The organism is Kribbella sandramycini, assembly GCF_013131805.1.
Classification (GTDB): Bacteria; Actinomycetota; Actinomycetes; order Propionibacteriales; family Kribbellaceae; genus Kribbella; species Kribbella sandramycini.
In genome coordinates this window covers 114,594-343,168 of sequence record NZ_JABJRC010000007.1, presented here as the reverse complement: position 1 = coordinate 343,168, position 228,575 = coordinate 114,594, and the positions used below count along the sequence as shown (strand labels likewise).

The 228,575-nt window shown below is 69.2% G+C and carries 210 protein-coding genes, 2 tRNA genes and 1 riboswitch (2 of these 213 cut by a window edge); of the genes, 138 read left to right on the top strand and 74 right to left on the bottom strand.

Annotated features, from left to right (window positions below):
- Together HPO96_RS27215 and HPO96_RS27210 are read left to right on the top strand one after the other, a co-directional pair.
- Positions 1-272: the final stretch of a hypothetical protein gene (locus HPO96_RS27215; protein WP_171677182.1), read on the top strand. The gene continues 760 nt to the left of window position 1, outside the view; 272 of the gene's 1,032 nt are visible here — the last part of the coding sequence; its start codon lies beyond the left edge, outside the window; the stop codon is at positions 270-272.
- Positions 273-1,316 (top strand): hypothetical protein, encoded by a 1,044-nt coding sequence (locus HPO96_RS27210; protein WP_171677181.1) that lies wholly within the window; start codon positions 273-275, stop codon positions 1,314-1,316. It abuts the gene before it with no gap.
- On the opposite strand, the gene HPO96_RS27205 is transcribed toward HPO96_RS27210, so the two are convergent.
- Positions 1,304-2,089: a phytanoyl-CoA dioxygenase family protein gene (locus HPO96_RS27205; RefSeq protein ID WP_171677180.1), complete on the bottom strand. Its 786-nt coding sequence runs from the start codon at positions 2,087-2,089 to the stop codon at positions 1,304-1,306. The two genes, HPO96_RS27210 and HPO96_RS27205, sit on opposite strands and share 13 nt — an antisense overlap.
- Positions 2,090-2,139: 50 nt before the next feature.
- On the opposite strand from HPO96_RS27205, the gene HPO96_RS27200 reads away from it, so the two are divergent.
- The 4 genes from HPO96_RS27200 (at position 2,140) to HPO96_RS27185 (ending at position 5,474) form a co-directional block, all read left to right on the top strand.
- Positions 2,140-2,949, top strand: a complete 810-nt coding sequence (locus HPO96_RS27200) for a helix-turn-helix domain-containing protein (protein WP_337796830.1) — start codon at positions 2,140-2,142, stop codon at positions 2,947-2,949.
- Positions 2,950-3,046: 97 nt separating this feature from the next.
- The gene (locus HPO96_RS27195; protein ID WP_238355543.1) at positions 3,047-3,901 is read left to right on the top strand and encodes an ABC transporter substrate-binding protein; all 855 of its coding nucleotides are present in this window, start codon (positions 3,047-3,049) and stop codon (positions 3,899-3,901) included.
- Complete coding sequence (locus tag HPO96_RS27190) at positions 3,898-4,746, top strand: amino acid ABC transporter permease (RefSeq protein WP_171677179.1); 849 nt, start codon at positions 3,898-3,900, stop codon at positions 4,744-4,746. The genes HPO96_RS27195 and HPO96_RS27190 overlap by 4 nt, the downstream gene beginning before the upstream one ends.
- Positions 4,743-5,474 carry an amino acid ABC transporter ATP-binding protein gene (locus tag HPO96_RS27185; protein WP_171677178.1) on the top strand — a complete coding sequence of 244 codons (732 nt, stop codon included), beginning with the start codon at positions 4,743-4,745 and terminating at the stop codon, positions 5,472-5,474. Before HPO96_RS27190 ends, HPO96_RS27185 begins: the two co-directional genes overlap by 4 nt.
- Before the next feature lie 124 nt (positions 5,475-5,598).
- Here the strand turns inward: HPO96_RS27185 and HPO96_RS27180 are convergent, their stop codons facing one another.
- Together HPO96_RS27180 and HPO96_RS27175 are read right to left on the bottom strand one after the other, a co-directional pair.
- Positions 5,599-6,243, bottom strand: a complete 645-nt coding sequence (locus tag HPO96_RS27180) for a response regulator (RefSeq protein WP_171677177.1) — start codon at positions 6,241-6,243, stop codon at positions 5,599-5,601.
- Positions 6,195-7,490 (bottom strand): sensor histidine kinase, encoded by a 1,296-nt coding sequence (locus HPO96_RS27175; protein WP_171677176.1) that lies wholly within the window; start codon positions 7,488-7,490, stop codon positions 6,195-6,197. The genes HPO96_RS27180 and HPO96_RS27175 overlap by 49 nt, the downstream gene beginning before the upstream one ends.
- Before the next feature lie 132 nt (positions 7,491-7,622).
- Between HPO96_RS27175 and HPO96_RS27170 the strand changes: the two genes are divergently transcribed.
- The 4 genes from HPO96_RS27170 to HPO96_RS27155 are packed head-to-tail and all read left to right on the top strand — an operon-like array spanning position 7,623 to position 11,242.
- Positions 7,623-8,657 (top strand): fatty acid desaturase family protein, encoded by a 1,035-nt coding sequence (locus HPO96_RS27170; protein ID WP_171677175.1) that lies wholly within the window; start codon positions 7,623-7,625, stop codon positions 8,655-8,657.
- A gap of 58 nt (positions 8,658-8,715) precedes the next feature.
- Positions 8,716-10,110 (top strand): M28 family peptidase, encoded by a 1,395-nt coding sequence (locus HPO96_RS27165; protein ID WP_171677174.1) that lies wholly within the window; start codon positions 8,716-8,718, stop codon positions 10,108-10,110.
- Positions 10,111-10,157: 47 nt separating this feature from the next.
- On the top strand, positions 10,158-10,457 hold the full coding sequence (locus HPO96_RS27160; protein ID WP_171677173.1) for a hypothetical protein: 300 nt from the start codon (positions 10,158-10,160) through the stop codon (positions 10,455-10,457).
- Positions 10,458-10,471: 14 nt separating this feature from the next.
- The gene (locus tag HPO96_RS27155) at positions 10,472-11,242 is read left to right on the top strand and encodes an alpha/beta fold hydrolase (RefSeq protein ID WP_171677172.1); all 771 of its coding nucleotides are present in this window, start codon (positions 10,472-10,474) and stop codon (positions 11,240-11,242) included.
- Here HPO96_RS27155 and HPO96_RS27150 read toward each other — a convergent pair.
- Positions 11,223-13,130, bottom strand: a complete 1,908-nt coding sequence (locus HPO96_RS27150) for a zinc metalloprotease (protein ID WP_171677171.1) — start codon at positions 13,128-13,130, stop codon at positions 11,223-11,225. The genes HPO96_RS27155 and HPO96_RS27150 overlap by 20 nt on opposite strands.
- Before the next feature lie 165 nt (positions 13,131-13,295).
- On the opposite strand from HPO96_RS27150, the gene HPO96_RS27145 reads away from it, so the two are divergent.
- The gene (locus HPO96_RS27145) at positions 13,296-14,012 is read left to right on the top strand and encodes a PIG-L deacetylase family protein (RefSeq protein ID WP_171677170.1); all 717 of its coding nucleotides are present in this window, start codon (positions 13,296-13,298) and stop codon (positions 14,010-14,012) included.
- Between the two features lie 340 nt (positions 14,013-14,352).
- Here the strand turns inward: HPO96_RS27145 and HPO96_RS27140 are convergent, their stop codons facing one another.
- The 5 genes from HPO96_RS27140 to mce all read right to left on the bottom strand — a co-directional run bounded on the left by HPO96_RS27140 (position 14,353) and on the right by mce (position 20,709).
- The gene (locus tag HPO96_RS27140) at positions 14,353-15,921 is read right to left on the bottom strand and encodes an AI-2E family transporter (RefSeq protein WP_337796829.1); all 1,569 of its coding nucleotides are present in this window, start codon (positions 15,919-15,921) and stop codon (positions 14,353-14,355) included.
- Positions 15,918-17,756, bottom strand: coding sequence for a transposase (locus HPO96_RS39260; protein WP_272954691.1), 1,839 nt, complete (start codon positions 17,754-17,756; stop codon positions 15,918-15,920). Before HPO96_RS39260 ends, HPO96_RS27140 begins: the two co-directional genes overlap by 4 nt.
- An 84-nt stretch (positions 17,757-17,840) precedes the next feature.
- Positions 17,841-19,172 carry a crotonyl-CoA carboxylase/reductase gene (gene ccrA, locus HPO96_RS27130; RefSeq protein WP_171677169.1) on the bottom strand — a complete coding sequence of 444 codons (1,332 nt, stop codon included), beginning with the start codon at positions 19,170-19,172 and terminating at the stop codon, positions 17,841-17,843.
- Positions 19,173-19,310: 138 nt separating this feature from the next.
- On the bottom strand, positions 19,311-20,201 hold the full coding sequence (locus HPO96_RS27125) for an MEDS domain-containing protein (protein ID WP_171677168.1): 891 nt from the start codon (positions 20,199-20,201) through the stop codon (positions 19,311-19,313).
- An 88-nt stretch (positions 20,202-20,289) separates the two neighbouring features.
- Positions 20,290-20,709 (bottom strand): methylmalonyl-CoA epimerase, encoded by a 420-nt coding sequence (gene mce / locus HPO96_RS27120; protein WP_171677167.1) that lies wholly within the window; start codon positions 20,707-20,709, stop codon positions 20,290-20,292.
- Positions 20,710-20,801: 92 nt separating this feature from the next.
- On the opposite strand from mce, the gene HPO96_RS27115 reads away from it, so the two are divergent.
- The 4 genes from HPO96_RS27115 (at position 20,802) to HPO96_RS27100 (ending at position 24,178) form a co-directional block, all read left to right on the top strand.
- A complete protein-coding gene (locus HPO96_RS27115) occupies positions 20,802-21,995 on the top strand; it encodes an acetyl-CoA C-acetyltransferase (RefSeq protein WP_171677166.1) in 1,194 nt (397 codons plus the stop codon).
- Positions 21,996-22,007: 12 nt separating this feature from the next.
- The gene (gene meaB, locus HPO96_RS27110; protein ID WP_171677165.1) at positions 22,008-22,964 is read left to right on the top strand and encodes a methylmalonyl Co-A mutase-associated GTPase MeaB; all 957 of its coding nucleotides are present in this window, start codon (positions 22,008-22,010) and stop codon (positions 22,962-22,964) included.
- A gap of 247 nt (positions 22,965-23,211) precedes the next feature.
- Positions 23,212-23,370 (top strand): hypothetical protein, encoded by a 159-nt coding sequence (locus HPO96_RS27105; RefSeq protein ID WP_171677164.1) that lies wholly within the window; start codon positions 23,212-23,214, stop codon positions 23,368-23,370.
- Positions 23,371-23,461: 91 nt separating this feature from the next.
- Positions 23,462-24,178 (top strand): PH domain-containing protein, encoded by a 717-nt coding sequence (locus HPO96_RS27100; protein WP_171677163.1) that lies wholly within the window; start codon positions 23,462-23,464, stop codon positions 24,176-24,178.
- A gap of 11 nt (positions 24,179-24,189) precedes the next feature.
- Here the strand turns inward: HPO96_RS27100 and HPO96_RS27095 are convergent, their stop codons facing one another.
- From HPO96_RS27095 to HPO96_RS27085, 3 genes are all read right to left on the bottom strand, one after another.
- Positions 24,190-25,416, bottom strand: coding sequence for an RNA polymerase sigma factor (locus tag HPO96_RS27095; protein WP_171677162.1), 1,227 nt, complete (start codon positions 25,414-25,416; stop codon positions 24,190-24,192).
- Complete coding sequence (locus tag HPO96_RS27090) at positions 25,416-25,763, bottom strand: YciI family protein (protein WP_171677161.1); 348 nt, start codon at positions 25,761-25,763, stop codon at positions 25,416-25,418. Before HPO96_RS27090 ends, HPO96_RS27095 begins: the two co-directional genes overlap by 1 nt.
- Before the next feature lie 73 nt (positions 25,764-25,836).
- Complete coding sequence (locus HPO96_RS27085) at positions 25,837-26,577, bottom strand: maleylpyruvate isomerase family mycothiol-dependent enzyme (protein WP_171677160.1); 741 nt, start codon at positions 26,575-26,577, stop codon at positions 25,837-25,839.
- Between the two features lie 44 nt (positions 26,578-26,621).
- On the opposite strand from HPO96_RS27085, the gene HPO96_RS27080 reads away from it, so the two are divergent.
- The 9 genes from HPO96_RS27080 to HPO96_RS27040 all read left to right on the top strand — a co-directional run bounded on the left by HPO96_RS27080 (position 26,622) and on the right by HPO96_RS27040 (position 37,934).
- On the top strand, positions 26,622-27,125 hold the full coding sequence (locus HPO96_RS27080; RefSeq protein ID WP_171677159.1) for a MarR family winged helix-turn-helix transcriptional regulator: 504 nt from the start codon (positions 26,622-26,624) through the stop codon (positions 27,123-27,125).
- Positions 27,126-27,150: 25 nt separating this feature from the next.
- Positions 27,151-28,722, top strand: coding sequence for a peptide ABC transporter substrate-binding protein (locus HPO96_RS27075; RefSeq protein ID WP_171677158.1), 1,572 nt, complete (start codon positions 27,151-27,153; stop codon positions 28,720-28,722).
- Positions 28,722-29,648 carry an ABC transporter permease gene (locus HPO96_RS27070; RefSeq protein WP_171677157.1) on the top strand — a complete coding sequence of 309 codons (927 nt, stop codon included), beginning with the start codon at positions 28,722-28,724 and terminating at the stop codon, positions 29,646-29,648. The genes HPO96_RS27075 and HPO96_RS27070 overlap by 1 nt, the downstream gene beginning before the upstream one ends.
- Positions 29,641-30,480 carry an ABC transporter permease gene (locus tag HPO96_RS27065; protein WP_171677156.1) on the top strand — a complete coding sequence of 280 codons (840 nt, stop codon included), beginning with the start codon at positions 29,641-29,643 and terminating at the stop codon, positions 30,478-30,480. The genes HPO96_RS27070 and HPO96_RS27065 overlap by 8 nt, the downstream gene beginning before the upstream one ends.
- Complete coding sequence (locus HPO96_RS27060; protein ID WP_171677155.1) at positions 30,481-31,929, top strand: serine hydrolase domain-containing protein; 1,449 nt, start codon at positions 30,481-30,483, stop codon at positions 31,927-31,929.
- On the top strand, positions 31,926-33,491 hold the full coding sequence (locus tag HPO96_RS27055; RefSeq protein ID WP_337796828.1) for an ABC transporter ATP-binding protein: 1,566 nt from the start codon (positions 31,926-31,928) through the stop codon (positions 33,489-33,491). The genes HPO96_RS27060 and HPO96_RS27055 overlap by 4 nt, the downstream gene beginning before the upstream one ends.
- Before the next feature lie 25 nt (positions 33,492-33,516).
- Positions 33,517-35,190 (top strand): coenzyme B12-dependent isobutyryl-CoA mutase large subunit, encoded by a 1,674-nt coding sequence (locus tag HPO96_RS27050; protein ID WP_171677154.1) that lies wholly within the window; start codon positions 33,517-33,519, stop codon positions 35,188-35,190.
- Positions 35,153-36,919: an NAD-binding protein gene (locus HPO96_RS27045; RefSeq protein ID WP_202886455.1), complete on the top strand. Its 1,767-nt coding sequence runs from the start codon at positions 35,153-35,155 to the stop codon at positions 36,917-36,919. Before HPO96_RS27050 ends, HPO96_RS27045 begins: the two co-directional genes overlap by 38 nt.
- A gap of 70 nt (positions 36,920-36,989) precedes the next feature.
- Complete coding sequence (locus HPO96_RS27040; protein ID WP_171677152.1) at positions 36,990-37,934, top strand: tetratricopeptide repeat protein; 945 nt, start codon at positions 36,990-36,992, stop codon at positions 37,932-37,934.
- Positions 37,935-37,938: 4 nt separating this feature from the next.
- Here the strand turns inward: HPO96_RS27040 and HPO96_RS27035 are convergent, their stop codons facing one another.
- The gene (locus HPO96_RS27035; protein WP_171677151.1) at positions 37,939-39,381 is read right to left on the bottom strand and encodes a flavin-containing monooxygenase; all 1,443 of its coding nucleotides are present in this window, start codon (positions 39,379-39,381) and stop codon (positions 37,939-37,941) included.
- A 146-nt stretch (positions 39,382-39,527) separates the two neighbouring features.
- Between HPO96_RS27035 and HPO96_RS27030 the strand changes: the two genes are divergently transcribed.
- The 3 genes from HPO96_RS27030 (at position 39,528) to HPO96_RS27020 (ending at position 41,840) form a co-directional block, all read left to right on the top strand.
- Complete coding sequence (locus tag HPO96_RS27030) at positions 39,528-39,899, top strand: YciI family protein (protein WP_171677150.1); 372 nt, start codon at positions 39,528-39,530, stop codon at positions 39,897-39,899.
- Between the two features lie 65 nt (positions 39,900-39,964).
- A complete protein-coding gene (locus HPO96_RS27025) occupies positions 39,965-41,164 on the top strand; it encodes an RNA polymerase sigma factor (RefSeq protein ID WP_337796827.1) in 1,200 nt (399 codons plus the stop codon).
- 1 nt (position 41,165) lies between these two features.
- Positions 41,166-41,840, top strand: coding sequence for a DUF1345 domain-containing protein (locus HPO96_RS27020; protein ID WP_171677148.1), 675 nt, complete (start codon positions 41,166-41,168; stop codon positions 41,838-41,840).
- On the opposite strand, the gene HPO96_RS27015 is transcribed toward HPO96_RS27020, so the two are convergent.
- The 8 genes from HPO96_RS27015 to arfA all read right to left on the bottom strand — a co-directional run bounded on the left by HPO96_RS27015 (position 41,837) and on the right by arfA (position 53,857).
- Complete coding sequence (locus HPO96_RS27015) at positions 41,837-42,694, bottom strand: NUDIX hydrolase (protein WP_337796826.1); 858 nt, start codon at positions 42,692-42,694, stop codon at positions 41,837-41,839. The genes HPO96_RS27020 and HPO96_RS27015 overlap by 4 nt on opposite strands.
- Before the next feature lie 10 nt (positions 42,695-42,704).
- Positions 42,705-44,942: a 1,4-alpha-glucan branching protein GlgB gene (glgB, locus tag HPO96_RS27010; RefSeq protein ID WP_171677147.1), complete on the bottom strand. Its 2,238-nt coding sequence runs from the start codon at positions 44,940-44,942 to the stop codon at positions 42,705-42,707.
- A 68-nt stretch (positions 44,943-45,010) separates the two neighbouring features.
- Positions 45,011-47,914: an AfsR/SARP family transcriptional regulator gene (locus tag HPO96_RS27005; protein ID WP_171677146.1), complete on the bottom strand. Its 2,904-nt coding sequence runs from the start codon at positions 47,912-47,914 to the stop codon at positions 45,011-45,013.
- Between the two features lie 94 nt (positions 47,915-48,008).
- A complete protein-coding gene (locus HPO96_RS27000; RefSeq protein WP_171677145.1) occupies positions 48,009-49,439 on the bottom strand; it encodes a maltokinase N-terminal cap-like domain-containing protein in 1,431 nt (476 codons plus the stop codon).
- Positions 49,436-51,139 (bottom strand): maltose alpha-D-glucosyltransferase, encoded by a 1,704-nt coding sequence (gene treS, locus HPO96_RS26995; RefSeq protein ID WP_238355590.1) that lies wholly within the window; start codon positions 51,137-51,139, stop codon positions 49,436-49,438. The genes HPO96_RS27000 and treS overlap by 4 nt, the downstream gene beginning before the upstream one ends.
- 249 nt (positions 51,140-51,388) lie before the next feature.
- On the bottom strand, positions 51,389-51,691 hold the full coding sequence (locus HPO96_RS26990; protein WP_171677143.1) for a type II toxin-antitoxin system HicA family toxin: 303 nt from the start codon (positions 51,689-51,691) through the stop codon (positions 51,389-51,391).
- A 20-nt stretch (positions 51,692-51,711) separates the two neighbouring features.
- On the bottom strand, positions 51,712-51,981 hold the full coding sequence (locus tag HPO96_RS26985; RefSeq protein ID WP_475422017.1) for a sunset domain-containing protein: 270 nt from the start codon (positions 51,979-51,981) through the stop codon (positions 51,712-51,714).
- A 793-nt stretch (positions 51,982-52,774) separates the two neighbouring features.
- Positions 52,775-53,857 carry a channel-forming protein ArfA/OmpATb gene (gene arfA / locus HPO96_RS26980; protein ID WP_337796825.1) on the bottom strand — a complete coding sequence of 361 codons (1,083 nt, stop codon included), beginning with the start codon at positions 53,855-53,857 and terminating at the stop codon, positions 52,775-52,777.
- Between the two features lie 283 nt (positions 53,858-54,140).
- Between arfA and HPO96_RS26975 the strand changes: the two genes are divergently transcribed.
- Positions 54,141-54,656 (top strand): winged helix-turn-helix domain-containing protein, encoded by a 516-nt coding sequence (locus HPO96_RS26975; protein ID WP_171677140.1) that lies wholly within the window; start codon positions 54,141-54,143, stop codon positions 54,654-54,656.
- Positions 54,657-54,714: 58 nt separating this feature from the next.
- Here the strand turns inward: HPO96_RS26975 and HPO96_RS26970 are convergent, their stop codons facing one another.
- The gene (locus HPO96_RS26970; RefSeq protein WP_171677139.1) at positions 54,715-59,130 is read right to left on the bottom strand and encodes a S8 family serine peptidase; all 4,416 of its coding nucleotides are present in this window, start codon (positions 59,128-59,130) and stop codon (positions 54,715-54,717) included.
- Positions 59,131-59,430: 300 nt separating this feature from the next.
- Here HPO96_RS26970 and HPO96_RS26965 point away from each other — a divergent pair, with 300 nt between their 5' ends.
- The gene (locus tag HPO96_RS26965; RefSeq protein WP_171677138.1) at positions 59,431-60,024 is read left to right on the top strand and encodes a winged helix-turn-helix domain-containing protein; all 594 of its coding nucleotides are present in this window, start codon (positions 59,431-59,433) and stop codon (positions 60,022-60,024) included.
- 335 nt (positions 60,025-60,359) lie between these two features.
- On the opposite strand, the gene HPO96_RS26960 is transcribed toward HPO96_RS26965, so the two are convergent.
- Entirely contained in the window at positions 60,360-62,348 is a 1,989-nt protein-coding gene (locus HPO96_RS26960; protein WP_171677137.1) for a maltotransferase domain-containing protein, read from the bottom strand.
- Positions 62,349-62,568: 220 nt separating this feature from the next.
- Here HPO96_RS26960 and glgP point away from each other — a divergent pair, with 220 nt between their 5' ends.
- Together glgP and HPO96_RS26950 are read left to right on the top strand one after the other, a co-directional pair.
- On the top strand, positions 62,569-65,166 hold the full coding sequence (glgP, locus tag HPO96_RS26955) for an alpha-glucan family phosphorylase (RefSeq protein WP_171677136.1): 2,598 nt from the start codon (positions 62,569-62,571) through the stop codon (positions 65,164-65,166).
- 72 nt (positions 65,167-65,238) lie between these two features.
- The gene (locus tag HPO96_RS26950) at positions 65,239-68,313 is read left to right on the top strand and encodes a BTAD domain-containing putative transcriptional regulator (protein ID WP_171677135.1); all 3,075 of its coding nucleotides are present in this window, start codon (positions 65,239-65,241) and stop codon (positions 68,311-68,313) included.
- Between the two features lie 67 nt (positions 68,314-68,380).
- Here HPO96_RS26950 and HPO96_RS26945 read toward each other — a convergent pair whose 3' ends face one another.
- The 4 genes from HPO96_RS26945 to glgX form a co-directional block, all read right to left on the bottom strand.
- Positions 68,381-69,244 (bottom strand): transglutaminase-like domain-containing protein, encoded by an 864-nt coding sequence (locus HPO96_RS26945; protein WP_171677134.1) that lies wholly within the window; start codon positions 69,242-69,244, stop codon positions 68,381-68,383.
- Positions 69,244-70,068, bottom strand: a complete 825-nt coding sequence (locus HPO96_RS26940; protein ID WP_171677133.1) for a MerR family transcriptional regulator — start codon at positions 70,066-70,068, stop codon at positions 69,244-69,246. Before HPO96_RS26940 ends, HPO96_RS26945 begins: the two co-directional genes overlap by 1 nt.
- Positions 70,069-70,108: 40 nt before the next feature.
- Complete coding sequence (locus tag HPO96_RS26935) at positions 70,109-70,861, bottom strand: SGNH/GDSL hydrolase family protein (RefSeq protein WP_171677132.1); 753 nt, start codon at positions 70,859-70,861, stop codon at positions 70,109-70,111.
- Positions 70,862-70,955: 94 nt separating this feature from the next.
- Positions 70,956-73,052: a glycogen debranching protein GlgX gene (gene glgX, locus HPO96_RS26930; RefSeq protein WP_337796824.1), complete on the bottom strand. Its 2,097-nt coding sequence runs from the start codon at positions 73,050-73,052 to the stop codon at positions 70,956-70,958.
- Positions 73,053-73,219: 167 nt separating this feature from the next.
- Between glgX and HPO96_RS26925 the strand changes: the two genes are divergently transcribed.
- The 6 genes from HPO96_RS26925 (at position 73,220) to HPO96_RS26900 (ending at position 78,829) form a co-directional block, all read left to right on the top strand.
- On the top strand, positions 73,220-74,242 hold the full coding sequence (locus HPO96_RS26925; protein ID WP_171677130.1) for a Gfo/Idh/MocA family oxidoreductase: 1,023 nt from the start codon (positions 73,220-73,222) through the stop codon (positions 74,240-74,242).
- Positions 74,239-75,282: a Gfo/Idh/MocA family protein gene (locus tag HPO96_RS26920; protein ID WP_171677129.1), complete on the top strand. Its 1,044-nt coding sequence runs from the start codon at positions 74,239-74,241 to the stop codon at positions 75,280-75,282. The genes HPO96_RS26925 and HPO96_RS26920 overlap by 4 nt, the downstream gene beginning before the upstream one ends.
- A gap of 90 nt (positions 75,283-75,372) precedes the next feature.
- A complete protein-coding gene (locus HPO96_RS26915) occupies positions 75,373-76,152 on the top strand; it encodes an enoyl-CoA hydratase/isomerase family protein (protein ID WP_171677128.1) in 780 nt (259 codons plus the stop codon).
- Between the two features lies 1 nt (position 76,153).
- Positions 76,154-77,128: a class I SAM-dependent methyltransferase gene (locus HPO96_RS26910; protein ID WP_171677127.1), complete on the top strand. Its 975-nt coding sequence runs from the start codon at positions 76,154-76,156 to the stop codon at positions 77,126-77,128.
- A 17-nt stretch (positions 77,129-77,145) separates the two neighbouring features.
- Positions 77,146-77,997 carry an acyltransferase gene (locus HPO96_RS26905; RefSeq protein ID WP_171677126.1) on the top strand — a complete coding sequence of 284 codons (852 nt, stop codon included), beginning with the start codon at positions 77,146-77,148 and terminating at the stop codon, positions 77,995-77,997.
- 196 nt (positions 77,998-78,193) lie between these two features.
- Positions 78,194-78,829, top strand: coding sequence for a hypothetical protein (locus HPO96_RS26900; RefSeq protein ID WP_238355541.1), 636 nt, complete (start codon positions 78,194-78,196; stop codon positions 78,827-78,829).
- Here HPO96_RS26900 and HPO96_RS26895 read toward each other — a convergent pair.
- Both HPO96_RS26895 and HPO96_RS26890 read right to left on the bottom strand, forming a co-directional pair.
- Entirely contained in the window at positions 78,826-79,449 is a 624-nt protein-coding gene (locus HPO96_RS26895) for a class I SAM-dependent methyltransferase (RefSeq protein ID WP_337796842.1), read from the bottom strand. The two genes, HPO96_RS26900 and HPO96_RS26895, sit on opposite strands and share 4 nt — an antisense overlap.
- A 608-nt stretch (positions 79,450-80,057) precedes the next feature.
- A complete protein-coding gene (locus HPO96_RS26890) occupies positions 80,058-80,861 on the bottom strand; it encodes a DUF2382 domain-containing protein (protein ID WP_171677123.1) in 804 nt (267 codons plus the stop codon).
- Between the two features lie 302 nt (positions 80,862-81,163).
- On the opposite strand from HPO96_RS26890, the gene HPO96_RS26885 reads away from it, so the two are divergent.
- The 4 genes from HPO96_RS26885 (at position 81,164) to HPO96_RS26870 (ending at position 85,133) form a co-directional block, all read left to right on the top strand.
- A complete protein-coding gene (locus HPO96_RS26885; protein WP_171677122.1) occupies positions 81,164-81,946 on the top strand; it encodes an electron transfer flavoprotein subunit beta/FixA family protein in 783 nt (260 codons plus the stop codon).
- 14 nt (positions 81,947-81,960) lie between these two features.
- On the top strand, positions 81,961-82,908 hold the full coding sequence (locus HPO96_RS26880; protein WP_171677121.1) for an electron transfer flavoprotein subunit alpha/FixB family protein: 948 nt from the start codon (positions 81,961-81,963) through the stop codon (positions 82,906-82,908).
- A gap of 725 nt (positions 82,909-83,633) precedes the next feature.
- Positions 83,634-84,449, top strand: a complete 816-nt coding sequence (locus HPO96_RS26875; RefSeq protein WP_171677120.1) for an NAD-dependent epimerase/dehydratase family protein — start codon at positions 83,634-83,636, stop codon at positions 84,447-84,449.
- A 33-nt stretch (positions 84,450-84,482) separates the two neighbouring features.
- Entirely contained in the window at positions 84,483-85,133 is a 651-nt protein-coding gene (locus HPO96_RS26870) for a nucleotidyltransferase domain-containing protein (RefSeq protein ID WP_171677119.1), read from the top strand.
- Here the strand turns inward: HPO96_RS26870 and HPO96_RS26865 are convergent.
- Genes HPO96_RS26865 through HPO96_RS26840 form a run of 6 tightly spaced genes read right to left on the bottom strand, consistent with a single transcriptional unit; the run spans position 85,130 to position 93,837 of the window.
- Positions 85,130-85,927, bottom strand: a complete 798-nt coding sequence (locus HPO96_RS26865; RefSeq protein ID WP_171677118.1) for a MerR family transcriptional regulator — start codon at positions 85,925-85,927, stop codon at positions 85,130-85,132. The genes HPO96_RS26870 and HPO96_RS26865 overlap by 4 nt on opposite strands.
- A gap of 41 nt (positions 85,928-85,968) precedes the next feature.
- Positions 85,969-87,564: a PucR family transcriptional regulator gene (locus HPO96_RS26860; RefSeq protein WP_337796823.1), complete on the bottom strand. Its 1,596-nt coding sequence runs from the start codon at positions 87,562-87,564 to the stop codon at positions 85,969-85,971.
- A gap of 48 nt (positions 87,565-87,612) precedes the next feature.
- Complete coding sequence (gene menC / locus HPO96_RS26855) at positions 87,613-88,713, bottom strand: o-succinylbenzoate synthase (protein ID WP_171677117.1); 1,101 nt, start codon at positions 88,711-88,713, stop codon at positions 87,613-87,615.
- The gene (locus HPO96_RS26850) at positions 88,710-89,489 is read right to left on the bottom strand and encodes a GNAT family N-acetyltransferase (RefSeq protein WP_171677116.1); all 780 of its coding nucleotides are present in this window, start codon (positions 89,487-89,489) and stop codon (positions 88,710-88,712) included. Before HPO96_RS26850 ends, menC begins: the two co-directional genes overlap by 4 nt.
- Positions 89,486-90,574 (bottom strand): M20/M25/M40 family metallo-hydrolase, encoded by a 1,089-nt coding sequence (locus HPO96_RS26845; protein WP_171677115.1) that lies wholly within the window; start codon positions 90,572-90,574, stop codon positions 89,486-89,488. The genes HPO96_RS26850 and HPO96_RS26845 overlap by 4 nt, the downstream gene beginning before the upstream one ends.
- The gene (locus tag HPO96_RS26840; RefSeq protein WP_171677114.1) at positions 90,574-93,837 is read right to left on the bottom strand and encodes a serine hydrolase; all 3,264 of its coding nucleotides are present in this window, start codon (positions 93,835-93,837) and stop codon (positions 90,574-90,576) included. Before HPO96_RS26840 ends, HPO96_RS26845 begins: the two co-directional genes overlap by 1 nt.
- Positions 93,838-94,021: 184 nt before the next feature.
- On the opposite strand from HPO96_RS26840, the gene HPO96_RS26835 reads away from it, so the two are divergent.
- From HPO96_RS26835 to HPO96_RS26810, 6 genes are all read left to right on the top strand, one after another.
- Positions 94,022-95,224: a cysteine desulfurase family protein gene (locus HPO96_RS26835; protein WP_171677113.1), complete on the top strand. Its 1,203-nt coding sequence runs from the start codon at positions 94,022-94,024 to the stop codon at positions 95,222-95,224.
- A complete protein-coding gene (gene mnmA / locus HPO96_RS26830) occupies positions 95,224-96,315 on the top strand; it encodes a tRNA 2-thiouridine(34) synthase MnmA (RefSeq protein WP_171677112.1) in 1,092 nt (363 codons plus the stop codon). Before HPO96_RS26835 ends, mnmA begins: the two co-directional genes overlap by 1 nt.
- Positions 96,312-97,280: a uroporphyrinogen decarboxylase/cobalamine-independent methonine synthase family protein gene (locus HPO96_RS26825; RefSeq protein ID WP_171677111.1), complete on the top strand. Its 969-nt coding sequence runs from the start codon at positions 96,312-96,314 to the stop codon at positions 97,278-97,280. The genes mnmA and HPO96_RS26825 overlap by 4 nt, the downstream gene beginning before the upstream one ends.
- Before the next feature lie 32 nt (positions 97,281-97,312).
- Complete coding sequence (gene ligA, locus HPO96_RS26820) at positions 97,313-99,418, top strand: NAD-dependent DNA ligase LigA (RefSeq protein ID WP_171677110.1); 2,106 nt, start codon at positions 97,313-97,315, stop codon at positions 99,416-99,418.
- A gap of 84 nt (positions 99,419-99,502) precedes the next feature.
- A complete protein-coding gene (locus HPO96_RS26815; protein ID WP_171677109.1) occupies positions 99,503-100,948 on the top strand; it encodes a hypothetical protein in 1,446 nt (481 codons plus the stop codon).
- A 16-nt stretch (positions 100,949-100,964) separates the two neighbouring features.
- A complete protein-coding gene (locus HPO96_RS26810) occupies positions 100,965-101,189 on the top strand; it encodes a hypothetical protein (protein WP_171677108.1) in 225 nt (74 codons plus the stop codon).
- A 57-nt stretch (positions 101,190-101,246) separates the two neighbouring features.
- Here HPO96_RS26810 and HPO96_RS26805 read toward each other — a convergent pair whose 3' ends face one another.
- Positions 101,247-101,891, bottom strand: a complete 645-nt coding sequence (locus HPO96_RS26805; RefSeq protein WP_171677107.1) for an ACT domain-containing protein — start codon at positions 101,889-101,891, stop codon at positions 101,247-101,249.
- A 208-nt stretch (positions 101,892-102,099) separates the two neighbouring features.
- Here HPO96_RS26805 and gatC point away from each other — a divergent pair, with 208 nt between their 5' ends.
- The 3 genes from gatC to gatB are packed head-to-tail and all read left to right on the top strand — an operon-like array spanning position 102,100 to position 105,396.
- Entirely contained in the window at positions 102,100-102,396 is a 297-nt protein-coding gene (gene gatC, locus HPO96_RS26800; protein WP_171677106.1) for an Asp-tRNA(Asn)/Glu-tRNA(Gln) amidotransferase subunit GatC, read from the top strand.
- Position 102,397: 1 nt separating this feature from the next.
- Entirely contained in the window at positions 102,398-103,903 is a 1,506-nt protein-coding gene (gene gatA, locus HPO96_RS26795) for an Asp-tRNA(Asn)/Glu-tRNA(Gln) amidotransferase subunit GatA (RefSeq protein ID WP_171677105.1), read from the top strand.
- Positions 103,900-105,396 (top strand): Asp-tRNA(Asn)/Glu-tRNA(Gln) amidotransferase subunit GatB, encoded by a 1,497-nt coding sequence (gene gatB / locus HPO96_RS26790; protein ID WP_171677104.1) that lies wholly within the window; start codon positions 103,900-103,902, stop codon positions 105,394-105,396. The genes gatA and gatB overlap by 4 nt, the downstream gene beginning before the upstream one ends.
- Before the next feature lie 34 nt (positions 105,397-105,430).
- Here gatB and HPO96_RS26785 read toward each other — a convergent pair whose 3' ends face one another.
- Together HPO96_RS26785 and HPO96_RS26780 are read right to left on the bottom strand one after the other, a co-directional pair.
- Positions 105,431-106,048: a hypothetical protein gene (locus HPO96_RS26785; protein ID WP_171677103.1), complete on the bottom strand. Its 618-nt coding sequence runs from the start codon at positions 106,046-106,048 to the stop codon at positions 105,431-105,433.
- A gap of 112 nt (positions 106,049-106,160) precedes the next feature.
- A complete protein-coding gene (locus HPO96_RS26780; protein WP_337796841.1) occupies positions 106,161-107,072 on the bottom strand; it encodes a PQQ-dependent sugar dehydrogenase in 912 nt (303 codons plus the stop codon).
- Between the two features lie 445 nt (positions 107,073-107,517).
- On the opposite strand from HPO96_RS26780, the gene HPO96_RS26775 reads away from it, so the two are divergent.
- The 3 genes from HPO96_RS26775 to HPO96_RS39925 all read left to right on the top strand — a co-directional run bounded on the left by HPO96_RS26775 (position 107,518) and on the right by HPO96_RS39925 (position 108,565).
- A complete protein-coding gene (locus HPO96_RS26775; RefSeq protein WP_171677101.1) occupies positions 107,518-107,793 on the top strand; it encodes a hypothetical protein in 276 nt (91 codons plus the stop codon).
- Between the two features lie 143 nt (positions 107,794-107,936).
- Entirely contained in the window at positions 107,937-108,434 is a 498-nt protein-coding gene (locus tag HPO96_RS26770) for a DUF6928 family protein (RefSeq protein WP_202886452.1), read from the top strand.
- A 2-nt stretch (positions 108,435-108,436) separates the two neighbouring features.
- Positions 108,437-108,565, top strand: a complete 129-nt coding sequence (locus HPO96_RS39925) for a hypothetical protein (protein WP_420371475.1) — start codon at positions 108,437-108,439, stop codon at positions 108,563-108,565.
- Here the strand turns inward: HPO96_RS39925 and HPO96_RS26765 are convergent.
- Complete coding sequence (locus HPO96_RS26765; protein ID WP_171677100.1) at positions 108,524-108,982, bottom strand: hypothetical protein; 459 nt, start codon at positions 108,980-108,982, stop codon at positions 108,524-108,526. The genes HPO96_RS39925 and HPO96_RS26765 overlap by 42 nt on opposite strands.
- Positions 108,983-109,746: 764 nt before the next feature.
- Here HPO96_RS26765 and HPO96_RS26760 point away from each other — a divergent pair.
- From HPO96_RS26760 to HPO96_RS26730, 7 genes are all read left to right on the top strand, one after another.
- Positions 109,747-110,148, top strand: a complete 402-nt coding sequence (locus HPO96_RS26760) for a hypothetical protein (RefSeq protein WP_171677099.1) — start codon at positions 109,747-109,749, stop codon at positions 110,146-110,148.
- Positions 110,149-110,406: 258 nt separating this feature from the next.
- Positions 110,407-113,103 (top strand): LamG domain-containing protein, encoded by a 2,697-nt coding sequence (locus tag HPO96_RS39730; RefSeq protein ID WP_171677098.1) that lies wholly within the window; start codon positions 110,407-110,409, stop codon positions 113,101-113,103.
- A gap of 70 nt (positions 113,104-113,173) precedes the next feature.
- The gene (locus tag HPO96_RS39725) at positions 113,174-119,872 is read left to right on the top strand and encodes an RHS repeat-associated core domain-containing protein (RefSeq protein ID WP_171677097.1); all 6,699 of its coding nucleotides are present in this window, start codon (positions 113,174-113,176) and stop codon (positions 119,870-119,872) included.
- Positions 119,869-120,423: an Imm15 family immunity protein gene (locus tag HPO96_RS26745; protein ID WP_171677096.1), complete on the top strand. Its 555-nt coding sequence runs from the start codon at positions 119,869-119,871 to the stop codon at positions 120,421-120,423. The genes HPO96_RS39725 and HPO96_RS26745 overlap by 4 nt, the downstream gene beginning before the upstream one ends.
- Positions 120,424-120,531: 108 nt before the next feature.
- Positions 120,532-120,702 carry a ubiquitin family protein gene (locus tag HPO96_RS26740; protein WP_171677095.1) on the top strand — a complete coding sequence of 57 codons (171 nt, stop codon included), beginning with the start codon at positions 120,532-120,534 and terminating at the stop codon, positions 120,700-120,702.
- A 249-nt stretch (positions 120,703-120,951) separates the two neighbouring features.
- Entirely contained in the window at positions 120,952-121,221 is a 270-nt protein-coding gene (locus tag HPO96_RS26735) for a hypothetical protein (protein ID WP_171677094.1), read from the top strand.
- 35 nt (positions 121,222-121,256) lie between these two features.
- The gene (locus tag HPO96_RS26730) at positions 121,257-121,703 is read left to right on the top strand and encodes a hypothetical protein (RefSeq protein WP_171677093.1); all 447 of its coding nucleotides are present in this window, start codon (positions 121,257-121,259) and stop codon (positions 121,701-121,703) included.
- A gap of 10 nt (positions 121,704-121,713) precedes the next feature.
- Here the strand turns inward: HPO96_RS26730 and HPO96_RS26725 are convergent, their stop codons facing one another.
- Positions 121,714-122,997, bottom strand: a complete 1,284-nt coding sequence (locus HPO96_RS26725; RefSeq protein ID WP_171677092.1) for an SAM-dependent methyltransferase — start codon at positions 122,995-122,997, stop codon at positions 121,714-121,716.
- 150 nt (positions 122,998-123,147) lie between these two features.
- Here HPO96_RS26725 and HPO96_RS26720 point away from each other — a divergent pair, with 150 nt between their 5' ends.
- Genes HPO96_RS26720 through HPO96_RS26710 form a run of 3 tightly spaced genes read left to right on the top strand, consistent with a single transcriptional unit; the run spans position 123,148 to position 125,458 of the window.
- Positions 123,148-124,068, top strand: coding sequence for a 2-hydroxyacid dehydrogenase (locus HPO96_RS26720; protein WP_171677091.1), 921 nt, complete (start codon positions 123,148-123,150; stop codon positions 124,066-124,068).
- Between the two features lie 13 nt (positions 124,069-124,081).
- On the top strand, positions 124,082-125,161 hold the full coding sequence (locus tag HPO96_RS26715; RefSeq protein WP_171677090.1) for a WD40/YVTN/BNR-like repeat-containing protein: 1,080 nt from the start codon (positions 124,082-124,084) through the stop codon (positions 125,159-125,161).
- 30 nt (positions 125,162-125,191) lie between these two features.
- Complete coding sequence (locus HPO96_RS26710) at positions 125,192-125,458, top strand: MoaD/ThiS family protein (RefSeq protein WP_171677089.1); 267 nt, start codon at positions 125,192-125,194, stop codon at positions 125,456-125,458.
- A 6-nt stretch (positions 125,459-125,464) separates the two neighbouring features.
- Here HPO96_RS26710 and HPO96_RS26705 read toward each other — a convergent pair whose 3' ends face one another.
- Complete coding sequence (locus tag HPO96_RS26705) at positions 125,465-125,881, bottom strand: ester cyclase (RefSeq protein WP_171677088.1); 417 nt, start codon at positions 125,879-125,881, stop codon at positions 125,465-125,467.
- Positions 125,882-125,960: 79 nt separating this feature from the next.
- Between HPO96_RS26705 and HPO96_RS26700 the strand changes: the two genes are divergently transcribed.
- The gene (locus HPO96_RS26700; protein WP_171677087.1) at positions 125,961-126,713 is read left to right on the top strand and encodes a MerR family transcriptional regulator; all 753 of its coding nucleotides are present in this window, start codon (positions 125,961-125,963) and stop codon (positions 126,711-126,713) included.
- Here the strand turns inward: HPO96_RS26700 and HPO96_RS26695 are convergent.
- The gene (locus HPO96_RS26695; protein ID WP_171677086.1) at positions 126,695-127,012 is read right to left on the bottom strand and encodes a hypothetical protein; all 318 of its coding nucleotides are present in this window, start codon (positions 127,010-127,012) and stop codon (positions 126,695-126,697) included. The genes HPO96_RS26700 and HPO96_RS26695 overlap by 19 nt on opposite strands.
- Positions 127,013-127,117: 105 nt before the next feature.
- Between HPO96_RS26695 and HPO96_RS26690 the strand changes: the two genes are divergently transcribed.
- Complete coding sequence (locus tag HPO96_RS26690; protein WP_171677085.1) at positions 127,118-128,107, top strand: hypothetical protein; 990 nt, start codon at positions 127,118-127,120, stop codon at positions 128,105-128,107.
- Here the strand turns inward: HPO96_RS26690 and HPO96_RS26685 are convergent.
- Entirely contained in the window at positions 128,104-128,847 is a 744-nt protein-coding gene (locus HPO96_RS26685; protein ID WP_337796822.1) for a class I SAM-dependent DNA methyltransferase, read from the bottom strand. The two genes, HPO96_RS26690 and HPO96_RS26685, sit on opposite strands and share 4 nt — an antisense overlap.
- A gap of 54 nt (positions 128,848-128,901) precedes the next feature.
- Between HPO96_RS26685 and ilvD the strand changes: the two genes are divergently transcribed.
- From ilvD to serA, 6 genes are all read left to right on the top strand, one after another.
- Positions 128,902-130,569 carry a dihydroxy-acid dehydratase gene (ilvD, locus tag HPO96_RS26680; RefSeq protein ID WP_171677083.1) on the top strand — a complete coding sequence of 556 codons (1,668 nt, stop codon included), beginning with the start codon at positions 128,902-128,904 and terminating at the stop codon, positions 130,567-130,569.
- A 221-nt stretch (positions 130,570-130,790) separates the two neighbouring features.
- Positions 130,791-132,539 carry an acetolactate synthase large subunit gene (locus tag HPO96_RS26675; protein ID WP_171677082.1) on the top strand — a complete coding sequence of 583 codons (1,749 nt, stop codon included), beginning with the start codon at positions 130,791-130,793 and terminating at the stop codon, positions 132,537-132,539.
- A gap of 76 nt (positions 132,540-132,615) precedes the next feature.
- Positions 132,616-133,239: an acetolactate synthase small subunit gene (gene ilvN / locus HPO96_RS26670; RefSeq protein ID WP_171677081.1), complete on the top strand. Its 624-nt coding sequence runs from the start codon at positions 132,616-132,618 to the stop codon at positions 133,237-133,239.
- Between the two features lie 62 nt (positions 133,240-133,301).
- Positions 133,302-134,321: a ketol-acid reductoisomerase gene (gene ilvC / locus HPO96_RS26665; RefSeq protein ID WP_171677326.1), complete on the top strand. Its 1,020-nt coding sequence runs from the start codon at positions 133,302-133,304 to the stop codon at positions 134,319-134,321.
- Between the two features lie 142 nt (positions 134,322-134,463).
- Positions 134,464-135,648: a trypsin-like peptidase domain-containing protein gene (locus HPO96_RS26660; protein ID WP_171677080.1), complete on the top strand. Its 1,185-nt coding sequence runs from the start codon at positions 134,464-134,466 to the stop codon at positions 135,646-135,648.
- An 81-nt stretch (positions 135,649-135,729) separates the two neighbouring features.
- Positions 135,730-137,328 (top strand): phosphoglycerate dehydrogenase, encoded by a 1,599-nt coding sequence (gene serA / locus HPO96_RS26655; protein WP_171677079.1) that lies wholly within the window; start codon positions 135,730-135,732, stop codon positions 137,326-137,328.
- Positions 137,329-137,542: 214 nt separating this feature from the next.
- On the opposite strand, the gene HPO96_RS26650 is transcribed toward serA, so the two are convergent.
- Positions 137,543-138,109 (bottom strand): class I SAM-dependent methyltransferase, encoded by a 567-nt coding sequence (locus tag HPO96_RS26650; protein ID WP_171677078.1) that lies wholly within the window; start codon positions 138,107-138,109, stop codon positions 137,543-137,545.
- Between the two features lie 123 nt (positions 138,110-138,232).
- On the opposite strand from HPO96_RS26650, the gene HPO96_RS26645 reads away from it, so the two are divergent.
- From HPO96_RS26645 to HPO96_RS26620, 6 genes are all read left to right on the top strand, one after another.
- A complete protein-coding gene (locus HPO96_RS26645) occupies positions 138,233-138,412 on the top strand; it encodes a hypothetical protein (RefSeq protein WP_171676903.1) in 180 nt (59 codons plus the stop codon).
- On the top strand, positions 138,409-139,458 hold the full coding sequence (locus tag HPO96_RS26640) for a 3-isopropylmalate dehydrogenase (RefSeq protein ID WP_171677077.1): 1,050 nt from the start codon (positions 138,409-138,411) through the stop codon (positions 139,456-139,458). The genes HPO96_RS26645 and HPO96_RS26640 overlap by 4 nt, the downstream gene beginning before the upstream one ends.
- A gap of 41 nt (positions 139,459-139,499) precedes the next feature.
- Positions 139,500-140,588 carry a branched-chain amino acid aminotransferase gene (locus HPO96_RS26635; RefSeq protein WP_171677076.1) on the top strand — a complete coding sequence of 363 codons (1,089 nt, stop codon included), beginning with the start codon at positions 139,500-139,502 and terminating at the stop codon, positions 140,586-140,588.
- A gap of 88 nt (positions 140,589-140,676) precedes the next feature.
- A complete protein-coding gene (locus HPO96_RS26630; RefSeq protein ID WP_171677075.1) occupies positions 140,677-141,018 on the top strand; it encodes a hypothetical protein in 342 nt (113 codons plus the stop codon).
- A 210-nt stretch (positions 141,019-141,228) separates the two neighbouring features.
- Entirely contained in the window at positions 141,229-142,818 is a 1,590-nt protein-coding gene (gene cimA, locus HPO96_RS26625; RefSeq protein WP_171677074.1) for a citramalate synthase, read from the top strand.
- The gene (locus HPO96_RS26620) at positions 142,815-143,081 is read left to right on the top strand and encodes a hypothetical protein (protein WP_171677073.1); all 267 of its coding nucleotides are present in this window, start codon (positions 142,815-142,817) and stop codon (positions 143,079-143,081) included. The genes cimA and HPO96_RS26620 overlap by 4 nt, the downstream gene beginning before the upstream one ends.
- Here the strand turns inward: HPO96_RS26620 and HPO96_RS26615 are convergent.
- The 9 genes from HPO96_RS26615 to HPO96_RS26575 form a co-directional block, all read right to left on the bottom strand.
- Positions 143,074-143,634, bottom strand: a complete 561-nt coding sequence (locus tag HPO96_RS26615) for a TetR/AcrR family transcriptional regulator (protein WP_171677072.1) — start codon at positions 143,632-143,634, stop codon at positions 143,074-143,076. The two genes, HPO96_RS26620 and HPO96_RS26615, sit on opposite strands and share 8 nt — an antisense overlap.
- A complete protein-coding gene (locus tag HPO96_RS26610) occupies positions 143,634-144,572 on the bottom strand; it encodes an oxidoreductase (protein ID WP_171677071.1) in 939 nt (312 codons plus the stop codon). Before HPO96_RS26610 ends, HPO96_RS26615 begins: the two co-directional genes overlap by 1 nt.
- 143 nt (positions 144,573-144,715) lie before the next feature.
- Entirely contained in the window at positions 144,716-145,783 is a 1,068-nt protein-coding gene (locus HPO96_RS26605; protein ID WP_171677070.1) for a ribonucleotide-diphosphate reductase subunit beta, read from the bottom strand.
- Positions 145,780-148,671, bottom strand: a complete 2,892-nt coding sequence (locus HPO96_RS26600; RefSeq protein WP_337796821.1) for a ribonucleoside-diphosphate reductase subunit alpha — start codon at positions 148,669-148,671, stop codon at positions 145,780-145,782. Before HPO96_RS26600 ends, HPO96_RS26605 begins: the two co-directional genes overlap by 4 nt.
- A 134-nt stretch (positions 148,672-148,805) precedes the next feature.
- A riboswitch (cobalamin riboswitch) is annotated at positions 148,806-148,919 on the bottom strand.
- Positions 148,920-148,976: 57 nt separating this feature from the next.
- Entirely contained in the window at positions 148,977-149,558 is a 582-nt protein-coding gene (locus HPO96_RS26595; protein ID WP_171677068.1) for a DinB family protein, read from the bottom strand.
- 77 nt (positions 149,559-149,635) lie between these two features.
- Complete coding sequence (locus tag HPO96_RS26590) at positions 149,636-151,546, bottom strand: potassium transporter Kup (protein ID WP_337796820.1); 1,911 nt, start codon at positions 151,544-151,546, stop codon at positions 149,636-149,638.
- 55 nt (positions 151,547-151,601) lie between these two features.
- A complete protein-coding gene (locus HPO96_RS26585; RefSeq protein ID WP_171677067.1) occupies positions 151,602-151,796 on the bottom strand; it encodes a hypothetical protein in 195 nt (64 codons plus the stop codon).
- A gap of 9 nt (positions 151,797-151,805) precedes the next feature.
- Positions 151,806-152,660: a 3-methyladenine DNA glycosylase gene (locus HPO96_RS26580; protein WP_171677066.1), complete on the bottom strand. Its 855-nt coding sequence runs from the start codon at positions 152,658-152,660 to the stop codon at positions 151,806-151,808.
- Positions 152,657-153,139 carry a GNAT family N-acetyltransferase gene (locus HPO96_RS26575; protein ID WP_171677065.1) on the bottom strand — a complete coding sequence of 161 codons (483 nt, stop codon included), beginning with the start codon at positions 153,137-153,139 and terminating at the stop codon, positions 152,657-152,659. Before HPO96_RS26575 ends, HPO96_RS26580 begins: the two co-directional genes overlap by 4 nt.
- A 42-nt stretch (positions 153,140-153,181) precedes the next feature.
- Here HPO96_RS26575 and HPO96_RS26570 point away from each other — a divergent pair, with 42 nt between their 5' ends.
- The 5 genes from HPO96_RS26570 to HPO96_RS26550 all read left to right on the top strand — a co-directional run bounded on the left by HPO96_RS26570 (position 153,182) and on the right by HPO96_RS26550 (position 156,738).
- Entirely contained in the window at positions 153,182-153,970 is a 789-nt protein-coding gene (locus HPO96_RS26570; protein WP_171677064.1) for a fumarylacetoacetate hydrolase family protein, read from the top strand.
- Positions 153,963-155,498: a glutamate--tRNA ligase gene (gltX, locus tag HPO96_RS26565; protein WP_171677063.1), complete on the top strand. Its 1,536-nt coding sequence runs from the start codon at positions 153,963-153,965 to the stop codon at positions 155,496-155,498. The genes HPO96_RS26570 and gltX overlap by 8 nt, the downstream gene beginning before the upstream one ends.
- Positions 155,498-156,394, top strand: a complete 897-nt coding sequence (locus HPO96_RS26560) for a CPBP family intramembrane glutamic endopeptidase (protein WP_171677062.1) — start codon at positions 155,498-155,500, stop codon at positions 156,392-156,394. Before gltX ends, HPO96_RS26560 begins: the two co-directional genes overlap by 1 nt.
- A gap of 118 nt (positions 156,395-156,512) precedes the next feature.
- Positions 156,513-156,584: transfer RNA gene (locus tag HPO96_RS26555), tRNA-Gln, on the top strand.
- A gap of 78 nt (positions 156,585-156,662) precedes the next feature.
- A tRNA-Glu gene (locus tag HPO96_RS26550) sits at positions 156,663-156,738 on the top strand.
- A 213-nt stretch (positions 156,739-156,951) separates the two neighbouring features.
- On the opposite strand, the gene HPO96_RS26545 is transcribed toward HPO96_RS26550, so the two are convergent.
- Entirely contained in the window at positions 156,952-157,671 is a 720-nt protein-coding gene (locus HPO96_RS26545) for an IclR family transcriptional regulator (RefSeq protein ID WP_012922430.1), read from the bottom strand.
- 145 nt (positions 157,672-157,816) lie between these two features.
- Between HPO96_RS26545 and leuC the strand changes: the two genes are divergently transcribed.
- The 4 genes from leuC to HPO96_RS26525 all read left to right on the top strand — a co-directional run bounded on the left by leuC (position 157,817) and on the right by HPO96_RS26525 (position 161,998).
- On the top strand, positions 157,817-159,247 hold the full coding sequence (leuC, locus tag HPO96_RS26540) for a 3-isopropylmalate dehydratase large subunit (RefSeq protein ID WP_171677061.1): 1,431 nt from the start codon (positions 157,817-157,819) through the stop codon (positions 159,245-159,247).
- A 14-nt stretch (positions 159,248-159,261) separates the two neighbouring features.
- Positions 159,262-159,861: a 3-isopropylmalate dehydratase small subunit gene (gene leuD, locus HPO96_RS26535; protein WP_171677060.1), complete on the top strand. Its 600-nt coding sequence runs from the start codon at positions 159,262-159,264 to the stop codon at positions 159,859-159,861.
- Positions 159,862-160,108: 247 nt separating this feature from the next.
- Entirely contained in the window at positions 160,109-161,257 is a 1,149-nt protein-coding gene (corA, locus tag HPO96_RS26530; RefSeq protein ID WP_171677059.1) for a magnesium/cobalt transporter CorA, read from the top strand.
- Positions 161,258-161,413: 156 nt separating this feature from the next.
- Positions 161,414-161,998 carry an HU family DNA-binding protein gene (locus HPO96_RS26525; RefSeq protein ID WP_171677058.1) on the top strand — a complete coding sequence of 195 codons (585 nt, stop codon included), beginning with the start codon at positions 161,414-161,416 and terminating at the stop codon, positions 161,996-161,998.
- 86 nt (positions 161,999-162,084) lie between these two features.
- Here HPO96_RS26525 and HPO96_RS26520 read toward each other — a convergent pair whose 3' ends face one another.
- Together HPO96_RS26520 and cofC are read right to left on the bottom strand one after the other, a co-directional pair.
- Positions 162,085-162,291, bottom strand: coding sequence for a hypothetical protein (locus HPO96_RS26520; protein ID WP_171677057.1), 207 nt, complete (start codon positions 162,289-162,291; stop codon positions 162,085-162,087).
- Between the two features lie 14 nt (positions 162,292-162,305).
- On the bottom strand, positions 162,306-162,977 hold the full coding sequence (gene cofC / locus HPO96_RS26515) for a 2-phospho-L-lactate guanylyltransferase (protein WP_171677056.1): 672 nt from the start codon (positions 162,975-162,977) through the stop codon (positions 162,306-162,308).
- Positions 162,978-162,993: 16 nt separating this feature from the next.
- Between cofC and HPO96_RS26510 the strand changes: the two genes are divergently transcribed.
- The 6 genes from HPO96_RS26510 to HPO96_RS26485 all read left to right on the top strand — a co-directional run bounded on the left by HPO96_RS26510 (position 162,994) and on the right by HPO96_RS26485 (position 168,140).
- Positions 162,994-163,764, top strand: coding sequence for a lysophospholipid acyltransferase family protein (locus HPO96_RS26510; protein ID WP_171677055.1), 771 nt, complete (start codon positions 162,994-162,996; stop codon positions 163,762-163,764).
- Complete coding sequence (locus tag HPO96_RS26505; protein WP_171677054.1) at positions 163,761-164,762, top strand: NAD(P)H-dependent glycerol-3-phosphate dehydrogenase; 1,002 nt, start codon at positions 163,761-163,763, stop codon at positions 164,760-164,762. Before HPO96_RS26510 ends, HPO96_RS26505 begins: the two co-directional genes overlap by 4 nt.
- On the top strand, positions 164,759-165,664 hold the full coding sequence (locus tag HPO96_RS26500) for an aminoglycoside phosphotransferase family protein (protein ID WP_171677053.1): 906 nt from the start codon (positions 164,759-164,761) through the stop codon (positions 165,662-165,664). Before HPO96_RS26505 ends, HPO96_RS26500 begins: the two co-directional genes overlap by 4 nt.
- A gap of 92 nt (positions 165,665-165,756) precedes the next feature.
- The gene (locus HPO96_RS26495) at positions 165,757-166,839 is read left to right on the top strand and encodes a Gfo/Idh/MocA family protein (RefSeq protein WP_337796819.1); all 1,083 of its coding nucleotides are present in this window, start codon (positions 165,757-165,759) and stop codon (positions 166,837-166,839) included.
- 32 nt (positions 166,840-166,871) lie between these two features.
- Entirely contained in the window at positions 166,872-167,879 is a 1,008-nt protein-coding gene (locus HPO96_RS26490; RefSeq protein ID WP_171677051.1) for a sugar phosphate isomerase/epimerase family protein, read from the top strand.
- Positions 167,880-167,891: 12 nt separating this feature from the next.
- Positions 167,892-168,140 carry a hypothetical protein gene (locus tag HPO96_RS26485; protein WP_171677050.1) on the top strand — a complete coding sequence of 83 codons (249 nt, stop codon included), beginning with the start codon at positions 167,892-167,894 and terminating at the stop codon, positions 168,138-168,140.
- A 206-nt stretch (positions 168,141-168,346) separates the two neighbouring features.
- On the opposite strand, the gene HPO96_RS26480 is transcribed toward HPO96_RS26485, so the two are convergent.
- The 3 genes from HPO96_RS26480 to HPO96_RS26470 are packed head-to-tail and all read right to left on the bottom strand — an operon-like array spanning position 168,347 to position 170,959.
- Entirely contained in the window at positions 168,347-169,525 is a 1,179-nt protein-coding gene (locus tag HPO96_RS26480; protein WP_202886451.1) for an MFS transporter, read from the bottom strand.
- Between the two features lie 2 nt (positions 169,526-169,527).
- Positions 169,528-169,773, bottom strand: a complete 246-nt coding sequence (locus HPO96_RS26475; RefSeq protein WP_171677049.1) for a hypothetical protein — start codon at positions 169,771-169,773, stop codon at positions 169,528-169,530.
- A 10-nt stretch (positions 169,774-169,783) separates the two neighbouring features.
- Positions 169,784-170,959 carry an MFS transporter gene (locus HPO96_RS26470; RefSeq protein ID WP_337796818.1) on the bottom strand — a complete coding sequence of 392 codons (1,176 nt, stop codon included), beginning with the start codon at positions 170,957-170,959 and terminating at the stop codon, positions 169,784-169,786.
- 31 nt (positions 170,960-170,990) lie between these two features.
- On the opposite strand from HPO96_RS26470, the gene HPO96_RS26465 reads away from it, so the two are divergent.
- A complete protein-coding gene (locus HPO96_RS26465) occupies positions 170,991-171,779 on the top strand; it encodes a DeoR/GlpR family DNA-binding transcription regulator (RefSeq protein WP_202886450.1) in 789 nt (262 codons plus the stop codon).
- The gene (locus HPO96_RS26460; protein WP_171677047.1) at positions 171,776-172,942 is read left to right on the top strand and encodes an MFS transporter; all 1,167 of its coding nucleotides are present in this window, start codon (positions 171,776-171,778) and stop codon (positions 172,940-172,942) included. The genes HPO96_RS26465 and HPO96_RS26460 overlap by 4 nt, the downstream gene beginning before the upstream one ends.
- On the opposite strand, the gene HPO96_RS26455 is transcribed toward HPO96_RS26460, so the two are convergent.
- The gene (locus tag HPO96_RS26455; RefSeq protein ID WP_171677046.1) at positions 172,926-174,038 is read right to left on the bottom strand and encodes a trans-sulfuration enzyme family protein; all 1,113 of its coding nucleotides are present in this window, start codon (positions 174,036-174,038) and stop codon (positions 172,926-172,928) included. The genes HPO96_RS26460 and HPO96_RS26455 overlap by 17 nt on opposite strands.
- Positions 174,028-174,657 (bottom strand): TetR/AcrR family transcriptional regulator, encoded by a 630-nt coding sequence (locus tag HPO96_RS26450; protein ID WP_171677045.1) that lies wholly within the window; start codon positions 174,655-174,657, stop codon positions 174,028-174,030. The genes HPO96_RS26455 and HPO96_RS26450 overlap by 11 nt, the downstream gene beginning before the upstream one ends.
- A 110-nt stretch (positions 174,658-174,767) precedes the next feature.
- On the opposite strand from HPO96_RS26450, the gene HPO96_RS26445 reads away from it, so the two are divergent.
- Together HPO96_RS26445 and HPO96_RS26440 are read left to right on the top strand one after the other, a co-directional pair.
- Positions 174,768-175,976, top strand: coding sequence for a cytochrome P450 (locus HPO96_RS26445; RefSeq protein WP_171677044.1), 1,209 nt, complete (start codon positions 174,768-174,770; stop codon positions 175,974-175,976).
- 16 nt (positions 175,977-175,992) lie between these two features.
- A complete protein-coding gene (locus HPO96_RS26440; RefSeq protein WP_171677043.1) occupies positions 175,993-177,105 on the top strand; it encodes a D-alanine--D-alanine ligase in 1,113 nt (370 codons plus the stop codon).
- Here HPO96_RS26440 and HPO96_RS26435 read toward each other — a convergent pair.
- Genes HPO96_RS26435 through HPO96_RS26425 form a run of 3 tightly spaced genes read right to left on the bottom strand, consistent with a single transcriptional unit; the run spans position 177,068 to position 178,510 of the window.
- Complete coding sequence (locus HPO96_RS26435; RefSeq protein WP_171677042.1) at positions 177,068-177,739, bottom strand: DUF4129 domain-containing protein; 672 nt, start codon at positions 177,737-177,739, stop codon at positions 177,068-177,070. The genes HPO96_RS26440 and HPO96_RS26435 overlap by 38 nt on opposite strands.
- Before the next feature lie 57 nt (positions 177,740-177,796).
- Positions 177,797-178,252, bottom strand: a complete 456-nt coding sequence (locus HPO96_RS26430) for a DUF3515 domain-containing protein (protein WP_171677041.1) — start codon at positions 178,250-178,252, stop codon at positions 177,797-177,799.
- Between the two features lie 21 nt (positions 178,253-178,273).
- Positions 178,274-178,510: an Lrp/AsnC family transcriptional regulator gene (locus HPO96_RS26425; RefSeq protein WP_026163142.1), complete on the bottom strand. Its 237-nt coding sequence runs from the start codon at positions 178,508-178,510 to the stop codon at positions 178,274-178,276.
- Positions 178,511-178,641: 131 nt separating this feature from the next.
- Between HPO96_RS26425 and HPO96_RS26420 the strand changes: the two genes are divergently transcribed.
- From HPO96_RS26420 to HPO96_RS26410, 3 genes are all read left to right on the top strand, one after another.
- Positions 178,642-179,604 (top strand): thiamine-phosphate kinase, encoded by a 963-nt coding sequence (locus HPO96_RS26420; protein ID WP_171677040.1) that lies wholly within the window; start codon positions 178,642-178,644, stop codon positions 179,602-179,604.
- Positions 179,605-179,773: 169 nt separating this feature from the next.
- On the top strand, positions 179,774-180,583 hold the full coding sequence (thiD, locus tag HPO96_RS26415; protein ID WP_171677039.1) for a bifunctional hydroxymethylpyrimidine kinase/phosphomethylpyrimidine kinase: 810 nt from the start codon (positions 179,774-179,776) through the stop codon (positions 180,581-180,583).
- Positions 180,580-181,209: a DinB family protein gene (locus tag HPO96_RS26410; protein WP_171677038.1), complete on the top strand. Its 630-nt coding sequence runs from the start codon at positions 180,580-180,582 to the stop codon at positions 181,207-181,209. Before thiD ends, HPO96_RS26410 begins: the two co-directional genes overlap by 4 nt.
- Here HPO96_RS26410 and HPO96_RS26405 read toward each other — a convergent pair.
- Complete coding sequence (locus tag HPO96_RS26405) at positions 181,187-182,347, bottom strand: ROK family transcriptional regulator (RefSeq protein WP_171677037.1); 1,161 nt, start codon at positions 182,345-182,347, stop codon at positions 181,187-181,189. The two genes, HPO96_RS26410 and HPO96_RS26405, sit on opposite strands and share 23 nt — an antisense overlap.
- Before the next feature lie 48 nt (positions 182,348-182,395).
- On the opposite strand from HPO96_RS26405, the gene HPO96_RS26400 reads away from it, so the two are divergent.
- The gene (locus tag HPO96_RS26400; RefSeq protein WP_337796817.1) at positions 182,396-183,010 is read left to right on the top strand and encodes an HAD-IA family hydrolase; all 615 of its coding nucleotides are present in this window, start codon (positions 182,396-182,398) and stop codon (positions 183,008-183,010) included.
- Positions 183,007-184,128: an MFS transporter gene (locus HPO96_RS26395; protein ID WP_171677035.1), complete on the top strand. Its 1,122-nt coding sequence runs from the start codon at positions 183,007-183,009 to the stop codon at positions 184,126-184,128. Before HPO96_RS26400 ends, HPO96_RS26395 begins: the two co-directional genes overlap by 4 nt.
- Here HPO96_RS26395 and map read toward each other — a convergent pair.
- Entirely contained in the window at positions 184,112-184,882 is a 771-nt protein-coding gene (gene map, locus HPO96_RS26390) for a type I methionyl aminopeptidase (RefSeq protein WP_171677034.1), read from the bottom strand. The two genes, HPO96_RS26395 and map, sit on opposite strands and share 17 nt — an antisense overlap.
- Positions 184,883-184,945: 63 nt before the next feature.
- On the opposite strand from map, the gene HPO96_RS26385 reads away from it, so the two are divergent.
- Complete coding sequence (locus HPO96_RS26385; protein WP_171677033.1) at positions 184,946-185,206, top strand: helix-turn-helix domain-containing protein; 261 nt, start codon at positions 184,946-184,948, stop codon at positions 185,204-185,206.
- A gap of 2 nt (positions 185,207-185,208) precedes the next feature.
- Here the strand turns inward: HPO96_RS26385 and HPO96_RS26380 are convergent, their stop codons facing one another.
- Complete coding sequence (locus HPO96_RS26380) at positions 185,209-185,823, bottom strand: HAD-IA family hydrolase (RefSeq protein ID WP_171677032.1); 615 nt, start codon at positions 185,821-185,823, stop codon at positions 185,209-185,211.
- Between the two features lie 123 nt (positions 185,824-185,946).
- Here HPO96_RS26380 and HPO96_RS26375 point away from each other — a divergent pair, with 123 nt between their 5' ends.
- From HPO96_RS26375 to rpmB, 5 genes are all read left to right on the top strand, one after another.
- Positions 185,947-187,224 carry an ABC transporter substrate-binding protein gene (locus tag HPO96_RS26375; RefSeq protein ID WP_171677031.1) on the top strand — a complete coding sequence of 426 codons (1,278 nt, stop codon included), beginning with the start codon at positions 185,947-185,949 and terminating at the stop codon, positions 187,222-187,224.
- Entirely contained in the window at positions 187,224-188,186 is a 963-nt protein-coding gene (locus HPO96_RS26370; RefSeq protein WP_171677030.1) for a carbohydrate ABC transporter permease, read from the top strand. Before HPO96_RS26375 ends, HPO96_RS26370 begins: the two co-directional genes overlap by 1 nt.
- Positions 188,176-189,003: a carbohydrate ABC transporter permease gene (locus tag HPO96_RS26365; RefSeq protein WP_171677029.1), complete on the top strand. Its 828-nt coding sequence runs from the start codon at positions 188,176-188,178 to the stop codon at positions 189,001-189,003. The genes HPO96_RS26370 and HPO96_RS26365 overlap by 11 nt, the downstream gene beginning before the upstream one ends.
- A gap of 27 nt (positions 189,004-189,030) precedes the next feature.
- Positions 189,031-191,013: an aldo/keto reductase gene (locus tag HPO96_RS26360; RefSeq protein ID WP_171677028.1), complete on the top strand. Its 1,983-nt coding sequence runs from the start codon at positions 189,031-189,033 to the stop codon at positions 191,011-191,013.
- An 84-nt stretch (positions 191,014-191,097) separates the two neighbouring features.
- Positions 191,098-191,319, top strand: a complete 222-nt coding sequence (rpmB, locus tag HPO96_RS26355; RefSeq protein ID WP_171677027.1) for a 50S ribosomal protein L28 — start codon at positions 191,098-191,100, stop codon at positions 191,317-191,319.
- Positions 191,320-191,493: 174 nt separating this feature from the next.
- On the opposite strand, the gene HPO96_RS26350 is transcribed toward rpmB, so the two are convergent.
- The gene (locus HPO96_RS26350) at positions 191,494-192,480 is read right to left on the bottom strand and encodes an SAM-dependent methyltransferase (RefSeq protein WP_337796816.1); all 987 of its coding nucleotides are present in this window, start codon (positions 192,478-192,480) and stop codon (positions 191,494-191,496) included.
- A 126-nt stretch (positions 192,481-192,606) separates the two neighbouring features.
- Between HPO96_RS26350 and HPO96_RS26345 the strand changes: the two genes are divergently transcribed.
- From HPO96_RS26345 to HPO96_RS26275, 15 genes are all read left to right on the top strand, one after another.
- Complete coding sequence (locus HPO96_RS26345) at positions 192,607-194,223, top strand: DAK2 domain-containing protein (RefSeq protein WP_171677026.1); 1,617 nt, start codon at positions 192,607-192,609, stop codon at positions 194,221-194,223.
- Positions 194,220-196,460: an ATP-dependent DNA helicase RecG gene (gene recG, locus HPO96_RS26340; protein ID WP_171677025.1), complete on the top strand. Its 2,241-nt coding sequence runs from the start codon at positions 194,220-194,222 to the stop codon at positions 196,458-196,460. The genes HPO96_RS26345 and recG overlap by 4 nt, the downstream gene beginning before the upstream one ends.
- Positions 196,457-197,017: a 16S rRNA (guanine(966)-N(2))-methyltransferase RsmD gene (gene rsmD / locus HPO96_RS26335; RefSeq protein WP_171677024.1), complete on the top strand. Its 561-nt coding sequence runs from the start codon at positions 196,457-196,459 to the stop codon at positions 197,015-197,017. Before recG ends, rsmD begins: the two co-directional genes overlap by 4 nt.
- Entirely contained in the window at positions 197,010-197,483 is a 474-nt protein-coding gene (gene coaD, locus HPO96_RS26330; protein ID WP_171677023.1) for a pantetheine-phosphate adenylyltransferase, read from the top strand. The genes rsmD and coaD overlap by 8 nt, the downstream gene beginning before the upstream one ends.
- Before the next feature lie 125 nt (positions 197,484-197,608).
- Complete coding sequence (locus tag HPO96_RS26325) at positions 197,609-198,124, top strand: YceD family protein (RefSeq protein WP_337796814.1); 516 nt, start codon at positions 197,609-197,611, stop codon at positions 198,122-198,124.
- A gap of 67 nt (positions 198,125-198,191) precedes the next feature.
- Positions 198,192-198,383, top strand: coding sequence for a 50S ribosomal protein L32 (rpmF, locus tag HPO96_RS26320; protein ID WP_131355175.1), 192 nt, complete (start codon positions 198,192-198,194; stop codon positions 198,381-198,383).
- Between the two features lie 88 nt (positions 198,384-198,471).
- Complete coding sequence (gene rnc, locus HPO96_RS26315) at positions 198,472-199,149, top strand: ribonuclease III (protein WP_337796813.1); 678 nt, start codon at positions 198,472-198,474, stop codon at positions 199,147-199,149.
- Between the two features lies 1 nt (position 199,150).
- On the top strand, positions 199,151-200,005 hold the full coding sequence (mutM, locus tag HPO96_RS26310) for a bifunctional DNA-formamidopyrimidine glycosylase/DNA-(apurinic or apyrimidinic site) lyase (protein WP_171677021.1): 855 nt from the start codon (positions 199,151-199,153) through the stop codon (positions 200,003-200,005).
- A 195-nt stretch (positions 200,006-200,200) separates the two neighbouring features.
- On the top strand, positions 200,201-200,356 hold the full coding sequence (locus HPO96_RS26305; protein ID WP_233712037.1) for a hypothetical protein: 156 nt from the start codon (positions 200,201-200,203) through the stop codon (positions 200,354-200,356).
- Between the two features lie 253 nt (positions 200,357-200,609).
- Positions 200,610-204,164 (top strand): chromosome segregation protein SMC, encoded by a 3,555-nt coding sequence (gene smc, locus HPO96_RS26300; RefSeq protein WP_238355539.1) that lies wholly within the window; start codon positions 200,610-200,612, stop codon positions 204,162-204,164.
- A gap of 38 nt (positions 204,165-204,202) precedes the next feature.
- Positions 204,203-204,478, top strand: coding sequence for a type II toxin-antitoxin system Phd/YefM family antitoxin (locus tag HPO96_RS26295; RefSeq protein WP_171677020.1), 276 nt, complete (start codon positions 204,203-204,205; stop codon positions 204,476-204,478).
- Entirely contained in the window at positions 204,475-204,879 is a 405-nt protein-coding gene (locus HPO96_RS26290; protein ID WP_171677019.1) for a PIN domain-containing protein, read from the top strand. Before HPO96_RS26295 ends, HPO96_RS26290 begins: the two co-directional genes overlap by 4 nt.
- A 40-nt stretch (positions 204,880-204,919) precedes the next feature.
- On the top strand, positions 204,920-205,486 hold the full coding sequence (locus HPO96_RS26285) for a TetR family transcriptional regulator C-terminal domain-containing protein (RefSeq protein ID WP_171677018.1): 567 nt from the start codon (positions 204,920-204,922) through the stop codon (positions 205,484-205,486).
- A 74-nt stretch (positions 205,487-205,560) separates the two neighbouring features.
- The gene (locus tag HPO96_RS26280; RefSeq protein WP_171677017.1) at positions 205,561-206,586 is read left to right on the top strand and encodes an alcohol dehydrogenase catalytic domain-containing protein; all 1,026 of its coding nucleotides are present in this window, start codon (positions 205,561-205,563) and stop codon (positions 206,584-206,586) included.
- Entirely contained in the window at positions 206,583-207,542 is a 960-nt protein-coding gene (locus HPO96_RS26275) for an alcohol dehydrogenase catalytic domain-containing protein (protein WP_171677016.1), read from the top strand. Before HPO96_RS26280 ends, HPO96_RS26275 begins: the two co-directional genes overlap by 4 nt.
- Here the strand turns inward: HPO96_RS26275 and HPO96_RS26270 are convergent.
- Positions 207,532-207,855, bottom strand: a complete 324-nt coding sequence (locus HPO96_RS26270; RefSeq protein WP_171677015.1) for a nuclear transport factor 2 family protein — start codon at positions 207,853-207,855, stop codon at positions 207,532-207,534. The genes HPO96_RS26275 and HPO96_RS26270 overlap by 11 nt on opposite strands.
- A 79-nt stretch (positions 207,856-207,934) precedes the next feature.
- Between HPO96_RS26270 and HPO96_RS26265 the strand changes: the two genes are divergently transcribed.
- Genes HPO96_RS26265 through HPO96_RS26250 form a run of 4 tightly spaced genes read left to right on the top strand, consistent with a single transcriptional unit; the run spans position 207,935 to position 210,809 of the window.
- Positions 207,935-208,411: a COG4315 family predicted lipoprotein gene (locus tag HPO96_RS26265; RefSeq protein ID WP_171677014.1), complete on the top strand. Its 477-nt coding sequence runs from the start codon at positions 207,935-207,937 to the stop codon at positions 208,409-208,411.
- Positions 208,412-208,457: 46 nt separating this feature from the next.
- Positions 208,458-208,988 carry a sigma-70 family RNA polymerase sigma factor gene (locus tag HPO96_RS26260; RefSeq protein WP_337796812.1) on the top strand — a complete coding sequence of 177 codons (531 nt, stop codon included), beginning with the start codon at positions 208,458-208,460 and terminating at the stop codon, positions 208,986-208,988.
- Positions 208,985-209,683, top strand: coding sequence for a zf-HC2 domain-containing protein (locus HPO96_RS26255; protein ID WP_171677012.1), 699 nt, complete (start codon positions 208,985-208,987; stop codon positions 209,681-209,683). Before HPO96_RS26260 ends, HPO96_RS26255 begins: the two co-directional genes overlap by 4 nt.
- A gap of 31 nt (positions 209,684-209,714) precedes the next feature.
- A complete protein-coding gene (locus HPO96_RS26250; RefSeq protein WP_337796811.1) occupies positions 209,715-210,809 on the top strand; it encodes a threonine aldolase family protein in 1,095 nt (364 codons plus the stop codon).
- A 151-nt stretch (positions 210,810-210,960) separates the two neighbouring features.
- Here HPO96_RS26250 and HPO96_RS39250 read toward each other — a convergent pair whose 3' ends face one another.
- Together HPO96_RS39250 and HPO96_RS26240 are read right to left on the bottom strand one after the other, a co-directional pair.
- The gene (locus HPO96_RS39250; protein WP_171677011.1) at positions 210,961-211,866 is read right to left on the bottom strand and encodes a M48 family metalloprotease; all 906 of its coding nucleotides are present in this window, start codon (positions 211,864-211,866) and stop codon (positions 210,961-210,963) included.
- Positions 211,863-212,261 (bottom strand): BlaI/MecI/CopY family transcriptional regulator, encoded by a 399-nt coding sequence (locus HPO96_RS26240; RefSeq protein ID WP_171677010.1) that lies wholly within the window; start codon positions 212,259-212,261, stop codon positions 211,863-211,865. The genes HPO96_RS39250 and HPO96_RS26240 overlap by 4 nt, the downstream gene beginning before the upstream one ends.
- Before the next feature lie 103 nt (positions 212,262-212,364).
- Here HPO96_RS26240 and HPO96_RS26235 point away from each other — a divergent pair, with 103 nt between their 5' ends.
- The 7 genes from HPO96_RS26235 to HPO96_RS26205 all read left to right on the top strand — a co-directional run bounded on the left by HPO96_RS26235 (position 212,365) and on the right by HPO96_RS26205 (position 220,922).
- On the top strand, positions 212,365-213,780 hold the full coding sequence (locus HPO96_RS26235; RefSeq protein WP_171677318.1) for a cytochrome ubiquinol oxidase subunit I: 1,416 nt from the start codon (positions 212,365-212,367) through the stop codon (positions 213,778-213,780).
- A gap of 13 nt (positions 213,781-213,793) precedes the next feature.
- Positions 213,794-214,780 carry a cytochrome d ubiquinol oxidase subunit II gene (cydB, locus tag HPO96_RS26230; protein WP_171677009.1) on the top strand — a complete coding sequence of 329 codons (987 nt, stop codon included), beginning with the start codon at positions 213,794-213,796 and terminating at the stop codon, positions 214,778-214,780.
- The gene (cydD, locus tag HPO96_RS26225; protein WP_171677008.1) at positions 214,777-216,402 is read left to right on the top strand and encodes a thiol reductant ABC exporter subunit CydD; all 1,626 of its coding nucleotides are present in this window, start codon (positions 214,777-214,779) and stop codon (positions 216,400-216,402) included. The genes cydB and cydD overlap by 4 nt, the downstream gene beginning before the upstream one ends.
- Entirely contained in the window at positions 216,399-218,030 is a 1,632-nt protein-coding gene (gene cydC / locus HPO96_RS26220) for a thiol reductant ABC exporter subunit CydC (protein WP_171677007.1), read from the top strand. The genes cydD and cydC overlap by 4 nt, the downstream gene beginning before the upstream one ends.
- A 43-nt stretch (positions 218,031-218,073) precedes the next feature.
- Positions 218,074-219,246 carry a signal recognition particle-docking protein FtsY gene (ftsY, locus tag HPO96_RS26215; RefSeq protein WP_420371474.1) on the top strand — a complete coding sequence of 391 codons (1,173 nt, stop codon included), beginning with the start codon at positions 218,074-218,076 and terminating at the stop codon, positions 219,244-219,246.
- A 61-nt stretch (positions 219,247-219,307) separates the two neighbouring features.
- Positions 219,308-219,715, top strand: coding sequence for a YciI family protein (locus HPO96_RS26210; protein ID WP_171677006.1), 408 nt, complete (start codon positions 219,308-219,310; stop codon positions 219,713-219,715).
- Complete coding sequence (locus HPO96_RS26205; RefSeq protein ID WP_171677005.1) at positions 219,693-220,922, top strand: RNA polymerase sigma factor; 1,230 nt, start codon at positions 219,693-219,695, stop codon at positions 220,920-220,922. Before HPO96_RS26210 ends, HPO96_RS26205 begins: the two co-directional genes overlap by 23 nt.
- Here the strand turns inward: HPO96_RS26205 and HPO96_RS26200 are convergent.
- The gene (locus HPO96_RS26200; RefSeq protein WP_171677004.1) at positions 220,894-221,856 is read right to left on the bottom strand and encodes an asparaginase domain-containing protein; all 963 of its coding nucleotides are present in this window, start codon (positions 221,854-221,856) and stop codon (positions 220,894-220,896) included. The two genes, HPO96_RS26205 and HPO96_RS26200, sit on opposite strands and share 29 nt — an antisense overlap.
- 30 nt (positions 221,857-221,886) lie before the next feature.
- The gene (locus tag HPO96_RS26195) at positions 221,887-222,456 is read right to left on the bottom strand and encodes a helix-turn-helix domain-containing protein (RefSeq protein WP_171677003.1); all 570 of its coding nucleotides are present in this window, start codon (positions 222,454-222,456) and stop codon (positions 221,887-221,889) included.
- Positions 222,457-222,534: 78 nt separating this feature from the next.
- On the opposite strand from HPO96_RS26195, the gene HPO96_RS26190 reads away from it, so the two are divergent.
- Positions 222,535-223,479, top strand: a complete 945-nt coding sequence (locus tag HPO96_RS26190) for an NAD(P)/FAD-dependent oxidoreductase (RefSeq protein WP_202886446.1) — start codon at positions 222,535-222,537, stop codon at positions 223,477-223,479.
- Between the two features lie 27 nt (positions 223,480-223,506).
- Positions 223,507-224,130, top strand: a complete 624-nt coding sequence (locus HPO96_RS26185) for a hypothetical protein (protein ID WP_184999639.1) — start codon at positions 223,507-223,509, stop codon at positions 224,128-224,130.
- On the opposite strand, the gene HPO96_RS26180 is transcribed toward HPO96_RS26185, so the two are convergent.
- On the bottom strand, positions 224,101-224,727 hold the full coding sequence (locus HPO96_RS26180) for a TetR/AcrR family transcriptional regulator (RefSeq protein ID WP_171677002.1): 627 nt from the start codon (positions 224,725-224,727) through the stop codon (positions 224,101-224,103). The two genes, HPO96_RS26185 and HPO96_RS26180, sit on opposite strands and share 30 nt — an antisense overlap.
- 262 nt (positions 224,728-224,989) lie before the next feature.
- On the opposite strand from HPO96_RS26180, the gene HPO96_RS26175 reads away from it, so the two are divergent.
- The 3 genes in view from HPO96_RS26175 to HPO96_RS26165 are tightly spaced (each overlapping or abutting the next) and all read left to right on the top strand, a layout consistent with a single transcriptional unit that may run on beyond the window.
- Positions 224,990-226,345 carry an ammonium transporter gene (locus HPO96_RS26175; protein WP_171677001.1) on the top strand — a complete coding sequence of 452 codons (1,356 nt, stop codon included), beginning with the start codon at positions 224,990-224,992 and terminating at the stop codon, positions 226,343-226,345.
- Positions 226,342-226,680, top strand: a complete 339-nt coding sequence (locus HPO96_RS26170) for a P-II family nitrogen regulator (RefSeq protein ID WP_171677000.1) — start codon at positions 226,342-226,344, stop codon at positions 226,678-226,680. The genes HPO96_RS26175 and HPO96_RS26170 overlap by 4 nt, the downstream gene beginning before the upstream one ends.
- On the top strand, positions 226,681-228,575 hold the 5' portion of the coding sequence (locus HPO96_RS26165; RefSeq protein WP_171676999.1) for a [protein-PII] uridylyltransferase. Its footprint extends 361 nt past the window's final position; the window shows 1,895 of its 2,256 coding nt (coding positions 1-1,895); it begins with the start codon at positions 226,681-226,683; its stop codon lies beyond the right edge, outside the window. It begins immediately after the preceding gene.

Sequence of the window (228,575 nt, the reverse complement as noted above, 5' to 3'; positions counted from 1 at the left end):
TCAACCGGGCCGCCCTGGTGCTGTCGGACGACGGCCCACTGACCGACTCCCTCACCCGCGGCCTCACCGCCCTCGACCGCCTCACCATTCCGCCCCACGTCGCCGAGGACTACGGCCAGTACCGCGGCACCACGCCCGGCCGAGGCCTCCGCTTCCGCCTGCCGGACCTCCCAGCAAACGTCGTCCTGGCCCGCCTGTTCTTCTTCGCCGCCGGACTGCTCGGCCTCACCTACCTGTCCTGCCTCGCCGCAGTGCAGATCTACGGAGCGTAGATGGGAAAGCTCTTCACAGCGTGGGAATTGGCGGCGCTCGCCTCCCGCCTGTTGATGATTTTCACGCTGGTTGCGTTGTACGGCATGGACGGGTTCGCCGGTGCCGACTGGCCGGAGTGGGGGTCGATGATGACGACCTTCTCGCTGACGGTCCTGCCGGTGGCCTGGCTCCTGGTGTCGGCCGGTCAGAGCGCGGCGCCGGTAGGTCGCTGGATCGCGCTGGCCGGTGTGCTGGCGGCCATCCTGCGGGTGCTCTGGGTGGTGTACGACTCCGGGCCGGTGCCGACGATTGCCGTCGTCCCGCTGCTGGTGGCGCTGTTCCTGGTCGCGGCGTACCTCGTCTACACCTGGCCGCGCCGGGCTTCCCGCGCACTGAGAGAGCTTGCCTGGCGCAACGGTTGGCAGGTGGTTCCGACGAAGAAGCTGCAGCTGCCGATCCTGCCGCTCCCGGTCGGCGTGGCGCGGAGTACCCGGGACGCCGTCCGGACGCCGACCGGTGTCGCCTTCGAAGTGCGCTGGGTCAAGTGGCACTGGCTGGTGGCCCGCCGGGTTCGGCTGAGCGCGTTCATCCGGCTCGTCGAATTCAATCTGCCGACCCTGGAGGTTCGGCCCGGCGGGCTGGCGCGGTCGGACCTGACCCTGGAGAGCGAGCGGTTCAACCGCGCCTTCGACGTGCTCGGCGACGACCCGCGCTACCTGATGGCCGTCCTGCACCCGCGGAACATGGATGCGCTGCTCGGCGCCCGGCCGATCGGTCTGACGATCGACGGCCGCGTGATCGCGCTGTACGACCGCAGCCCGCTGGCCGAGTCGCTGATCCGTGGGCTCGCGGCCCTCGACCGGCTCAGCATCCCGCGGCATGTTCTGGAGGACTGGGGGAAGTACGCAGGCCCCAATCTGCCCAACCCCGGTCTGAAGTTCCGGGATCCCGGCGACGACGAGACGCCTGGTGGGATGTTGTTGCGGCTGCTCGGGTTCTCGGGTGGGTTGCTCGGGTTCACCTGGCTCGGGTGTTATCTCGGGGTGACGATTTACGGCTCCTGATCGCCGTAGTTGCCGCAGGGGCCGCCGCCGAGGGCTTCGGGGAGGGTGGCCGGCTGGTGGTCGGGGCGGATGAGGGGGTTGTAGAAGGCGGCGATCTCGGTGCTCGCCTCGGGGACGTAGTGGAAGATCAGCGAGCGGCGGAAGCGGTCAGGGCTGGTGTTCGGGCGGGAGCCGTGGACGACGCTGCCGTGGAAGAACAGCACGTCACCGGCTCGCATCCTGGTCTGGACCTTGTGCAGGCCGGCCGGGATCGGCACCTCGGCGTTGGTGAAGGACTCGGTCAGGTCGGCGGCCTCGGGGCAGACCAGCTCGGTCCGGTGCGAGCCGGGGACGACGGCCAGGCCGCCGTTCTCACCGTCGACGTCGTCGATGGCGATCCAGGCCGCCAGGCAGGTCTCGGGGTCGGCGCGGAGGAACATGTTGTCCTGGTGCAGCGCCTGGCCGCGGGCGCCCGGCGGCTTGAAGTAGAACATCGACTGGGCGGCCAGCGGCGGGCCGATCAGCGTGCTGACGACATCGAGGATCCGGCTGTCGAGCATCAGCTCGCGGGCCAGCCGGCCGGCCTCGACATCGGTCCGCCGGTGCGGGTGCACGAACCGCGGGTAGCGGGCGAGCGGGTCGCCGTCCGGGATGCCGTCGTCGAAGTCCATCGAGCGATCGGACTCGACCTGCGCCATGAACGCGGTGCGGATGCGGTCGACCTCGGTCGGGTCGAGGAGCTGGGGGACCTGGACGACACCTTCGGCGGCGTAGATCTCGGCAAGTGCGGTCATGTCTTCAGGATCGGTCCGGACGACGGCGCCCGGCGATAGTCTATTGCGCTGTGAACCTTCGAGATCCTGCTGAGTCGCCCTCGCCGGTCGTGCGCCGGCTGGTCACCGGCGAGTTCGACGAGGGACCGGAGTACCGGACGTTCCGGCGGCGCGGGACGACAGACTGGCTGCTCGTGCTGACCCTGGACGGCGCCGGCCACTTCAGCGCCGTCGCGGCCGAACCAGGCACGATCGTGCTGGTCCGGCCCGGCACACTGCACGACTACGGGACCGTGGGGGAGCGCTGGCACTTCGTCTACGCGCACCTGCACCCGAAGCCCGAGTGGCTCCCGCTCCTGGACTGGCCGGTCGTTGCTCCCGGCATCCTGTTGCTCCGGCCCGCGAACACCGATCGGATCGCCGGCCACCTGCGCGACGCAGTCCGTTTCCAGCGCAGCGTCCTGCCCCAAGGTGAGTTGCTCAGCCTGAACGCCCTCGAAGCCGCCCTGCTCTGGTGCGACACCCAGAACCCGAAGGCCGTCCGCATCGACGACCGCCTCCTCCGCGCGATCGAACTCGTCGACCAGAACCTCAAGGCCGCCCTCGACGTCACCGACCTGGCCCGCGCCGCCAACCTCTCCGTCTCCCGCTTCGCCCACCTCTTCCGCGCACAACTCGGCATCACCCCGCAGCAGTTCGTCGAACGCCGCCGGATCGACGCCGCCCGCCGTCTCCTCGAACTCACCACCCGCTCGATCGCCTCCGTCGCCGCCGAAGTCGGCTACCCCGACCCCCTCTACTTCTCCACCCGCTTCCGTCTCGCCACCGGTACCAGCCCCACCTCCTACCGGCGAAACACCGTCGCCAACGACAGGAGGTAGTCGGCCCGCGGCCGTGTGCTTACGCTCAGCCTCGGCTCCCGTCCGCCTGATGACGTCACTACCTCCTGTCCTTAGTGACTGGCCTTACGCTCTGACCATGACTTCGCGTGTGTTGGGGATGGCGGCGGCGGTGCTGCTGCTGGGTGTGGTTGCTTGTGCGCCGGAGGACCAGTCGAGCGGTACGCCGGCGCCGACCGGGGCGGATGCCTGTGGCAAGGACAAGCTGGCGGTGAAGACGGCGGGGACGCTCTCGGTCGGGACGGACAAGCCGGCGTACGAGCCGTGGTTCAGCAAGGACGACCCGGCGAACGGGCAGGGCTACGAGTCGGCGGTCACGTATGCGGTGGCGGCGAAGCTGGGGTTCGCCAAGGATGCGGTGAAGTGGCAGACCGTGCAGTTCAACGCCGCGTTCGCGCCGGGCCCGAAGAAGTTCGACCTGGACGTCAACCAGGTGTCGATCTCGGACGCGCGCCGCAAGGCGGTCGACTTCTCGTCGGGGTACTACGACGTCCGGCAGACCGTGATCACCACCGCGGGCAGCAAGATCGCGAACGCCAAGACGGTCGCCGAGCTCGCGGAGGCCAAACTCGGCGCCCAGGTCGGGACGACGAGCTACACGGTCGCCAAGGATCAGATCAAGCCCAAGCAGCAGGTGGCGGCGTACGACACCAACGACCTGGCCGTGCAGGCGCTGAAGAACAAGCAGCTGGACGGGATCGTCGTCGACCTGCCGACCGCCTTCTACATGACCGCGGCGCAGCTCGACAACGGCAAGATCGTCGGCCAGCTGCCGGCGTCCGGGGCGGCTGAGCAGTTCGGATTCGTGCTGGAGAAGGACTCGAAGCTGACCGGCTGCGTGTCCCAGGCCGTCGACGCGCTCAAGGCTGACGGGACGCTGGCGAAACTGCAGCAGCAGTACCTGACCGAGGAAGGCGCGCCCGAGCTCTCATGAGCTGGGAACCTTCAGCGCTGCAGCAGGAACGGACGGCGTACCGGCGGCGGCAGGCGCGGCGCTCGACGCTGATCGCGGCCGGCAGCTCGATCGTGCTGCTCGTGCTGGTCGCCTTCGGCATCGGATCGACGCCGGGCTGGCCGCGGGTCCGGGAGACGTTCTTCAACGCCGACCGGGCGTGGGAGGCGCTGCCGACGGTCGCGCAGGGGCTCTGGCTGAACATCCGGGTGATGCTGATCTGCGCCGTGCTGATCGTGATCATCGGGATGACGCTGGCGATCCTGCGGACGTTGCGCGGGCCGATCTTCTTCCCGCTCCGGGTGTTCGCGGCGGCGTACACGGACGTGTTCCGCGGGCTGCCGCTGCTGCTGGTGATCTTTCTGCTGGGCTTCGGCGTACCGGCGCTGCAGTTGCGCGGGTTGCCGAGCGACGCGGTGATCTGGGGTGGGGCGGCGCTCGTGCTGACCTACTCGTCGTACGTCGCCGAGGTGTTCCGGGCCGGGATCGAGTCGGTGCACCCGTCGCAGCGGGCCGCGGCGCGGTCGCTCGGGCTGACGTACCGGCAGACGCTGCGCTTCGTCGTCCTGCCGCAGGCGGTCCGCCGGGTGCTGCCGCCGTTGCTGAACGACTTCGTCAGCCTGCAGAAGGACTCCGGCCTGATCGCGGTCCTCGGCGTGATCGACGCCATCCGCGCCGCCCAGCTGGAGACCGCGATCGACTTCAACTTCACCCCGTACGTCGTGGCGGGGCTGCTGTTCGTCGCGCTGACCATCCCGCTCACCCGGCTGACCGACTACGTCGCGCGCCGGCAGGGCTGGTACGGCGTCGGAGGGGGACCGGTATGACGCTCTTGTCGCTGCGTGGTGTGCGGAAGTCGTACGGCGCGAACGTCGTCCTGCACGATTTCAGCCTGGACGTCGCCCAAGGGGAGTGCGTCGTGCTGATCGGCGCCTCCGGGTCGGGGAAATCGACGTTGTTGCGTTGTGTGAACCTGCTCGAGGTGGTGGACGACGGCGTCGTCGAGCTGGCCGGTCGGGACATCACCGACCCGCGGGTGAACGCCGACCAGGTGCGGTCGGGGATCGGTTTCGTCTTCCAGTCCTACAACCTGTTTCCGCACCTGACCGTGCTGGACAACATCACGCTCGCGCCGATCCGCGTCCACGGCGTCGCGCCCCCGGAGGCCCGTCGTCGGGCCCTTGCCATGCTCACCCGCGTCGGCCTCGCCGAGAAGGCCACCGCCAAACCCGACGAACTCTCCGGCGGCCAGCAGCAACGCGCCGCCATCGCCCGGGCCATGGTCAACAACCCCCAGCTGCTCCTCCTCGACGAGGTCACCTCCGCCCTCGACCCCGAACTCGTCGGCGAAGTCCTCGACCTCCTCCGCGACCTCAAACGCGAAGGGATGACGATGCTCGTCTGCACCCACGAGATGTCCTTCGCCCGCGAAGTCGCCGACCGAGTCTGCTTCCTCCACCAAGGCCGCCCGCTGGAGATCGGCCCACCCGCCCAAGTCCTCGACAACCCCCAAGAACCCCGAACCCGCGAGTTCCTCTCCCGCCTCCGCTCCTGACCCCACTCATTTCCTGGGCCCACCCACGAGAAGCTGGGAGAGCCTACCGCAGGCGGTGGGCTCTCCCGCTGTTTGCTGGGTGGACCTATGGCGTTGCTGGGTGGGCCCACGAAATGGGGGTGAGTCAGCGGGCGGAGAGGTACTGGAGGACGGCCATCACGCGGCGGTTGTCGTCTTCCGACGGGGGGAGGTCGAGTTTCGCGAAGATGTTGTTGGTGTGTTTCGAGACCGCTTTCTCGGTGACGAAGAGGGCGGCGGCGATGGCGGCGTTCGAGCGCCCTTCGGCCATCAGGCCGAGGACTTCGGACTCGCGCGGGGTGAGCCGGCCGATGGGCTCGTCGCGGGTGTTGCGGGCGAGCAGCTGGCCGATGACGTCGGGGTCCATCGCGGTGCCGCCGGTGGCGACGCGGCGGACGGAGTCGAGGAAGTCGGCGACGTTGGAGACGCGGTCCTTGAGCAGGTAGCCGACGGCACCGCCGCCGGTCAGCAGCTCCCGGGCGTACAGCTGCTCGACGTACTGGGACAGCACCAGGATCGGCAGACCGGGGACCTGCTTGCGCGCCTCGATCGCGGCCCGCAAGCCCTCGTCGGTGAAGGTCGGCGGGAGCCGGACGTCGACGACGGCGACATCCGGCCGGTGCTCCACCAGGGCGGGCACCAGCCGGGGGCCGTTGTCGACCGCCTCGACGACCTCGAAGTCGTGCGCCTCCAGCAGACGGATCAGGCCGTCCCGGAGGAGGGCGTGGTCTTCAGCGATGAGGACTCGCAAGGCAGCTCCATGATCACGGTGGTCGGCCCGGCGCTCGGGCTCACCACGGTCAACGTACCGTCGAAGGCGGCCAGCCGCCGCTCGATACCGTACAGACCGCCGCCGGGCCGGATCACCGCCCCTCCCACCCCGTCGTCGCCGACCAGGATGTGCAGCTTCTCGTCCTCGTGGGTGATCTGGATCCAGGCGTTCGTCGCGGCCGAGTACTTGACCGCGTTGGCCAGCGCCTCGGCGACCGCGAAGTACGCCGCGGACTCCACCGGCGCGGCCGGCCGGCCCGGGACGTCGAACGTGACGTCGACCTTGAACGGGCAGGTCAGCGCGAGCGCCTTGACCGCGCCCTCCAGACCGCGATCGGCCAGCACCGGCGGGTGGATCCCGCGGACCAGGTCACGCAGCTCGGACAGCGCCGTACTCGCCGACTCGCGGGCCTCGGTGAGCAGGGCCGCCGCCTGGTCCGGGTCGCGGGCGACCATCTCCTCGGCCATGCCGAGGTTCATGCTGAGCGCCGCCAGCCGGGCCTGCGCGCCGTCGTGCAGATCGCGCTCGATCCGGCGCAGCTCGGCCGCCTGGGTGTCGACGGTCTCCGCGCGGGACTCCGCCAGCTCACGGACCCGCAGCGCCAGCTTCGCGCTCTCGGTCGGCCCGAGCAGCGAGCGGGCGATGTAGGCGTTCGCCTTCAGCAGCCGCTCACCGGCCGCCATCCAGATCAGGAACCCGATCAGCGCGACCGGCATCACCAGGAAGCTGGTCCAGAAGTTCACGTAGAGCAGGCCGCCGAACGGCTCGTTGAAGACGCCCTCCGGTGTGACCTTCACGAGCAGCGGATAGACCCCGTAGAAGATCGTGGTCAGGAACAGCACGGCGCTGACCAGGCACAAGGCGAACCCGATCACCGCGTTCACCAGCAGCCAGACGATGTCGCGCCAGGTGGCCGGGTCGGTCAGCGTCGTCCGCAGCCACATCAGTACGCCGGGCAGCGGCGGCTTCTTGTACGGGCGGGGGATCCGCTCGCCGATGAAACCGGCCAGCATCGTCCGGTGGCAGTTCGCAAACCAGCGGGTGGCCGGCACGACCGCCAGCAGCAGCGGGATGCCGACCCAGACCGCGATCAGCGGCACCGACACCACGCTCAGCACGAAGAACGCGATACCGATCTCGGCCAGGACGGCGAGGAACAGCGCGATCCACGGCTGTGCGAGTTTGGGATACCGCATCGGCGGTCTCTCCACGACCTGAGTGCTCATGGCCACCATCATGACCGACAGTGAGCCCCGAACCAGTGGTGCTAACTCCCCAATCCGCAGGTGGGATAGGTCCCAGCACATTCGGGGGATAGGCGGCCTGTGCGCGGGCCCGGCGGCGACCAGGCTTGGCCCATGACGAGCACAGTGACGACGAGAACCACCCGCGGGAGCGGTTTCGCCCCGCTGCTTCGCGAGATCAAGAACGCCGGGCTGCTCGAGCGGCGGACGGCGGCGTACGGGATCTCGATCGCGGTCAACGTGGGCCTGATGGCGCTCACCTGGGCCGCGATCGCCGCGGTCGGCGCGTCCTGGTGGGTGGTGCTGCTCGCCGTCCCGCTGGGCATCCTGACCACCCGCGCCGCGTTCTTCGGGCACGACGCCGGCCACCAGCAGATCGCCAGTTCGCGCCGGCTGCACGACTGGATCGGCGTCCTGCACGCCGACCTGCTGCTCGGGATGAGCTACGCCTGGTGGAACGACAAGCACAACCGGCACCACGCCAACCCGAACCACACCGACAAGGATCCGGACGTCGGCGAGGGCATCCTGGTCTGGACGATGGAGCAGGCCGAGGGCCGCAAGGGCCTGGAGGGCTGGCTGACCCGGAACCAGGCCCGGATCTTCTTCCCGCTGCTCACGCTGGAGGGGTTCAATCTCAAGGTCTCCAGCGTCCGCTTCCTGCTCGCCAACCGGCGGACGCAGGGGCTCGAACTCGGCCTGATGGCCGCGCACCTGGTCCTGTACTTCGGCGCGCTGTTCCTGCTGCTCTCCCCGGGCCAGGCGATCGTCTTTGCGCTCGTGCACCACATGGTCTTCGGGCTGCACCTCGGCAGCGTGTTCGCGCCCAACCACAAGGGCATGGAGATGCCGGAGGAGGGCAACGACTGGGGGCACCTGGAGAAGCAGGTGCTGACGTCGCGCAACGTGCGCGGCGGCCTGGTCACCGACTGGATGATGGGCGGGCTGAACTACCAGATCGAGCACCACCTCTTCCCGAGTATGCCGCGCGCCAACCTGCGGTTCGCCCAGCCGATCGTCCAGCGGTACTGCGCGGACGTCGGCCTGCCCTACCTGAGCACCGGCCTGATCGATTCGTACCGGATGGGTCTGCGGCACATGCACGAGGTCGGCCAGGAGCTGCGGAACGAAAAATCCTTCACTAACTGAGTTCTCTCGATTACCTTCTCTGCTCTCGGGGCCGCCACCCTTGTGAGGAGAGACCTGCATGACCGACACATCCGGTGTGAGCCGCCGTGGCCTGTTGGGCGCGGCGGTTGCGGGTGTCACCGTCGCCGCCGCGGCGCCTGCGCTACCCGCGTGGGCCGCGGACGACCAGCGCCCGGGCGCACCCAACAGCCCGAAGCTCGACAAGTACGACCGCCAGATCGTCTCCGCCCTCTCCTCGGAGCGAGCCCTGCGGCACCTGCAGGTGCTGTCGCAGGACATCGGCCCGCGGATCGGCGGGACCAGGAGCGAGAAGCGCGCGGCCGACTACATCGCCGACCAGCTCGACCGCTACGGCTACCGGACCCGGCTGGAGCCGTTCACGGTTGCCGACAAGTTCACCGCCGAGATCGAGGATGTCCGCGGCATCTTGCCGAACGATCTGTGCTGGCAGGCCGGCGCCGCGCCCGGCGGGAAGCTCGATGTCACCGTCCAGGGCCCGGTGCGGGATGTCGGCCCGGCCACTGCGCCGGTCTGGCCGGCAGATGTCGCCGGTGCGATTGTCATCGCGGATGACACGGCCGCTGCGCGTCCGGCGTTCGTTGCCGAGGCCGCAGCGAAGGGTGCGGTCGCCGTCATCCTGCTCCCGGCCGATCTGGTGTTCCCGCGTCGGGCCTCTGCTTTCCAGCCCGGCGGGCTCACTGATGCGCCGATCCCGGTCATCGGCGTCGCTCAGGTGCAGAAGCGGCTGCTGCGAGAGGCGCTCGCGGTGGTCAACTCGCTGCCGCTCAAGGTCAGCACCAAGGCGCACCGCGGTCTGACCTCCAACAACGTGATCGCCGAGCGGAAGGGTCGCAGCGGCTCGAACGGCCCGATCGTGATGGTCAGCGGCCACTACGACTCGGTCATCGGCGCTCCGGGCGCGAACGACGACGGCTCCGGCACAGTCCTGACGATGGAGCTGGCCCGGGTCTTCAGCCGGCTGAACACCAACGCGACGCTGCGGTTCGCGCTGTGGGGCTCTGAGGAGCAGGGCCTGATCGGCTCGCGCTACCACGTCGCCCAGCTGCCGCAGGACCAGCGCGACCGGTACAAGGCCGTCTTCCAGAACGACATGGTCGCCACCAGCTGGGATCCGGCAGTCACCTACTGGATTCTGTCGTTCACCGGCCTGGCCAACACCGCGACGGACGCCGTCCGCGCATCTGGCCAGCGGCTCGGCTACGACCCGCAGATCGTCGGGCCGGTCCTGCGGGGCGCGTCTGACCACCAGTCGTTCCAGGAGGTCGGCATCGCCTCGGCCAACTTCTCCTGGCGCGGTGAGATCTCACCGGCACACCTTGAGCCGCCGTACCACTCGCCGGAGGACACCATCGAGAAGAACGTCAGCCTGGAGCGCCTCCAGGTTTCGATGGAGCTGATCGGCACAGCGGCGTACCGCGTCGCCCGCAGCTGAGTACTAGATGCCAGTGCCGGGGCGACATGCCCTAGCCTTAACGGGCTATGTCGCCCCGGAGCAGGAAACCGTCGAAGTGGCAGCGGCCCGTCAGCGACCGGCCGTTGCTGGGTGGTTCCCAGGCCCGGGAGGCGCGTGCCGACGGGGACTGGAACGTCCGGCGCGTGTCCGGCTCGGCGTCCGGTAAGTCGTACCGCTGCCCGGGCTGCGATCAGCAGATCCCGCCGTCCACGCCGCACGTGGTGGTCTGGCCGGACAACCCCAGCCTGCTTGCCGCGATCGGTGGCGCGCAGTCCCTCGACGAACGCCGCCATTGGCACACCGCCTGCTGGCAGCGCCGTCGCTGAGTCGGAGGTCCCGAGTGAAGCTCCCGGTCACGTCGTACGGCGAAACTGGTACGCCGGTCGTGGTCATGCATGGTCTGTTCGGCTCTGGCCGGAACTGGATGACGGCTGCCCGCCGACTGGCCACCGAGCACCGCGTCTTCGCGCTGGACCTGCGCAACCACGGCTCGTCGCCGCACGTCGACACGATGAGCTACCCGGAGATGGCGGACGACGTCCGCGAGACGATCGAGGGCCTCGGCACCGGCCCGGTCGCGCTGGTCGGCCACTCGATGGGCGGGAAGACCGCGATGCTGACCGCGCTGTTCTACCCGGCGGTGGTCGAGCGACTGGTCGTGGTGGACGCCGCTCCGGTCACGTACCCGCCGGCGTTCGTCGAGTTCGCCCAGGCGATGCGGAACGCTGATCTGACGTCGGTGCAGCGCCGTGCGGATGTGGACGCGCAGCTGGCGGCCGCCGTACCGACGCCGGGGACGCGGGCGTTCCTGCTGCAGAACCTGATCCTGGACGACGACGGCGCGCGGTGGCGGCCGAACCTGCCGGTGATCGAAGCCGCCCTGCCTCAGATCTCCGGCTGGCCGGCCGCCGGTCTCGAGGGCCGCCAGTACGACGGCCCGACGCTGTTCGTGTACGGCGGCAAGTCGGACTACGTCCAGCCGGACCACCGGGGCACGATCGCGTCGTACTTCCCGCGCGTGCAGTACGCGGAGGTCGCCGAGGCGGGGCACTGGGTGCATGCCGAGCGCCTCGACGACTTCCTGGCTGCTGTTACCGCTTTCCTGGCTTGACCGGGTCCGCCATCGGCGGGGTCGGACGGTGCGGCTTCATCGGCTGCGCCTTCCGGTCGGCCTCGGCCTCGGCGCGCTTCTCGGCCTCGAACGCCGGAACGCTCACACCGGCCTTCTTGGCGGCCGCGACGACCGCGTCGTAGGCCTGGTCGGCGAGCTGCCGCGTCGATTCGTACTGGTGCTCGGCCAGCCGGCCCTTGGCCGTGCCGATCAGCTTGTCGGCGCGAATCAGGTCGGCGTACCCGCGGTCGGCGGTCGGCGACGCCAGGACCTCGGCGGCCAGCGCGTTCGCGGACTCGACCAGCGCGGCGGCCCGGAACCGGCCCATGTTGTCGTGGTCGAACTGACCGAAGTCGAAGTTCGTCTGCATGTAGTTCATCACCGAGTTCGAGTAGCCGCCGAGCCAGGTGAAGTAGTAGTCGCCGGTCGGCTCGAAGAACTTGTTGGTGCGGCTGTCGTAGCCGTCGTGCGGGTGCGACAGACCGACGTGGTGGCCGATCTCGTGGATCATCGTGCTGGTCGCGCCGTAGCCCCAGCCGATGTACTGCGGGGACAGCCAGTTGTAGACGAAGCCGGGGCTGCCGTCGACCCAGTTGTCACCGGCGTACCCGAGCCACGGCAGGTTCTCCTGCGTCATCGCGTAGGTGAAGACCGGCAGCTCGTAGTCGACCTGGCCCTTGTCGTCGAGCACCTTGTCCAGGTCGCGCTTGTTCTGCAGGTACATGTTCGCGAACGGCGGCAGCCCGGTCTCGGGGTAGCAGGAGACGTTGCGCAGCCAGTCCTCGACACAGCGCTTGGCCTCGCCGTCGTACGGGAGGTTCTGCTGGTCGAAGGAGAGCTCGATACCGGGCAGGACCTCGCCCAGCTCGCTGGTCAGCAGTTCGGGCTTGAGGTAGCGGTTGCTGTCCGGCCAGCCCTCGTAGGTGTTGCTGTCCAGGTTGACCGTCGAGGCCTTCGCGATGGTCAGCTCGACCGGGTAGGTCGGCGACGCGGTGGCGATGCCCTGGATGAAGACGGTCGAGAGCAGCTTGCCGAGGTCGCCGGTCAGCGCGGCGGGACTGCGGTAGCCGTCAGCGGCGTACTCCCAGGCCGGCGGGATCCGCCAGTCCGGCTTGTTGTCGCCGTCCAGGTCGGCGTCGTCCACGTTCTCGGCGCCGCCGAACTGCTCGGGACCGGCCGACAGGTCGTGGAACCAGACCCGCCGGGTGTCCCCGAGCCCGCTCTCCTCGTCGGCGGCCGTCGTCCCGCCCCAGGCGTTCATCGCCCGGCTGGCGTACTTGCCCCAGTTCTGGCCGGTGTCGGGGTCGACCTCGTCGGTCTTGGTGTAGACGTGGAACTTGAAGTCGGGGCGGTCGTACCAGTTGATCAGGTAGACCGTGTTCTGCTTGGTGTCGACGCCGGCCGGCGCGTTGAACGCGAGCCACTTCTCGACGGCGGGCGCGTCGATCTCGTGGTTGGCGGTGACGTCGAGCTTGTTGTTCTGCTGCGCGTTGTACCGGGTCTGGACGGCGTTCAGCTCGACCGGCCGAGCGAGCTCGGACAGCTTCCGGAAGAAGGTGTTCTGGTACGTCTGGTCGGCGTACTGCAGCTTGTAGTCGTAGGTGTAGTTCAGGCCGATCGTCTCGTCGATACCGGCCAGCAGCCGGGTGATCTGCTTGGGCTTGTGCGCCTTCGGCAGCGCGCTGTTCAGCGCGTTCAGGTCGACGCTCCCGGGCTTGTAGCCGAGCAGCACGACGTTCACGGGGACCTTCTCGGCCAATTCGGGCTGACCGCCCGGCTTGAGGTGCTCGAACCGCGGCGGCGCCGCACTGGCGGGAGCCGCCGCCCCGAGCCCCGCGACCAGGCCCAGGATCGTCGCAGCCACCACTGCCAACCGTCGTCTTCTCATCGCACTCCTTCGAATTCTTCTGCTGACAGTGCGGAGTTCTACACGGCGGGCAGGGCCACCGGCGATGCCTTCGGCCCTGGTCGAATGGACTACCGGTAACACATTGACTGCATTACGAATCTGGCGGAAACTTTTCGACAATCGGTTGGCCGAGAGGAGCCGTCCATGAGCAGGACAGTGCTGGCGATCGGCGCGCACATCGGCGATATGGACCTGACCGCGGGCCCGACGCTGGCCAAACTCGTCCTGGACGGCGCGAACGTCACCATCGTCGCGCTGACCGCCGGCGAACGCGGTCACCCGCGCCTCCCGCCGGCGGAGTACAAACAGCAGAAGGTCGCCGAGGGCGAGGCCTTCGCCACCGCCATCGGCGCCGACTTCATGGTCCTCGGCCACCGCGACGGCTTCCTCCCCGACACCGACGAAGCCGCCGCCGAACTCGCCACCGTCATCCGCGAGACCCAGCCCGACACCCTCATCACCCACTGGAAGCACAGCACCCACCGCGACCACTCCCGCACCGCCGCCCTCGTCGACCGCGCCCGCTTCCTCGCCGACTTCCCGATCACCCCCGCCGACGCCCTCGGCACCCTCCACGACCTCCCGCGGCACGCCGTCCGCACCCTTCTGCACACCGAGAACTGGCAAGACATGGACGGCTTCCACCCCACCCACTACGTCCCCATCCCCGACGAAGCCTTCTACCGCTGGATCTCCGCCATCCGCCACCAAGCCTTCGCCCGCGGCGAAACCCAAGGCTTCCGCCACATCGACTACTACACAGCCCTCATGACCACCCGAGGCTGCCTCTCCGCCTACCCCCGAGCCAACGCCTTCCACCAACCCCCCACCCCCGAAACCACCAAACTCGCCGGCCCCTGACTCCCCGGCCCGCTCCTGCCCCGGCACGAACGACAGGACGTGCTCGCCGATCCGGCGGATCCGGGCCCGGTCGTCCCGCTCACGGGGGCAGCTACGTACACGACTACGTCCTGTCCTTCGTGCAGACAAGTCGGCCGGCCCCTGCCGCTCCGTGTACCTGGCGTCGCGTGGAATCGGTCGAGGATTCGGGTGCCGCCGAATCGCGCCCGCAGCGTGCGGTGCGCTTCTTACTGTCTCGTCGCGTCGCCCAGAGCTGGGCGACGCGACGACAGCGAGGAGTTGGCGATGAACCGTACGACCTGGAGCGGCTCGGCATCCAGCGGGCGCCGCGAGGCGCGGGTCAGGAGGCGTCGGCTTTGCGGACCCAGACTTCGCGGATGATGAGGAGGATGGCGGCGGCGGAGGGGATGGCCAGGAGGGCGCCTACTACGCCTAGGAGGGCGCCGCCGAGGAGGGCGGCGATGACGGTGACGGCGCCGGGGATGTCTACGGCACGGCGCATGATGCGGGGGGCTACGACGTAGTTCTCGATCTGCTGGTAGACGATGCCGTAGATGAGGCAGGCGATGCCTACCCAGAGGCCGTCGGTGAAGCCGATCAGGGCTACTACGACGACGCCGATCAGGCCGCCGACCATGGGGATGAAGGCGCAGAACATGACGACGATGGCGAGGGCCACGGCGTAGTCGCGGAGGCCGACGATCTCCAGGAAGATGAACATGAAGACGCCGGCGCAGAGGGCGACGGTGAACTGGCCGCTGACGTAGCCGCCGACGCGGGTGAGGACCTCGTCGCCGAGGATGGCGACGCGGTTGCGGCGGGAGCGGGGGACGAGGCTGTAGGCGGCGCGTTTGACCGAGGGGAGCGAGGCGAGGAAGTACAGCGTCAGGATCAGGATGGTGAAGGTGTTGAAGAGGGCGCCGGCGACGACCTTGCCGACGCCGAGGATGCCGCCGAAGGCGCGCTGGGCCAGGGCCGGGTCCTGGATGTACTCCTGGGCCTTCTTGATGAACTGGTAGCGGTCGTTCAGCTCGTTGAGGGTTTTCGACTTGGTGAGCAGGTCGAGCCACTCGGGGGCGTTCTTGATCAGGCCGTTGATCTGGTCGGTGACGACCGGGACGATCGCGAAGCCGACGCCGGCGACGGCGAGGATGACGAGCAGGAAGACGACGCCGACCGAGAGACCGCGTTTGAGGCCGCGGCGCATGAACCACTCGACGAGCGGGTTCAGGCCGACGGCGATGAACATCGAGACCAGCAACAGGATCAGCACCGAGCGGGCGTGGCCGAGCGCGTTCCACAGGCCCCAGGCGACCAGGACGCCGAGCGCCGCGAAGAAGCCGAAGACGAACGGGTTCGAGCGCTGCAGCGGCGGGCCGGGTTTGCCCATGCCTTCGTCGGGGTGCCGCTCGTCGATCAGCAGCTCGTCGCTGTCGTCCTCGACGGCGACCGCGGTGGCGCGCCGGGCGGCGAGCTCGGCGCGGTCGGCCGAGCCGCCTGCCTTACCCGCGGCAGCTCCGGCTGCGATGACGGCGGCGCCCGCCTCGTCGGCTTCGTCCTCCGCGCGGTCCGCGGCGGTGACGGATTCGCGGGCCGACTCCCCGGCCAGCGTGGCCGAATCGTCGGCCTGCTCAGCCGCTCCTTGCGCCTGATCGGCCGACTCCGCGGCGTGATGCGCGGCGGTCTCCGCCTGCTCGGCGGCGGCCTTCACCTCGCGCGCGGCTTCGACGAGCTCGGCAGCGGCCGGTACGTCGGTCGCGGACACCGGCTCGGTGGTCTCGCCGGACGGGCTGGACGATTGCCCGGTGGCGTCGCCGGATGCCTGCGCACCCGACGACTGCTCAGTCGAAGCTGGGGTGTCGTCCGGGGTGGGGGGCGCTGTGGAGTTGTCGTCGCCGGATGGCGTCACTTGGTGTCCTTCGGGGATGGCGAGCCCGCGCCGGACTCGTCGGTCTTCTCGTCAGCCTTCACCGAAGTGTGCTCGCTGGTGAGGTCATCCAGGCGGAACTCGTCGATCCTCGTCGAGTCGGCCGGCTCGTCGTCCCCGGCGGGGCCGCCGGCGGACTTGCTGGTCAGCTCGGCGGCGACCTCGGGGTCGACGCGGAGGCCGGTGTCGATCCGGGTCTCGTCGACGCGGGCGCCGCCGGCGTCGGAGCCGATGAACGGGCTGGTGCCGGTGAAGGTGTCCGGCTCCGTGGCGGACGACGTCCCGGCGCCGAATGCGCTGTCGTCAGCGGCGGCCTTCGGGGCGAACGGGCTGTCGGCCGGTGCGTCCTCGGCGAATGGGCTCGCGCCCGCGGCGAAGGGGTTGCTGCCGGCGGTACCCGGACCGCCGGCCGTCGGGGCCAGACCGCTCGGAGCGAAACCGTCGGCGGAGGAGGTGAACCCGTCGGACGACGCGGCCGAGAAGCTGTCGGACGACGAAGGCTCGGAGGAGTCCGCCGAACCGGAGAACGAGGCACCCGAACCGGAGAAGCTGTCGGAGGAGGCGGCCGGGCCGGAGAAGCTGTCAGAGGAGGCGGTCGGGCCGGAGAAGCTGTCAGCGGAGGAGGCCGGCGCGGGGGAGGACGAAGGCGCGGCGAAGGGGTCGGTCGAGGAGGCGGGTGCGGCGAAGCCGTTGGAGGGCGGCGCGGTGAAGCTGTCGGCGGCCGGCGCCGGTTTGAACGGGTTCACGTAGGGGGTGACGGACGCCGTTTCGGAGTCGAGCTCGGCGGCCTGGCGGGCGATGTTGCCGGCGATCTCGTTCAGGCCGGCGATCTGGGTCAGGATGCCGTCGCGGCGCTTGGCCAGGCGCTCGGTCTCGCGGGCGACGATCGTCCGCGAGCGCTCGGCCTCGTCGGCGGCGCTGGCCAGCTCGGCCTCGGCGCGCGTCCGGGCGGTGCTGAGCAGCTGCTCTGCCTCGCGGCGGGCGCGGGTCAGGGTGCGCTCGGCGGACTCCTCGGCCTCGGCGCGGATCTTGCGGGCCTGCTCGGTCGCCTCGGCCACCCGGCGCTCGGAGGCCTCGGCGGCCTCCTTCATCTGGGTGGTCAGGTTCTCGGTGTCGGCGGCGATCTGGTTGTGCTTGTCGGCCAGCTCCTTGGCCTGCTGCTCACGCTCGTCGGCCAGCCGGGCGCGCAGGGCGGCCGACTCGCGCTGGATCGCCGTGCGGATCTTCTCCGCCTCGTGCAGCGCGCCGTTCTTCAGCGTGCTCGCCTGCGACTCGGCGGTCAGCGTCAGCTGCTCCGCCTTCCGCCGGGCGGCCTGCAGTACCTCGGCGCCCTCGGTCTCGGCCGTCCGCCGCAGCTCGCCCGCGTCGCCCTCGGCCGTCCGGCGCATCGAGTCGGCCTCGTTCAGCGCGACGGTCCGGATGTCCTCGGCCTCGCGCTCACCGGTCGCCCGCGACGCCGCGGCCTCCTTGGACGCGGTCGTCCGCAGCTCCTCGGCCTCGCGCCGGGCCTCCTCGAGCGCCTCGGAGGCCTGGTCCTGAGCCAGCCGCAGGATCTGGGCGGCCCGGTCGCCGAGCCCGGCGTACGACGGGTTGGCGCTGGCCTCGAGCTGCCGAGTGGTCTCATCCAGCTTGCGCTGCAGCGGCGCGACGCTGCCCTGCAGCTCGTCGGCCCGCTGCCGGATCTCGGCGAGCTGCATCTCCAGGGCCCGGACGTAGTCGTCCACGGCCTGCTTGTCGTAGCCCTTCCTGCTGACCGGGAAGCCTCCGGCGGCGGTGGCAGTGCGGTCGAAGAACGGCAGGCTCGACTCGTCAGGCATTCCCGAGATTCCCTTCAGGCGGCTCAAGCTGAATCCCCCACCTTAAGCCTGTCAGAAACCGGCCCCGACCACCCAATCGGGCCCCTATCGGTTACGGAAGCGGTCGATCGCCTGCTGGTGCCGCGCGCGCAGCTCCGGATCGCGGACGCCGAGCCCCTCGGTCGGCGCCAGCGTCAGCACCCCGACCTTGCCCTGGTGCAGGTTGTGCTGGACGTCGTACGCCGCCTGCGCGGTTTCCTCCAGCCCGTACACCCGGCTCACGGTCGGGTGGACCATTCCCTTCGCGATCAGCCGGTTCGCCTCCCAGGCCTCGCGGTAGTTCGCGAAATGCGAGCCGACGATGCGCTTCAGGTTCATCCACAGGTACCGGTTGTCGTACTCGTGCATATATCCGGACGTCGAAGCGCAGGTCACGATCGTCCCGCCCTTACGGGCCACGAAGACCGAGGCGCCGAAGGTCTCCCGGCCTGGGTGCTCGAAGACGATGTCCGGGTCGTCGCCGCCGGTCAGCTCGCGGATCCGGGCGCCGAGCCGCTTCCACTCCTTCGGGTCCTGGGTCGACTCGTCCTTCCAGAACTTGTACCCCTCGGCGGACCGGTCGATGATCAGCTCCGCGCCCATCGCGCGGCAGATCTCGGCCTTCTCCGGCGACGACACCACACAGACCGGGATCGCGCCGCCGTTCAGCGCGAACTGCGTCGCGTACGACCCCAGCCCGCCGGACGCGCCCCAGATCAGCACGACATCGCCCTGCTTCATGTTCGCGCCGTTCGGCGAGACCAGCTGCCGGTACGCCGTACTGTTCACCAGCCCCGGCGACGCGGCCTCCTCCCAGGTCAGGTGGGCCGGCTTCGGCATCAGCTGGTTCGACTTCACCAGCGCGATCTCGGCCAGGCCGCCGAAGTTCGTCTCGAAACCCCAGATCCGCTGCTCGGAGTCCATCATCGTGTCGTTGTGCCCGTCGGGAGACTCCAGTTCGACCGACAGGCAGTGCGCGACGACCTCGTCGCCGGGCTTCCAGGCGTTCACGCCCGGGCCGGTCCGCAGGACGACGCCGGCCAGGTCGGATCCGACCACGTGGTACGGCAGATCGTGCCGGGCGGTCAGCGGCGACAGCTTCCCGTAACGCTTCAGGAACGCGAACGTCGAGACCGGCTCGAAGATCGACGTCCAGACAGTGTTGTAGTTGATCGCGCTCGCCATCACCGCGACCAGGGCCTCGCCCGGGCCGAGCTCCGGCGTCGCGACGTCGTCCAGGTGCAGGCTCTTGCGCGGGTCCTTCTCCTTGGTGTCCAGCCCCTCGAACATGCCGGCCTCGTCGGCGTGCACCGTGATCCCGCGATAGTGGTCGGGGACGTCGAGCCCGCCCACCGCCGCGGTGTCGCCGGCCAGGATCGCGTCGAGGATCTGCTTCACGGTCGTACCTCCTGCAAGGAGCGGGACTGGTGAGCGGACGTTACCGTCGAGTATGCGCCGTGGGCTGTGCCTTGTGACACAGTTCGGGACCGGTGAGACCACCGTCACTTTTCCAGTCCACCGTTGTCAGTGGTCCTATCAGCGCAGGCGGGTGTGCAGCCGTACCTGGGTGAAGTCGTCACCCGATCGGAGCTGGGCCAGGTCGCAGAGCTGGTTGGCCAGCCAGACGCCGCGGCCGCCGAGGCCGTCCAGCGGCGGGAGCACCCGGCCGACCAGCAGATCGTCGATCCGGCCGCGGTCGGCGACGTCGCAGACCAGCGCGCCGTCCTCGATCCAGACGGCCAGCCGGCCGCGGCCACCGCCGAACCGGATGCTGTTCGTGCAGATCTCGTGCAGGGCCAGGCCGAGGTCGTCGAGCCGATCGCGGACGACGCCGTGCGAGGTCGCCCGCGCGTTCACCCATTGCCGGACGTCGCCGAGGTCGGCCAGCCCGAACTCCCAGCGCTCCGCGCGATCCGGGACGTCGCTCAGCGGCGTCCGGAACGTCTTCTCCACGTCGGCGGCCGAGTGGTAGCCGGTCGGGTCGAAACCGGTCTCGGCGGCGTACGGGCAGCAGAGCCGGAAGTCGTCGCCGGCGCCGAAGGCGAGGCCGAGCAGACCCTCGTGCAACAAGGCCTCGTCGTACTCCGCCGCCCGGCGACCGGCGTACATCGCCGAGCCCAGACCGCGGACCGGCCGACCGCCGGCCTGGGTCAGAACCTCGCGCCAGAAGGGAATCAGCCGGGCCGGGTTGCGGCCGGTGATCGCCATATCGATAAAACGCGCGGATCCGGACGGCAGGGCCTCGCGCAGCAGGGCAAGCTGGTCCGGCGGCAACGCCGCCACGACCACTGCCCCCGCCGCCAGGCCGTCCTGGACGAAAGGCGCCGACCGCCGCACGAACTCCTCGTCACCGGAATAGACGAAGGCGTCGTGCTGGAAACTCGCCGGCGCACCGTCCAGGGCCTCGGTGGCGCTGTCCTTCAGCACCAGAACAGACTAGTCGCCGAAACCCAACTGTGGCGGGGTTTCTGCGCGCCGTCACCGCCTGTTGGACAGCCGTAACAATCCGGCTCCGTCAGGCCGGTTCGACGAGCTCGACAAGGACGCCGCCGGCCGACTTCGGGTGCACGAAGTTGACCCGCGAACCGGCGGTGCCGCGGCGCGGTTCGGCGTACAGGAGTTCGGCGCCGCGCTCGCGCAGGATCGCCGAGACCGCGTCGATGTCGCGGACCCGGTACGCGAGCTGCTGAATGCCGGGCCCACGCTTGGCCAGGAACTTCGCGATCGGCGACGCGTCCGACAGCGGAGCGAGCAGCTGGATCGACGAGCCCGACGAGCCGACCGACAGCATCGCCTCCCGCACGCCCTGCTCCTCGTTGATCTCCTCGTGCGCGACCTGCATGCCGAAGACCTCGACGTACTGCCGCACGGCCGCGTCGAAGTCCGGTACGGCGATGCCGACGTGGTCGATCGCCTCGAAAAGCTCGGTGTCCATGCGCCGAGCCTAGGCCGACGGATGCGCAAGACGTCGTTCGTGTGACCCGTTCGACAGGCGCGTACCAGTGTGGTCGCAGGTATCGTGACAGCATGTCTGACACGCAGAACCGAAGCGTCATCGTCGCCGGTGCGCGGACCCCGATCGGGCGGTTGCTCGGTGGCCTCAAGGGCTTCACCGGAGCCGAGCTCGGCGGGTTCGCGATCAAGGGCGCGCTGGACAAGGCCGGCGTCGCGCCGGATCAGGTCGAGTACGTGATCATGGGCCAGGTCCTGCAGGCCGGCGGCGGTCAGATCACCGCCCGCCAGGCCGCGGTCAAGGGCGGGATCCCGATGAACGTGCCGGCCATCACGATCAACAAGGTCTGCCTGTCCGGGCTGAACGCGATCGCCCTGGCCGACCAGCTGATCCGCGCCGGCGAGTACGACGTCGTCGTCGCCGGCGGCATGGAGTCGATGACGAACGCCCCGCACCTGTTGCCGAAATCGCGGGAGGGCTTCAAGTACGGCGACACCGCGCTGGTCGACTCGATGTCGTTCGACGGCCTGTGGGACGCGTTCACCGACCAGCCGATGGGCGCGCTCACCGAGCAGGCCAACGGCGCGCTGACCCGCGAGGAGCAGGACGCGTTCAGCGCCCGCTCGCACCAGCAGGCCGCGGCCGCGTGGAAGAACGGCGTCTTCGCCGACGAGGTCGTCCCGGTCGAGGTCCCGCAGCGCAAGGGCGACCCGATCGTCATCGACAGCGACGAAGGCGTCCGCGGCGACACGACCGTCGAGACGCTGGCCAAGCTGCGCCCGGCGTTCGGCAAGGAAGGCACGATCACCGCGGGCTCTGCCTCGCAGATCTCCGACGGCGGGTGCGCCGTCGTCGTGATGAGCAAGGCGAAAGCCGAGGAGCTCGGGCTGTCCTGGATCGCCGAGATCGGCGCGCACGGCGCGGTCTCCGGCCCGGATTCGACGCTGCAGAGCCAGCCGGCGAATGCGATCGCCAAGGCCTGCGCCAAGGAAGGCATCGAGCCGGCCGCGCTCGACCTGATCGAGATCAACGAGGCCTTCGCCTCGGTCGGCATCGCCTCCACCCGCGAGCTGGGCGTCGACGAGGACAAGGTGAACGTGAACGGCGGCGCGATCGCGCTCGGCCACCCGATCGGGATGTCCGGCGCGCGTCTCGTGCTGCATCTGGCGCTCGAGCTCGGCCGGCGCGGCGGCGGTGTCGGCGCGGCCGCGCTCTGCGGTGGCGGCGGCCAGGGCGATGCGCTGATCGTTCGCGTCGCGCAGAGCTGATAGACAGGCCTGATGCCACGCCGCACCCCGCCGGTCAGTGAACTGGTCGAACGCGCCCGGGAGGGGGACTCCCGGGCCGTCGCCCGGCTGATCTCCCTGGTCGAGGACGAGTCGCCACTGTTGCGCGAGGTGATGGCGGCGCTGTCGCCGTACGCCGGTCAGGCGCACATCGTCGGGATCACGGGCTCGCCCGGGGTCGGCAAGTCCACCTCGACATCCGCGCTGGTCTCGGCGTACCGGAAGACCGGCAAGCGGGTCGGCGTCCTCGCGGTCGACCCGTCGTCGCCGTTCTCCGGCGGCGCGCTGCTGGGCGACCGGGTGCGGATGCAGGACCATGCGATGGACGCCGGCGTCTACATCCGCTCGATGGCCTCCCGGGGCCACCTGGGCGGGCTGTCCTGGTCGACGCCGCAGGCGTTGCGCGTACTGGACGCCGCCGGCTTCGACGTGGTCTTCGTGGAGACGGTCGGCGTCGGGCAGTCCGAGGTCGAGATCGCCGGGATGGCCGACACCACGATCGTGCTGCTCGCGCCCGGGATGGGCGACGGCATCCAGGCCGCGAAAGCGGGCATCCTGGAGGTCGGCGACCTGTACGTCGTGAACAAGGCCGACCGGGACGGCGTCCAGAACGTCACCCGCGACCTGCGGCACATGCTGGCGCTGGCCGAGCGGGCCGAGGGCGCCTGGGTGCCGCCGATCCTGAAGACGGTGGCCTCGCGCGGCGAGGGCGTCGACGAGGTCGTCACCGCGATCGAGGAGCGGCTGACCTGGATGCGCGGCAACGGCGTCCTGGCCGAGCGGCGCCGTTCCCGGGCGCGGGACGAGATCGAGGCGATCGCGATGACCGCGTTGCGGACCAGGTTCGCGCACCTGCACGGCGACGCGCGGCTCGACGTCCTGGCGGCCAAGGTCGCCGACGGCGGGACCGACCCGTACAGCGCGGCGGACGAACTGATCGCGGCGTTGTGATTTGCGTCTCGCGATGTGACATTTCGTCACGCACTGTCACATCGTTGCGATAGGGTCCTCTGCGGTGCGGTGGCCGTCGCGAAACGGCGCGCCGGGGGCTGAACTGGCCCCGAATCCGTTACACAATGGACCTTGTAGCTGGTGAGCATTGTGCGGTGGGCTGTGTTCAGTCAGTGACAATTGGTGACGGTCCGTGATACAAATCCAAACACAGTCGACCCAGTGGTTGCGAACGAGGAGTGGTGACATGCCGAAGAAGCTGTTGATCTGGTCGGTCATCGCCTTTGCCGGCTTCTATCTGTTCACACAGCCGACGAATGCCGCGGACGCGGTGGGCGGTGCGTTCTCCGCCGTCGGTGACATCTTCGGGAGTGTGATCACCTTCCTGACGGCGCTGTTCAACTGATCTGCGGTTCGAGTGTCCCGTAACGACCATTCGTGCGGGACACTTGGCTGTACGGGGTCACAAACAGTGCGCGTGACAGGGGAGTGAACCGATGGCCGGTTTCGGTCTGTTCCGGGTCTTGGACCCGAAGGTCCGGCGGCACCTGATCTCGGACGAGGGCGAAGTCGTCATCGACGAGGTCCGGCAGCACTGGGTGGTGTTCACCCTGCCGATGCTCGAGGTCGTGCTGGCCACGGCCCTGCTGGTCACCTTGGCGACCACGGCGTTCCCCGGGCAGCAGGTGCTGCTGGCGATCGTGCTGGTGCTGCTCCTGCACGCCTTCTGGAATTTCCTCACCCACCATCGCGACCGCTTCGTGGTCACGAACATGCGGGTGATGCGGATCCGCGGCGTCTTCTCCCAGACCGTCGCGACCACCCCGATCGCCCGGGTCCTGGACATCACCCTGCAGAAGCCGATCATCGGCCGGATGCTCGGCTACGGCCACTTCATCTTCGAGTCGGCCGCGCAGGACCAGGGCTTCCGCGAGATCAAGTGGGTCAGCCGCCCCGACGACCGCGACCTCACCATCCAGCGCGTCATCCAGCGCACCGGCCTCCGGGCCTCCGCCAGCGTCGACGTCGTCCAGTCCGACGACGACTCCGACGACGACGGCACCGGCCCCATCGGCATGGACTCCGCCCAGGAGGTCGCCACCACCGTCACCCCGGCCCCCGCCGCCCGCCAGTCCGCCCGCCCCGCCCCTACCGGCCCCGCCTCCAAGTCCATCTTCAACAGCGAACGCGGCAACTGGACCGACGAAGACTGACCCCCTGCAAGTCAGGTGGTTCGTTGGGCTTTGAATTCGGCTAGGCGGCGGGCGCGGTGGCGGCGTTCGGCTGTTGTGGCGGGCTCGGCCAGGGCGGCGGTTAGCTCTTGGATGGCTTCGTCGTGGCGGTTGAGACGGGCCAGGAGTTCGGCGCGGATGGTTCGGGTGCGGGCGTCGGGGGTTTGGGGGAGTAGGGCTAGGGCGGCCGCAGGGTCTTGGGCTTCGGCGGTGGCTACAGCGTGGGCGAGGGTGGCTGCGGGGGTGGGGGCGACGGTCAGGAGGAGGGTGTAGAGGCGGAGGATTTCTGGCCAGTCGGTGGTGGTGTAGGTGGGGGAGCGGGCGTGTTCGGCGGCGATGGCGGCTTGGAGTTGGTAGGGGTCGGCTTGGCGGTTGGAGCGGGTGAGGGAGTCGTTCAGGAGGGTGATGCCGCGGGTGATGGCGGCGGCGTCCCAGCGGGAGCGGTCCTGGTGGTCGAGGGTGACCAGGTCGCCGGCGGCGTCCAGGCGAGCGGGACGGCGCGCCTCGGTCAGGAGTAGCAGGGAGAGGACGGCGGCCGGCATGGGCTGGGTGGGGAGCAGGGCGTGCAGCAGCTCGGCCAGGCGGATGGCCTCGGTGCAGAGATCCAGGTCGTACGCCGACTCCCCGTCGGCCGGGGCGTGCCCGGCCGTGTAGAGCGTGTGGACGACGGCGCAGACCGCGGGCAGCCGGTCGGCCAGCTCGGCCTCGGCGGGGACGCGGTAGGGGATCCGAGCGGCCGCGATCTTGGCCCGGGCCCGCGTCAGCCGCTTGGCCGTGGCGGCCTCGGAGGTGAGCATGACTGCCCCGATCGAGGCAGGCGACAATCCGCAGAGCGTCCGGAGCGCGAGGGCGACGCGAGTCGCCGGGGCGAGTGTCGGATGGCAGCAGGTGAAGATCAGCCGGAGCAGGTCGTCCTGAACGACATGGTCAGGCTCGACCACCGCGCTGCCCAAGTTGAGCAGCTCGCTGCCCTGCCGCTCCTTGTCGACCCGCGCCCGCTCGCGCCGCAGGATGTCGATCGCCTTCCGCCGCGCGGTGACGGTCAGCCAAGCCCGCGGCTCGGCCGGTACGCCGCTCTCCGGCCAGGCCCGCAACGCCGCCAGGGACGCCTCCTGGACGGCGTCCTCCGCGATCTGCACGTCGCCGACCGTCCGGATCAAGGTCGCGAGAATCCGCGTGCCCTCGATCCGGATCGTTTCGGCGACCGCGTCGAAGTGCATTACTTCGCGACGATGACCGGCCGGACCTCGACGGCGCCGTTCCAGGCGGCCGGGATCTGCGCGGCGATCGCCACCGCCGCCTCCAGATCGTCCGCCTCGATCAGGTAATACCCGGTCAGGGCCTCCTTGGTCTCGGCGTACGGGCCGTCGGTGGTGACGACCTGGCCGCCGCGCGCGCCCTCGACCCGGACGACAGTCGCGGTCGGCGTCGGATGCAGGACGGCACTGGCCGTGACCTGCCCGGCGAACTCGACGCCGAACCGCCGGTACTCCGCCAACTCGTCAGCGTGCTCCGGGGCCCACCAGTCCACATCGGGGGTGTAGGTGAGTGCCAGGTACTGCGCCATGGCGCGACTCCTCTCGTCAGGACCACCGTGGTCCCTCGGGTAAGGAACGAACGGCCGGCCGCGATCAGGACATCTACTGCGTACTCTCCGCCAGCCGGCCGCGGAACCCCCGGAGCACCTCGGCGTCACCGGCGAACTGGACGGCGTCGTCACCCAGCCGGCCCCACAACCAGAGATACACCGCACTCGGCTCGCCGAAGACCTCGGCCGCCGCATCGCCCTCAGCGCCCTGACCTACCGCCACACTCGTCGCATCGAGCCGGACCGTCCACCACCGGCCGCCCGCGGTGATCCGGACGGTGGCGTCGACCGGATACCCGGTGTCGCCCTCCTCCCACCACGGACCGGCCAGGTTGGGGTAGAGCAGCTCGTCGATCCCGTCGAGCGCGAGCTCGGTGTCGAGCGGCGTCAGCACGTCATGCGCCAGCTCGGCGTCGACCCGATGCACGACCGTCTCCATCGCCATCCGCCGGAACCAGAACCCGGACGTCCGGTCGGCCGGGCTGAACGTCCAGACCGGCCGATCCGGGCCGGCCGCAGTCAGCGCCTCGACGATCGCGGTGACCGCCTCGGCGTACAACTCGGCCGCATCGCGCGCCTCGAGCTCGGCCGGCGGCCACGGGTCGGGCAGCTCACCTCGCCGCAGGATCTCGACCTTGTGCAGATACACCTGAGCGACATGCCGGACGACGGTCTCGACCGTCCAGCCGGGGCAACTCGGCACCGCCGCTGCTCCGCCGAGCCGGGCCACCTCCGCCAGCCGCGCCGCCTCGATCTCGACCTGTCCCAGGTAGTACTCGAGCGCCAATCCCATGCCCTGCACCCTCCCACACGCCATCGACAGTTACTCTTCGGTTCATGGCGAGGAGACGAGCGTTGCCGTTCGATCCGATCGACGAGGCGTCGCGGCAGTGGGGACGGCGGTGGGGCGCGGTCGAGCAGATGCGGGCGGTCACGTCGCTGATGCGGGCCCAGCAGATCGTGATCGGCGAGCTCGACGACATCCTGCGCAACCACGAGCTCACCTTCGCCCGGTTCGAGGCCCTGGTGCTGCTCACGTTCTCCCGCCGCGGCTCGCTGCCGCTCGGCAAGATGGGCGAGCGCCTCCAGGTGCACCCGACATCGGTCACCTCGATCGTGCGCCGGCTGGAGGCCGCCGGCCTGGTCCTGCGTACCCCGCACCCGGACGACGGCCGTGCCGTCCTCTGCGAGATCACCGCCGAGGGCCGGGCCGTGGTCGAGCGGGCGACCGCCGATCTGGTCGCCGCCGACTTCGCGCTCAGCGGCCTCAGCGACGACCAGTTGAAGATGTTGTGGTCCGTGCTGGAGCCGTTACGACAGAATGCGGGCGACTTCACCTGATCCGAACTTTCACGGGGAGCTTGATATGAAACGTGCGCTCGGTGCTGCCCTGAGCTGTCTGCTCGTCCTGTCGAGCTGTGCCCCGAACCAGCCGGCCGACGAGCCGCGCAAGGCGATCTCGTACGCCGTCGAGGAGCCGATCACCCTGCACCCGGGCCGGCAGACGATCGCGTTCGCCCAGGACATGGTGCTGTTCTCCGGGCTCACCTTCGCAGGCAAGGACGGCGCCATCACCTTCCGCAACGCGGAGTCGGTGACGTCGACCGACGCGGTGCGCTGGACGATCAAGCTGCGGCCGCGCTGGACGTTCCACAACGGCGAGCCGGTCACCGCCAAGAGCTACGTGAAGGCCTGGAGTGCCGTTGCCTACGGCCCCAACGCCTGGGAGAACAGCGGGCAGCTGGCCAATATCGCCGGGTACGACGCGCTCAACCCGGCCAACGGCAAGCCGGCGGCCACCGAGCTGTCCGGCCTGAAGATCGTCGACGACCTCACCTTCACCGTCACGCTGAAGAGCCCCGACGGCCAGTTCCCGGCGCAGCTGTCCCAGGCGCAGACCGGTTTCTACCCGCTCCCGGAGGCCGCGTACGCCGATCCGGCCGCGTTCGCGAAGAACCCGATCGGCAACGGCCCGTTCCGGATGACGCAGCCGTATCGCGAGACCGAGCCGATGACGGTGGATCGGTACGACGGGTACCAGGGCCCGCAGCCGTCCGTCGACGAGATCACCTTCAAGCCCTACACCGATATGAACACGGCCTACACCGACGTCCAGGCCGGCGCCACCGACATCCTGTACGTGCCGAACTCCCGGATGGGCCAGGTCAAGAAGGACTTCGGCGATCGGGCGCATGTCTTCCAGGGCCTGGCGATCAGCTACCTCGGCCTCCCGCTGTGGGACAAGCGCTACCAGGACATCCGGGTCCGCCAGGCGATCTCCCTGGCCATCGATCGGGAGGCCGTCAGCAAGGCGATCTTCGACGGCATCTGGGAGCCGGCCACCGCGCTGACGCCGCCGGCTCAGCCCGGGACGCCGAGGGGCCTCTGCGGCGACCTCTGCACGTTCGACCCGGTCCGGGCCCGCAAGCTGCTCGCCGAGGCCGGCGGGTTCAGCGGCACGATGGAGATCCGCTTCCCGGGCGGGTTCGGTCGCGACGATCTCTTCAACGCCTACGCCAACCAGCTCCGGCAGAACCTCGGGATCAAGGACGTCACCGCGAAGCCGACCGCCGACTTCCCGGAGTTCTTCGAGCTGCGCACCGGAGCCAAGCTGAGCGGCCCGTACTTCGCCCGCTGGGGCGCGCTCTACGCGAGCCAGCAGAACACCCTGCGCGCGATCTACACCAGGACCGGCGGCTGCTCGAACTGCGTTCCCGACCACGACCCCGCGATCGCGCAGCTGATCGCCAAGGCCGACGCCCAGGTCGATCCGCAACGCGCGATCGCCGGGTACGTCGACGTCCAGAAGGCGATCCTGAAGCGGTTCCCGGCGCCGCCGATGTTCTTCGAGAAGAACGTCTTCGCGACCTCGGAGCGGATCGCGAGCCTGGACGAGGGGGCCGGGCTGACACTCGAGAACACCACGCTCGTCCGCTGATGCTGCGGTTCACGCTGCGGCGGCTGGCCGAGCTGGCGCTGGTGTTCCTCGGGGTGACCTTCGCGATCTACGCGGCGGTCTTCGCGCTCCCGGGCGACCCGATCGCCAGTCTCGGCGGCGACCGGCCGTTGGCGCCGGACGTCGCCGAGCGGATCCGGGCGGTGTACCACCTCAACGATCCGCTGTGGTCGCAGTACTTGCGCTATCTCGGCCGGCTGCTGACCGGCGATCTCGGCACCGACTTCCACGGCCGCTCGGTGGCCGAGCGGCTCGCGACCCGCTGGCCGGTGACGATCCGGCTGGCGCTGACGGCCTGGGTGATCCAGGTGGTGGTCGGCGTCGGGCTCGGCCTGCTCGCCGGGCTGCGGAAGAACACCTGGATCGACCGGAGCGTGCTGGTGCTGACGATCCTGATCGCGTCCGTCCCCGTTTTCGTGCTGGCCGCGACCGCGCAACTGGTGTTCGGGGTGCGGCTGGCGCTGCTCCCGATCGCGGGGATCAGCGACGGCTGGCCGCTGTCGTACTTGCTGCCCGCAACGACTCTCGCGGTCTACGGGCTGGCCGCGGTGGCCCGGCTGACCCGGGGGAGCGTGGCCGAGACGATGGGCTCGGACCACGTCCGCGCGCTCTGGGCCCGCGGTTTGAGCCGGCGGCGGGTGATCGGCATCCACGTCCTGCGGAACTCGTCGATCCCGGTGCTGACCTTCCTCGCGGTCGACCTCGGCTTCCTGCTCGGCGGCGCGGTCGTCACCGAAGGGATCTTCAACCTGCCGGGAGTCGGGCAGTTGTTGTTCCAGTCGATCCGCAGCCACGAAGGGCCGACGGTGGTGGGGATCGCGACCGCGCTGATCATCGTGTTCCTGCTCAGCAGCGCGCTCGTCGACCTGCTCAACTCGTTGCTCGACCCCCGGATCCGCCATGACTGAGCGCGGCGTCTGGCCGACGGTCCGGCGGCGGGCGCTGTTCTGGCTGCCGGTCGCGGTGCTGGCGGTGCTCGTGCTGCTCGCGGCGTTCCCCGGGCTGTTCAGCAGTGTCGATCCACGGGCCTGCGACCTGTCCGCGAGCGCGCGACCGCCGTCGTCCGGGCATCCGTTCGGCCAGGATCTGCAGGGCTGCGACGTCTACGCGAACGTCGTGTACGGCGCCCGGGCGTCGCTCTCGATCGGGCTGCTCAGCACGCTGATCGCACTCGGCATCGCCGTCGTGGTCGGGACGCTGGCCGGCTACGCGGGCGGCTGGGTGGATTCGGTGCTCGGCCGGCTGACCGACGTCTTCCTCGCGTTCCCGTTCCTGCTCGGGGCGATCGTCGTCCTGAACAGCCTCGGCCGGCAAAGCGTGCTCGCGGTCGCACTGGTCCTCGCGGTGTTCTCCTGGCCGGTGCTGGCCAGGATGGTCCGGACGATGGTCCGCGCGAGCCGGGACGCGGAGTACGTGCAGGCCGCGCGGGCGATGGGGTTCCCGATTCGCCGCATCCTTGCTCACCATGTGTTACCGAATGCCATCGGTCCGGTACTGGCGCTGGCCACCCTCACCGTGGGCGGCGTGATTGTTGCCGAGTCCACCCTGACCTTCCTCGGTCTCGGTCTGCGGACGCCGTCCGTCTCGTGGGGACTGCAACTCGCCACGGCCCAGTCGCGTTTTCAGCAGGCACCGCACACGCTGGTCTATCCGGGAGTCTTCCTCGCGATTACCGTCCTGAGTCTGATCACTCTCGGCGACGTCCTCCGGGACGCGGTGAACCCGAAAGAACGCTCCTGAATGACCACCGACGACAGAACGGACACCGCCTTGTTCGACCTCAGCACCGCCCAGGAAGCCGCCCCGGCAGTGGAGAGCTGGCTCGATTTCCAGCAGCGTTACGCGCGGACGCCCGGTGTGCAGGCCGCAATCCGGGTCGGTGACGAGCTCGTCCTGTCCACCGCCCTCGGCTTCAGCGACGAGCCGGCCGGCATCCCGCTCCGGACCGACCACCTCTTCCGCGTCGCCTCACACAGCAAGATGTTCACCGGGACCGCCGTCCTGCAGCTCGTCGAACAGGGCAAGCTCCGGCTCGACGACCCGGTCCAGACCTACGTGCCCGAGCTGGCCGGCAGCGCGCTGGCGGCGGCCACCGTCCGCGAGTTGCTCGGCCACCAGGCCGGCGTCATCCGCGACGGGATCGACAAGGACTACTGGCAGCTGATGGATCCGTTCCTCGGCCGCGAGGAGCTGATCGGGCTCTGCCGGTCGCACGGCCGCGTCTTCGAGCCGAACGAGCACTTCAAGTACTCCAACGTCGGCTATTCGTTGCTCGGTCTCGTCATCGAGGCGGCCGGCGGCTCGTCGTACGGCGATTACCTGGCGGTCAACATCGTCGACCGGCTCGGCCTGCGCAACACCGGCGCCGAGTGGGACCCGCGCCGCGCCGACCAGTACGCCGGCGGTCACACCGGCCTGCTCGCCGGCGACGACCGGCGCGAGGTGATCCCGCATGCCGACACCCGGGCGATGGCGCCGGCGACCGGCGTCTACTCGACCGCCGAGGATCTGACCGCCTTCGGCGCGGCCCAGTTCTTCGGGGCCGAGAAGCTGCTCACGGATGCGAGCAAGCGGCTGATGCAGCGCGACGAGAGCCTGGTGATCGCCTTCGGCAACGAGATCGAGCGCTACGGGCTCGGCATGGAGATCGTCAAGATCGGCGAGCGGCGGCTGGTCGGGCACAGCGGCGGGTACCCGGGCCACACCACACGCACCTTCATCGATCCGGTCGACAAGCTGGCGGTCTCGGTGCTGACCAACTGCATCGCCGGCCCGGCGGTCGCGCTCGCGACCGGAGTGATGCGGCTGCTGGAGCTCGCCGCCAAGCCGCCGGTGCGGACCAAGGTGCCGGACGGCGTCGACGTACGGCGGTTCTGCGGCCGCTTCGCGAACCTGACCGCGGTGATGGAGATCGCGCTGCTCGGCGGCCGGCTGGTCGCGCTGTACCCGGCGTACCCGAGCCCGCTGGACGGATACGAGGAGCTCGAGGTGGTGGACGCGAACACGCTGCGCGTGCTGCCCACCTCCGGGTTCGGCTCGGTGGGCGAGCGGGTCGAGTACACGTGGGACGCCGACGGCCGGCCGGCCGTGGTTCGGTACGGCGGGAGCTCGCGCTGGCCGATCGACGTGTTCCGGGCGCGGCGGACCGAGCACATCGAGCAGGCCGTGCTGGGGAGGCCTGAGGTGTGACCGATGTCCTGAGCTTCAGCGACCTGACGGTGGACTTCGCTGTCGGGGGGACGACGGTGCGTGCGGTCGATCGGGTCAGTCTCGGCGTCCGGCCCGGCGAGGTGCTTGCGCTGGTCGGGGAGTCGGGATCCGGGAAGAGCGTGACCGCGTTGGCGGCGGTTGGGCTGCTGCCGGCGAACGCGACCGTGTCCGGCCGGATCGCGTTCGGCGGCGCGGATGTGGTGTCGATGAACCGGCGTGAGCTGACGGCGTTGCGCGGGCGGCGGATCGCGATGGTCTTCCAGGATCCGGTCGGCGCGCTCGACCCGGTGTTCACGATCGGGTCGCAGCTGGTCGAGACGATCCGGGCCTATCGGCCGGGGTTGTCGCGGCCCGCGGCCCGGGCGCGGGCGGTCGAGCTGCTGGAGCTGGTCGAGATCCCCGCGGACCGGTTCCGGTCGTATCCGCATCAGCTGTCCGGTGGTCAGTGTCAGCGGGTGATGATCGCGCTCGCGGTCGCGGGTGATCCGGAGTTGCTGATCGCGGACGAGCCGACCACGGCGCTGGACGTCACCGTGCAGCAGGAGATCCTCGGCGTCCTGCTCGCTGTGCGGGCCGAGATCTCCGGCGCGATCCTGCTCATCACCCACGACCTGGGCGTGGTCGCGGACGTCGCCGATCGGGTCGTCGTGCTGCGGGACGGGGCTGTGGTCGAGACGGCCCCGGTCGCGGAGCTGTTCGAGCGACCGCAGACGGCGTACACGCGGGAGCTGTTGGCGGCGATCCCGCGCGGCGGCGCCCGGGATCAGACCGGGGCCGTGGGCGACGTCGTACCGGTGTTGTCGATCGAGGAGCTGACGGTCGACTACCGGCGGACCGGCCGTGCGGTGGACGGCGTCAGTCTGCGGCTCGACCCGGGGGAGATCACCGGGCTGGTCGGGGAGTCGGGGTCGGGGAAGTCGACGATCGCCAAGGCGGTGCTCGGGCTGGCGCCGATCACCGCGGGCGAGATCCGCGTCGGTGGGGAGTCGCTGACCGGCGCGCGTCCGGCCGCGCTGCGCCGGATCCGCTCGGGGATCGGGGTGGTGTTCCAGAATCCGGCCGGCTCGCTCAATCCGCGGGCCGCGATCGGGCGCTCGATCGGTGAGCCGCTGGCCGTCCACCGCGGCGTCCGGGGCGCTGCGCTGCGGGCCCGGGTCGGCGACCTGCTGGAGAGCGTCGAGTTGCCGCGGTCCTGGGCCGATCGCTATCCGCATGAGCTGTCCGGCGGTCAGCGGCAGCGCGTCTCGATCGCCCGCGCGCTCGCGCTCGATCCCCCGCTGCTGATCGCCGACGAGCCGACGTCCGCCCTGGATGTCTCCGTGCAGGCGACCGTCCTGGAGCTCATCCGCTCCCTCCAGCGCGACCTGCACTTCGCCTGTCTCTTCATCTCCCACGACCTCGTGGTGGTCGACCAGCTCTGCGATCGGGTGGCTGTGCTCAGTCAGGGCCGCGTGGTCGAGCAGGGCGCCCGAGAGGCGGTTCTCCGGGCGCCGCAAGCGCCGTACACGCTCAGGTTGCTGGCCGCGCGCAGTTGGAAATAGTTGGACGTCCTAGTACTTTGAGAGCATGGATGCCGAGCAGATCGCGGCCGGCCGGAGCCGGTGGCAGCAGCGCTACGACGCCGCGCGCAAGCGTGAGGCCGATTTCACGACGCTCTCGGGCACCGAGGTGGAGCCGGTCTACGGCCCGCCGGAGGGCCACGACGACCCCCGGATGGAGCGGATCGGCTGGCCGGGGGAGTTCCCGTTCACCCGCGGGCTGCATGCGACCGGCTTCCGCGGCAAGCCGTGGACGATCCGGCAGTTCGCCGGGTTCGGCAACGCCGAGCAGACCAACGAGCGCTACAAGATGATCCTCAGCGGCGGCGGTGGCGGCCTCTCGGTCGCCTTCGACATGCCGACGCTGATGGGCCGCGACTCCGACGACCCGAAATCCCTCGGCGAGGTCGGCCACTGCGGCGTCGCGATCGACTCGGCCGCCGACATGGATCGGCTGTTCAACGGCATCCCGCTGCAGGACGTCACCACCTCGATGACGATCTCCGGCCCCGCCGTCCCGGCCTTCGTGATGTACCTGGTCGCCGCCGAGCGCCAGGGCGCGGACATCACCAAGCTCAACGGCACGCTGCAGACCGACATCTTCAAGGAGTACATCGCGCAGAAGGAGTGGCTGTTCCCGCCGGAGCCGCATCTGCGCCTGATCGGCGACCTGATGGAGTACTGCGCGGCGAACATCCCGGCGTACAAACCGCTCAGCGTCTCCGGGTACCACATCCGCGAGGCCGGCTCGACGGCCGGCCAGGAGCTGGCCTACACGCTCGCCGACGGCTTCGGGTACGTCGAGCTCGGCCTGTCCCGCGGTCTCGATGTCGACGTGTTCGCGCCCGGCCTGTCGTTCTTCTTCGACAGCCATCTGGACTTCTTCGAGGAGATCGCGAAGTTCCGCGCCAGCCGGCGGATCTGGGCGCGCTGGATGCGCGACGTCTACGGCGCCAAGACCGACAAGGCGCAGTGGCTGCGGTTCCACACCCAGACCGCGGGCGTCTCGCTGACCGCCCAGCAGCCCACGCTGAACGTTGTCCGGACGGCGGTCGAGGCGCTCGCCGCGGTCCTCGGCGGCACGAACTCGCTGCACACCAACGCGCTTGACGAGACGCTCGCGCTGCCGACCGACCAGTCGGCCGAGATCGCGCTGCGCACCCAGTCGGTGCTGATGGAGGAGATCGGCGTCACCAACGTCGCCGACCCACTCGGCGGCTCCTGGTACGTCGAGGCGCTGACCGACAAGATCGAGGCCGAGGCCGAGGAGATCTTCGCCCGGATCAAGGAAATGAGCCCGGACGGCTCGATGACCGGCGGCATCCTGCGCGGGATCGAGGACGGCTGGTTCATGGCCGAGATCGCCGACGCCGCCTTCGAGTACCAGCAGAAACTCGAGAAGGGCGAGAAGAAGATCGTCGGCGTGAACACGCTGACCGACACCGTCGCGGGGGAGCTGGAGATCCTCCGGGTCAGCCACGAGGTCGAGATCGAGCAGTGCCGGGTGCTCGCCGCCCGCAAGTCCGAGCGCGACGAGGACCGGGTACGGCGTACGCTGGCGGCTCTGCTGGAGGCGGCCAGGGGGACCGGCAGCCTGATCGAGCCCATGCTGGAGGCGGCGCGTGCGGAGGCCACGATGGGGGAAATCTGTCACGTTCTTCGGGTTGAATGGGGCGAGTACCGAGAGCCCGCCCGCTTCTGAGACGACCCCGGCCGAACCGGTCACCCCCGCGCAGGTCCAGGCGGCGGCCGGTCCGGCCGACGGGCGCGCGGTGGTCGTCTGCGGCTCCGACCGGACGATGCTGCGCGTCGTCACCGAGCTGGTCGGCTCCGGCGAGCGGGTGATCGCGATCGTCAACCCGGGCTCGCGGCACTTCGACCGGATCAGCGAGCTCGGCGCCCAGGTGATGGGCGTCCGGGTGATCAGCGAGTCGCTGCTGCGGCGGGCCGGGATCGACGCCAAGGACGGGAAGCCGTCGACGGCCCGGGCGCTGGTGCTGCTGGACACCGACGACGTCCACAACGTGCACACCGCGCTGACCGCGCGGGACATGGATCCGGAGCTGCGGATCATCGTTCAGATGGTCAACCCGCGGCTCGGCAAACAGCTCTACAGCCTGCTCGGCGACTGCGTGGTGGTCTCCGGGCCGTCCCTGGCCGCGCCCGCCTTCGTCTCCGACGCGCTCGAGGACGACGAGCTCACCTGGCTCGAGATCGGCGGCCGCCGGCTCGTCGCCGGGCAGGCCGATCTGATCCGCGAGCCGCATCTGACCGTGCTCGCCGACACGACGTCGTCCGCGACGCCGGAGCTGCTGCCGACGGTCAGCCATGACCCGGTCGGCGACATCGTGCTCGGCACCGGTATCCGCAGCCTGTGGCGGACGCGCGACGTCCGCCGGGCCGGGTGGCTGATGGCGCTCGGCGACATCTTCGACCGCCGGGTCCGCCGGATCGCGGCGGTAATGGCTTTCCTGGTCACGATCGGGACGGTGCTGACGCACTACATCGCCCATCTGGACTGGTTGCGCGCGCTCTACCTGGTCGCGGGCGCGGTGACGTCCGCCGGGATCGAGGACGACGTATTTTCCGAGGCCGAGCCGTGGGCCAAGGTCGCGGCGGTCGTCGTCCAGCTGACCGGGATCGTGCTGGTCGCGTTGCTGACCGCCGTGATCGTCGACTCGCTGATCGGCGCGCGGCTGTCGCGGGTGATCGGCGGCGTCCGCGGGCGGCCGCGCAATCATGTGGTCGTCTGCGGGTTGGGGACGGTCGGCGCGCGGGTGCTGGAGATCCTGACCGAGCGCGGGGTCGCGGTGGTCGGCGTCGAGCACGACGAGGACGCGCCCGGCGTCCAGACCGCGCATCGGCTGCGGATCCCGGTGGTGATCGGCGACAGCTCCAACGAGGAGACGCTGCGCTCGGCCGGCGTCCAGCGGGCGCAGTCGGTGCTCGCGCTCACCGACGGCGACATCACCAACCTGGAGTCCGCGATGGTCGTCCGCGACCTCAACCCGGACGCCCGGATCACCATGCGCATGTTCGACCACGACCTCGCCCAGCGCGTCGAGCGCCGCCTCGGCCTCGGCCACAGCCGCTCGGTCTCCATGCTCGTCGCCCCCGCCATCGCCGCGGCCGCCGCCAACCGCCGCAGCCAGGTCACCGTCCCCGCCGGCCGCCGCGTCCTCCTCCTCACCGAAGTCACCGTCGAGCCCGGCTCCGTAGCCGTCGGCCTCCGCCTCGGCGAGCTCAACGAGGACGGCGGCCTCCGCGTCCTCGCCAACCAACGCAACACCGGCCCCTGGGACTGGACCCCACCCCTCTCCGCCACCGTCCACCCCGGCGACCGCCTAGCCGTAGCCGGTACCCGCTCCGGCCTGGCCCGCCTCCTCATGGCCACCCGAGCCCGAACCACCCCCACGCCCCCTGGGTTGTGAGCGTCGTAGAAGATGGTCCTGTAATCGTCAGCATGCGCCGTGTGGCGCGACCGGAAATGCGAGGGCACTGGTGAGCCAGTCGAACTTCTCCCGTCCTGGGGCGATCGATCTGTCGTCCCTGCGCAAGCCTGCCGGGGCGCCGGGCGGAGCGCCCGGAGCCGGTGCGCCGGCTGGTGGCGGTGGTGGCGCCGCGGGGGCTTACGTGCTGAACGTGAGTGAGCCGACGTTCCAGAGCGACGTCATCGAGCGGTCCCTGCAGGTGCCGGTGGTCGTCGAGTTCTGGTCGCCGCGGGCGCAGGGCGCGGCCGCGCTCGGCGAGGTGCTCGCGCGCCTGTCCACCGAGTACGCCGGCAAGTTCGTGCTCGCCCGCGTCGACATCGACGCGAACCCGCAGCTGGCCCAGGCGGTCGGCGTCCAGTCGGTCCCGCTGGTGATCGCCGTCCTGCGCGGTCAGGTCGTGCCGCTGTTCCAGGGCGCGGTCGGCGAGCCCGAGGCCCGGCAGTACCTCGACCAGCTGATGCAGGTCGCGGTCGCCAACGGCATCAGCGGCCGCTCCGAGCCGGTCGCCCCGGCCGCTGACGCGGCGCCCGTCGAGGAGGACGCGCCGAACCCGCGCTACGAGGCGGCGGAGAACGCGGTCGGCGCCGGTGATCTGGACGGCGCGATCGCGGCGTACGAGGAGCTGATCAAGGAGACGCCGAACGACGCCGAGGCGAAGTCCGGCCTGGCCCGCGTCCAGCTCGTGAAGCGCACCCAGGAGGCGCCGGCCGACATCCGCACGCGCGCCGCCGACAACCCGGCCGACATCGAGGCACAGCTGCTCGTCGCCGACGTCGACCTGATGGGCGGCCACGTCGAAGACGCCTTCACCCGCCTGATCAACACCATCCAGACCACCGCCGGCGACGACCGGAACGCCGTCCGCCTCCACCTGCTGGAGCTTTTCGACGTGGTAGGAGCCGACGACGAGCGCGTCGGAAAAGCCCGCCGCCGCCTCATGGCCGCCCTGTTCTGACCCGTCAGGCGGTGCGGCGGGTGAAGTGCAGGATGCCGTCGTCGATCGGGCCGAAGCGGAAGGTGACGAGGTCGCGGGGGTAGTTCTGGCGCAGGCGCCAGGGGCCGTTGGGGCCTTGGCGGGGGAGGATGGCGGCGGCGCGCTGGATGTAGCCCGAGGAGAGGTCGACGACGGGGCGGCGGGGGGCGGCGTACTCGGCGGGTTCGATCTCCGGGAGGCAGATGTCGGTGCCGGTGGCGCGGAGGTGGTTCAGGAGGCGGGCGACGAACTGTGAGCTCAGGTCGGAGCGCAGCGTCCAGGAGTTGTTGGTGTAGCCGACGCACCAGGCCAGGTTGGGGACGCCGCTCAGCATCAGGCCGCGGTAGACGAAGGTCTCGCTGACCGGGGCCGGGCGGCCGTCGACGGTCAGCTCGATCTTGCCCAGGGCAACCATGCGGAGCCCGGTCGCGGTGACGACGACGTCGGCCGGCAGTTCGGCGCCCGATTTCAGCAGCAGGCCGGTGCGGGTGAAGCGCTCGATCTCGTCGGTGACCACCGAGGCCGTGCCGCGGCGCAGGGCGCGGAAGAGGTCGGAGTCGGGGACGAGGCAGAGCCGCTGGTCCCAGGGCTTGTACGTCGGGGTGAAGTGCGGGTCGGCGGGGATCGAGGCGGGCAGCTGGCGCGCGGCCATCCGGTTCAGCAGCCGGGCCGCGGGACCGGGGAACTTGCGGAACGCGTTGTAGGTCAGCGTGCTGAGCGCGATGTTCTTCGTCCGGACGATCCGGTGCGCCAGCTTCTCCGGCAGGGCGCGGCGCAGGCGATCCGCGAACGCGTCGGCCGCCGGCCGGGACGCGATGTAGCTCGGCGTCCGCTGCAGCATCGTCACATGCTCCGCGGTCGCGGCCATCGCCGGTACGAGCGTCACGGCGGTCGCGCCGCTGCCCACGACGACCACGCGCTTGCCGGAGTGGTCCAGGTCAGCCGGCCAGTGCTGCGGGTGAATGACCTTGCCCTCGAAGTCGGCCTGCCCGGGGAAGTCGACGACGTAGCCCTCGTCGTAGTCGTAGTACCCGCTGCAGCAGTACAGGAACGAGCAGGTGTACGCCGAGTCCTCCGTCTCGACCGTCCACTGTGCGGTCTCCGAGGACCAGGACGCGCGCGCCACCCGCTGGCCGAACCGGATGTGCTTGTCGATCCCGTACGTCGCCGCCGTCTCGTTCACGTAGGCCAAGATGTCCGGCCCGTCCGCGATCGCCTTGCCGCCCCAGGCGTGGAAGGGGAAGCCGAGCGTGAACATGTCGGAGTCCGAGCGGATGCCGGGGTAGCGGAACAGGTCCCAGGTGCCGCCGATCGCGGTCCGCGCCTCGAGGATCGCGTACGAGCGGTCCGGGCTCTGGGTCTGGATCCGGTACGCCGCGCCGATCCCGGACAGGCCGGCGCCGACGATCAGGACGTCGAAATGCTCCATGCGATTCCTCCAGGGGCGCGGAGAGGGCTTGTTGAGTAGTTGCTCAACAGTACTCCGGAAAGTTCTTTCGCGCGGCCTGTCGATTCCGTCCGGCCCCGTTCGTCAGCAAGATGTTCAGTACCAGCCCGAGACAAAGGGAGCTTGAGATGGCGCAGTACGTTTTCCTGCTGTTCGACAGCGAGGAGTGGTTCGACAACCTCACGCCCGAGGAGTGGCAGAAGGCGATGGAGCTGCACGGCGCGTTCACCGCGGCCGTCGAGGCGGCCGGCGCGCGGGTGCTCGGCGGCGAGGCGCTCGAGCGCTCGACGACGGCGAGCACGGTCCGGAAGCCGGACGGCGGCGAGGCGCTGGTCACCGACGGTCCGTTCATCGAGACCAAGGAGGCGCTGGGCGGCTACTACGTCATCGAGGCCCGGGATCTCGACCAGGCCATCGAGCTCGCGAAGCTCTGCCCGGCCGGCAACGTCGAGGTTCGTCCGATCATGAGCACCTCGGACGACGCCGAGTCGCCTGCCTGATGAACCGTCGTACCACCCCGCCTCTGCCCTCGCCGGAGCCACCGGCGGGGGCGGAGGTGCGGGAGGTGGTCGACGCGGTGGCGCGTGCGCACCGCGAACACTGGTCCGTCGTGCTGGCGGCCGTCGTCCGGCTGACCCGCGACCTGGACCTGGCCGAGGACTGCACGCAGGACGCGTTCGTTCAGGCCATGCGGGTCTGGCCGGAGGGCGTACCGGCCAATCCGGCCGGCTGGCTGACCACAGTGGCGCGGCGGGTCGCACTGGACCGGCTGCGGCGTGAGACGACGCTACGGCGGAAGCTGCCGCTACTGGTGGACGACGAGCCGGCGGACGACGAGCAGCCAACAGACCCGCTGCGGCTGGTGTTCACCTGCTGTCACCCGGCCCTCGCGCGGGAGTCGCAGGTAGCGCTGACGCTGCGGCTCATCTGCGGCCTGACAACGCGGGAGGTGGCGGCCGGGCTGCGGATCGGCGAGGCGACCGCGGCCGCGCGGATCACCCGGGCGAAGAAGAAGATCGCCGCAGCTGGCATCCCGTACCGGATCCCGGCTGACCATGAGCTGCCCGACCGGCTGGACGCCGTCCTGACCGTCGTCCATCTGGTCTACACCGCCGGCCATGTCGCGGCCGGCCCCGAGCTCACCCGTGCCGACCTGACGGGCCGTGCGATCGAGCTGGCCCGGATGCTCGTCCGGCTGATGCCCGTCGAGACCGAGCCGGAGGCGCTGCTCGGTCTGCTGCTGATGACCGAGGCCCGTGGCACGGCGCGGATGAGCACGGACGGCGAGCTCGTCCTGCTCGCCGACCAGGACCGCTCCCGCTGGGACGTCAAGCTGATCGCGGAGGGCGTCGCCCGGGCAACAGATGCCCTGGTCCGCGGCGGCGGTCGCTTCGCTCTCCAGGCCGCGGTCGCCGGCCTGCACGTCACCGCCCCCTCCTGGGAGCGCACCGACTGGCGCCAGGTGGTCCGCATGTACGACGCGATGATGATCAGCTGGCCGACCCCGATCGTCGCCCTCAACCGCGCCGCCGCCCGCAGCTTCGTCCCCGGCGCCGACCTGCCCGAGATCCTCGCCGAGCTGGACGCCCTGGCCGCCGAGCCGGCCCTGCAGTCCTACCCCTACCTACCCGCCGCCCGCGCCGACGTCCTGGCCCGGCTGGGCCGCAGCGTCCAGGCCGCCGCCGCGTACGCCGAAGCGATCACCCTGACCGGGAACGAAGCCGAACGCCGCTTCCTGCGCCGCCGCCACGACGAGCTCACTTAGGATGAGCGCGTTCGCGACGGCTACGGGGAGTCAGATGCGCTGGTGGAATCGGGAGTTCTCCCGGCAGATGCTCGTCATGCCCCTGATCGTTCCGGCGCTGTTCCTCCCTGGTGAGACGCTGCTGAAGGTCCTCGCGGGCTGGGACCTGTATTTCGCCGGCTATCTACTGCTCACCTGGCTGACCTTCCGCCGCCGCTCGCCGGAGGAGCTCCGTGAGGTGGTGCTGACCACGTCCCGGCAAGGCCTGGCCGGGCGCTGGCTCCAGAGCACTCCGGAGCAGTTCGCCCAGGGGGCGGCGATGATCGCCTTGTTCGCGACCGTCTCGGCGCTGCCGCAGGCCGAAACCCTCGGTGCCCCGCCGAAGCTGGCCCTGGCCATCTGCGTCGTGGCTGTCATCACCGCCTGGTTGGCCCTCCAGACCGGCTTCGTGATCTCGTACCTGGCGCTGCATGCCCGGTCCGGCGGCTTCGACTTCCCCGGCACCGACGAGCCCGGCCTGGTCGACTTCGCCTACTTCGCGGTCTCGGTCGGTACGACGTTCGGCACCACCGACGTGACCGTCACCCAGAGCCGCGTTCGCCGCCGGGTGCTTGCGCACGCGACGCTCGCGTTCGTCTTCAACACCCTCATCCTCGCGACGGCCGTTACCTTCGTCACGTCCTACCTGACGACCTAGATCGGGGTGCCGTTGCTCAGGTTGTGCAGCTGGCCCGGCTTGGCGAGCAGCAGCGGAAGGCGGCGAGCGTTCAGCGGTGAGACCAGGCCTTCGAGTGCGTCGGGCGAGTGCCAGTCGATGGCGAGGATCTCGCGGCCGTCCGGTTGCAGGGTCTGCAGGATGGACGGGTCGTGGACGCCGCCGTCGTACAGGATCTCGATCGCGTCGCCCCAACCCTCCCAGCGCGGGAGCCAGTCGATGGCGAGGACGCCGAGGAGCGGCAGCGCCAGGCCCAGCTCCTCCTCCATCTCGCGGGAGGCGCCGGTCGCCGGGTCCTCATCGGGCTCGACGACGCCGCCTGGCAGCTCACGGTCCTGCTTGTAGCTGACCTGGCAGAGCAGCACGCGGCCGCTGGTGTCCCGGACGACGACGTGCGCGATCACCCGCTTCTTCGGGAGCGCGGAGTCCATCAGCGTCGTCCAGCCGAGCAGGCTGTCCGGCCGGGGGTCGTCGCTGCGCATGCCGTAGACGGCCACGTCGCGCCGCTCGCCGTCCAGCAGCGCTGCGCCGCGCAGCACGCCCTCGCGCCGGAAACCGGACCGAATCGCCACCCGCGCCGACGAGTGCAGCTCCGGGTCGACCTCTATCTGCAGCCGGTCGAACCCGAGCTCACCGAACGCGTACGCCGAAGCGAGGCGGACCGCCCGCTGTGCGAGCTCAGGGCCGCCTTCCAGCGCCCAAACGACCACACCGACACCAGCCGTCGTCCGCCGCACCTCCACAGTGCCGAGGGCGCCAACGGTGAAGACAGCCAGGTCTTCACCGTTCTGAGTCAGCTGCAGTGTCAGGTCACCATCGGTCAGTTCGGCGGTCACACCCAGAACGCTACCCGTCGTACCGCAAGTACACCGTGGCCAGGGGCGGCACGGACAGCTCGGTGCTGGTCGCCATCCCGTGCCACTCCGGGCCGTCGGCCTGGACGGCGCCCAGGTTGCCGACTCCGGAGCCGCCGTACGACCCGGCGTCGGTGTTGATCGCTTCGGACCAGCGACCGGCGTACGGGAGGCCGAGGCGGTAGCCGTGATGCGGGACGGCGGAGAAGTTCGCGACACAGGCGATCGTCGGCTCACCCTCGGCGCCGAAGCGGACGAACGAGAACACGTTGTTCCCGGCGTCGTTGGCGTCGATCCAGCTGAATTTCTCCGGGTCGTGATCGGTGCCCCAGAGCGCGGCCGTGTCCTTGTAGACATGGTTCAGATCGCGGACCAGGTCGCGCAGGCCGCGGTGGTCGGCGTGGTCCAGGAGCCACCAGTCCAGCTCGCCCTTCTCGGACCACTCCGACTCCTGGCCGAACTCACAGCCCATGAACAGCAGCTGCTTACCCGGGTGCGCCCACATCATCGCCAGGTAGGCGCGCAGGTTCGCCAGTTGCTGCCAGCGGTCGCCGGGCATCTTGCGCAGCAGCGAGCCCTTGCCGTGCACGACCTCGTCGTGGGACAGCGGGAGGACGAAGTTCTCCGAGTAGGCGTACATCATCGAGAACGTCAGCTCGTGGTGGTGGTACTGGCGGTGCACCGGCTCGTGCTCCAGGTAGCGGAGCGAGTCGTTCATCCAGCCCATGTTCCACTTGAAGCCGAAGCCGAGGCCGCCGAGATGGGTGTCCCGGGTGACGCCCGGCCAGGACGTCGACTCCTCGGCGACGGTGATCACGCCGGGGACGCGCTTGTAGAGCGTCGCGTTCATCTCCTGCAGGAACGAGACGGCCTCGAGGTTCTCCCGGCCGCCGTACTGGTTCGGCACCCACTGACCCTCTTGGCGGGAGTAGTCGAGGTAGAGCATCGAGGCGACCGCGTCGACGCGCAGGCCGTCGATGTGGAACTCCTCGGCCCAGTAGATCGCGTTCGCGACCAGGAAGTTCCGGACCTGCGGGCGGCCGAAGTCGAAGACCAGCGTGCCCCAGTCGGGCTGTTCGCCGCGGCGCGGATCCGGGTGCTCGTACAGCGGCGTCCCGTCGAAGCGGGCCAGCGCCCACGCGTCCTTCGGGAAGTGTGCCGGCACCCAGTCGACCAGGACGCCGATCCCGGCCTGGTGCAGCTTGTCGACCAGGAAGCGGAAGTCGTCCGGATCGCCGAACCTCGACGTCGGCGCGAAGTACGACGTCACCTGGTAGCCCCAGGAGCCGCCGAACGGGTGCTCCATCACCGGCATGAACTCGACATGGGTGAACCCCATGTCGTTGACATAGGCAACAAGTTCGTCGGCCAGCTCACGGTACGACTTGCCCTTGCGCCAGGAGCCGAGGTGCACCTCGTAGACGCTCATCGGCTCGGCGTACGCCTGGGACGCCGCCCGGCGCTCCAGCCACTCCGCGTCCGTCCATTCGTACGTCGACTCGTGGACGACCGACGCGTTGGCGGGCGGGACCTCGGCCAGGTTGGCCATCGGGTCCGCCTTCTGGCGCCAGACGCCGTCCCGGCCGCAGATGTCGAACTTGTAGCGGGTGCCGGCGCCGACGCCGGGCACGAACAGCTCCCACACGCCGGAGGAGCCCAGCGAGCGCAGCGGATGCGCGCGGCCGTCCCAGAAGTTGAAGTCGGCGGTCAGCCGGATGCCCTGCGCGTTCGGGGCCCAGACCGCGAACGACGTCCCAGTCACAGCACCGGTCGGGCCCTCGTAGCGACGGACATGTGCGCCGAGCACCGTCCACAGCTGCTCGTGGCGCCCTTCGCCGATCAGGTGCAGGTCGATCTCACCAAGCGACGGCAAGTACCGGTACGGGTCGTCGACCTCGAGCGCCGGACCGTCGGTGTAGCCGACCTCGAGCCGATAGTCCGGCACCTTGTCGGTGTCGATCACACCGACCCAGACGCCGTCGTGCTCATGCCGCAACTCCAGCCGCTGGCCGTCGCCGTGCAGAACGGTCACCGAACTCGCGAACGGCCGCAACACCCGCACCGTCACGCCACTCGCGCCCAGATGCGGCCCAAGCACCTGATGCGGATCGTGATAAGTCCCACCGACCACCCGATCCAGAACGGTCCGATCCACCGGAACCGCTGTCACCAAAGGCTGGTCGGCCGAAACCACCGGTACCTCCATGGCTTCGTTCTCACTCGATCCCATGTACACATCCTGCCCGATCGCGACCACGTTCACTGCACCCCGTACCCGACAAGTCCCGACCTACACACTCAAGCGGACAAAGCGGCCTGTACTGCGGCCAGTCGGGTGGCGTAGCGGGGCCAGGCGAAGCCGGTGCGGGTATAGGCGAGGGAGGTCTCGTCGGCGAGGGCTTTGGCGCGTTGGTGGTCGCCTTGGGCCAGGGCTAGGGCTGCGGCGACGGCGCGGGCTGCGAGCCAGGAGGTGCTGTGGACGGGGGCCTCGGCGAAGACGGCGTCGAGTAGGGCTGAGGCTTCGGCCAGCTCGTCCTGGCGGATCAGGACGTCAGCCAGGTCGATGTAGGCGTGGCTGACGCCGGAGTCGTCGGCCAGGGCGTACTCGACGGCGGAGCGGAGGTGCTTTTCGGCTTCGTCGAGGTTGTTGTGCGCTACGGCGACCAGGCCGCGGACGACGTCGTTCAGCGGCAGGATCTGGCGGTCGTCGAGCCGGCGGGCGTAGTGGTCGGATTCGGCGGCTGCTTTGAGTGCATCGGCGGAGCGGTCGAGGCCGACGAGTGCACCGGCCAGATTGCTCAGACCGCGGGACAGGCCGTGCTCGTCGCCGTACTCGCGGTCGGCGACGATACAGACCTCGTAGCACTCCAGCGCGCGCTCGGACTGGCCGGTGTAGACGTACAGCGTGCCCAGGGCGTCGGTGAAGGCCGATAGGCGGCGTTCGTGCTGGTCTGACGTACGGGCCAGTGCTTGGCCGCTCAGTAGTGGAGTGAACGCGTCGAGCAGGCGGCCGCGTTCGATCTCGACGATGCTGCGGTAGTAGAGCGCAGTGAGCGTCAGAGTGTCGTCGTCTTGCTGCGGCGCGAGCCGCTCGGCCTCGGTCAGCAGCTCTGCGGCCTGGTCGAACCGGCCACGCATGGTGAGCACGAAACCGTGGTTGCACAACGCGGTCAGCCGCTCGGCAGTGGTCGCGCCGGGAGCGTCGGTCAACGCGGCGAAGTGTCGCGCGGCTTCGGCGTACCAGCCGCGGATCAGCCAGGGGGTGTGCATCGCGAGGGCAAGCTGCAGGCCGCCGACGGCCCGGTCGGTCCCGGCGGCGCGGTCCAGGACGTCGAGCAGATTCGGCCATTCGGCGAAGACTTCGTTGACCGACTCGGCGCTGGCGAAATCGTCGCCCTGCTGACCGGTCGTACGGACGAAGCCCAGCGCCCACTCGAGCTCAGCAGCCCGCGCGGCTTCGGTTTCGCCGGCCTCGTCGAGTTTGCCGAGCGCGTAGTCGCGGACGGTCTCCAGCAGCCGGAACCGGCGGCCGTTGACCGCCTCGACGGTCAGCAGACTCCGATCCGCGAGCTCGGTCAGCGCGGGCGCGACGTCGCGCGGATCGAGGGCGACCTGTTCGGCGGCCTCCAAAGTGAAACCGCCGGTGAACACGGCGACGCGACGCAGGACGGCGCGCTCGGCGCCCCCGAGCAGCTGGTGACTCCAGTCCAGCGCGGCGACCAGACTGGTGTGCCGGGCTTGGGAATCACGCGTGCCGGCGACGAGCAACCGCATCCGGTCGGTGAGCCGTTGCGCGAGCTGGGGCACGGTGAGCGTGCGGGTGAGACCGGCCGCGAGCTCGATCCCGAGCGGGAACCGGTCGACCGCCGAGCAGATCGCCGCGACCTGCTCGGGGTCGGCGCCCTGGGCATCGATCGCGCAGCGTTCGGCGAACAGTTGCGCCGCGGCCAGCGCATCCATCGGGCGCATCGGCCGGACCTCTTCGGCCTCCAGCTGCAAGGGCCGCTGCGAGCTGACCACCACGGTCAGCCCCGGCGCGCGCCGCACCAGACCGGCGACGATCTCCGCAACCTGCTCGATCACGTGCTCCGCGTTGTCGAGGACGAGGATCGATCCGTCGAGGGTCGACGCCGCGCCCGCGATCGGGTCGGCGCCGCCGGCGTCATCACCCGCAATCGCCTCCAGGACGGCGCTTTCGCGCTGCAGCGGCGCCAACTCGACGACCCGGATCGGGCGGCCGCTCACGGCCCGGGCCGCCTCGACCGACAACCGGGACTTGCCGCTCCCGGGCCCGCCGGTCAGCGTGACGACACCCGGCGTACCGAGGCGACGTATCAACCAGGCCAGCTCCTCCTGGCGGCCGACGAAACTGGTCAGCGGGGCCGGTAGATCGGCGACCGGCGCGCTCGGCGCGGCACCGCGGACGGCCGGCGGTTCAGTTGCCGTCAGCAACAAGGTTGGATCCTGGCGGAGCAGTCGGAGCTCCATCGCGGCGGTGTCCGGCGCCGGATCCACGCCGAGTTCGTCGGCGAGCCGGCTGCGCAGGCGCGCCATCCGGGTCAGCGCGTCGGCCTGCCGGCCGGTCCGGTAGAGCGCCAGGGCGAGCAGACACCACAACCGCTCGTGCAGCGGATTCTCGGCGGCGAGCGCCTCGAGCTCGCGAGCCGCCTCGGCCGCATGCCCCAGCGACAGCTCGGCATCCAGCAGCTCCACCTGCAGCGTCAGCCGCCAGGCGTCGAGTTGTTCGCCCTCGACACCGGCGTACGGAATCGTGCGGAGATCGGCGAGCGCCGGGCCGCGCCACTGATCGAGCGCCTCCTGCGCCGCCGCCCGGACGGCGACCTGATCGCCGGCCCGCACCGCGACGTGCATCCGCTCGGCCGCCGCGCGAGCCTCGGCCAGATCCGTCAGCTCGGCCGCCAGCGCATATCCGCCATTTGCCCGCGTCAACGAATCGGGGGAGTCGATCGCGGCCCGCAGCCGCGACGCCAGCACCCGCAACCGCTCGGTCGGCCGGGCCAGATCGACGTCACCCCACAGATCCGCCGCGAGCCGATGATCCGGGACCGGCATCCCGCCCGCCAGCGCCAGCCGGACCAGCAACGCCCGCTCCAACGGCCGATCAACAGCCACCGGCAGCCCGCCGAGCCGCACCGCCAGCGGCCCCAGAACCAGAACCTCGAGACCATGAGCGGAGGGCATATCCACCAGTATTCCAGTGGCAACGCCCCCACGCTCTGTAATTTTCACCGCAACCAGGACTACTTGGCGCATATTTGGGGTACTTGGTTCTGTTTTAACCTTCCACCGATTCGGCCTCGGCGAGGGCCGCCGCGGCCGAGAGCGGGATCCGCAGCCAGGTGGGGCGGTTGCGGGCCTCGTAGAGGCACTCGTAGATGAGCTTGTCGGCGAGGAAGGCGCTGAGCAGGACGGACTGCTGACGCGGATCCGTGCCGGCGACCTCGGCGTAGCCGTCGCAGAAGGCCTGCTGGTTGCGGGTCGCCCATTCGGCGGCCCGGTAGGCGATCTGCTGGTCGCCCTCGTGGTCGGTGAGCAGGAGCGAGCGGGCCGCATAGTCGAAGGAGCGGAGCATCCCCGCGATGTCCTTGACGGCGGTGTCGAGGGCGCGCCGCTCGATCAGCGACTTGGCCGGCTCGCCCTCGAAGTCGATCAGCTTCCAGCCGTCGATCGTGCGCAGCACCTGGCCGAGGTGGAAGTCGCCGTGAATGCGCTGCACGATCACCGGCTGATCGGTGGCGGCCAGCGCGTCGAAGGCGCGGCCGAGGCCGGCGGCGTACGGCGCGAGCTCGGGGATCGCCGCGACCGCCTGGTCGAGACGGCGCTGCATGGCGGCGGCGTGCTCGACGAGTTTGGCCTGCTCCCAGACGTCGGTGCCGAGGGCCTTGGCCAGCTCGGAATGCACCTGGGCGGTGCTGGCGCCGAGCCGGTGCGACTCCCCGGCGAAGTCGCCGCCGACCTCGGCCGCGTGCAGATCGGCCTCGGCGTACAGATCGCGGACCGACGACGTCGCGAACGACCAGCCGTCGGTCGCGTTCTTCTGGAACGCCGTCAGCATCGCGAGCTCGCCGCTGTCGGTGCCGCCGCCGGCGCGCGGCCAGCTGCCGCGCGCCGAACCGAGCACCTCCGGGACCAGCTCGGAGCCGGACTCGGTGAGCGCCGACTCGATCTCGACCCCGGGATTGCTCCCGGGCTCGAGCCGGCGGAACACCTTCAGCAAAGCCACGTCGCCGAAGACCAGCGACGTGTTGGACTGCTCGACCGTCAGCACCAGGGACTGCGCGTCCTCCGGGACGACGGTCGCGCCCTCCGGCGCGTGCACCGGGTGGAACTCCAGGCCGTCGAGCGTGCGGCCGTTGGTCAGCCCCTCCAGCCAGTACGGCGTGGCTTCCTTGTCGTGCAGGGCGTCGTACACCCAGACGCGGGTGTCGTCGAGGTCCTGCTCCGCCCAGTCGCCGATCAGGGCGTGGCCGAGGTTGTCGACCGGCGCCTGGTGGTAGCTGAGCGGGAGCTGGTACACCCGGATCGGAATGTCCGACCCGGGGGGACCCGAACAGTAGACGAACCCGATCCGGACCGCGGGCCACACTCCGTCGTCCGAGAGCCACGCCGAGGTGGCGACGGCATCGACGACGACGTCGTGTCCCTTCTCCCCGAACCAGCGCTGGTTCGTGCAGAAGGACTGGACCTGGTCCAGATGGGAAGTCACGAAATGCTCTCCTCATGGTCGTCCGGCTTGGCCACGGGCAGCCGGAACCAGTAGAAACCGTGGGCGCCGAGGGTCAAAAGGTAGGGCAACTCACCGATCGCCGGGAAGTGCACCCCGCCGAGGAGCTCGACCGGTTCCACTCCCTGCCACTGCCGCAGGTCGAGTTCGATCGGCTGCGGGAAGCGCGACAGGTTGTTCACGCACAGGACGACGTCGTCGCCGAACTCGCGGATGTACGACAGGACGCTCGGGTTCGAGCCGCCCAGATCGGTGAACGTGCCCATCCCGAAACAGGGGTGCTGTTTACGGGTCTGGATCATCCGCCGGGTCCAGTGCAGCAGCGAGGAGGCGTTCTCCATCTCGGCCTCGACGTTCACCGCCTGGTATCCGTAGACCGGGTCCATGATCACGGGCAGGCTGAGCTTGCCCGGGGTCGCGGTGGAGAACGAGGCGTTCCGGTCCGGTGACCACTGCATCGGCGTCCGGACGCCGTCGCGGTCGCCGAGCCAGATGTTGTCGCCCATCCCGATCTCGTCGCCGTAGTACAGGATCGGCGAGCCGGGCAGCGACAGCAGCATCGCCGTGAACAACTCCATCTTGTTGGTGTCGTTGTCCAGCAGCGGGGCCAACCGGCGGCGGATGCCGATATTCGCCTTCATCCGCGGGTCCTGCGCGTACTCGGCCCACATGTAGTCGCGGTCCTCGTCGGTGACCATCTCGAGGGTCAGCTCGTCGTGGTTCCGCAGGAAGATGCCCCACTGGCAGGTGTCCGGGATGGCCGGGGTCTGGGCCAGGATCTCCGAGATCGGGAACCGCGACTCGCGCCGCACGCCCATGAAGATCCGCGGCATCACCGGGAAGTGGAACGCCATCTGGCACTCGTCGCCGCCCGAGTCGCGGTCGCCGAAGTAGTCGACCACGTCGGCCGGCCACTGGTTGGCCTCGCAGAGCAGGATCCGGTCCTCGTAGTTCGCGTCGACCTCTTTGCGGACCCGCTTCAGGAACTCGTGGGTGCGCGGGAGGTTCTCGCAGTTGGTGCCGTCCTGTTCGAACAGGTACGGCACGGCGTCGAGGCGGAAACCGTCGATACCGAGGTCGAGCCAGAACTTCAGCGCCTCGATCATCGCGTCGCCGACGGCCGGGTTCTCGAAGTTCAGGTCCGGCTGGCTGGAGTAGAACCGGTGCCAGAAGTACTGACCGCGGACCGGGTCCCACGTCCAGTTCGACTGCTCGCTGTCGACGAAGATGATCCGGGCGTCGCCGTACGGCTCGTCGGTGTCGGACCAGACGTAGAAGTCGCCGTACGGGCCGTCGGGGTTGGCGCGCGACTCCTGGAACCAGGGGTGCTGGTCCGAGGTGTGGTTCATCACGAAGTCGACGATGACGCGCATCCCGCGGGCGTGGCAGGCCTCCATGAAGGCGGCGAAGTCCTGGATGGTGCCGACCTCCGGCATCACGCCGGTGTAGTCGGAGATGTCGTAACCGCCGTCCCGCAACGGTGACGGGTAGAACGGCGGCAGCCACAGGCAGTCCACGCCGAGCCACTCGAGATAATCGAGTTTCTCGGTCAGGCCTTGCAGGTCGCCGATGCCGTCGGCGTTCGAGTCCTTGAACGATCGCACCAGGACCTCGTAGAAGACGGCCCGCTTGAACCACAGCGGATCCTTCTTCGTCAGTCCGTGGTGCTGCTCCGGCAGCATGTCGGTCACGCTCACCTCCATCGGGAAGGTTGTGGGGTGGGCCGGCCCAGGGCGCGCACTGACCTCCCGTACCCATTACCGGGCTCGTCAAAAGAGGCAGTACGTGAACCCGGTCGAACCCGGTGATTGGGGAACGCCGCGCGTCGGACGGGTCCGCGTGAACGTCGGGCTTAGTCTGACGGCCGTTTGCCAGTACAAGCAAATGGACCGGCCGTCGTCCCACCCAATAAGACCTCTAGCCCACTGGTCTCAGTTGTTCAGCGCCCGAAGCCGGAGCCGCGTTTGTTGCTCGTGCCGTGCCGCTGGGTGCTCTGCCGCTCGCCCTGCGCGGCGTCGTTGCCCTTCCCGCCGGCCGGCCTTCTCCTCCTTGAGCCCCGCCTGGCGCAAGATGTTGCTCCACGTCCCGGTCTTGATCTCTTCCTTCTTCGGGACGATGACCGTGCGGCCGCTGCTGTTCTTGTAGGTGATGTGGCTGCCGTTCTGGCGGGTCGGCTCGCAGCCGGCCTCGCGCAGCTTGCGGTCGTCCTCCAGGATGCGATCACTCCGGGTCACGATCGTACGACGCAACGGGATCAGTCCGGCGGGCCGGCAGACTTTCGCGGCTTCCGGACGTACTTCGTGAAGCCGGCGCGCTCGGCGTCGGCCTCGGTGCGGAACCACACCTCCGCCTTGGTACGCCCGTAGTACGGCGAGTCGGGCGTGTGGAACAGCATCGACTGGGCGTTGCCCTTGATCGTGAAGCCGTCCGGCGGCCCCTGGTGCGCCACCGCCTCCGCCGACCCCGCGCCGTACCTGCCCGGCGGCACGTCGTCCTGGTCGAACAGCGTCGGCTCCGAGTCCATCACCCGCGAGAACCGCGCCGGAGCCGCCGCGGAAGCCGTCTGTGCGGGAGCTGCCGCGGACGCCGCCTCCTCGCGAGCTGTTGTGGACGCCGCTTCCTCGCGTTCGGCTGCGGGCGGCGCGACGGCTTTGTCCGGCTCAGGTTTGTCAGGCGCCGCTGAAGGACTGGAGGGGGCCGGTGCCTGAACCGGTTCCTCGGCTCGAACGGGTTCCTCGGCTCGAACGGGTTCCTCGGCTCGAACGGGTTCCTCGGCTCGAACGGGTTCCTCGGCTCGGACGGGTTCGTCGGTTCGAACGGGTTCGTCGGTTCGAACCGGTTGCTCGGCTCGAACTGGCTGCTCGGCTTGGGGCGGGGTGGCTTCGCGTGCCGCGGGTTCGGTTGCGGGCGGCGCGACGGCTTTGTCCGGCTCGGGTTCGTCGGGCGCCGCTGAAAGACGAGAGGGTGCCGGAGCCTGAACCGGTTGCTCGGCTTGGGTGGGCGCCGGGGCCGGCGGTTCGGCTTGGGGCCGGGTGGTTTCGCGGGTTGCGGGGGTGGCTGCTGCGCCTACTAGGGCTGGCTCTTTCAGTTCTTCTTCGACTGGGGTGGGGGTGGAGGGTCGGGGTTGGCGGGGGAGGAGGTACCAGGTGATCAGGGCGCCCAGGAGGAAGGCGGCGAGGGTCCAGGGCCAGTTGTGGCGGAGGAGCCAGCTCATGTGTGGGCCTTCCGGGTGGCGCGGTGGAGGAGGTAGGTGAGGGCGCTTCCGAGGAGGAAGGCGGCCAGGAGGAGGAGCCAGTTCTGGGCGATCAGCCAGGTCATCAGTTCTCCTGCAGGGGTCTGATCTCGGCGCGCCGGTTGGCGATCCGGCCGGCGGCGGTGGAGTTGGAGGCGATCGGGAACGCCTGGCCGTAGCCGGCGGCGACCAGGCGGTCGGCGGGGACGCCGAGGCGCACGAGCTGGTTCTTGAGAGCGGCGGCGCGCTGTTCGGACAGCGGGAGGCTGCTGGCGGGGGAGCCGAGGTCGTCGGTGTGCCCGGCGACCTCGACGCGTGCCGTCGGGCAGGTCTTGAGCAGTTCGGCGGCGCGGACGACGGCCTGCTTCGAGGCGTCGTTGACGATCGACGTCCCGGACAGGAAGTTGATCCGGTGCTGCCGGCCGAACTCGGCCAGGCGGCTCTTGAACGTCCGGCACGGCTCGCTCTGCGTCGGCTTCGCCGCCGGCACGATCAGCTCGTCCGCGATCACGGCCCCCGGCACGGCCTTGGCCGCGGCCCGCGCCGCCATCGCCTTGGTCGCCTGGTCCGGCACCTCGCCGCTCAGGGTGACCGTGCCCCCGTCGTACCGAACCGACGCGTCACCCGTGCCGATCGCCATCGCGGCCAGCAGTGCGGTCAGCGTGCCCGGCTCCTCGAGCCCCTTGGCCGCATCGACCGTGACGCGCTCGTCGTACTCCCGGTCCGGCCCGAGCAGCCGCTCGACCTCGGCCCGCAACGACTCCTTGGCCAGCTCGCTGCGCACCACGGCCTGCACGCGGATGGCGGTCGCCGTCCGGCCGATCTCGAAACCGCCCGCCGTCTCCGGCTGCGGGCTCGGCGTCCGGCCGGTGCCCTGACCGGTCAGACCGCGCTCGATCGAGACGACGCGGACGCCGTCCACCCCGGCGACGATCTCGCGCAGATGCGCCTCGTCGACGTCGGTGGACACGAAGACCGACGCGTCCCGCCCGTCCATCGTGACAGTGGCGTTGACACCGCTCGCTCTGAGCGCCGCCTCGGTCTGCGCGCGCAGCTGATCCTCGGTTGACCCCGCGGTGGCCGGCACCAGCACGGCGACCAGCAGCACAGGTACGGCAAGAGCCGCGAGCAGCCAGATGACGAGTGGCCGCCGAACGAGTCCGGGCACTGTTCCTCCGTCAGAAGCGGTCCTCCGACGGGTGCGGGCCGAAGTGACCGTGCGCGAGGAGACTACTCCGCCGTGCACACGCAGCGCACGCGGGATCGCAAATCAAGGCCGCGTGTCGCTCTGACCGGATCCGGTCAAACTGTCCCGACGTTGACAGTTCGCATTTGTGCCAGGCCCGCGTGCAGGGAATCCCTTGACTTAGTTCGTGGCTTAAACCGTACTTGTACGGCGTTTGCCCACACCGTTCGACCGCCCGGTGGGCACACAGGGGAGGAAACTGCTCATGGAGGGGACGTCCGAATCGTCGCTGATCATCGGCGTGGCCACGTCGACGGCCGAACGGGTCCAGCTGGCCCGGCTGCTCGGTGACGCCGACGCACTGCTGCTGGTGTCCAGCGCCGAACAGGCCCGGGTCTTCCTGGAGCTGACCGAGTCGCTGTCGGCGACGGCCGCTCCGGTCGTGGTCGCGCCGAGCGTAGTACCGCAGCTGGACCAGCCGGCGCCGACGGACGAGGAGCTGTTCCTCGACGTCGAACGCCGTACGGTCCGCTGGCGCGATCGTGAGGTGCCGCTGACCCGGCTCGAACACGACTTCCTGCACTGTCTGGTCGAAGAGCCCGGCCGGGTGTGGACGTACCAGCGCCTGCACCACGCCGTCTGGGGCAACGAGCACCTGGGCCACGGCTCACATATCCACTCGGTCGTGAAGCGCCTCCGGCAGAAGCTGGCCGAACTCGGCGCCACGGTGACGATCCACGCCGTCCGCGGCGTCGGCTTCCACCTGCTGCCGACCACCTAGCAAAAGGGCCAGGCCCCGGACCAATGAAGGTCCGGGGCCTGGCTGTTGTTACAGCTGACTACTTGAGCGACTTCAGGGCGAAGTCCTCGGTGACCGGCTCATCGGCCAGCAGCTCCGTCGAACGGGTCTGCGGCTTGTAGCCGTCCTTGGCGGCGATCAGCGTGAGCGGGTTGTTGCGGATGTCCAACCAGTACGCGTACTCACCGCTGGCGTCCGTGCTGAACGTGTAGGACTGCGCCCACGAGTCCACCTGGACGGTCGCACCGGCCAGCGGAGCGCTGGCGCCGGTCTTGCTGACGCCGGTCACCGTGCCCTGGAGCTTGGCCCAGGTGCTCGGCGGGGTGACGCTCAGCTTGATGTCGACCGGAGCCACCGAGTACGGCGTGTCCTCGCCGATGGTGACCGCGCCGGTGTAGGTGCCCGGCTGGTCGACGTTCGCGTTCAGCGTGACCTTGACCGTGGTGGACTCGCCCGGGGCCAGCTCGGCCTCGGTCTTGTCCAGCGCCAGCCAGCTCACGTCGGCCGCGGACTCGGAGCAGCTCTCCAGGCCCGGCAGGTTCTCGCTGTCGGCAGTGGCGGTGAAGCCACCCGACGAACCGCCGACCTTGTAGAAGCCACAGGCCGCGCCACCGCGGTACCGCGCCTGGTTGGCGTTCGGCAGCGCCGACCAGGTGCCGGCGGCCGGGTCGTAGGCGAAGCCGGCGTTGGTGACGGCGCCCGCCTGGACACCGCCGACGACGTTCAGCTTGCCGTTGGCCACCGCGTACGAACCGGCCCAGTGGTCGGCCGGAGCGTCGGCGATCGCGGTCCACGAGTCCGCACCCGGGTCGTAGACGTAGGCGTTCTTCAGCGAGTTGACGCCGTCGTTACCGCCGGCGCAGTAGACCTTGCCGTCGATCGCGCCACAGGACGCGAAGGCCACGGACTTCGGGTACGGCGCCTTGGTGGCCCAGGTGTTGGCGGCCGCGTCGTACTCGACGACGGTGTTGCTCATCGGCGTGCAGTTGGCGGTGGTGCAGCCGCCGATCGCGTACAGCTTGCCGTTCGCGACGGCCTGGCCGGCGGCAGCCCGCGGAGCCGGGTTGGCCGCGACGGCGCTCCACGCGTTGGCGGCCGGGTCGTACGACCAGGTCGCCGCGTCCGGACCGGATGCGCCCCAGCCGGAGCTGGCGATGATCTTGCCGCCGACGACGCCCAGGGTGATGGCGTTGCGAGCGCCCGGCAGCGGGGCGATCGCGGTCCAGGCCTTGGCCGCCGGGTCGTACACGTAGCTGTTCGCGCTCGAGGCCGTGCCGTTGCCGCCGGCGATCGAGTAGAGCTTTCCGTCGACGGTGACGACGCGGTTGTCCATCACGACCGACGGGTAGTTCGCGATTCCGGTCCACGGCGGGGCCTGCGGTCCGTCAGCGGCCGGAACGGCGCCGCCGTCGGTCTTGTCCGGCGCCTGCGCGAACGACGTCGGGACGTCGAGCCGCTGCAGCGGGGCGCCCTTGCTGTTCAGCACCTGCGACTTGGTGGTCGTGCTGCCGTCGGCGTTCTGCAGGACGAAGCCGTTGTCCTTCTCGCCGAACTTCACCTTGACCGGCGCGCCGCCGGTGTTGGTGACGACGACGTTCTTCGACGTCTTGCCGTTGCCCAGGGGCAGGGTGGCGTTGATGTCGCCCGGCGTGACGCTCAGCTGACCGGCGTCCAGCGTGTAGTCGGCGCTGGTCACCCAGTCCGCCTCCACGGCGACGGTCGCCTGCGAGCTGACGTAGTTGCCGGCCTTGGCGGTGAAGCCCTGGTCGCCGTCGGCCGCGGAGTACAGCCAGTAGAAGCCGTCGCCGAGACCGGTGTCCTCGGGCGTCGCGACCGTGGTCGCGGACTCGGTGCCGCCGTCCCGGGTGACGACCGCGCCGTTCACCGCGGCGCCGGTGTTGGCGTCCTTGACGTTGCCGACGACCAGACCGCCGCCGGTCGGCTCGCAGAAGATCTTGCCGATCAGGACGTTGTCGATCTGCCACCACCAGTCGAACGACGAGTCGTAGTAGCGGAACCGGATCTGCACGGCCGACTTGTTGGCCGCCTGCGGCAGCGCGACGTCCTTGACGACCGGGCCACGCGAGCCGGCGGTCTGCCGGAGCACGTTGGTCCAGGTGACGCCGCCGTCGACGGTGACGTCGACATCGGCCTTCTCGCCGCTGATGTAGCGCAGGTCCTGGTTGAACCGCAGCTTCGGCGCGTCGATCCCGCTCAGGTCGATCACCGGGCTGACCAGTGAGGTGTCCTGCGCCTGGCCGGAGCCGTACTTGTCGCTGTCGATGATCGCGAAACCGCCGGTCCCGCCGGTCAGGTTGCCGCGCGCGCCTGGGTCGTCGAACTTCCAGACCTGGCCGTTGCCCTTACCGTCGACGACGGTCCAGCCTTCCGGCGCGGTGGTGCCGTCGAACGACTGGGTGGCGCCTTCGGTGGCCTCCCGGTAGCCCGGAGCGACCTTGCAGGCGTCGTCCCGGACCGGGACGGCGACGTTCTTGGTCAGGTTGCCGGTGCCGACCGTGATCGGCACGGTGGTCGTCTGGTAGCCCGGGATCTGCGACTCGATCTTGAGGGTGTACGCCGAGCTGCCCGGAACCTTGAAGCTGAACCGGCCGTTGGTCGGCGTGGTGTAGTCGAACGTGCCGCCGGGGCCCTCGACCGACACCTTCGCGTAGAGCGGCCAGCCGTGGCCGGAGCCGTCGGTGATCGTGCCGCCGACGCTGACCAGCGGCTTGCTCACCAGCGCGAAGTTCTTCGTCGTCGTCTGGTCGGCGACGACCGTCGCGGTCGCGGTCTGCGATGTGTACCCGAACGACTCCACCGTGAGGCTGTAGTCGCCGGCCACCAGCACGCTGCTGAACGTGCCGGTGCTGCTCGTGGTCAGAACCTTGTCGGCCTGGCCGGTCGCCTTGACCGTGACGCTGGCGCCCGCGAGCGGGGCGCCGCCGGTGGCGGCGGTGACCTTGCCGGACAGGGTGCCGGTGGTGCCGGTCGGAGCAGCGTTCAGCAGCGCGAGCGCGTCGAGACGGCCCTCACCGAAGACGTTGTTGTTCTGGACGGTGCCGCCACAGGTCGTGGCGTCGACGTCGATCGCGGTCTGGTTCAGCAGCGCGCGGGTGCTCGCCACGTTGCCCTTCAGCGTCGGAGCGACGGCCCAGAGCAGCGCGACCGCGCCCGCGAGGTGCGGCGAGGCCATCGACGTGCCGTTGAAGGCGGAGTACCCGTTCCCCGGGATGCTGGACCGGACGTTGACACCGGGCGCCGCGATGTTCGGCTTGATGGTGCCGTTCTGGCCCGCGCCGCGCGCCGAGAAGCTGGCGATCGCGTTGTTGATGTCGTAGGCGCCGACCGAGTAGTTGCTGGTCGTGCTGCCGGGGGAGCCGGACGTCGCGCAGCTGGGTCCGCTGTTGCCGTTGGAGAACGCGCCGAAGATGCCGGACGCCGTCCAGGCCAGCGTCACGTCCTCCATGAACGGGTCGTTCGACGGCAGGCGGGTGCCCCACGAGTTGTTGATGATGTTCGGCCGCTTGCTCGCGTCCGGGTTCTGCCCGGCGAGGTTGGTCGGCTGCAGCATCCACTGGCCGGAGGTGATCAGCGCGGCGTCGCTCGGGCAGCAGCCGTTGGCCGCGATCCACTTGACCCCGGGCGCGACGCCGATCTGGTTGGCGGCGCCGTCGTCACCGGCCATGGTGCCCATCGTGTGGGTGCCGTGCCCGTTGGTGTCGGCGGGCTTGGCCGGCGAGGTGCCGGCCGCGTCGAACCAGTTGTAGTTGTGGTCGAACTGCCCGTTGCCCAGGTTGCCGCGGTACTGGTTGACCAGGGCCGGGTGGTCGAACTGCACACCGGTGTCGATGTTGGCGATCGTGATCCCGGCGCCCTTGTTGCCGAACTGCGTCCAGACCTGGTTCGCCTTGATGTTGGCGACGCCCCACTCGACCGCGTTGATCTCGTTCTGGTTGGTCCCGACGGTGGTCTCCGGCACCTCGACCTGCATCGGGTTGTAGAGCCCGGCGACCTCGGTGTGGGCGGCCAGCTGCTTGGCCAGGTCCAGCGAGCCCTTCTCGACCCGGATCGCGTTGGTGGCCCAGAACGCCTTGTACTGCACGCCTGCGGCGCCCAGCTCGGCCTTCACCTTCTTCTGGCTCGCGGTCGCGGTCTTCTGCAGGGCTTCGGCGACGGCGGTGCCGCGCTTGTTCCAGTCGGCGATCTTGCTGGCGGCGGTCAGATCCGCCTTCGCGCCGAAGTAGACCCAGTAGTCGGTCTCGGCGGCCTTCGCGTCCTTGGCCGAGAGCTTGTCCATCAGGTCCGGCTTGATCTTGGCGGCGGGATCGGTTCCCGTCGGCTTGGTGGGCGGTGCGGCCTGGGCGGCGCCGGCGCCGAGCCCGGTCGCGACGACGGCCACCGTCGCCAAGGCGCCGACCAGAGTTCTGGCCAGCCCCTTTCGTCTGCTGTCTGACATGTCTTCGCAGCCCCTCACTGTGACGACCCCGAGTTGACTCCCCCGAGTCATGTGGTGCGCAGAGGGGCGCGACGGGCGGATCGCGCAGGGCAGTGAACCGGTTGAGCGAACGCGCTCGGTGCCCCCCAGGTCGCCGCGTGTGACGCGCCGAACCTGTCGAGGACGATATGTGTCAGAGATTGAGCGCAACAAGCACACCTGGTGAGCAAGATGTGACTAACCGTCGCCCTCATCGAGGCAACCTGGTCAAAGAGTGGCAATCGGTTGACGATCTCGGGCAGAGGTTGACATCGTGATCGGATGGTCACCGCCCGTGTCCCCGCCCCAGCGGACGTCGATCAGACCATGACCGACGCCGAATCCTTTCCGCTGCTCATCGCCGTCGCCGCCTCGCCCGAGCAACGGGTGCGGCTGGCCGAACTCGTCGACGACGTCGCGCCGCTGCTGCTCGTCTCCAGTCTCGACGAACTCCGCAAACTCTTGGTTCCCGGCCGCGCGCCGCTGTCCGCCGGCCGCCCGGAGCCGCCCGAGCCCGAGTCCGCCGCCGAGCCCGACCCGCCCGTCCCGCCGGACGCCGACGTCCTCACCATCGACCGCGCCCGCTCGGTCGCCCGCTGGCGCGGCCGCGAGGTCCAGCTCACCGACCTAGAGATCGACCTGCTCGCCCGCCTGATGTCCGCCCCCGTCCGGGTCTGGACCTACGACGCCCTCCATCAGGCCGTCTGGGGCACCCGCGAACTCCGCGGCACCGCCGACGTCCACTCGGTCGTCAAACGCCTCCGCCGCAAACTCGACGAACTAGGCACCACAGTCACCGTAGACGCCGTCCGAGGCACCGGCTTCCGCCTAACCGACCACCAACGCCCCGCCATAACCACCCTCCGCGCCGGCTGACCCACCCCCACCCACCCCCACCCCCGTTTCCTGGGCCGACCCACCCATTTGCTGGGCTGACTCAGCGCGTGGTGGGTGGGCCGGTCGCCTGCGGTGGGTTTACCCGCCGTTTGGTGGGCTGGCCCAGGAGCTGCCGTCGTTTTGGTGGGCTGACTCAGCGCGTGGTGGGTGGGCCGGTCGCCTGCGGTGGGTTTACCCGCCGTTTGGTGGGCTGGCCCAGGAGCTGCCGTCGTTTTGGTGGGCTGACTCAGCGCGTGGTGGGTGGGCCAGTCGCCTGCGGTGGGTTTACCCGCCGTTTCCTGGGCTGGCCCAGCAAACGGCGGGGGAGCGGGTGGTCAGGCTTGGCCGCGGCGGACGGCGAGGATGTGGGCGGGCTCGCCGTTGGGGTCGAGTTTGACGTAGTTCTGCTGGCCCCAGCGCCAGGTGGCGCCGGTGATCTCGTCGTAGACGGTGAAGGTGTCTTCGGGGCGCATGCCGAGGGCGGCCATGTCGAGGTGGACCATGGTCTCGCGGACCGCGTGCGGGTCGGTGTTGACGACGACGATCACGGTGTCGCTGTGGCCGTCGGCGCCGGTGGTGCGCTTGGAGAAGCACATGATCTGCTCGTCGTCGACCTTGTGCAGGCTGAGGTTGCGCAGTTGCTGCAGCGCGGGGTGCCGGCGGCGGACGGTGTTCAGCAGGGTCAGGTACGGCGCCAGCGAACGGCCCTCGGCCTCGGCGGCGGCCCAGTCCCGCGGGCGGAGCTGGAACTTCTCGGTGTCCAGGTACTCCTCCGAGCCCGGCCGCAGCGCGACGTGCTCGAACAGCTCGTACCCGGCGTACACACCCCATGACGGCGACGAGGTCGCGGCGATCGCGGCGCGGATCTTGAACGCGCCCGGCCCGCCGTACTGCAGATAGGCGGTCAGGATGTCCGGGGTGTTGACGAAGAAGTTCGGCCGCAGGAAGTGGCCGGTCTCCTGGGTCAGCTCCTCCAGGTACTCCTCCAGCTCCCACTTCTCGTTACGCCAGGTGAAGTAGGTGTAGGACTGGTGGAAGCCGACCTTGGCCAGCTCCTGCATCATCGGCCGCCGGGTGAACGCCTCGGACAGGAAGACGACGTCCGGATCGGTCTTGCGGATCTCGCCGAGCAGGTACTCCCAGAAGTTGACCGGCTTGGTGTGCGGGTTGTCGACCCGGAAGACCGTGACGCCCTTGTCGATCCACAGTTTCACGACCCGCAGCACCTCGGCGTAGATGCCTTCGGGATCGTTGTCGAAGTTGATCGGGTAGATGTCCTGGTACTTCTTCGGCGGGTTCTCGGCGTACGCGATCGAGCCGTCGGCGCGGACCGAGAACCACTTCGGGTGCTCCTTGACCCACGGATGGTCCGGCGAGGCCTGCAGGGCCAGGTCGATCGCGACCTCGAGCCCGACCTCGCGAGCCCGCCCGACGAAGTACTCGAAGTCCTCGAAGGTGCCGAGCTCGGGGTGGATCGCGTCGTGGCCGCCGTCCTCGGAGCCGATCGCCCACGGCGAGCCCGGGTCGCCGTCCTTCGGGTCGAGGGTGTTGTTCGGCCCCTTGCGGAACGACTTGCCGATCGGGTGGATCGGCGGCACGTACAGGATGTCGAAGCCCATCTTGGCCACGGCCTCGAGGCGCTCGGCGGCCGTCCGCAGCGTGCCGGACTTCCACTCGCCGGTCGTCTCGTCGTACTTCGCGCCCTCGGACCGCGGGAAGAACTCGTACCAGCTGCCGTAGAGCGCGCGCGTCCGGTCGACCCACACCGGATAGGTCTCGGACGACGTGATCAGCTCGCGCACCGGGTAGCGCCCGAGCGCGGCCCGCACCTGCGGCGAGATACCGGCGGCGAGCCGGGCCTCCGGCGGCAGGGCGCCGTTGGCCAGCGCCTGCGCGGCATCGCCGAGCGTGGCCCGATCGGCGCGGACGGCGGGCGGGACGCCGGCGGCCGCGCGGTCGAAGAAGGCGGCGCCCTCGGCGAACATCAGATCGACGTCGAGACCGGCCGGGATCTTGATTTCCGCGTTGTGCCGCCACGTCCCGTACGGGTCGCTCCAGCCCTCGACCGCGAACGTCCACGCGCCCTGCTCCTGCAAGGTGACGTCGACCGACCAGCGATCGGTGCCGGGCTGGCCCGGCGTCATCAGCATCCGTCTGGTCTGCCCCGTCGGCGAGGTCAGCACGACGTTCGCGTTCACCGCGTCATGGCCCTCGCGGAAGACCGTTGCGGCGATGGTGAACGTCTCGCCGACCGCGGCCTTGGCCGGATACGCTCCGGCATCGACGGTCGGAGTGACATCAGTGATCGGGATGCGCCCAGTCATGGCGTGGCAGAACCTTCGCTCTCTAGGTGATCGTCGTACGACAACACTGACCGTATCGGTTCCCAGCGTCCACACCGTGTAAGCGTGGGTCACGGTTCGGTCCACTGTCTGGAATGTGAACAGTTGGTCACTGGGACCGGCCCTGCAAAGTCTTGCTCGTGTTGCAAAAAAGATGCATGCCGGGGGTGTCCTGACAGCTTCGGGCCGGTACGGTGTCCCGGTGCGAGCGATACGACGATTCTCCGTCCGCCCTGTCCTGCCCGAGCCGCTGACCGGCCTCGGCACCCTGGTGAACAACCTCCGCTGGGCCTGGCACCCGGAGACGCAGGACGTCTTCGAGGCCGTGGATCCGCAGCTGTGGCGCAGCACCGGCGGCGACCCGGTCCGCCTGCTCGGCGAGGTCCCGGCCGCCCGGCTGGACGAGCTGGCGAGCGACCCGGCGTTCCTGCGCCGCCTCGAGCTGGCCGTCTCCGACCTGACCGGCTACGTCTCCGACGCGCGCTGGTTCCAGGCCGAGGCCGGCTCCCCGGTGAGCGGCGTGGCCTACTTCTCCCCGGAGTTCGGCATCACGCACGTGCTGCCGCAGTACTCCGGTGGTCTGGGCATCCTGGCCGGCGACCACCTGAAGGCCGCCTCCGATCTCGGCGTCCCGCTGATCGGCGTCGGGCTGCTCTACCGGCACGGCTACTTCGCCCAGTCGCTGAACCGCGAAGGCTGGCAGCAGGAGCGCTACCCGCTCGTTGATCCGGACGGGCTGCCGATCAGTCTGCTCCGCGACGGGGACACCCCCGCGACCGTCACGCTGACGCTGCCTGGTGAGCGGCAGCTGCGCGCGCAGATCTGGGTCGCCCAGGTCGGCCGGGTGCCGCTGCTGATGCTCGACTCCGACATCGAGGAGAACGAGCCCGCCGAGCGCGAGGTCACCGACCGGCTGTACGGCGGGACGACGGAGCACCGGCTGCTCCAGGAGCTGCTGCTCGGCGTCGGCGGCGTCCGCGCGGTCCGCGAGTTCTGCCGGATCACCGGGCACCCGGCGCCCGAGGTCTTCCACACCAACGAGGGCCACGCCGGTTTCCTCGGCGTCGAGCGGATCCGCGAGCTGGCCGCCGACAAGGGCCTGGACTTCGACACCGCGCTCGAGGTCAACCGCGGCGGCACCGTCTTCACCACCCACACGCCGGTCCCGGCCGGTATCGACCGGTTCCCGGTCGAGCTGATCCAGCAGCACTTCTCGCCGGACGCGTTCGGCGAGGGAGTGCCGATCGACCGCATCCTGGAGCTCGGCGCCGAGGACTTCGAGGGCGGCGACCCGGGTGTCTTCAACATGGCGATCATGGGGCTGCGGCTGGCCCAGCGCGCCAACGGCGTCTCGAAACTGCACGGCGTGGTCAGCCGGGGGATGTTCGCCGGCCTGTGGCCGAGTTTCGACTCGACCGACGTCCCGATCACCTCGATCACCAACGGCGTGCACGCGCCGACGTGGGTGGCGCGCGAGATCAACCAGCTGACGCTGGCGACCACCGACACCGCCGAGGCCGAGGACATCTTCGACGGTCTCGACAAGACCACCGACGCGCAGATCTGGGAGACCAAGCGGATCCTGCGCCAGCGCTTCATCGACGACACCCGCGCGCGGGTTCGCCAGTCCTGGCTGAACCGCGGCGCCAGCGAGGCCGAGCTCGGCTGGGTCGACGAGATCCTCGACCCGGACGTGCTGACGATGGGTTTCGCGCGCCGCGTCCCGTCGTACAAGCGGCTGACGCTGATGCTGCGCGACCCGGCCCGGCTGAAGAAGCTGCTGCTCGACCCGCAGCGGCCGATCCAGATCGTCATCGCCGGTAAGTCGCACCCGCACGACGAGGGCGGTAAGAAGCTGATCCAGGAGATGGTCCGCTTCGCCGACGACCCCGAGGTCCGGCACCGGATCGTCTTCGTCCCGGACTACGACATCGCGCTCGCGCAGCCGATGTACCCGGGCTGCGACGTCTGGCTGAACAACCCGCTGCGTCCGTACGAGGCCTGTGGCACGTCGGGGATGAAGGCCGCGCTGAACGGCGCCCTCAACCTGTCCATCCGCGACGGCTGGTGGGACGAGTGGTACGACGACGAGTTCGGCTGGGCGATCCCGTCGGCCGAGGGGATCGAGGACACCGACCGCCGCGACGACCTCGAGGCGCACGCGCTCTACGACCTGATCGAGAAGCAGGTCGCGCCGCGCTTCTACGACGGCGAGGTGCCGGGCCGCTGGATCGAGATGCTGCGGCACACGATCAAGGAGCTCGGCCCGAAGGTGCTCGCCACCCGGATGGTCCGCGACTACGTCGAGCAGCTGTACGTCCCGGCCGCCAAGTCGTCGCGCGCGCTGAACTCGACGTACGACGGCGCCCGTGAGCTGGCCGCGTGGAAGAAGAAGGTCCGCGCCGCCTGGCCGCAGATCCGCGTCGACCACGTGGAGCTGCAGGGTCTCGGCGACGTCCCGCAGCTCGGCACCACGGTCGGCGTCCGCGCCTTCGCCGCGCTCGGCGACCTCGACCCGGCCGACATCTGCGTCGAGGTGCTGCACGGTCGGGTCGACGCCAACGACGAGATCACCGATCCCGTCCGGGCGGCGCTCTCGCTGGCCGAGACCTACGAAGGCAACCGGCACCGCTACGAGGGCGAGCTGAAACTCGACCGCACCGGCCCCTTCGGCTACACGGTCCGCGTCGTCCCGAACCACCAGGCGCTGGCCAGCTCGGCCGAGCTCGGTCTGGCCGCCGGCCCGTCCGACCCGGAGGACCCGAGCACCCCCGACCTCCCCGCAGGCTCAGAGTTCTGAGCCCTTTCTGAAGAAACCGGCCCCGCCTGCCTCACCAGGCGGGGTCGTCCTTTTTCGTGGGATCGTACGGCGGTGGAGTTCAGTCTGCTGGGGCCGTTGCGGGTGGTGGCGGACGGCGCGGTGCTGCAGGTCCGGCCCGGTGGGCAGCGGACGGTGCTGGCGACGTTGTTGCTGCGGGCCAACTCTGTTGTGCTGGTGGATGAGCTGATCGAGCGGGTGTGGGATGGGGCGCCGCCGGCCAAGGCCAAGGCGGCGTTGCAGGTTCAGGTGGTCCGGCTGCGGAGTGCGCTGGGTTCGGCGAGTCCGATCGAGACTGTGCCCGGTGGGTATCGGATCGTGGTCGAGCCGGGTGAGCTGGATGTCGAGCGGTTCGACTCGCTGATCCGGGACGCCGATCGGACGGCGGACGCCGGGGTGCGGGCGCGGTGTCTGACCGATGCGCTGGCGTTGTGGCGCGGTCCGGCGTTGGTTGATGTGCCGGGGGAGTCGCTGCGGCGTGACTTCGTGCCTGCGCTGGCCGAGAGCCGCTTGCAGGCGTTGGAGCAACGCATCGATGCTGAGCTGAGTCTGGGGCGGCATGCGGCGCTGATTGCCGAGCTGCGGGTGCTGACCGGTGAGCATCCGTTGCGGGAGCGGTTCTGGGCGCAGCTGATGATCGCGCTGTACAGGTCGGAGCAGCAGGCTGAGGCGCTTGAGACGTATCGAACTGTACGGCGGCTGTTGACGGATGTGCTCGCTGTCGAGCCTGGGCCCGAGTTGCGGCGGCTTGAGCGGGAGGTGCTGGAGGGTGTCACCGAGCTGAGCCAGGCGCCCGCAGTACGCCTTGTGGACAGCTGGGAGCCGCAGTACCAACTGCCACGGGAGGCGAGCGGGGTGGTCGGCCGCGATCTGGTGGTCGACGAGCTGGCTGAGCGGCTGTCGGGTGACTCGGTGCCGGTCGTGGCGATCCACGGCGGTGCTGGGGTTGGGAAGTCGACTCTGGCCGTGCGGATCGCGCACCGGGTGCGGGAGTCGTTTCCGGACGGACAGTGGTTCGTTCGGCTCGATGGCGCGCAGCGCGGTGGTCGCGACGCTGCCGACGTACTGGGGGAGTTGCTGCTGGCTTCTGGCGTGGCTGGGACGGCCATCCCACGTGGCGCGTCGGCGCGGTCGGCTGCACTGCGGGCACGTCTTGCTGGTCGTCGGGTGCTGCTTGTGCTCGACGACGCGGCTGGGGCGGCGCAGGTTGAGGATCTGATCCCCGGTACGGAGGGCAGCGCCGTCCTGGTGACGAGTCGGCAGGACCTCCGCCCGCTGGCGGTACGGCACGGTTCGCATGGGCTGCAGTTACCTGTGCTGACAGCTGATGCCGGTACGGCGTTGCTGACCGCAGTCCTCGGTGCGGAGCGCGTGGCTGCGGACGCTGTGGCTGTTGCCGAGCTCGTCGAGCTGTGTGCCCGGCTCCCGCTGGCGTTGCGGATCGCTGGAGCCAACCTGAGCCTGCACCCGGAGCGGTCGATTGCTGGCTATGTCGACGAGTTGCGCGCTGGTGATCGGCTCAGCCGGCTGCAGGTTGCGGGGGACGACGCCGTCCGGGCTGCGTTCGACCTGTCGTACCGCGGGCTCGATCCGGCCGCGGCGCGAACCTTCCGGCTGCTGGGCACGATCCCGGGGCCGGACTTCACTGCGGAGTCCGCAGCTGTCCTGCTCGGGACGACGTACGCCGAAGCCGAGCGTCTGCTGGAGGTTCTGGCCGCTACCAGCCTGATTCAGCATTACCTGCCCGGTCGCTACCAGTTCCACGACCTCCTCCGGCTGTACGCCGCTGAGCAGGCTCGGGCGACCGAAGGGCCAGCGGTTGCCAGTGCCGCGGTACGCGGGCTCGTCGAGTACCAGATCGCCCGGGTCGACCACGCGGCCGGTTTGCTCTACCCGGTGGTTCGCAGGCTGCCGCGGTCGTACGGCGACGTTCCGCCGTTCGCGGATCATGCGGCCGCGCTGGCCTGGCTGGACGACGAGCGCGCGGGTCTGGTGGCCGCTGCTCAGCAGGTGACCGAGCCGGTCGAGCTGACCTGGCACATTGCCGATGCACTGCGCGGCTACTTCGCGGCGCGCCGTCACAACGACGACTGGGAGCGCCTCGCCCGCGCTGGTCTCGCTGCGGCGGAGGAGGCGGGGACGGTCGACGTACAGGCCGTTCAGCACCTGAGCCTCGGCGTACTGCACAGCTACCGCGCTGAGTTCCAGCTGGCGGAATCGCATTACCAGCAAGCGATTGCGCTGCGCCGGTCGGTCGGGAAGGACCAGGACAACGGGCCAGTCTTCAACAACCTGGCCGTGCTCTACACCTCGCAGGCCCGGTACGCGGAGGCGATCGAGGCCTTCCAGCACGGCGGTGCCCTCGACCTCGCATCGGGCGCTGCGGTCAGCCGCGCGACCAAGCTGTCCAACCTGGCCACGGTGATGTTCTACACCGGCGACCTCACCGGGGCCGTTCAGCAGCTACGCGAGGCGCAGGCGGTGCGTGGCTCCACTGGGACGCCGCACACGACCTTCACGCTCGGACAGTGCTTGCACCGACTCGGCGACGCCGTCGGTGCGGCTGTGGAGCTGGCCCAGTCGCTCCAACTCGCCCGGGAGATCGGTGAGGACCTGTCGGTCGCCTACGCGCTGTACGGCCTGGCTGAGCTCAGCTGCGACCTCGATGAGCTCGACCAGGCCGCGAAGTACGCGGCCGACGCACTGCAGCTGGCCCGCGAGATCCGGAGCCCAGCCGCCCAGATCGACTGCAGCAACGTGACCGGCGTCGTACAGCGCCGCCGCGGTGCGCACCTGCAAGCAGTAGCCCTCCACAGCCACGCCTTGGAGCTTGCCCGCACCTCAGGTGAGCTTCGCGCCGGAGTCATCGCCCAGATCGGCCTCGCCGCGGCCCTCTACGACAGCGGCCAGCTGGCACCGGCCACCATGCACGCCACCGCCGCCTTCGAAACCGCGCACCGCTACGGTCTACGGCTCGCCGAAGCCACCAGCCTGGCCCTGCTCAGCCGCCTCCAGTTGGTGGCGGGTGACGAAGCCGCTGCCACGCTCAGCGCCCGGAAAGCCGTCGACCTGCAGCAAGCCACCGGCTACCGGCCGCCGGCCTGGGAAGCGGCCTGGCTCCACGTGTAGGCGCCGTGTAGGCGGCCACTGCGAACCTCTTCGACGAACGAGCATCGTCGAACCGAAGGGGTTGAGCTCAATGCAGTCCCGCGACTTCTGAAGGAATCGTGTCCCAGCGCTCGGGAGCGCCGCTGGGCGACATCAGATAGACCTTGCCGGCCGGCCCCCACTCCGGGTAGCCGGCCGCAAGCGCTTCCGCCGCCTGCGGCTGTTCGAAGGCCAGCAAGAGGTTCGCTACCTCGTCGGTCCGGTCAGGAGTGCTCGGGACGCCGGGTGCGGTGTGCGCCGGCCAGACGTCCCAGAGCAGCGTCTCGTCGCCGTACAGGTGGGCGAGCTGCAGGTAGACGTAGTTGTTGATGAACCACGCGCCGCCGTACGGCGAGCCGGGCTCGACGCCGAACGTGTCGGGATCACGGCGTCCGGCACGAGTGTCGAGCCAGACCTCGGCCGCGGACAGGAACGGGCCGACCGGCATGTCCAGTGCGTCGAAGCCGTGGTCCGCGGCCGGGTCGAGCTGCGGGTCGGTCAGCACCCAGCGGTCGCCGTTCCAGTACTCGGCGACGACGTGGTCGTAGTGGAATCCCGGCCCGAAGTACGCCGCGAATCCGATCCGGCTGCGGGCCGGAATGCCCTTGTGGCGCAAGGCGGAGACGAAGAGGAGGGTGTAGTCGCGACAGCAACCGACCACGCGGTCGACAGGCTGACGGGGGACCGCGAGCGGGCTGCTGTTGCGACGCTGGTCGGTGCCGAGAATGGCTGAGACCCACCGGTGGTCGATCTCGGCCAGGCGGTCGCCGGTGAACTCGATGCCGCCGCCGCGGTAGTGGATGAGCAGATTGCGGACGACGGCGCCGATCGCGGGAATGTCGTCGGGGAGGGCGTCGAACAGGTGCGCGTGCGCACCAGGATCGCTGTACGGCGTCTGCCGCATGTAGTCCATCAGGCTGTCCTTTCGATCACTGGCAGGGCAATGTCGACGGCCGGTGCGTCACGGGGGAGGAGGTGGCAGTCGGGCCGGTAGACCTCACGTGGCGACCCGGCTTCCGGACGGCCGGCGGACCGGACCCAGTCGAAGACGAGGTCGTAGGCATGCATGATCCGCGGGAACGCGCACTCGTCCATCGTGATCGTGCAGTACGCCTCCTGGTGCGCAGGCTCGACCCGGATCGCGATTGCCCCGGAGGGGTCGACCAAACCGGTGAACGGCACGCACATCTCAACCGTGCCTTCGCCCTCGGGGGTGATCGGGTCGTGGTAGATCACCCACGATTCACCGGTCCGCTGCGCGCCCGCGGCAGTCAGATAGGAGGCGATCTCGTCGGTGGCCGACACGATCACACCGACGAGCAGTTGCTGGTTCGTCTCGGCCCGGATGGAGGCGATCTTCGTCTCCGGTACGTCGCGTACCAGCACCGGCCGCGGTGTCAGCTCCGGGACGCCGGTGCGATTCAACCGGCCACGCAGGTACTCCAGCGTCGCTCGCCGCGCCGCAGTCGTGGCCTCCTCGGCCGCCCACCAACGGTCGAGCCGAACGACGGCGTCCGCGTCGGAACAGGCCAGCACCTCGCTGATCGTGCTGAGTGGCATCTCCAGCTGCCTGAGCACGCTGATCCGCCGGGCCCGATCCAGTTGCTCCTCGTCGTAGAACCGGTACCCGTTGGCCGGGTCGACGCGGGCCGGCGGGAGCAACCCGGACACGTCGTACAGCCGCAGAGCCTTCTGGGAAAGCCCAGCTCGCCGTCCGAACTCACTGATCGTCAACACCCGAACATCAAACCCCCTGCCCCAGGGGGAGAGTAAAGAACTAGCTGCGGACGCCGCTCGGGAGTGCCGCGAGCAGGGCGTCGGCGTGCCGGCGGTAGCCGAGGTTGTTGGGGTGGAAGTTGTCGGGGGCGAGCATGCCGCGCCACGGGGGCCTAGCGTGCCGGGAGACCTCAGCGACGGGCAGACCGCGCCCGGCAGCCGTCGTACTGATGTGCTGATTGATGCCGGAGACGTACGGGCTGACTGCGCCGCCGACGCGCCACAGGCGGTCCGGAACGGTCAGGTCCATGACGACGGCTGAAGAGGGCAACCGCTCGATCACTTCACGGAGGTGATCGCGGAAGCGCTTCGGTGGGGTGGCGAGGATGTCGTTGCTGCCGATGCCACAGGTGACCAGGGCGGGCCGGATGCCGTCGAGGAGTGGGAGCTGGTCGTCCAGCACGTGTTTGGTCTGTGCGCCGGAGCGGGACAGGTTGAGGACGCGCCAAGGGCTTCCGGTACGGCGGAGGGCGTTCAGGACCTGGCCGACGTAGCCGTGCAGTGGGGAGGACGCACCGAGGCCTTGTGCAGTCGAATCGCCGAGGACGACCCACAGCGGGCCGTCGGCAGCCAGGGCCTGCGTGTTCTGCTTCGTCCAGTAGTCGGCGTACGTACGGGCCTGGACGTCGACGTACGCGACGCCGTCGAGCCAGCGCTGGACAGCGAGGCGAGAGCTGGTCCGCTCGGCCTCACCCCAGCGCATGATCGCGCGGTGCAGCGCGCCGATCGGCGTAGTCCGTTGCCGAAAGAACATTGGTCCCCCCATGGGTTAACAGCAGGTGACCAAAGAAGGTACAAGGCGAAGGTTAACAAGCTAGCCAGATTCCTTCCCCGCCCCGCCGCCCCAGTCAGAGCGCGCGAAGCAGCACCAAACAGCGCGGTGGGAGCGGTACGGTCGCACCGGCCTCCACCTCGGTGACGAAGCTGTTGCTGGTGTCCAGCACCACCTCGTACCCCGGCGCCCAGGACGCATCCGGGACGACGACGTTCCGCACCTCCGGCGTCGCGTTCAGCGCCAGGAGGAACGAGCTGTCGGTCAGCGCGTTCCCCTCGGCGTCCAGCGCCCGCAGCGCGTCCCCGGCCAGGAACATGCCGATCGTGCGCAGACTGCCGTCGTGCCAGTCGGCATCCGTCATCTCACCGCCGTGCGGCGCGATCCAGGACAGGTCCTTCCGGCCGCCCGGTACGACCGGCTGCCCGGAGAAGTAGTGCCACTGCCGCAGTGTCGGATGCGCTGCCCGCAGTGCAATCAGCTTCTTGGTCAGGGCGAGCTGGTCGGCCCACTGCTCGGGCAGAGCCCAGTCGAACCAGGAGATCTCGTTGTCCTGGCAGTAAGCGTTGTTGTTACCGCCCTGGGTGCGCCCGCACTCGTCGCCCATGGTCAGCATCGGGACGCCGGTCGATAGGATCAGTGTCGACATCAGATTGGCCATCTGGCGTTTCCGCAGCGCCACGACCTCGCCGTCGGCGGTTTCACCCTCGACTCCGCAGTTCCAGGACCTGTTGTCGTCCGTGCCGTCCCGGTTGTCCTCGTGGTTCGCCTCGTTGTGCTTGTGGTCGTAGCTGACCAGATCGCGCAGGGTGAAGCCGTCGTGCGCGGTGACGAAGTTGATCGACGCATACGGGTAGCGGCCGTCGTCGCCGTACAGGTCGCTGGAGCCGGACAGCCGGTAGGCGAGGTCCTTCACGCCGTCGGAGGTGTTCCGCCAGACGTCGCGAACGCTGTCGCGGAACTTGCCGTTCCACTCCGACCACGGCGTCCCGAAGTTGCCGACCTGGTAGCCGAAGTTGCCGATGTCCCACGGCTCTGAGATCAGCTTGACGGTGCTGAGCACCGGATCGGCCGCGACCTCGGACAGAAAGGGGTGATCGACCAGGTCGACCTCGTGACGCTCGTTCCGGACCAGCGTGACGGCCAGGTCGAACCGGAAACCGTCGACGCCCATCTCCTCGACCCAGTAGCGCAGCGAGTCCATCATCAGCTGCCGGACCTGCGGGTGCGAGGTGTTCACCGAGTTGCCGGTGCCGGTGACGTCGTACATGGTGCCGCCGTGGCCCAGCCGGTAGTAGGCGCGGTTGTCGATCCCGCGGAAGCTCAGCGTCGGGCCGTCGAAGCCGCCCTCGGCAGTGTGGTTGTAGACCACGTCCAGGATCACTTCGATGCCTGCGGCATGGAACGCGGCCACCATCGCTTTGAACTCGGCCACCTGCTCGCCACGGGAGCCGGCCGACGAGTACGCCGCGTGCGGCGCGAAGTACCCGAGGGTGTTGTAGCCCCAGTAGTTCGGCAGGCCGCGCGCAGCGATCGCCGGCTCGGTCAGAAACTGGTGAATCGGTAGCAACTCGACCGACGTGACACCCAGCTCGGTCAGGTAGTTGATGACCGAGGGGTGCGCCAGACCGGCGTACGTGCCGCGCTGGTGCTCCGGTACGTCGGGGTGCAGCTTCGTGAAGCCCTTGGTGTGCAGCTCGTAGATGACCGTCTCGCCCCAGTGCACCGGTTTGCAGATCGGTGGTGGCGGCTCGGACTGGGCCACTACGACGCTGACCGGGACGTGGCCGGCGGAGTCGCCGTCCGACGAGTCGTAGATCAGGGGGTTCGCGAAGTCGAGCTCTCCGTCGACCGCGCGCGCGTACGGGTCGAGCAGCAGCTTGGACGGGTTGAACCGCAGACCGTGCGCCGGGTCGAACGGCCCGTGCACGCGGTAGCCGTAGCGCTGCCCCGGGCCGACACCGGGCACGAAGCCGGTCCAGAACTCGCCGGTGTGGGCCAGGTCGAGGTTGCGCTGGCTGCCGTCGTCCGCGACCAGGGCCAGCTCGACTCGTTCGGCCGCGGGCGCCCACAGCGTGAACGTCGTCCCATCGGTGTGGACCACTGCTCCCAGCCGTGGCCCGGGCTCATCGGAGGGCCCGGCGGCGGGCGGGGCGGCGGTCGCTTCGGTCACCGGCACATTCTGCACAAGACCTCCGTGGCCGGTGGGATGGTGGGGTGCGTCGGCCCCAACTGACAGGGTTGTGTTCATGAGACGGTGGTTGCGATCGTCTGTGCGCAATGATACGCAAGGATCGTTCCTAAGTTACGACAAACTTTCCGGACTCAAGTGAGGGTCTCATGGCGGAACAGCTGGCCGATCTGACTGTTGGCCTGATCGGCGCGGGCAACATTGCCCACGTCCATGTCGCGGCGTGGAAGGCGCTCGGAGCGCGCATCCTGGTGCACTCGGTCGAGGGCGCCGAGGCGCTGGCCGAGGAGTACGGCCTGGAGGTGGCGCCGACACTGGACGAAGTGCTCGCCCAGGCCGAGTTCGTCGACATCGTCACGCCGTCGCCGACGCACAAGGAGCTGACGCTGGCCGCGATCGCCGCCGGCAAGAACGTGATCTGCGAGAAGCCGCTGACGCTCACCGCGGCCGACTCGCACGAGGTGATGGCCGCGGCCGCGGCGGCCGGGGTGAAGGTCTACCCGGCGCATGTCGTCCGCTACTTCCCGGAGTACAAGGCGGCGTACGACGCGGTGCACGAAGGCCGGATCGGCCCGATCGCCGTAGCGCGGTTCTTCCGGCAGGCATCGTCACCGGCCGGGTCGGACTGGTACCGCGACGTCGCACGCTCCGGCGGCGTCATCATGGACCTGATGGTGCACGACCTCGACCAGGCGCAGTGGCTGTGCGGCCCGGTCACCAGCGTGTACGCCGTGCAGAACCCGCCGACTGTCGACGGCGTCAGCCCGGTGAACGTCGCTGCACACGTGACACTGACGCACGAGTCCGGTGCGGTCTCGCTGTGCCGTGCGACCTGGGGTGTGCCGGGGACGCCGTTCCGGACCGGCTTCCATCTCGCCGGTGCATCCGGCGTGCTGAAGCACACGTCCAGTGCGGACACCGGCTTCATCGAGGAGCTGCAGGAGGGCGGCGGCGACGTCGACCTGCTGATCCCGGAGAACGCGCTGGGGGAGAGCCCTTATCTGACACAGCTTCGTGAGCTGGCAATCGGGCTGCGTGGCGGGCCGGAGCCCCGCGTGGTCGGTGCGGACGGCGCTGCGGCGGTCTACCTCGCTGAGGCGGCGCGGGCGTCCATGGAATCCGGTCAGACCATCGACATGAAGTCCTTCACCTCGTCAGGAGCGGTGGCATGACTCTGAAGGTTGCAATCGCTTCGTTCGCGCACACGCATGCTGCGTCGTACGCCTGGCTGCTGGGACAGATGCCGGACGTCGAGGTGCTGTCAGCCGACCCGGATGGCGCTGCGGCGCCGGACGCCGGTCCGCGCGGTGCTGAGTTCGCTGCGGAGCTCGGAGTGCCGTACGTCGACTCGTACGACGAACTGTTCGCGTGGGGACCAGATGCGGTCGTCGTCACGTCGGAAAACGCCGGCCACCGCGCACTGGTCGAACGAGCCGCCGCTGCCGGCGCACACGTCCTGTGTGAGAAGCCGCTGGCAACTGAGGTGGCGGACGGCGAGGCCATGCTCGCTGCCTGCGCAGCAGCCGGGTCGATCCTGATGATCGCCTACCCGGTGCGCTTCGCGCCGTCGTACCTTCGCCTGCGCGCGATGGTCGAGGCCGGTCGGCTAGGTGACGTGTTCGCCGTACTGGGCACCAACAACGGCAAGATCCCCTACGACTCGCGCCAGTGGTTCACCGACGCGACTCTGGCCGGAGGCGGCGCGTTGGTCGACCACACCGTGCACTGTGCCGATCTGATCGACGGCCTCACCGGCGGCGCCTCCGCAACCCGCGTCTACGCCGCTTCCAACCGCATCCTGCACCAGGACAAGGATGTCGCCGTAGAGACCGGTGGCCTGGTGACCGTCACCTACGACAACGGCCTCCTGGCCACCATCGACTGCTCCTGGTCCGTCCCCGACAACGGCCCCACCTGGGGTGGCGTCTCGCTCGAAGTCACCGGCACCAACGGCTCCGTCGAAATCGAGCCCTTCCTCCCGCACCTCACCGGAACGGACGCCAATGGCGAGGTGTTCCTGGGGATCGGCCCCAACCTCGACGAGTCCCTCCTCGACACCTTCCTGGACGCCGTCCGCACCGCCGGCCCGCCGGTAGCCGGCAAACCACCCGCGGTGGTCCCGCAGCCGGACGGCAACGTTGGCCTCCGCACCTTGAGGATCGTGGACGCGGCCCGCCGCTCCGCACTCTCGGGCCAGCCTGTGGACCTGTAGGCGTCTCTCCTCCCCGCTGCCCCAGGCAGCGGGGCTGGTACGGTTCCGGGGATGTGACCCGCCGGTAGGACCAGCGAAGGAGCACTAGGTATGGGTGAGTTCGTCAACCTGACCGTGAGTGACGGGGTCGGGACGATCCGGCTGGATCGGCCGAAGATGAACGCGCTGAACGTCCAGGTCCAGGAGGAGATCCGGGCCGCCGCTCTGGAGGCCGCCGCGAACGACGACGTCCGCGCGGTGGTCGTGTACGGCGGTGAGAAGGTCTTCGCCGCCGGCGCGGACATCAAGGAGATGGCCGACATGTCGTACGCCGACATGGTCAAGCGCTCCGGCCCGCTGCAGTCGTCGCTGGCCGCCGTCGCGGCAATCCCCAAGCCGACCGTCGCCGCCGTCACCGGCTACGCGCTCGGCGGCGGCTGCGAGCTCGCGCTCTGCGCCGACTACCGGATCGCCGCGGACGACGCCAAGCTCGGCCAGCCGGAGATCCTGCTCGGCATCATCCCCGGCGCGGGCGGTACGCAACGCCTGTCCCGCCTGGTCGGCCCGTCCAAGGCCAAGGATCTGATCTACACCGGCCGCTTCGTCGACGCCGCCGAGGCGCTGCAGATCGGCCTGGTCGACAGGGTCGTCCCGGCCGCCGAGGTGTACACCGCCGCGGTCGCCTGGGCCGCGCAGTTCGCGAACGGCGCCGCGCTGGCTCTGCGGGCGGCGAAGGAGGCGATCGACGCCGGCCTCGGCGTCGATCTCGCCACCGGCCTGGAGATCGAGCGCCAGCAGTTCGCGGCCCTGTTCGCCACCGAGGACCGCAGTACCGGAATGAAGTCTTTCGTCGAGAACGGCCCGGGTAAGGCCGCCTTTAAAGGACAGTGACATGACCACCTCAGCCGAGAAGCCCGCCGCCACCGCCGAGCAGGTCGAGGCCGCCTGGAACGACAACAAACTCGCCCAGGTCCTCTACCACGACTGGGAGGCCGCGACGTACGACGAGAAGTGGTCGATCTCGTACGACGAGCGCTGCGTGACCTACGCCCGGGACCGGTTCACCGATGTCGCGGGCGACCAGGGCTGGCCGTACGGCAAGTCGCTCGAGATCGGCGCCGGCACCGGCTTCTTCACGCTCAACCTCAAACTGGCCGGCGTCATGGACGAGGCGCATGTGACCGACCTGTCCCCGGGGATGGTCGAGGCCGCGAAGAAGAACGCCAAGACGCTCGGCTTCGCGATCGAGGGCCGCGTCGCCGACGCCGAGAAACTCCCGTACGACGACGACACCTTCGACCTCGTCATCGGGCACGCCGTCATCCACCACATTCCCGATGTGGAGCTCGCGTTCCGCGAGATGCTGCGCGTGCTCAAGCCCGGCGGCCGATTCGTCATCTGCGGTGAGCCCACGCGGTACGGCGACTTCATCGCCCGCCGCCTGTCCCGGCTGACCTGGTGGGCGACCACGAACGTCACGAAGCTGCCCGCGCTGTCCGGCTGGCGCCGTCCGCAGGCCGAGCTCGACGAGTCGTCCCGCGCGGCCGCGCTCGAAGCTGTCGTCGATCTGCACACCTTCGACCCGGACACGCTGGCCCGGATGGCGACGCGCGCCGGTGCGGTCGAGGTCAAGACGGTGACCGAGGAGTTGACCGCGGCCTGGCTGGGCTGGCCGATCCGGACGTTCGAGGCCGCCGTACCGGAGCAGAAACTCGGTTTCGGCTGGCGGATGTTCGCCTACAAGTCGTGGCTGCAGTTGTCGAAGGTGGACAAGGTTCTGGCGAACGTCGTGCCCGACGAGCTGTACTACAACGTCTCTATTACTGGGGTTGCCCCTGTCCGGGGCGGTGGGGTGGGGAAGGAATGACGCAGTAGGGTACGTAGATGCGGTTGCTGTCGGTGGCGAATCTGCGCTGGGTGGTGCGCCACCGGGCGTGGACGCCGTACTACCTGAAGCGGTACTGGCGGTTCGCCTGGTTCAAGTTCCGGCACCCGCAGGTCGTCACCGAGGGTTTCGTCTTCCTGGGCAAGCATCTGGAGATCGTGGCCCGGCGCGGCCACGGCCGGATCGTCCTCGGCAAATGGGTCCATCTCGGTGACGAGACCCGGCTGCGCGCCCATGAGGGCACGCTGCGGATCGGGGACAAGGTCGTGTTCGCCCGCGACGTCACGGTGAACTGCTACCTGGACGTCGAGATCGGCGCCTCCACCCTGATCGCGGACTGGACCTACATCTGCGATTTCGACCACAAGACCGACGATCTCGGGCTGCCGATCAAGGATCAGGGCCTGGTGAAATCGCCGGTCCGGATCGGCCCGGACTGCTGGCTGGCCACCAAAGTCACCGTCACCCGCGGAACCGATATCGGCCGCGGCGTGGTGATCGGCGCCAACAGCGTTGCCCGTGGCAACATTCCTGCGTACGCCGTCGCGGCCGGGGTGCCGGCCGTCGTCGTCGCCGACCGCACCACCCGGTACGCCGCCGACGCGCCTCGCCGGGCCTACCTGGCCGGGCTCGCGGAGGAGAACGCGGCCGCCGCCGCGCAGTTGCGCGCGACGGCCGGGTCCGGGCCGGCCGCACCTGTTCCAGTACTGCCCGCGACACCTCAGGTCACCGTGACACCGACTGCCGGCGATGACGAAGAAGGTGCCGAGGGGTTCTCAAGTTACTCACCAGTCGGGCACTATGTCCCGCACGACCGGATGGCCGTCGGAGAGGAGACGCAGCGTGGCTGAGCACGCCAGGTCCGACGGATCCGAGGCCGGGCGGCCGGTTGAAACGCCGTCCGGTGGGCATTCGACAAGTGAGGACATGCGCGCAGTGGACGGCACGACAGCGGCACCGGCCCCGATCGCGGGCGCCCGGCGCAGGCTGTCGCCGCGTCCGGTGCCGGTCAGCCGCCGGAGGAAAGTGGCTGCCCCGGTCCCGGGTGTGGAGGAGGAACCGACCCCGGCTGAGGAGATGGGCGACGTGGGCAAGGACGACAAGGTGACGGGGACCGAGGCGGCCCCGCCGGACGACGTGAACAGCGGTGCGACCGCGACCAAGACCGCCAAGCCGAAGACCGCGGCCGAGATCGTCGCGGAGCAGAAGGCGCGTGAGCAGGCGGCAGCGTCCGCCGGACCGGAGAGCAAGCCCGAGGAGACGACGGTGACCAAGCCGGTCAGCCGGGTTTCCGCGGCCTCGAGCGCGCCGCCGAAACCGGCGTCCGGTGCGGTCGCGAGCAAGGCCGCGGCGAGCAAGGCCGCGGCAGGCAAGCAGGCGTTGGGCGCGGCGGGGGCGGGGGTCCGCAAGCTGCGCAACCTGCTGGCCTCGCTGATCTGGCTGATCGCGGTGCTCGCAGCCGCGCTGCTGGCGCTGGGCGCGCTGTTCACCGCACTCGACCAGACCAACCAGAGCAACGAGATCGTCCGCTGGGTGCTCGAGCGCGGGCATGACCTGGTCGGCCCGTTCCGGGACCTGTTCCGGCTGGAGACCGCGAAGAACACCCTCCTGGTGAACTGGGGGATCGCGGCCCTGGTCTACCTGATCGCCGGCAAGATCATCGAGAAGTTCGTCCGTCCCTAACCGGGGACCTTCGCGACCAGGATCAGGTCGAGCGACTCGTCGAGGTCGCCCGGCCTGATCTCGAAGTCGTCGTACCGCGTCCTGGTCACCAGCTCACGCAACTCCGGGCCCCACTCGTCGTGCTCGGCCGCCAGTTGCGCGTCCACACACGACCCGGACGCCGCCTCCCACGCACGCAACCGCGGCCCGTGGTGCAACCCCAACGCGTGCGTCACCTCGAACTCGGCCGCGACCAGCTCGACGAACTCCGCCGCCGTCAGCTCCCGCGTGTGATACCAGTTCCCACTCGGGAACGTCAGCCGGTTCGGCGTACTCAGCACCGCCGTCCCACCCGGCGCCAGCACCCGCGCACACTCTTCGACGAACCGCGGCTGCTCCCACAAATGCTCGATCGTCTGCAACGACGTCAGCCCCCCGAAACTCCCCGCCGCAAACCCCATCTGCACCAGATTCCCCCGCACCACATTCACCTGTGGATAAGCCCGGCGCACATGCCCCAAAGTCGTATCTTCATAGTCGAGCCCAACCACCCGCCCGCCACCCGCGGCCCGCAACATCTCCGCCCCATACCCCTCACCGCACCCCGCCTCCAACAACCGCCCACCCACCCCCGGCAACACCTCCGCCACAACCCACCGATAAGCCGCCTCATGCCGCGCAAACCAGTAGTTCTCATGCCAAATCCCCGGCGCAGTCCGCTCCCCAGTCAACCCCAACGGCTCAATCACCCCGCCACCTAAACACACCCCACCCACACACCCCCAACCCCCGCCCCCACCCACCCGCCCACGCTCGCCCCGCCACCCTCCACACCTGCCCACTCCCGCCCCGCCACCCTCCACACCTGCCCACGCTCGCCCCGCCACCCTCCACACCTGCCCACTCCCGCCCGCCTGCCCACCCCACCCACACCTCCGCCGCTCAGGCGAGCCTCCCTTCGTCTTTCCTTTCCCGGCGCCGCCGACGCGCCCACCGCCGAAGTCCCCGCCGGCCTCCACCCACCCACGCCTGCCTCCGCACGCCCGGTCCCACCAGGTGGCGGCCCCACCCCACACCTCGCCTCCGCCGCTCAGGCGAGCCCCCCTTCGTCTTTCCCTTCCCGGCGCCGCCGACGCGCCCACCGCCGAAGTCCCCGCCGGCCTCCACCCACCCACGCCCCGGATCGTCCAACAGAAAACGGCGGTGTCCGGGCCCGCCCAGCCCGGACACCGCCGTTGGAAAGGAGGAACTAGTGCTTCTTGTGTTTGCCGTCGAGGTCCTCGGGGAGACCCTCCACCTCGACCTGCTCCTTGCGGACGGTCTCGGTGAGGTGCTCCTCGCCGCGCACGGTCTCGGTCTCGAGCCCGACGCGCTCGACGGCGACGGTCTCCTTCCCGACAACCGGTCGCTCCTCGTGCAACACGACCTCCCGCTCTTCCTCGCCGATCTGCGCCGCCCGCCCCTCGCCGTCCGCCACCGGCTCGCGCACAACACGAACCTCCTCATGGCTGACCGGCACAGTGACCTGCTGCTCCTCGGTGACGACGTACTTGCGCAGACTGACCCGGCCCGACTCGACCGTCTCGGTTCCCGCATGCAGCTGCTCCTCGGAGCGGATCATCGACCCGTCGCCGGCTGTCCTACCGGCGTCGGCCGCCCCGTCCCGCGGCACGCCGTCCTGACCCATCCCGTCCGAAGCCATCCCACCCCGAGCGGTCCGGTCACGGCCCGGCGCGCCCTGCGGCAGCTGGACGCCGTAGTACCGGTAGAGCTCCGACGCCTCCCCCTCGGAGAGGTGCCCGCCGGCGTCGATCCGCGGCGCGTCCTTGATCTTCGACTTCGTCGGCGCCAGATGGAGCCCGTCCTGCTCGACATGTGCGCCGTCCAGCGGGACGAACGTGTGCTTACTGCCGAACAACCCGGTGTTCACGGTCACCCACTCCGGGCGGCCGGTGCTGTCGGAGGCGTAGAGATTGCCGACCGACCCGACCTTGTCCCCGGCCGCGTCGTACGCCGTCCCGCCCACGACATTCTCGATTCCCTGCATGGTCATCGTTATCAACCCCGTGTGTGTTGTTTGCGCGTAGCAACTAACGACCCGGCCGGTGCCCGGCGTCGCGGGGAGCAAACACCCGATCACCGAAGGCGACCGCGAATCGTTCGGATACCGGTCGCCCGACCCGGCCCGGATGTGTCCGACGCCTCGGTCCAGGGGCGCAGACCGCGCCCTGGGCGACCCGATAGCCTGAGGTCCGCCCCCAGGTGTGATGGGACTCGCACGGGAGTTATGTTTCTCGCGAGTAACATCCGTGGCACGCTTGGAGAGACCGTTAACCAGAAGGGGTCCAACACGCTATGAAGATCGTCGTCTGCGCGAAGTTCGTGCCGGATGCCACGGCGGATCGCCGTTTCCGCTCCGAGGACAACACGGTGGATCGCGCCGGTGTGGACGGCCTGCTGTCCGAACTGGACGAGTACGCCGTCGAGACCGCGCTGACCGTGAAAGAGGCGGGCGACGCCGAGGTCACCATCCTCACCGTCGGCCCGGAGCAGGCCGCCGACGCGGTGAAGAAGGGTCTGCAGATGGGCGCCGACGCCGGTGTCCACGTCCTCGACGACGCGATCCACGGGTCGGACGCGGTCGCCACCTCGCTGGTGCTGTCGAAGGCGCTGGCCAAACTCGAGGCCGATCTGGTCGTCTTCGGGATGGGCTCGACCGACGGCTCGATGGGCGTCGTCCCGGCGATGGTGTCCGAGCGGCTCGGCCTGCCGGCCGTCACCCTCGGCTCGGAGGTCACCGTCGACGGCAACACCGTCCGGATCCGCCGCGACGGCGACACCGCGAGTGACACCGTCGAGGGCACGCTGCCGCTGGTGCTGAGCGTCTCCGACCAGGCCAACGAACCGCGCTACCCCTCGTTCAAGGGGATCATGGCCGCGAAGAAGAAGCCGGTCGAGACCTGGACGCTGGCCGACCTCGAGGTGTCCGCCGACCAGGTCGGCGGCGCGTCCTCGTGGACCGAGGTGGTCGAGGTGACCGCCCGCCCGGCGCGCACGGCCGGCACCATCGTGACCGACGAGGACGGCAGCGGCGCTGCTCAGCTCGTCGAGTTCCTGTCCACCAACAAGTTCCTCTGAGGGGCGAGTCAGTCATGTCCAACGTTCTGGTTCTCGTTGACCACACCGACGGCACCGTCCGTAAGACGACCGCGGAGCTCCTCACCATCGCTCGCCGGCTCGGCGAGCCGGTCGCGGTCTTCATCGGCGACGGCGCCCAGGCCGCGCTGCCGGCGCTCGGCCAGTACGGCGCGACCAAGGTGATCGCGCTGACCAACCCGGAGCTGTCGCAGTACCTGGTGGCCCCGAAGGCCGAGGCTCTGCAGCAGGTCGCGGCCAAGATCGAGCCGTCCGCGATCCTGATCTCGTCGAATGCCGAGGGCAAGGAGATCGCCGCCCGGCTGGCGGTCAAGCTCGAGTCCGGCCTGATCACCGACGCGGTCGACGTCCAGGAGGGCCCGGTCACGACGCAGTCGGTGTTCGCCGGCAACTACTCGGTCAAGTCGAAGATCACCAAGGGCACCGCGATCATCACCGTGAAGCCGAACGCCGCGACCCCCGAGGCCGCCGAGACCTCCCCGGAGGTCGAGGAGTTCGACGTCACGATCTCGGACGCCGCCAAGACCGCGAAGATCACCGACTCCAAGCCCCGCGCCGCCACCGGCCGCCCGGAGCTGACCGAGGCCGCCATCATCGTCTCCGGCGGCCGCGGCACCGGCGGCGACTTCGCCCCCGTCGAAGCCTTCGCCGACTCCCTCGGCGCCGCCGTCGGCGCCTCCCGCGCCGCCGTCGACTCCGGCTGGTACCCGCACGCGTACCAGGTAGGCCAGACCGGCAAAACCGTGTCCCCCCAGCTCTACGTCGCCGCCGGCATCTCCGGCGCCATCCAGCACCGAGCCGGCATGCAAACCTCGAAGACCATCGTCGCCATCAACAAAGACAACGAAGCCCCCATCTTCGAACTGGTCGACTTCGGCGTGGTAGGCGACCTCCACAAAGTCCTCCCCACCGCCACCCAAGAAGTAACCAACCGCAAGTCCTAACCCGCACCACCAGCGGCCGCCTCTCCAGGCCGCCACCACCGGGCCCGGCTCCTCCCAGAGCCGGGCCCAACCCATACCCACCCACACCCCACCCGCCGCGCCCGCAACCTGCGCCAGCCCCTACCCCCCCGTATCAGCCCGCACCCGTCCGCCACCTGCGCCTGCTACCTGCGCCAGCCCACCCCCGCTCGCCCCTGCGCCGGATCGCCCGCGCCCGCCCCTGCGGCCCCAACCCGCGCGGCTGCACCGCACCCCCCGGCCCAGCCACCTGCGTCAGCTACCCGTCCCAGTCCACGCCCGCCGGCGTCAGCTACCCGCGCCAGCCCACCCCCGCATCCCACCTGCCGGCCCAGCCCCGTGCCGGTCGCCTGCGCGCGCTCCGCCCACCGGCCCACGCCCGCCGCCGGTGCCAGCTGCCTGTGCCTTCGACCTGTGTGCCAGCCGCTCACGCCGGTGACCCGAGCAGCCCAGCCTCGCCCGCCCCCGCAGCCCACCTCCCGCCCAGCCGCCCGTGCCAGCCACCTGCGTCAGCCCGCCAGCCGCCCGCGCCCCAACCCACGGCCTGCCCCGCACCTCCCGGCCCCAGCCGCCGGCGCGAGCTGCCTGTGCCAGTCGAGTGCGTTGGCTACCTGCGGCAGCCCACCGGCCGCCGCATCCCACCTGCCTGCCCCAGCCGCCTCGCGCTTGGCTCGTCCGGGAGCTGGGGCCGGGTTACGCTCCGGCTTATGCGCATCTGGGTCAGTGGCGCGGCGGGCAAGTTGGGGGCTGAAGTTTGCCGCCAGCTCTTGGTCGCCGGCCATCAGGTCGTGCCGGTTGACGTCAGGCCGGGTGGGGTGGTTGAGGTTGATTTGGGGGATCGGGTGGGGGTTGGGCGTTCGCTGGCTGGTTGTGATGCGATCGTCCACTGTGCGGCGATTGCCAGCCCGGAGAACGTCGTACCGGCTGAGCTGGTGCACAACAACGTGATGTCGACGTTCAACGCGCTTGAGGAGGCGTGGGGGCAGGGGATTCGGACGGCGGTGCTGGCTTCGAGCGGCTCGATCTACGGGACGGCGTGGGCGCCTGAGGAGCTGACGGTCGCCGAAGTGCCCGTCGACGAGAGCACGCCGCTCGCGTACGTCGACCCGTACGCGCTGACGAAGGACATCCTGGAGCGGACCGGAGCGATGTACGCCCGGCGCGGCATGCAGGTGACGGCGCTACGCCTGCACTGGATTCTCACCGCGGCCGAAGTCCGTGAATACGTCGCCGACGCGCCGCCGGCAGCGAATCGCCGCAACCTATGGGGTTACGTCGACCTCGGCGAAGCTGCTCGCGCCTGCGTGCTCGCCCTGGCCCCGCGCCCCGAGGCGCAGCGCTTCGAAGCACTCGTGATCGCCGCGGAGGACACCGGCCGCCACGAGCCAACTGCCGACCTCCTGGCCCGTTGGTCACCCGATACGCGCGCGACAGAGGTACTCGACGGGCACGCCGCCCTGTTCAGCTCCCGCCGAGCCGGTGAGGTGCTCGGCTGGAAGCATCGCTCCACCTGGCGTCAGTAAGTCCTCCGCCGCCTGCTGTGTGAGGATCGGCGGATGGATGAGGAACGGTTCTGGTACGAGGACGGTCTGGACGCCGAAGAGCTCGAATTTCAGCGCAGATACGGCCCCTGGAAGCGGTCGACGCCGACGGATGCGTTGGCGATGCTGCGTGGGTACGGCGGCGAGTGGTGGCTTGCCGGCGGTTGGGCGCTCGAAGCGTTCACCGGGGTCCGTCGTCCGCACGGGGACGTCGATCTGTCGCTCTGGCGGCGGGACATCGAGATGCTCCGGCTGCACCTCAAGGATCGCTACCACCTCTGGTCGCAGGACAGCGGGCAGCTCAGGCCCCTCACGGATGAGGCGCCCGAGCAGCCCGCCACCTCCGAGCAGATCTGGCTGCGCAAGCATGCGCTCGCGCCGTGGGAGTTCGACGTCATCATCAACCCGGAGCGCAACGGTCGCTGGGTCTTCCGGCGGGACCGGGAGCTCGACTTCGCCCTGGCGGACATCACCTGGCTGGCACCGGACGGCGTCCGCTACCTGAACCCGGAGCTGGTACTGGCCTACAAGGCCAAAGCCGCCCGCGCCAAGGACGAACACGACCTACGGACGACGCTGCCGTTCCTCAGCGACCAACAGCGAACGTGGCTGGCCAAGATGGTCGAGCACCTGCACCCGGGCCACCCCTGGTTGGAGCGCCTCTAGCAACTCCCTGCGGGTCGGACGGCGGCCTGCAGCTCCACCACGACCTCATCAGGGTCCGAGGTGTCCAGACGGATGTCCCGGTAGATGCCGTACGACTCCAAGCCCTGCTCATCGAGTGCGACGTCCAGAGTCCGCCAGGTGTCGCCGATGCCCTCAGCCGGGCCGCGGTAAGTCACCGTGGCGCCTTCTGGCACGGCCGGTACGTCGGTCAGCGTCAAACCATCGGATGCCGTCGCAGTGGCCGCGACGGCGACTCCGACTGACACCTCGATCTTGTCCGGGCCTCCGAAGTACGTGTGGACTCGCTGGCCGGTCAGCTGCAGCGCATCCAGTTCGGTGCTCAGGGCATCGACTGCGCCGCCGATCTCGGACTCGTCGTTCACCTCGGTCTGCAGGTGCAGCAAACGGATGGCCGGCAGTGGTCCGAGGGTGAGAGTGCCGTTCGTCATGGTCAGTCCTCTTTCGATCGATCGGAGTCGCCGCTCGACCTCAGTCAGCCGGTCCGCGTCCGCAGTCATCCGCTGCTCGAGTTGGGCGTGCCGTAGCCGCAGCATGCCGCGTAGCTCCTCGACCGGCAGTTGCTCGTCGAGAAGGACGCCGCACTGCTCCAAGGTGAAGCCGAGCTCCTTCAGCGCGATCAGACTGTCCACCCGCCAGATCTGCGACACCGCGTACCAGCGGTGCCCGGTGTGCGGGTCGACGTGTTCGGGCACGACCAGCCCCAGTGCGTCGTAGTGCCGCAGCATCCGCACCGAGATACGGGTGTGGCGGGCGAGGTCTCCGATACTCAACATGGTGCCTCCAGCGAACCGCCTGACATCGTGTCAGCTGCAAGTCACCGGCTCCGCGCGACGACGCGCAGCTGCAGCATCGCAGCGAAGCGGGCGTCCGGATCGGTGAGGTCGAGGCCGCCGACTTCGGCGAGCCGCCGCAGCCGGTAGCGGAAGGTGTTCGGATGGACGTACGTCGCCGCAGCCGCCGCGCCGACGTCCCCAAAGGCGTCGAGCCAGGCCCGCAGCGTATCGACCAGAGGTGTGTTGTGAGCGCGGTCGTAGTCGATCAGCCGGGCAATCGGCCCGGTCGGCTGATCGCCGCGCGCCTCGATCAGATCGCGCAGCTCGAGCAGCAGCGTCTCGACCTGTACGTCGGCCAACCGCGCAACCCGCTGCGTACCCGACCGCAACACCCGCAGCACCCTGTCAGCGCCAGCACGAGCGTGCGGCAGCCGGCTGCTCTCCCGAACCGCCGGCCCGACTCCGATCGTCGCACCGGCCCGATCGCCGATGCGGTCCAGGAAGTCCGCAGCGATCTGGGCGGCTCGCTCCTCGCTGTCCAGTGGCAGCAGCCCATAGGCGACATCACCCAGCAACGCCGCTGCTGACCGCGGATGAACCGCACCGAGGTGCATTGCGAACGCATCCGCCAGCCGCTGCCGCTCTGTCGCCACACCAGCGGCGCTGTCGACAGATGCCGGTACGGCGAGCGCCAGCACGACGACTGGTTGATCGGCCAGCCCAAGCCGGTCGAGCGCCTCCCGCGCCTCGGCTCCACCCTCCAGCGCCGTGCTGACCAGGTCAGCTCGCAGACGGCGTTCGACGTCCGCATCGGCCCGAATGCGCAGCATGTGCAGCGCTACGAGCTTGGCGGCGTCCTGCAGCGCCTCGGAACGCTCGGCGCTCAGCGGCGCGCGGACGGCGACCCAGATCGAGCCGAGTACCTCGTCACCAGCCCGTACGGCGACCGCCACCCGCGGCATCGCGACCTCGGGCCCAGTAGCCGGCATGGGTGCGACGTACACCGGCTGGTCGGTTCGGTAGAGCTCCCGAAACACTCCGCGCTCGGAAAGCAGCCGGGAGTACCTCTCGGGGACCTGCCGGCCGAGAACGGTTTCGACCCGCGCAGTGTCGGCCTCGTCCTGCCGACCGGAGAACGCGAGCACCCGCGAGCTCCGGTCCTCAATGGTGACCGGAGCATCTAGTAGGGCCGCAGTGGCGTTCGCCAACGCGAACAGGTCCCCAGATGGCAGACCGCCGAGTGTCTCCTGGTCAGCAACGCCCACCTCGAGTACCGATCGCAGGAGGACGCCGAGCTGGTCCCACGTCGCTCCCCGGGTCAGACCGAGTACGGCGACCCCGGACGCCGTCGCAGCGTCGACAATCCGGGCGTCGGCCGCAATCGGGCTGCGCAGGACCAGACCGGCCACCTGCTGCCGTCCCAGCTCCCGCAGGGTGCGAGCAATGTCCTCGGGGTCGTGCAGACCGACTCCGAGGACGAGCGCGTGCTGCGGCAGGACCGGGTCGTCGAGCGGGTCGTGAATGACGACGCCGCCGATCTCGTCCGGACGGTCCGGGTCGCCGGCGACGAGCTCGAGCAGGGTCGCGCCGAGGTCGTCCAGGACCCGGCCCAAGCTGGCGCGCGGTCGATTGGTCACCCAGTCATTGTGCATCCGCACAGAAACGACCTCATGATTGGTCGCTTCCTACAGCGTCAGCCACTCGGTCGAGACTGTGACCGCGGCCAGCTCGTCCGGCAGCGGCTCGACGCCGATACCCGGTCCGGTCGGGACGGCGAGGTGGCCGGCGTCCAGCGTGAACGGCGCGGTGATGTCGGTTCGGTAGTAGCGCGACGAGCCCGAGGTGTCGCCGGGCAGCGTGAAACCAGGTAGCGCGGCCAGGGCGACGTTGGCGGCCCGGCCGAGCCCGGTCTCGAGCATGCCGCCCGCCCAGACCGGAATGCCGTTGGCGACGCAGACGTCGTGGATCCGGCGGGACTCCAGATAGCCGCCGACGCGGCCCGGCTTCACATTCACGATCGAGCAGGCGCCAAGGCTGATCGCCGCAGCAGCCGCCCGGGCTGAGGTGATCGACTCGTCCAGGCAGATCGGCGTCTCGACCTGCCTGGCCAGCTCGGCGTGCCCGAGGATGTCCTCCTCGTCCAGCGGCTGCTCGATCAGCAGCAGGTCGAAGGCGTCCAGCTGAGCGAGGTGTCGCGCGTCCGAGACGGCGTACGCCGTGTTCGCGTCCACCTGCAGCAGGACGTCGTCGCCGTAGCGCTCGCGCACTGCTGCCACCGGTGCGATGTCCCAGCCCGGCTGGATCTTCAGCTTGATCCGCAGGTAGCCCTCGTCGAGGTAGCCGCCCACTGCGGTCAGCAGCTCGTCGATCGAGTCCATGATCCCGACAGAGACTCCGCAGGGCACCCGGTCGTGTACTGCGCCCAGCTCGCGGGCCAGTGTGCGCCCTTCGGTCCGCAGCTCGGCGTCGAGCACCGCAGTCTCCAGTGCGGCCTTCGCCATCCGGTGTCCGTGGAATTTGGCGAGTGCTGGTGCCACCTGGGTGCCTCGCTCGACACCTGTCATTGCTGGGACGAAGTACCGGCGCAGTACGTCGATCGCGGCGTCGACGTACTCGGAGGAGTAGAGCGGCGCTGACATGGCTACGCACTCACCCCAGCCCTCGGCGTCGGCGCCGACCGCCCGGACCAGTAGCGCGTCCCGCGTGGTTTCGGTGCCGAACGAGGTCCGGAAGGGCGCCACCAGCGGCAGTGCGATCCGCCGCAGTTCGAATCCGGTCAGCTTCATGCCACTGTTCCCTTTCCTGGGAGGTCGAGTACGTACCAGCCGTTGCGGTCGAATCCGGTCACTTGCGCGCCGTCCGCCAGCAGTCCGCCGAGCACCTCACGCACTGCGAGCCGCCACTCCTTCGCAGCCGCGAAATCGACGCCCCGCAGGGTCTCCACGTCAATCGGTACCGCAACCGCGGCCTGCCCGGACGCCGGTACGTCGGAGCGGACAGGCCGCCCGTCGTCGCCCCGGCCGAGCACTGTGGTTGCCTCCGGCACCGATGCCCCGCCGACCGGGGCGTCCAGCTGCCAGCGCACGAGGAGCCGGTCGCTCTCGTCACCGTCATTGATCTCGTCACGCATCTGGCCGTAGAAGTCGACCAGGTACTCCTTGGGCCGGGCTCCGAGCTTGGTCAGGTTGAAATAGGCGTTGCGCCGGATCAGGGGATCGAACGTCCACTCGATCGCGATCAGGCCGCGCTGCAGTGCCCAGTCGCGCTGGTGCAGCTTCAGCGCGTAGCCGATGTTCCGGCCGCGGGCTCGGTCGGACACGCCAGCCACGTGGCTGTGCAGCGTCCGTTCGGAGGGTGCACCGAAGAAGCCGACGCAGGCGCCGATCAGCTCGTCGCCGTCGTAGGCGCCGGAGACGTAGTTGCCGGCCTTGGTCAGCGCCCGCAGCATCTCGGTGGTCACCGGCGGGTTCGACGGGTCCGGGTGCCAGACCGAGTCGAAGAGCCGATACACCGCGTCCAGATCGGCCAGCTCGGCCAACTCGCGCAGTTCGACGTCGCTCATGACTGGTCCAGCAGCTCAGTCATCAGTGCGGTGAGTAGCGCGGTCCGAGGTGCGATCTCGGCGACTACTACATGCTCGTCGGCCGCGTGGGCGCCGCCACCGACCGCGCCGAGGCCGTCGAGCGTCGGCGTCCCGATGCCAGCGGTGAAGTTGCCGTCGGACGCGCCGCCGACCGAGATCGCGCGCAGTGCGGGCTGACCGAGTTGCAGGGCGATGCGAGAGGCCTGCTGGAACAGGTCTTCGGCCATCTTCCGTTCGAACGGCGGCCGGTTCGGCCCACCTATTACCTCGATCTCGGCCTCGGGAAGCACCGGTGCGAGGGACTGCATCGCTTCGTCGACACGCAGTTGCTCTGCGACGGTGCGGGCGCGTCCGTCCACGAGAAAGCTCGCTGCGGCCGGCACGGTGTTGCGGGTGGTCCCCGAGACGAGTTTGGTCGGTGTGACCGTCGTACCGGTCTCCGGGTCGCCCAGTGCGCTGATAGCAAGCACCTGGTGCGCGGCCTCGATGGATGCGTTCACACCGAGCTCTGGTTCGAGCCCGGCGTGTGAGGCGCGGCCGGTGATCCGAACCTCGTAGTTCGACACACCCTTGCGCTCCAGCTTCAGTGCGCCCTCAGCAGACGCCTCCAGCACCAGAGCGGCGACGCAGCCCGCTGCCTCGGCTTCGATCAGGGCGCGGGACGACGGTGAGCCCAGCTCCTCGTCACCAGTGATCAGTAGCGTGACGCCAGACCGGTCCGGCAACGCTGCGATCGCGTGGAACGCCATCACCAATCCGGTCTTCATGTCGAAACAGCCAGGCCCACGCAGGATGCCGTCCTTGACCACGAACGGATGCGTCGCCAGGGAGCCCAATGGCCACACCGTGTCGTGATGGCCGACCACCAGTGCCCGGTTCGGCCCGTCACCGAACTGCCAGCGCAGGTGCGTCCGGCCGTCGATGACGACGTACTCCGGGGTGCTGCCGAGCCGCTCGGCGCCCAACTGGGCGACGACGTCCGCACTGGCCGCGACAGCCGCCAGGTCGTCGGACGGCGACTCACAGGTCACCAGCGTCCTGATGTCCTCGATCATCTGGTCCATCAGCCACTCACCTTCGGGGTCGCGCGGACTGCGAAGTGCAGGTACTTCTCGCCGGTCGGCAACGTGTAGAACGTGACCGGCCGCCACCCGATCGACCCTGGTGGCTGAACGACGAACAGGTCGCCAGTGGCATCGATCGGCGTCATTGCGAGCTCCTGCGTCGGTGCCGCGATCTGCTCGGCCAGTGGGCCGGTTGGCGTGACGCGCAGGATCGCCTGCCCGTCGCGGACCAGCACCTCCTGCTTCGCGCTGGAACGCTCGTAGTGGCCGACGTGCCGTTGCAGGTCGACAGTGACCGGCTCGGCCGGAGGTGCCAGGGGAGTAGGCATGGTGACATCGGTCAGCTCGGCGAAGATCTCCCGATACAGCTCCTCGTAGAGGTCGCTCGCGCTGCCGCCATTGGTCAGAAGCACAACGGCGAGGCCCTCTGTCGGCAGCACCCGCAGGAACGCGGACTGACCGATCGTGTTGCCGTCATGCCCGATCAACCGCTGCCCGTCCCACTCGAAGCGGATCCAGCCGAGGCCCCAGGAATCGCCCAGCGAGTGCTTGTCCGGTAGCTCTGCCTGCAGTGCGGCCATCTCAGCCGCAGTCTCCGGACGCAGCAGCTGACCGTCCAGGTGCATCCGGGCAAAGGCGAGTACGTCGGCCGCCGTCGAGGTGATGAGGCCAGCAGGGCCTGCAGAACGCGGTAGCCCCCAGAACGGTGCGATCTGCGGCTCTGAGCCGTTGTCACTGACATGTCCCATCGCAGCGCGGTGCATCAGCGCTTCCTCGGGCAGCGTCACGGTGTGCTGGAGACCGAGCGGAGCGATGATCCGTTCGCGCAGTGCCTGGTCCCAGGTCTTGCCGGTCACCTTCTCGATCACTCGGCCGGCCAGTGAGAAGCCAGAGTTGCAGTACGACCAGGTGGCGCCCAGCGGGTGGTTCTGACTGACAGTCGCCAGTAGCTCGGCGTACTTCGCTAGACAGTCGTCACCGCGGCCGGTGTCGTCGAAGACGTCGCCGTCGATGCCGCTCGTGTGGGTGAGCAGGTGTCGCATCGTGACCTGCTTGGTGACGTCCGGGTCGCTCAGCTGCAGGTCCGGCAGGACTGCGACCAGTGGCGCGTCCAGCTCGAGCAGTCCGTCCTCAACGAGCTGCATGACCAGCGTCGCCGTCCACACCTTGGTGATGGAGCCGATCTGGAACAGCGAGTCCGTAGTGACCTCGACTCCGGTGCCCTTGTGCAGCACTCCGGTCGCAGCCTCGACCAGATCGTCCCCACGCTGGATGCCGAGCGTCGCACCCGGTACGTCGTACTTGGCGGCCAGTGTGGTCAGTCGGCGCTGCCAGTGCGCCGCGTCGATGCGCGGAGGACGGCCACCGGCGTACTGCTCGACCCAGTTCAGCGTTCGGCGGTTGAAGTCGACGCGGTGCGACGGTCGGCCCTGCAGGATGAACAGGTGGTCCGCGTCCGGGTACATCACGAACTCCGACGGGACTCCACGCGCTCTGAGCGCGGTGTGCCACTGCTGGGCCTGACCGAGCGGGCAGCGCCGGTCGGCGTCGCCGTGGATGATCAGCGTCGGCGTCCGGACGTCGTCGACAGTTGTCATCGGTGACATCGCGGCCAGGTCGCCGTCCGTCAGCTCGTACGTCTGCAGGAAGTGCCCCATGTCCGACGTGCCGGACATGCTCGTCAGGTCGCTGATCACGCCGCCGGTGACGGCTGCGGCGAATCGGTCGTCACGACTCGTCAGATAGCAGGTCATATAGCCGCCGTAGCTGTAGCCGGCCACGGCCAGCCGCTTCGGGTCTGCGATGCCTTCGGCAACCAGTATGTCGATCGGCTCCAGGAAGTCCTTGCCGTCAGAGGTTCCCCAGCCGCCAACGACGCCGGTGAAGAACTCCGCGCCGTACCCGTCACTGCCGCGCGGGTTGACCAGGAGCACCGTCCAGCCCCGGGCCACCAGCTCTTGGTGGTACACGTGCAGTTCGTCCGCGCCTCCGTTCCAGGCACCGTGCGGACCGCCGTGGATGTCCAGCAGCAGCGGCTGGGCACCTGTCGCCTCGGGGTCGCGAATCAACCAAGCCGCGACCACAGTGCCGTCCGAGATGGTGAACTCGCGCTCCACCCGGGCGAAGTGCTCGACCTCGGCCAGCTTCGCGCCGTACGTCGTCAGCGGCGTACTGGTACCGGCCTCCAGGTCGATGGTGACGATCTCGCCGTACGACGTCGCCGTCGTCAGCACTGTGGTGGCGACGTTGCCCACCACGCTCAGACCGGAGATGTTCTGGTCGGGTTCACCGAACATGCGCTCCGCGCCCCCACCAGCTGACGGTACGGCGTACAGGTGAGTGCAGCCGCGGTCGCGAGCAGCGAACAGGACTGTGCTGCCGTCGTCGATCGGGTGCGCGCCCGGGTACGCCGGGCCGCCGGGCATCAGGTTGCGGTCGAGCGACGCGGCCAGGTCGGTGACTGTGCCGGTCAGATCGACTCTGAGCAGATGGTTGTGGCCGACCGGGCCAGTGGGGTTGGCGACGAGCAGAAGCGCGCCGTCGGTGGTCCAGCTGACGGCATTGACCACTCCGTCGGCCAGACCGACCAGACGCGGCTTCGCCTTCGCATCCGTCGCATCCAGCACGTACGCCGGTGCTTTCGGCGCGAGGTCCGCATCCGCTGCCATCGCGGCGGCAAACGCCAGTTGGCTGCCGTCCGGCGACCAGGCCGGGTCGCCGGCGTGCCAGTCGCCTTCAGTGGCCTGTCGGCACTTCTTGGTCGCGACCTCGACGATATGCAGGTGTTTGCGGGCAGAACGCAGCCAGCCGACGCCGTCCGCCTGATAGTCCAGTCGTTTGGTCGCAGTCGGCGTCTTGTCGCCAGCGCCCGGAGTTGTATCGACCGGGGCGGTGAAAGCGAGCTGGGTGCCGTCCGGACTCCACCGCGGTGCACCAGCCCCTAGCGGCAGCGTGGTCAGCTGCTCTGGCTCGCCACCGGCTGCCGGGAGTACCCACAGCTGCCGTGGCCCGTCCTTGGCGCGCAGAAAGGCCAGCTGGCTGCCGTCCGGTGACCAGACCGGCCAGGTGTCGCTGTCGCCCCGCGTGAGTTGCTGTGGGGTGCCGCCTGCCGCGGGCACTCGCCAGAGGCTTCGCAGGTCCCGGTCGGCCTGCGCATCGGTTGTCCGCAGGACGTAGACGATCTGAGTGCCGTCCGGAGCCAGAGTGGGCTGCTCAGGGACCGCTAGGCCGGCCAGGTCGTCGATGCGCAGACGTCGGGTCACGAAGTCCTCCTCGAGGGGCGGTTCGGCTGCCGGAACCGATGCTAGGCGTCCCCGCAACCGCTGTGTTCGTCCTCCGCGACAAGCAGCCGATCCGATTTCGTCGACCCGGACGAACGCCTCGGCGGGTCCGGAATCCCGGCGGCGGATCGGGAACATCCGCGCAGGACTTACCCTTGAGAGTGTTATGACCTCTTTGCGCCCTCGTGCGGTCTACCTCGACCACGCCGCGACGACACCGATGCTGCCCGCGGCCATCGAGGCGATGACGGCGCAGCTGGGCCGGACGGGTAACGCCTCGTCACTGCACGGAGCCGGCCGCGCGGCTCGGCGTACGGTCGAGGAGTCCCGCGAGACCATCGCCGCCGCGCTCGGAGCGCAGCCGAGCGAAGTCGTGTTCACCTCCGGCGGCACCGAGGCCGACAACCTCGCCCTGAAGGGGTTGTGGTGGGCGCGCCTCGCTGAAGACCCGCGCCGCCGCCGGATCCTGCTGAGCGGTATCGAGCACCACGCTGTGCTGGATCCGGCCGTCTGGCTCGGCCAGCACGAGGGCGCCCAGATCGAGTGGCTGCCGGTCGACGAGCTGGGCCGCGTCCGGCCGGACGACGTCCGCCGGGCCATCGCCTGCGAGCCGGAGTCGGTGTCGTTCGTCACGGTGATGATGGCCAACAACGAGGTCGGCACGCTGCAGCCCGTCGAGGAGATCGCCGCGATCGCCGCGGAATACGGCATCCCGGTGCACACCGACGCCGTCCAGGCGATCGGCCAGGTGCCGGTGGACTTCGCTGCGCTCGGTGTCGACGCGATGACCGTCTCGGCCCACAAGCTGGGCGGCCCGTACGGCGTCGGCGCGCTGGTCGTGCACAAGGAGACCAAGCTGACCGCCGTGCAGCACGGCGGCGGCCAGGAGCGCGACGTACGGTCCGGGACGCTGGACGCACCGGCCATCGCCGGCTTCGCCGTCGCCGTCCAACACTCGGTGCAAGACCAGCCGGGGGAGGCGCTGCGGCTGACTGGGCTGCGCGACCAGCTGATCAACGGTGTGCTGGCCACTGTCGACGCTGCGAAGCTGTCTGGCGACCCAGTGGGCCGACTGCCTGGTAATGCACACTTGTCCTTCGGTGGCTGTGAGGGCGACTCGCTGTTGCTGTTGCTCGACGCCCGGGGCATCGAGGTGTCCACCGGCTCGGCCTGCAACGCCGGCGTGGCAGAGCCCAGCCACGTGCTACTTGCCATGGGGTACGACGACCAGCGCGCCCGCGGGTCGCTGCGCTTCACCCTGGGGCACACGTCGAGTCAGACCGACATCGACGCCGTACTGGAGAACATCGGACCGGTAGTGGAGCGTGCGCAGTCCGCCGGTCTGCAGAACGTGGGAAGGAACACCTGATGCGGGTACTCGCAGCCATGTCCGGCGGGGTCGACTCCGCCGTCGCGGCGGCGCGGATGGCAGAGGCCGGGCACGACGTGACCGGAGTGCACCTGGCACTCAGCCGCAACCCGCAGTCGTACCGCACCGGCGCCCGCGGGTGCTGCACGATCGAGGACTCGCGGGACGCCCGCCGGGCCGCCGACGTGATCGGCATCCCGTTCTACGTCTGGGATCTGGCCGAGCGCTTCCACGCCGACGTCGTCGAGGACTTCGTCAACGAGTACGCCGCCGGTCGCACACCGAACCCGTGCCTGCGCTGCAACGAGAAGGTCAAGTTCAGCGCCGTTCTTGAGCGTGCGCTGGCGCTGGGCTTCGATGCGGTCGTCACCGGCCACTACGCGCGCATCGTCGACACCGCGACCGGCCGTGAGCTGCACCGCGCGGTCGACCCGGCCAAGGACCAGTCCTACGTGCTCGGCGTCCTCACCCAGGAGCAGCTCGCCCACGCGTTCTTCCCGCTCGGTGACACGCCCAAGACCGAGATCCGCGAAGAGGCGGCGCGGCGCGGCCTGTCGGTCGCCGACAAGCCGGACAGCCACGACATCTGCTTCATTGCCGACGGCAACACCCCCGCGTTCCTCAGCGCACAGCTGGGGGAGGCGCCCGGTGACATCGTCGACGCGCAGGGCAACAAGCTCGGTGAGCACAAGGGCACGCACGGGTTCACCGTCGGCCAGCGCAAGGGCCTGCGGATCGGTACGCCGGCCGCGGACGGCAAGCCGCGTTTCGTACTGGACATCAGCCCGGTGGAGCGCACGGTCACCGTTGGCTCCCGTGAGGAGCTTGCAGTGACCGGGCTGACCGCTTCGAAGCCCCGGTGGTGCGGCCCGGCGCCGACGGCGGAGCTGCAGGCGACGGCTCAGCTGCGTGCGCACGGTGACGAGGTGGCTGTCACTGCACGCCTTGAGGACGACCAGGTGCACGTCACCTTCACCGAGCCGGCCACTGCAGTAGCTCCCGGCCAGGCCGTCGTCCTGTACGACGGCACCCGTGTCATCGGCTCCGCCACCATCGACTCGGTCGCTCGCGTCACCCCGCAGCACGCATGACCACTACCGGTCTGGGGTCGCTGCCGGGGGAGGACATCCGGGAGTGGACGAAGGTGCTGCTGGAGGCGGTCGACGTACCGTTCCTGGCGGAGCTGCCGGCCCGCCCGTACGGCGACATGCTCAGCCGGGCCATCGCCGTACTGACCGAGCTCGCTGCGGACCTGCAGCCGGCCGGATGGCGACTGACGGGTGGCAGTGATCCGCGTGCGAGTGTCGACCAGCGCAGGGCGCGTTCGCTGCTGGCCGAGGACCTCGATGTGCTCGAAGAGCTCGCCTACGGCTACAGCGGGCCGCTGAAACTGCAGGTCACCGGTCCGTGGACTCTGGCTGCCACGCTGGAGCTGCCGCGCGGTGACAAGGTGCTGGCCGACCACGGCGCGCGGCGCGACCTGGCTCAGGCGCTGGCGGCCGGCGTCCAGCAGCATGTTGCTGAGGTGCGCAAGCGAGTGCCAGGGGCCGAGCTGTTGCTGCAGCTCGACGAGCCTGCGCTGCCTGCTGTTCTGGCTGGTGCCATCCCGACCGCATCCGGTTGGGGTAAGCATCGGTCGGTTGACGGCCCCGGAGCGGTTGAGCTGTTGAGCCTTTTGACCACGGCGGCGCCGACTGTCGTTCACTGCTGCGCTGCGCGCCCACCGATCGAGGTGTTCACAAAGTCCGGCGCTACCGGGCTTGCTGTGGACATCTCGTTGCTGAACGAGCCGGCTTGGGAGCAGATCGCTCTGGCTGCCGAGGCCGGTGCCACGCTCTACGCGGGGCTGGTCCCGACAACCGGCGCGCTGGCCGATCCGGAGCGGACGGCACGGCCGTTGCTGCGGCGCTGGGAGGAGCTCGGGCTCGACCCGGCGTTGCTCAGGACAACCGTGATCACGCCGACCTGCGGGCTCGCCGGCGCCGACGACGCGCGGGCCCGGCTCGAGCTCTGCCGCCGCGCCGCGGAAGTCGTCGCCGAGTTCGCCAACTCCTGAGAATTGTCGGCGGGCAGTTGTAGGTTTTGCCCATGAGCGAAGAGATTCCGGCGCCGCCCGCCGAGGTGCGGGAGCGGCATGCCACGCTGAGCAAGGAGATCGAGGAGCACCGGGTGAAGTACTACCTGGGCAGCTCGGTCATCTCCGACGCCGATTTCGACGCGCTCATGCACGAGTTGCAAGGGATCGAGGAGCAGTACCAGGAGCTCCGCACGCCGGATTCCCCGACGCAGAAGGTCGGCGCGCCGATCTCGACGCTGTTCACCCCCGTGCAGCACCCGACGCGGATGGAGAGCCTGGCCAACGCGTTCTCCGCCGAGCAGATGGAGGCCTGGGCCAAACGGCTGGAGCGCGAGGTCACGCTGCAGCAGATCCACGACTCGGGGTTCCTGTGCGAGCTGAAGGTCGACGGGCTCGCTCTCGACCTGGTCTACGAACACGGCCGGCTGGTCAGCGGCGCCACCCGCGGCGACGGCCGCACCGGTGAGGACGTCACGCTCAATGTCCACACCATCAAGAGCATCCCGAACGAGCTGAACGGCGCGGAGTTGCCGGCGTTCCTCGAGGTGCGCGGCGAGGTCTACTTCCGCGTCGAGGACTTCGAGGAGCTGAACGCGCAGCTCGTCGCCGCCGGGAAGGATCCGTTCTCCAACCCGCGCAACAGCGCCGCCGGATCCTTGCGCCAGAAGGATCCCCGGGTCTCGGCGAGCCGCCCGCTGCGCTTCGTCGTCCACGGTCTCGGCCGCGTCGAGGGCTACCACGTCGGCCGGCTGTCGGCGGCGTACGAGCAGCTGAAAGCCTGGGGGCTGCCGGTCAGCGACCGGGCCCGCAAGGTCGAGACCCTCGCCGAGGTGAACGAGTTCATCGCGTACTACGGCGAGAACCGGCACTCGGTCGACCACGAGATCGACGGCGTCGTGGTCAAGGTCGACGAGGTCGACCTGCAGCGCGCGCTCGGCTCGACGTCGAGCGCGCCGCGCTGGGCGATCGCCTTCAAGTACCCGCCGGAGGAGGTCACCACCAAACTCCTCGACATCGAGGTGAACGTCGGCCGCACCGGCCGCGTCACGCCCTACGGGAAGATGGAGCCGGTCCGGGTGGCCGGCTCGACGGTCGAGTTCGCGACGCTGCACAACGCGCAGGAGGTCAAACGCAAGGGCGTCTGGATCGGCGACACCGTCGTCCTGCGCAAGGCCGGGGACGTGATCCCGGAGATCCTCGGCCCGGTGGTCGAGCTGCGGCCCGCCGACGCGCGCGAGTTCGTGATGCCGACCGAATGCCCCTCCTGCGGGACGACGCTGCGCCCGATGAAGGAGGGCGACGTCGACATCCGCTGCCCGAACTCGCAGTCCTGTCCGGCCCAGCTGCGGGAGCGGATCTTCCACCTGGCCGGGCGCGCGGCGTTCGATATCGAGGTGCTCGGTTTCAAGGGCGCGGACGCGCTGATCGGCGGCGAGCTGATCAAGGACGAGGGCGACCTGTTCGGCCTCACCGAGGAGGCGCTGGCCCGCAGCCCGTTCTTCACCACCAAGGCGGGCGCCTTGTCGGCGAACGCGCTGCGGCTGCTGGCCAATCTGGAGCAGGCCAAAACGCAGCCGCTGGCCCGCGGCCTGGTCGCGCTCTCGATCCGGCATGTCGGCCCGACCGCCGCGCAGGCGCTTGCCGCGGTGTACGACGACATCGATCAGGTCCGCGCCGCGAGCGAGGAGGAGCTGGCCGAGATCGAAGGCGTCGGCCCGACCATCGCCCACGCGGTGATCGAATGGTTCGAGGTCGACTGGCACCAAGCCATCGTCGACAAGTGGAAAGCCGCCGGCGTCGTGCTGCGGCAGGAGCGGACGGGGCCGGTCGTCGAGCAGACGCTGAGCGGGCTCTCGATCGTCGTCACCGGCACGGTCGAGGGGTTCAGCCGCGACGAGGCGACCGAGGCGATCGTGTCCCGCGGCGGCAAGGCCGCGAGCTCGGTCTCGAAGAAGACGTCGTTCGTCGTGGTCGGCGACTCGCCCGGATCGAAGTACGACAAAGCGGTGCAGCTCGGGGTGAAGATATTGGACGCCGCAGGTTTCCAGGTCCTGCTCGAGCAGGGCGCCGAGGCCGCCGCGGAGGTGGCGACCACGGCGGAGGCCGACGCGACCTAGCCGCGATTCGATGGATCCGGCGGCGGGCCTGAGCCGTCGGACTGTTAGCTTTGCACGTCCACACGTGGGTCAAAAGGAGCAAATATGACGACGCCGCCGCAAGGACCGTGGGGTCCTGGGCAGCCGGGGGGCCAGCCGGGCGGACAGCAAGGGGGACAGGGAGGGCAAGGCGGCTGGGGACAGCAGCCGCCTTCCCAGGGCGGTGGCGGCTGGGGTCAGCCGCAGCAGCCCCAGCCTCAACAGCCGCAACCCCAGCAAGGGCAGCCGCCGCAGCAGGGTGGTGGCGGTTGGGGCCAGCAGCCCGGTCGGCCGCAGCCCGGTCAGCCGGAGCAGCCCGCGCAGCCTGAGCAGAGCCAGCCCGCACAGGGCTGGGGCCAGCGTTCTCCGCAGCAGCCCCAGCAGGGCCAGCCGGCGCAGGGCGGTGCGTACCAGCAGCAGGGCTGGGGTCAGCAGGGTGGCCAGCAGTCCGGCCAGCAGGGCGGGTGGCACCAGCAGCAGGGCGGCCAGCCGGGCCAGCAGCCATGGCAGCAGGGCGGCGGCTCCAAGGGCTCAGGTGGTGGCCTCGGCAAGGACAAGATGCCGCTGCTGATCGGTGGCGGTGTCGTCGGCATCCTCCTCATCGGTCTGCTGATCTTCCTGGTGGTCAAGGGCCTCGGCGGCGACGACGAGCCTGCGGCAGGCCCGGGGAGCTCCCAGGGCACCGGCGACGGCGGCCCGGGTAACGCGGCCGGTCAGGCCGAGGGCGTCACACAGAAGCTCCAAAGCGCCGGCTACCAGTGCAGCGACCTGTTCAACAACGAGTCGGGCGCGCACCGCGGCTGCTTCAAGTACGAGGGCTCGACGCAGTCCGACGCCGTCTTCCAGTTCACCAAGGACGGCTCGATCATCAGCGTCCAGATCACCACCCGTGACGAGGAGAACGGCAACAACGCCAAGGTCACCTTCGACGGTGCGCTGCAGGCGATCGGCAACGACGCCTTCGGCGGCAGCGAGGTCCGCAAGATCCAGGACGCCGTCGCCACCGGCCAGAAGTCCGAGCGCGTCGGCACGACGTGGGGCGAGTTCCGGCTGAGCAACGACAGCACGGTGTCGCTGGCCGGGCGTAAGTCCGGCGAAGAGGCGTTCAAGGTGCCGGATGTCGCCTGGGCGACCACCGAGGCGCAGCTCAAGGCGGGGCTGACGGCCAAGGGCTACACCTGCAAGATCGTCTGCGAGAAGAAGATCGGCGACTTCGACCGCCAGACCATCTACGGTTTCGGCGGGTCCAGCGGCGGCCTGCGCCAGGTCGAGATGGAGATCCGGGCCCGCGAGGACCAGGCCAAGGCGGCCTGGCCGGCCACCGTCACCGACGCGTTCGGCGTCCTCAAGGCCGCGGACTCGGCCAAGCTCAAGGAGTTCGCCGACAAGCACACCGACGGCAAGGCCACGGTGGCCTACGTCGCCGGGTGGCGGATCGAGGTCACCAACCGCGACAACGACGACCGTTGGGCGCGGTCGATTAGAATCAAGCGGGAGACGTACTACCCCTGAGCCGAGCGGAGATCCGGTGCAGCTGCCACGGGAGAAGCGGGAAGAACGGACGGTGGTCCAGCCGCCGCCCGAGGCAGTGCAGCGGGTCTCCGGCGGCGGGGCCTGGGGGCCCACCCAGTTCGAGTTGCCGGAGCGTAGCGGTAACGACAGCCAGGCGATCTGGATCGTCGCGCTGGTCGGCGTCGTCATCCTGCTGATCACCGCCGGGCTGTGGGCCGTTGCCTACTTCGAGCTCGTCTGACCGCAACGACGAAGGGCCCGGATCATCCTGATCCGGGCCCTTCGCGGTGTCGTGGGGTCAGGCGGTGGCGCGGATCGTCACCGCGAGTGAGGCCAGGTAACTCAGCCGGGCGACCTCGGAGCCGAGGAACTCGGGCCCGCCGCGCCGGCCGACCACGAGGATCCGCCGGTCGGACTCCAGCGGCGCGGCGACCAGCACCGACTCCGCCAGGCCCTTGTGGTCCGGCGCGGCCAGCGTCGTGGCCTTCTCCAGCGGCAGCCACGCAGCGGCCACCTCGCCGAACTCCGGCGTGGCGCTCGTCTCCAGAGCGACCTTGACGTCGGCGCCCGTCCCGTCGATGAGGGCAGCCCAGTCGGCGTGCAGGACGGCGGGGCCCTGCTCGACGAGCAGGTCGATCGCCTCGGCCGGGGACGACGTCATCTGCTCGACGGCCTCGAGATCCATGTGCAGGCCGCCGCCGGCGCCGTACCGGGAGAACCAGATCACCTCGACGTCGGGCACGCTGTTACAGGCCGAGACGAGCCGGTCCGGCAGGACACCGGGCGGCAGGTCGACCACGATGTCGTCGACGGCGGTGCCGTTCTCACGGCGGTGCTCGACGATCTCGATCGCGTGGATGTCGGCGCTCACCTCGCCGAGGGCGGTGGCGACCGTGCCGAGCGAGCCGGGCCGGTCCGGGATGATCAATCGCAGCAGGAACACCGAACGATCATCTCCCAGCCGATCACCTTGCGCGTAACGCCCTGTCGCGGCCCATGTTACAGAGCGGAACGCGAGACACGCCCGGTGCCTCCGGATGCGTGACCGGGGACGAGGAAATAAACCTGTCACAGCCGCCCTCTAGGATGACGTGAGCGCCACGGCTTTGCGGTGGCGCGTCCAGCAACTGCAGAGACATTGGATTCAGTTCATGCCTTCCATCACCCGCGAAGAGGTCGCCCACCTGGCGCGACTGGCGCGGATCGAGCTCAGCGATGACGAGCTCGATCACCTCGCGCCCCAGCTCGACCAGATCATCGCCTTGGTCGGGCAGGTCAGCCAGGTCGCGGCGGACGACATCCCGCCGACCTCGCACGCCCTGCCGCTGACCAACGTGATGCGCGCCGACGAGAACATCCCGTGCCTCACCCCGGAGCAGGCGCTGTCCGGCGCCCCCGCCTCCGAGGCGCAGCGATTCCGGGTGCCGCGGATCCTGGAGGAAGACTGACATGAGCGATCTGACCAGGAAGACCGCGGCCGAGCTCGCGGAGCTGATGGCCGCCAAGCAGGCCAGCTCGGTCGAGGTGACGCAGGCCCATCTCGACCGGATCGGCGCGGTGGACGGCGCCGTCCGCGCGTTCCTGCACGTCGACACCGAGGGCGCGCTCGCGCAGGCCGCGGCCGTCGACGCCAAGCGCGCCGCCGGCGAGGAGCTCGGCCCGCTGGCCGGCGTCCCGCTCGCGCTGAAGGACGTGCTGACCCAGGAGGGCGTGCCGACGACGGCCGGCTCGAAGGTGCTCGAGGGCTGGAAGCCGCCGTACGACTCGACGGTCGTCAAGCGGCTGAAGGCCGCCGGGATCGTCATCCTCGGCAAGACCAACATGGACGAGTTCGCGATGGGCTCCTCCACCGAGAACTCGGCGTACGGCACGACGCACAACCCGTGGGACCTGGCCCGGATCCCCGGCGGCTCCGGCGGCGGCTCGTCGGCTGCCATCTCGGCGTACGAGGCGCCGCTCGCGATCGGCACCGATACCGGCGGCTCGATCCGTCAGCCCGGCGCCTTCACCGGCACGGTCGGCGTCAAGCCGACGTACGGCGGCACGTCGCGCTACGGCCTGATCGCGCTCGCCTCCTCGCTGGACACGCCGGGCCCGTGCGCGCGGACGACCCTCGACGCGGCGCTGCTGCACGAGGCGATCGCCGGCTGGGACCCGATGGACTCCACCTCGATCAACCAGGACGTTCCGCCGGTCGTCGCGGCCGCGCGGAACGGCGATGTCGCCGGGCTGCGGATCGGCGTCGTCAAGGAGCTCGGCGGCGAGGGCTACCAGCCCGGTGTCGAGGCCCGCTTCCACGAGGCGGTCGAGCTGCTCACCAAGCTCGGCGCCGAGGTGGTCGAGGTCTCCTGCCCGCACTTCGAGTACGCGCTGCCGGCGTACTACCTGATCCTGCCGAGCGAGGCCTCGTCCAACCTGGCCAAGTTCGACGCGATGCGGTACGGCCTGCGCGTCGGCGACGACGGCACGAACAGCGCCGAGACGGTGATGAGCCTGTCCCGCGAGGCCGGGTTCGGCGCCGAGGTCAAGCGCCGGATCATGCTCGGCACGCACGCGCTGTCGAGCGGCTACTACGACGCGTACTACGGCCAGGCGCAGAAGGTGCGGACGCTGATCGCCCGCGACTTCGCCAAGGCCTACGAGCAGGTCGACGTACTGGTCTCGCCGGCCACGCCGACGACCGCGTTCGCGATCGGCGACCGGATCAACGACCCGATCGCGATGTACAAGAACGACCTGTGCACGATCCCGTCGAACCTGGCCGGTAACGCGGCCGCGTCGTTCCCGTGCGGCCTGGCCGACGAGGACGGCCTGCCGGTCGGTTTCCACGTGATGGCCCCGGTCATGCGTGACGACCTGCTCTACACCGTCGGCGCCGCGCTGGAGTCCGCGCTGGCCGAGCAGTGGGGTGGCGTGCTGATGACGAAGGCTCCGGAGCTGGAGGTGACCCGATGACCGCTGAAGTTCTCGAGATCGAGGATGCGCTCGCGCAGTACGACCCGGTCATGGGCCTGGAGGTCCACGTCGAGCTGAACACCAAGTCGAAGATGTTCTGCGGCTGCCCGACCGAGTTCGGCGCGCCGCCGAACACGCAGACCTGCCCGGTCTGCCTCGGGCTGCCCGGCGCGCTGCCGGTGGTGAACGCGCGCGGCGTCGAGTCCGCGATCAAGATCGGCCTCGCGCTGAACTGCGAGATCGCCGAATGGTGCCGGTTCGCGCGGAAGAACTACTTCTACCCCGACATGCCGAAGAACTTCCAGACCTCGCAGTACGACGAGCCGATCGCCTTCAACGGGTGGACGGAGGTTGTCGTCGACGGCGAGACGTTCCGGATCGAGATCGAGCGCGCCCACATGGAGGAGGACACCGGCAAGTCCACCCACGTCGGTGGCGCGACCGGCCGGATCCAAGGCGCGTCGCACTCGCTGGTCGACTACAACCGGGCCGGGATCCCGCTGATCGAGATCGTCACCAAGACGATCGAGGTCCCGCCGGCCAAGGCGGCCGCGGTCGCCCGCGCCTTCGTCAGCCAGCTGCGCGATCTGCTGCTGGCGCTCGAGGTCTCCGACGTCCGGATGGACCAGGGCTCCCTGCGTTGCGACGCGAACGTCTCGCTGAAGCCGTCGGGTACGTCGGTGCTGGGCACGCGGACCGAGACCAAGAACGTGAACTCGTTCCGTTCGGTCGAGCGCGCGATCACCTACGAGATCACCCGGCAGGCAGCCGTGCTGAACGCCGGCGGGAAGATCCTGCAGGAGACCCGGCACTGGCACGAGGACACCGGGATCACGACGTCGGGGCGGGAGAAGTCCGACGCGGACGACTACCGCTACTTCCCCGAGCCCGATCTGGTCCCGGTCGCGCCGTCGCGGGAGTGGGTCGAGGAGCTGCGGGCGACGCTGCCGGAGGCCCCGGCGCTGCGCCGCGCCCGCCTGCAGACCGAGTGGGGTTTCACCGACCTCGAGATGCGCGACGTGATCAACGGCAATGCGCTCGAGCCGATCGTCGCGACGATCGAGCTGGGCGTCTCGGCGTCCGCCGCGAAGAAGTGGTGGCTGGGTGAGCTGGCCCGGTCCGCGAACGAGCAGGGCGTCGAGCTGGACGCGCTGCCGGTCGGTCCGGCGCAGGTCGCCGAGGTGCAGAAGCTGGTCGACGAGGGCACGCTGAACGACAAGCTGGCCCGGCAGGTCTTCGAGGGGTTGCTCGCCGGTGAGGGCACGCCGGCCGAGGTGATCGAGAAGCGCGGGCTGGCGCTGGTCTCCGACGACGGCCCGCTGATCGAGGCCATCGAGCGCGCGATCGCCGCCAACCCGGATGTCGTCGAGAAGGTGAACTCCGGTAAGCCCGCGGCGGCCGGCGCGCTGATCGGCGCCGTCATGAAGGACATGCGCGGTCAGGCGGACGCGGCCAAGGTCCGCGAGCTGCTGAACGCCAAACTGGGGATCTGAGCTGAGTGGTGGGGCCGGTCACGCCGGCCCCACATCAGACGCCCTGCGCGGTCTTGCGTTTGCGGCCGCGAGCTTTCTTGACCGGTGGGTGTTTGGCGGCCACCGGCGGCTGGACGGCGGGCTGCGGCTCCGGCTCGACCTCGGCCACCGGTTCGGGCTGCGGTTCCGGCTCCGGTTCGTACGCCGGCTCGGGCTCGGGCTCGACGCCGAGCAGCGACAGGGCGACCGGTACGTCGTCCACGTGGCTGCGGACCTCGTAGTACGACGGGACGATCGTCTCGACCAGGGGAGCGTCGGGCCGGTTGCGCACCAGGCCCTGGAACAGCCCCCACATCGCACCGATCAGAGCGCCGTACACGAAGCCCCACAGCAACACGGCGAACCCGCTCATCGTCGTCTCGGCGACGAGCGTGACGAACACCCCGCTCAGGACGCCGATCAGCGCACCCGCGCCGGCGCTGGCAAACGTCCGCCGGACGACGGGGACCGCGGCGGGTCTGCGCGACAGCCGGAGCTCGGCGCCGACCACCTCCAGGCTGCCCGCTTCCATCCCGTAACTTCGCAGATAGGCCACTGTCCGCTGAGCATCCTCGAAGGTGCTCTCGGCAGCGACCACACTGCTCGGGACAACGGACACCTGGTTGGTCAGCATCACCACTCCTGTCGAAAAAGCTTGTGGGTAAGGGTTTCCTTCCACTAGTACCAGACGACCGAAATCCTGAAACGGTTGACGGCTCAGATGTCAGTCAGACAACAACTTCTCTTCAGCTGATCGTCACCCGGAGGATCCGGTCGTCGCCGTCCTTGGCGTCCCCGCGCCCGTCCGTGTTCGACGTCGTCACCCACAACGACCCGTCCGGCGCGGCCTCGACCGTCCGCAACCGCCCGTACTCGCCGGTGAAGAACGCCCGCGGCTCACCCACCCGCTTCCCACCCGCGACCGGCACCGCCCACAACCGCTCACCCCGCAACGACGCCATGAAGATGTGGCCCCGGGCAAACGCCACCCCACTCGGCGACGCCTCACTCGTCCGCCACTGCGCGATTGGATCGGTCATCCCCTCCAGCCCCTCGGCCCCCTCCGCCGCCGGCCACCCGTAGTTCGCCCCCACCGTGATCGCGTTCAGCTCGTCCCACGTGTTCTGCCCGAACTCCGCCGCATACAACTGCCCCTCATCGAACGCCAGCCCCTGCACGTTCCGATGCCCCTTCGAGATCCACAACCGCCCACCCGGATTCCCCGGCGCCGCCTTCCCCTCCGTAGTCACCCGCAACACCTTCCCACCCAACGACCCGTCATCCTGCGACAACGGCCGATCCCCGCCATCCCCCGTCCCCACATACAAAAACCCATCCGCCCCGAACCGCAACCGCCCCCCGTTGTGAACCGCCGCCTGCGGAATCCCCTCCACAATCACCCGCTGCTCCGCCAGCTTCCCCCCGGCATACCGCAACTTCGCAATCCGGTTGTCCGAAGCAGTCGAGTAGTACGCGTAAACCCACTCACCCTTCCCATCCACCGCCAACCCCAACAGCCCACCCTCGGACGACGGATCAACCCCCTCCACCGTCCCCACCTCAGCAGCTGTCCCCCCGACAACCCGCCTCACCTTCCCAGAGTCCCGCTCACTGACCAACGCACTCTCGTCCGGCAGGAACGCCACCCCCCAAGGCACCTCCAACCCCGAAACCACCGTCGACTCCACCCGCAACCCAACCTGCCCCACCGCCCCCGCCGCCCCACTCCCCGTAGCCGTAGCGGTCGGCCCAGTCGACCCACCCGCCCCCGGTTCGCCGTCCGCCCCCGAACATCCAGCAACCAACACCACCGCAGCCACCGCCGCCACAACTCGCACAGACCCTCCTCCATCGCCGTCCCCCCAACCTAGCCACCCACCCCACACCCAACTGCACCAATTGACATTGAGCCCCGGCCCACCCCCGCCCTACGCTCAACCCACGCACGCCGCCCCCGGGCACGGAGCGCAAGGCGTCGCTGACGGCGGCAGTTGGTCACCTGTTCCATCGTTCACGCGCTGCCCGTAACTTCAGATGCGTTGCGATACAGGCATGTCAGGGGGTTCGCGACCGATGTCCTACTGAACAAGGTTGGGTGCTGAGGTGGATAGAGATCGTGTCACGCAAGCAGGGTTCTATTGGTCGCTGGACTTGCCGGGCCTTACTGAACTAGAAGCGCGAGAGGTTCAAAGTGTCGTGAATGAAGTGCTTCCCGATCGGCAGGCAATTTTGGTCGATCCGTTGCACTTCCTCAGCCTGAGCCTTGACAAGATGTCTGTCGAATCGCTCAGAGATTCTTTATCGAGTCACGGTGATGCGGTCTCGTCCGGTCTTCGAGAAATGTTCGAGGAGTGGATTGAAGTTGCAGACTATTCGTGACGTAACTTTCGCGTTTCGTGTTGTCTTGGCATAGGGCAACACCACCACTTCGGTCGGGCAGAAGATCTCGCACCACAAGCAGAGGTGCTTCGAAGCGAAAAACGCATCAAACAAGTAGTCAGGATCGTCGTGAAGGAGAATCGATGGGGTCGAAGGCTGCGGTAGTTGCTTTCGGGCAGGCGGGGCGCTGGCCGGTTTTCACTGACTCTGTCGTCGTCGACGAACCCGGGTCGCGGCAGTTGGCGCGTACGGTGCTCGAACCTGATGCGGTGGCGACGGGTTCGATCGGGCTTGACCTTGCGGTGTGGCCGGAGGCCGGCATCTCGTGCGTTGCCAAACTGTACGCACATGAGATCTTCTCTTCGCGTGAGTTGGCGATCTATCGGCCCAGTGAATTGGCTGATTGGGTGGGTCGAATCGCTGACGCGCGGGCGGCGGCCGCAGTCTTCATGCACAGTGCTGAAGATTGGGCGGCGTTCGCGATATGGGGTGGGGGCGAGCTAATTCGCTCGCTGAGGATGAACGCGGAACACGGCATTATTGAAGATGTGGGTGACCGACGCGCGTTCGAGGCCCCGTTCTGGGATGGTGAGAAGCCGCTACAAGGTTCGGAAACTACAGCCTTCCGTTCCATCCGCTAGATCTGGGCAACGCGGCGCTCAAGAAGTTCTTTGGATTCTTTCTTGAGGGCCGCGAGGACGATTCGTGTATCGATCCTGAGGAAATCGAACTACCGTCCTTCAAAGGTGCCCTGAGTGGCATGCCGTACTGAGGGTCGCCGATGATGAGCAGTGTTGTACACGTCCGATTCCTGCCGGGTGGTTGTTGAATGCCGTCTTTTCGGTACGGTCCTGATTTTGATCGGCTGTTGCTTGCGAATGAGGTTGCGGATCCGGCGGTCTTTGCGGAGGTTGCCGGATTTGATGAGGTTCCGATCTACAGCAGGCGTAGTGAGTTGGCCTTCCTTGGCGGCCTGAGCGTTGCTTCGAAGAATCGTGAACTGATCTTGGCGGCTGTGCGGCAGTTGGATCGGATTCACAGGTACTTCGAAGGTTCGGACGGGGCTGCCGCCGTCGTGCGGATGGTGGCAGTGACCGGTTGGTCGATTGACGATGAAGCGGGCTGGAGGTGTGAGGACGGTACGACTGAGCTCATCCGGCCGAATCTTTGGCTGGCTGATCTCGCGCACCCGGACATGGCTGATTTCCGGGTCTACAGTCCAAGATCGCGGTGTGCAGAGTTCGTCTCTCGGGTGATCGGTGCTGGGCCTCACCGGGTTTTCGAAAGTCGGCCCCCGGATCACCTCCCCGATTGCCCAGCGCGCGTGTACATCGCGCGATCGGAGTTGCTTGGTCTGCTGCCGGTGGCGGACCGCTAGCCTTGCGAAGTGATTGATCGGCGTCGGCTCCTGACTGAAGTCCGCTCTGCGTACGTCAATCTCGATTCGCCTCGTTTGGGTTCGTGAGGGCCCGAGTGGGCGAGGGCCGCCCGGGGACCTCGAGCGGGCGATGCGGAAGGTTTGCGGGTTCGAGGACGAGACCGATATCAACGATGAGGTTGCTTTTCGGTGATATCTACTCCTGGAGCCTCAGTTGATGCTGTTGCTGTCCATGGTCGGCCCGTATGCGGTGCTCTACCGGGACGAAGGGAGCCGGTCTGGTCGCTGGTTGGGTCTGGCGACGGACGTTCAGCGGATGAGTCTCGGGTGTTGCAGATTCTCGCAGATCGTCGATGGAGCGTCCTGTCTGAGGCCGACCTTGACGAGCGCGTTCCGCTGCGGCTGGAGGGTGCGCAGGATCTGTCGCTCTACAGAGCGCTGTTCGTTCCCGGGATGACGAGTAGGTGCATCGAACCGCCGTGTAGTTGACTGGTGTTGCGGTTGAAGGAGACTCGGCCGGCGGCTAGTAGAGGCGCAGATCTTGGCGGTGGCGGGGATGGGTGACGAGGAGAAGGATGCCGGTCAACGGTGGTGAGGCACTGGGCGTGGTCAGATATGGCGTCGAGCGCGGGCTGATCATCGTCGAGGACCCGGCGAGCCGAGACGGGCACGAGGACTGGGATCCGGCGGCCGGCTTCGTCAGCGCCGGGCCCGATTCGATCTACCTCTCGGTTCAGCCCGCCGTCGACGGACCGATCGACCTTGTGGTTTCCGACGGCCGCTATCACTCGCCGAAAACGGCGTACGTCTACTTCGACGGACTCTTGCGGACCGCCGGACCGTACGTCGTCGTACGTGACTCCGACGACGTCCTGCGCTTCTCGGTACGGCGACCGCCAGGCGACAGCCGAGTCCGCGTACTGGTCGACGAGCCCGGCCTCGCCGCCGCAGTACACATCATCATCTCGTCGCCCTGAGTCGCCTCACATCCCAGCCGAGCCGCGCCTCGGCCGAATCGGTGACCTATGCCACTCCGGCGGATTGCAGCTAGGTGCAAGTGGGCGTTTGTATGGGTCGTTTGTATGGGTTGTATGTGTTGGTAACGCTCCGCAACCCCTAGGCTCCCGAAAGCATCTGTGGCTCGGGGGAGTCTTGGGAGCGGTGGGGTAATGAACGGGTGGGGTCTGCCCAACGGGCGGAAGATCGGATCTCGGCGCGCGGCAGCAGCCCTCTGCGTGCTCACGGTAGGACTGTTCGGCGCGCTGGTAATCCAGCCCGTCCAGGCCCAGTCAACGGTGCCGAGCAACGCGTCCACGCAGGACGAGTCACCATCGAAACGAGCCAAGTCGAGCGGCCAACGCGTCGAAGTACTCGAGAAGCGCACCGAGACTTCGCAAACCTTCGCGAACCCGGACGGATCGTTCACGCTCGAGCAGCACAGCCTGCCGGTCCGGATGAAGCGTGGCAACGAGTGGCTCGACATGGACGCGACCCTCGAGAAGGGCGCCGACGGGCGGGTACGGCCGCGGGCCACGGCACTCGATATGACGTTCTCGGGCGGAGGATCTGGCCCGCTCATCGCCGTCAAGGCTGAGGGTCACGAACTCACGCTGACCTGGCCCGAGGCCCTTCCCGAGCCTGTTTTGGTAGGCGACAGCGTCACCTATCCGAACGTGTACCCAGACGTTGATCTGAAGATCACGGCCTCGTCCGACTCCTACAGCGAGGTCCTGATCGTCAAGACTCTGGAGGCGGCTCGGCTTCCGGAGGTGCAGAACGTCGATCTCGCCGTTGATGCCCCAGGATTGACCGTGGCCAAAGCGGCGGGTGGCGTCATCGAAGCGAAGGATGACCTGGGCAAGACCATCTTCCTCGCGCCACAACCGATCATGTGGGACTCGCGCGGCGAAGCAGTGGCTCCGACGGACGACGACCGGACCGAGGCGCCGCTGGAAGGAGACCAGGTCGCGCAACTTCCCATCTCCGTCACCCAGGACACGTTGACCATCAGGCCGGCGGCCAGCCTGGTCGAGGATCCGGCAACGGAGTACCCGCTGCACATCGATCCGACGCTGAGGTTCGGCCAGGAGGGGCGAGCGATGATCAACGCCCGCTACCCGACCACCTCCTCCTGGAACTGGGAGGGCCCTGAAGGAGTGGGGTACCAGGCTTTCGAGCCGTGGAGCCGCAAGCGCTTGTTCTACAAGATGCGCCTCGGCGATCTGGGGGGAACCCAGATCCTCGGCGCCACTTTCAGCGCCTACGAGACCTGGGCTGCCAGTTGCGACGAGAAGGAGGTGCAGATCTGGCAAACCACTGCCGTCGGCACCGGGGTGAACTGGAACAACGGCACTCAGGCAGGTGTCTGGAAGCGGAAGCTCGACTCTGTGGTCGACGCCGTCGGGCGGAATGAATGCACGCCGAACGGCAAATACCTCGAGTTCGACGTCAAGGCCGCTGTGGCCGAAGAGGTAGCGGCCGGGAAGTCGTTCGTCTATCTCGGACTGCGGGCAGCCAACGAGTCCGACGAGATGGCATGGAAGCGATTCCGTAAGGACGTGCTCTTCGTCATCGACTTCAATCACATTCCGCGGCTCGCGAACGCCCGGACCACGCAACCGACAATGGGCTGCCAGACGGATTACCAGAAGGCGCCGACCATCAACCAGCGGCAGCCCATTCCGCATCTCAACATCCTCGACCCCGACGGGCAGTCCTCCTACGTCAAGTTCGATATCTGGCGCAATGGGTTCAAGGAACCGTTCCAAACCATTCGGAGTGTCGCCAAGACCGCGACCAGCACGACCGACTACACACCTGACGCCAGGATTAATCCGATCCCTCCAGGCGAGCTGGTCGGCTGGAAGGCACAGGCGACCGACGGGGTGACTTGGACGCCGTATACCGGTATGTGCTGGTTCAGGATCGACATCCACAAGCCGGGGAAGCCGGAGGTCGTGATTCCGACCGGCAGTGGCGACGACATCGTGTACGACGTCAACCAGACGATCAGCGCGGAAGCCATTCCTTCCGCGGCCGACACGAACTATTTCAAATATTCCGTCGATGCTCTGGAACCGACCAGCGAGCCGGTAGCTGTCCAGACCGTCAATGGCAGGTCGATCGGAAAGTTCAGCTTCACTCCGCGGCTGACGGGTCCCGCGGTCGTCCGGGTGTGGAGCTATGACCGGGCCGGGAACCAGAGCGACGGCTTCGCCGAGGCCCGGGTCAAGGTCAAAACCGGTCCCGCCGGGGGCATCTGGCGGATGAACGAGGGCAGCGGGACGAGCCTGGCCGACTCCAGCGGCAAGAATCGGACCATAACGCTCGGCGCTGCTTCCTGGGGAGCTGGAGAGAAGTGGTCACCGGAACTCGGCGTGAACGACTGGGCAGTGCGGTTGAACCCGTCGAGCACGGCCGCCTCGACGGCGACGGACATCGTCGACACCAGTCGCAGTTTCACCGCGAGTGTTCGGGTCAAGCTGGCGAACACACCTGGACGGCAGATCGCGCTCAGTGAGAACCGAGCCGGGACGAGCGGGTTCGTCCTCGGAGTACAAAGCCAGGATCTGTCCGATCCGGAGAGCCCGAAGGCCGTCTGGGAGTTCACGATGCCGCATCCGAGTGGCACCGGCCTGATGACGGTTGTCTCGACTCCCACGCCCTACTTGGCCGGCAGTTGGGTCTACCTGACCGGCCGATACGACTCCGGTCGGCACGCTATGACTTTGTTCGTCAACGAAACCGCCTACGGCGTGGAGAACCCGGCGGATCCGTTGCCGCCCACCAAGGACTACCCGGGTGCGCTGCGTCTTGGGTTCGGCACCGTCGGCGGCAGCAACTTCCCGCTCGACGGTCACGTCGACGACGGCCGCGTCTACCCGCACCCGGTCGAGGACGCCACCGTGCGTACCGACATGGGCGATTCCTGACTAACACCGAACGATCTGAGGATTACTGATCATGCGTCTACACATGTCCCGAACGAGGACCGCCGCCCTGGTGACGCTTCTCGGTGTCAGTCTGGTGACCGGCGTGGGCTCCTATGTTCCGGAAGCCGCGGCCAAGGGACCGAAGGTACCGGCGCCGGCGGTCCAGCAGGAGAAGCCGACCCCAGGCCGTGACTTCGTACCAGCTGCCACCGAGCAGAAATCGATGCCGGAGTTCTCGGCTGCCACGCCCGCCTGGCCGGCGCCCTCTGTCGTCTCGATCGGCGGCGGCGCCGTGGCGGCGGGAGCTCTCGCCAAGACGCCGGAGAACTCGTCGGTCTCGGTCCAGTTCAAGCCGGTCCCCGGAGCGAAGTCCAAGTCCGCAGCAGCCCCGGCGGGAACGGTCGAGGTGCTCAGCCAGACCGACAGCACCCGCATGGGCGTGACTGGCCTCGCTCTACGGCTGACGCGCACCGACACTGAAGCCGGTGGCACGCGAGCGGCGATCTCGGTCGACTATTCGAAGTTCGCCGACGCCTACGGCGGGGACTGGACATCTCGGCTCCGGCTGGTCGAGCTGGCCTGCACGGGCGACAGCGCGTGCGTGGAGCGGCGCGTCCTTCCGGCGGCCGACAACGACACGGCGGCGAAGAAGGTAAGCGCCGAAGTAGAGGTCCCGCCCGCCGCACGGACCAAGCAGGCATCGACCGAGCCGATGGTCCTCGCCGTGACCGCGGCGTCATCCGGCCCGGCCGGGTCGTACGCGGCGACCACGCTGTCACCGTCGTCGGCGTGGAATGCAGGCGGGCAGACCGGAGACTTCAGCTGGAACTATCCGCTGCGCGTCCCGCCGGGGACCACCGGGCCGAAGCCCGAGCTCTCCATCGGCTACAGCTCGGCCTCGATCGACGGCCAGGTGGCCTCGACCAACAACCAGACCTCCCGGGTCGGGCAGGGGTACACCCTCGAGCCCGGATACATCGAGCGGAAGTATGTCTCGTGTGCCGACGACTTGACCGCTTCGAGTAACAACAAGACGAAGACCGGCGATCTTTGCTGGAAATCGGACAACGCCTTCCTCTCGCTCGGCGGTCACTCCGGGGAGCTGTTCAAGCTCAGCTCCGATCCGGAGACCAAGATCGACACGTTCCGTTTGGAGAAGGACGACGGCACGCTGATCCAGCGCAAGTACGGCGCGGTCAACGCCACCGACGGCGTCGCCAAGGGCGAACACTGGCTGGTCACCACGACCGACGGGACGAAGTACTTCTTCGGCGTGAACCCGAACCTGACCAACGGTGACAAGGCGAACTCGGTGAGCACCGTCCCGGTGTTCGGCAACCACGAGGGCGAGCCGTGCTACAAGTCGACTTTCGCCACCGCCTTCTGTACTCAGGGCTGGCGCTGGAGTGTCGACAAGGTCGTCGACCCCAGCCTGAACCTGATGACGTATGAGTACGTTCAGGAGAGCAATTACTACGGACGCAACAACAACACCGGCGTTTCGCAGTACCAGCGGGCCAGCTATCCGTTCCGGATCAACTACGGCAAGGTGCAGGACGCCAACGAGACGGTCACCGCCTACCCGGCTCGCGTCGAGTTCGGCGTCTCCGAGCGCTGCCTCCCGAAGGGCGCCATCACCTGTGATCCCGCGCAGTTGACCGCCGCGAACGCGTCCGCCTGGCCGGACACCCCTTTCGACCAGCTCTGCACGTCGTCCACGACCTGCCCCAACCGCACGTCTCCGTCGTTCTTCACGCGCAAGCGCCTGACGACGATCAACACGCAGATTCTCGGGACCAACAACATCTATTCGCCCGTCGACACCTGGACTCTGACGCACCAGTTCCCCGGCACGGATGTGGCTCCGTCGTTGTGGCTGGCCTCGATCACCCACCAGGGACGCGTCGGCGGAACGGTGGCCAACCCGACCGTGACCTTCCTCGGCGAATCGAAACCCAACCGGGTCGACGCGAAGGGCGACGGCGCGCCGGCCATGAACAAGTACCGGGTCAAGATCATCAACTCCGAGTCCGGTCTCTCGACGCACGTCAACTACAGCGACGCGGACTGCACGCCGACGTCGAAACCGGCCAGTGCCGCGACGAACGCGCGACGTTGTTTCCCGGTCTCGTGGACCATCGACGGTGGGGAGGCCCCGACCCAGCACTGGTTCCACAAGTACGTCGTCACCTCGGTCTCGACCGATGACCGCGTCACGGACGCACCGGACCAGACGACGCAGTACGAGTACGTCGGGACACCTGCCTGGCACTTCGACGACAACGAGCTCACGCTGCTGAAGTACCGGAGCTGGGGTGACTGGCGCGGATACTCGAAGGTCAACGTGCGCAGTGGTCCGGCCGGCAACCAGACGCAGACGCAGATGACCTACTTCCGCGGTATGGATGACGACTACCTGACCGCCGATGGGAAGTCGCGGAAGACGGCGAGCGTCACCGACAGCCAGGGGGACACGATCGCCGACGCCGAGCGGTACAACGGCTTCGTTCGCGAGCAGATCACCTACAACGGCTCCGGTGGCGCCGAGGTCAGCGGCACCATCTCAACACCGTGGACGAGTTCGACCGGTTCCGCCGGTGGCTACACCGCACTGCTTCTCAGAACCAAGGATCAGGTGACGCGCACTCGACTCAGTAGCGGCGCCTACCGGAAAACTCAGCTCCTGACGACGTTCGATGGGCACGGATTGCCGACTTCCGTCGACGACCGAGGCGATATCGCGACGAGCACGGACGACAGGTGTACCCGTCTCACCTACACCTCGAACGATGCGCGCTGGATCTGGGGCCCCGTCAGCCGCGAGGAGAAGGTCTCCGTCGCGTGTACGGCGACTCCGCAGCGACCGGCCCAGGTCATCTCCGACCAGCGCAGCTATTACGACGGCGCCTCCAGCCTGACGGCGGAGCCGGTGCGCGGCCTGATCACCAAAGTCGAGTCAATGACCGGCTGGACGACCGCGCCCGTCTACGAGCAGCGCTCCCGCACTGTCTACGACTCGCTCGGCCGAGTGACCGAGACCTACGACGGACTCAACCGCCGGACGAGCAAGGTCGAGTTCACACCGGCCACCGGTGGCCCGGTCACCGCTACCAAGACGACCGATGCCAAGGGCTACACCAACACGACCCTGATGGCGCCGGCCTGGGGCGCATCGATTGCCGAAATCGACGCGAACCAGCGGCGTACCGACCTGACCTATGACGCGCTCGGTCGCCTGACCGGCGTCTGGCTACCGGATCGCTCGAAGTCCGGCGGGGCCACCGCCTCGATGACCTTCGGCTATGTCGTACCCAACAACGCGCCGAACGTCGTCGTGACGCAAGAGCTGAAGCCGGACGGGACCTACAAGACAAGCCGGACTCTCCTTGACGGCTTACTCCGCCCGCGGCAGGTTCAAACGCCCGCGGCGAACGGCGTCGGTCGTGTCCTGGTGGATACTCTGTACGACGAGCGCGGCAACGTCGGATTTACGAACGGGCCGTACGCTGACGACAACTCACAGCCGACGAACACGTTGTTCCAACCCGATGTGACGAACCTGGCCTCGCGCACGGCGAACACGTACGACGGCGCCAACCGGCTGACTGTCTCCCGGCTCATCGCGGACAACGCCGAGAAGTGGCGCACGACAACCACCTACGGCGGCGACGCGGTGACGGTCGTCCCGCCAGAGGGCGACACGACCACGAGCACGCTGTTCGACGCACGTGGCCGGAAGACTGAGCTGAGGCAGTATCATGGGCGAGCGGCCAGCGGTGCCTACGACTCGACGACCTACACCTACACAACCGACGACAAGCTCGCTTCTGTGAAGAACGAGGCCGGCAGCGTATGGACATTCGGTTATGACCTGCGCGGCCGTCCGATCCGCACCGGCGACCCGGACAAGGGAGTCGTCAACTCCGTCTACGACGACGGCGACCGCCTGTTGTCGACGAAGGACGCTCGTGGTCAGGAGCTGCACTACTCCTACGACGAGCTTGATCGTAAGACTGCGGTTCGCTCTGGTTCGGCGACAGGCCCGACGATCGCCAGTTGGGTGTACGACACGTTGGGCAAGGGTCTGCTGACATCGTCCACACGGACCGTCGGCGGTAACGACTACGTCTCGGCGGTGACCGGCTACGACGCGATGGATCGTCCGACCGGAACTCAGGTCGTCATCCCGGCATCCGAGGGCAAACTCGCCGGCACATACAGCAGTACTACGTCGTACAAGGCTGACGGTAGCGTCGACAAAGCGAAGCTGCCCTCGACGCCCGGCCTGCCGGATGAGACCGTCACCATGTACTACGACGCGGCCGGCAATCCGGACGGCATGGGAGGCTGGCAGGGATACGTCGCCAAAACGAAGTACAGCGAGTACGGCGACCCGCTGCAGTACCACGTCGGTCAGCGCACCGGCCAAACGGCGTACCAGACCTTCGCCTACGAGCGAGGCAGCCGGCGCCTGACATCGATGACGGTCGATCGGGAGGGCGTCGCAAAGACGGACGACACGTTCACCTACACCTACGACAATGCCGCGAACGTGAAGTCCATCTCGCACAAGTTCGGCAGCTCGACGGACCTCCAATGCTTCGCGAACGACTATCTCCGGCGAACGACGGAAGCATGGACGCCTGCGGGCACCTGCGCGGATGCACGAAGTGCCGCGACGCTCGGCGGGCCAGCGCCTTACTGGCAGTCGTACACCTATGACGCTGCCGGCAACCGTAGAACCGTCGTCGACCACAAGGCCGACGGCAACACGACGTCGACGTACGCGTACCCCGCAGCGACGGCCGCGCGGCCGCATGCGGTCACCGGTGTCTCGGCCTCCGGGCCGGGAGGGACCTCGGCCGACTCCTATGCCTACGACGCCGCTGGCAACATGTCGTCTCGCAACGTCGGTGGTGACACCGAAAACTTCACCTGGGACGCCGAAGGGCACGTTGCCTCGGTCACCGGGCCGGGTGGGGAGACCAGCTTCGTCTACGATGCCGAAGGCAACCGTCTGATCCGTCACGATCCGAAGGGTGCGACCCTCTATCTCGCCTCAGCTGAGGTGCGCTGGGAGAAGGGGCCGACGGAAACCCTGTCGTCGATCAGGTACTACGACTTCGGCGGCAAGACCATCGCCATGCGCGACAACCCGTCGTCGGTCGAGTACCTCATGCCCGATCCCCACGGCACTGCAACAGTCTCGGTGGGCGGCCTGTCCACGACAATCTCGCGCCGCTTCATGGATCCCTTCGGAAACCCGCGCGGTACGCCGTCGTCCACGTGGAATCCAAAGGCACGAGGCTTCGTCAACGGCGTCGACGACCCCTCGACCGGCCTGACCCACCTCGGCGCCCGCGAATACGACCCCAAGCTCGGCAAGTTCATCAGCGTCGACCCGCTGGTCGACAACTCCAATCCCCAAACCCTGAACGCCTACGCCTACTCGAACAACAACCCCACCACCTTCACCGACCCCGATGGCCTGCTCCCCATCAACCCAGGCGACGAAGGCGGCCCCCTCTACCCCACACCCGGCAGCAAGCCCGCTCTAACCGGCGTCCTGCCCACCTCCGGCAACAGCGACAGCAGTAACAACAAGACCAGCACCTCCTCCGGCCCGTCGGTCGAGCAGGAAATCTCGCACCACCAGCAGAAGGCCTACGAAGCCAAGGAACGCATCAAGCGAGTAGTGAAGGACCTCGTCAAGATCGTCGCCGACGAGCTGGGCATCACCGATGCCCTCAACTGCTTCACGAATGGTGATATCGGCGCGTGCGTCTCGACCGGCGTCACCGTCCTCACCTCTTTCGTCGGCGGGATAGCCGGCAAACTGATCGGCAAGTACCTTTTCCGGGCCAAGAAGGCTTGGCAGCTGATCGGCCGAATAAAAGACCTCGCGGACGAGATGATCGACGGAGTCAAGGGTGTCCGCAAGGCCGAGGACGATCTGCGTGCCGCCGAGGAGAAGCTAGCCGACTCGTGCCCGCTGAGAAACTCATTCCGCGCCGGAACTCTGGTGCAAATGGCCAATGGAGGACAGAAGCCGATCGAAGAGGTCAAACTCGGCGATCTCGTCCTGGCGGCTGACCCAAAAACTGGCAAGCTGTTCGCCCAGCCAGTTGTGAGAACTATCAGCGGCTACGGCGCGAAAGATCTGGTCGACCTTGAACTGGCCGTGACCGGCAAGGACGGGAAACAGTCAGTTGCAACTTTGACCGCGACAGACGGACACCCGTTCTACCTTCCGGAGACGCAGCGGTGGGCGGACGCGAGCGAACTGGTGGTCGGGGACCGACTGGGCTCTCTCGACCGATCTCGACCGGTTGCGGTTACCCGGGCTCGGGTCTACGAGTCGGTAGTTCGAGTCTTCAACCTCAGCGTCAACGAGGCTCACACGTACTATGTTGTCGCTGGGCGTATGCCGCTCTTGGTTCACAACTGCGGCGATGGAAGCGACTGGGTGCCGGATGACAACTACTCGGACGCCGCAATTGATGAGCGAAGTGCGCAGTGGCAGGCTGTGTTCAACGACCGTAACGGCCGGGCTGCCCAGAGGGAGGTAGATCGGGGAAGAGCGCCGCGCGAGATCGGCCGAATCGATGGCCCGGAAAAGACCGTCAAGGGCAGTCAATGGCATGCGCAGGGACGTTCCCGGGGGGCAGCGGGTATCAATATGGACGGTAGTTTCCACGACGGGAATCCGCAGTGGTCTCGCAGGACCTACCAGTGGCTGAGAAACTATGGATGGAATGTGCCAGGATGACTTTTTCTGATACCAGCTTCGGAGCTGATTTCGAGCGACTGTTCCATGAGAACGAGGTGGCGGACCCGGCGGTCTTTGCGGAGGTCGCCAGCTTCGACGAGGTGCCGATCTATAGCAGGCGTAGTGAGTTGGCGTTCCTCGGCAATCTGAGCTTCGCCGCGAAAAACCGTGAACTGATCTTGGCGGCTGTGCGGCAGTTGGACCGGATTCACAACTACTTCGAAGGATCAGACGAGTCAGCCACCATCGTGCGGATGGTGGCAGTCACCGGTTGGTCGATTGACGACGAAGCGGGCTGGAGGTGTGAAGACGGCACAACTGAACTCATCCGGCCGAATCTTTGGCTGGCTGACCTCGCGCACCCTGACATGGCTGATTTTCGGGTCAACAGTCCAAGATCGCGTTGTGCAGAGTTCGTCTCTCAGGTGATCGGTGCTGGACCTTACCGGGTTTTCGAAAGTCGGCCCCCAGACCACCTGCCCGATTGCCCGGCGCGCGTCTACATCGCACGATCGGAGTTGCTTGGTCTGCTGCCGGTCGCGGATCACTAGTCTGTAGGTCGATCTCGATTCGCCTTGTCGTGGATTCGCGAGGGGCAGGCTGGCCCAGGCTGCCTGAGGCCTTCGAGCGGACGATGCGGGAGATTGCCGGGATCATGGATGACGCTGACGTCAACTGTTGTCGTTCGGTTGCGGACCGTGCTTCGTCCGTTCGGGGGTGGAGCCGAGGAGGTCGAGATCGCGCCGGTACGCGAGGTGGTGGCCGCGCTGAAGCCGGCGTTGCGCCGGCGGCTCCAGCGACGAACAGGGCGCCATCCGCCCGCCACGTGAACACTTACCGCGGCGATGCGCGCCGCCTGGCGAAGGTCGATCCGTGGGTTGGCGGGGTAGCCGGCAAACTGATCGGCAAGTACCTCTTCCGGGCCAAGTAGGCCTGGAAGCCCGTTCGCACCGGTGGTTCCGAAACTGAGTTCGGCTCGGAGTCCCCTGCGACGACGGCCAGTTGTTCGCGCGATTCGGTACCAGTAAGGAGAGCAAGGGCGCCTGAAGGCATTCGGTGGCATTGACGGAGGTGGTTGGATGAGTGAGAGAACGAGTGTCGAGGTTCCGCTTGAGGATCTACTGAGCGTTTTCGGGGACCTTGAGGAGTATGTCGTTTCGTTGGATCGGATACTTTCTCGAGTGAGCTTCGGGGGTGATCCGGCCGTCCTGGTGGGGTATGTCGCCGATCGGGATGTCTTCCGTCGGGTGGCGTTCGCGCGTAGGCGCCTCACCGAACTTTTGGAGCCGGTGGTGGATCCGGAGGTGCTGGATCGGGTGGCTGGCGAGGCCTACATATATTCGGACTGACGGGGAGAGCCTGCGGTCGCTGCGTGGGAGGTTCGGTGTACGACCCGGAAGACTATCCAGAGATTCAGTCATGGGTGAGCGGCTGGGACGGTCCACTCGACTACGTCGATTATCTCAAGGATCAGGTCGGGTTGGCAGCTTTGGTCGCGTTCGCGGCGGTGCTTTCTCCGCGCTTCCTTCAGGTGGAGGGGTGCGTGCTGTGGGAGCGTTCCTACGATGGTGAGAACTTTGCGGCCTGGCGTGCTGAGTTGAATGGCGATGTTCGCCGTATCGAATCGACCTTGAATCAACTGCGGGTCTGGGAAATTGTTGGATCAAATGAGACTCGAGCGGATATGGACGCGTTGCGGTTCGTTGCTGAGGTGATCGCGCGTTGTTGGCGGGCGGCGCTGCGAGAAGAGTTTCCGGAGCGCGGCTTCGAAGTTGGGGTGGTGGCGTCGGTCGATGGTCCGAAAGTGACGTTCTGTTCCGCGCCGGTCTGAGTTGCGGTTGTCAGCTTGCCCAGGTGGGGCGGAGGGGGAAGTGGGCGTTGGCTTGGGGGTCCAGTTTTACGGCTAGGAGTTGGTGGAGTTGGGTGGTGTTGCGGTCGAAGGAGACTCGGCCGGCGGCTAGGTAGAGGGCCCAGATTTTGGCGGTGGCGGGGCCTACTTCGGCTACTGCTTTGTCCCAGTGGGTTTGGAGGTTTTGGGACCAGTGGGTGAGGGTTAGGGCGTAGTGCTCGCGGAGGTTTTCGGTGTGGCGGATCTCGAAGCCGGCGTTTTCGGCTTGGGTGATCAGGTGGCCGGAGCCGGTTAGTTCGCCGTCGGGGAAGATGTAGCGGTCGATGAAGGGGCCGGTGGCGCGGGGGCGGTTGTCGGGGCGGGTGATCCAGTGGTTGAGGAGGCGGCCGCCGGGGCGGAGGTGGTCGAGGTGGAAGGCGAAGTAGGCGGGGTAGCTGCGGACGCCGATGTGTTCGGTCATGCCCATGGAGCTGATGGCGTCGAAATCGCGTTCGGGGACGTCGCGGTAGTCGAGGTGGCGGACTTCGCAGAGGTGTTCCAGGTTCTCGCGCTTGATGGCCTCCGCGGCCCATTCGGCCTGTTCAGCGGCGAGGGTGACGCCGAGAGCGTGGACGCCGTACTCGCGGGCCGCGTGCCGGAGCATGCCGCCCCAGCCGCAGCCGATGTCGAGTAGGCGCATACCGGGTTTGAGGTCGAGTTTGCGGGCGATCAGGTCGTACTTCTCGTACTGCGCTTGTTCCAGCGTCGTGTCCGGGGTGGGGAAGACGGCGCAGGTGTAGGTCATCGACGGGCCGAGGATGTACGAGTAGAACTGGTTCTTGACGTCGTAGTGGTGCTGGATGGCGGTTTTGTCGCGGCCGCGGGAGTGCAGGAGGCCCTCGAAGATGCGGCGCCAGCGGGGGAGCTGCTCCTGGGGTGGCGGGGGCGGGGGCTTGAGGTGGGACCAGCCGAGGCCACGGACGATGCGGAGCGCTTCGGCGGGGGAGGGGCGCTCGAAGTGCAGCTCGGTGAGGAGCATCCGCATCAGCTCGTACGGGTTGGCGGGGTGGACGCCGGTGATCTCGAGATCGCCCATGACGTACGCGCGGACGAGGCCCAGGTCGCCGGGGGCGGTGAGGATGTAGGACAGGCCGCGCTCGGTCGCGAGGTGCAGGTGGATCGCTGCGTCGTCCGGGCCGGTGGCGCTGCCGTCGTACGCCGTGAAGCGGAACGGGAGGCCGTTCGGGGCCAGCGTCGTGAGGGCGCCGGCAATGGATATCTGAGCGAGCGTCGTCATCTGCGCGTCACCGCCTTCTCGTAGAGCCCGGTGAGCCGGGCCTCGGTGTCATAGCGTTACGTGACATAGGGTCACGGCGGAAACGTTTCAAAGCCGGTCGAAGGGTGCTGTGCCAGGAAACTGTCCGTGCGGCGGAGTAGGTTCTGGGGCATGCGTGATGTGATGGCGTGGTTGCCGTGGGCGGATCCGGAGCGGGTCCTCGGTGGGTTGCCGGTCGGGGTGAAGACGGTCCCCGCCGACGGGAGCGCGGGGCTCGACGAGGTCGAGTTCTTCGTGCCGCCGTACATGGTGGCGACGGATTTTCCGGCCGTGTTCGCGGCGATGCCCGCGCTGGAGGTCGTGCAGTTGCAGACGGCCGGGTTCGAGGGCGTGCTGCCGGTGCTGCCCGACGGCGTGAGCCTCTGCAACGCCCGCGGGGTGCACGACGCGTCGACGGCGGAGCTGACGGTCGGGCTGATCCTGGCGTCGTACCGGCGGATCCCGCGCGCCGTCCGCAATCAGGAGGCCGGCCACTGGCCCGTCGACTACCTGGAGATGGACGAGTCGCTCGCCGACCGCACAGTCCTGATCGTCGGCTACGGCTCGATCGGGGAGGCGCTGGAACGGCGGCTGGCCGGGTTCGAGTGTGAGGTGCTGCGCGTGGCGCGCCGTCCGCGAGACGGCGTCCACCCGATCGGCGAGCTGCCCGAGCTGCTGCCGCGTGCGGATGTCGTCGTCCTGCTGACGCCGGCCACCGACGAGACCCGCGGGATGGTCGACGCAAAATTCCTCGCTCAGCTCAAGGACGGCGCCCTCCTGGTGAACGTCGCCCGCGGCGTGATCGTCGACACCGACGCGCTGGTCGCCGAGCTGGCCACCGGCCGGATCGCCGCCGCGCTCGACGTGACCGAGCCCGAGCCGTTGCCCACTGGTCATCCGCTGTGGTCTGCTCCGAATGTGCTGATCAACCCGCATCGCGGCGGCGCCTCGACGGCTTTCGAGCCGCGGGTTGCCCGGCTGGTGCGCGCGCAGCTGGAGCGGTACCAGAGCGACGAAGCACTCATCAATGTGGTGGCGGGGCCACCACGCTAGGAGGAGGACGACGATGTCCGAGGCCGTACTGCTGATCGGGACGAAGAACGGGCTCTGGATCGGCCGCAGCGATGCCGCGCGCCGGGAGTGGAGCTTGAGCGGGCCCGCGTTCGAGATGCAAGGCGTGTACGCCGTGGGCATCGACACCCGCGGTGCGCAGCCGCGGCTCTTCGTCGGCGGCACCAGTGAGCACTGGGGGCCCGCGGTCTTCCACTCCGACGACCTCGGGCAGACGTGGGCGGAGCCGCCGGAGGGGTCGATCGGCTTCCCGGCCGGGACGGATGCGTCGCTGGAGCGGGTCTGGCAGATCCAGCCCGGCGTCGAGCCCGGCGTCGTGTACGCCGGCAGTCAGCCCTCCGCGTTGTGGAAGTCGACCGATGGCGGTGTGACCTTCGAGCTCGTCCGCGGCTTGTGGGATCACCCGCATCGTGAGCAGTGGGGAGCGGGGTTCGGCGGTCAGGCCGTGCACACCGTGCTGCCGCATCCGAGTGATCCGGCGCGGCTGAGTGTCGCCATGTCGACCGGCGGCGTCTACCAGACGACGGACGGCGGCGCGTCGTGGTCGCCGGCGAACCACGGCATCAAGGCGTACTTCCTGCCCGACCCGGATCCGGAGTTCGGTCAGTGTGTGCACAAGCTGGCCGCGCATCCCGCCGTACCGGAGCGGATGTTCGCGCAGAACCACCACGGCGTCTACCGCTCGGACGACGGCGGCGCGATCTGGAAGTCGATCGCGGACGGCCTCCCGTCCGACTTCGGCTTCCCGATCGCCGTCCACCCGCATGAGCCCGACACCGTGTACGTCTTCCCGTTGATTGCCGACGGCAACCGGATGCCGCCCGGCTCCAGTTGTCGCGTCTACCGCTCGCGGGACGCCGGCGCGACCTGGGAGCCGCTCAGCAACGGCCTGCCCGAGGTCTCCTATGTCCCCGTCCTGCGGGATGCCCTGAGCACCGACACGGCCGACCCGGCCGGCGTCTACGTCGGGACGCGCGACGGCTGCGTCTACGCGAGCGCCGACGCCGGCGATACCTGGGTCGAGGTCGCCAGCCACCTGCCCGACATCCTCACCGTCCGCGCGGCGGTGATCTGACATGAAGGGCAGTGTCGCGGAGGTGCGCCCATGATCGTCGTCCGGCTGCCGACCGTGCTCCGTCCGTTCGCGGGCGGAGCCGAACAGGTCGAGGTCGCGCCGGTCGCGACGGCGCGCGAGGTCGTCGCCGCGCTGGAGCCCCCGTTGCGCCGCCGGCTCACCGACGAGCAAGGCGCCATCCGCCGCCACGTGAACATCTACCTCGGCGACGACAACCTCCGCGACCTCGCCGGCCTGGACACCCCCGTCCCACCCGACGCAACCCTCCTGATCCTCCCCAGCGTCGCCGGCGGCTGAACCAAGCTAGTCGGCCGTTAGTTGGTTGAAGAGGGTGGTCAGGTCGGGGGCTACCCATTCTTCGGCTATGCGGGAGTTTTCGAAGCGGTAGAGCTCGAGGCTGGTGTAGTGGACTGGGCGGTGGGTGGGGGCGAGGTGGGCGAAGGGGCCTTGGTGGGTGGCGGTGCAGGTGGTGCGGACGGCTACTTTGTCGGCGGCGCCGAAGATGTCGTGGATGGTGATGGTGAGGTCGGGGAAGGCTTTGAGCATGGCGGCGGTGTTGGCGGCCCAGAGTTCGCGGCTGCGTTGGGGTTCGGTGGCGCCGGGCTGGTTGGCGATGAATTCGTCGGTGAGTAGTGCTTGGGCGGCGTCGAGGTCGTGGGCCTGGACGTGGGCGAAGGCGGTGCGGAGCAGGTCGATGTTCTGTTGCACGGTGGTGTCCATGCAGCCAGTGGAAACGTTGACGTCGCGACAAGGTCAAGCCTCTTGACGTTGTCGCAGCGTCATGGTTTTCACTGGGTACATGCGCATCGGTGAGCTTGCGACCCTGGTCGGCATCACCACGCGCGCGATCCGGCATTACCACCAGCTGGGGCTGCTCCCGGAGCCGGTACGACGGGCGAACGGGTACCGCGAGTACGGGTTGGCGGATGCGGTGCTGCTCGCCCGGGTCCGGCGGCTGACCGAGCTGGGGTTGGCTCTCGACGAAGTACGGCGGATCGTCGCGGACGACGCCGGGCGCGCGCTGGCCGACGTACTGGCGGAGCTGGACGACGACCTGGCCCGGCAAGAGGCTGCGCTGCGCGAACGGCGAGCGCGGCTTGCAGGGCTGCTGGCCCAGGCGCGCGCCGGCGGTCTGCCCAGCGAGGGCCCGGTGTCACCAGAGCTGACCAGTCTGCTCGCCGGGCTCAGTACGCCGACTGACTCACCGAGCGCCGTCCGAGACCGCGAGCACCTGCTCTATCTGGAGACAGTCGTCCCGGCAGACCAGCGTTCGGCGCTAATGACGGTTCTGGACGACATGCGAACCGGCACCAGCGAGCTGTACGCACTCCTCGACGCCCTGGCCCACCTGCGCCCAGACGACCCACAGGTCGCCAGCGCAGCCATTGCCCTAGCTGCCCTGCTCCCCGACGGCCTAGCGGCACACCTCCCCGAGCAGCACGCCGACGCCGCCTCCGTCACCTACTTCGAAGACCTCACCCCAGCGCAAGCAGCCGCCATCCGCCAAGCCCTTCGCCTGCTCAAACACCGCAGTCAGGCCGGCGGCGGGTGATGGACGCCGTCGCGGTCGGTCCAGCCGGATGCATCGGACTCCGCGCCGACTTCGGCGACATCCCAGACCAGGTTGCGGATGCCGGGCCGGTCGACCAGCTCCCGATCCAGCATGTCCTGGTGGTAGCCGCGGGCTGAGGCCTCGTCGGCGTACACCTGAATCATGTGCCCGTCGCGCGTCCACGTCCCGTGCACGAAACCAGGCAGTGCCAGCTTGCCCGACGCCATCGCAGTCAGCTGGTCACGCAGCCCCTCGATGAGCTCGTCGTCGATGTCCCACACCCCTACCACCGCCCACATAACCGCAGTATCCGCGCGGCCAGGTCAGCAGCGGAAGAGCCGGCGGCTATTGCAACAACATGCAAACGTGGTCCGTCGGGACGTTGAAACTCTTACGATCCGGAAATGGGGATCTTCTCGTGGAAGCGGGCGCCTGGGGTTGATGTGGCCGGGGTGCGGCTGGATCAGGCTTGGGTGGATGCTGAGCTCGATGCGGCGTGGGCGGCGGTGCGGCGGGGGGATCTGACGCCGGGGCTCGGGTTGCTGCGGGTGACGCCGGCCAATACGAACTTGCGGTCGATTCGGGCCACTGGGCTCGCGAAGGCGGCGGTTGGGCGGAGTGAGCAACTGGAGTTGCGGCTGGAGTCCTATCCGAGTGATCCGGATCTGTTGCTGTGGCTCGGGCAGACGCTGGTGTTCGAGGCCTGGAGTGTGCGGACGGCGGCGCCTGCGGCGGAGGTGTCGGAGCAGCGGATCTTGACGTTCCACAGCATTCTGCGGACGGCGGCCGACGTGTTGCAGCGGGCGATTGTGGCGAACGCGGACGACGCGGTGCCGTGGGAGGTGCTGCAGTGGGCAGCGCTCGGGCTCGGGGCGTCGCTGCCCGACAAGGCCGAGATCTTCCACGCCGCCCTCGTCCGGAATCCGACCAGTTACGCGGCGCACACCGGGCGGGTGCAGGTGCTCGCGCCGAAGTGGTCGGGGCTGGAGCTGACCGATCTGGTCGAGTTCGGGCAGGCGGTGCTCGGGCGGGCGCGGCCGGGGAGCGTGCTGTGCACGATCGCGGCGCACGCGTTCAACGAGCTGTGGCTCGAGGTCGCTTCCGATCAGGAGTCGCCGCGGGTGCAGCGGATGCGGCGCTACGTCCAGGAGGTGACCGGCCGGCGCGCGGAGCTGCTCGCCGTCCGGGACAAGTGGTGGGTCGCAGACCGGACGCCGGACCCGGCGGACATCTCCGCGCACGGCGCGCTCGCGTTCGCGCTCAAGTGGGCGACCGCGAAGGACGAGGCGCTGGAGCACGCCGTCCTCACCACCGGCCGGATCGAGAGCGTCCCGTGGGGGTACGTCGGCGGCGTCACCGGCTTCGCCGAGACCGTCAGCCGGCACATGAGCTAACCGCGGGTCGCCCGCACCACCATCAGCCGCGCATCCTCGGTGAAGGTCTCGCCGCTCCAGTTCCGGTCGGCCCGGACGTCGAGCCCGGCGTCCCGCAACGCAGCTGACACAAGCGGGTACGAGCGGAAGTAGAGCGTGTTCCGGAACACCCGGTCCTCCCCGCTGGGGAAGACGTTGTGGGCGTCGAACACCACCACGATCTCCTCGTCGGAGATCGAGAAATCCGACTGCGGCGGGGCCGAGATCAGTTCCAGCCACTCCACCAAATGCCCGAACGGCGTCTCGCGTTCGCTGTACGTCGACTCACGCGTCCAGTGGATCCAGGCGCGGGACATCGGCGTCCGGGACTCGAAGGCGAAGACTCCGCCGGGCCGGAGGGCGGCGGCGATCGCGGTGAAGACCGGGGGCAAATCCGCGAGATGCATCAGAACGTTGCCCGTGGCCACAACCAGGTCGGCGTCCGCGGTGGCCGGCAGCGCCGTGTGGTCGCCTTCGATCCAGGTGATGGATGACGGGGTACGCCGGGCGTAGCCGAGCATCGTGCGGCTCGGATCGATGCCGGTGACGGAGCGGCCGGGACGAGCCAAGGTGTGGGTGAGCAGGCCGGTGCCGCAGCCGAGGTCGATGATCTTGCGCGCACCCAGCGAGTCCGCGAGGGCCCGGTAGTAGGCGTGATCGTCGCCGTCCGCGTTGTCCACGTCGTAAAGCTCGACCAGGTCTTCGTCACCGTAGGGATCCACGTCCGTCACGGTAAGCATCGCCTTACCCGAGGGCAACGTGATTACAGTGAGCCCATGGTCGACGTGAAGCCCCGCAGCCGGACGGTCACCGACGGGCTCGAAGCCACTGCCAGCCGCGGGATGCTCAGAGCGGTCGGGATGGGTGACGACGACTGGGGGAAACCGCAGGTCGGCGTCGCGTCGAGCTGGAACGAGATCACCCCGTGCAACCTGTCGCTGGACCGGCTCGCGAAGGCGGTCAAGGAAGGGGTGCACGCGGCCGGCGGCTACCCGCTCGAGTTCGGCACTATCAGCGTCTCCGACGGCATCTCGATGGGCCACGTCGGCATGCACTACTCGCTCGTCAGCCGGGAGATCATCGCCGACTCGGTCGAGACCGTGATGGAGGCCGAGCGGCTCGACGGCTCGGTCCTGCTGGCCGGCTGCGACAAGTCGCTGCCCGGGATGCTGATGGCCGCCGCGCGCCTCGACCTCGCGAGCGTCTTCCTGTACGCGGGCTCGATCATGCCCGGCCGCCTCGGCGACAAGGACGTCACGATCATCGACGCCTTCGAGGCCGTCGGCGCGTGCGTCCGCGGCCTGATCACCCGCGAGGAGGTGGACGCCGTCGAGCGCGCGATCTGCCCGGGTGAGGGCGCCTGCGGCGGCATGTACACGGCCAACACGATGGCGGCGTCCGCCGAGGCGCTCGGGATGTCGCTGCCCGGCTCGGCCGCGCCGCCCGCGGTGGACCGCCGCCGCGACGGGTACGCGCGCAAATCCGGCGAAGCGGTCGTCGGTCTGCTGCAGCAGGGCATCACCGCTCGGCAGATCCTGACCAAGGAGGCTTTTGAGAACGCGATCGCCGTCGTGATGGCGCTCGGCGGCTCGACGAACGCCGTCCTGCACCTGCTCGCGATCGCCCGCGAGGCCGAGGTCGACCTGACGCTGGCCGACTTCAACCGGGTCGGCGCCAAGGTCCCGCACCTGGGCGACCTGAAGCCGTTCGGCCGGTACGTGATGACGGACGTCGACCGCGTCGGCGGCATCCCCGTCATCATGCGCGCGCTTCTGGACGCCGGTCTGCTGCACGGCGACTGCCTGACCGTCACCGGGAAGACCATGGCCGAGAACCTGGCCGCGATCGCCCCGCCGGATGTCGACGGCGCGATCATCCGCGCCCTGGACCAGCCGATCCACCCGACCGGCGGCATCACGATCCTGCACGGCAGCCTCGCCCCGGAGGGCGCGGTGGTGAAGAGCGCCGGTTTCGACTCCGACGTCTTCGAGGGCACCGCGCGAGTCTTCGACGGCGAGCGGGCCGCGATGGACGCCGTCGCGGACCTGAACCCCGGTGACGTCGTCGTGATCCGCTACGAGGGCCCGAAGGGCGGCCCGGGGATGCGCGAGATGCTCGCGGTCACCGGCGCGATCAAGGGCGCCGGCCTCGGCAAGGACGTGCTGCTGCTCACCGACGGCCGGTTCTCCGGCGGGACGACCGGCCTCTGCGTCGGCCATGTCGCGCCCGAGGCGGTGGACGGCGGCCCGATCGCGTTCGTCCGCGACGGCGACCGGATCACCCTGGACGTCGCGAACCGCACCCTCGAACTCCACGTGGACCCCGAGGAAATCGAACGGCGCAAAACCGGGTGGACGCCGAAACGGCCCGCGATCACCAAGGGCGTGCTGGGCAAGTACACCCGGCTGGTCCGCTCGGCCTCCGAAGGCGCCGTCTGCATCTAAAGACGGACATCTCAAAAAATGAGACGGCAGCCGCTCGAACTTGACCCGATGACAGGCCGCAGGCCAATAATGCCTACATGCGATCGATTCTCCTCGTACTTGTGCGGCGCGCCGACTGACGCGACCACCGAGTCGAGCGCGCCCCTTCAGCCACCGCGGCCGAAGGGGTTTTTTGTTGGACGGGCAAGTACTTTTCGTGACAGGACATAGGGAAGGCACTCATGAGTGAGCAGCTGACCGGGGCACAGGCTCTGATCCGCGCACTGGAACATGCCGGCGTAGACACCGTCTTCGGCATCCCGGGCGGCGCGATCCTCCCGGCGTACGACCCGATGCTCGACTCGACCCAGATCCGCCACATCCTGGTACGTCACGAGCAGGGCGCCGGCCACGCCGCTCAGGGGTACGCCGCGGCGTCCGGCAAGGTGGGCGTCTGTATGGCGACCTCGGGCCCGGGCGCGACCAACCTGGTGACGCCGATCGCGGACGCCTACATGGACTCGGTGCCGCTGGTCGCGATCACCGGCCAGGTGGCCAGCGCCGCGATCGGGACGGACGCCTTCCAGGAGGCCGACATCCGCGGCATCACGATGCCGATCACCAAGCACAACTTCCTGGTCAACGACCCGAACGACATCGCCAGCACGATCGCGGAGGCGTTCCACATCGCGAGCACCGGCCGGCCCGGCCCGGTACTGGTCGACGTGACCAAGGACGCGATGCAGGCCAAGGTCGACTTCCAGTGGCCGACCGAGCTGTCGCTGCCCGGGTATCGCCCGGTCACCCGCCCGCATCCCAAGCAGGTGCGCGAGGCGGCGCGGCTGATCACGGCCGCCGAGAAGCCGGTGCTGTACGTCGGCGGCGGCGTCATCCGCGCCGAGGCCGAGCAGGAGCTCAAGGAGCTCGCCGAGCTGCTCGGGATCCCGGTCGTCACCACGCTGATGGCCCGCGGCGCGCTGCCCGACACCCACGAGCTGCACTTCGGGATGCCGGGGATGCACGGCTCGGTCTCCGCGGTCGGCGCCCTGCAGCGCTCCGACCTGCTGATCACGCTCGGCGCGCGGTTCGACGACCGGGTGACCGGCAAGCTGGACTCGTTCGCCCCCGAGGCGAAAGTCATCCACGCCGATATCGACCCGGCCGAGATCGGCAAGAACCGGGCCGCCGACGTCCCGATCGTTGGCGACTGCAAGGAGGTCATCACCGATCTGATCGCCGCGCTGCGGACGGAGATCGCGAACAGCGGCCGGACGCCGTCGTACGAGACCTGGCGGCACCAGCTGGAGGCGGTCCGGGCCAAGTACCCGCTCGGTTTCGACGAGCCCGAGGACGGCACGCTGTCCCCGCAGCACGTGATCCAGCGGATCGGCCAGATCGCCGGCCCGGACGCGATCTACACCGCGGGCGTCGGCCAGCACCAGATGTGGTCCGCGCACTTCCTGCCGTTCGAGAAGCCGCGGCACTGGCTGAACTCCGGCGGCCTCGGCACGATGGGGTACTCGGTGCCGGCCGCGATGGGCGCCAAGACGGCGATGCCCGACAAGACCGTCTGGGCGATCGACGGCGACGGCTGCTTCCAGATGACCAACCAGGAGCTGGTCACCTGCGCGCTGGAGGGCATCCCGATCAAGGTTGCCGTGATCAACAACCAGTCGCTGGGCATGGTCCGCCAGTGGCAGACGCTGTTCTACGACAAGCGGTACTCCAACACCGACCTGCACTCGACCCGGATCCCGGACTTCGCCAAGCTGGCCGAGGCGATGGGCTGCGTCGGACTGCGCTGCTCGGACAAGGCCTCGGTCGACGCGACGATCGACAAGGCGATGTCGGTCACCGACCAGCCGGTCGTGGTCGACTTCGTCGTGCACCGCGACGCGATGGTCTGGCCGATGGTCGCGGCCGGCGTCAGCAACGACGAGATCCAGATCGCCCGCGACATGGCGCCCAAGTGGGACGGCGAGGAGCTCTAGTGACTGAGCGAAGCGAAGGCACAATCCAGCACAGCGTCCGAGCGACATCGGCGCCCGCAGCGAAGCGAGGACGATGATGTCGAAACACACGCTGAGCATTCTGGTCGAGAACAAGCACGGTGTGCTGGCCCGCGTGGCCGCGTTGATCTCGCGGCGCGGGTTCAACATCGATTCACTCGCGGTCGGTCCGACCGAGCACCCGGAGGTGTCCCGGATGACCATCGCGGTCAGCGTGGACGAGCAGCCTTTGGAGCAGATCACCAAACAGCTGAACAAGCTGGTGAACGTGATCAAGATCGTCGAACTGGAGCCCACGCAGACGGTTCAGCGCGAACTGCTGCTGGTGAAGGTGAAGGCCGACACCCTGACCAGGGGGCAGGTGCTGGAGACCGTCCAGCTGTTCCGTGCGAAGGTGGTGGACGTGGCACCGGACGCGATCACGATCGAGGCGACCGGCAATCCCGAGAAACTCGAGGCCATGCTCCGGGTGCTGGAACCCTTCGGCGTCCGCGAGCTGGTGCAGTCCGGCATGGTGGCGATCGGACGGGGCAGCCGCTCCATCTCCGACCGCACGCTGCGGCCGGTCCCGGTGCCGCCGCCGCACGTCCAGTCGGGGACCCCGGCAGTGCAGGCGCAGCCCCCAGCAGAACGTCACCACCCGGTGCCGGCGCCGCCGCCGGGCCGTACCGCGGCCAGATAACAGCCCGCGTGGCTGAGCGCCGTACCCATCAATAGAGGAGAAAGCTCCAAGTGGCAGCAGAAATGTTCTACGACGACAACGCCGACCTGTCGGTGATCCAGGGTAAGAGCGTGGCCGTCCTCGGCTACGGTTCCCAGGGCCACGCCCACGCCCTGTCGCTGCGCGACTCCGGCGTCGACGTCCGCGTCGGCCTGCTCGAGGGTTCGAAGAGCCGCGCCAAGGCGGAGGCCGAGGGCCTGCGGGTCGTCACCCCGGCCGAGGCCGTCGAAGAGGCCAACGTCATCGTCGTCCTCGCCCCGGACCCGGCGCAGCGCAAGCTGTACGCCGAGGCGATCGAGCCCAACCTGGCCGACGGCGACGCGCTCGTCTTCGGGCACGGCTTCAACATCCGGTTCGGCTACATCAAGCCCCCGGCCGGTGTCGACGTGTTCATGGTCGCCCCGAAGGGCCCGGGCCACCTGGTCCGCCGCGAGTACACCGAGGGCCGCGGCGTCCCGGTGCTGGTCGCGGTCGAGCAGGACGCCTCCGGCAAGGCCTGGGACCTCGCGCTGTCCTACGCCAAGGGCATTGGCGGCCTGCGGGCCGGCGGGATCAAGACCACCTTCACCGAGGAGACCGAGACCGACCTGTTCGGTGAGCAGGCCGTCCTCTGCGGTGGCGTGTCCGCGCTCGTCCAGGCCGGGTTCGAGACGCTGACCGAGGCGGGCTACCAGCCCGAGGTCGCGTACTTCGAGTGCCTGCACGAGCTGAAGCTGATCGTCGACCTGATGTACGAGGGCGGCATCGCCAAGCAGCGCTGGTCGGTCTCCGACACCGCCGAGTACGGCGACTACGTCTCCGGCCCGCGCGTCATCGACGCGTCGGTCAAGGCCCGGATGAAGGACGTGCTGAACGACATCGTCGACGGCACCTTCGCCAACCGCTTCATCGCCGACCAGGACGCCGGCGCGCCGGAGTTCGCCGAGTTCCGCAAGGCCAGCGAGTCGCACCCGATCGAGGCCACCGGCAAGGAGCTGCGCGCGCTGATGGCGTGGGTCAAGTCGCACGACGAGGACTACGTCGAAGGCACTGCCGCCCGCTGATAGAGCCGTACGCCGAAGGCCCGGACCATTCAGGTGGATGGACCGGGCCTTTGCCGTGTCCCGGAAAGGCCGTGCGGTGCCCGTCCGACCTGGCAGAATCGGGACGCAGCGTGGTTCGTTCAGCGAGGAGGGTCATTCGGTGGTGCACCACGGCAGGCCGGCGCCGCCGCGACCGCCCCGGCGGGTTCCCGCGGGTGCGCCTCCGCTGACACAGCTGCAGCCGAGCCGGCCGCGTACTCCGGCGCCGCAGCGTGGGCCCTGGCTCTTCGGTCGCTTTCTGGCCGGTTTCGTCGTCCTGCTGCTGGTTGTCGCCGGTGGCGCGGCCACTGGCTGGTTCGTCCGGCAGGACCGGCTGTCGATCGACACTGCCGAGGCGCTGGCCGCAGCGAAGCCGAGTGTGGTGCGAGTGCTCGCAACGACCTGCAGCGGTACTGGCGAGGGCACCGGCAGCATTGTGGGTGATGGGCTCGTTCTGACCGCAGCCATCGCCGTACAGGAGGCCAAGGGTGTTGCGGTGATCACCTCCGACGGCCTGGTCCGGCGTGCCAACGTGCTGCGTGCCGGGAACGGCATCGCGTTGCTGCAGGTGATTGGCGCGCCGAGCGCGCGAACGTTGCCCCTGGCTACCGGTACGCCGGATCCGCAGGCGGCGCGGGCGCTGATCGGCTACACGCAGTCCGGTGAGCTGACTGTCCAGACCGTCGAGTCGGTACGCCGTCCGCGCCCGCTGAGCGAGGTGATGAACCTCGGCAAGCTCGGCGGCCCGGTGGTCAGTCGCTCGGGTGAGCTGGTCGGCATGGTCGTCGGCGAGAACGTCGCGGCCGCCCGCATCGTCCCGGCCGCGGAGCTGAAGGGGTACGTCGCCCAGACGGACGGCGTCGCCGACCTCGGCGGCCGGTGTGACGAGTCCCGCGGCCCGGCGAGCGCGGTCACGCCGAAACTGCAGGTCGCGCCCACCCAGCTCGCGACCCAGGCGCAGAAGACGCTGGCCAACTACCTGACGCTGCAGAACCGGCACGATTTCCAGGCCGTCCGCGCCGTCTACTCGCCACGGCTCGCGGGTGCGCTCAGCGTGGAGCAGGACCGGCGCAGCCACCAGACGACGTACTTCTTCAACCCGGTGCTCACCGAGATCACCCAGAACGCCGACAACAGCGTCAACGTGCGGATGTCGTTCCTCGCGCTGTTCGCCTCGACGGCCCACCAGTCCGGCGGCCAGACCTGTAACCGCCTCGACACCAGATACAAACTGGTGTGGTCCGGCCGGACCCTCCTGATCGACCAGTCCCGCCCCATGACCGACCCGCGTCCCTGTGAATCGACCTGAGGTACGATGACTTTCGGCGGGCACAGCGCGGTGCTCTGAACCTTTTACGAGCCCCTACCGCTTTCGCAGGAGATTTCTCCCATGACTGATGTGACTCGTCCCGTCGTCCTGATCGCCGAAGAGCTGAGCCCGGCCACTGTCGAGGCCCTCGGACCCGATTTCGAGATCCGGAACACCAACGGCGCCGACCGCGGGCAGCTGCTCGAGGCGATCGCCGACGTCGACGCGATCCTGATCCGCAGCGCCACCAAGGTGGACGCCGAGGCGCTGGCCGCGGCGAAGAAGCTGAAGGTCGTCGCCCGCGCCGGGGTCGGCCTGGACAACGTCGACGTGAAGGCCGCCACCCAGGCCGGCGTGATGGTCGTGAACGCGCCGACCTCCAACATCGTCAGCGCCGCCGAGCTCGCGGTCGCGCTGCTGCTGGCCGCCGCCCGCCGGGTGCCGGCCGCCGACCAGTCGCTGAAGAACGGCGAGTGGAAGCGCAGCAAGTATTCCGGCGTCGAGTTGTTCGAGAAGACCGTCGGCATCGTCGGCCTGGGCAAGATCGGCGTCCTGGTCGCGCAGCGGCTGGCCGCCTTCGGCATGAACGTGATCGCCTACGACCCGTACGTACAGGCCGGCCGCGCCGCGCAGATGGGCGTCCGGCTGGCGTCGCTCGACGAGCTGCTCGCCGCGTCGGACTTCATCTCGGTCCACCTGCCGAAGACGCCGGAGACGATCGGCCTGATCGGCGACGAGCAGCTGCACAAGGTCAAGCCCGAGGTCATCATCGTGAACGCCGCCCGCGGCGGCATCGTCGACGAGACCGCGCTGTACTCGGCGCTCAAGGAGGGCCGCGTCGCGGCCGCCGGCCTGGACGTCTTCGCCAAGGAGCCGTGCACCGACTCGCCGCTGTTCGAGTTCGAGAACGTCGTCGCCACGCCGCACCTCGGCGCCTCCACCGACGAGGCCCAGGAGAAGGCCGGTATCGCCGTCGCGAAGTCGGTCCGGCTGGCGCTGTCGGGTGAGCTCGTCCCGGACGCCGTCAACGTCCAGGGCGGCGTGATCGCCGAGGACGTCCGGCCGGGGATCGCGCTGACCGAGAAGCTCGGCCGGATCTTCACCGCGCTGGCCGGCGGCGTCGCGCAGCAGCTCGACGTCGAGGTCCGCGGCGAGATCACCCAGTACGACGTCAAGGTGCTGGAGCTCGCCGCGCTCAAGGGCGTCTTCGCCGACGTGGTCGAGGACAACGTCTCCTACGTCAACGCGCCGCTGCTGGCCGCCGAGCGGGGTCTCGAGGTCCGGCTCATCACCGACCACGAGAGCCCCGAGCACCGCAACCTGATCACCCTGCGCGGCACCCTCGCCGACGGCGCCCAGGTCTCGGTCAGCGGCACGCTGGTCGGCGTCCGCCAGTCGGAGCGCCTGGTCGAGGTCGACGGCTTCGACGTCGAGGTCGAGCTGGCCGCCCACCTGGCCTTCTTCACCTACGAGGACCGCCCCGGTATCGTCGGCCAGATCGGCCGCATCCTCGGCGACGCCGACGTCAACATCGCCGGCATGCAGGTCAGCCGCGACCGCAAGGGCGGCAAGGCCCTGGTCGCCCTCTCCGTCGACTCCGCCGTAGCCCCCGCCCTCCTCGACGACATCGCCTCCGTCGTCCAGGCCGACACCGCCCGCACTGTGGACCTGGACGCCTGACTAGACCTCCCGGCTGTTTAACTAACAGGTAGCCAGCCACCCGCAGGCGCATGGTGGCTGGCCAGGGCCCGGACCCAAGTGTCCGGGCCCGACCCATGTCCGGCGTCGCGCGTACCGATCAACGGGTAGAGGTGGCCCGACCGACCGGTTTCGATGGCCGACTCCCGCCTGGGCAGTGGCCCGTGACGGGACCACCACCCGTCCGTCGGTACGGCTAGCGGCGGGTGGCCAGGAGGACGGCGGCGTCGGGGGCGACCATGACCTCGACGGTGGTGAAGCGGGGGTCCATCAGCCATTCCTGGCGGAGGGTGTCGACGCGGCCTTCGTACATGGGGGGCCAGACGGCGGAGGGGGTGAAGTCGTCGAGGACGACGAAGCCGCCGGGTTCGACGACGTCGGCGATCACGTCGCGGGCGGAGAGTTTGGCCTCGCGGGCGTCGACGAACAGGAGCTGGAAGGGGCCGCGCTCGATCAGCGCCGTCCAGTCGGCGGAGACGACCTCGATCCGCTCGTCGTCGGCGAACAGCTCGGCCACTGCCTGGGCCAGCTGCGGGTCGCTCTCGGCGGTGACGATCTTGGTGCCTTCGTTGGCGCCGCTGCGCAACCAGGCCGAGCCGACGCCGCAGCCGGTGCCGAGCTCACCGAGCAGGCCGGTCTTGGACGCGGCCAGGGTGGCCAGCAGCCGGCCCGTCTCGTTGCGGGTGGAGCTGACGAATCCCCGGCGTCCGGAGAGGCTGAGGGCCGCGGAAACCAGCGGCGGCAGTTCTGGAGGAGCGCTCACCGGTTGAGAGTTGCACAGCCGCGGTCCAGTCCCTGCACCGGTATCTCACATATCGGGATGAGATGCCCGCATTGTGGCGAAATAGTCGCATGCCAGAGTAAATTCGGGCCCATCCTGCCGCCCATGTCCAACCGGGGAGAGTGCAGCATGTACGACATGTATCCAGCCGATTGGCCCGCGATCGACGGCCGCGAGCGGAAGGCGGCGCGCCGCCGTAAGCCGTCCCGCCCGGCGAGTGCCGAGGTCAAGGCTGTCCAAGAGGCCATGAACCGCCGCGACAACGGGGGAGAACCCAAGAAGTGAGCGACAACAAGAACTTCACGCTGGCCGTCGTTCCCGGGGACGGGATCGGACCGGAGGTCACCACCGAGGCGCTCAAGGTCCTCGACGCGGTGGCCGCGCAGCACGGCGTGACGTTCGAGCGGACCGAGTACGACCTCGGCGCGAAGCGCTGGCACGCCACCGGCGAGACCCTGCCGGACGCCGAGCTCGAGGAGATTCGCAAACACGACGCGATCCTGCTCGGCGCCGTCGGCGACCCGACCGTCCCGTCCGGCGTCCTCGAGCGCGGTCTGCTGCTCAAGCTCCGCTTCACCCTCGACCACTACGTGAACCTGCGGCCCTCGAAGATCTACCCGTCGGTCGGCTCGCCGCTGGCGAACCCGGGCGAGGTCGACTTCGTCGTCGTCCGCGAGGGCACCGAGGGCCCGTACGTCGGCAACGGCGGCGCGCTCCGGGTCGGCACGCCGGCCGAGATCGCGACCGAGGTGTCGGTGAACACGGCGTACGGCGTCGAGCGCGTCGTCCGGGATGCGTTCGCCCGGGCCCAGGCGCGGCCGCGGAAGAAGCTCACGCTGGTGCACAAGAACAACGTGCTCGTGCACGCCGGTCACCTGTGGACGCGGACGGTGGAGAAGGTCAAGGCCGACTTCCCCGAGATCGCGGTCGACTACCTGCACGTGGACGCGGCGACCATCTTCCTGGTCACCGACCCGGCCCGCTTCGACGTGATCGTCACCGACAACCTGTTCGGCGACATCATCACCGACCTGGCCGCGGCGATCTCCGGCGGGATCGGGCTGGCCGCCAGCGGCAACATCAACCCGGACCGGACGGCCCCGAGCATGTTCGAGCCGGTGCACGGCTCCGCGCCGGATATCGCCGGTCAGCAGAAGGCCGACCCGACCGCTGCGATCCTGTCCGCGGCCCTGCTGCTGGAGCACCTCGGCCTGCCCGCGGCGGCGCGCGCCATCGAGGACGCCGTCACCGCGGATATCGAGGAGCGCACCGGCAGCGTCCGGACGACGGCCGAGATCGGCGACGCGATCGCCAAGCGCGCGGCCGGCTGAGAGCCTCGCATGACCAGTCCAACAAGAGGTACGGTGCGCTCATGAGCGCCTTCGAGTTCCTTGTTGAGCCGAACACCCAACCGGCCAGCGACGACCAGCGCGCCCAGACCCTGGAGAACCCGGGGTTCGGGCAGAACTTCTCCGACCACATGGCGATCGCCACGTGGACCAAGGACAAGGGCTGGCACGACGCGCGGATCACCGCCTACGGGCCGCTGGAGCTGTCTCCGGCGACCGCGGTGTTCCACTACGCCCAGACCATCTTCGAGGGGATGAAGGCCTACCGGCATCCCGACGACTCGATCCACCTGTTCCGCCCCGAGGCGAACGCCGCCCGGTTCGCGAAGTCGGCCCGCCGGCTCGCGCTCCCGGAGCTGCCCGAGGCCGCCTTCCTGGAGTCGGTCCGCCGCCTCGTCGAGCTGGACCAGGCCTGGGTGCCGAGCGGCGGCGAGACGTCGCTCTACCTGCGCCCGTTCATGTTCGGGTCGGATCCGTTCCTCGGCGTCCGCCCGTCGGCCCAGGTGACGTACTGCGTGATCGCGTCACCCGCCGGGTCGTACTTCAGCGGCGGCGTCAAGCCGGTCCGGATCTGGCTGAGCGAGGAGTACACCCGCGCGGCCCCCGGTGGCACGGGCGCGGCCAAGACCGGCGGCAACTACGCCGCGTCGCTGCTGGCCCAGGCCGAGGCGATCGAGCAGGGCTGTGACCAGGTCGCCTTCCTGGACGCGATCGAGAAGCAGTGGGTCGAAGAGCTCGGTGGCATGAACCTGTACTTCGTCCTCGACGACAACTCGGTGGTGACGCCGGAGCTGTCCGGCACCATCCTCGAGGGCGTCACCCGGGACTCCATCCTCAAACTCGTCACCGACCTCGGTCACCCGGTGACCGAGCGCAAGATCTCGGTCGACGAGTGGCGCGAGGGCGCGGCGTCCGGCAAGATCCGCGAGGTCTTCGCCTGCGGCACAGCCGCCGTCATCACCCCGGTCGCCTCCTTGAAGTGGAAGGACGGCGAGGTGCAGGTGGCCGACGGCAACAGCGGCCCGGTGACCACCGCCGTCCGCAGCGCCCTCCTCGACGTCCAGTACGGCCGCGCCGCCGACCCGCACAACTGGATGACCCGCGTCTGCTGAGCCGTTCACCGAAACCTCCCCGGTGCTTGCCGGGGAGGTTTCTGCTTTCACAGCTTCCTCTCAGCCCCCGCCGATAGGGTCAGGTGCCATGAGCAGCCTTCCGGATGTCCAGACGTACTACGCGGAGCTGATTCGGGAGCTGGATCGGGGGACGGCGCCGCGGACGTACGGGGCGCGCGCGGCCGATGACGGGACGGACTGGTTGTTCGAGGCCGTTTGGCACGAGCGGGAGTGGGTTGTGGTGCGGCAGCTCGGCGTCCGGGAGGACGGCGAGATCACACGGTACTGGTGGCAGCGCGTCGCGGATGACGCAGGGATGCTGACCGATACGGCGCTCGATCGGGAGGCGTGGGGGTTGCGGGAGCTGAGCCGGGAGGACTTCTACGCCGCCTGGGACGAGTCTGAACTCTGGGCTACTCCGCAGTACTGAAACGCGTACCGGATGTTCGTGATGCGAGACGCCAGCGCCACGGAACGGACTTTGTGTGGCAGACTTCAAAACGTCATGAACAGCTATCGGGTGATTATTCCCTAGGCGCGCTCAGCCCGCAGTACCTGAGCGCGCAGACCTCTCGCACCTTGCGGGAGGTTTTTTGTTTGCCCGATTCGGACTCGCCAGCCCCACCGGAAGGCCTCGATCATGAGCATCTCGGACGACTTCCACGTCTATGACACGACCCTGCGCGACGGTGCGCAGCAGGAGGGTCTGGCGCTGTCCGTGGCCGACAAGCTCGCGATTGCGCAGCACCTGGACGACCTGGGCGTCGGGTTCATCGAGGGCGGCTGGCCGGGTGCCGTCCCGAAGGACACCGAGTTCTTCGAGCGCGCGCGGACCGAGCTGCACCTGCGGAACGCGACCTTCGCCGCGTTTGGCGCGACCTGTAAGCCGGGCGCGGTCGCGGCCGACGACCCGCAGGTGGCCGCGCTTCGCGAGTCCGGAGCGGCGGTCGTGACGTTGGTTGCCAAGAGCCACGACGCGCACGTCGAGCGGGCGCTGCGGACCACCCTGGACGAGAACCTGCGGATGGTCGCCGACACGATCCGGCACCTGCGCGAGCACGGCCAGCGGGTCTTCCTCGACACCGAGCACTTCTTCGACGGCTATCGCGCCAACCGGGCCTACGCGCTGGAGGTCGTCCGGGTCTCGGCCGAGGCCGGCGCGGATGTCGTCGCCCTCTGCGACACCAACGGCGGGACGCTGCCGCGGGAGCTGCAGGACGTCGTCCGCGACGTCCTGGAGAGCACCGGCGCGCGGCTCGGCATCCACGCCCACAACGACGGCGGCTGCGCCGTGGCGAACTCGATCGCCGCGGTCGAGGCCGGCGCGACGCACGTCCAGGGCACGATCAACGGGTACGGCGAGCGCACCGGGAACGCCGACCTGCTCGCGGTCGTGGCCAACCTCGAGCTCAAGCGGGAGATGGAGCTGCTGCCGGCGGGCAAACTCGCCGACGCGTTCCGGATCGCGCACGCGATCGCCGAAGTGACGAACGTGCCGCCCTCGAACAGGGCGCCGTACGTCGGTCTGTCCGCCTTCGCCCACAAGGCGGGGCTGCACGCCAGCGCGATCAAGGTCGATCCGGATCTCTACCAGCACACGGATCCGGCCCGGGTCGGCAACGACATGCGGATGCTCGTCTCGGAGATGGCCGGCCGGGCGAGTATCGAGCTCAAGGGCCGCGAGCTGGGGTTCGAGCTCGGCGACGACCGCGACGTGGTCGGCCGGGTCACCGAGCGGGTCAAGGAGATGGAGTCCCGCGGCTACACGTTCGAGGCCGCGGACGCGTCGTTCTCGCTGCTGCTCACCGAGGAGGTGAGCGGCGCGCGGACGTCGTACTTCGACGTCGAGTCCTGGCGGGTGATCACCGAGTCCCGCGCGGACGGCGAGGCCGTCTCGGAGGCGACCGTGAAACTGGTCGCCGCGGGGGAGCGGGAGGTCGTCACCGGTGAGGGCAACGGCCCGGTCAACGCCCTCGACCACGCGCTGCGGTCCGCGATCGAGCGCGCGTACCCGGCGGTGAACAAGTTCGAGCTCGTCGACTACAAGGTCCGCATCCTCGACCAGGGCCATGGGACGGACGCCGTGATCAGAGTCCTGATCGAGACCGCCGACGGCGAGGGGTCGTGGGTGACGGTCGGCGTCGGCCACAACATCGTCGAAGCCTCCTGGGAGGCCCTCGTGGACGGATTCACCTTCGGCCTGCTGCGTCACCAGGAGGTAGCGCGATGACCACCCTCGCTGTCGCACCCGCCGAGGTAGTTGCCCCCGGCCCCGTCACCACCGTTTTCACCGCCGAGGTCGTCGAGGTCGAGGGGATGCTGGCGCGGATCGCCGTCCTGCTCAACCCCTACAACGTCCGCGAGCTCGCGCTCTGCCTGGAGAAGCGAACGCTCCGGATCGTTGTCGCAGGCACCGATCGATGCTTCGACGCCGGCCGGGTCGCCGCCCGGCTGGAGAAGGTGATCGGCGTCCTGGACGTCACGATCAGCTGACGTCGGGGCGGCTGACGGCTCGCCAGCAGGCGTCGGCGATCTCGTCGAGTTGCGCCGGCGTCAGCTCGATGCCGCCCGCGGCGAGCCGGACGGCCGGGCTGAGGGACAGCTCGTAGAGCACATCCACCGGCAGTGGCTGCAGCCGCGCGGCGATGTCCTCACGGCCGACCTCGGTCAGGAGCGGGTCGTCGGCGTTGCTGAGCGCGGCTTCGTGCGCGGGCGCACGGTACGGCGAATGCTCGACCTGTAAGAGGAACTGGGCATGCGCCGGGTTGGCCTGCAGGTGCCGGTAGCAGGCCAGCCAGAGCGCGCGGAACCGCTGATCGACGGGCAGTTGCGGATCGACGTCCGCGATCGCCGCGGCGCCGAGCTCGGCCTTGGTCTCGCTGTAGGCGGCGAGGACGACGTCGTCCTTGGATGCGTAGTAGGTGTACGCCGTCCCGGTCGCGACACCCGCTTCACGCGCCACAGCGCTCATCGATGCGCCGTGGAATCCGTTGCGCGCGACAACAGTTCGCATCGCGGTCCGGACGGCGGCCGCCCGGTCGGCCATCATGCTCCGGCCGGGGTGGAGACGTCGAGCGCGATACCGGTCTCGCGCTCGGAGACGGCCCAGAGCTTCGCGATGGCCTGGTTCATCCCGAGCCGGCGCAGCACCGGCTTGCGGACCGGCGCGCCGTTGTTCACGAACAGCGGGCCGTAGAACTCGCCGCCCTTGGCCGCCGGGTCGGTTGCCGCGCGCAACTGGGGCAGCGCGCCGTCGGCCGCGGACATGCCGGTCCGCCGCGTCATCGCGTGGGCGAACCGTTGCGTGACGCCGCCGCCCGAGCCCGCGACGCTGACCGACTGCAGGTCGGTGTCGGACAGGCCTGGATGGGCGATCAGACTGGTCGTCAGCGCGCCCGCCCGGGTCAGCTCGCGCTGCAGGCCGAGCCCGAAGTGGAAGTTCGCGAGTTTCGCCTGGCCGTACGCGCGCCAAGCGCCATAGCGGCCGTCGAGATGCGGGTTGTCCACGTCGACGGCGCGGCCCATGTGGTGAGCCGTGCTCGTCACGGTGACCACGCGGGAGCCCGGTGTCCGCAGCAACGCCGGGAGCAGGAGCGCTGTCAGGCTCCAGTGCCCCAGGTGATCGACGCCGAACTGCATCTCGAAACCGTCGACCGTCCGCGCCTCGGAGATCGCCATCACACCCGCGTTGTTGATCAGCAGATCGATGCTGCCGTGCGTGTCGAGGATCTGCGCAGCCGCCGTGCGCACCGACTCCTGCGCGGACAGATCGAGCGCAACCAGCTCCAGCGACGCATCAGGCACCGCGGCCCGGATCTCCTCGACCGCCGCAGCGGCCTTCTGCTGGTTGCGCACCGCCATCACCACATGCGCCCCCTTCGCCGCCAGCTCCCGCGCAGTCACCAGCCCGAGCCCGCCATTGGCGCCCGTGACCACCGCCGTCCGCCCGCTCTGCTCCGGAATGTCGCTCGTGCTCCAGCCCATCGCACACCTCGTATCACTCGCCGAATGAACGTTCATTCAATCTAGCACACGCGGCCGGACAACAGAACGGGGCCGGACGGCGGGCACCGTCCGACCCCTCACCCGTCGGCAGACAGGGCTGCCGCCGACGGGTTGTCTTGTCGCTAGTCCCAGCTGAGGCCGGTGGACGACTGGTACTCGATGACGCGGGTCTCGAAGAAGTTCTTCTCCTTCTTGAGGTCCATGACTTCGGACATCCAGCCGAACGGGTTGCGGGTCTCGCCGAAGATCGGCGCGAGGCCGATCTGCTCGGCCCGGCGGTCGGTGATGAAGTGCATGTACTGCTCGCAGAGCTCGGCGGTCAGGCCGAGCATGCCGTTCGGCATCGTGGAGCGGCCGTAGGCGACCTCGAGCGCGCAGGCGTCGGTGAGCATCTGGCGGACCTCGGCCTGGAAGGCCTCCGTCCACAGGTGCGGGTTCTCCTGCTTGATCTGGTTGATGCAGTCGATGCCGAAGTTCAGGTGGATCGACTCGTCGCGCAGGATGTACTGGTACTGCTCGGCGATGCCGACCATCTTGTTCCGCCGGCCCAGCGACAGGATCTGCGCGAACCCGGTGTAGAACCACATGCCCTCGAAGACCACGTAGAAGGCGATCAGGTCGCGCAGGAACGCGGTGTCGGACTCCGGCGTACCGGTCTTGAAGTCCGGGTCCTCGAGGTGCTGGGTGTACTTCAGCGCCCAGGCGTCCTTGTCGGAGATCGACGGGACCTCGCGGTACATGTTGAACAGCTCGCCCTCGTCCAGCCCGAGCGACGTGCAGATGTACTGGAAGGTGTGCGTGTGCACGGCCTCCTCGAACGCCTGGCGGAGCAGGTACTGCCGGCACTCGGGGTTGGTCAGCTGCCGGTAGACGGCCAGCACGATGTTGTTCGCGACCAGGGACTCCGCGGTGGCGAAGAAGCCCAGGTTGCGCTTCAGCATCAGCCGCTCGTCCTCGGTGAGGCCGTCCTTCGACTTCCAGAGCGCGATATCGGCCTGCATGGACACCTCGGTCGGCATCCAGTGGTTGTTACAGGCGTTCAGGTACTTCTCCCAGGCCCACTTGTACTTCAGCGGGAGCAGCTGGTTGACGTCGGCCCGGGCGTTGATCATCGCCTTGTCGGACACGTTGATCCGGTCGGCGCCGACCGAGATCGAGCCGAGGCCGGTGGAGTTGTCGGTGGTGGTCACTGGCAGGCCTCGCAGTCCGGGTCTTCGAGTGAGCAGATCGCTCCGGTCGGTTCGCCCAGCGGGGTGTCGTCGATGGCCGAGGGCTTGGTCTCGGGGACGATCGCCGGGACAGCGGCCGGAACCTCGGCCGCAATGGTGGCGGAGACGGCGTTCAGCTTGCCGTCGGTGCCCTGCAGGGTCGACTTCTCCACGTGGGTGGCCGACTGTGAGCGCAGGTAGTACGTCGTCTTCAGCCCGTAGCGCCAGGCGTTGCGGTACAGCTCGTCGAGCGCCTTGCCCGACGGGGACGCCATGTAGAGGTTCAGCGACTGGGCCTGGTCGATCCACTTCTGCCGGCGCGACGCGGCCTTGATCAGCCACAGCGGGTCGATCTCGAACGCCGTCGCGTACAGCTCGCGAAGGTCGGCCGGGACGCGGTCGATGCTGGTCAGGATGCCGTCGTGGTACTTGAGGTCGGAGACCATCACCTGGTCCCACAGCCCGCGCGCCTTCAGGTCGGCGACCAGGTACGGGTTCGCGACGGTGAACTCACCGGACATGTTCGACTTCACGAACAGGTTGCTGTACGTCGGCTCGATCGACTGGCTGACGCCGGCGATGTTGGAGATCGTCGCGGTCGGCGCGATCGCCATCACGTTCGAGTTCCGCATCCCGTCGCGGAGCACCTTGGCGCGCAGCTCGGCCCAGTCGAGGGTCGAGCTGGTGTCCAGGAAGACGTCGCCGTTGCGCGCCGTCCGGAGGATCTCCAGCGAGTCGATCGGCAGCACGCCCTTGCTCCACAGGGAGCCGTCGTACGTCGAGTAGCGGCCGCGCTCGGCGGCGAGGTCGCTGGAGGCGTCGATCGCGTGGTAGCTGATCTGCTCCATCGACTCGTCGGCGAAGCGGACGGCGGCGTCGGAGCTGTAGGGGATGCGGAGCTGGAACAGCGCGTCCGCGAAACCCATCAGGCCGAGGCCGACCGGGCGGTGCCGCTGGTTGGCGCGCTCCGACTCCGGGGTGGTGTAGAAGTTCACGTCGATGACGTTGTCGAGCATCCGGACCGCGGTCTTCACGGTGTCGCGGAGCAGCTCGCCGTCCAGACCGGTCTCGGTCAGGTGGGCGACCAGGTTGACCGAGCCGAGGTTGCAGACCGCGGTCTCCTCGATCGTGGTGTTCAGCGTGATCTCGGTGCACAGGTTCGACGAATGGACGACGCCGTCGTGCTGCTGCGGGGAGCGCAGGTTGCACGGGTCCTTGAAGGTGATCCACGGGTGGCCGGTCTCGAAGAGCACGGTCAGCATCCGGCGCCACAGGTCGAGTGCGCGGACCCGGCGGAAGACCCGGATCTCCCCGCGCTCGGCGGCCGCCTCGTACCCCTCGTACGCCGTCTGGAAGTCGGCGCCGAACTTGTCGTGCAGGTCCGGGACCTCGTCGGGGGAGAACAGCGTCCACTGGCCGTCGGCCTCGACCCGCTGCAGGAACAGGTCGGGCACCCAGTTGGCGGTGTTCATGTCGTGCGTCCGCCGGCGCTCGTCACCGGTGTTCTTGCGCAGGTCGAGGAACTCCTCGATATCCATGTGCCAGGTCTCGAGGTAGGCGCAGACGGCGCCCTTGCGCTTACCGCCCTGGTTGACCGCGACGGCCGTGTCGTTCGCGATCTTCAGGAACGGGACGACGCCCTGGGACTCGCCGTTGGTGCCGCGGATCTTGGCGCCGATCCCACGGACCGGCGTCCAGTCGTTGCCCAGGCCGCCGGAGTACTTGGCCAGCAGGGCGTTGTTGCGGATGCCGTTGAAGATGCCGGACAGGTCGTCGTCCACCGTGGTCAGGAAGCACGACGACAGCTGCGGCCGGGTGGTGCCGGAGTTGAACAGCGTCGGCGTCGACGACATGAACCGGAACGAGCTGAGCAACTCGTAGAACTGGATCGCGCGGGCCTCGCGGTCGTCCTCGCGCAGCGCCATCCCCATCGCGACCCGCAGGAAGAACGCCTGCGGCAGCTCGAAGCGCACCTTGTCGATGTGGAGCAGGTAGCGGTCGTAGAGGGTCTGCAGGCCGAGGAAGGCGAAGTTCAGGTCGCGCTCGGGACGGATCGCCGCGGCCAGCTTGGCCAGGTCGAAGGTGGCCAGCTCGGGGTCGAGCAGGCCGGCCTCGATACCGGTCTGGATGTAGCGCGGGAAGTACTCGGCGTACGCCGTGGCCATGTCGGCCTGGCTGGCCTGGCGCGGCTCGCCGTGCACGCGGCCGAGCGCCTCGCGGCGGATCTGGTCCAGCAGCAGGCGGGCGGCGGCGAAGCTGTACTGCGGCTCGGTCTCGACGTACGAGCGGGCGGCCATCACCAGCGCCAGCTCGACCTCGTGCTGCGCGATGCCGTCGTAGCAGGAGCCGATGGTCTCGTTCAGGATCTGCTCGGGGTCGACCGAGTCCAGCCCGGCGGCGGCCTCGGCGACGATCACCCGCAGCCGCTCGACGTCCAGCGGGACGCGGCTGCCGTCGGCCTGGCGGACCGACAGCGCGGGCTTCTCGGTGATCCCGGCGGCGTCGGACGGCGTCCGCGCCTTGGTCCGCTCCTCGCGGTACAGGACGTAGGCCCGGGCGACCTGATGCTCTCCCGCGCGCATCAGAGCGAGCTCGACCTGGTCCTGGATGTCCTCGACCTGGATGCTGCGCCGCGCGTCACCGCGGCTGGTCAGCGCGTCGACGACCCGGCCGGTCAGTTCGGTGACCAGGTCGCGGACCCGGTCGGTGGCGCCGGCCTCGTTGCCCTCGACGGCCAGGAACGCCTTGGTGACCGCGACCGAGATCTTGGTCGCGTCGAAATCGGTGGTACTTCCATCGCGGCGGACGACGGTCAGCTGGTTCCGCTCGTCGGCGTCGGCCGCCGAGCGGGATGTGGAGGCGATGGTCACAGAAGCTTCTCCCTGCGCGTTCGGAAGACCGCGACCCTGGGGGAGAAAGCGCACGACGAGACGGACAGCACCGGCCGGTGTAGCTGCCATCGCGCCCTGCGACCCGCCCTCGAGGTCTCGGACCGCGTGCACCGGCGGTGCACGCGCCGACGGCAGGTACTCGGACTTACGGAAGTTTCTCCGCTCACCGTTGCGGGGCAGCTCCGGAGTTACACCGGATTCCCCTGACCGCCAGCGAGGAAGACTCTAAGGCGGCCACAACATCTAGTGTTAACCGACACGCCGTGCAGCACATGATGTGGTTCTCACGCGGCGGCGCCATACAGATCCTGTAACGTCATGATCTCTGATCCGTGATGAATCAGCTCGCGGTTGAGCCGTAACACCACGTGTCCGAACGGCTCGCCGGCGTCCAGCTCGGTCGCCTGGCTCAGCCCCACTGTCGCCACCTGATCCTCCGGCAGGCCCGCGATCCCCTCCTGCCAGGCCTCCACCCAGTACGTCAGCCAGGCCACCGCATCCCGCGCGTTCCCGTGCAGGGTGATGTCGGCCCGGCTCTGCTGTTTCGGCCCGAACGTCCACTCCCACCGCTCGAAGAACGTCTCGGTCAGATGGGCGATCAGCCACGCGATCGTACGCGGCCCCCGATGATCCGGCTCATCCGGCCACTGCGCCACCCACTCACCCCGCCCCAGCGACCGGAACCCGCCACTGTAATGCCGCCGCACCACACTCAATGCCTCCCCACCCGGCCGCCAGAAGTACTCCTCGTCCGTCAACCGCGCCAACCGCCCCGCCAGCACCATCCAACTGAACCCCAGCTGCCCCCGCGCCATCGCCATCGCCGACGGCCGCTGCAAAATCTCCCAGTCGAACGGCTCGGGCATGCCAATTTCCCCTCTGATCGAACATGTGTTCGAATTGTGGCTCGCGAGGGGAGACGAAGTCAATGCGGGGTGCGGGGTCAGACGGTGATTTGGGAGCCGACGATGACGACGCGGTCGCGGGGGAGGCCGAAGTACTCGGCGGCGTCGGCGGTGATGGCGGTGGTGGCGAGGAAGAGGTGTTTGCGCCAGCGGGGGAGGCCGGGGTTGTCGCCGAGTTTGAGTTCGAGGGCGGAGAGGAAGTAGGAGGTGTCCTGGTCGATGGTCGCGGACAGCTCGCTGCTCTGCTCCATCGCCTGGTGCAGGACGGCCGGCACGTTGGCGTTCTCGACGTAGCCGAAGCGGGCGGTGACGTGGATGATGCCGTCGTCGGTGAAGCCCAGGTCGTCGATGACGATCCGGTCTCCTTCGGGGGCGTGCGGGACGGTCAGGGTCTCGATCGACAGGATCACCACGTTCTTGTGCAGGACGTGATTGTGCTCGACGTTCTGCCGCAACGCCAGGGGAACTGTACGGCTGCCGCGGTTGAGGAACACGGCCGTGCCGTCGACGCGGGTCAGCGGGTGCTCGTGGACCGCGTTCACGAAATCGCGGAGCGGGCCTTCTTTCTCCTCGCGTTTGGCGGTGACGAGCTGCCGGCCGCGCTGCCAGGTGGTGAGGACGGTGAACACCGTGACCGCGATCAGCAGCGGCAGCCAGGCGCCGTGCACCAGCTTGGTCAGGTTCGCGCCCAGGAAGAGCAGTTCGACGCTGAGGAAGACGGCAGCGCCGAGGATCACCAGCCACAGCGGCGATTTCCAGTTGTGGCGGGCGATGTAGAACAACAGCAGCGAGTTGATGACGATCGTGCCGGTGACGGCCATCCCGAACGCGAAGGCGAGTGCGGCCGAGGTCTCGAACGCGAAGACCAGCGTCAGGACCGAGATCATCAGCGCCCAGTTCACCCAGGGGACGTAGATCTGGCCGGCCGCCTCGCTCGAGGTGTGCTTGATGCGCAGCCGCGGCAGATAACCGAGCTGAACGGCCTGCGACGCGACCGAGAAGGCGCCGGTGATGACCGCCTGCGAGGCGATCACGGTGGCGGCGGTCGCCAGTACCACCATCGGGATCCGGGCCCACTCCGGCACCAGCAGGAAGAACGGGCTGGTGTAGCCGTTCGGATCCTCGATCACCAGCGCCCCTTGGCCGAGGTAGCTGAGGATGCAGGCCGGGAACACCATGAACAGCCAGGCCCGGGTGATCGGCTTGCGGCCGAAGTGGCCGAGGTCGGCGTACAGCGCCTCGGCGCCGGTGATCGCGAGCACGACCGCGGCGAGTGCGAAGAACGCCGTGCCGAAGTGGCCGGTCAGGTAGCCGATCGCGTACGTCGGCGACAGGGCTTCGAGAATCGCGGGGTGCCGAACGATCCCGGAGATACCGGCGATCCCGATCGCGCTGAACCAGACGATCATCACCGGCCCGAACAACCGGCCGATCCGCTCGGTGCCGTAGCGCTGCACCGAGAACAGCAGCACGATGATCGCCGCGGTGATCGGGACCACCCAGTCCGCCAGGCCGGGTTCGATCACCTTCAGGCCCTCGACCGAGGACAGCACCGAGATCGCCGGGGTGATCATCGAGTCGCCGAAGAACAGCGACGCGCCGAAGATGCCGAGCCCGGCCAGGATCACGGTGACCCGGCGGCCGCTGGATCCGCCGCGGCCGACGAGCGTGATCATCGCCAGGATGCCGCCCTCGCCGTGGTTGTCGGCGCGCAGCACCAGCAGCACGTACTTGATCGTCACGATGATCGTGACCGCCCAGAAGATCAGCGAGATGATCCCGAAGACGTTCTCGTTCGCGACCTCCACCGGGTGCGGGTCACCGGGGTTGAAGATCGTCTGGATCGTGTAGATCGGGCTGGTGCCGATATCGCCGAAGACGACGCCCAGCGCGCCGATCATCAAGGTGGCTTTTGCCGGTGTCTTCCCGCCCGCGAGCTGGCTCGTCACGTTCGCATTGAACCACGCTCACGTGACGCGATTGTGGAGCCCAGGGCAACGACTTTCAGCGCTTCTGCGGACCGCGAATCGCGACGATCAGCAGGCCGACGCCGAACGCCGAGACGATCGGCCCGACGATCGCCCAGAACGAGGAGCCGGTCATCGAGCTGCCCTTCAGGTAGCCGAGCCCCTGGAACGTCCAGACGCCGCCGAGTGCGGTCAGCAACAGGCCGGCCGCGATGGCCAGAATCTTTCCCATGCAGGGAGGTTAGCCGAGTAACTCGTCGCAGAGGGCGACGAGCTGTTCCCGGAGCGGACGGGCGCGGGTGGCGAAGGTGCGCTGGGCGGCGGCGTACTCGGCCTTACCGGCGGGTGTCTCGATCGCGACGGGGGAGTAGCCGAGGGCGGTCAGATCGTACGGCGATGCGCGCATGTCGAGAGTGCGGATGTCGCGGGCCAGCTCGAAACAGTCGAGGACCAGTGAGCTCGGGGTGAACGGGGAGAGCTTGGTCGCCCACTTGTAGAGGTCCATATTGGCGTGGAGACAGCCGCCCTGTTCGAGCTGCGGTTGCGCGTCGCGGGTCGGTTGGAGCACGTTCAGCGGCCGCGCCTCGGCGGTGAAGAACCGGAACGCGTCGAAATGCGAACAGCCGATCTTGTGCGACTCGACGACCCGATCGGTGCCCTCGGCACCTAATCGGAGCGGCCACTTCTCGTGCCGGACGGCGTCCGCCCGGTAGACCATCGCCCACTCGTGCAGCCCGAAACAGCCGAACTGGGGTTGCCGGCCGAGCGTCGCCGCGAGCAGCCGCCGGATCCAGGTGATGCTGTCGGTACGGCGCTCCAGCTCGGCCGGGTCGAGTGTCGCCGCGCCGTCGGCGTACAGATAGCCGCGGCGATCGGCGTACTCCGGGGCGTCGAGCAGCTGGACGCCGGGGCCGGGATGCCAGAACCGCAATTGATTGGGGCGCGTGGAGTAGTAGGTGAAGAGGAAATCCTCGACCGGGTGCGCCTCGCGGCGCTGCTTGCGCTCGAGATGACCTTCGGTGAGGGCGTCGGCGCGCGCGGTGTGAGTCCGTTGCAAGGGCTCCCACTCGGCGCGTGCGAGGGGAATGACAGTCATAGGTCCAGCGAGTAGGCGTAGAGGTCGATCCCGGCGACCGGGGACCAGTCGCGCTCGGGCAGCCGCGTGAAGCCGAGGCGCTCGTAGATCCGGTGCGCGGTGGTCATGTAGACGGCGGTGCTGAGCACGATCCGGGGCAGACCGAGCTCGCGCGTCCGTTCTATACAGTGCTCGGTGAGCGCGGCGCCGAGGCCGAGCCCGCGAGCGCGGCCCGCGACGCCGAGCATCCGGAACTCGCCTTCGTCGGCCTGCCCGATCTCGCGATAGACCGAGCCGGGCGGGCAGTAGGTAACAGTGCCCAGCAGACCCGACGCATCAGCGGCGACCAGCAGCTCGGCCCTCGCGGCACGGTCCGCGGCAGCACGCAGCGTCATCGCGTACTCACCGCGAACGAAGCCGTCGTGCTGGTACGCCGCCACCGTCAGCTCGCCGACGGCGTCGTACTCCTCCGGGCGGGCCGGGCGGATGGTCGTTGTCACCGCACCACTGTCTCAGACTGTGACGACGGTAGGCTCGGGCCCGTGCGTATCGCCAGATTCTCCGTGGACGACGAGCCCAAGTACGGCGTCGTCGAGACCGATGACCCCGAGGGCCTGACGGGTACGGTCGCCGTACTCGACTCCGACCCGCTCTACCGGCCCGTGCAGTTCACCGGGGAGAAGCTGCAGCTGGCCGACGTCCGGCTGCTGGCTCCGGTGATCCCGCGCAGCAAGGTGGTCTGCGTCGGCCGCAACTACGCCGCGCACGCCGCCGAGCTGGGTAACGACGTCCCCACTCAGCCGATGATCTTCCTGAAGCCGAACACCAGCGTGATCGGCCCGCGGGACGGCATCGTCTACCCCGAGCAGACCAACGATCTGCAGTTCGAGGGCGAGCTGGGCATCGTGATCGGCCGGATCTGCCGCGATCTGCCCAAGGAGCGCGCCGAAGAGGTGATCTTCGGTTACACGATCGGTAACGACGTCACCGCGCGCGACCTGCAGAAGACCGACGGGCAGTGGGCCCGCGCCAAGGGCTACGACACGTTCTGCCCGCTCGGCCCCTGGATCGAGACCGATCTGGACCCGGCCGACCTGCGCGTCACCACCCACGTCAACGGCGAGCTCAAACAGGACGGCCGGACGTCGCAGTTCATCTTCGACATCCCCGAGGTGCTGGCCTGGATCACCTCGTTCACCACGCTGCTGCCCGGTGACGTCGTCCTCACCGGGACGCCGGCCGGCGTCGGGCCGATGCTGCCCGGTGACGAGGTCTCGGTCGAGATCGAAGGCCTCGGCGCCCTGACGAACAGGGTGATCGTGCGTGACTGAAAGGCCCGCTCCCGGTGACAAAGACGTCCTGGGAGAGTTGGCGCCGGCTGAGGTCCGCGTGCGGTTCCCACCGTCGCCGACCGGCCTGCTGACCGTCGGCAACATTCGCAGCGCCTTGTTCAACTGGGCCTTCGCCCGGCACTTCGGCGGCAAGCTGGTGCTCCGGATCGAGGACACCGACCAGGCCCGGAACACTCCTGAGGCGCTCGGCTACACGCTGGAGTCGCTGCGCTGGCTCGGCCTCACCTGGGACGAAGGCCCCGAAGCCGGCGGCGACTTCGGCCCGTACCTGCAGTCCGAGCGGATGGAGGTGTACGCCGACGTCGTCGCCAAGCTGATGGCGGCCGGCAAGGCCTACCACTGCTACTGCTCCCAGGACGAGCTCGACGAGCGCCGCGAGACCGCCCGCGAGGAGGGCCGCCCCAGCGGGTACGACGGCCACTGCCGCGAGCTCACCCCCGAGAACTCCAAGGCGTACGCCGATGCCGGCCGCCGGCCCGTCGTCCGGCTCCGGATGCCGGACCGGCCGATCGTGTTCGACGACCTGGTCCGCGGCGAGATCACCTTCCTGCCCGAGAACCTCGGCGACTACGTGCTGGTCCGCGCGAACGGCTACCCGCTCTACCCGCTGGTGAACCCGGTCGACGACGCGCTGATGAACATCACCCATGTGCTCCGCGGCGAGGACCTGCTGTCGTCGACACCGCGGCAGATCGCGCTCTACGCGGCGCTCGCCGAGATCGGTATCGGCAGCGGCCGGACGCCGCGGTTCGGTCATCTGCCGATGGTGATGGGCCCCGAGGGCAACAAGAAGCTGTCCAAACGCGATATCGGCGCCGGCCTGGACGAGTACCGGACGCAGGGCTTCCTGCCCGCGGGCCTGCTGAACTACCTGGCCCTGCTCGGCTGGTCGATCGCGGACGATCGCGACGTGTTCACGATGGCGGAGATGATCGAGGCCTTCGACATCCGCAAGGTGAACTCGAACGCGGCGCGCTTCGACCAGCAGAAGTGCGAGGCGATCAACGCCGCCCACATGCGGATGCTGCCGCCCGATGAGTTCGCCGCGCGCACGCTGCCGTTCCTGGTCGCGGCCGGCTATCTCCCGGCCGAGCCCAGCGCCGACCAGCTCGCCGTGCTGCGGGCCGCCGTCCCGCTCGTGCAGGAGCGCATGGACGCGCTCGGCGAGGCCGCCGAGCTGCTCGGCTTCCTGTTCGCCGGCACGCAGCTGAAGATCGCCCCGGACGCCGCGGCCAAGGTGCTGACCGGCGACGCGGGCGCTGTCCTGACGGCCTCGGCCAAAGCGCTCGCGGAGGTCGACTGGACGACGGCGGCGATCGAGACCGCGCTGCGCTCCGCGCTCGTCGACGGGCTCGGCCTCAAACCCAAGCACGCGTTCGGCCCGGTCCGGGTCGCGATCTCCGGGCGGCGGGTGTCGCCGCCCTTGTTCGAGTCGTTGGAGCTGCTCGGGCGGGACGTGTCCCTGCGCCGGATCGAGCAGGCCCTCGCGAAGGTGGTGGAGCACTGATGAGTACGCCGTACCAACGGCTGCTGCGGAACGAGGTCGTGCCGCGGGGGTACGTCGTCCTCGGCGCGCTGACGATCTTCGTCGGCTGGGCGGTCTGGGGCATCATCGTGCTCAGCGCCGCCCGGGCGATCCGGATCGACCCGCCGGGTACGACGTCCTGGATCACGTTGCTGGCCACGAACCTCTACCTGATTTCGCTGATCCCGCTCAGCATCGTCGTGGCCCGGCTGCTGAACCGGCAGACGCCGGGGTTGCTGTCCTCGGTCGTCGGCCGGCTGCGCTGGAGGCCGTTGCTCTGGTTCACCGTCGCGGCGCTCGTCTGCGAGCTGCTCTCGCTGCTGGTGATCAAACTCGGCCTCGTCACGCTGCTGCACGACAACAAGTTCAGCCTCGCGCCGGACGCGGTCGGCATCATCGCCGTCGTCCTGCTGACGTCGCCGATCCAGGCTGCCGCCGAGGAGTTCTTCTTCCGCGGCTACCTGCTGCAGGCCGCGGGCGCGCTGGTCCGCAGCCCGATCGTGATCGTGCTGGTCACGACGATCCTGTTCACGATGGCGCACGGCGTCTGGCCGTGGGAGAGCCTGCCGTTGTTCCTCGACCGCTTCGCGTTCGGGGTGGTCGCCGGCGTCCTCGCGATCCTGACCGGCGGTATCGAGGCGCCGATCGCGGTGCACGTGATGAACAACGTCGTCACGTTCATCTACGCCGCCCTGACCGACTCGGTCGGCTCCAGCCTCGGCGCCTCGAGCGCCCCATGGTCGTTGGTGATTCTCGATATCGCGAAGTTCGCCGCGTTCGGCGCGCTCGCGGTCTGGCTGGCCCGCCGGCAGCGGCTCGAAACCGTCAGCGAACTGCCGCTGGCAAGACTGCCGCTCCCGGGTTCGAGGCTGATGTGACGGGAGTGACAACGCGCCCGGCGGGGGCCGTTTTGGTGTCTCGCGCCTGGCTCGGGTAAGCTCTCCGAGCCGGGTTGGTGAGGGCGGGAACAAACTCTCCAGCTCAGTGAAATGCCTTTGGGGTATGGGGTAATTGGCAGCCCGTCTGATTCTGGTTCAGTTAGTCTAGGTTCGAGTCCTAGTACCCCAGCGGATTGGACCGCACCGAAGAAAATCGGTAAAGTTCAACCTCGTTGCCCGGCCCGCAAGGCCGGTCGGCAAAAACTCTGGCCCCGTTGTGTAGCGGCCTAGCACGCCGCCCTCTCAAGGCGGTAGCGCGGGTTCGAATCCCGTCGGGGCTACCAGAGAAAAGCGCCTCCCACCTCCGGTGGGAGGCGCTGTCGTTTACCCAGCCCTCTCACCCCATTTCCCTGGTCCACCACGCAAATCGGGGGTTGGCCACGCTCATGTGCGTGGCGCGGCCCTCGTTTGGCTGGTCCACCACGCAAATCGGGGGTCCTGCACCGTGAGGCACGGTGGAGAACCCCCGAGTTGGCTGGTCTACCAGCGAAATGCGGTTACTCGGAGGCGCGGCGCAGAGCCTCGGAGAGGCGCTCGGCGGCGGCCATCACGGCGGGGGCGTGCATGCGGCCGGGTTGCCGGGAGAGCCGCTCGATCGGGCCGGAGACCGAGACGGCGGCGATGACCTTGCCGCTGGGGGAGCGGACGGGCGCCGAGACCGAGGCGACACCTTGTTCGCGTTCGCCGACCGAGTGCGCCCAGCCGCGGCGGCGGACGCCGGCCAGCGCGGCGGCGTTGAAGGTCGCGTTGTGCAGACCGCGGTGCATGCGCTCCGGGTCCTCCCACGCAAGCAGTATTTGGGCAGCCGACCCGGCCGCCATGGTCAGCTGGCTGCCGACCGGGACGGTGTCGCGCAGACCGGACGGCCGCTCGGCGGCGGCGACGCAGACGCGGTACTCGCCCTGGCGGCGGAACAGCTGCGCCGATTCGCCGGTGATGTCGCGCAGCCGCGCGAGCACCGGGCCGGCGGTGGCGAGCAGCCGGTCCTCACCGGCGGCCGAGGCCAACTCACTCAGTCGCGGGCCGAGCACGAAGCGTCCCTGCATGTCGCGACCGACGAGCCGGTGGTGCTCGAGAGCGACCGCCAGCCGGTGTGCCGTCGGTCGCGCGAGCCCCGTCGCCGCCACGAGTCCGGCCAGGGTCGCCGGCCCGGATTCGAGTGCGGACAGAACGAGAGCTGCTTTGTCGAGCACGCCGACTCCGCTAGAGTTGTCCATGAGACGATATTGCCGTCTCGAATCGTGGAACGCAAGTCGCTTCGCAGCCTCGATCGAGCGCACTGTGAGCGAGAGCACTCACACCACAGCAAACCTCACCGTTCGGGGCGGCGGGGTGGGACAAGTATCTAAAGGAGCGAGTCTGATGGGTAGGACGTTGTCGGAAAAGGTCTGGGATGCGCATGTGGTGCGCCGAGCAGACGGTGAGCCCGACCTCCTCTACATCGACCTCCACCTTGTTCATGAGGTGACCAGTCCACAGGCTTTCGACGGCTTGCGGCTGGCGAACCGGCCGGTGCGTCGCCCGGATCTCACCATCGCGACCGAGGACCACAACGTCCCGACGTTCGATGTGGACAAGCCGATCGCGGACCCGGTCTCGCGCACGCAGGTCGACACGCTGCGCAAGAACGCCAAGGAGTTCGGGATCCGGATCCACACCCTCGGCGACCCGGACCAGGGCGTCGTGCACGTGATCGGCCCGCAGCTCGGCCTGACCCAGCCCGGGATGACCGTGGTCTGCGGTGACAGCCACACCTCCACGCACGGCGCGTTCGGCGCGATTGCCTTCGGCATCGGCACCAGCGAGGTCGAGCACGTGCTGGCCACCCAGACGCTGATGCAGGCCCGCCCGAAGACGATGGCCGTCACCGTCGACGGCGTCCTGCCGGACGGCGTCTCCGCCAAGGACCTGGTGCTCGCGCTGATCGCGCAGGTCGGCACCGGCGGCGGCCAGGGTTACATCGTCGAGTATCGCGGCGAGGCGATCCGCGCGCTGTCGATGGAAGCCCGGATGACGATCTGCAACATGTCGATCGAGTGGGGCGCAAAGGCCGGCATGATCGCGCCGGACGAGACGACCTTCGAGTACCTGAAGGACAAGCCGCACGCGCCGCAGGGCGCCGACTGGGAAGCCGCCGTCGAGTACTGGAAGAGCCTGGCCACGGACGCCGACGCGGCGTTCGACCGCGAGGTCGTCATCCGCGCCGAGGACATCGCGCCGTTCGTCACCTGGGGCACCAACCCGGGGCAGGGGCTGCCGCTGTCGGCCAATGTCCCGTCGCCGGACGACTTCGAGACCGAGACCGACAAGGTCGCGGCCGAGCGCGCGCTGGAGTACATGGGGCTGACCGCCGGGACGCCGCTGCGCGAGATCAAGGTCGACACCGTCTTCCTGGGCTCCTGCACCAACGGCCGGATCGAGGACCTGCGGGCCGCGGCCGGCGTGCTGGCCGGGCGGAAGGTTGCCGAGGGCACCCGGATGCTCGTCGTCCCGGGCTCGGGCCGGGTCCGGTTGCAGGCCGAGGCCGAGGGCCTGGACGCGATCTTCAAGGACGCCGGCGCCGAGTGGCGCGGCGCGGGCTGCTCGATGTGCCTGGGGATGAACCCGGACACGCTGGCCCCGGGTGAGCGCAGCGCCTCCACCTCGAACCGCAACTTCGAAGGACGCCAGGGCAAGGGCGGCCGCACCCACCTGGTCTCCCCGCTGGTCGCCGCGGCGACCGCGGTCACGGGCACGCTGGCCGCGCCCGCCGACCTCGAGCCGGTCGACGTCGTCGTCCCCGAGAACGTCTGAGGAGCAGAGAACTCATGGATGCCTTCACCCAGCACATCGGTACGGCGGCCCCGCTGCGCCGCAGCAACGTCGACACCGACCAGATCATCCCGGCCGTGTACCTGAAGCGGGTCACCCGGACCGGGTTCGAGGACGGCCTGTTCGCTGCCTGGCGCAACGACCCCGAGTTCGTCCTGAACCAGCCGGAGTACGACGGCGTCTCGGTGCTCGTCGCCGGGCCGGACTTCGGCACCGGGTCGTCGCGTGAGCACGCGGTCTGGGCGCTGCTCGACTACGGCTTCCGCGTCGTCGTCTCGGCGCGGTTCGGCGACATCTTCCGCGGCAACTCCGGGAAGGCGGGTCTGCTGGCCGCGCTGGTCACCGAAGAGGTCGTGGAGCAGTTGTGGGCCACCGTCGAGCAGGACCCGGGCACCAAGGTGACCGTCGACCTGGAGGCCAAGACCATCTCGGCCGGTGAGCTGTCGGCGCCGTTCGAGATCGACGACTACACGCGCTACCGGCTGCTGAACGGTCTCGACGACGTCGGCATCACCTTGTCGCACGAGGCCGACATCTCGGCGTACGAGGCGACCCGGCTGGCCTTCAAACCGGCCACCTTGCCGGCCAAGGCCTGATCCAGCAGGGTTGTCGCCCACGTAACACTTCACGGGGCGTGGGCGATAACCCTGGTGTTACCCTTGCGTGGTTGTCAGAACAAGGCTTGCGAGACCGAGGAGGTGAGGCGCTGATGAACAGCGATCCCTCCAGACATACCGGTCTCGCTCGACCTGTGTGAGGCGAGAACTCCTTCTCCTCCTGTAGTTGCGGTCGGGCAGACGTGTGCCGTCACCTCACCCCGTACCACCGCACCCTGGAGGACCCATGTCCGACCTTCGCCTGCGTACTTTCCGTGCTTTCACGGGTGCTGCGCGCAAGCACGCCGCCGCCGGCCCGCCGCCGACACCGGTCACCGACAAGCCGCGTGAGCAGCGCGACGCCCTGCCCAAGGGGCACAGCGTCGTCGACAGCGCGATCTACTGCGGCGGCCGCCGGGTCGCCTCGCCGGAGTCCCTGGCCGAGACCTATCGCGTGCTGCGCAAGGCGCCGCAGGGGATGGCCTGGATCGGCCTGTACCGCCCGGACCGGCGCGAACTGTCGTCGCTGGCCCAGGAGTTCGACCTGCACGAGCTGGCCGTCGAGGACGCCATCCAGGCCCATCAGCGGCCGAAACTCGAGCGGTACGGCGAGACGCTGTTCGTCGTCCTCAAGGCAGCTCGGTACCGGGACGCGACCGAGGAGGTCGAGTTCGGCGAGGTGCACCTGTTCGTCGGCCCGGACTTCGTGGTGACGGTCCGGCACGCCGAAGCGCCCAACCTGGCCGCCGTCCGGCGCCGGGTCGAACACGATCCCGAGCTGCTGAACCTCGGCACCGAGGCCGTGCTCTACGCGATTCTCGACAAGGTCGTCGACGGTTACGCGCCGGTGGTAGCCGGTCTGGAGAACGACATCGACGAGATCGAGACCGAGGTCTTCCGCGGTGATCCCAAGGTGTCGCGGCGGATCTACGAGCTGTCCCGCGAGGTGATCGAGTTCCAGCGCGCGACCCGGCCGCTGGTCGGCATGCTGGAGGCGTTGCGCGGCGGTTTCGACAAGTACGGCGTCGACGAGGAACTGCAGCGGTACTTACGCGATGTCGCCGATCACGTGACCCAGGTGGTGGAGAAGGTCGACGGTTTCCGTGAGCTGCTGCGCGACATCCTGACCGTGAACGCGACGCTGGTGGCCCAGCAGCAGAACGAGGAGATGAAGAGTCTCACGATCGCCAGCAGCGAGCAGAGCGAAGAGGTGAAGCGGATCTCTGCCTGGGCGGCGATCCTGTTCGCGCCGACCCTGATCGGCACCGTCTACGGGATGAACTTCGACACCATGCCGGAGCTGCACTGGCAGCTCGGATACCCCTTCGCGATCGGCCTGATGGGCTTGGTGTGCGTCGGTCTGCATCAGGTCTTCAAACGCCGCGGATGGCTCTGAAACCTCGCTGGAACACCGATTCGGGCGAAAATGTGGCCCGAATCGCCCAAAAACAAGCCGAATTGCCGCGTGGGTGTTTGGCAACGGCCTGTTCAGTCCATAACGTTCCTGTGAGATCGAGCGCTGTGCTCGACGCCTAGTTCACGGAGGGAAGCAGTGAACAAGAGCCAGTTGGTCGAAGCGCTCGCAGTGCACTTCGACGGAAACCGCCGCCAGGCCCAGCACGCGTTGGAGTCGGTCATCGACACCGTCCAGCGCGAGCTGACCAAAAAGGGTGGCAAGGTCGCCATCACCGGTTTCGGTGCCTTCGAGGCCATCGAGCGTGGGGCGCGCGTCGTGCGCAACCCGCGCACCGGCGAGCGCATTCGGGCCAAGAAGACGGTCATCCCCAAGTTCCGCGCGGGTGCGGAGCTGAAGGCTGTCGTCTCCGGTGCGAAGAAGCTGCCGAAGCTGGTCGCGCCGAAGGCCACCGCGACCGCCACCAAGGCGGCCGCCCCGGCCAAGAAGGCTGCTCCGGCCAAGGCCGCGGCGACCAAGACCGCCGCCGCCAAGAAGGCGACGCCGGCCAAGACCGTGGCGAAGAAGGCCCCGGCCAAGACCGTGGCCAAGAAGGCCCCGGCCAAGACCGTCGCCAAGAAGGCGCCGGCCAAGAAGGCCGCTCCGGTCAAGACCGTTGCCAAGAAGGCGCCGGCCAAGAAGGCCCCCGCCAAGAAGGCTCCGGCCAAGCGCGCCGCGCGCTGATCGAGGCACTGCAGCACCGGTAACAACAGCGAAGGCCGGTTACTCCACTCCAGGAGTGACCGGCCTTCGCTTGTGCCCGGCAACTTCTACAGCACGGTCGCGAAGTCCACCTTGGTGATCGTGAGGCTCGCGCCGGAACCGGTGGTCTCGATCCGAACGCGTTGGCCGACCCGGAAATGCCGGACCGGAGTGTCCGCGATCGCATGCACGGTGAAGGGCAGCTCGACGCCGGTGTCGGTCAGCACCGCGCCGGCGAAGGTGTCGCCGTCGTACTTGCTCACAGTGGCTTGCACGTGACCACGGTACTTCAGCAGGCGAGACCTTCGGAGCCGGTCGCCGCGCCGAGCACCAGCGACATCACGTCAGCGGTCGCCGGCCCGACGCCGAGCTGGACGGCGTGCGCGAGATCGGCTGCCGTGTCGACGTCTCGGCGTACGGAGTCGATCCCGGACAGGCCGATCGGGACGGCGCCGGACGACTGATGAGCCAGGGCGGAGCCGACGCCGAACCGCGGATCGAGGGGTACGCCGGGCGCCGCGGCGAGCAGCGTCGTACCGCTGCCGGGCAGGTCGACGACGAACGAACGCGGCGCCGTACAGGCCGCGAGGACGGCGGTCAGCTCGGCCGGGCGCAGGGCCGGGAGATCGGCCGACAACGCGGCCACACCGTGCCCGGGGAACTGCTCGGCGGCCACGGCGGCGCCGTGCAGCAAGGCCTCGTTGAGCCCGGCGGCGGGCAGATCCGGGACGGCGTGCGCACCGGCGGCGGTCACATCCGCCGCGACGACCGGATCGTCGGTGACGACCAGAACCGCCCGGACCAGACCCGAGCCGAGGGCGGCCGCAGTAGTGTCGACGGCGAAGGCGCGCGCGAGCTCCGGGCGGTGCTGCGGGTAGGCCGCAGCGAGCCGGCTCTTCGCGATCGCCGTACGCTTCACCGGGATCGCCAGGATCCAGGGAACGACCTTTAGGTCTGCCATCAGGCAGGATTCTTCCATGACGTACGGCAGTGAGCAGCACCAGGAGGTAGCAGTGGACGACCCCAGGCCACGTCGGGGTTTCTGGTTCGGTGTGATCGTCATTCTCGTGAAGCCGTTCATGCTGACCTTCACCAAACCGCGGTTCACCGGCCGGGAGAACATGCCCCGCACCGGCGGCGTGGTCTTCGTCCCGAACCACATCTCGCATTTCGATCCGTTCGTGCTCGGCTTCTTCATCTGGGAGTGCCGCCGGATTCCGCGGCTGCTCGGCAAAGCGTCGCTGTTCAAACTGCCGATCCTCGGCCGGATCATCACCAGCGCCGGCCAGATACCGGTGCACCGCGGCTCGGCCCAGGCCGCGGACGCCTTCCGGGACGCCGTCGCCGCGGTCGAGGCCGGTGAGTGCGTGGGCGTCTACCCCGAGGGCACGATCACCCGGGACCCCGACCTGTGGCCGATGACCGGTAAGACCGGCGCGGCCCGGATCGCGTTGATGACCGGGGCGCCGGTGATCCCGATCGCGAACTGGGGCGCTCAGGAGGTGCTGCAGTCCTACACCGGCAAGCTGCGGATCCGCCTGCTGCCGCGCAAGGTCGTCCAGGCCCGGGCCGGCAAACCGGTCGACCTGAGCGCCTTCGAGGGGAAGCCGATCACGAACCAGCTGTTGCACGAGGCAACCGAGGTGATCATGGCCGCGCTCGCCGAGACCCTCGGCGAGCTGCGCGGTGAGACCCCGCCCAAGGAGTTGTTCGATCCCCGCAAAGCGCGTAGTGAGGAGCAGGAATGACGAAGGTCGCGGTGTTCGGTGCGGGTTCCTGGGGTACGGCGTTCGCCACGGTGCTGGCCGGCGCGGGGAACCAGGTGTCGGTGTGGGGGCGGCGGGAGTCGTTGTGCGAGGCGATCAACACGCAGCACGAGAATCCCGACTACCTGCCGGGGATCAGGCTCGCCGATTCGATCACCGCGACTCATGATCCGGCCGCTGCGGCGGAGGGGGCCGAGGCCGTCGTACTGGCGGTGCCCAGTCAGTCACTGCGCGAGAACCTGCGCGACTGGGCCGATGTGCTGCCGAGCGCCGTACCGCTGGTGAGTTTGATGAAGGGCGTCGAGGTCGGGACGACGTTGCGGATGTCCGAGGTGATCGCGGAGCTGACCGGCGCCGGGCCGGAGCGGATCGCGGTCGTCTCCGGGCCGAACCTCGCGCGGGAGATCGCCGAAGGCCAGCCCGCGGCCGCGGTGGTCGCGTGTGCTGACGAGGGGACGGCGAACCGGTTGCAGAAGCTGTGTCACTCGGGCGCGTTCCGGCCGTACACGAACACGGACGTGATCGGCTGCGAGCTCGGCGGCGCGACCAAGAACGTGATCGCGCTCGCGGTCGGGATGGCAGTCGGCTTCGGCTTCGGCGACAACGCGCGGGCGTCGGTGATCACGCGCGGGCTGGCCGAGACCGCGCGGCTGGGTGCGGCGCTGGGCGCCGACGAGCACACGTTCTCCGGCCTGGCCGGGCTCGGCGATCTGGTCGCCACCTGCTCGTCGCCGCTGTCGCGGAACCGGACGTTCGGCGAGAAACTCGGCCAGGGCATGACGGTCGCCGAGATCGCCGGCGCGACCCGGCAGGTGGCCGAGGGCGTGAAGTCCTGCTCGTCGATCAGTGAGCTGGCGCACCGGCATGATGTCGAGATGCCGATCGCAGAGCACGTCACGAAGGTCGTTGCCGGAGAGATGACTCCGAAGGACATGTTGTTCAGCCTGGTCTCGCGATCGGCCAAGGCGGAGCGCTGGTGATCCCCGCGGCCTTCGCGCAGGCGACTGTCGATCGCGAAGGTGAGCGCGGGCGCGCGTGGCTGGATCGGCTGCCCGGCATCGTCGCCGGGCTGATCGATCGCTGGGACTGCGTGCCGGACGGCGACTGGATGCACGGCGAGGTCGGCGTGATCGTGCCGGTCCGCCGGGCCGGTGAGCCGTTGGTGCTGAAGGTGTCGTTCACCCACCCGGGCAACGTGCACGAGCCCGATGCGTACGCCGCTTGGCAGGGCCGGGGCGCCGTCCACCTGTACGAACGGTCGGACGCCGATTACGCGATGCTGCTGGAGCGTGCGCAGCAGCTGACGCTCTGCGACTCCGATGCCGACGTCGCGGTGGTCGGCGGGCAGATGAGTCGTCGGCTGGCGATCCCGGCGGTGGCGGGGCTGCCGCGGCTACAGGACCAGGCCGATGAGTGGGCCGCGGAGCTGCAGCAGAACGCGGCTGAGTTTGCGGGGCTGCTGCCGGATGCGGTGGTCGAGGGCGCGCTGGCGGCGATCGACGACGTGGTGCGCGTGCAGCCTGAGGTGGTGATTCACGGTGATCTGCACCATCGGAACATCCTGCGCGCGGATCGCGAACCCTGGCTGGCCGTCGATCCGAAGGGCTTGATCGGCGATCCGGCGTACGACGCGGTCACGTTCCTGAAGGCCCGGACGCTGGTGCTCGTGCACGGCGATCTGAAGGCGGGCCTCTTGCGCGAGCTGGCGGCGTATTGCGAGGCGGCCGAGCTCGACCCGGCGCGGGCGGGGCGGTGGATCCAGCTCGAGCTGGTGCGGACGACGTACTGGGGCCGCCGGTTCGGCGCCGGGACGAACCGGCGCGGCCAGCCGCTGGACCCGATCCTGCGGACACTCGAGGAGCTGGCCGTCAGCTGGCGCTGATGGTGGCCGAAGGCAACGACTGGGGACTTCCGTCGTCCGCGGCTGGACTTTTGCTTGACAGGGTTCAAAAGTGTCACATAGCGTCCTGCGACGTGGCCACCAGTGCGGAAAAGCTCAAGGTCGGGATCGTCGGCGGCGGTTTCATGGGCCGTGTGCACGGGAGGTCGGCGCTGGTCGCCGGCGCCCGGATCGTCGGCGCGGTGGGCTCCAGCCCGGCCCGCGCCGAGGCGGCGGCCGAGGCCTCCGGGGCCGAGCGCGGGTACGCGACACTCGATGAGCTGCTGCCCGAGGTCGACGTCATCCATGTCTGTACGCCGAACAACACCCACCGTGAGGTGACGCTGCAGGCGCTCGCGGCCGGTAAGCACGTCGTCTGCGAGAAGCCGCTGGCGACGTCGGTGGCCGATGCGACCGGTCTGCAGGCCGCCGCGCACGAGGCCGGTCTGGTCGGCTCGGTGCCGTTCGTCTACCGCTACCACCCGATGGTGCGGGAGCTGCGCGCGCGGATCGCCGCGGGCGAGGCGGGCGTCATCACGAGCCTGCACGGCTCCTACCTGCAGGACTGGCTGGCCGGAGCGGACGACCAGAACTGGCGGGTCGACGACGAGACCGGTGGTCCGTCGCGGACGTTCGCCGACATCGGCTCACACTGGTGCGACCTGACCGAGTTCGTCACCGGCGATCGGATCAGCGCGATCAGCGCCCAGCTGCGGACCGTCCGGGCCGAGCGCGGCGGCAAGGCCGTTCGCACCGAGGACTTGGCCACCGCGCAATTCCGCACCGAAGCTGGGGTCGTGGGCACGATCGTGGTCAGCCAGGTCGCGGCCGGGCGGAAGAACCGCCTGTACCTGGAAGTCTCGGGCACCGAGTCGAGCTTCGGCTTCGACCAGGAGGACCCGGACCGCCTCTGGCTCGGCAAGCGCGCCGCCGCCCAGCTGCTGACCCGCGACCCCGACACGCTCAGCCCGGACGCCGCTCGCGTCAACCGGCTGCCCGCGGGGCACGCGCAGGGCTACCAGGACGCGTTCGACTCGTTCGTGGCCGACAGCTACGCCGCCGTCCTGGGGGACCGCCCGGACGGTCTGCCCGATTTCGCCGCCGGTGCGCGCTCCGCGCAGCTGGTCGACGCCGTACTGCGCTCGGCCGCCGCCGACAGTGCCTGGACCACCGTTTAACGCCTGGATCATCGCTTAACAAGGAGCCCGTCATGCCACGCCCGATCACGTTGTTCACCGGTCAGTGGGCCGACCTGCCGTTCGAGGAGGTTTGCCAGTTCGCGTCGGAGGCCGGGTACGACGGGGTGGAGATCGCCTGCTCCGGCGACCACTTCGACGTCCAGCAGGCGATCGACGACGACTCTTACGTCCAGACCCGCAAGGACATCCTCGCCAAGTACAACCTGGAGGTCTTCGCGATCTCCAACCACCTGGTCGGCCAGGCGGTCTGCGACAACCCGATCGACTTCCGGCACCAGGCGATCGTCCCGTCCCGGATCTGGGGCGACGGCGACGGCGAGGGGGTCCGGCAGCGCGCGGCCGAGGACTTGAAGAACACCGCCCGGGCCGCGCGCAAGCTGGGTGTGGACACCGTCATCGGCTTCACCGGCTCCTCGATCTGGCAGTACGTCGCGATGTTCCCGCCGGTTCCCGCGGAGACGATCGCGGCCGGCTACCAGGACTTCGCCGACCGGTGGAACCCGATCCTCGACGTGTTCGACGCCGAGGGTGTCCGGTTCGCGCACGAGGTGCACCCGTCGGAGATCGCCTACGACTACTGGACGACGACCCTCGCGCTGGAGGCTGTCGACCACCGCCCGGCGTTCGGCCTGAACTGGGACCCGTCGCACATGGTCTGGCAGGACATCGACCCGGCCGCCTTCCTCTGGGACTTCAAGGACCGGATCTACCACGTCGACTGCAAGGACACCCGGATGCGCGTCGGCGGTGGCCGTAACGGCCGCCTGGGCTCGCACCTGCCCTGGGGCGACCCGCGCCGCGGCTGGGACTTCTACTCCACCGGCCACGGCGACGTCCAGTGGGAGGACTGCTTCCGCGTGCTGAACTCGATCGGCTACACCGGCCCGATCTCGGTCGAGTGGGAGGACGCCGGCATGGAGCGCAAGGTCGGCGCCGCCGAAGCCGTCAACGTCATCCGCGCCCTCGCCTTCGACAAACCCGCCGCCGCCTTCGACGCCGCCTTCGCCACCGACAAGTAGATACTCGGTCGTATGACCGATTGGGACACACTCCGGGCGCTGGCCGACGAGGGTAACGAGCAGGCGATGGACAAGCTTGCCGACCTCGCCGACCAGCGCTCCGATCTGGACGCGCTGAACGAGCTGCTCGACGAGGGCAACGACCGCGCCGGCGAGCATCTGACCCGCCGCGCCGCCACCGCCAAGGACCTCCTGGAACTCCAGCGCATCGCAGACGCCGGCTACGCCGAAGCCGCCGACGTCCTGTCCAACCTCCTCTGACCACCGCACCCCTCCGCCGGGCCAGCCCATCAGACGGTGGGTGGGCCACCCGCAGGCGCTTGGCTCACCCACTCGCGCCAGGGCCGGCCCACCAAACACCTGGGTCAGCCCAGCAAACGGGTCGGGAGCGGGGTGTTTGGTGGGTGGGCGTGGCAAAGGGTGGGTGGGCTAGGTGCAGGCGGTTGGCCGACCTGGGTGGGGGTGGGTCAGCCCAGCAAACGGGTGGGGCGGTAGTCGCGGCCGGCGGCGACGGCTAGGGCGATCTGGAGGGTGGACAGAGCCGCGAAGACGATCAGGGTTGTTTGCCAGGTGCCGGTTTGTTCGGTGAGGGAGCCGGCTAGGACTGGGCCGGCGGCGGCCAGGAGGTAGCCGACTGACTGGGCCATGCCGGAGAGTTGGGTGGTTTCGTGGGGGGTGCGGCCGCGGAGGCTGATGAGGGTGAGGGCGGCGACGAGGGCGGCGCCTTGGCCTAGGCCGGCGATCATCGCCCAGACGAGGGCCAGTTGCGGGGCGGCGAGGAGGCCGAGCAGGGCGACGAGGATCGGCACGCTGGCGGTGACGGCGCCTGCTCGCTGGCTGACCGGGTTCTTCAACAGCCGGGGGATCGTCAGGCCGCCGATCAGGCCGAAGCCCTGGAACAGGAACAGGTGGACGCCGGCGGTGCGCTCCGAGACGCCGGTCGAGATCTCGATCGTGGGCAGCCAGTTCACCAGGAGGTAGAAGCTGGTCGACTGCAGGCCCATGAAGCCGGTCACCAGCCATGCCATCGGCTGCCGCCACACGCTGACCGGCGCGGCCTCGTCGTCCGCGCGTGGTGCGGGCGCGGGCGCCGGGTGGAGTGAGCGCGGCAGCCAGACGAGCGCGATCAGCACCGCGAACCCGCCCCAGATCGCCAGCGAGAGTCGCCAGTCGGCGGCGTCCGCGATCGGGACGGCGACGATCGAGGCGATCGCCGCGCCGCCGGTGATGAAGGCGGTGTAGACGCCGGTCGCGCGCGAGACGTGGGCGGCGTAGTCCCGCTTGATGATCACCGGGACGAGGACGTTCCCGACAGCGATCGCGGCGCCGACCACGGCCGTCCCGACCCACAGCCCGGCGATGCCGGTGTAGGGCCGGGCAGCGGCCGCGACGGCCAGGACGAGCAGCGACACCAGTACGGCGCGCTCCATCCCGAAGCGCTTCGAGGCGAAATGCACCAGCGGCGAGGCGACCGCGAACGCGAGCAGCGGCAACGTGCCGAGCAGCCCTTGGGCCGCTTCGCCGAGGTTCTCGTCCAGGCCGATCCGCGGGAGCAGCGGCCCGACCGCGGTGAGTGCGGGCCGCAGGCTGAGCGCGACCAGGAACGCGGTCGCCGTGACCAGCGCAACGCGCCGTTGAGCCGACACGGCTACATCGGATCCCAGTCGGAGGCAGGTGTGTATCGCTGACCCTTCGGGAGCAGCAATCCGAGTAACGCGTACACGATCCACAACAGGGCGATCACGCCCAGCGGAATCCCCAGCGTGATCCAGAGCCCGTGTCCGAACGCCTTGAGCGCGAACCCGATCGGCAACATGATCAGGAGGCTCGTGCCCAGGTCCAGTCGCCGGCGGATCGTGTGGATTCGCTCGATCCGCCGTTCCCGATCACTCATACCTGGCACTCTAATGCGACTTGTCCGCAGGTAGCCGACCGCCGGTGGTGCGCAGTACCGGGGCGAAGACGGCCAGGGCGACGGTCAGGACGGTGACGACGACGAACGAGACAGTCAGGTTGCTGGCTTGCGCGATCCCGCCGATGATCGACGGCGCGACCAGGCCTGACGCGTAGGTGATCGTGGCAACACCAGCGATGGCTTGCGATGCGTTCGAACCACTGCGCGCCGCAGCGACAAAGGCCAGCGGTACGGCGACCGCCACGCCGATCCCGATCAGCCCGAACCCGGCCATCGCCGCCACCGCGTTCGGCGCGAGGACCACCAGCAGGCCGCCGATCACTGCGATCACGCCGCTGGTCCGGACCGTCCGGACGGCGCCGAACCGGTCGATGATCGCGTCGCCGGTGAGGCGGGCGATCGCCATCGTCAGCGCGAAGCCGGTGGTCGCGCCGGCGGCGACGCCGGGGGAGCTGCCGAGGATGTCGCGCAGGTAGACGGCCGACCAGTCCAGGCTGGCGCCCTCGGCGAAGACCGCGCAGAACCCGACCGCGCCGATCAGCAACGCCGAGCGCGGCGGCAGCGTGAACCGCGCGGGCGGCTCCTCGTCCTCCTCCGGATGGATGTTGAGCACGAACTGGCAGACCGCGAGCCCGGCGATGGTGAGCACGATCGCCGCGGCCAGGTGATGCGCCTGCGCGCTGATGCCGGCGTGGGCCGCGACCGTGCCGATCGCGGAGCCGACCAGGGCGCCGACACTCCACATCCCGTGCAGCCCGGACATGATCGATTTCTTCAGCCGATGTTCGACTTCGACGCCGAGCGCGTTCATCGCGACATCGGCCATCCCGGCGGTGCCGCCGTACACGAACAAGGCGGCGCAGAGCGTCAGCAGGTTGGGCGCCAGGGCGGGCAGCACCAGGCTGAGCGTCCAGAGCGCGAGCAGGACGCGCAGCGCCGTCCGGGTGCCGAGGCGGTGGCTGACCCGGGCGGCCAGCGGCATCATCAGCGCCGCGCCCAGCGCGGGGAAGGCGAGCGCGAGGCCGAGCTGGCCGGCGGAGACGCCGGAGTGCTCCTGGATCCAGGGCACGCGGGTCGCGAACGACCCGGTGACCGATCCGTGGACCAGGAAGACGGCGGCCACGGCGTACCGGGAGCGGGTGATCAGGCGGGTGTCGTCAGCCACAAGTAAACAATCAATCTGTTCGAACGATCAGATGGATGGTAGTTTTTTGCACGTGAGAAGTGCAGAACGGCATCAAGTGATCGTAGAACGACTGCGGGGCGCACAACGAATCACTGTCCAGGAGCTGGTGGAGGTGACCGAGTCGTCGGATATGACGATCCGCCGCGACCTCGACTTCCTGGCCGCGCAGGGCGTCCTCAAGCGGGTGCACGGCGGCGCCGTGCCCGCGATGCCGTCCGGAGTCGAGCCGCCGTACTCGCTGCGCGCCCAGGCCGCGCTCGCCGCCAAGCAGGCGATCGCGCGGGCCGCCGTCGCGCACGTCGAGGACGGTCAGACGATCGTGCTGGACAGCGGGACGACGGCGCTCGAAGTCGCCCGGCTGCTGCAGCAGCGCGCGGTGACGGTGATGCCGCTGTCGCTGCAGGTCGCACATGAGCTGGCCGACGCGCCGCGCGTCCGGCTGCTGATGCCCGGCGGCGAGGCCCGCAAGGGCGAGCTGTCGCTGGTCGGCCCGCTGACCGTGGCCTCGCTGCGCGCCCTGCGCTTCGACATCGCCGTCCTCAGCCCCTGCGCGCTCAGCCTGGACGCCGGGCTGACCGCGTTCGACCTCGGGGACGCCGAGGTCAAACAGACCGCGATGGCCGTCGCGAGCCGCTCGATCGTGCTCGCCGACGGCGCCAAGTGGGACCGCGCCGCGCTCGCCCACGTCTGCCCGGTCGACCGGCCCGACCTGATCATCACCGACCCGTCCGCCCCCGAGGACCAGCGCACGTTGCTCGCGCAGCGCGGCACGCTGGTCGAAGTTGTGGAGCCTTCGTGACCGCCATCGATCTGCCCACCGCCCCGCCCCGCGCGGCCCGCGTCGCCACCTGGCTGTACTTCGGCCTGAACGGCTTCGCCGTCGGCATGTGGGTCGTCCACATCCCCAGCATCGAGCACGCCACCGGGATCACGCACAGCACGCTCGGTCTGCTGCTGCTCGTCCTCGGCGGCGCCGCCTTCATCGGTATGCAGGTCGCCGGGCCGCTCGTCGACCGGATCGGCCAACGCCGGCTCGTGCCCGCGGCCGGCGTCCTGCTCGGTATCTCGTTGTTCGCACCCGGCCTGGCCGACAGTTGGTGGACGCTCGGGCTCGCGCTGATCGCGCTCGGCTTCGGCAACGGCTCGATCGACGTCGGCATGAACGCCCAGGCCGTCGTCGTCGAACGCGGTTACCCGCGGCCGATCATGGCGTCGTTCCATGCGGTCTGGTCGATCGGCGGCGCGATCGCCGCGCTGATCGGCGCGGCCACGCTGCGCGCCGACGTCCCGACGCAGGGCACGCTGAGCGCGGCCGGCGTCCTGTGCATCGTGATCGCGTTGGCGGCTGGGCGGTTCTTGCTGGAGGCCGATGAGCCGGCCGCCGAGCAGGAGGCGCCGGAGGAGCGGGCCAAGCCGCCGGCGAAGCTGGTCTGGGCGCTCGGCGGGCTCGCGTTCGGGCTGATGCTCTCCGAGGGCGTCGCGAACGACTGGGCCGCGCTGCACTTCCGCGACGTCCTCGGCACCTCGGTGAGTACGGCGGCCTACGCGTACGGCGCGTTCGCGGTCGCGATGACCGTCGGTCGGTTCCTCACCGACCGGGTCGCGGCCGTCGTCGGCCCGGCCGCCATCGTCCGGTACGGCGCCGCGCTGGCCGCGGTCGGTCTGACCGTCGTCATCGTGGTCCCGTGGGTTCCGGTCGCGCTGGTCGGCTGGGCGTTGTTCGGCCTCGGCCTGGCCGGCGGCGTCCCGCAGCTGTTCACCGCGGCCGGCAACCTCGACCCGCGGGCGGCCGGCGCGCTGATGGCCCGCGTCGTCGGCCTCGGGTACGTCGGTCTGCTCGCCGGGCCGGCCTTGATCGGCGGGCTCGCGCACTGGATGCCGCTGAACCTCGCGTTCATCCTGCCGCTGGCGCTCTGCGTGCTGACGTTCCTCGGCGGGAACATCCTCAAACAGCGGTCCTGAGCGCCTGCTCCAGATCGGCCCACAGGTCGACCGGGTGCTCGATCCCGACCGACAGCCGGATCAGGTCGTCCGGGATCGTCGGCACCTCGATCGGCCAGCGGCGGCGTCGCTCCAGCAGCGACTCGACGCCGCCCAGGCTGGTCGCGTGCACCCACAGCTCGGTGCTTTCACAGACCCGCTGCGCGTACTCGGCGTCCCCGCCGAGCTCGAACGACAGGATCGCGCCGAAACCGGACATCTGCGCCTTCGCGCGGGCGTGGCCCGGGTCATCGGGCAGACCCGGGTAGCGGACGCGGCTGACCCGCGGATGGGCGAGCAGACGCTCGGCCAAGAAGGCCGCGTTGGCCTGGGCGCGCTCCAGCCGCAGCGCCAGTGTGCGCAGCCCGCGGAGCCCGAGCCAGGCCTCCATCGGGCCGGGAATCGCGCCGAGGCTGCGGCGCCGCAGCTCGAGCGCCGACCACAGCTCGTCGTCCGCGGTGAGGACCGCGCCGAGGACGACGTCCGAATGCCCGGAGATGAACTTGGTCGCCGAGTGCATCACGATGTCCGCGCCCATCCGCAGCGGCTGCTGCAACAGGGGAGTGGCGAACGTGTTGTCGACGACCACGGTCGCTCCGGCCGCCCGCCCAGCGGCCGCGATCGCCGGCAGATCGGCAACCTCCATCGCCGGGTTCGTCGGCGACTCGACCCACAACAGATTCGCCCCGGCGACGGCTTGCGCGACGGCCGCGGTATCCGCGATATCGACCCGCTCGACGACGACGCGCCCGGTCGCCGCCTGCTGGTCGAGCAGCGCGAGCACACCGGAGTACGCATGGATCGGCGCAACCACCCGGCCGCCCACCGGTACCAGATCGCAAACAGCCGCAACCGCCGCCATCCCCGACGCGAACGTCAGCCCACGCCCGCCCTCAAGCGCCCCCAACGTCTCCTCGAACGCCGTCCACGCATCGTTCCCGAACCGCCCGTACCCCCGATCGCCACCAGCCACGTACGTCGCGCTGAACACCGGCGAATCACTGACCGGCGCGTTCGGCACCCGCTCCGGCCGACCGGCGTGGACAACAACAGTGGACGGATCGAGTTCAGGGGCCATACGGAGCATTGTCGCCCGAGCCCACCGACGGCATCGGGATGCCGCCGCCGCGCAGCAGGCTCATTGCCTGGCAGGCCAGTTCGAGAGGCTCGGTCCCGGCCGGGTCGTCGACCCACATGCGGACGACGGTTTCGATGATGTTCATCACCGTGCCGGCCGAGAGTGCGGCGGTGAACTCGGCGCACTGGGGGTCGAGGCCGGTGAGGCGGCGGACGAGTTCGTCGGCGAGTTTGTTGCGGAAGCTCCAGATCAGCTCGCTCAGGTGGGCGCTGACGGACGGCGTCTGTTCGGCCAGCTCGAAGACGGCGCGGACTCGGTCGGGGTTGCGTTCGAGCTCGGCCAGCACGCGCTCGATGACGGCCTGGAGCGCGTCGGGCAGCTCGCCCTCGGGCTGCTCGCGGAACCAGGCGACGGCGCCCATCAGGCAGTCCTCGACGAACTCGAGGACGAGCGTCTCCTTGGTCGGGAAGTAGCGGTAGAGCGTGCTCGGGCCGACCTCCGCGGCGGCGGCGATCTGCTCGACCGTCGTCCGGCCGAAGCCGTGATCGGTGAACAGCTCGAACGCCTTGTCCGCGATCAACCGGCGGGTGCGCTCCCGCTTCAGCTCACGCAGTCCCATAGCCACCTCCGCGGGCAGAGTACCGGGTCGCGACTCTCCGGTAGTTACTGCTGAACAGCAACTGCAGTCATATGGTAGTCACTTCCATATTCGACTGAGAGGCAGCGCGGATGACCGACACCCCGAGACCCGCCTTCCCGACGGAGCGGCCGACCGGCTGCCCGTTCGCCCCGGCCACCGGCTACACCGAGCTCCGCGAGCGGGTGGCGCCCTCGAAGGTCTCCACGCCGGTCGGCGTCGACGCCTGGGTGATCAGCCGGTACGACGACGTCAAGACCGTGCTGCGCGACGGCCGGCTCAGCTCGCGGCTCGCGCCGTCCGATCACGTCGTGGTGGACGCCGACCTGGAGCGGGTGGCCGAGACAGGATCGATCCTGCAGGTCGACGGGCCGGCGCACCGGAGGTTGCGGCGGCTGCTGGCGACCGAGTTCGCGGTGAAGCGGATGGAGGCGATGCGGCCGCGGATCGCGAAGCTGGTCGACGAGCACATCGACGCGATGCTCGCCGCCGGCGGACCGGTCGACCTGGTCGAGATGTTCGCGCTGCCGATCCCGTCGCTGGTGATCTGCGAACTGCTCGGCGTCCCGTACGCCGATCGCGCGGTCTTCCAGGAGCGCGGCGCCGTGCTGGTCGCGATCGACACCGATCCCGCGGTGATGGAGAAGGTCTCGGGGGAGCTGACCGAGTACATCGCCGGGCTGGTGATGGCCAAGCAGGCCAAGCGCGAGGACGATCTGCTGTCGCGGGTGATCACCCGCGGCGAGGAGTTGCGCGAGAACGTCACGATCGAGGAGCTGGTCTCGATCGGGTTCACGCTGTTGATCGCCGGACACGAGACGACCGCGAACATGATCGCGCTCAGCACGCTTGCGCTGCTCCGTGAGCCCGGCCAGCTCGCGGCGCTGCGCGACCGGCCCGAGCTCGCGGCGTCCGCGGTCGAGGAGCTGTTGCGCTATCTGTCCGTCGTCCAGTTCGGTCTGTTCCGGCACGTTCTCGACGACCTGGAGGCCGGGCCGGCATCGATCGAGGCCGGTGACTACCTGATCGCGGCGCTGTCGGCGGCCAACCGGGACGAGTCGGTGTTCGAGAACCCCGACGAGCTGGATCTGGAGCGGACGGGCGCGGCCCACATCGCCTTCGGCTTCGGCCCGCACCAATGCATCGGTCAGCAACTCGCCCGGGTCGAGCTCCAGGAGGTCTTCAGTCGGCTCTACACCCGGATCCCGACGCTGCGCCTGGCCGTCCCCTTCGAGGAGATCCGGTTCAAGAACAACAGCCTGGTGTACGGCGTCACCGCCCTGCCGGTCACCTGGGAGTGAAGCTACAGTCGAGCGGGTGAACGAACAGCGCAAACCCCGGGTCGCGGTCGTCTTCGGCGGCCGGTCGAGTGAGCACGCGATCTCCTGTGTGACCGCCGCGAACGTCCTGCAGGCGATCGACCGGGACAAGTACGACGTGATCCCGATCGGGATCAGCACCAGCGGCCACTGGGTGCTGGAGAGCGGCGACCCGGACCGGCTGTCGATCACCGACGGCAAGCTGCCGGAGGTCGACGTCACCGCGCTCCCGGTGCTGTTCGGCGCGAACCGCGAGCTCGTGGTCAACGACCCGGGCTCGGTGCCGAACACCCTGGGCGAGGTCGACGTCGTCTTCCCGCTGCTGCACGGCCCGTGGGGTGAGGACGGCACGATCCAGGGGCTGCTGGAGATGTCCGACATCCGGTACGTCGGCTCCGGCGTCCTGGCCAGCGCGGTCGGGATGGACAAGCACTTCATGAAGGTCGTGCTGCAGGCCGCCGGGCTGGCGATCACGCCGTACGTCGTGATCCGCGATCGGGACTGGACGCGCGACCCGCAGGCGAGCCGGGACGCCGTCGCCGCGCTCGGCTACCCGGTGTTCGTGAAACCCGCCCGCGGCGGGTCGAGTCTCGGGATCAGCAAGGTGAACTCGGCCGATGAGCTGGCCGACGCCGTCGCGGCCGCGCAGGCCCACGATCCGAAGGTGCTCGTCGAGGCGGCGGCCCGGAGCCCGCGGGAGATCGAGGTCGCGGTCCTCGACGGGCCGGCCGGGCCCGAGGCGAGTATCTGCGGTGAGATCACGGTCTCCGGCGGCGGGCACGAGTTCTACGACTTCGAGACCAAGTACCTGCCCGAGGGGGACGACTTCGCGGCGCTGTCGATCCCGGCCGACCTGCCCGCGGAGCTCGCGGCGACGATCCGGGCGCAGGCGCTGACGGCGTTCGCGGCGATCGAGGGTGAAGGGCTGGCCCGGGTCGACTTCTTCGTGGAGCCCGACGGCCGTGTGGTCGTGAACGAGATCAACACCATGCCGGGGTTCACGCCGAAGAGCATGTTCCCGCTGCTCTGGGCGGCGTCCGGGCTGGACTACCCCGCGCTGGTGGACCGGCTGATCACGCTCGCGACCACCCGGCGAACCGGCCTGCGCTGACTGCGCGCAGCGCCTGTTGCAGGCGCTGCAGGGCTTCCCGAGCGGCAACGCGGGACGCCTCCGAACTCGGGTGCGTCGAGTAGCGCGCCTCGCGGTAGAGCGCGGCCAGGGTGTCGAGATCGTCGTGCGAGACGTCGACGGTGCTGAAGACGCGGGTGGTGAACTCGGCCGGGGTCTCGGCGGGCCGCCGGTCGAGCTCGACCGCCGCGGCCGCTTGTTCGAGGGCGACCCAGCAGGCGATCACGGCATCGTCCGGTGTGCCGCTCTCGACTCGCGTCAGGCCGGTCTCGACTGCTGCGGCGAGGCGCTCGGCGCGGACCCGCTCGACCTCGGCGACCTTGGCCGTGTCGCGGCGACGGCGCAGCCCGGCGTACAGGGCCCAGACGAGCAGCAGGCCGAACAGGACGGCGATCATCACCAGCCCGACGGTGATGACCAGGTTGAACCACTCCGGCAGCGCGGCCGCGGTTTCGCGCGGCGGTGGGGTGCCGCGGTCGAGCGGCGTCCGCGTCGGCAGCGGCGGGCGCGGCGGACGCTCGTCGAGCGGATCGACCGAACCGCTGGAGGCGGCCAGGATGACGATCGCGGCCACCGCGCAGCCGGTGACGAGCACGGCGGCGCCCTTCCCCCTCATGTCGGCAGGGTAGAAGGTAGACAGGGCGCACGCGGCGCGGTTGGCCGGAAGCTGCCCTTACGTGCAGGGGAAGACGATCGTGTTGTGCTGCTGGATGACGTCCGAGACGTCGGTCAGCGCGTTGGCCTCGGGGGCGTAGCGGTTCGGGACGGCGATTTCGAGGTTGAGCTTGCGGCCGATCGTGGTGAAGATGAAGCCGTTCCCGACCTGCTTGGCGAACCAGCCGACGCCGTTCACCTCGAAACACTGCGACTGCGCGTCGGCCATCTCGGCCGGCTGGGCGACGCCGCAGGTCACCTCGATCGCCGGATCGCCGTACGCCGTCGTCAGCGGGCTGACCGGTTCGGTGGCGCGGCGCTGCTCGTCCAGGACCTTCGCCGGCATCGCCTGCACCAGCGTCGTGCAGGCGGCCGCGATCTCGGGGCCGGGCGACGGGACGGGCACGGGCGCGGGCCCTGTGCTGCACCCGGCCAGCAGGAGCAGGCCGAGTGCAGCGGGGAAGAGCTTGGGCATGCGGGGGAGCGGAACCTCGGGTCAGATGTGGACGACCGGGCAGGTCAGCGTGCGGGTGATCCCCGGCACGTTCTGCACCTTGGCGACCACCAGCTTGCCGAGCTCGTCGACGTTACGGGCCTCCGCGCGGACGATCACGTCGTACGGGCCGGTGACGTCCTCGGCCAGGGTGACGCCCTGGACCTCGGCGATCTGGGCTGCGACATCGGCTGCTTTGCCGACCTCGGTCTGGATCAGGATGTAGGCCTGGACCACCACGTCGTTCTCCACTCAGTCGTCCTCAGCTGGGGGCACCGGCCACGGTACTGCACGCCGGCCGGGCGTACTCTTCGTTGCCGTGTCACGGTACCGCCTAGACTCCGTTCGGGTACATGGGAGGTCTTGTTGACGTGACAGAGACGTTGGGGAGCACGGGTGAGTTCGGCCTGATCGAGGCCGTCACCAAGCCGCTTGCCGCCAGTGCGGACGTCTTGGTCGGGCCGGGTGACGACGCCGCCGTCGTCGCGGTGCCCGACGGCCGGATGGTGATCACGACCGACCTGCTGGTGGAGGGCCGCCACTTCCGCCAGGACTGGTCGTCGGCGTACGACGTGGGTCGTAAGGCCGCCGCGCAGAACTTGGCCGATGTCGCGGCGATGGGGGCGCGGCCGACCTCGCTGGTGATCGGGTTCGGCGGTCCGGCGGAGCTGGCGGTCTCGTGGGTGCAGGAGCTGTACCAAGGGCTCGCAGACGAGTGTGAGCTGGTCGGCGCGGCGATCGTCGGCGGTGACACGGTCCAGTCGGAGAAGATCGTCATCGCGGTGACGGCGTTCGGCTCGCTGGAGGGGCGCTCGGCCGTACTGCGCTCCGGCGCACGGCCCGGTGACGAGGTGGCCGTGGCAGGTCGGCTCGGGTGGGCCGAAGCGGGTTACACCGTGCTGACACGGGGTTTCCGGTCGCCGCGGACGGTTGTCGACGCGCATCGGCGTCCGCAACCGCCGTACGCCGAGGGGCCGCGCGCGGCGATCGCGGGCGCATCGTCGATGTGTGACGTCAGCGACGGGCTGCTGTCCGACCTTGGGCATCTCGCGGTCGCGAGTCAGGTGGTCATCGACGTGCACACGTCGGCGCTGGTGGTGCCGGAGCCGCTGCAGGCGGTGGCGGCCGCGACCGGCGTCGATGCGATGAGTTTCGTGCTGACCGGCGGTGAGGACCACGCGCTGGTCGGCACGTTCGAGCCGGCCGACGTCCCGGAGGGCTGGACCGTCATCGGTTCGGTTGCCGAAGGCAATGAGGATCGTCCGGCCGGTACCGTCACCGTCGACGGCGCGCCGTACGCCGCCGCGACCGGCCACGCCCACTTCAGGAGCTGAGAGCCTATCGGTGAACTCCACGCCTACTGCGGGGCACTCGGCACGGCACCTCGCCGCACGGGTGCACAGGGCACGATGCGCCGCATCGAACCCTCCGCCCCCGCACGCCGATGCACCGCACCGAGCACCTCCTCGCTACGGCGTGGAGTTCACCGATAGGCTCTTGAGGATGAGTCGACCGCCACGAGTACTCACCATCGCCGGATCGGACTCCGGCGGTGGCGCCGGGATCCAGGCCGATCTGAAGGCGATGCTGGCCACCGGCGTCCATGGGATGAGTGTGCTGACCGCGATCACCGCGCAGAACAGCCTCGGCGTCCAGGGGGCGTGGGAGCTGCCGGAGGAGCAGGTGCAGGCGCAGTTCCGCAGTGTGGTGGACGACATCGGCGTCGATGCGGTCAAGACGGGCATGCTGGCGTCGGCGTCCATGGTGCGGGTCGTTGCGGCGCTGCTGCGCACGCTACCGCCGTCCGTACCGGTGGTGGTCGATCCAGTGTCGGTGTCGAAGCACGGCGACTCGCTACTGGCTGCGGACGCGATGGAGGCGGTGCGGTCCGAGATCGTGCCGCTGGCGACCGTGCTGACGCCGAACCTGACAGAGCTCGGCCCGGTGGCCGGTGTGGAGCTGGAGACGGTGGAGGACCGCGATCTGGCCGCCAAGACGTTGCTGGAGTCCGGTGCGTCCTGGGTGCTGGTCAAGGGCGGGCATGATCTGGGGGCGGCGTCGGTTGATGTCTTGCACGGCCCCGGCGTCCGTCGGGCCTACAGTGCGGTGCGGGCCGACAACCGGCACACGCATGGCACCGGTTGTACGTTGGCCAGCGCGATCGCGTCGTACTTGGCCCGCGGGCACGACATGGAGAGCGCGGTCGGCGCCGCGAAGGAGTACGTGACCGGTGCGATCGCGGCCGGGTTCGCACTCGGCGGCGGGATCGGACCGGTCGACCACGCGTGGAGATTTCGAGGGAGTGGCAGTTGACGAAGCAGCAGCCCCCGGTTGACGGGTACTGCGAGCAGTGCGGCTTCAACTACGACACGGGCGATCTGCAGGGCACCGTGACCCTGCTCGTCCGGCAGTCAGCGGAGTGCAGCATGGCCCTGACCAAAGCGGCCGCCGGGCCGGACCCGAACGTCGTCCGCCTGCGCCCTGAGCCCGATGTATGGTCGGCGATCGAGTACGCCTGCCACGTGCGCGACGTCCTCGAAGTGCAGCGGCTCCGGATCGCCCAGTGCCTGGCTGAGGACAGGCCGGTCTACGCCCCGATGGACCGCACCGGCCGGGTCAAGCAGGCCAAGTACGAACACCAGGACCCGATGGAGGTTGCCGCCGCCCTGGTCGGCTTCGCCCGCGAGTTCGGCGCCGCCGCCCGCGTGCTGACTCCACCCCAGCTGGGCAAGCTGGGCCTCTACAACTACCCGGTCCGGATGCCGCGCACCCTCGGCTGGGTCATCCGCCACACCGCCCACGAGATCCAGCACCACAAACACGACATCGTCACGATCCTGGCGAAGGTCGAGCCGCCGATCGTCCCCAAGCCCAAACCGGAGCCGGTCGAGGGCGAAGCGGAAACGGAAGAAGTGGCTACTGAGCAGCTGCCCACGTAGCTACCGCCTGCTCGCTCGTCAGATGGTCGAGGGCCAGGGCGGCGGCTCCGCGCAGGGGACCGTCGGCTTGGTGGGCGGCCGTGCGGATGGGCGGAGGAGTGGGGCGGCGGAAGGTCATCAGGCCTTCGAGATAGGTGGCTTCGAAGGCTTCGGGTGCTGCGGCGCGCAGGGGAACGGCGAGGCCGCCGAGAGTGACCACGTCGGGGTCGTGGGAGTTGACCAGGCCCGCGATGCCGGCGGCGATGGCGGTGGCTACTCGTTCGACAGCGCGGCGGGCAGTTGGGTCGGTGCGCTGGAGGATCGCTTCGGTGTAGGCGTGTGGGTCGTCGGGGTCGGGGTCGTGCAGGTGGTGAGCCAGGGCGCGGCCGTCGATTTCGAGGTTCCAGCAGCCGCGGGCCCCGCAGAGGCACTGTCGGGAGCGGTCGCCGAACGGGGTGTGGCCGAACTCGCCGGCCGCGCCCGAAGCGCCCAGCACGGGGACGCCGTCGATCAGGAGCGTCCCGCCGATACCGGCTTCGATGATGAGGTGGAGTGCGGTTCCGGCGCCTACTGCGGCGCCGGTACGGGCTTCGGCCACCCCGCTGAGGGTTGCGTCGTTCCCGGCCAGCAAGGAGACGCCCGTGCCGACTGTGACGATTTCCAGGTCCATCTCGAACCACTCCGGTGCTGAGGCTTGCAGCAGCAGCCGGTTGTCGCGCAGCGTGCCCGGAACGGCCAGACCAACCGCCTGCAGCCGCTCGCCGTACTGCTCCTGGGCTTCGCGCACCGCGCGGTGCAGGTGGTCGAGTACGACCTCGGCGCGCCGAGTGCGGTGCCGTCGGTCGGTCTGGCTCAGGAAGGTGCCGTCGAGCGCCACGACCGCGCTGCGCCAGTTGCTCTGCCTTAGGTCGAGCGCCAGCGCCACCGGGCCCTGGGGGTGCGCGCGGAGCAGGGTTGTCGGCCGGCCGCGGCCCTGACTCGGCGCCGGCGCCTCGGCGAGCAGCCGCACGTCCCGTAGTTTCGCGGTCACCTCGGTCGCCGAGCTCGTGCTCAGCCGCAGCTCGCGCGCGACCGCGGCACGGGTGATCCCCGGCCGGCGGCTCACCTGCGTGAGCACCTCGGCGGCCGTCTGCCATTGTCCGCGGCGGGCTGGAGTCATACGATCCTTCTATCTTATGCTCGGAGTACGAGTTTAATGGGAGGTGCTGTGAACGTCCGGGAGATCCGCGCCGTGCTGTTCGACATGGACGGGACGCTGGTCGATTCCGACGCGGTCGTCGATCGGAGCTGGAGCACGTGGGGGACGGAGTACGGCGTACCGGTCGCCGAGGTGCTCGCGGTCGCGCACGGCAATCCGGCCGCCGCGACCATCGCGCAACTGCGGCCCGACCTGTCGGCGGCCGAGCGGGTGGCGGCCAATGCCCGGGTCCTGCAGCTCGAGGTGGACGACGTGTCCGACGTCGTCCCGACCGCGGGCGCACTGGAGCTGATCGCGACGCTGGAGCGGATCGGCGTGCCGTGGGCGATCTACACGAGCGCGCCCGCGCAGCTGGCGAAGGTCCGGCTCGACGCCGCGGGGATCGCGCCGTCGGTCCTGGTCACGATCGACGACGTCAGCCACGGCAAGCCGGATCCGGAGGGCTACCTGCGGGCGGCCGAGTTGCTGAGTGTGCCGATCGCGGACTGCCTGGTCGTCGAGGACACCCCGGTCGGTCTGGCCGCGGGTAAGGCTTCGGGTGCCACCACTGCCGGCGTGAAGGGCATCCCGGCCGACATCCGGCTCCCTGATCTGCACCGGCTCGTCCAGCTGTTTACCGAATGAACGCCCGGGCCGAGGCGGCCCAGATCGGGATCAGCCTCTCCGCGCTGGGCTATCTGCTCGCCGGGCTCGGCGCCTGTGTCGCGATCCTGGCCCGGGACCTGGATGAGCCGACCGGTCGGCTGGCGCTGCTGTCATCGGCGTTCGCGGTCGGGCTGGTCGTGATTGCCGTCGTCGGTCCGATGCTGCTGCGGACGCGGTCGATCTCCGTCGTCCTGCGGATCGGGTCGGTGATCTGTGCGGCCGGCGGTGCGCTGATCGCGCTGGCGCCGGCGTACTCGCTCGTGGTCGTTGGCGGGCTGTGTGTCGGTCTGGGCGGTGCGTTGCTGGTGCTGGTCGCGCCGCTGATGCTGCACGGCCCGACAGCCGCAGCCCGGCTCAGCCGGGTCAACGCCGTGGCGAGCGCGGCCGGCATCCTCGCGCCGCTGACGATCGGCGTCGTCGATGCGCTCGGCATCACTGGGCGGGTGGCGATGGTGGTCGCCGTACCGCCGTTGCTGGCCCTTGCGTTCTTCAAGGGTGCGGACAGCACGCCGCCGGAGCCGGCCGAGGCGCCCACTGGGCATCCGGTCGGGCGGACGGTGTTCCTGGCCTGGCTGCGGGTCGTGCTGGCCGTCGGCGTCGAGTTCTGCTTCGTGGTGTGGGCGGTTGCCCGGTTGGCTGCGTCCGGTCTGTCGCTTCCGGTCGCTGCCTTGCTGGGTACGTCGTTCCCGGTCGGAATGGCCGTCGGGCGAGCGATCGGGCCGGTCCACTACCGCTCGGTGCCACCTGTCGTTTTCGGCGGGGCTGTGGCCATCGTCGGCACCCTATTGGTCAGCCTGCCCGACACGCCTGCGATCATCGCCGCCGGACTGGTCATTGCGGGCATCGGCGTCGCCCCGCTCTACCCGGTCACGCTCGCGGCCTTGGTGGCCACGCCGGGGCTCAACCCGACCCGTCTGGCCGGGCTGGGCGCGCTGGCATCCGGCACGGCCATCCTGATCACCCCGGCCGCGCTGGCCGGGCTGGCCCGGGTCGTCGACCTGCGAACGGCGTACCTGATCACCATTCCGTTGCTGGTGGCGCTGTTCGTGTTGAGCCGGCGTCCGGCGCCGGTGCGGACGCCTACCTTGGCACGGTGAGGATCTCGGCCCCGTCGTCGGTGATGGCGATCGTGTGCTCGGTGTGGGCGGTCAGACAGCCGGTCGCGCTGCGAAGCGTCCAGCCGTCCTCGTCGGTGACCAGTTTGTCGGTGTCGGCCATCACCCACGGCTCCAGCGCCAGCAGCAGCCCCGGCCGCAGCTTGTAACCACGGCCGGCCCGGCCCGTGTTCGACACGTGCGGATCCTGATGCATGGTCGACCCGATCCCGTGGCCGCCGAACTCGGTGTTGATCGGGTACCCGGCGGCACTCAGCACCGCGCCGATCGCGGCCGAGATGTCCCCGATCCGCGCCTCCGGACCGGCGGTCGCGATCCCCGCCGCGAGTGCGCGCTCGGTCGCGTCGATCAGCGCGAGGCTCTCTGCGGACTGCGTCGGGCCCACCACGAAGCTGATCGCCGCATCGGCCGCCACGCCGTCCTTGAGCACCGCCAGATCCAGCGTCAGCAGGTCGCCATCGGCCAGCGCGTAGTCGAACGGCTTCCCGTGCAGGACGGCGTCGTTCACCGCTGTGCAGATGTAGTGCCCGAACGGCCCCTTCCCGAACGAGGCCTCGTAGTCCACGTAACACGACGTCGCGCCGGCCGCCTCGATCAGCTCCCGCGTCCACCGATCGACCTCCAGCAGGTTCACCCCGACCGCACACCGCTCCCGCAGCGTCGCCAGGATGCCGCCGACGATCCCGCCGGTCACCCGCCCCCGATCGACCTCGACCGGACTCAAGATCTCAATCATCGAAACCCTCCGCCATGCCAATAACTATACCGGCCAAACTATAACGGTACTATCATTGGTCACATGGTCCGGCTCCCCCTCACCCCCGCCGAACTCGAACGCGGCCAGCGCCTCGGCGCCCTGCTGCGCGAGGCCCGCGGCCCCCGCTCGATACTCGACATCGCCCTGGCCGCCGAGATCTCCCCCGAAACCCTGCGCAAGATCGAGTCCGGCCGCATCTCCACCCCGGCGTTCCCGACCATCGCCGCCCTCGCCGAGGTCCTGGGCCTGTCGCTCGACACCCTCTGGGCCCAGATCAACCAGCCGGCCGCAGTCGCGACCTGAATCTAACTGGGGAGGCCGTACGACCGCAGGAGTTCGGCCAGGGTGGCTGGGGTGGTGGCGACCAGGTCGAAGACCTCGGCGTGGATACCTACTGAGCGGGCGCCTTCGACGTTCGCCGGGAGGTCGTCGATGAAGAGGATCGCGGAGGCGGGCTCGTCGACGGCTGCCAGGATGGCCTGGAAGTAGGCCGGGTCGGGTTTGGCGAGGCCGAGGTCACAGGAGTAGAAGCTCTGGTCGAAGAGGGCGCCGTAGTTGCGCTCGACGGCCATGATGTCGCGCCGGTAGGCGTGCTGGTTGGTCGCCAGGTGACACCCGATCCCGGCGGCCCGCAACCCTTGGATCAGCGCGGTCACCTCGGGGTCGGCGGCGAACCAGTGCCACGGCTCCAGCGCGGACTCCAGCGGGTCGGTGACGTTCCAGCGGCTCAGGACGGCGGCCAGGGCCTCCGGGAAGTCTTCCTTGCCGACGATCGCCGGCCGCTCGGAGCGCATCAGGTCGTTGACGAAGGCCTCGCCGTCGGCCGGGGCCATGGCGTGCAGGCGGGCCGCCCAGTCCCGCGTGCCGCGCTGGAGTACGCCGTCGGCGTCGAACAGGACCGTGGTGATCGCGGGCGTCATGCGCCCATCCTGTCAGCCCGCACCCCTTGACCGGTTCAGTCGGCATGCGCTTACCTAATGGCTACGTAAACATATCTGGACACCTTCCGGCGAAATCCAACAAGAAAGCGCCAGGTGAGGCGTATGCCGCTGAGCAGAAGGACGTTCCTCGCAGCCGGAACCGGCGCCGCCGTCGCCGGACTGACCGGGTGTGGATCGCGCAGCTCACTCGGGAGCGCGAGCGAGCTGACCATGTGGACCTGGGTCGGGTCCGTGAACGACGACCTGATCGGCCAGGCCGAGAAAGGCATTCCCGGCTACGACGGCCTGAAACTGTCGATGACCCGGATCGGCAGCAACTACAAGACCAAGGTGCTGACCGCGCTGGCCGGCAAGTCGCTGGTCCCGGACATCGTCGCGATCAACGACGACGTCGCCACCTACTTCCCGAACGCCGACCAGTTCCACGACCTGTCCGAGCTCGGCGCCAAGGAGCGCGAGAACGACTTCCTGGCCTGGAAGTGGAAACTCGGCGTCACCCCGCAGGGCAAGATGATGGCCTACCCGATGGACACCGGCCCGACCGCGCTCTTCTACCGCAGCGACCTGTTCGAGAAGGCCGGGGTCGACATCGACCCGGCCGCCGTCGCGCAGCAGGCGCCCGACTGGGACAGCTACATCGCGCTCGGCAAGAAGATCCAGCAGGCGATCCCCGGCGCCGCGATCACCGACAACGTGAACAGCGTCTTCGCCTACCGGATGGCGCAGCAGCCGCAGCGGTACATGACCGCCGACGGCCGGTACCTCGGCGACCAGGACCACGTCCGCGAGGCCTTCGATCTGGCGATCCGCGTCGTCCGCGAGGGCCTGTCGGCCAACGCCCAGGACGGTTCGACGGACGCCGACGCCGTCGTCACCAACGGGAGGTTGGTCGCGTTCAACGCTGCGGTCTGGTGGGCGCAGCTCGGACCGAAGAACGCGGCCCCGAAGACCAAGGGCAACTGGCGGGTGGCGGCGGCTCCTGGTGGCGCCGGCAACCGCGGCGGATCGTTCCTGGCGATCACGAAGTACTGCAAGAACCCGGAGGCGGCGTTCGCCTTCATCAGTTGGCTGGAGTCGGCGCAGAACCAGGCCGAGGCGTTCCTCGACCCGGTGCTGTTCCCGTCCACGCCGGCGTCGTACACGGACCCGAGACTGACTGCGCCGGACGAGTTCTTCGGCGGCCAGCGGATCGTCGACGTGTTCGCCGAGTCCGCGAAGAAGTACCCCGGCGCCTACTTCTCGCCGTACGACTCGATCATCGGCGACCAGCTCAGCGCGCAACTCGTCATCGTCGAGACCGGCGGCAAATCGCCGGATCAGGCCTGGAACGACGCTCAGGAACAGATCGAGCGGGAGTTGACGCGGGCGGGGGCGATCTGATGGCGGTGAACCGGATTCGGCAGGCGTTGCCGCAGTACGCGGCGATCTCGCCGTTCTTCATCCTGTTCGCGATCTTCGGCGCGTTCCCGGTCCTGTTCTCGATCTGGATCTCGTTCCACTCCTGGGACGGCATCGGCCCGATGCAATGGGTCGGCCTGGAGCAGTACCACTACCTGGTCACGGATCCGAAGTTCTGGCAGACCATCGGCAACACGATGATCATCTGGGTGCTGTCGACCGTCCCGATGCTGTTGCTGGCGCTGGTGATCGCGAACGCGCTGCACAACGCGACCCGGTTCCGCACCTTCTACCGGATCGCGTACTTCGTCCCCAACGTCACCTCGGTGGTCGCGGTGACGCTGGTCTTCGGGTCGATCTTCAGCAACAACTTCGGCCTGCTGAACGCGTTCCTGCAGTCGATCGGCCTCGGCAAGGTCGAGTGGCTGACGCAGCCCTGGGGGATCAAGATCGCGATCGCGACCATCGTCACCTGGCGCTGGGTCGGGTACAACGCGATCATCTTCCTGGCCGGCCTGCAGGCGATCTCCGCCGATGTCTACGAGGCCGCCAAGGTGGACGGCGCCAGCTCGCGCCAGACCTTCTGGCGGATCACCGTCCCGATGTTGCGCCCGGTGATCCTGTTCACTGCGGTCACCTCGACGATCGGCGGGCTGCAGATCTTCACCGAGTCCCGGGTGCTGTTCGGCGACACCAGCAACATCGGCGGCCCGGGCGACGCCGGGATGACGATCGTGTCGTACCTCTACCAGAGCGCGTTCATCAAGAACCAGTTCGGGTACGGCGCCGCGATCGGCTGGGCCCTGTTCGTGCTGATCGTGCTGTTCAGCATCATCAACTGGCGGCTGATCGGCGGGAACGACGACGAACGCGTCACCAGCCGGGCCCGCCGCCGGGCGGAGCGCCGGATCAAGCAGCAGAAGGAGACCGCCGATGTCCGTTGAGCGCATCCGCACGATCACCGGCCACGTCGTCCTGATGCTCGGCGTCGCGGTCTCGCTGTTCCCGTTCTACTGGATGGTCGTGATGGCCTCCAACACCACGCCCGACATCTTCGCCTACCCGCCGAAACTGGTGATCGGCTCGCACCTGTTCGAGAACATGGGCAAGGTGCTCGACAACGTCGACTTCTTCGGCTCGATGCTGCTCACGCTGGTGGCCGCGCTGTCGGTCACCGTGCTGGTGCTGTTCTTCGACTCGCTGGCCGCGTTCGCGTTCGCGAAGTACGAGTTCCCCGGCCGGAACGTCTTGTTCGGCCTGCTGCTCGCGACCTTCATGATCCCGGCGCAGCTGTCGCTGGTGCCGCAGTTCGTCACGCTGGCCCAGTTCGGCTGGATCGGGTCGCTGAAGGCGCTCATCATCCCCGGCGCCGCGAACGCGTTCGGCATCTTCTGGATGCGCCAGTACGCCAAAGGCGCGATCCCGGACGAGCTGATCTCGGCCGCCAAGGTGGACGGCGCCGGCTTCTTCCGGCAGTACCTGACCGTCGGCCTGCCGGTCCTGCGCCCCGGCCTGGCCTTCCTCGGCATCTTCACCTTCATCAACGTCTGGAACGACTACCTGTGGCCGCTGATCGTGATGACGGACCCGAACCGCCTCACGCTGCAGGTCGCCCTCGACCAGCTGAACGGGATCTACGGCACCGATTACTCGATGGTGATGGCGGGCGCGCTGATGAGCGTGATCCCCTTGATCGGGGTCTTCCTGATCGGAGCCCGCTCGTTCATCGCGGACCTCGCGGCCGGCGCGATGAAATTCTGACCTCACAACCTGTGAAGAGGACTTGTTTTGACTGACAGCAAACTCCGCTGGGGCATCCTCGGGACCGGGAACATCGCGTCCCGGTTCGCCGACCAGGTGCCGACGTCGCCGGCCAACGAGGTCGTCGCCGTCGGCAGCCGGTCGCTCGCCTCGGCCGAAGACTTCGGCAACCGGTTCGACATCCCCAACCGCCACGGCTCGTACGACGCGCTGCTCGCCGACAAGACCGTCGACGCCGTCTACGTCGCCACCCCGCACCCCATGCACCCCGAATGGGCCATCAAGGCCGCGGACGCCGGTAAGCACGTGCTCTGCGAGAAGCCGCTGGCCATCAACCGCGACTGGGCGGAAGCGATCATCGAGGCCGCCGTCCGCAACGACGTCTTCCTGATGGAGGCGTACATGTACCGCTGCCTCCCGCAGACCAAGCTGGTCGCCCAGCTGGTCCGCGACGGCGAGCTCGGCAAGGTGCACCAGATCGAGGCGACGTTCGCCTTCAACGCCTCCTTCAACCCCACCAGCCGCATCTACGCCGACGAGCTGGCCGGCGGCGGCATCCTGGACGTCGGCGGCTACCCGGTCTCCTACGCCCGTCTGATCGCTGGCGCCGCCACCGGCCTCCCGTACGCCGAACCGGCCGCCGTGAACGCGGTCGGGACGGTCGGCGAGACCGGTGCCGACGAGTGGACCGCCGCCACCTTGTTCTTCGACGGCGGCGTCACCGCACACGTGACCACCGGCGTCCGCCTCGGCGATCAGAACCAGCTGCGCATCGTCGGCAGCAAGGGCTACCTGATCGTCGAGGACCCGTGGTTCGGCGGCGACGGCAAACCGACGCACGTCACGCTGCACCGGGTGGGGGAGGACGTGCGGGAGATCTCCGCCGAGCCCGCGCTCATCTACGCGGCCGAGGCCGAAGCGGTCGCCGCAGCCATCGCCGACCGGCAGGCCCCGGAGATGAGCTGGGCCGACACCCTCGGCAACCTCACGGTCCAGGACGCCTGGCGGGCCGCGATCGGCCAGCAGTACGCGATCGAGCGTGACGACGCCGCCATCCCGACCGCAAGCGGCCGTCCACTGGCCGAACGCCCGGATGCCCCGATGAAGTACGGGACCGTCCCCGGCCTCGACAAGCAGGTCTCGCGCCTGGTGATGGGCGTCGACAACCAGCACAGCCTGACCCACGCGGCCACGGTCTTCGACGACTTCGTCGAACGCGGCGGGACGACGTTCGACACGGCGTACATCTACAGCGGCGGGTACGGCGAGCGGCTGCTCGGGCAGTGGATCAAGACCCGCGGCAACCGAGACGAGGTCGTCGTCATCGGCAAGGGCGCGCACACCCCGCACTGCGACCCGGAGTCGATCACCCGGCAGCTGCACGAGAGCCTCGACCGGCTGCAGACCGATCACGTCGACCTCTACCTGATGCACCGCGACAACGAGGAGATCCCGGTCGGGGAGTTCGTCGACGTCCTCGACGAGCACTTCAAGGCCGGCCGGATCAAGGCGTACGGCGGCTCCAACTGGACCACCGCCCGCTTCGACGAGGCCAACGCGTACGCCGCGGCCAACGGCAAGCAGCCGTTCACCCTGCTCAGCAACCACCTCAGCCTCGCCCGGGCGTACGACGTCCCGTGGGCCGGCTGCAGGCATGTGTCGGACGACGACTCCCAGGCCTGGCTGCGGGAGCGTCAGGTCGCGCTCTTCCCGTGGTCGAGCCAGGCCCGTGGATTCTTCACCGGACGGGCGAAACCGGAGGACCGCTCGGACGAGGAGCTGGTCCGCTGTTTCTACTCCGACGAGAACTTCCGTAGGCTGGACCGGGCCCGGGAGCTCGCGTCCGCCAAGGGAGTCGAGCCGACGGCGATCGCACTGGCCTGGCTGTTGCACCAGCCGTACCCGGTGTTCCCGCTGATCGGGCCGCGGCACCTCAGCGAGACGCGGACCTCGACCCCTGGTCTGAGCATCGAGCTGACCGACGAAGAAGTGGCGTACCTCACGGCGTGAGCTGAGCCGGTGGACCGAATTGGTCGAGCAGTGACACCCATGTAACATGGTCTGTCGGTGTCAAGACCCTGAACACGGAGAATCATGTCTAAGATTTGCGATGTCTGCGGCAAGCAGCCGAAGTTCGGCAACAGCGTTGCCCGCCTGGGTAAGGGCGCGATGATCCGGCGCGTCAAGGCTCGTACGCCGCGTCGTTTCAACCCCAACATCCAGCCGGTCCGGGCCATCATCAAGGGCACCCCGACCCGCATGAAGGTCTGCACGTCCTGCATCAAGGCCGGCAAGGTCCAGCGCGTCGTCGGCTAGTCGACTCGGGGCGGGGGTCATCCCTGCTCGCGCTGTCGCGCTTCGGCGTGGCCCCTCGTCCTGTTGTGCGGCTGCGCTTCGCTTGCCGCGAGCGGGGGCTCCGCCACCCGCACCCCCTTCCGTGTAGGGCTTGGCTAAGGCGCCTCGGTCTCGGACCGAGGCGCCTTGTCGTGTTTACCGGCGTCGCGCCACCACGGTGATCTCGTTGCGGTTGTGGTGCAGCTGGCGAGCGTGCAGGACGTCGTACCCGGCGCGCAGCTCGGCGATGCCGCGGCGGGCGCCGTCCAGCGGGTTCTTGCCGCCGCCCTTGAGGGTGACGACCGCGAGGCCGCCGCGGCGGAGGTGCCCGGCGGCGTCGATCATCATCCGCGCGCTCAGCACCTGGTCCATCCGCATGTCGTTCACGGCCACGTCGAACCGGACCCGGTTGTCCGCGAAGAACCGTCCGGCCGTCGTTGCGGCGTGATGGATCCCGCGATCGCCACGCAGCCGGTCGTCCAGGTAGCCGGGGTCGACCGACCAGACCTCCTGGCCGTGCAGCCGCAGGATCCGCGTCCAGCCGCCTGGGGAAGCGCCCAGGTCGACCGCCTTGCCGCCGTTCGGCAGTTTCAGCCCGAAGGTCGCGATCGCCTCTTCGAGTTTGAACTCCGACCGGGACACCCGCTCCTCGCCGCGCGCCAGCCGCATCCGGCCGCCCGGCCAGTCCGACAAGCTGTCGGTGAGCCGGTTCACCCCGAGCAGCACCGCCCGCGGCCCTTCGAAACACGAGACGACCCACTCCTGCCCCGACCGCGTCACCTCCACGCCGCGCTCGGCCAGCGCCTCGGAGATCCGGTGGAAGTACGACCCGCCGGTCCCGGCCCGATCGGTCCACGCCTGCACCGCGAGCGCCTTCGGATACTCCGGCAACTCACCCAGGATCAGCTCGGCCAGCTCGTACGACGGCGGCAACTCCTCGAACCCGCCGACCTCCCGGGTCAGGTGCCGCACGAACATGATCCGCCCGGCACCACAAGCCGCCGCCAGCTCGGAGACGTCCGGCCCGCTCACCCGCCCGATATCCGCCCCCACCCGCTGGACAGGCACCTTCCCGAACTCGCCCCGGATCTCCCGAACGGCCCACTCGTAACTGTCGGCCGCCGCCGAGAACAACACGCTCACGCCCCTGACCGTACCGAAGGACAGGAGGTAGTCGCCTCCCGGCGGCTCCCGGGCGGTGCCCGCACGCTCGGGCCGACGGGCCCGGCCGCACTACCTCCTGTCGTTCGGCGCGCTAGCCTTCCGGGCGTGGAGGAACTGACGGTCGAGGTGTTGCGCGCCTGGGCGCGGACCGCGCTGGCGGAGCTCGGGCGGGCGCGCAGCGAGATCGACGAGCTGAACGTGTACCCGGTCCCGGACGGCGACACCGGCACCAACCTCTACCTGACCTGGGAGGCGGCCTGCGAGGCGCTGCCCAAGGGAAAGCTGACCTTCGCCGAGGCAGTCCAGGCGTTCGGCCGGGGCGCGCTGCTCGGCGCTCGTGGCAACTCCGGCGTGATCACCTCCCAGCTCGTCCGCGCCTGCGGCATGCGGCTGGCCGAGAACCTCCCGCGCGCGCACGCCGCGGACGGCGTCCTCGCAGACCCCCGGATGAGTGAGGCGGCCGCCTTCGCCGACGCCCTCACCTACGCCGCCGACGCCGCGTACGGCGCGGTCGCCGAGCCCGTCGAAGGCACCATGCTCACCGTCGCCCGAGCCGCCGCCACCGGCGCGATGACGGCCGCGAACGACGGCAAGAGCCTCGCCGACGTCTGCCTGGCCGCGGTCGCCTCCGCCCGGCACGCCCTCACCAAGACGACCGAACAGCTCGACGTACTCCGGCGGGCGGGCGTCGTGGACGCCGGGGGAGCGGGCCTGGTCGTGATCCTCGGGGCGATGGAGTCCGTGCTGACCGGCCGGACCGTGCACGTCGACGTACCGGCCCGTGTGCAGCCCCAGGACGCCGCTGGAGACCTCGGCGCGGACGGTCCGGCGTACGAGGTCATGTACCTGCTGGACGCGCCGGACGACGCCATCGGCGCCTTCCGGCAGCAGCTGACCGGCCTGGGCGACTCGGTCGTCGTGGTCGGCGGCGACGGCCTCTGGAACGTGCACGTGCACACCGACGACATCGGCGCCGCGGTCGAACGCGGGATCGAGATCGGCCGCCCGCACCGGATCCGCGTCACCCACTTCGAGGACCAGCACCACCACGAGCCGGCGCCCGGCCGCGCGGTGATCGCCGTCGTTGCGGGCGAAGGCCTGGCCGAGTTGTTCACCGAGTCCGGCGCGCAGGTCGTCGTCGGCGGGCCCGGACGGCGCTGCTCGACCGGCGAGCTGCTGACCGCGATCGAGAAGTCCCAGGCGCTCGAGATCGTGCTGCTGCCGAACGACAAGGACACCATCGCGGTCGCCGAGGCCGCCGCCACCGCCGCCCGTCAGGACGGCCGCCGGGTCGCGGTCATCCCGACCCGGGCCCAGGTCCAGGGGCTGGCCGCGATCGCCGTCCACGACCCCGCGAGCAGCTTCGACGACGACGTCGTCCACCAGTCGGCCGCCGCCGGGCAGACCCGGCACGGCGCGGTCACGGTCGCCGTCAAGGACGCCTGGACGATGGCCGGCCGGTGCCGGATCGGCGACGCGCTCGGCGTGGTGGACGGCGATTTCGCGCTGATCACCGAGGAGCTCACCGACGCCGCGATCGGCGTCGTCGATCGGCTGCTGGGCGGTGGCGGCGAGCTGCTGACGATCGTCACCGGCCGCGACGCGGAGCCTGAGCTGGCCGCGACACTGGAGCGCCATGTCCGCCGGCAGCGCAAAGATGTCGATGTCGTGGTGTACGACGGTGGCCAGGAAAGGTACCCGTTGCTGATCGGGGTGGAATGAAGATTGACATGGACCGTAAGCTCCGCGACCTGGTCGGAGCCAAGACGGCCAAGACGTTCGCGGACGTGCTCGCCATCGAGACCGTCGGCGACCTGCTGCGGCACTATCCGCGCCGGTACCTGAAGAAGGGCGAGCTGACGCCGTTCCGCGACCTCGAGGTCGGCGACCAGGCGACGGTCAACGGCCGGGTCAAGAAGGTGACCGTGCGCTCGCTGGACACCAAGGCCGAGATCCCGCTCACCGACGTCCAGAAATGGAGCCGGCGCAAGACGCTGACCAAGGTCGTGGTCACCGACGGCGAACGCGACCTGGAGCTGGCCTTCTTCAACCAGCCCTGGCTGGCCACCAAGCTGACGCCCGGCACCGCCGCCCTGTTCTGGGGTGAGGTGACGATGTTCCGCGACATCATGCAGCTCAAGGGACCGGGTACCGAGATCCTCGACGACGAGGATCTCACCGAGGCCGAGATCGAGCGCCGGGCGCGGCCGTTCCGGCCGCTCTACCCGGCGACCGCGAAGTTGCCGACTGCAACGATCGAGCGCAGTGTGAAGATCGTCCTGGACAGCCTGGAGGACGAGCTCGACGACCCGGTGCCGGCGCTGATCCGGCGCCAGGAGAAGCTGCTCGACCTGGTCGACGCGCTCCGCAAGGTGCATCTGCCGGACACCGAGAAGGACATCGACGCCGCGCAGAAGCGCTTCCGGTTCGAGGAGGCGCTGGTGATGCAGACGATCCTCGCCCAGCGCCGTGCGGTGACGGACGCGCTGAACGCTGTCCCTCGTCCGCGCGCGGCCGGCGGGCTGCTCGACGAGTTCGACGCCCGGCTGCCGTTCGCGCTCACCGAGGGCCAGGCCGAGGTCGGCGAGGAGATCTTCGCCGACCTGGCCCGGCCGCACCCGATGCACCGGCTGCTGCAGGGCGAGGTCGGCTCCGGTAAGACCGTGGTCGCGCTGCGGGCGATGCTCTCGGTGGTCGACAACGGCGGCCAGGCGGTCCTGCTCGCGCCGACCGAGGTGCTCGCGACCCAGCACCACAAGACGCTGACCAAGATGCTCGGCGACCTCGCCGAGCAGGGCATGCTCGGCGGCGCGGAGCACGCGACCAAGGTCGGCCTGCTGACCGGTTCGCTGAACGCGGCGTCCCGGCGCGCGGCGATGCTCGACGCGGCCGGCGGTGCTGCCGGGATCGTCGTCGGCACGCACGCGCTGCTCGAGGACAAGGTCCAGTTCGCCGATCTCGGGCTCGTCGTGGTCGACGAGCAGCACCGGTTCGGCGTCGAGCAGCGGGCCGCGCTGAGCGCGAAGTCCGGTGAGAACACCCCGCATGTGCTGGTGATGACGGCCACCCCGATCCCGCGGACGGTCGCGATGACGGTCTTCGGTGACCTGGCCGTCTCGACGCTGACCCAGCTGCCGGCCGGCCGCTCGCCGATCCAGTCCTCGGTCGTCCCCGCCAAGGAGAAGCCGGACTGGTTGCAGCGCGCCTGGGCGCGGGTCCGCGAGGAGGTCGGCAAGGGCCACCAGGCGTACGTCGTCTGCCCGCGGATCGGCGACGACGTGAAGAACGCCGCCGACGAGGAGGGCGAGTTCGTCGCCGGGGACGACGAGGGCCCGAAGAAGCAGTCCCGGCCGCCGATCTCGGTCCTGCAGGTCTCCGAGGCGCTGGCCGAGATCTTGCCCGACCTCAAGGTCGAGGTGCTGCACGGCCGGCTCCCGGCCGACGAGAAGGACGCCGTGATGACCCGGTTCGCGGCCGGCGAGGTCGACGTGCTGATCGCGACGACGGTGATCGAGGTGGGCGTCGACGTCCCGAACGCGTCCACGATGGTGATCATGGACGCCGACCGGTTCGGCATCTCCCAGTTGCATCAGCTCCGCGGCCGGGTCGGCCGGGGCAAGGTGCCCGGGCTCTGCCTGCTCGTCACCGATCTCTGGGCGGGGTCGAAGTCGTACGAGCGGCTGGATGCGGTCGCCTCGACGACGGACGGTTTCGAGCTGTCCCGGATCGACCTGGAGACGCGCCGCGAGGGCGACGTGCTGGGCGTCGCGCAGTCCGGCCGGCGGACCAGCCTGAAACTGCTCAGCGTGCTCCGCGACGAGGACGTCATCCTGACCGCCCGGCACGTGGCGAACTCGATTGTCTCGGTCGATGCCGAGCTGGCCGAGTACCCGGCGCTGCGCGCGTTCGTTCGCCAGGCCCTGGAGTCCGCCTCGACCGAGTACTTGGAGAAAACGTGAGCCGGATCATCGGGGGAGTGGCGGGCGGCCGGCGGATCGCCGTCCCGCCGGGGACAGGGACGCGCCCGACCACGGACCGGGTCCGCGAGGCGCTGTTCTCGTCGCTCGAGACCGAGTTCGGCAGTTTCGACGGGCTCGCCGTGCTCGACCTGTACTCAGGCTCCGGCGCGATCGGGCTGGAGGCGCTGTCCCGGGGCGCCGCGAATGTGCTGATGGTCGAGTCGGATCGCAAGGCGGCCGACGTGATCACGGCGAATCTCAAGGTGGTCGGGCTGCCCGGGGCGAGCGTCGTCCTGCGGCCGGCCGAGAAGCTGGCGGCGGGCGCGCCCCCGGCCGAATTCGACCTGCTGTACGCCGATCCGCCGTACCGGCTGGAGACCGCCGAACTGCAGGACATCCTGGTCGCGCTGACGGCCGGTGGCTGGTTCGCGGCGGATGCGATCGTCGTCGTCGAGCGCGGTAAGCGCGAGCCCTGGGAGTGGCCCGACGGGTTCGCGGCGCTCCGCGACCGCAAGTACGGCGAGGCCCGGCTTTGGTACGGTCACCGGCATGGCTAAGGCGGTCTTTCCCGGCACCTTCGACCCGCCCACGATCGGGCACCTGGACGTCGTCGCCCGGGCGGCCGCGGCGTACGACGAGGTGGTCGTCGCCGCCGGGGTGAACTCGACCAAGCAGCGGCTGTTCAGCGACGCCGAGCGGGTCGAGATGCTCACCGAGCTGGCCGCGCCGTTCGCCAACGTCACCGTCGGCACCTTCGAGGGGCTGCTCGTCGACTACTGCCGGGCGCAGGGCGCGAGCGTGATCGTGAAGGGCCTGCGGACGGCCGCCGACTACGACTACGAGCTCCAGATGGCGCATCTGAACCGCCGGCTGACCGGCGTCGACACGGTCTTCCTGCCGGCCGCCGCCGAGCACAGTTTCATCTCCTCCAGCTGGGTCAAGGAGATCGCCGAACTGGGCGGCGACGTCAGCTCGTTCGTGACGCCGGATGTTCACGCACGGTTACGGGAGAAACACCGCTGAGGCCCCGAATTGGGTGTCGGGCCGGGTAGTTGATAATGTGGTCTACCGGTCTCGACGAGATCGATTTCTGCCTGCCCACGCCTGAAAGGGAAGCCCTGAGCGTCTTGGACCCGCGGTCCCCACTCGTGATCGATACGCACGAGCTGTCACGCCGCGCCGGGTCCCAGCGCGAAGTCACCTTCCAGGCCGCGGCGCCGGCAGATCTCGGTATCGACGTGATCGGCGTCCCCGAAGGCGATCCGATCCAGTTCGATCTACGGCTGGAAGCGGTGGTCGAAGGGGTGCTCGTCACCGGAACGGCCAGTGGCCGGCTGGTCGGGGAGTGCGCGCGGTGCCTGGTCGATATCGAGGACGAGTTCCTCGCTGACGTCCAGGAGCTGTACGTCTACCCGGAGAGCGACGCCGAACCGGAGGAGGCCAGCCGGATGGAGGGCGATCTGATCGACCTCGAGCCGGCGCTGAGGGACCAGGTGGTGCTCGCACTGCCGTTCCAGCCCTTGTGCACCGACGACTGCGCCGGTCTGTGCCCCGAGTGTGGGGTGCGGCTGGCGGACGAGCCGGGGCACAAACATGAAGACGGGGTCGATCCCCGCTGGGCCGCCCTCGGCGGACTGCTCCAGAACGACCAGCAGGACAACTGAAGACCGAACCACCCGTAACCAGCCGGCCGGGTCATCCAGCCCCCGGCCGAACCGAGGAGTCATAACCGTGGCCGTTCCGAAGCGGAAGATGTCGCGCAGCAACACCCGCAACCGCCGGGCCCAGTGGAAGACCACTGCCCCGTCGCTGGTGACCTGCGTGAACCCCGCCTGCCGCGCCAAGCACCTGCAGCACACCGTTTGCCCGACCTGCGGCCAGTACGGCGCCAAGGGCGAGCGTCGCCAGGTCGTCGAGAGCTAAGCGGCGCCCATCAGTGAATTCATCAGTCGACGCTGAGTCATCCTCAGCGCACGGGGGGCTCTACGCCGAGCTGAATCAGCGGCTCGGCGTGGCGCTGGCTGACAATTTGCTGGAGCACGCCTTCACCCACCGTTCGTTCGCGTACGAGAACGGTGGGTTGCCGACCAATGAGCGGCTGGAGTTCCTGGGGGACTCCGTGCTCGGCGTCATCGTCACGGAGTCGCTGTTCCGTAACCACCCGGACCTTTCCGAGGGCCGGCTGGCCAAGTTGCGCGCCGCGGTGGTCAACATGCGCGCGCTGGCCGGGGTCGCCCGCGAGCTCAAGCTGGGCAAGTACCTGCGGCTCGGCCGCGGCGAAGAGGCCACCGGCGGCCGCGACAAGTCGTCGATCCTGGCCGACTGCGTCGAGGCCCTGATCGGCGCCGTCTACCTGGACCGTGGGTTCGAGGTGGCCGGCGGCGTCGTCCACACGCTGTTCGACGACCTGATGGAGTCCTCGGCCCGGCTCGGCGCCGGCCTGGACTGGAAGACCTCGCTGCAGGAGCTGGTCGCGCAGCTGGGCGTCGGCGTCCCGGAGTACGTGATCGCCGAATCGGGGCCGGATCACGCCAAGACGTTCGAGGCGCGGGTCCGGATCGGTTCCGACACCTACGGGCACGGCATCGGCCGGAGCAAGAAGGAAGCCGAGCAGCAGGCCGCCGAAACTGCCTGGAAGGCTCTGCGCGCCGCGCACCCCGACAGCACGGATCCCTCGCAGCAGCCCTGAGGTGCCTGAGCTCCCAGAGGTAGAGGTCGTTCGCCGCGGGCTCGCGGATTTCACCACCGGGCGGACGATCGACGCCGTCGAGGTGCTGCACCCGCGGCCGGTGCGCCGGCATCTGGCCGGTCCGGAGGACTTCGTCTCCCGGCTCAAGGGCCAGGTGTTCGCCGAGCCGGCCCGGCGCGGCAAGTACCTCTGGCTGCCGCTGACGTCCGGTGACGCGGTGCTCACCCACCTCGGGATGAGCGGTCAGTTCCGGGTCCAGCCGGTCGGCGCGCCCGACGAGGCGCACCTGCGGGTCCGGTTCCGGTTCGCGGACGGCGGCGGAGAGGTCCGCTTTGTGGACCAGCGGATGTTCGGTGGTCTGTCGTACGCCGACGGCGGCGCCGAGCTGCCCGCCGAGATCGCCCACATCGCCCGGGACCCGTTCGATCCTTTGTTCGACGCGGATGCCGCCGCGGCCAAACTGCGCCGCCGCAAGACCGGTTTGAAACGGGCGCTGCTCGACCAGACCGTCGTCAGCGGGATCGGCAACATCTACGCCGACGAGGCCTTGTGGCGCGCGAAACTGCACTACGCGCGGGCCACCGAATCGCTGAAACCCCAGCAGGCACAGGAGATTCTCCGGCACGCCCACGAGGTGATGGCCGAGGCGCTGGACGTCGGCGGCACCAGTTTCGACGCCCTGTACGTCAACGTGAACGGGGAATCCGGCTATTTCGAACGCGGCCTGAACGTCTACGGACAGGAAGGCGCGCCGTGCCCGCGGGACGGCCGGCCGATCCGCCGGGAGCCGTTCATGAACCGTTCGTCGTACCGCTGCCCGAGATGCCAGCCGGTTCCGCGGCTGGTCCGCTGGTAGGCGAGGTATCGTTAATAAACGTGGCCCAGGTTGACCGTCGGCCTTGCCGGTGTCACCCTGAAAGACGGCACACATTTTCAGCGCTCCCCATTGCGATCTGAGCTCACGGGGTGCGCACACCCGGCCAGAACCCTTCCGGAGGACAGCACAATGGCCAAGGCTCTTTTAGGGCACCTTGGAGGCACTGACCCGCGCATGCTCGAGCAGGTTCGTCTGCTCAACCGGCGTGTCGCCGATCTGGAGGCGCATGTGATGCGCCTGCAGGCAGAGAACGACCACCTCGTCGCACAGGTCCACGAGGGCCGCTTGCTGACAGTCGACGAGGCTCTGCGCGCCCCCGCTTCGGTCTGAGGACCCGAGCCGCGACCGCCAGGTCGCAGTAATCACCGACCGCACTACCACGGCGGCGGCCCCCGTCCGGGCCTCCGCCGGTTGTCTTTCTCCCGACATCTCCGTCCGCCTGCACGGGATCGCCCGCAGGTGTTTGTAGACTCCCAGACGGAACTACTTCCCCGGGTAGCGACAGCGTTACGAGTTGCGACGGTTCCTTCGGTATCGTCTGTCCTTTCACGGGTTGGAGAGCATCGCTTTGTATCTGAAGAGCATGACGCTCCGAGGCTTCAAGTCCTTCGCGTCGGCCACGACGATGAACTTCGAACCGGGGATCACCTGCATCGTCGGCCCGAACGGCTCCGGTAAGTCCAACGTCGTCGACGCGCTGGCCTGGGTGATGGGCGAGCAGGGCGCGAAATCCCTGCGCGGCGGCAAGATGGAGGACGTCATCTTCGCCGGCACCTCCGGGCGCTCCCCGCTGGGCCGCGCCGAGGTCGTGCTGACCATCGACAACACCGACGGCGCGCTCCCGATCGAGTACGCCGAGGTCACGATCAGCCGGACGATGTTCCGCAACGGCGGTTCGGACTACCAGATCAACGGGCAGAGCTGCCGGCTGCTCGACGTCCAGGAGCTGCTCAGCGACTCCGGTATCGGCCGTGAGATGCACGTCATCGTCGGCCAGGGCCAGCTCGACTCGATCCTGCGCGCCACCCCCGAGGGCCGCCGCGGCTTCGTCGAGGAGGCGGCCGGCGTCCTCAAGCACCGCAAACGCAAAGAGAAGGCGATCCGGAAGCTGGAGGCGACCGAGGGCAACCTGCACCGCCTCGGCGACCTGATCACCGAGATCCGCCGGCAGCTGAAGCCGCTCGGGCGCCAGGCGGAGGTGGCGCGCCGGGCGGTGACGATCCAGGCCGAGGTCCGCGACGGCCGGGCCCGGTTGCTGGCCGACGACATCGTCCAGGCGCAGTCCGCGCTCGAGGCCGAGCTGGCCGACGAGGCCCGGATGACGGAGCGGCGGACCGAGATCGAGGCCAAGCTGCGCGAGGCGCGCGAGCTGGAGGCCGAGCTCGAGGAGGCGCTCCGCGAGGACGCGCCCGCGCTGCAGGCCGCGCAGGACACCTGGTACCAGCTGTCCGGGTTCGGCGAGAAGATCAAGGGCACCGCCCGGATCGCCGCCGACCGGATCCGCTCGCTGAACGACGGCGCCGACGACGGCCCGCGCTCGGGGCGCGACCCCGAGGAGCTGGAGCTGGAGGCGGCCCGGGTCCGCGAGACCGAGGCGCAGATCGAGGCCGAGGTCGAGGCGCATTCGGAGCTGCTGGCCGAGGCCGTCGAGCGTCGTCAGGTGCTGGAGAACCAGGAGGCCGAGGAGGAGCGCCGGGTCTCGGCGCTGATCCGGGCCGCGGCCGACCGCCGCGAGGGCCTGGCCCGGCTGACTGGCCAGGTGAACGCGCTGAAGAGCCGTTCGTCGGCCGCGGAGTCCGAGATCGGCCGCCTGGCCAACAACATGCAGGAGGCCGAGGCGCGCGCCGCCAAGGCGCAGCACGACTTCACCGCGCTGGAGACCCAGGTCGCCGGGCTGGATGCCGGTGAGAAGGGTCTCGACGACCAGTACGAGGCCGCCCAGGCCGTGCTCGACGAGATGGACGAGCGGCTGGCCAAGGTCCGGGCCGAGGAGCGGGACGCCGAGCGCGAGCGCACCGGCCTGACCGCCCGCAAGGAGGCGCTGGAGCTGGGTCTGAACCGCAAGGACGGCGCCGGCGCCCTGCTGGCCGCCTCCGAGCAGGTCAACGGGCTGATGGGCTCGGTTGCCGCGCTGCTCAGCGTGCGCTCCGGCTACGAGACGGCCATCGCGGCTGCGCTCGGCGAGGCGGCCGACGCGGTCGCCATCACCCATGCGGACGCCGCGCTGGCCGCCGTCGGCCACCTGAAGGAACACGACCTGGGCCGCGCGGGGATGCTCCTCGGCGACGCGCCCACCGACGACTACCCGATGTGGCCGGCCCTTCCGTACGGAGCGCAGTACGCCGTCGACGTCGTCGAGTGCCCGCAGAACCTGCGGCCCGCGCTGCGCCGGCTGCTGCGCAAGGTCGCCGTGGTGGACGACGTCCCGGCGGCGCAGTCCCTCGTCCGCAGCCTGCCCGATGTCACCTGCGCGACCCGCGCCGGCGACGTCCTCGGCGCGCACTTCGCGTACGGCGGCTCGGATGCGGCGCCCAGCCTGATCGAGGTGCAGTCCGCGGTCGACGAGGCTGCGGAGAAGCTGGTCGAGGCGACGGCGCGCAGCGAGCGGCTGCGGTTCGAGCTGGCCGGCCTGGAGGACGAGCGGAGCCGGCAGAAGGAGTCCGTCGAGATCACGCTGGCCCGGCTGCACGAGTCGGATGCGGCGATGGCGGCCGTGGCCGAGCAGTTGGCGCACTTCGGGTCGCTGGCGAAGGCCTCCCGCGGCGAGGCGCAGCGGATGGCCGAGGCGATCGCGGCCGCCGAGGAGGAGCGCGACAAGAACCTGTCCGGTCTGGCTGAGCTCGAAGAGCGGCTGACCGACGCGGAGATGTTCGACGACGAGGGCGACGAGCCCGACACCGCCACGCGGGACCAGCTCGCCGAGGCGGCCAAGGCCGGCCGCGCGGCCGAGATGGAGGCGCGGCTGGCGCTGCGGACCACCGAGGAGCGGGCCCGGGCGCTGTCCGGCCGTGCCGACTCGCTGGAGCGCGCAGCCCGGCAGGAGCGCGAGGCACGCGCCCGGGCGATCGCCCGGGCCGCCCGGCGGGCCCGGCAGGCAGAGGCAGCCCAGGCCGTCCATCTGGCCACCGGCCACGTGCTGGCGCGGCTGGAGACGTCGCTGCAGCTGGCGGCGTCCGAGCGGGCCGCCATCCAGGCGCAGCGCGCCGACCGGGAGCAGGCGCTGGCCCAAGCCCGCTCCACCACCCGAAACCTGAGCTCCGAGCTGGAGCAGCTGACCAACACCGTCCACCGGGACGCCCTGGCCCGGGCCGAGCAGAAGATGCGGCTGGAGGCCCTCTACGAGAAGGCCCTGGGCGATCTCGGCATCGCGGTCGAGGCGCTGGTCGCGGAGTACGGCCCCGACCAGCTGGTGCCGCCACTGCCGAAGGAGCCCAAGGAGGGCGAGGAGCCGCTCGAGCTCGAAGGCGAGCCGTTCGACCGCGCCAAGGTCGAGAAGCGCCTCAAACAGGCCGAGCGCGCCCTCAACCAGCTCGGCCGGATCAACCCGCTCGCGCTCGAGGAGTTCGACGCGATGGAGGAGCGGCACCGCTTCCTGTCCGAACAGCTCGAGGACCTGCGCAAGTCCCGCCGCGACCTGATGGATATCGTCAAGGAGGTCGACGACCGCGTCGAGCAGGTCTTCACCGAGGCCTACCGCGATGTCGAGGTCGCCTTCCAGCACGTCTTCAGCCGGCTCTTCCCCGGCGGCGAGGGCCGCCTCGTCCTCACCGACCCCGACGACATGCTCGCCACCGGTATCGACGTCGAGGCCCGCCCACCCGGCAAGAAGGTCAAACGCCTCTCCCTGCTCTCCGGCGGCGAGCGCTCCCTGGTCGCGGTCGCCTTCCTGGTCGCCCTCTTCAAGGCCCGCCCGTCGCCCTTCTACATCCTCGACGAGGTCGAAGCCGCCCTGGACGACACCAACCTCGGCCGCCTCCTCGAAATCTACGAAGAGCTCCGCGAGAACTCCCAGCTCCTCGTCATCACCCACCAAAAACGCACCATGGAGGTCGCCGACGCCCTCTACGGCGTCACCATGCGCGGCGACGGCGTCTCCGCCGTCATCTCCCAACGCATCCGCGAACCCGAACCCGCCTAGCCGTAGCGCAGTGTGTCTCGTGGGGCTACGCTGGTTGTATGAAGATCATCAGCCAGCGGGAGTTCCGCAATCAGTCCGCGGCGGTGATGGACGCCGTCGAGGCCGGCGAGACCTACCACATCACGCGCAACGGCACCGAAGTCGCCGAGCTGCGTCCGCTCGCCAAGCGCCGCCGACCGACGTCCGAGGAGCTGATCGCAAGGCATCGGCGCCTGCCGCGGGTGGATGCCGCCGCGATGCGGAAAGAGGCGGACGAGTTCTTCGGCTCCGAGGATCGACTCGGCGACGACGACGATCCGTGGGAGCGCGCGTGACCGGGCGGTCGGCTGCCGGTGTTCTCGACACCTGCACCTATATCGACCTCCCGGTCCTGGAGGCCGACGACCTGCCGGAGTATCCCGAGCTCACCGCGGTCACGATGGCCGAGCTGCAACAGGGCGTGGTGATGGCGAAAGACCCGTTCAGCCGGGCCGCTCGGGGTGAGGTGTTGGGAGCGGCGATGGCGGAGTTCGATCCGTTGCCGTTCGATGCGGACGCCGCCGTGCGGTACGGGAGCCTGGTCGCGCTGGTGATCGCGGCGGGGCGCGACCCGCGGCCGCGGCGGATGGACCTGATGATCGCCGCGATCGCGTCGAGCCGGGATCTTCCGCTCTACACCCGCAATCCGGCGGACTTTCGCGGGCTCGAGGGGCTCCTGACCGCCGTCCCGGTCTGAGCGACTTGCGGATCTTGAGACGACCGGTCATATTGGGGGTGTGGCCAGGCAGAGTATGCGGGAGGAGATTCTCGGGTCCGGGGTGGAGTTGTTCCTGGAGCGGGGGTTCAATGCGGCGGCGGTGAAGGACATCACCGATCGGGCGGGGGTGCCGAAGGGGTCGTTCTACAACCACTTCGAGAGTAAGGAAGCGCTGGCGGCGGTCGCCTTGGAGCGTTACGGGGAGACGCGGCCGATTCCGTTGTTGCGGGACGAGTCGCGGACGCCGGCGGAGCGGATCCGGCGGCATTTCGAGGCCTTGGGCGCAGAGTTGTCGGAGTACACCAAGGGGTGCATGTACGGGAACTTCGCGGCCGAGGTGGTCGATCACAGCGAGCCGCTGCGGTTGCGGGTCAAGGGCGGGCTGGAGGAGTGGTCGGGTGTGCTCGCCGAGGCGATCGCGGCCGGGCAGCAGGCGGGGGAGTTCCGCGCCGAGCTCGATCCGGAGCGAACCGCCCGCTACCTGACCAGCGCCTGGGAGGGCGCCATTCTGCGGGCCCGGGCGGACAAGTCCGGTGAGGCGTTCGAGATCTTCTTCGACCTCACCTTCGGTGCTCTGCTGACCTGAGTCACAGCCGCCTCGGAACCGGGGCGGCTTTTCTGTGCGTCGGTCAAGATGACCGACCGTCTTGAGGAGAAGATATGACTACGTACCACGCGATCGAGGCCCTGGACGGCGCCTTCGCCGCGGTCAGTCGTGAGCTCACCGAGCCCGGCGCCGGCCGGGTGCGGATCCGGGTTGAGGCCTGCGGTGTCTGCCACAGCGACGTCCTGGGGGTGCACAACCTGAACGGCACCCGTCCGGCCGGTACGCCGATCGTCCCGGGCCACGAAGTGGTCGGATGGATCGACGCCGTCGGCGCCGGGGTGGGGGAGCGGAGCGTCGGTCAACGGGTCGGCGTCGGCTTCCTGGCCGGCCACTGCGGTGTCTGCGCGAACTGCCGCCGCGGGGATTTCGTCTACTGCTCGAACCAGCCGGTCACCGGTGACACGATCGACGGCGGGTACGCCGAGTACCTGACCGTGCCGGCCAGTGGACTGGTCGCCGTACCGGAGGAGTGGGACGCGGCCGAGGCGGCGCCACTGCTCTGCGCCGGCATCACCGTCTTCAACGGTCTACGCAAAGGCACCCCTGAGCCGGGTGCGATGGTCGCCGTCCAGGGCATCGGCGGGCTAGGCCACCTCGCGATCCAGTACGCCGCCAAACTCGGACTCCGAGTCGCTGCGATCGCCCGGGGTGAGGACAAGCGGCAACTGGCGCTCGAACTCGGTGCGACCGACTACATCGACAGCTCCGCGGTGCACCCCGGCCAGGCGCTCCAGCAGCTCGGCGGCGCTCAGGTGATCATCGCGACGGCGGCCAGTGGCGCATCGATGTCGCCGCTCGTCGAGGGCCTCGGCCTCCGCGGCAAGCTGATCGTCGTCGGCGCCGCCGCGGATCCGATCGAGGTCACCACCAGCGCACTGATCTTCGGCGGCCGCTCGATCGAGGGCTCACTCACCGGCACTCCCAGCGAGAACGAGGCCAATCTCGCCTTCGCCCTCGCCAACAACGTCCGCCCGCTGGTCGAACGCGTCCCCCTCGACCAGGCGCCCGCTGCCTACGCCCGGATGATGTCCGGCGCGGCCCGCTTCCGGATGGTGCTGACGACCGGAGCGACCCGATGAAGGTGGTCCTGAAAGAGCTCGGCGACCTCGCCGCGAACGCGGAACTGCAGGACACGGCCGAACTGATCGCCGGTCCGGACGACGTCGTCGTCGCGATCGAGGCGGCCACCGTCAACCCGGTCGACCAGATGCTTGCTTCCGGCAACTACAACTACCCGGTGCGGACGCCGTACGACCTCGGGACCGAGGGCGTCGGGCGGGTCGTCGCCGGTGCTTCCAAGTTGATCGGTCGCCGGGTGCTGATCCTCCCGAACTACGAGCAGGGCACCTGGGCCGACAAGGTGGTGGTGAAGGCGGCCAACGTCGTACCGATCCCGGAGGGCGGTGACGTCGAACAGATGGCCATGCTCAGCACCAACCCGCTGACCGCCTACCTGGCGCTGACGCGCTTCACGGGACTGCAGCCGGGGGACTGGGTCGGGCTCAACCTCGGTAACTCGGCCGTGGCGCAGTACGCGACGGCGCTGGCTCAGCGCGCCGGCGCGCGGGTGTTGAGCGTCGTCCGCCGACCCGACGCGGCCGATGGTCTGGCGGCTGATGTGGTCCTGGTCGACGGGGACGATCTCGCCGACCGGATCAAAGCCGAGTTGGGCGACGACCGTTTCGCGCTGATCCTCGACGGCGCAGGCGACGCGAGTGTCGGTGCGCTGGCGCAGGCGGCCGCGTTCGGCGCGCCGGTGGTGGTCTATTCGTCGGTCACCGGCGCGGCGCCTGCGGTGGGGTTGGGCGACCTCGTCTTCACCGAGCTGCGGGTCCACGGGGTGTGGATCCCGAACTGGCTGCGGACGGCGTCGGCGGCCGAGATCGAGCAGACGTACGGCGACCTCGCCCGGCTGACGATCGACGGCGTCCTGCGGGCGCGCGTCGAGGCGACCTACGCGCTTGCGGATGTCGCGCAGGCGATCGAGCACGCCGCCCGGCCGGGGCGCGGCGGGAAAGTGCTGCTCAGGCCGTGATCGTCATCGAGGCGAGCTGATCGCCCTGTACGTCGAAGGTGAAGTGGGACGGGCCGTTGAAACCGTCGCCGCCGACCTGGGTGAGCAGGGTGATCGGGTTGCCCGGAGTGGCGATCCGGGTGTCGGTGAAGGTGGCTCGTTTGCCGATCAGCTCGTTGCTGCTCCAGGAGCGGATCTGGTCGTGGCCGCGGAACTGGCGGCCCCAGTCGTCGACGTAGCCGTGGTCGGCGAAGGCCGCCACGAACGCGTCGTTGTCCTGTTCGTCGATCGCGGTGAGCGCACGCTGGACCGCGGCCGGGATCTCTTGGCTCATGTTGCCGACGATAGCCGTTGAACCGGTTGCCGCGGCGGCACGTATGCCAGGTGTTCAAGGAGATACCGAGGAGGACCTGATGAGGCGTGTGGCCGGTGTGGTGGGAGTGGTCGTGCTGGGGCTCGGCGCATTGACTGCTTGTGGTGACGACGACGGTGCTGCGGGTAGTGCGGCGCCGGAAGCCGTTGCGCAGTTGAAGACCGCGGACAGCGGCCTGGGCAAGATCCTTGTCGACGGCAACGGCCGGACCGTGTACGTCTTCGACAAGGACACCGCCGGTAAGTCGAACTGCGAGGCGGACTGTCTGGCGAAGTGGCCGGCGGTCGCGCCCGGCGAGGGCACTCCGCAGCTGGACGGCGTGGAGGTCACGACGATCACCCGCACCGACGGCGGCAAGCAACTGGCGGTCGGCGGGCTGCCGGTGTACCTGTTCGCCGGTGACACCAAGGCCGGTGAGACCAAGGGGCAGGCGGTCGGGGGAGTGTGGTGGGCCGTCGGCGCGGACGGCAAGAAGATCACGACCCAACCGTCCGGCGATGGCAACTACGGCTACTGAGTACTTCCCCGGGTGGGCGCCCGCCGTAACCGGTATCGTTCCGTCGGTGGGTGACTACCAGGGTGCGGACGCGGGGGAGACGTTCGTCCGTTCTCTGTACGCCGAACATGGGCGCAGCCTGCTGGCGTACGCGACCCGGCTGACCGGGGATCGGGCCGCGGCGGAGGACGTCGTCCAGGAGACGCTGGTGCGGGCGTGGAAACACGCTGCCGATCTGAACAAGGGTGCGGGCTCGGTGCGGGGCTGGCTGCTCACGGTGGCGCGCAACATCGTCACCGACCGGGCCAGAGCGCGAGCGGCCCGGCCCGCCGAGGTAGCCGATGTGGTGGACCGCCCTCCGGTGGAGGGCGACCACTCCGACGCCGTGGTGAACACCATGGTGGTGCTGGGCGCGCTGGACCAGGTGTCGCCCGAACACCGCGAGGTGCTGGTCGAGCTGTACTACCGCGGTCGCTCGGTGGCCGAGGCGGCGCAGGAGCTCGGCGTCCCGCCGGGTACCGTGAAATCGCGAACGTACTACGCCCTCCGAGCATTGCGCGCGGTGATGGCCGGATCAGAGGCGGAGGTGGCCAGATGAGCGAGCACTCGCAGCTGGGCGCTTACGCTCTGGGCGCGCTGGACGCCGACGAGGCGCGCGAGGTGGAGGCCCACCTGGCGGACTGCGCAGAGTGCCGCGCCGAGCTGGTGGAGCTGGAGGAGCTGAAGGAGTTCCTCGGGGAGGTCCCGCCGGAGGCGTTCCTGGACGGCCCGCCGGAGGGCGGGGACCTGTTGCTCCAGCGCACGGTGCGTGAGGTCCGGGAGGCTGCTGCTGCGCCGTCCGCGGTCGCTACGCCGGTTGCACCGGTGGCGAAGAAGCGCGGTCGGTGGCTGCTGGTTGCCGCGGCGGTTGTTGTGGTGGCTGGTGCGCTGGGCGGCGGCGTACTGATCGGGCGGCAGACCGTCGAGCAGGCTGACGGGCCGGTGCCGGGATCGGTGCAGGTGAGTGCGACCGATGCGGCGTCCGGGGCGACGATGGCGACCACTGTGGAGCCGCGGGAGAACTGGACCTGGATACGGGTGCGGATCACCGGGCTGAAGCCCGGCGCCGAGTGTGAGATGTACGTGACCGACAAGGCCGGCAAGGTCTGGACGGCCGGCAGCTGGGTGGTCACGGAGCAGGCTGCCCGGGAGGGGAGCCGGTTCGGTGGCGGTGTGCTGATTTCGCCGGACCAGGTCAAGTCGGTGGAGATCAAGACGGTGCAGGGTGCGCACGTCGTGACCACCACCATCTGAAACCAGTTGTCCCCCGGGAGAGGATGGATTCGTGCCTTCTGCTTCCGCTGCTGACACTCCGGCCCGCCGTAAGGCCGCGGCCGCCAACTGCGACCGCTGGCTCGCCCACCCCCGGACGCCGATGGCGGACCGGCTCCGGCGGCTCGCTGAGGTGACAGCCGAGGCGGATGCCGACATCTACGGCACCGGCGGTGAGGTGGCCGCGCTGGAGCAGGAGGTGGCCGAGCTGCTCGGCAAACCGGCCGCAGTCTTCATGCCGTCGGGCATCATGGCGCAGCAGAGCGTGCTGCGGGTGTACGCCGATCGCGCGGGCACCAGCCGGGTGGCGGTACACGGCCAGTCCCACCTGCTGGTGCACGAGCTGAACGCGCTGGAGGAGGTCCACCAGCTGCGCATCGAGCGTCTGACGTCCGAACCGCGCCAGCCGCGGCCGGACGAGCTGCAGGCCATTCCGGGCAAGCTGGCGGCAGTGTCGCTGGAGCTGCCGCTGCGCGACCCCGGCTTCCTGCTGCCGACCTGGGACGAGCTGGTCGTGTTCGCCGAGGCCTGCGCGGCACGCGGCGTACCACTGCATCTCGACGGCGCTCGGCTCTGGGAGAGCACGCCGTACCTGGAGCACAGCCTGGCGGAGATCTCGGCGCTGGCCAGCTCGGTCTACGTGTCGTTCTACAAGGTGCTCGGCGGGCTGGCCGGTGCGATCCTGGCCGGGCCGGAAGACGTCATCGCCGAGACGAGGCGCTGGCAGCGCCGCCTCGGCGGCAACCTCTTCACCCTCGCACCGTACGCCGTCGCCGCGCGCGAGGGACTGCGCACGGTGCTCCCGTTGATGGACGACCTGTACGACCGCGCCGTCCAGATCGCCGTCTCCTTACAGGGCGAGGGATTCCGCGTCGTGCCGGAGTCGCCGCACACCAACTCCTTCCAGCTCTACGCGCCCCGCCGGGTCGAGGTGATGGAGGCCGCGGCGGTCGCCCGGATGGAGCGCACCCGCGAGTCGATCTGCGGCCCCTGGCACCCCGCCGCCGTCCCCGGCTGGTCCTGGACCGAGCTCGTCGTCACCCCCACCACCCTCGACTGGCCCCTCGACGAAATCACCAAGGCCTTCGGGGAACTTTTACGCCCCTGAGCTCGTCCACCGATAGCCAACTGGGGATCTGTGGGGAATCGGGGAAATCGCACGTGGTGACGTTCGTGGTAATGACGGTAGTTCTGCTCCTGCTCGCCGGCCTCGTCCTGCTCGCCGTAGCCCGCAACGAAGGCAAACACTTCGGCTAGGTTCAGCTGACGGCGTTGACGATGGCTAGGACTATGGGGGCGGCGACGGTGAGGGTGGGGACTACGAGGAGGGCTACGGCGGCTGTGTAGGTGGTGGCTGCTAGTAGGCGGTTGTCGGGGGTGGGGTCGGCTAGGCGCTGGACTCGGAGCAGGGTGGCGGACTTGGCGGCGGCCAGGCCGGCTTCGGGGGCTGGGGAGCCGGCAAGGGCTACGAGGGCTCGGGCCAGGGGGCGGGGGCCGTTGCGGCGGCGGGCGTCGTCGTCGGCCAGGAGTTCGACGAGGGTGCGGGCCTGTTCGAGGGCCAGGTCGCTGCGGACGAAGCGGGGGAAGGCCTGGTGCAGGGCGGTGAAGGCCTCGAGGACCAGGTCGTGGCGGGCGCGGAGGTGCGCTTGCTCGTGGGCCAGGACGGCTCTGAGCTCGCTGTCGTCGAGGCGGTCCAGCGCGCCGACAGAGACGACTACGCGCGCCCCGCGGAGGGCGGGGAGGCAGTAGGCGAGTGGCGTCTGCTCTTCGAGGACGCGCAGGCCGGGGATGAGGCCGTCGGGAGTGGCGAGGATGTCGACCAGGTCGCGGTGCCGCCGACGGCGGGCTCGGGTGCCGACGGCGACGCGGCCGGCGGCCCAGAGCAGCCTGACGACGACCAGTGCGGTCATGGCGAGGACTGCGGCGGCCACGAGGTCACGGGCGGACGACGGGTCGAAGCGCGGCTCGCCTGGCTGCCCGGCGGTCGAGTACGACAGTGAAATCCCCGCACCGAGCGCGGCCAGCACCGCAGCGAGTGAAATGGCCTGCCAAAGCGCGATAGCCGCGCGCGGCACCCGGTACGGCCAGTCGGAGCGCGCCAGCAGTGCGGGCGCCGGCCCCGCCAGCACCAGGGCCAACGCGGCCAGCAGAACCGGGGTGATCACCCGGCTCGCCCCGAGGTGTCGCCGTCCAGCTTGGCGAGGGCCTCGCGAAGCAGCGCGGCCTCCTCGTCGCTGACCTGGCCGACGAACCGGACCAGCGCCTCCCGCCGGTCACCGGCCCGGTCGAGTGCATCGCGCATCAGGTCGACGGCCAGCTCCTCGCGTGGCGCGGCGGCGCGATACCGCCAGGCCTTGCCGTCGCGCTCGCGCTCGGTCAGCTCCTTCTTCGCGAGCCGATCGAGCACCGTCATCACAGTCGTGTAGGCGAGGTCGCGGGTCGTCGCGACCCGCTCGTGCACCTGGCGCACGGTCAGCGCCTCGGACGCCGCCCACAGCTGCTCCATCACCAGGCGCTCGAGGTCGCCGAGCGGTCGCGGCGCCTTCTCCTCACTCGTCACGTGACCAGTGTAACTACACGTCGTAGTAGATAAGAACTACATCGCGTAGTAGATCCGCGCTACGATCTACTACGTATCGTCGTAGATGTCCCTGGAGGGGTTCGTGGACACCCTGGATCTGGCCCGCTGGCAGTTCGCCGTCACCACCGTGTACCACTTCTTCTTCGTGCCGGTGACGATCTCGCTGGTCGCGATCACGGCCGGGCTGCAGACCGCGTGGTACCGCACCGGCAAGGAGAAGTACCTGCGGCTGACCAAGTTCTACGGCAAGTTGTTCCTGATCAACATCGCGATGGGCGTGGTCACCGGCCTGGTCCAGGAGTTCCAGTTCGGGATGAACTGGTCGGACTACTCACGGTTCGTCGGCGACGTCTTCGGCGCTCCGCTGGCGCTCGAGGGCCTGCTGGCGTTCTTCGTCGAGTCGACCTTCATCGGCCTCTGGATGTTCGGCTGGGACCGGCTGCCCAAACTCGTCCACCTGGCCTGTATCTGGATGGTCGTACTCGGGACCCAGCTGTCGGCGTACTTCATCCTCGCCGCCAACTCCTGGATGCAGAACCCGGTCGGCTTCCGGATCAACCCCGAGCGCGGCCGGGCCGAGCTGACCGACCTGTGGGCGGTGCTGACCAACAAGGTCGTGCTCGTCACCTACCCGCACACGATCTTCGCCGCGTTCATGGTCGGCGGCGCGTTCGTCGCCGCGGTCGCGCTCTGGCATCTGCTCCGCCGGCCGGACGTCGATCGCGACGTGTTCCGGACGGCGCTCAAGATCGGCGCCGTGATCGTGCTCGCCGCCAGCGCCGGCGTCGCGCTCACCGGTGACCAACAGGGCAAGGTGATGACCGAGGTGCAGCCGATGAAGATGGCCGCCGCCGAGGCGCTCTACGAGACCGAGAAGCCGGCCGCGCTGTCGCTGTTCACGATCGGCACGCTGGACGGCTCGAAGGAAGTCTTCTCGATCAAGGTGCCGTACCTGCTGTCCTTCCTCGGCACCGGCAGTTTCGACGGCGAGGTCAAGGGCATCAACTCGCTGCAGGAGGCCTACGAGCGGCTCTACGGCCCAGGCTCCTACAACCCGAACATCCCGCTCGCCTACTGGACCTTCCGGCTGATGATCGGCGTCGGCCTCTCGACCGGCGCGATCGCGCTCTGGTTGCTCTGGGCGACGAGAAAGGGGCGGGCGCCGGCCAGGTGGCTGATCTGGGTGGTCGCGCCGTTGCCGCTGCTACCGCTGCTCGCGAACTGCTTCGGCTGGATCTTCACCGAGACCGGCCGCCAGCCCTGGCTGGTGTTCGGCCTGATGCCGACGGCGTCCGGCGTCTCGCCGGGCACGACGGCGACCGAGCTGATCATCTCGCTGGCCGGCTTCACCGTCCTGTACGGCGTCCTCGGATTCGTCGAGGTGAAGCTGATGCTGCGCACGATCCGGGCCGGTCTGGCCGGGACCGACGCGCCGCCGCCCGAGAGCGATCCGGACGACGCGCCGGATGCCGCCGAACCGCTGTCGTTCGCTTACTGAGAAGGGCTGGATCATGGAGCTCACGACCGTCTGGTTCCTGCTCATCGCCGGGCTGTGGACCGGGTACTTCGTCCTCGAGGGGTTCGACTTCGGCGTCGGCGCGCTGGTCCGGGTGCTCGGCCGCGACGAGCCCGAGCGGCGCGCGGTGATCACCACGATCGGCCCGGTCTGGGACGGTAACGAGGTCTGGCTGGTGATGGCCGGCGCGGCCATGTTCGCCGCCTTCCCGGAGTGGTACGCGACCGTCTTCAGCGGGTTCTACCTGCCGCTGTTCGCGATCCTGGTCGCGCTGATCCTGCGCGGGGTCGCGATCGAGTACCGCGGCAAACGGGCCGACCTGGAGTGGCGCGGCCGGATGGACACGGTGATCACCGTCGGCTCGGTGCTGCCCCCGCTGCTGTGGGGCATCGTCTTCGCCAACCTCGTCCGCGGCGTCCCGCTGGATGCCTCCCACGAGTACGTCGGCGGGCTGGGGGAGCTGCTGAACCCGTTCGCCCTGCTCGGCGGTCTGACCTTCACTGCGGTCTTCGTCGCCCACGGCGCGATCTTCCTGGCCTTGCGAACCACCGGCGTACTGCGAGAGCGGGCGAACCGGCTCGCTCGTCAGGTCGGTGTGGTCGCCGCAGTCCTTGCGGTCGCCTTCCTGTGGTGGGCCCAGGCGCTGCGCGGTGACATCGCCTCGGCTGTGGTCGCAGCGGCTGCCGCTGCGGCGTTCGTCGGCGGTCTGATCGCCAACCGGCTCGGCCGGGAGGGCTGGGCCTTCACCGGCTCGGCTGTCGCTACTGGGCTGGCTGTGGTCTCACTGTTCGCTGCACTCTTCCCAGCCGTGCTGCCCTCGACGCTGAGCCCGGAGACGACGCTGACAGTGGCCGAGGCCGCGTCGACGGCGTACACCTTGAAGATCCTGACGATCATCGCGGGGATCTTCACGCCGCTCGTGCTGCTCTACCAGGGCTGGACGTACTGGGTGTTCCGCAAGCGGGTCGTGGTGGCGGCATGAAGCCGCTCGACCCGCGGCTGCTGCGCCGGGCTCGGGCGGCCCGGACCTTCCTGGCTGCCTCGGTTCTGATCGGTATCGCGAGTGGCGCGCTGATTATCGTCCAGGCGATGCTGCTGGCGAAGGTGATCGCCGGAGTGGTGCTGCAGGGCGCTGACGTGACCAGTGCGGCCTGGGCGCTCGCCGCCGTGGTCGCTGGGCGAGCCGTGCTGCTGTGGTGCCAAGAGGTGGTCGCGCAGCGGTCTGCCGCGGCGGTGAAGTCGACGCTGCGGCGGCAGACATTGGAGCATGCGCTGAAACTCGGTCCGGTCTGGCTGAGCGGCGAGCGCAGTAGTTCGCTGACTACGTTGCTCACCAAGGGCCTTGACGACCTCGATCCGTATTTCGCGCGTTACCTCCCGCAGCTCGTACTCGCTGCGACTGTCCCGGCCGGAGTGATCGGCTGGATGGCGACCGGCGATCTGATCGCCGCTGGGACTGTCGTGATCACGCTGCCGCTGATCCCGATCTTCATGGCGCTGATCGGCTGGGCGACCCAGGCGCACAGCCGACGCCGGCAACGCGCGCTCGACCGGCTGGCCCATCACTTCACCGATGTGGTGACCGGTCTGCCGACCCTGAAGCTGTTCGGCCGCGCCAGGGCGCAGGAGGCGGCCGTACGCCGGGTGACGGATCGACACCGGGTCGCGTCGATGAGCAGTCTGCGGGTCGCCTTTCTCTCCTCTCTGGCGCTGGAACTGCTCGCCAGCATCTCGGTCGCGCTGGTCGCCGTTGGTGTGGGCCTGCGGTTGATCGAAGGCCACCTCGGGCTGGAGACCGCGCTGATGGTGTTGATCCTCGCGCCCGAGGCCTACCTGCCACTGCGTCAGGTCGGCCTGCACTTCCACGCCAGCGCGGACGGTGTTGCCGCCAGCGAGGAGGCCTTCCGGGTCCTGGAGACTCCGCTGCCGGAGCGTGGCGACCGGACCGACGTCCCCGACCTACGCACGACCAACCTGCAGCTGTACGACGTGACCGTGCGCTACCCGGGTCGCGACGAGCCGGCGCTCGACGGGTTCGACCTGGAGGTGCGGCCGGGTGAGGTGCTCGCACTGACTGGGCCGAGTGGTGCCGGTAAGTCGACAGTGCTGGCGGTGTTGCTCGGTTTCATCGCGCCCGAACGCGGTGTGGTGGTCGCGGGTGGCAGTGCGGCGGACGAGTTCGAGCCGAGCGCGTGGCGGCGGCAGTTCGCCTGGGTGCCACAGCGGGCCGGGCTCCGGTCGGGGAGTGTCGCCGACAACGTGCGGCTCGGGCAGCCGGAGGCCTCCGATGACGCCGTCCGGCTGGCTCTGCTGGCAGCCGGTTCAAGTGAGCTGGAGCTTGATAAAGCGGTTGGCGAGCACGGGCAGCTGTTGTCGGGCGGGCAGCAGCGCCGCGTGGCGTTGGCGCGGGCGCTGGTGACCGATGCGCCCGTGCTGCTCCTGGATGAGCCGACCGCAGGGCTGGACACGGACACCGAGGCCGCAGTGATCGCTGGGCTGCGGGCGACTGGTCGAACGGTGCTGATGGTCGCGCACCGACCGGCACTGATTACAGCGGCCGACCGAAGTGTTGTCGTGGGACCACGAGAGTTGGTGCTGGCATGAGCAGCTGGGCAGCCATGCGATTCATTCAGCCGGAGCGCAAGGTCTGGTGGCGGCTGGCGTTGGCCTTGGCGGCGGGTGTGGCTGCGGCCGGCTCGGCAGTAGGTCTGTTGGCCACGTCGGCTTGGCTGATCACCACGGCTGCCGCGCAGCCGCCGGTGTTGATCCTGTTGGTCCCGATCGTCGCCGTCCGGGCGTTCGGCGTCGCGCGCGGCGTCTTCCGGTACGTCGAGCGGCTGGCCGGCCACGATGCGGCGTACCGGGTGTTGGGGGAGACCCGAGCCCGGATCACCGCTCGGCTGGAGCAGCTCGCTCCGGGCGGGCTGAGCGGGCGGCGGCAGGGCGACCTGCTGGCGCGACTGGTGCTGGACGTCGATGCGGTCCTCGATCTGTGGTTGCGGGTTCTGCTGCCGGTGGCCGTCGCAGCAGTGACCGGAACCGCGACCGTTGCGCTGATCGCGCTCCTGCTGCCGACTGCGGGTGCGGCCGTCGCTGTCGCCGTCCTGGTCGCTTGCACGGTGGTGCCGTGGCTGACTGCCTGGTCGGCGCGTCGGGCCGAGCGCAGCGTGGCCGGTGCCCGAGGCGAGGTCGCCGCGGCAGCGACCGAGACGCTGCTGACCGCAGGTGAGGTGATTGCCTTCAACGCGACCGACCGGGTGCTGGACGCGTTCAGCGCTCGCGACGCGCGGCTGGCGGCGGCAGAGCGCCGGTCGGCCTGGAGCGCCGGGCTGGGCGGCGCGTTGCTGGTGGTGTGTGTCGGCGGTGCGAGTATCGCCGGTCTGGTGCTGGGCAGTACGGCGAGCATTACCGGCGCGGTGTTCGCCGTACTTGTCCTCACTCCGCTGGCGTTGGCCGATGTGCTCGGCGGCGTCCCCGCAGCAGCGCAGTTGGCGATCAGAGTGCGCTCTTCGCTCGGTCGGGTTCAGGAGTTGGTCGACAGCCCAGAGCCGGTCGCTGAGCCTCGGAAACCGGTAGCGCTGCCGCAGGGGCGCGGACTGCAGGTCCGGCAGCTCCGAGTCGGGTACGGCGCCGATAGCGACGTACTGAGTGAGCTGAGCCTGGACATGCCGGCCGGGAGCCGAGTAGTGATCACCGGGCCGAGCGGCGCGGGCAAGAGCACCCTGGCCGCCGTACTGCTGCGGTTCCTGGAGCCGCGCGCCGGCCAGGTTCTGCTGGACGGCGTCGACCTGGCCAGTCTGGAAGGCGACCAGGTGCGGTCGGTGGTCGGTCTGCTCACCCAGGAGAGCCATGTGTTCGACACGACGATCCGAGAGAACCTCCTGCTCGCGGACCCAGGGGTCAGCGACCTGCGGATCTGGCGGGCGCTCTACCTGGCCCGGCTCGGGGCCTTCGTCGAAGGCCTGGCGGACGGGCTGGACACGCTGGTCGGTGAGCACGGCGCACGGCTGTCCGGCGGTCAGCGGCAGCGGCTGGCGTTCGCCCGGCTCCTGCTCGCGCAGCGCGACGTACTGGTCCTGGACGAGCCGACCGAGCATCTGGACGAGGAGACCGGGCGAGCGCTGCTGGCCGACCTGTTCGCCGCGGCCGGCGAGCGGACGGTCGTCCTGCTCACCCACCGGCCGGAGCTCGTGCCCGATCACGTAGCGCGACAAGAAGTGCTTCTGCGGTGACGGATGCGCTGCGCGGGCCGCGCGTCTGCCAAGATGGGGAATCGTGTCGATCCCTTTGCTGACTGATCAGGTCCTGCTCGCGATCATCATCGCGGGGGTGGTCGTGCTGGGCGCTGTCGCCGGGCTCGTCGCCGCCCGCCGCCGGCGGTCGGAGTTGCCGGCGGCGACCACGCCGACCATCGAGCCGGCCGAGCCGACCGTCGGCGAGGACGCCGAGCAGCCCCGGGACACCCCGACCCGCACGCTCGAGGACACCGAGCTGCCCGCCGAGCCGGTCGCGCCGACCGTCGAGAAGCCCGAGTCCGCGCAGGGCCGGCTGGTCCGGCTGCGCGCGCGGCTGGCCCGGTCGCAGGGTTCGCTCGGCAAGGGCCTGCTCGCGCTGCTGTCCCGCGACAAGCTGGACGAGGAGACGTGGGAGGACATCGAGACCACGCTGATCACCGCGGACGTCGGCGTCGGCCCCACGCAGGAGCTGGTCGACAAGCTGCGGACGCGGATGCGCGTCGAGGGCGTCGGCGCCGCCCAGGCCCGCGACGTCCTGCGCGAAGAGCTGATCACGCTGGTCGACCCGTCGATGGACCGCTCGCTCGCGGTGACCCGCAAGGAGGCGCAGCCGGCCGTCGTCCTGGTCGTCGGCGTCAACGGCACCGGCAAGACGACGACCGTCGGCCGGCTCGCCCGCGTGCTCGTCGCCGAGGACAAGCACGTCGTCCTGGGCGCGGCGGACACCTTCCGCGCCGCCGCCGCGGACCAGCTGCAGACCTGGGGTGAGCGGGTCGGCGCCCGGACCGTGCGCGGCCCCGAGGGCGGGGACCCGGCCAGCATCGCGTTCGACGCGGTCAAGCAGGGCATCGCCGAGGAGGCGGACGTCGTCCTGGTCGACACCGCCGGGCGGCTGCACACCAAGACCGGCCTGATGGACGAGCTCGGCAAGGTCAAGCGGGTCATCGAGAAGTCGGCCGAGGTCGACGAGGTGCTGCTCGTCATCGACGCGACCACCGGCCAGAACGGGCTCACCCAGGCGCGGGTGTTCGCCGAGGTCATCAACGTCACCGGCCTGGTGCTGACCAAGCTGGACGGCACGGCCAAGGGCGGCATCGTGATCGCGGTGCAGCGCGAGCTCGGTGTGCCGGTGAAGCTGGTCGGCCTCGGCGAGGGCGCGGACGACCTGGCGCCGTTCGACCCGGAGCAGTTCGTCGACGCGTTGCTGGACTGATGTAGAGAACGCCCGGACAGCTTCGTCCTTCGGTAAAACACCCCGAAGAAGGAGACGCGAGATGACCAAGTTCCTGCTGCTGATGAACCACGACGGTGGCAACACCGAGACGATCATGCACGACTGGGACGAGGCCGACATGAAGGCCCACATGCAGTACCTGAGCGACGGCCTGGAGCGCCTGCGGGCCAGTGGTGAGCTGGTCGAGGTCCAGGGGCTGACCTGGCCGAAGCACGCCAAGGTGGTCCGTGCGGCCGGCGTCAGCGCGCCGGTGATCACCGACGGCCCGTACGCCGAGGCCAAGGAGGTCCTGGCCGGGTACACGCTGATCGACGTCGACTCCGAGGAGCGCGCGCTGGAGATCGCCGCCGAGCAGTCCAGCGCGCCTGGCCCGGGTGGCGTGCCGCTCGAGCAGCCGATCGAGGTCCGCCGGCTGATGGACTCGGATGCCGACTTCTGGGATATCTGACGACCACCTCCTCGAGGACCTGCTGCGTGAGCTGACGCCGCAGGTCCTCGGTGTGGTCGTCCGGCGCACCGGCGACTTCGCTGCGGCCGAGGACGCCGTACAGGAGGCCTTGCTGGCGGCTGCGACCACCTGGCCGCGGGACGGCCGACCGGACAACCCGAAGGCATGGCTGATCCAGACAGCGTTGCGTCGGTTCATCGACGAGGTCCGGCAGGAGCAGGCCCGACGGCGCCGTGAGGAGAAGGCGGCGCTGCGGGACATCCCGCCGGAGGAGGTCGAGGAGCAGGACGACACACTGCGTCTGCTCTTCCTCTGCTGCCACCCGTCGCTGACACCGGCCTCGGCGATCGCACTGACGCTGCGGGCGGTCGGTGGGCTCACAACGGCCGAGATCGCCACGGCGTACCTGGTGCCGGAGGCAACGATGGCGCAGCGGATCAGCCGGGCCAAGGGGCGGCTCAAAGGCGCCACCTTCGAGCTGGCGACCGATGCGGACGATCGGCTTCGCAATGTGCTGCATGTGCTGTATCTGATGTTCAACGAAGGCTATGCGAGTAGCAGCGGCCCAGAGCTGCACCGGAGCGACCTGTCGAGTGAGGCGATCCGGCTGACCCGCGCAGTACGCCGCCAGCTCGACAACGGCCAGGTGACTGGTCTGCTGGCGCTCATGCTGCTGACTGACGCCCGTCGCGCCGCACGGACCGGCAGCGCCGGTGAACTGATCCCACTGGCCGATCAGGACCGCAGCCTCTGGAACCAGACGTACATCACCGAAGGCGTTGAGCTGGCCGTACAGGCGTTCAGCTCGCCGCCGCTGGGGGAGTACCAGCTGCAGGCCGCCATTGCCGCGCTGCACGACGAGGTCGACCGCGCCGAGGACACCGACTGGCCGCAGATCCTCGCGCTCTACGGCCTCCTGGAGAGCCTGTCCGGGAACCCGATGGTCAAGCTCAACCGCGCCATCGCCGCGGCCATGGTCGACGGGCCGGACGCCGGCCTGAAGCTACTGGAGCCGTTGGACGACGAACTGCGCGGCAACCACCGGCTGGACGCGACCCGCGGCCACCTGTACGAGATGCGCGGCGACCTCGCGACCGCCGTCGAACACTTCCGGGCGGCCGCGCTGGGGACGACGAGCATCCCCGAGCGCGACTATCTGACGCTGAAGGCGGCCGCCCTCAACGATATTGCGCGAAAGCCCCGCTGACGTCGTCCTCGTCAGTTGCCAGCAGCAACCGAAGCAGCACCCGCGCCTTGTAGGGGTCGAGGAAGCCGCCGTCGATCAGACCGCGTTGGAGCAGATCGATCTCGGCGCCCGGGCCGGCGTAGGTGTTGCGCAGGATCGAGCCCGCACCCGTCCGCGAGGTGAGGACGACGGGCATCGTCGCGGCGAGCGCTTCGAGCGCCGGGACGAGCGCGTTCGGCACGTGACCGGCGCCGAGCGCGGCGACGACCAGGCCCTGGTGGGTGTCGGCCAGACCACGCAGCAGGAGGCCGTCGTCGTCCATCGTGATCGGATAGAGCGCGACCTTGGTGGCTTCGAGCACACTCGGCTCCGCGCTGCCCTGGAGGCCGTCCAGCCGCGCCGGACGGGTGAGGACGCGGACCTGCTCCTCGACGACGTGGCCGATCGGCCCGGTGGCCGGCGACGCGAACGCCGACGTACTGGTGGTGTGCGTCTTACGGACCCAGCGGGCGGCGTGGATCTCGTCCTTGAACACGACGAGCGCGCCGAGGTCGCGGGCCGCGGGGGAGCAGGCGACGCGGCAGGCGGCGAGCAGGTTCGCCGGGCCGTCCGGGCCGGCGAGGGTCGGGTTCCGCAGGGCGCCGGTCAGGACGAAGGGCTGCGGGTGCGGCCACACCTGGTCGACCAGGAACGCCGTCTCCTCCAAGGTGTCCGTGCCCTGGGTGACCACCACGCCGGTCGCGCCCGCGGCGATCGCCTTGGACGCCGCGTCGACCACCTCGAGCACCTTCGCCGCGGTCAGATTGGCGCTCGGCACTGCCTCGATGTCCTGGATCTCGACCGGACGGCCCAGCTCGGCCAGCCCCGGCACCGCCGCCGTCAGATCGGCTCCGGTCAACCGGCGGTCGCCGCCCATGGCGATGGTGCCGCCCAACGTGAACAACGCGACGCTCACTACCAGCTCCTCACTGTCGACGCGAGGACACTAGCGGGTCCGCGCTTTGACGTGCATCCGCTCCCCTTGCGGGCCGTACAGGCAGAGGATCTCGGCCGGGCCGGGGCCGTCGTTGCCGAACCAGTGCGGCACGCGGGTGTCGAACTCGGCGACCTCGCCGGCCTCCAGCACGAAGTCGTTGTCGCCGAGCACGAGCCGGATCTGCCCGGACAGCACGTAGATCCAGTCGTAGCCCTCGTGGGTGCGCTGGTCGACCTCGCCGCCCGGCCAGCCGGCCGGCACGATCTGCTTGAAGGCCTGCAGCCCGCCCGGACGCCGGCTGAGCGGGATGATCGTCACGCCGTTGTGCCGAACCGGTTTCGCATGGATCCGCGGGTCGCCGGTCGTCGGTGCGTCCACCAGTTCGTCGAGCTGGACCTGATGGGCGCGGGCCAGGGGCAACAACAACTCCAGCGTCGGCCGCCGCTGCCCGGACTCCAGCCGGGACAGCGTACTGACCGAGATCCCGGTCGACTCCGACAATTGGGCGAGCGTCGTCCCGCGCTCGATCCGCAACGCCCGCAGCCGCGGGCCCACCGCTTCCAGCACCTCGTCGAACATCTTGCCATTCTGGCAAAGAAAGTTGTCGAAATCGAGAACTCCGGCGGATCCTCGGAGTAACGAGAGGAGTTGGACATCATGACGACGTACGACGTGATCGTGATCGGGGCCGGTGCGGCCGGGCTGAGTGGGGCGCTGGCGCTGGTGCGGTCGCGCCGGTCGGTGCTGGTCATCGACGACGGCAGGCCGCGGAACGCCCCGGCGGATCACGTGCACAACTTCCTGACCCGGGACGGGACTCCGCCGAGTGAGCTGTACACGGCCGGCCGCGCTGAGGTGGCCGGGTACGGCGGTGAGTTCGCGACCGGCACCGTGGTCGGCGTCCACCAGGGTGACGTTTTCACGGTCGAGGTGGCGGACGGTACGACGTACGCGGGCCGACGCGTCCTGGTGACCAGCGGGCTTACCGACGTCCTGCCCGACGTACCGGGTTTGGCGGAGCAGTGGGGAAAGGACGTGCTGCACTGCCCTTACTGCCACGGCTGGGAGGTGCGGGACCAGGCCATCGGCGTACTGGCGACCTCTCCGATGGCTGTGCATCAGGCACAGCTGTTCCGGCAGCTGAGCGATGACGTGACGCTGTTCCTGCACACTGCGGCCGATCTGACCGATGAGCAGTGGGAGGAGCTGGCGGCGCGTGGAATCGCCGTAGTGACCGGAAAGGTCGAGCAGATCGAGACAACCGACGGGAAGCTGACCGGTGTGCGGCTGGAGGGCGGCAAGGTCGTCAGCCGGGACGTTCTGACCGTTCAGACGTCGCTGCGCTCCCGGGCCGGCTTCCTGGTCGACCTGGGGCTGGAAACCACCGCAGTGGAGGCGAACGGGATGGTGATCGGTGATGCGCTCACAGTCGATGCCATGAGCCAGACCGCCGTCCCGGGCGTCTTTGCGGCCGGCAACGTGACCGAACCGATGGCCCAGGTGGTCATGGCCGCGGCAGGTGGTTTGAAGGCTGGTTCGGTGATCAATGCGGATCTGATTCGCGAAGAGACGGGTTTGGCTCTCGCCGCGCGAGGTAGTTGAGGAGTTAGATAGCGGCGGGAGGGGTGGATGCTCGAGACGGTCGACCCGGAGTTCGCGTCCTACGTGGACGCGCGACAGGGCAGATGGCTTCGTACTGCGTACCTGGTGTACGGCGACCTGCAGCGAGCCGAACACGCTCTGCTGCAGGCGTTCACCCGGCTGTCACCGCAGTGGTCCAAGGCGGACGACCCGGACGCGTTCGTCCAGGGTGCGCTCTACCAACCGGCCCTGACTCGGTGGAGCCGGTTGCGGCCGTTTCCGGGCACTGAAAGCCCAGTAGAACAAGCGCTTGCTGGTCTGACCTCGACACAGCGCACTGTCCTGGTGCTACTGCATCTGGAGGAGCTGACCGAGTTCGAGACGGCGGATGTGCTGGCGCTGTCGCAGACCGCCGTCCACACCCAGGGTTTGAGCGCCTTCAGCGCGATGCGCGGCCAGGGCATCGGCCGGCGCGAGGACGTCGGCCCGGTCCTCGCCGAGGTCGCGGACGACCTGCCCGAGGTGGACCTCGCCGACCGGGCCTGGCTGGCCGGCAAGATCCGCAGACGACGCAGGCGGCGAGCCACCGGGGCAGGAGTGCTGGCTGCCCTGGTGGTCGGCCTCATCGTTGCCCTGGCATTCCTATCGGGCTGGCTCCCGGTCACGGGCTGATGGTTCGCGGATCACGCGCATCGTCAGCTCCACCAGGTAGTCGACCTCGTCGACCGCGGGCATCGGCTGGTTGATGACCAGCCGGAGCACGAACAGACCGGACAGCCACTCCACCATCATCACCGGGTTGGCGGACCGGCGGATCGGCTCGCCGCGGGCCCACGCGCGCTCCAGAGCGCCGCGCGTGAGCTCGATCCGGCGCTCCAGCAGACCGCGGTAGATCGCGGCGGACCGCTCGTCGCGGTTCGCCTCGCTGATGCCGAGCCGCATCAGCGCGGCCCCCATCGGATTGTTCACGAACGTCAGCGCGTTCCCGTAGACCTCGCGCAGATCGCCTTCCAGCGATCCGGTGTCGGCGTCCGGGATCTCGATGTCGAACAGGTCGGCCATCGCGTCGTTGGCGAGCTCCTCTTTGCTCGCCCAGCGGCGGTAGATCGTCGCTTTGCCGACCCCAGCGGCCTCGGCGACGTCGTCCACCGTCATCTTGTCGAACCCACGCTCCAGCAGCAGCTGGACGGCGTAGCGGCGGATCCTCGGCTCGGCGTCCGGATCGCGCGGCCTGCCGCGGCGTGGCGTCACCCCGTGGTCGATCTCCATTTCGTTCCCTACTTCGGACGGGGGCAGTGGCGCGGCTGCGGCCCGTGTGGTCCAGGCCAGAGTGCCACAAGAGGCCGCTTCCGGCGCTATGTCACGCCGATGTCACCTGGGCGGGCGCTTTGTCACATGCCGGAAACAAATGAACCGATCGGCTGAAACGGCGCGCCGACACCGTTTGCGATGTGGCTGGGCGCGGGCTCCCCGGAGTTGTGGAGTTCTCCCGATCGAGGACGCCGGCCACCCCCAGATGAGCATGGAAGGGATGACGTTGATGGAGATCAACGCCGGCGATACCGCCTGGGTCTTGGCTTGCGCCGCCCTGGTGATGCTGATGACACCGGGCCTGGCTTTTTTCTACGGCGGCATGGTGCGCGTGAAGAGCGTGCTGAACATGATGATGATGAGTTTCATCACCATCGCCGTCGTCACCGTCCTGTGGGTGCTGGTCGGTTACTCGCTGACGTTCGGCGGTGACAACGGGCACGTGATCGGCAACTTCTCGGAGGTCGGGCTGAAGGGCCTGATGGCGCCCGAGGCGATCAGCGGCACCACCCCTGAACTCGCCTTCGTCGCCTTCCAGCTGATGTTCGCGATCATCACCCCGGCGCTGATCTCGGGCGCCATCGCCGACCGGGTGACGTTCCGCGGCTGGATCGCGTTCGTGGTCGGCTGGACCTGCCTGGTCTACTTCCCGGTCGCGCACTCGGTGTGGTTCCTGGACGACGGCGCCGGCGGCTGGATCGGCGACAAGCTGAAGGCGATCGACTTCGCCGGCGGTACGGCGGTGCACGTGAACGCCGGTGCGGCCGCGCTGGCCCTGGCCATCGTGCTCGGCAAGCGGGTCGGCTGGAAGAAGGACCCGATGCGGCCGCACAGCCTGCCGCTGGTGCTGCTCGGCGCGGCGCTGCTGTGGTTCGGCTGGTTCGGCTTCAACGCGGGCTCCGCGCTCAGCGCCGGCAGCACCGCCGCCATCACCTTCGTGAACACCCAGGTCGCCACCGCTGCCGCGGTCATCGGCTGGCTGATCGTCGAGCGGATCGTGCACGGCAAGGCGACCACGCTGGGCCTGGCGTCCGGCGCGGTGGCCGGTCTGGTCGCGATCACGCCGTCCTGTGGCGCGGTCAGCCCGGTCGGCGCGCTCATCCTCGGTGTCTTCGCCGGCGCCATCTGCGCCTTCGCGGTCTCGCTGAAGTACAAGCTGGGCTTCGACGACTCGCTCGACGTGGTCGGCGTGCACCTGGTCGGCGGTCTGTTCGGCTCGCTCGCGATCGGCCTCCTCGGCACCGCCGCGGCGCCGTCCGCGGTCGACGGCCTCTTCTACGGCGGCGGCGCGGGTCAGCTCGGCCGGCAGGCGCTGGCCAACGTGGCTGTCGCGGTCTACTCGTTCGCGATCGCGTTCGTCCTCGGCAAGATCATCGACAAGACCATCGGCTTCCGCCTCAAGGAGGAGGACGAGGTCACCGGTGTCGACCAGGTCGAGCACGCGGAGACGGCGTACGACTTCCTCAGCGCGACCGGCCTGCGCGGCGCCCTGGGCACCCGCCCGGCGCCGGCCGCGGCCGCCGTCCAGGACAATGGCTCCACCGAGACGTCCGAGAAGGAAGGTGCGAACGCATGAAGCTGATCACCGCGGTGGTCAAGCCGCACAAGCTGGAGGACGTCCGGGCCGCGCTCGAGACGTTCGGCGTCACCGGCATGACCGTCTCCGAGGCGAGCGGCTACGGCCGCCAGAAGGGCCACACCGAGGTCTACCGCGGTGCGGAGTACGAGGTGGACCTGGTCCCGAAGGTGCGGCTCGAGGTGGTCGTCGAGGACAGTGACGGCGCCGATGTGGTCGACGTGATCGTCAAGGCCGCGCAGACCGGCAAGATCGGCGACGGCAAGGTCTGGGTGACCCCGGTCGAGACGATCGTCCGGGTCCGCACCGGTGAGCTGGATGGAGACGCGCTCTAGATGAGTGACCGGGCAGAGCAGCGGCGCGCCCGGGCCGAAGAGGCCGACGCGCTGCTGTACCTGCTCCTCTCCAAGGCCTGTGACGCCCTCGGTGTACCCACCGAGGGCGTTGCCCTGGTCGCGGTCGGCGGCTACGGCCGTGAGGAGCTCTCGCCGTACAGCGACCTCGACGTGATGCTCCTGCACGTCGAGGGGTACCCGCGGCTGGACGAATTGGCCGCCCAAATCTGGTACCCGCTGTGGGACTCGCGGACCAAACTGGACCACAGTGTTCGGACGGTCGCGCAGGCCCGACAGGCCGCGACGGACGACGTACGCGTCGCGCTGGGCCTGCTGGACGCGCGCCACGTCGCTGGGGACTCACACCTCACCCTGCAGCTGCGGTCCGTGCTGATGGCCGACTGGCGGCGGACGGCGAAGACGCGGCTGCCGGAGCTGGCGAAGGCGTGCCGCGAGCGGGCCACCTCGGTCGGCGAGCTGGCGCACCTGGCCGAGCCGGACCTGAAGGAGGCGTACGGCGGGCTGCGGGACGCCGTCGTACTGCGTGCGCTGGTCGCCTCCTGGTTGATCGACGTACCGCATCCCGTGGTGGAGCGGACACGGCGGGATCTGCTGGATGTCCGCGACGAACTGCATGCCGTGACCGGCCGCGCTACGGACCGTCTGGTGGCGGACGTGGCCGGAGAGGTCGCCGCCGGGCTCGGCCTGAGCGGGCGGGACGAGCTGCTGCGGCACGTGTACGAAACCGGCCGCACGCTCGCCTACGTCTGTGACATGTCTTGGCGTCGGGTGGAGAGCCTCCTGACCCGCCCGCCGCGGTCGCGGCGGCTACAGCGGACCGGCGGGCCGTTGCTGGTGGCACTCGACGAGGGTGTCGGGCAACACGAGGGTGAAGTCGTGCTGATGCCGGATGCGCGGCCAGAGCGGGACGCCGTCCTCGGTCTGCGCGCTGCCGCGGTCGCTGCGGACCGAGAGCTCGGTCTGTCACCCGCAGTCTGCAATCGACTGGCCACGAAGGCGCTGGCGCTCTCTGAGCCCTGGCCTGGTGAGGCGCGCCGGTTGCTGTGCGCTCTGCTCGGCGCGGGCAGCGGCCTGCTCGAAGTCTGGGAGGCGCTCGACCAGGCCGGCTACATCTCGCGCATCCTGCCGGAGTGGGACACCGTGCGGTTCCGGCCGCCGCAGTCCGCGATCCACCGCTTCACCGTCGACCGGCACCTGTTGGAGACCTGTGTCGAGGCGGCCAAGATGGTGCGCGACGTACGCCGTCCGGACCTGCTGCTCGTCGCCGCACTGCTGCACGACCTCGGTAAAGCCGTCGACGGCGACCACAGCGTTACCGGAGCAGTCATCGCAGCGCGCATCGCCCGCCGAATCGGCTTCAACGAAGCAGACGCGGACACCATCACGCTTCTCGTCCGGCAGCACCTCATGCTCGCCCAGGTCGCCACCCGCCGTGATCTGGACGACCCGATGACCGTCGACCTCGTGGCCGGCATCGTCCGCGACACCGAGACGCTCGACCTGCTGGAGGCCCTCACGTACGCCGATGCCCGCGCGGCCGGCCCAGCGGCCTCGTCGCCCTGGCGCATCCGCCTAGTCGGCGAGCTGTGCCGCCGAGTCCGCGGCGAGCTCTCCGGCGGCCAGAGCATGTGGACTGACACCCCGCCGATCCCAGTCCCCGCGCTGCACCAGGTCGTCGGCATCGGCGGCCTCGGCGTCGCCGTCACCGACCACCACGGCGACCTGCGCGTCAGCGTCGCCGTACCGGATCAGGTAGGCACCCTCTCCACCGTCGCCGCCGTCCTGGCTGTCGAACGCCTTGCAGTCCGCGCCGCCGTAGTCACCTCCGTCGACGGCCTGGGCATCTCCCAATGGACCGTCGCCGGCTCCCCACC

Bases quoted from the DNA above. Each gene is read 5' to 3' on its own strand.
- HPO96_RS27210 (WP_171677181.1), top strand. From the start codon at position 273: ATGGGAAAGCTCTTCACAGCGTGGGAATTGGCGGCGCTCGCCTCCCGC.
- HPO96_RS27205 (WP_171677180.1), bottom strand. From the start codon at position 2,089: ATGACCGCACTTGCCGAGATCTACGCCGCCGAAGGTGTCGTCCAGGTC.
- HPO96_RS27195 (WP_238355543.1), top strand. From the start codon at position 3,047: ATGACTTCGCGTGTGTTGGGGATGGCGGCGGCGGTGCTGCTGCTGGGT.
- HPO96_RS27190 (WP_171677179.1), top strand. From the start codon at position 3,898: ATGAGCTGGGAACCTTCAGCGCTGCAGCAGGAACGGACGGCGTACCGG.
- HPO96_RS27185 (WP_171677178.1), top strand. From the start codon at position 4,743: ATGACGCTCTTGTCGCTGCGTGGTGTGCGGAAGTCGTACGGCGCGAAC.
- HPO96_RS27175 (WP_171677176.1), bottom strand. From the start codon at position 7,490: ATGAGCACTCAGGTCGTGGAGAGACCGCCGATGCGGTATCCCAAACTC.
- HPO96_RS27170 (WP_171677175.1), top strand. From the start codon at position 7,623: ATGACGAGCACAGTGACGACGAGAACCACCCGCGGGAGCGGTTTCGCC.
- HPO96_RS27165 (WP_171677174.1), top strand. From the start codon at position 8,716: ATGACCGACACATCCGGTGTGAGCCGCCGTGGCCTGTTGGGCGCGGCG.
- HPO96_RS27160 (WP_171677173.1), top strand. From the start codon at position 10,158: ATGTCGCCCCGGAGCAGGAAACCGTCGAAGTGGCAGCGGCCCGTCAGC.
- HPO96_RS27150 (WP_171677171.1), bottom strand. From the start codon at position 13,130: ATGAGAAGACGACGGTTGGCAGTGGTGGCTGCGACGATCCTGGGCCTG.
- HPO96_RS27145 (WP_171677170.1), top strand. From the start codon at position 13,296: ATGAGCAGGACAGTGCTGGCGATCGGCGCGCACATCGGCGATATGGAC.
- HPO96_RS39260 (WP_272954691.1), bottom strand. From the start codon at position 17,756: ATGCCTGACGAGTCGAGCCTGCCGTTCTTCGACCGCACTGCCACCGCC.
- mce (WP_171677167.1), bottom strand. From the start codon at position 20,709: ATGGACACCGAGCTTTTCGAGGCGATCGACCACGTCGGCATCGCCGTA.
- HPO96_RS27115 (WP_171677166.1), top strand. From the start codon at position 20,802: ATGTCTGACACGCAGAACCGAAGCGTCATCGTCGCCGGTGCGCGGACC.
- meaB (WP_171677165.1), top strand. From the start codon at position 22,008: ATGCCACGCCGCACCCCGCCGGTCAGTGAACTGGTCGAACGCGCCCGG.
- HPO96_RS27105 (WP_171677164.1), top strand. From the start codon at position 23,212: ATGCCGAAGAAGCTGTTGATCTGGTCGGTCATCGCCTTTGCCGGCTTC.
- HPO96_RS27100 (WP_171677163.1), top strand. From the start codon at position 23,462: ATGGCCGGTTTCGGTCTGTTCCGGGTCTTGGACCCGAAGGTCCGGCGG.
- HPO96_RS27095 (WP_171677162.1), bottom strand. From the start codon at position 25,416: ATGCACTTCGACGCGGTCGCCGAAACGATCCGGATCGAGGGCACGCGG.
- HPO96_RS27090 (WP_171677161.1), bottom strand. From the start codon at position 25,763: ATGGCGCAGTACCTGGCACTCACCTACACCCCCGATGTGGACTGGTGG.
- HPO96_RS27085 (WP_171677160.1), bottom strand. From the start codon at position 26,577: ATGGGATTGGCGCTCGAGTACTACCTGGGACAGGTCGAGATCGAGGCG.
- HPO96_RS27080 (WP_171677159.1), top strand. From the start codon at position 26,622: ATGGCGAGGAGACGAGCGTTGCCGTTCGATCCGATCGACGAGGCGTCG.
- HPO96_RS27075 (WP_171677158.1), top strand. From the start codon at position 27,151: ATGAAACGTGCGCTCGGTGCTGCCCTGAGCTGTCTGCTCGTCCTGTCG.
- HPO96_RS27070 (WP_171677157.1), top strand. From the start codon at position 28,722: ATGCTGCGGTTCACGCTGCGGCGGCTGGCCGAGCTGGCGCTGGTGTTC.
- HPO96_RS27065 (WP_171677156.1), top strand. From the start codon at position 29,641: ATGACTGAGCGCGGCGTCTGGCCGACGGTCCGGCGGCGGGCGCTGTTC.
- HPO96_RS27060 (WP_171677155.1), top strand. From the start codon at position 30,481: ATGACCACCGACGACAGAACGGACACCGCCTTGTTCGACCTCAGCACC.
- HPO96_RS27050 (WP_171677154.1), top strand. From the start codon at position 33,517: ATGGATGCCGAGCAGATCGCGGCCGGCCGGAGCCGGTGGCAGCAGCGC.
- HPO96_RS27035 (WP_171677151.1), bottom strand. From the start codon at position 39,381: ATGGAGCATTTCGACGTCCTGATCGTCGGCGCCGGCCTGTCCGGGATC.
- HPO96_RS27030 (WP_171677150.1), top strand. From the start codon at position 39,528: ATGGCGCAGTACGTTTTCCTGCTGTTCGACAGCGAGGAGTGGTTCGAC.
- HPO96_RS27020 (WP_171677148.1), top strand. From the start codon at position 41,166: ATGAGCGCGTTCGCGACGGCTACGGGGAGTCAGATGCGCTGGTGGAAT.
- glgB (WP_171677147.1), bottom strand. From the start codon at position 44,942: ATGGGATCGAGTGAGAACGAAGCCATGGAGGTACCGGTGGTTTCGGCC.
- HPO96_RS27005 (WP_171677146.1), bottom strand. From the start codon at position 47,914: ATGCCCTCCGCTCATGGTCTCGAGGTTCTGGTTCTGGGGCCGCTGGCG.
- treS (WP_238355590.1), bottom strand. From the start codon at position 51,139: ATGCTGCCGGAGCAGCACCACGGACTGACGAAGAAGGATCCGCTGTGG.
- HPO96_RS26985 (WP_475422017.1), bottom strand. From the start codon at position 51,981: ATGGACTCGGAGCCGACGCTGTTCGACCAGGACGACGTGCCGCCGGGC.
- HPO96_RS26975 (WP_171677140.1), top strand. From the start codon at position 54,141: ATGGAGGGGACGTCCGAATCGTCGCTGATCATCGGCGTGGCCACGTCG.
- HPO96_RS26970 (WP_171677139.1), bottom strand. From the start codon at position 59,130: ATGTCAGACAGCAGACGAAAGGGGCTGGCCAGAACTCTGGTCGGCGCC.
- HPO96_RS26965 (WP_171677138.1), top strand. From the start codon at position 59,431: ATGGTCACCGCCCGTGTCCCCGCCCCAGCGGACGTCGATCAGACCATG.
- HPO96_RS26960 (WP_171677137.1), bottom strand. From the start codon at position 62,348: ATGACTGGGCGCATCCCGATCACTGATGTCACTCCGACCGTCGATGCC.
- HPO96_RS26945 (WP_171677134.1), bottom strand. From the start codon at position 69,244: ATGGACTACATGCGGCAGACGCCGTACAGCGATCCTGGTGCGCACGCG.
- HPO96_RS26935 (WP_171677132.1), bottom strand. From the start codon at position 70,861: ATGTTCTTTCGGCAACGGACTACGCCGATCGGCGCGCTGCACCGCGCG.
- HPO96_RS26925 (WP_171677130.1), top strand. From the start codon at position 73,220: ATGGCGGAACAGCTGGCCGATCTGACTGTTGGCCTGATCGGCGCGGGC.
- HPO96_RS26920 (WP_171677129.1), top strand. From the start codon at position 74,239: ATGACTCTGAAGGTTGCAATCGCTTCGTTCGCGCACACGCATGCTGCG.
- HPO96_RS26915 (WP_171677128.1), top strand. From the start codon at position 75,373: ATGGGTGAGTTCGTCAACCTGACCGTGAGTGACGGGGTCGGGACGATC.
- HPO96_RS26910 (WP_171677127.1), top strand. From the start codon at position 76,154: ATGACCACCTCAGCCGAGAAGCCCGCCGCCACCGCCGAGCAGGTCGAG.
- HPO96_RS26905 (WP_171677126.1), top strand. From the start codon at position 77,146: ATGCGGTTGCTGTCGGTGGCGAATCTGCGCTGGGTGGTGCGCCACCGG.
- HPO96_RS26890 (WP_171677123.1), bottom strand. From the start codon at position 80,861: ATGACCATGCAGGGAATCGAGAATGTCGTGGGCGGGACGGCGTACGAC.
- HPO96_RS26885 (WP_171677122.1), top strand. From the start codon at position 81,164: ATGAAGATCGTCGTCTGCGCGAAGTTCGTGCCGGATGCCACGGCGGAT.
- HPO96_RS26880 (WP_171677121.1), top strand. From the start codon at position 81,961: ATGTCCAACGTTCTGGTTCTCGTTGACCACACCGACGGCACCGTCCGT.
- HPO96_RS26875 (WP_171677120.1), top strand. From the start codon at position 83,634: ATGCGCATCTGGGTCAGTGGCGCGGCGGGCAAGTTGGGGGCTGAAGTT.
- HPO96_RS26870 (WP_171677119.1), top strand. From the start codon at position 84,483: ATGGATGAGGAACGGTTCTGGTACGAGGACGGTCTGGACGCCGAAGAG.
- HPO96_RS26865 (WP_171677118.1), bottom strand. From the start codon at position 85,927: ATGTTGAGTATCGGAGACCTCGCCCGCCACACCCGTATCTCGGTGCGG.
- menC (WP_171677117.1), bottom strand. From the start codon at position 88,713: ATGAAGCTGACCGGATTCGAACTGCGGCGGATCGCACTGCCGCTGGTG.
- HPO96_RS26850 (WP_171677116.1), bottom strand. From the start codon at position 89,489: ATGAGCGACGTCGAACTGCGCGAGTTGGCCGAGCTGGCCGATCTGGAC.
- HPO96_RS26845 (WP_171677115.1), bottom strand. From the start codon at position 90,574: ATGGACCAGATGATCGAGGACATCAGGACGCTGGTGACCTGTGAGTCG.
- HPO96_RS26835 (WP_171677113.1), top strand. From the start codon at position 94,022: ATGACCTCTTTGCGCCCTCGTGCGGTCTACCTCGACCACGCCGCGACG.
- mnmA (WP_171677112.1), top strand. From the start codon at position 95,224: ATGCGGGTACTCGCAGCCATGTCCGGCGGGGTCGACTCCGCCGTCGCG.
- HPO96_RS26825 (WP_171677111.1), top strand. From the start codon at position 96,312: ATGACCACTACCGGTCTGGGGTCGCTGCCGGGGGAGGACATCCGGGAG.
- ligA (WP_171677110.1), top strand. From the start codon at position 97,313: ATGAGCGAAGAGATTCCGGCGCCGCCCGCCGAGGTGCGGGAGCGGCAT.
- HPO96_RS26815 (WP_171677109.1), top strand. From the start codon at position 99,503: ATGACGACGCCGCCGCAAGGACCGTGGGGTCCTGGGCAGCCGGGGGGC.
- gatC (WP_171677106.1), top strand. From the start codon at position 102,100: ATGCCTTCCATCACCCGCGAAGAGGTCGCCCACCTGGCGCGACTGGCG.
- gatA (WP_171677105.1), top strand. From the start codon at position 102,398: ATGAGCGATCTGACCAGGAAGACCGCGGCCGAGCTCGCGGAGCTGATG.
- gatB (WP_171677104.1), top strand. From the start codon at position 103,900: ATGACCGCTGAAGTTCTCGAGATCGAGGATGCGCTCGCGCAGTACGAC.
- HPO96_RS26785 (WP_171677103.1), bottom strand. From the start codon at position 106,048: ATGCTGACCAACCAGGTGTCCGTTGTCCCGAGCAGTGTGGTCGCTGCC.
- HPO96_RS26770 (WP_202886452.1), top strand. From the start codon at position 107,937: ATGGGGTCGAAGGCTGCGGTAGTTGCTTTCGGGCAGGCGGGGCGCTGG.
- HPO96_RS26760 (WP_171677099.1), top strand. From the start codon at position 109,747: ATGCCGGTCAACGGTGGTGAGGCACTGGGCGTGGTCAGATATGGCGTC.
- HPO96_RS26745 (WP_171677096.1), top strand. From the start codon at position 119,869: ATGACTTTTTCTGATACCAGCTTCGGAGCTGATTTCGAGCGACTGTTC.
- HPO96_RS26740 (WP_171677095.1), top strand. From the start codon at position 120,532: ATGACGCTGACGTCAACTGTTGTCGTTCGGTTGCGGACCGTGCTTCGT.
- HPO96_RS26735 (WP_171677094.1), top strand. From the start codon at position 120,952: ATGAGTGAGAGAACGAGTGTCGAGGTTCCGCTTGAGGATCTACTGAGC.
- HPO96_RS26725 (WP_171677092.1), bottom strand. From the start codon at position 122,997: ATGACGACGCTCGCTCAGATATCCATTGCCGGCGCCCTCACGACGCTG.
- HPO96_RS26720 (WP_171677091.1), top strand. From the start codon at position 123,148: ATGCGTGATGTGATGGCGTGGTTGCCGTGGGCGGATCCGGAGCGGGTC.
- HPO96_RS26715 (WP_171677090.1), top strand. From the start codon at position 124,082: ATGTCCGAGGCCGTACTGCTGATCGGGACGAAGAACGGGCTCTGGATC.
- HPO96_RS26710 (WP_171677089.1), top strand. From the start codon at position 125,192: ATGATCGTCGTCCGGCTGCCGACCGTGCTCCGTCCGTTCGCGGGCGGA.
- HPO96_RS26705 (WP_171677088.1), bottom strand. From the start codon at position 125,881: ATGGACACCACCGTGCAACAGAACATCGACCTGCTCCGCACCGCCTTC.
- HPO96_RS26700 (WP_171677087.1), top strand. From the start codon at position 125,961: ATGCGCATCGGTGAGCTTGCGACCCTGGTCGGCATCACCACGCGCGCG.
- HPO96_RS26695 (WP_171677086.1), bottom strand. From the start codon at position 127,012: ATGTGGGCGGTGGTAGGGGTGTGGGACATCGACGACGAGCTCATCGAG.
- HPO96_RS26690 (WP_171677085.1), top strand. From the start codon at position 127,118: ATGGGGATCTTCTCGTGGAAGCGGGCGCCTGGGGTTGATGTGGCCGGG.
- ilvD (WP_171677083.1), top strand. From the start codon at position 128,902: ATGGTCGACGTGAAGCCCCGCAGCCGGACGGTCACCGACGGGCTCGAA.
- HPO96_RS26675 (WP_171677082.1), top strand. From the start codon at position 130,791: ATGAGTGAGCAGCTGACCGGGGCACAGGCTCTGATCCGCGCACTGGAA.
- ilvN (WP_171677081.1), top strand. From the start codon at position 132,616: ATGTCGAAACACACGCTGAGCATTCTGGTCGAGAACAAGCACGGTGTG.
- ilvC (WP_171677326.1), top strand. From the start codon at position 133,302: ATGTTCTACGACGACAACGCCGACCTGTCGGTGATCCAGGGTAAGAGC.
- serA (WP_171677079.1), top strand. From the start codon at position 135,730: ATGACTGATGTGACTCGTCCCGTCGTCCTGATCGCCGAAGAGCTGAGC.
- HPO96_RS26645 (WP_171676903.1), top strand. From the start codon at position 138,233: ATGTCCAACCGGGGAGAGTGCAGCATGTACGACATGTATCCAGCCGAT.
- HPO96_RS26635 (WP_171677076.1), top strand. From the start codon at position 139,500: ATGAGCGCCTTCGAGTTCCTTGTTGAGCCGAACACCCAACCGGCCAGC.
- HPO96_RS26630 (WP_171677075.1), top strand. From the start codon at position 140,677: ATGAGCAGCCTTCCGGATGTCCAGACGTACTACGCGGAGCTGATTCGG.
- cimA (WP_171677074.1), top strand. From the start codon at position 141,229: ATGAGCATCTCGGACGACTTCCACGTCTATGACACGACCCTGCGCGAC.
- HPO96_RS26620 (WP_171677073.1), top strand. From the start codon at position 142,815: ATGACCACCCTCGCTGTCGCACCCGCCGAGGTAGTTGCCCCCGGCCCC.
- HPO96_RS26615 (WP_171677072.1), bottom strand. From the start codon at position 143,634: ATGGCCGACCGGGCGGCCGCCGTCCGGACCGCGATGCGAACTGTTGTC.
- HPO96_RS26610 (WP_171677071.1), bottom strand. From the start codon at position 144,572: ATGGGCTGGAGCACGAGCGACATTCCGGAGCAGAGCGGGCGGACGGCG.
- HPO96_RS26595 (WP_171677068.1), bottom strand. From the start codon at position 149,558: ATGCCCGAGCCGTTCGACTGGGAGATTTTGCAGCGGCCGTCGGCGATG.
- HPO96_RS26585 (WP_171677067.1), bottom strand. From the start codon at position 151,796: ATGGGAAAGATTCTGGCCATCGCGGCCGGCCTGTTGCTGACCGCACTC.
- HPO96_RS26580 (WP_171677066.1), bottom strand. From the start codon at position 152,660: ATGACTGTCATTCCCCTCGCACGCGCCGAGTGGGAGCCCTTGCAACGG.
- HPO96_RS26560 (WP_171677062.1), top strand. From the start codon at position 155,498: ATGAGTACGCCGTACCAACGGCTGCTGCGGAACGAGGTCGTGCCGCGG.
- HPO96_RS26545 (WP_012922430.1), bottom strand. From the start codon at position 157,671: ATGGACAACTCTAGCGGAGTCGGCGTGCTCGACAAAGCAGCTCTCGTT.
- leuC (WP_171677061.1), top strand. From the start codon at position 157,817: ATGGGTAGGACGTTGTCGGAAAAGGTCTGGGATGCGCATGTGGTGCGC.
- leuD (WP_171677060.1), top strand. From the start codon at position 159,262: ATGGATGCCTTCACCCAGCACATCGGTACGGCGGCCCCGCTGCGCCGC.
- corA (WP_171677059.1), top strand. From the start codon at position 160,109: ATGTCCGACCTTCGCCTGCGTACTTTCCGTGCTTTCACGGGTGCTGCG.
- cofC (WP_171677056.1), bottom strand. From the start codon at position 162,977: ATGGCAGACCTAAAGGTCGTTCCCTGGATCCTGGCGATCCCGGTGAAG.
- HPO96_RS26510 (WP_171677055.1), top strand. From the start codon at position 162,994: ATGACGTACGGCAGTGAGCAGCACCAGGAGGTAGCAGTGGACGACCCC.
- HPO96_RS26505 (WP_171677054.1), top strand. From the start codon at position 163,761: ATGACGAAGGTCGCGGTGTTCGGTGCGGGTTCCTGGGGTACGGCGTTC.
- HPO96_RS26490 (WP_171677051.1), top strand. From the start codon at position 166,872: ATGCCACGCCCGATCACGTTGTTCACCGGTCAGTGGGCCGACCTGCCG.
- HPO96_RS26485 (WP_171677050.1), top strand. From the start codon at position 167,892: ATGACCGATTGGGACACACTCCGGGCGCTGGCCGACGAGGGTAACGAG.
- HPO96_RS26475 (WP_171677049.1), bottom strand. From the start codon at position 169,773: ATGAGTGATCGGGAACGGCGGATCGAGCGAATCCACACGATCCGCCGG.
- HPO96_RS26465 (WP_202886450.1), top strand. From the start codon at position 170,991: ATGGATGGTAGTTTTTTGCACGTGAGAAGTGCAGAACGGCATCAAGTG.
- HPO96_RS26455 (WP_171677046.1), bottom strand. From the start codon at position 174,038: ATGGCCCCTGAACTCGATCCGTCCACTGTTGTTGTCCACGCCGGTCGG.
- HPO96_RS26450 (WP_171677045.1), bottom strand. From the start codon at position 174,657: ATGGGACTGCGTGAGCTGAAGCGGGAGCGCACCCGCCGGTTGATCGCG.
- HPO96_RS26445 (WP_171677044.1), top strand. From the start codon at position 174,768: ATGACCGACACCCCGAGACCCGCCTTCCCGACGGAGCGGCCGACCGGC.
- HPO96_RS26435 (WP_171677042.1), bottom strand. From the start codon at position 177,739: ATGAGGGGGAAGGGCGCCGCCGTGCTCGTCACCGGCTGCGCGGTGGCC.
- HPO96_RS26430 (WP_171677041.1), bottom strand. From the start codon at position 178,252: ATGCCCAAGCTCTTCCCCGCTGCACTCGGCCTGCTCCTGCTGGCCGGG.
- thiD (WP_171677039.1), top strand. From the start codon at position 179,774: ATGAGTCGACCGCCACGAGTACTCACCATCGCCGGATCGGACTCCGGC.
- HPO96_RS26405 (WP_171677037.1), bottom strand. From the start codon at position 182,347: ATGACTCCAGCCCGCCGCGGACAATGGCAGACGGCCGCCGAGGTGCTC.
- HPO96_RS26395 (WP_171677035.1), top strand. From the start codon at position 183,007: ATGAACGCCCGGGCCGAGGCGGCCCAGATCGGGATCAGCCTCTCCGCG.
- map (WP_171677034.1), bottom strand. From the start codon at position 184,882: ATGATTGAGATCTTGAGTCCGGTCGAGGTCGATCGGGGGCGGGTGACC.
- HPO96_RS26385 (WP_171677033.1), top strand. From the start codon at position 184,946: ATGGTCCGGCTCCCCCTCACCCCCGCCGAACTCGAACGCGGCCAGCGC.
- HPO96_RS26380 (WP_171677032.1), bottom strand. From the start codon at position 185,823: ATGACGCCCGCGATCACCACGGTCCTGTTCGACGCCGACGGCGTACTC.
- HPO96_RS26375 (WP_171677031.1), top strand. From the start codon at position 185,947: ATGCCGCTGAGCAGAAGGACGTTCCTCGCAGCCGGAACCGGCGCCGCC.
- HPO96_RS26370 (WP_171677030.1), top strand. From the start codon at position 187,224: ATGGCGGTGAACCGGATTCGGCAGGCGTTGCCGCAGTACGCGGCGATC.
- HPO96_RS26365 (WP_171677029.1), top strand. From the start codon at position 188,176: ATGTCCGTTGAGCGCATCCGCACGATCACCGGCCACGTCGTCCTGATG.
- rpmB (WP_171677027.1), top strand. From the start codon at position 191,098: ATGTCTAAGATTTGCGATGTCTGCGGCAAGCAGCCGAAGTTCGGCAAC.
- recG (WP_171677025.1), top strand. From the start codon at position 194,220: ATGAAGATTGACATGGACCGTAAGCTCCGCGACCTGGTCGGAGCCAAG.
- coaD (WP_171677023.1), top strand. From the start codon at position 197,010: ATGGCTAAGGCGGTCTTTCCCGGCACCTTCGACCCGCCCACGATCGGG.
- HPO96_RS26305 (WP_233712037.1), top strand. From the start codon at position 200,201: ATGCTCGAGCAGGTTCGTCTGCTCAACCGGCGTGTCGCCGATCTGGAG.
- smc (WP_238355539.1), top strand. From the start codon at position 200,610: ATGACGCTCCGAGGCTTCAAGTCCTTCGCGTCGGCCACGACGATGAAC.
- HPO96_RS26295 (WP_171677020.1), top strand. From the start codon at position 204,203: ATGAAGATCATCAGCCAGCGGGAGTTCCGCAATCAGTCCGCGGCGGTG.
- HPO96_RS26280 (WP_171677017.1), top strand. From the start codon at position 205,561: ATGACTACGTACCACGCGATCGAGGCCCTGGACGGCGCCTTCGCCGCG.
- HPO96_RS26275 (WP_171677016.1), top strand. From the start codon at position 206,583: ATGAAGGTGGTCCTGAAAGAGCTCGGCGACCTCGCCGCGAACGCGGAA.
- HPO96_RS26270 (WP_171677015.1), bottom strand. From the start codon at position 207,855: ATGAGCCAAGAGATCCCGGCCGCGGTCCAGCGTGCGCTCACCGCGATC.
- HPO96_RS26265 (WP_171677014.1), top strand. From the start codon at position 207,935: ATGAGGCGTGTGGCCGGTGTGGTGGGAGTGGTCGTGCTGGGGCTCGGC.
- HPO96_RS26255 (WP_171677012.1), top strand. From the start codon at position 208,985: ATGAGCGAGCACTCGCAGCTGGGCGCTTACGCTCTGGGCGCGCTGGAC.
- cydB (WP_171677009.1), top strand. From the start codon at position 213,794: ATGGAGCTCACGACCGTCTGGTTCCTGCTCATCGCCGGGCTGTGGACC.
- cydD (WP_171677008.1), top strand. From the start codon at position 214,777: ATGAAGCCGCTCGACCCGCGGCTGCTGCGCCGGGCTCGGGCGGCCCGG.
- cydC (WP_171677007.1), top strand. From the start codon at position 216,399: ATGAGCAGCTGGGCAGCCATGCGATTCATTCAGCCGGAGCGCAAGGTC.
- HPO96_RS26210 (WP_171677006.1), top strand. From the start codon at position 219,308: ATGACCAAGTTCCTGCTGCTGATGAACCACGACGGTGGCAACACCGAG.
- HPO96_RS26205 (WP_171677005.1), top strand. From the start codon at position 219,693: ATGCCGACTTCTGGGATATCTGACGACCACCTCCTCGAGGACCTGCTG.
- HPO96_RS26195 (WP_171677003.1), bottom strand. From the start codon at position 222,456: ATGTTCGACGAGGTGCTGGAAGCGGTGGGCCCGCGGCTGCGGGCGTTG.
- HPO96_RS26190 (WP_202886446.1), top strand. From the start codon at position 222,535: ATGACGACGTACGACGTGATCGTGATCGGGGCCGGTGCGGCCGGGCTG.
- HPO96_RS26185 (WP_184999639.1), top strand. From the start codon at position 223,507: ATGCTCGAGACGGTCGACCCGGAGTTCGCGTCCTACGTGGACGCGCGA.
- HPO96_RS26180 (WP_171677002.1), bottom strand. From the start codon at position 224,727: ATGGAGATCGACCACGGGGTGACGCCACGCCGCGGCAGGCCGCGCGAT.
- HPO96_RS26175 (WP_171677001.1), top strand. From the start codon at position 224,990: ATGACGTTGATGGAGATCAACGCCGGCGATACCGCCTGGGTCTTGGCT.
- HPO96_RS26170 (WP_171677000.1), top strand. From the start codon at position 226,342: ATGAAGCTGATCACCGCGGTGGTCAAGCCGCACAAGCTGGAGGACGTC.